Origin of the sequence: Streptomyces sp. NPDC050548 (assembly GCF_044457385.1) — a bacterium.
GTDB lineage: Bacteria > Actinomycetota > Actinomycetes > Streptomycetales > Streptomycetaceae > Streptomyces.
Genome location: NZ_JBITGV010000012.1, coordinates 1 through 228,360, shown reverse-complemented (window position 1 = coordinate 228,360; position 228,360 = coordinate 1). Strand labels below are relative to the sequence as shown.

Below are 228,360 nucleotides of genomic sequence, written 5' to 3'. Positions count from 1 at the left end.
GCCATGCTCACGCGGTGCCGGCCGCCGCGCGAGACGTCCACGTCGTCCGGTGGGTTCTCCCACTCCCACACGGGCATGACGGCCGGGGTCCCGGTGACCGCGGGCGCCCCGAGGATGTGCGGGCGCTGCTGTTCGTCGGAGCGCCACAGGGCGGTGGCCCGCTCGACGAAGCCGGAGAGGGAGGTGCCGTGCGGGGTGGCCGGTTCGCCGGGGACGCCGAGGCCGATGTCGTCGAGCGTGACGGGCCGGTGCAGGCGGGCCGCGAGCACCTCGCAGATCAGGTCGGGGACCTGGCCCCGGGGCCGCTGGCCCTTCAACCACCTTGCCACGGCGGTATGTTCGTACCGGAGTGCGAGGCCTCGGGCGCGGCCCGCCTGGTTCACATGTGCGGCAAGTCCCGCGTGCGAGATGCCTGCCTCGTCCAGGATCGCGTCGAGGAGTGTGTTGGGCTGCATGGATGGCCCCCCGGTGACTCGGTGCGGACAGAGTAGTGCGGGTGGGTTCACACGGGGTGTGAACGGAGTGCGTGGATCCAGGGTGTGTGCGCGCTGTTGCGGAGAGTTTCCGACCGGTTGACTGGATTGCCTCGCAAGAGGCCGGCCGGGCCGCCGGCTCCCCCTCGTAAGTGCGGCGGCCTGGCTTTGCGGGGGCCATTAAACGCCGTTGTGTTGTGGGTAGTTCGTCGGGTGCGGGTGCGTTGTGGCGGGTCGCGCAGTTCCCCGCGCCCCTGAAAGGGTCGATGCGGGCCTGCGTTCGTTACGCAGGACGAGCAGGGCGACGTCATCCGTGGGTGTGCCGCCCGTGTGACGCAGTAAGGCCGTGAAGACCGCGCCAAGGATCGACTGCGGGAGCGGGTGTTGGGCCGTCACCTCCGCCAGTACATCGACCAGCGGGAAGAATCCGCCCCGCCCGTCACGCGCGTCCTCCGCCCCGTCCGTGTAGAGGAACAGGGCCTCGCCCGCGAGGAGTTGGCCGCCGCAGACGAACGGCAGTTCCGTCGGCAGGGGGAACGGGCCGAGAGGCGGCAGCGGGTCCATGCGCGCCATGGGCCGTACACCTCCCCCACTCAGCAGATACGGCCACGGATGCCCGCAGTTGAGAGCCCGGAGTTCGCCGTCCGCGCCGATCTCCAGGAGCAGTACCGTGACGAACTCCTCGGCCACCGGGCTGTCGGGGTCAAGGGCCCCTGTCGACGGGTGTTCCGCGCGGGCGCGTTCGCGCAGGTGGCGGGCGAGGGCGCGGTCGAGGCGGCGTAGGACGCCCGCCAGGTCGGGTTCGTCGTGGGCGGCCTCGCGGAAGCTGCCGAGGACCGCGGCGACCGTGCCGATCGCGGCGATGCCGTGGCCGCGTACGTCGCCCATCACGACCCGGACGCCGTGCTCGGTGGCGATCACCTCGTAGAGGTCGCCGCCCACCACCGCGCCGCGTTCGGCGGAGAGTTGGGCGGCGGCGATGTTCAGGCCGTCGAGTCGGGGTGGCAGTGGGCGCAGCAGCGCGCTCTGGGCGGCGCCCGCGATCTGGCGGATCTGGCGGAGTTCGCGCAGCAGGGAGCGGCGGACCTGGACGATGAGACCGGTGCCGACCGCGAAGAACACCGCGCTGGTGACGATGCGGGCGCCCATGTCGTTCTGCTGGGCGAGCGGGCAGGTGAGTTTGTAGGTGATCGCTATGGCGCCCCACATCGTGGGCAGCCCCAGAGCGAGCGCCCGGCGCAGTGGACGGCGGGCGCGCGGCCTCGGACGCGGCCTGCGGGGCCCAGCCTTGATGCGGATCATGCCTGTGGCCCCCCAAATAGGCCCCGACAGCGCAATCGGACCGACCCCGAAAGGCCGGTCCGATTCTGTCGACCGCATGCCCCGATCGGGCCAGATCGCCCGAACTTCTCACCCGAACGAGTGAGGTGACATGAGACAGCTGCATTTATGCAGATGGCGGAGGTGGAGCGCCCCTTTTAGGGGCGCGGGGAACTGCGCGACCAGCCACAACGAACCCGCAGTCGGCAACCAACCGCAGCTCCCCACCCCTCAGCCGCGAAGTACCGCCCCAACTCGCTCAGCGGCAAGCGAAACCGCCGCGTCCCGGGCCGCCGACGCCTCATCGACGGTCAGCGTCCGGTCGGCCGCGCGGAATCGCAGCGCGTAGGCGAGGGACTTCTTGCCCTCGCCGAGCTGCGCGGCGTTGTCGTAGACGTCGAACAGCCGGATGGACTCCAGCAGTTCACCGGCGCCCTGGCGCAGCGCCGCCTCGACGTCCGTGTGCGGGACCGAGGCGTCGACGACCAGGGCGACATCCTGCGTGGCGACCGGGAACGTGGAGATCTTCGGGCCCTTGGGGACACCCGACGACGCCGACTCCAGGACGTCCAGGTCCAGTTCCATCGCGCTGGTGCGCGCGGGCAGACCGAGGGTCTTCAGGACACCGGGGTGCAACTCACCGGCGTAGCCGATGACTTGCTCAACACCCTCGACAACGACGGCGAGTTCGGCGCAGCGGCCGGGGTGCCAGGGACCGTACTGCCCGCCACGGACGATGAGTTCGGTGCCGGCCTCACGCGCGAGCACCCGCGCCGACTCGACCGCGTCGGCCCAGTCGGACGGTCGGCCCTTGCCCCACCAGCCGGCCTGCTCGCGGGCGCCCGTGAGGACGACGGCCGCGTGCCGGGGCTGGAGCGGGAGCGCCTCGGTGAGGGAGGCGATCTCCTCGTCGGTCGGACGCCGGTCGACGGGGAGTCGTACCGCGATCTTCAGTTCCTCGCGCGGGTGGAAGACCAGGCCCGTCTCGAAGAGCGCGAGGTCGTGCGAGCCGCGGCCGTCGTTGCGCCGCAGGGCACCGAGCAGGCCCGGCAGCAGTGTCGTGCGGAGTGCGGGCTCCTCGTCCGAGAGCGGGTTGACCAGCTTGACGACCTTGCGGTTCGGGTCGTCGGCGGCCAGGCCGAACTGGTCGAAGACGTGCTCGCCGACGAAGGGGTAGTTCGGCGCCTCGACGTACCCGGCGCCCGCGAGTGCGCGGCCGACGCGGCGGTGCAGGCGCTGGCGGTCGGTGAGGCCCCGGCCCGCGGGGGGCTTGGGGAGCGTGGAGGGCAGGTTCTCGTAGCCCTCCAGGCGGATGACCTCTTCGGCCAGGTCGTTCGGGTCCGTCAGGTCGGGGCGCCAGGACGGGACGGTGACGATCAGCTCGTCCTGCCCGTACACGTCACAGCCGACCTGCTGGAGACGGCGTACGACGGTCTCGCGGCCGTAGTCGACACCCGCCACCTTGTCCGGGTGGTCGGCCGGGATGGTGATGGTGTGCGGGGCCGAGGGCGCGATGACCTCGGTGACGCCCGCGTCCGCCGTGCCGCCCGCGAGGAGGACCAGGAGGTCGACCGTTCGCTGGGCGGCGGCCGACGCGGCCCGCGGGTCGACGCCGCGCTCGAAGCGCTTGGACGCCTCGGAGGCCAGCTTGTGGCGGCGGGCCGTGCGCGAGATGGAGAGCGCGTCGAAGTGGGCGGCCTCGACGACGACCTCGGTGGTGGTGTTCTCGGTGTCGTCGATCTCGGTGTTGGCGCCGCCCATGACGCCCGCGAGGCCGATGGGGCCGCGGTCGTCGGTGATCACCAGGTCCTCGGCGTCCAGCGTGCGCGTGACGCCGTCGAGGGTGACGAGCTTCTCGCCCTGCTCGGCCCGGCGCACACCGATCGGACCCTGGACGCGGGAACGGTCGTAGGCGTGCAGGGGCTGGCCCAGCTCCAGCATCACGTAGTTGGTGATGTCGACGGCGAGCGAGATCGGGCGCATGCCCGCCTTCTGGAGGCGGCGGGTCAGCCAGAGCGGGGAGCGGGCCTCCGGGTCGAGGCCGGTCACCGTGCGGGCGGTGAAGCGGTCGCAGCCCATCGGGTCGGCGACCCGCACCGGGTAGCCGAAGGCGTTCGGGCCGGGTACGTCGAGGAGGGCCGGGTCGCTCAGCGGAAGGCCGTAGGCGATGGCGGTCTCGCGGGCGACGCCGCGGATCGACAGGGCGTAGCCGCGGTCGGGGGTGACGGCGATGTCGAGGACCTCGTCGACGAGCTGGAGCAGCTCGATGGCGTCGGTGCCGACCTCGTGCTCCGGCGGCAGGACGATGATGCCGTGGGAGCCGTCGTCGCCCATGCCCAGCTCGTCGCCGGAGCAGATCATGCCGTGCGAGGTCTTGCCGTAGGTCTTGCGCGCGGCGATCGCGAAGTCGCCGGGCAGGACCGCGCCGGGGAGGACCACGACGACCTTGTCGCCGACGGCGAAGTTCCGGGCGCCGCAGACGATCTCCTGGGGCTCACCGGTGCCGTTGGCCTGGCCGACGTCCACCGTGCAGAAGCGGATGGGCTTCTTGAAACCCTCCAGCTCCTCGATGGTGAGGACCTTGCCGACGACGAGCGGGCCCTTGAGGCCGTCGCCCAACTGCTCGACTGTCTCTACCTCAAGGCCGACGGAAATGAGCTTGGCCTGGACGTCGCGGCCGGTCTCCGTCGCCGGCAGGTCGACGTACTCCCGCAGCCAAGAAAGCGGGACGCGCATCAGATCTCCATCCCGAACGGCCGGGTGAACCGGACGTCGCCCTCGACGATGTCTCGCATGTCCTCGACGTTGTGGCGGAACATCAGCATCCGCTCGATGCCGAACCCGAAGGCGAAACCGCTGTACTTCTCCGGGTCCACCCCGCAGGCGACGAGGACGCGGGGGTTGACCATCCCGCAGCCGCCCAGCTCGATCCAGCCCTCGGAGGAGCAGGTGCGGCAGGGGCGGTCGGGGTTGCCGACGGACTCGCCCTTGCAGACGTAGCAGAGCATGTCCATCTCGGCGGACGGCTCGGTGAAGGGGAAGTAGTTCGGCCGCAGCCGGGTCTTCATCTCCGCGCCGAAGAGCGACTGGACCATGTGGTCGAGAGTGCCCTTGAGGTCGGCCATGGTGAGGCCCTCGTCGATGGCGAGAAGCTCGATCTGGTGGAAGACCGGGGTGTGCGTGGCGTCCAGCTCGTCCGTGCGGTACACGCGGCCGGGGCACACGATGTAGACCGGCGGCTCGCGGTCCAGCATGGCGCGGGCCTGCACGGGCGAGGTGTGGGTGCGCAGCACGACACCGGACTCGTCGCCTTCGGTCCCCTTGGGGCCCTGGACGAAGAAGGTGTCCTGCATCTGCCGGGCCGGGTGGTCCGGGGTGAAGTTCAGGGCGTCGAAGTTGAACCACTCCGCCTCGACCTCGGGGCCCTCCGCGATCTCGTATCCCATGGACACGAAGACGTCCGCGACCCGCTCCATGAACGTGGTCAGCGGGTGCCGGGCACCGGCCGGTACGCGGTCGTACGGCAGTGTGACGTCCACCGCCTCCTCGACCAGGACACGGGCATCACGGTCGGCCTCCAGCTCGGTCTGGCGGGCGGCGAGGGCCTTGTTGACAGCGCCCCGGGCCTGCCCGACGAGCTTGCCGGCCGCGGCCTTGGCCTGCGGGGGCAGCGCGCCGATCTCGCGGTTGGCGAGGGCGAGCGGGGAGGTGCCGCCGGTGTGGGCGACCTTGGCCTCCTGGAGCGCGTCGAGATCACCGGCGGCGGCGAAGGCGACGAGCGCCTCGTCCCGCATGCGCTCGATCTCTTCCGGTTTCAAGGCCTCGACCTCTACAGGGTCGTACGACTTATTCGGTGCCGACATCTCTTCCCGTGCTTCCGGTTGGCTGGCGGATGGTCCCCGTCCCGACTCGACTCGGGGGACGCGTCGTCGTCCCTGGAACGGGGACGCAAAGGTGCCAAAGGCCGAGTCTAACGGGGGTGAAGTGTGCGGACGCGCCCGTGGGTCCTCGGTCGGCGCTACTGGAGATACGCCGGGGTGCCCACGGGCAGCATAAATCGGAACTCGGCGCCGCCGCCGGGGGCCCGGCCGACCGTGATGGTGCCGCCGTGGGCTTCGACGATGCCCTTGACGATGTACAGCCCGAGCCCGGTGCCGCCGCGCTTGCTGCCCCGCCAGAAGCGGGTGAAGACGCGGTTCATGGACTCCTCCGGGATGCCTGGGCCCTCGTCGCTCACCGTCACCGAGGTGCCGGTCTCCTCCCCTTCGCGCGGAGAGGCCGAGGCCGTGACGTCGATGGTGACGGTTCCCTCGCCGTGGCGCACCGCATTTTCCAGGAGGTTGCTCAGCACCTGGTCGACCTTGTCGGGGTCGGCCCACAGGTCGGGCAGCGGCTGTTCGACGCGGAGCATGAACCGGTCGGCGGGCTGGCCGGCGGCGACGTACGCCTGGATGTGACGGCCGACGGCCGCGCCGATGTCGACGGGCTGGCGGCGCAGTTCGAGCCGCCCGGAGTCGATGCGGGAGATGTCGAGCAGTTCGGCGATGAGCCGGGTGACGCGGTTGGCGTCGGCGTCGACGGTCTCCAGCATCAGCCGCTTCTGGTCGTCGGTGAAGCGTTCCCACTTGGCGAGCAGGGTCGCGGTGAAGCCCTTGACGGAGGTGAGTGGGGAACGCAGTTCGTGGGCGACGGTGGCGATCAGCTCGGCGTGACTGCGCTCGGTGCGACGGCGCGCCTCGGTGTCCCGCAGCGAGACGACGACCCGACGGACCGGACCGAGGGGCTCCGAACGAACATAGCGAGCCGTGACAAGAACCTCGTGCCCGCCCGGCAGCAGCAGATTCCGCTCCGGCTGCCGCACCCGGATGGCCAACCCCCCATAGGGATCGGTCAGTTGCCACCAGCGGCGGCCCTCCAGGTCCTCTAAGGGGAGGGCCTTCTCCAGCCGCTGTCCGAGGGCGTCGGCGGCACGGACGGAGGTGATGCGCTCGGCGGCGGCGTTGAAGCAGACGACAAGGCCGTGCTCGTCGGCGACGACCAGGCCGTCGGCCAGTTCGTCGGGGTCGATGCCGAGGCCGGTGAGGTCGTCGTGCCGGGCCGCGGACGGCCGGGGCACGCCCCGTGCTCCCGGCGCGCTGCTCGTGCCGACAGTCATCCCCGTACCCCACCTCTTCTCATACGGCGCAGGTGGCCCCCGAGCTGGTCACCCTACTAGCTGTCGGTGACGGAGCGGCACCCTCCGGAGCCGCGCTGTGCACGCGCAGACGCATACAGACATACGGCGGCGGCGGTGGCCAGGTTCAGGCTCTCGGCCTTCCCGTGGATCGGAACCCGCACGACGGCGTCCGCGAGCGCGCGGGTCTCCTCCGGAAGCCCCCAGGCCTCGTTCCCGAACACCCAGGCGGTGGGCCCGCCCATGGTCCCCTGGTCCAGCTCGTCGTCGAGGTCGTCGGTCCCGGCCCCGTCGGCGGCGAGGATCCGCACCCCGATCTCCTTGAGCCCGGCCACGGCCTGCTCTACGGGCACCCCGACAGCGACGGGCAGATGGAACAGGGAACCCACGGAGGCCCGTACGGCCTTGGGGTTGTAGAGATCGACAGAGGCGTCGGTCAGTACGACGGCCTCGGCACCGGCGGCATCGGCACAGCGCAGGACGGTGCCGGCGTTCCCGGGATCGCGCACATTGGCAAGGACGGCGACAAGCTTGGGCCGGTCCTTCAGGATCTCCTCGAACGGAGTATCGACAAACCGACAGACCCCGACGAGCCCCTGCGGGGTGACGGTGGTCGAGATGTCGGCGATCACCTGCTCATCGGCAAGATGCACCCGGGCACCGGCGTCACGGGCCTCCCCGACGATGTCGGCGTACCGCTCCGCGGCTTCCACGGTCGCGAACAACTCGACGAGCGTGTCCTTGTACCCGGCGGCCTCCCGCACGGCCTGCGGCCCCTCGGCCAGGAACAGCCGCTCCTTGCTCCGGAAGTTCCGCCGAGCGAGGCGCCGGGCAGCAGCGACGCGAGGGGAGCGGGAGGAGATGAGGTCCGGGGACATGTTCTACTTCACCTTCAAATCTCAGGACGCGGGGATTCCCTCAGGGGCGCGGGGAACTGCGCGACCAGCCACAACGAACCCGCACTCGACAAAGGACCCGCAGGCAAGAAACCTGCGGGCCCTTCAACTCACGGCGAGAGCCGGCGTCACGCAGCCTTAGGCGCGTTCACATCGCTGGGCAGCGCCTTCTGAGCAACCTCGACCAGCGCAGCAAACGCACCGGCGTCGTTGACAGCCAGCTCCGCGAGGATCTTGCGGTCGACCTCGATGTTGGCCGCGTTCAGACCCTGGATGAAGCGGTTGTAGGTGATGCCGTTGGCGCGGGCAGCCGCGTTGATGCGCTGGATCCACAGCCGACGGAAGTCGCCCTTGCGCTTCTTGCGGTCGTTGTAGTTGTAGACCAGCGAGTGGGTGACCTGCTCCTTGGCCTTGCGGTACAGACGCGAACGCTGACCGCGGTAGCCGGAGGCGGCTTCGAGAATCGCCCGGCGCTTCTTGTGGGCGTTGACTGCCCGCTTGACGCGTGCCACTTGTTTAACTCCTTGTAGCGGGGCCGTGGTGGGACTCACACGGCCCGGAATCGATGGGGTCCCGGTCCAGACGTACGGCGCGAAAAGATCTATTGATCACGCGCCGCGTACGTCACTTGCCGAGAAGCTTCTTGATCTTCTTGGCGTCGCCCGGGGCCATCTCGGCGTTGCCGGTGAGGCGACGCGTCACACGGGACGACTTGTGCTCAAGCAGGTGGCGCTTGCCGGCGCGCTCGCGGAGCACCTTGCCGGAGCCGGTGATCTTGAAGCGCTTACTGGCACCGCTGTGCGACTTGTTCTTCGGCATAGCGCCGTTATCTCCTCGTCGGTGGCGCTCCGGTGCCCGGTCGTGAAACCGGGCACAGGTGGAGCGTCGCTCTTGTTTCGGTTACGTCCCTGGACTGGCGTCCGGGGATCAGGCGTCGGCGCGAGCCTCGGCCGGGGCCTCGACGGTCTCGACCTCGGCGGCGACGTCCTCGTCAGCGATGACTTCGCCTTCGATGTCCTCGCCTTCGAAGTCCGACTCCGCGGCGTTCTGCGACTTGCCCGGGTTGGCCTTCGCCTCCGCCTTGCGGGCCGCCTGGGCCTCACGGGCCTCGGCCATCGCCTCGGTCTTCTTCTTGTGCGGGCCGAGCACCATGATCATGTTTCGGCCGTCCTGCTTCGGGTTCGACTCGATGAACCCGAGGTCCTCGACGTCCGTGGCGAGCCGCTGCAGCAGTCGGTAGCCCAGCTCGGGCCGGGACTGCTCGCGACCACGGAACATGATCGTGATCTTGACCTTGTCGCCCTGCTTGAGGAACCGGACGACGTGACCCTTTTTGGTGTCGTAGTCGTGCGGGTCGATCTTCGGCCGGAGCTTCATCTCCTTGATGACCGTGTGCGCCTGGTTCTTGCGCGCCTCACGGGCCTTCATGGCCGACTCGTACTTGAACTTCCCGTAGTCCATGAGCTTGCAGACCGGCGGGCGTGCGTTCGCCGCCACCTCGACCAGGTCGAGGTCGTACTCCTGCGCGAGCTCCAGGGCCTTGGCAAGCGGAACAATCCCGACCTGTTCGCCGCTCGGGCCGACAAGTCGAACCTCGGGAACGCGAATCCGGTCGTTGATACGGGGCTCGGTGCTGATGGATCCTCCTCGGTTAGCACCACACGGCCATCTGGCGGACGGCCGCGTTGTCTCTGTTAGACAGACCCAACCGCGCCGGAACATGAAAAATGCCCCGGACGATCACAAGACGGGGCTCCAAAGCACTGCCGGAGCACCGCCGCGATGATCGCGGGGCGCGCTTTCGGGCGACTCCATCGTCCGTACGGAACGATGGCGACCGCCTGACCGGGGGTGACCCGCCGTCCGTGAGGACAGTCAGGTGGGAGATCGGAGCCTCCACTTGTTGGCCGGGCACGCGAGTGCCTGGCCGGTCATCACACAAGGTTAGCAGCTACCCGGGGGTGGTGCGAACCGCCGTACACCGGGCCCTATCGTGTGGGGCATGAGTGACACGCCCCCCGAGTCCGTGAATCCCGACTCCCCCGACTTCGACGCCCTGACCCGCGACATCGCGGAGGTCCCGGCGGTCGAGGTGATCGTGACGGTCGCCGTCAATCTGATGAGCGCCGCCGCCGTGAAGCTCGGTCTGACCGACGAGGGCGACAAGTACAAGGACCTGGACGAGGCCCGCAAGCTGGTCACCGCCCTGGCCGGGCTCCTCGACGCGAGCACGACCGAGATCAGCTCCTTCCACGCGGCGCCGCTGCGCGACGGTCTGAAGTCGCTCCAGCTGGCGTTCCGCGAGGCCTCCCTCGTCCGCGACGAGCCGGGCCAGGGTCCGGGCGAGAAGTACACGGGCCCGGTCTACGGCTAGCGGCTCACCCCACACGTACGTAAAAGGGCTCGCCCGGAGGCGTCGCCCCGGCCGGCAGCACTGCCAGGTCGAGGCCGTGCACCAGGCGGGCCCTCAGCGTCTCCTCGGCCGCGAGCCAACGTGCCACCCCGTGGATGCCGGCGGCGTGCGGTACGGCGGGCTCGAAGACCAGGGCGAGGGTGCCGTCCCCCGGGCCGGGGCCGAGATAGGCACGGAGTACCCCGCGCATGTTGCCGAGCGCGGAGCGGACCGCCTCCGCGACCGCCGGATCGGTGAGCGGGTCCACGCTGGTCCGCCCCTCGGCGAGGGCCAGCAGCGCGGGCCCCGACAGCTCGAAGGACACCGGCCCGGCCAGGTCCAGCACGATCGTGTCCGCCTTCTCGTGCACGGCGGCCTGCAGCGCCTGGTGCAGCGGTACGGCCACAGGTCGCGCCGCCGGGTCCCAGCGGGCCAGCGAGTCGCTGGACGTGAAGGCGGGCAGCGCGGTGCGACCGCCGGCCTTCAGGGTGGGGACGGCCATGTCGCTGGTCTTCTCGCGGCGCAGCCCGTTCTCGTCCACCTCGACCTCGCCGAGCACGGCCACCACGGGCACGAGCAGCCGGGCGCCCTTGAGGGCCGCCAGGACCGGGTCCACGGCGGTGCGGTCCTCGGCCCAGGCGGCGAGCGCCGCGCTCAGTGCGGGATCGGCCGAGCCGTCGTCGTCGGAGTAGCCGGAGTCGGGAATGTTCTTGTTCGCCACGGTGACCGACCCTATCGGGGGGATCCTGCTGGGCTTGTGCGGGTCCTGAAACGCGGGAGACACAGGTTTCACACGTTTCTCAGAAACCGTTGACAGACATCTAACTTTCGTCTCACGGTTCGCACAGTCGCCGCCCCCACCATCGCGGGCATGGAGTCTTCCAGAGCCGCCCGCCGAAACCACCGCGCGCGTCCCTCCCGGCGCCGTCCGCTCCTCTACACCGCCCTCGCCACCGTCGCCGTGGTGGGCGGTACGGCGGCCGGAACCGTGTACGTGAAGGCCCAGGCGCACTCCGGCCCCGTATCGTCGGCCGCGGCGCCGTCCGCCTCGGCATCGGCGTCGGCATCGGGCAGCGGGGAGGCGACGGTGGAACCGGTGACACAGCCGGCGGTGGACTACGACGCGCTGCTGGCCAAGGCCATGAAGGCGGTGACCCCGGCCGGCGACCAGAAGGTCTCGGTCGCCGTGCTCGACGTGGACTCCGGTGAGAGCGCGACGTACGGCGGCGCGGCCTACGACACGGCGAGCATCGTCAAGGTCGACATCCTGGCCACACTGCTGCTGCAGGCGCAGAAGGCGGGGCGGCAGCTGACCTCGACGGAGAAGTCGTACGCCACGACGATGATCGAGAACAGCGACAACAACTCCGCGACGGCGCTGTGGAACATCATCGGCACGGCGGACGGGCTCGACGCGGCCAACAAGACCTTCGGGCTGACCGGCACCAAGGGCGGCGACGGCCCGCTCTGGGGGCTGACCCAGACCACGGCCGCGGATCAACTCACCCTGCTCCAGCAGGTGTTCGGGGACGACTCCAAGCTCAGCTCGGCCTCGAAGTCGTACATCCAGGGGCTGATGGGGAAGATAGAGGCCGATCAGCAGTGGGGGGTGTCGGCGGCGGCCGACGGTTCCCAGTGGCGGCTGAAGAACGGCTGGCTGGCGCGGAGCACGACCGGGCTGTGGGACGTCAACAGCATCGGGCGGGTGACGGCGCCGGACGGGCACGAGTACCTGATCGCGGTGCTGTCGAAGGGCAGCACGACGCAGAACAAGGGGATCACGCTGATCGAGGCGGCGGCGAAGGCGGGGGTCGCGGCGTTCGCGGGGTCCGACTCTTCCACGTCGGCCTCCGCGTCGGCCACCGACTGACGCTCGCAGGCTCCCGTGGACCCTAGAAGCCCTCGGGCCGTCTGCGTCGGCCGCGCCACAGGACGACCGCCGCGACGAGCAGGACTCCGCCGACGCTGCCCGCGAGGGAGCCCGCCCAGTCGGACGTACGGCTGTCGGTCTTGACGGGGTCCGGGCCCGCGCCGAAGTACTTCTTGCCGTAGGCGGCGTGCAGGCTCGTCGGCTTGAGGGCGGCGGCGGCCTTGATCGCGGCGGCGGGGTCGATGAAGCCGAAGCCCCGGGAGTCGTCACGGCCACCGGCCGGGGGGTTGCGGGCGGTGTCTTCGAGGAGCTTCTTGATCTGGGCCGGGGTCAGCCCCGGGTGGGCCGCCTTGAGGAGCGCCACCGCGCCCGACACGAAGGCGGACGCGGCGCTGGTCCCCCAGCCCTCGTAGTACTTGTGGTCGGGGTCGGCGATGACGACGTTCACGCCGGGCGCGCTGACCGTGGCGTACCAGCGGCGGGTGGAGAAGGAGGCGCGGGTGCCGTAGCGGTCCACGGCGGTCGCGGCGATCACCCCCGGGTAGGCGGCCGGATAGGAGACGTGGTCGCCCTTCTCACCGCCGTTGCCCGCGGAGGCGACGACGGCGACACCCTTCTTCAGGGCGTACTGCACGGCCTCGTCCTCGGCGGGCTCGGGGTGGGCGGAGGCGGAGTCGTCGCCGAGGGAGAGGTTGATGACGTCGGCGCCGTGGTCGGCGGCCCAACGGATGCCGTCCGCAAGGGCGTTGCCCCGGGTGGTGCGGGCCTTGCTGCGGGCGGAGTCACCGTCTTCGAGGATCACGCGGACGGGCAGGATCTTCGCCTCCGGGGCGACACCCATGACGCCGTCCTCGTCGCCGGGGCCGTGTCCGTGCCCGGCGATGATGCCGGCCATGGCGGTACCGTGCCGGGCCCAGGCCCGGTCGCCCGGCTTCGCCCCGAAGCCGACCATGTCCTTGCCCGTGAGGACGTTGCCGACGAGGTCGGGGTGGTCGGCCTCGACGCCGGTGTCGAGGACGGCGACGGTGATGCCCTTGCCCTTGGTGGTCCCCCAGATCTCCTGGGTGTTCATGGCGTCCAGGGCCCACTCCTGGGCACGTATGCCGTCGGCGTGCGCGACGGTGGACGGGACCAGGGCGAGGGTGGCGGCCAGGAGGGCGCTCACCAGCCCGGCCCGGCGGGACGTGACGCTCATGAGTTCCCCTCCGAGGCCTGCGAGGTCGGCGCGGTCCTCGACGTTTTCGACGTCTCGGAAGCCGAGGTCTCGGAGGGTGAGTCGACGGTCTTGCGCAGGCTCCGCTCGACACGGTCGGCGAGCCCCTCCGCCTCGTTGCCGAGACCCGACTGCGCGGGAGCCGTGGTGGAGCCGGAGGTGACGGCTTCGTCGGCGGGTTCGGGTGCGTCGACGGTACGGCCGTCGGCCCAGCCGGAGACGGCGTAGACGACGACGGGCGCGTCGGTGAGGACGGAGACGGTCCAGGAGGCCCGCTGTTTGTCGCCGAAGGCGGCGGCGACCGTGCCCTTGGCCGCGTACGGGCGGGGCAGAAGGTCGGTCCGGTCGCCGAGCTTCTCGCTCTTGAAGCGGTTGGACAGCGAGGTCATCGCGGTGATGTCGGCCCTGGTGAAGAGGAGGCCGACCGTCGTGACATAGCTCTGGGTGGCGTCGGTGTAGGTGGCGCGCAGGAGCCGTTGGCAGCCGACCGGGGCGAGCACTTTGCTCAGCAGCGGGTCGAAGGCGCCCGTGCAGCCGGTGTCCGGGGCGACGGCGATCCGGGTCCAGGTGCGGTCGGCGCCGCCGGGGCCCGCGCCTTGTCCCTGGACGGTGGGCGGAAACAACTGATCGACGGGCACGCTGTGCCACAACTGCCCTGCGGCGGCGAAGGTGCTCGCACCGCCGTCGTCCCCGCCGTCGCCGGTGAGCCAACTCCCGGTCACCGCACCGCCGATGAGCCCGAGACCGAGCACGACACAGGCGGCGACAGCGGCGGTACGGGACCGTATCCGCGACCCCAACGGCCGTGGCCGTACCCGCGCGTCGTACCCCTCGGGCTCCCCGAACGTCACAACCGGCCGCCCTCCGGCGGGAGTTACCGGCGAACTCCAGGAAAAAGCCGGATCAGGACCGGAGTTGGCCCCGGGACGCGGCATTTCGGACGCGGGGCGGAGGGGGGTGCCGGGGGCGGCGGGCGACCAGGCGCTGGTACCGATGGCGTCAGGGACGGGGGTGGGTGCGGGAACGGGCTGAACCGGGGTGCTGGGAGCGGCAGATGCCCAAGGGGCGGTGCCGGTGCCGGTGCCAGTGCCTTCGGCGGTGGGGCCGGCGGGCGGGGCATCGGCGGGCCGGGATCCGGCAGTTCCGGTACCAGCACCGGTACTTGAGGAGGGATACGGCGCACCGGCACCGGAAGGCGACCACACACCGCGCGTGGGCGCACCGCCCGTGGGATCCGTGAACGACTCACCCCGCCAAGGGGCGGCGGGAGACGGCCTCAGCCGAGAGGTGGCCTCCGGCGGGTCGTCGGGAGCAACAGCCGGACGCGACGGGGGTGTTACCGGCCGGGCGGGGGCGTCACGCTGCCGGTCAACCGTCGGCGGTACGGCCTCGGCCGCGGGCCGTGACGGTTCTGCGGGACCGGGGGGCGTCGCGGGCCGGGGCGGAACAGCAGAACTGGGAGGCGTCACGGGACGGGACGGAACAGCCGAACCAGGCGGCGTCGCCGCGCGGGACGACTCCTGCCGCGACCGATCGGACGACTGACTCGGAGCCTCACCCGCAGGACGGGACGGAACAGCGGAGCCAGGCAGCGTCGCCGCCGGGCGGGTGGGGTCCTGGCGCGGTCGCTCGGGTGTCTCGCGCGGAGCCTCGGGCGCAGGGCGTGGTGGGCCGGGCGGGGTGTCGGAGGCTTCGGAGGCTGTCGGCGGGGTCGGGCGGAGGGGTGTGCTCGTCTCCGGCCCGGTCTCCCGGGGTGGTTCGTTGGCCCCCGTCGCCGCCGTGGGTCGATGAGGCGGCCGGGGCGGAACGGTGCCGGGTCGTCCGGGGTTCGCGCGGCGCGGGTCGGTCGCGGATGCCGGCGGGGCGTCAGGGAAACGGGCGGAGGCGGGGGGAGGCGGCGGGGCGTCAGGGAAGCGGGCCGAGGCGGGTGGAGGCGGCGGGCTCACGGCGTCGGCGGCAGCGGGCGAGAAGGGACGAAGGCCGGGGAAACGCGGCCGGGTGTCGGAGGAGCCTGCTGCCGACGAGCCGTCGGAACCCGAACCGGCTCCAGCACCGGCCCCGGCCCCGGCTCCGAAACCCGCCCCAGAACCGACTCCGGCGCCGGAACCCGAACCAGACCCGGAACCTGCGCCAGCCCCAGAACCGGACCCGGACCCGGAACCCGCTCCAGCTCCGGAACCGGACCCTGAACCCGCTCCAGCACCGGCCCCGACTCCGGCCCCATTGCGGGCTCCCGAGCCGTTGTTCTCCGAGCTGTCGCTCTCGGAGCCGTCGCTCTCGAAGTTCTCGAAGCCGCCGCTCGCGAAGCGGTTGCCCGGAGAAACCGAACCCGCGCCGAACCCGTTGCCCGGACCCGCAGCACGGTCCGCGTCGAACGCGTTACCCCGAGCCGTAGCCCGGTCCGCGTCGAACCCGTTGCCCGGAGCCGTAGTACAGCCCCCGTCAAACCCATTGCCCGAACCCGCAGCGCGGTCCGTCGCCGAATCGTTGCTCCGGAACCCCGTGTCCTCGTCGGCCTGGGCGCTCCGTCTGGCCGCGCGTCTGGCGTTGCCGCCCTCCCACCATCCCGTACCGGGCCGGTCGCCACCCCAGGTGGCTCTGCCGTTCCCGTCGCCCTGGTTGCCGCTGCCGGCCGGCGCCGCGTCCGACTCCGACGTCACCGGTCCGCCCCGCGCAGCGTCCGTGCCGGAATGCGGTCCGTCCAAGTCCTCGCCTGCTGTGTCGTTCACGGGCTGCGTCGAACTCCCCGAAGGGGCCTGCGGCGAGGTGGGGTGTGGCGGTACGGGGGCGCGCCGCGCTTCCGTACTCATGCACCCCCCGTTTCCTCGTACCCGGGCCACCGTTTGTTCGTCTGCGGGCCGGTGTGCTCCTGCCCTTGTTCGTATACGCGCCGACGTCCACCCCGCCTCACCCGGCACGTACACAAAAAAACAAAAGTCGTCCCGAGCACGCATACCCGCCGCGGCGGACCGCCATCCCGGGCGCGGTCGAACGACCGGCGGCGTTTCCTCCGTGCGTGCGCGTCACTCTACGGGTTGCCCCCGCTCGAACGGGAACCAGTCCACGCCCCCGGGGCTTCTGCCCGGAACGTCCCCCTACCCTGCGGTAATCCTGTCTGGCAGGCTGCGTTCATGACTGCGCGCGCCGCCGACCGGGCCCGTTACGACCGGGCCACCGCCCACCTCGACGCCCCTCTCGCGATCGTCGACCTGGACGCCTTCGATGCCAACGCGGACGACCTCGTCCGCCGGGCCGGCGGCAAGCCGGTCCGCGTCGCCAGCAAGTCCGTCCGCTGTCGAACCCTCCTCGAACGCGTCCTGGCCAGGGACGGCTTCGCGGGCCTGATGTCCTTCACCCTGGCCGAGTCGCTGTGGCTCGCCCGCTCCGGCTTCGACGACGTCCTCCTCGCCTACCCCTCCGCCGACCACGCCGCCTTCGCCGAACTGACCAGCGACCCCAAGCTCGCCGCCGCCGTCACCGTGATGATCGACGACCCGGCCCAGCTCAAGCTCATCGACGACTCCCGCGCCGGCGGCACCGAAGTGGTGCGTGTCTGCCTGGAGTTGGACACCTCGCTGCGGATGCTCGGCGGCCGGGTGCGCATCGGCGCGCTCCGCTCCCCCCTCCGCTCCCCCGCCCAACTCGCGGACATCGCAAGGACGGTGGACCGCCGTCCCGGCTTCAAGGTCGTCGGGATCATGGGCTACGAGGGGCACGTCGCCGGGGTGGGCGACTCCGTCGCGGGGCGGCCCTTCCGTTCCCGCGCCATCCGGCTGATGCAAGCCACCGCCAAGCGCGAACTCGCCGAGCGGCGCGCGGAGGTGGTGCGGGCCGTGCGGGCCGTCGTACCGGATCTGGAGTTCGTCAACGGCGGTGGCACCGGCAGTGTCCAATACACCGCCGCCGAGGATTCCGTGACCGAGATCGCGGCCGGTTCCGGGCTGTACGTGCCGCGTCTCTTCGACAACTACACGTCGTTCACGGCCCGTCCGGCCGCGCTCTTCGCCCAGCCCGTCGTACGACGCCCGGGCGTCGGCGTGGTGACCGTCCTCGGCGGCGGCTACCCCGCCTCCGGCGCCGCGGGCCCCGACCGGCTCCCGGTGCCGTATCTCCCGGAGGGTCTGCGCTACGACCCCCAGGAGGGGCCCGGCGAGGTGCAGACGCCGCTGCTCGGCTCGCCCGCCGACGATCTGCTCATCGGCGACAAGGTGTGGTTCCGGCACGCGAAGGCCGGTGAACTGTGCGAGCGGTTCGACGCGTTGCACCTGATCGAGGGTGACCAGGTGACCGCCACCGTCCCGACCTACCGGGGCGAGGGCATGACCTTCCTGTGACAACTCGCGGTCCACAGGGTCAACTGCCCCCGCTCCGGCGGGGTTCGGCACTTACATCGGAGTGACGTACGCCCCCGCGATGCCGCCGTCCACCAGGAAGTCCGCCGCGTTGACGAACGACGAGTCGTCGCTCGCCAGGAACGCCACGGCGGCGGCGATCTCGGTCGGCTCGGCGAAGCGGCCGACCGGGATGTGGACCAGGCGGCGCGCGGCCCGCTCGGGGTCCTTGGCGAACAGCTCTTGCAGGAGCGGGGTGTTGACCGGGCCCGGGCACAGCGCGTTGACGCGGATGCCCTCGCGGGCGAACTGCACGCCCAGTTCACGGGACATGGCCAGCACACCGCCCTTGGAGGCGGTGTAGGAGATCTGGGAGGTCGCCGCGCCCATCCGGGCCACGAAGGACGCGGTGTTGATGATGGAGCCCTTGCCCTGGCGGCGCATGTAGGGGATCGCGGCCTTGCAACACAGGTATACGGAGGTCAAGTTGACGTCCTGGACGCGCTTCCAGGCCTCCAGTCCTGTGTCGAGGATGGAGTCGTCGTCGGGCGGCGAGATGCCCGCGTTGTTGAAGGCGATGTCGACGCTGCCGTAGGTGTCGAAGGCGGCCTTGAAGAGCGCGTCGACCTGCTCGGGGTCGGTGACGTCGACCTTCACGAAGAGTCCGCCGACCTCGTCGGCCGCCGCCTTGCCGTGGGTCTCGTCGATGTCGCCGCAGACGACGTTGGCCCCCTCGGAGGCGAGCCGCCGCGCGGTGGCGAGGCCGATGCCGCTGCCGGCTCCGGTGATGACGGCGGTACGGCCGACGAGTCGCCGGCAAACAATCTCTGAGGTCACTGTGCGGGGCCCTCCGTGCTGGTGGAGACGTTGGTGGGGGAGACGTCGCTGATGAAGACGTTCTTGGTTTCGGTGAAGGCGGTGAGCGCGTCCGGGCCGAGTTCGCGGCCGATCCCCGACTGCTTGAAGCCGCCGAAGGGGGTCCAATAGCGGACGCTGGAATGGGAGTTGACGGAGAGGTTGCCCGCCCGGACGGCCTTCGAGACGCGCAGCGCGCGGCCCACGTCACGGGTCCAGATGGAGCCGGAGAGGCCGTAGTCGGTGGCGTTGGCGAGGGCGATCGCCTCCGCCTCGTCCTCGAAGGGGAGGACTACGGCGACCGGGCCGAAGACCTCTTCCACGGCCACGCGTGCGTGCGCGTCGACGCCCGTGATGACAGTGGGCGGGAACCAGAAGCCGGGACCTTCGGGGGCCTTGCCGCGGATGCCGGCCAGGTCGTCGGTGACGTACGAACTGACGCGCTCCAGCTGGACCTTGGAGATCAGCGGGCCCATGTCCGTGTTCTCGTCGGCCGGGTCGCCGACCGTCACACCCTCGATCGCGGGGGTGAGGAGGTCCAGGAAGCGTTCGTAGACGCCGCGTTGGACGAGGATGCGGGTGCGGGCGCAGCAGTCCTGGCCGGAGTTGTCGAGGAAGGACATGGGGGCGGCTGCCGCCGCGGCCTCGATGTCGGCGTCGGCGAAGACGATGTTGGGGCTCTTGCCGCCGAGTTCGAGGGTGACGCGCTTGAGGAGTTCGGAGCCCTTCGCCAACACCTGTTTGCCCACGGCCGTTGACCCCGTGAACACGATCTTCGCGACACCCGGGTGCTCGACCAGCGCGGTGCCCGCGACCGGGCCGTGGCCGGGCAGCACCTGGAACAGCCCCTCGGGAAGGCCTGCCTCCAGGGCGAGTTCGGCCAGTCGGAGCGCGGTGAGCGGGGTCGTCTCGGCCGGCTTGAGGATGACCGCGTTGCCCGCCGCGAGCGCGGGGGCGGTGCCCCAGGCGGCGATCGGCATGGGGAAGTTCCAGGGCGCGATCACGCCCACCACGCCCAGCGGTTCGAGGATCGTGATGTCGAGACCGCCCGCGACCGGGATTTGACGACCCGTCAGCCGCTCCACTCCCCCGGCCGCGTAGTCGAGCAGATCACGGGCGTTGCCGGCCTCCCAGCGGGCGTTGCCGACCGTGTGCCCGGCCTCCCGCACCTCCAACTGGGCGAGTTCTTCGAGGTGTTCGTCCACCGCGGTCGCGAAGCGGCGCAGCAGCCGGGCCCGGTCGGCGGGCGGGAGCGCGGCCCACTTCGCCTGGGCCCGGGCGGCGCGTACGACGGCGGCGTCCACGTCGGCCGCGGTGGCGGCGGGGACGGTGGCGATGACCTCCTCGGTGGCGGGGTTCAGTACGTGCAGCGGGTGCTCGGCAGGCAAGGGGGTCCTCACAGGCGTTCGTCGGCAGGCAAAGGGGTCGGGGTCCTCACAGGCGTTCGAAGGAGCGGCGCAGCTCCCAGTCGGTGACGGCGGCGTCGAAGGCCTCCAGTTCGACGCGCGCCATGTTGCGGTAGTGCGCGACGACCTCGTCCCCGAAGGCGGCCTTGGCGATCGGGCTGTTCTCCCACAGCTCGGCGGCCTCGCGGAGGTTGGTGGGGACGTGCGCGTAGTCCCCGCTGTAGGCGTTGCCCGCGCAGGCCTCCGGCAGCTCCAGCTTCTGCTCGATGCCGTAGAGCCCGGCCGCGACGAGCCCCGCCACCGCCAGAAAGGGATTCACGTCCCCGCCGGGCAGCCGGTTCTCGAAGCGCATGGAGCGGCCGTGGCCGACGACCCGGAGCGCGCAGGTGCGGTTGTCGTAGCCCCAGGCCACGGCGGTCGGCGCGAACGAGCCCGGCTGGAACCGCTTGTAGGAGTTGATGTTCGGGGCGTAGAGCAGCGAGAAGTCGCGGAGCGCGGCGAGTTGGCCCGCGAGGAAGTACCGCATGACCTCCGACATGCCGCCGGGGTCGGAAGCGGAACCCGCCATGGCGTTGCCGCCCTCCCCGTCCCCGAGCGAGAGGTGGATGTGGCAGGAGTTGCCCTCGCGCTCGTTGTACTTCGCCATGAAGGTGAGCGAGACGCCTTCCTGGGAGGCGATCTCCTTGGCGCCGGTCTTGTAGACGGCGTGCTGGTCGCAGGTGACGAGGGCGTCGTCGTAGCGGAAGGCGATCTCGTGCTGGCCGGGGTTGCACTCGCCCTTGGCGGACTCGACGGTCAGCCCGGCGGCGGCCATTTCGTTGCGGATCCGGCGGAGCAGCGGCTCGATCCGTCCGGTCCCGAGGACCGAGTAGTCGATGTTGTACTGGTTGGCCGGGGTGAGGCCTCGGTAGTTGGCGTCCCAGGCCTGTTCGTACGTGTCCTTGAACACGATGAACTCCAGCTCCGTACCGACCTGCGCGGTGAAACCGTGCTCGGCGAGGCGCTCCAGCTGGCGGCGCAGGATCTGGCGGGGTGCGGCGACCACCGGCGATCCGTCGTTCCAGGCGAGGTCGGCGATGAGCAGGGCGGTGCCCGCGTTCCAGGGCACACGGCGGAGGGTGGAAAGGTCCGGGTGCATGGCGAAGTCGCCGTAACCGCGCTCCCAGGAGGACATCGCGTAGCCGTCGACCGTGTTCATCTCGGTGTCGACGGCGAGGAGGTAGTTGCAGCCCTCGGTGCCGTGTCGGAGCACGTCGTCGAGGAAGAAGCGGGCGGCGAACCGCTTGCCCTGGAGCCGGCCTTGCATATCGGGGAAGGCCAGGACGACAGTGTCGATCTCGCCGCCGGCGACGAGGGCGTGCAGCTCCTCGACGCTCAGCGGGGGTGTGCGGTCTGCCACGGGAAAGCTCCTTCGGCTTCTGCGCGCTTTTTCCGGCCGGGCCGGAAGCCATAAGGTATTGCGGAGAACCATTGCTTGGGAAGGGGGTGCCGCCATATGTCGCTGGATGCGGAGGACGGCGTCGAGGACCGGTTGACCCCGGTGCTGCGGCCGGTGCGGGCGGGCAACGGCTTCGAAGAGGCGCTGGAACAGATTCTGCAGGTCGTACGGCTGGGGCTGGTGCCGGGGGGCGAGCGGTTGCCGGCCGAGCGGGAGCTGGCCGAGCGGCTGGGGATCAGCCGGGTGACACTGCGCGAGGTTCTGAAGGTACTGCAGGACCAGGGGCTCGTGGAGTCGCGGCGCGGACGCTACGGCGGGACGTTCGTGCTGCCGAAGTCGGACGCCGGCGGCGAGGACGAGCTGCGGCGGCGGATCAGCGCGGTCGACATCGAGGACGTACTGCGGTTCCGGGAGGTGCTGGAGGTCGGCGCGACGGGCCTGTGCGCGACGCACGGCCTGACCGCCGAACAGGCGGGCCGCCTGCGCGACGCCCTCGCCCGCACGCACGACGCCCCGCTCGCCGACTACCGCCGCCTGGACACCCTGCTCCACCTCACCCTGGCCGAGCTGTGCGGTTCGCCGACCCTGACCGCGCAGTACGCGGCGGTACGGGCCACGGTCAACGACCTCCTCGACTGCATCCCGCTCCTGGTCCGCAACCTGGAGCACTCGCAGCGGCAGCACATCGCGCTGGTGGAGGCGGTGCTGGACGGTGACGCGGACGGGGCGCGGGAGATGATGCGGGAGCACTGCGCCGGGACGGCGGCTCTCCTGCGGGGCTTCCTCGCGTGACAGGTGGGGTTGTCTAATGGTCCCCGTCGAGTCCATTCACGTCGCTTGGCGGTCGGAGGAAAGCATGGCGGGCAGGCCGCTGATCGGCATCAGTACGTATCTGGAGGCGGGGGCGCGCTGGGGCGCCTGGGAGCTGGAGGCCGCGCTGCTGCCGGCCGGCTACCCGCGCCTCGTGCAACAGGCGGGCGGCCTGGCCGCGATGCTGCCGCCGGACACCCCCGAGCACGCGGCGGCGGCCGTGGCCCGGCTCGACGGCCTGGTGATCGCGGGCGGCCCGGACGTCGAACCGGTCCGCTACGGCGCGGAGCGCGACCCCCGCACCGGCCCGCCCGCCCTCGCCCGGGACGCCTGGGAACTCGCCCTGATCGAGGCCGCGTTGGCGGCGGGCCTGCCCCTGCTGGGTATCTGCCGGGGCATGCAGCTGCTGAACGTCGCCGTGGGCGGCACCCTCGTCCAGCACATCGACGGCCACGCGAAGACACCCGGGGTCTTCGGCCGCCACCCGGTCAAGCCGGTACCGGGAACGCTGTACGCGACAGCAGTACCGGAGGAGACCTCGGTCCCGACGTTCCACCACCAGGCCGTGGACCGCCTGGGCGCGGGCCTCGTGGTCTCGGCCTGGGCGGAGGACGGCACCGTGGAGGCGGTCGAACTCCCGTCCGTCGACTGGGTGTTGGGGGTGCAGTGGCACCCGGAGATGGGCGAGGACCTGCGCGTGATGCAGGCATTGGTGGCAGCGTCCACGGCCGCTACTACGACGGCCCCGTCTCCCACCGCGTCCTGAGCCAGCCGAGGGCCGCGTGGCCCTGCGCCCGCTGGAAGGCGCGCAGGGTGGGCAGACCGGGCGGCGGTGGCCGCAGCGAGTGCTCGACGAAGAAACCGGCGAGCCCCGCCAGGGTGGCGGTGACACCGGACGGATCCGCGCCCTCGGCGAGCGGATGCCGGCTGAACAACTCCTCGGGATCCGGACCGCCTTGGGCCCGCACACACGGCAGCATGACCAGCAGGTCGAACCAGGGGGCGGCAAGGACGGCGTGCGGCCAGTCGACGAACACGACCCCGCCGCCGTCCGTGAGCAGCATGTTGTCGGCCCGCAGATCGGAATGCGCGAGGGTGTCGCCGGACGCGGACTCGGCCCAGGGGGCGGCGAGTCGGGCGAGTTCGGGGAGGTGCGCGACCGTCCACGGGTCGAGCCGCCCGTCGACGTCACCCACGTCCCCGTCGAGCAGGCGCCGCCAGCCGTCAAAGGCACCGGCAAGACTCTCGGCCACGGTCGGTGCGGCCACGGGAGACGGTGTGAGCCCGCGCCCCAACTCCTCCACAGCGCGCAGCACCCGCGCCAACTCGGCTTCCCGCCAAGGGACATGAGGCTGCCGCCCCACGACTTCCTCGAAGACCAGGACAACCCATGTGCCGTCGTCATACGTACCGAGGAGCCGAGGAGCGGGAACCGCGGCCGGGAGAGCCGCGGCATTGCGGGCCTCCATGCGATGCAGCCCCGGACTGTCCGGATTGGCCTCGCCACTGACCGCCTTGACGAAGGCACGAGCACCGTCGACGGTCCGCACCCGAACGGCGGTCCCCGGAGAGAATCCGCCGACCTGAGTGACAGCACGACTCACACCCGATCCGAGCAACCGCGCGACGGCGTCGTGGACATGGGCGGGGAGGTCTTCCCAGGGGGTACGGACGCCGGTGGCGGGCGGGGCGGCGGGAGGAGACATGTAGGTCATGGTGAGGGAGGGGTGCGGAGGCGTGCCAAGGGTTTTCGTCCCGAACGCCGACGCTCCGGGCTGGGGTGGTGCACAGCTCGCCCAAGCGAGCCGAGGCCGGCGCACCCCTCGCCTCACCGAGCCGGGCCAGCACATCCCTCACCCCACCGAGCCGAGGCCACACCCCCTCCGCCCCACCCTGCCGAGGCCACACACCCCCCACCCCACCCAGCCGGGCCGGCACACCCCTCGCCCACCGAACCGAAGCCCCACACCCCCTCCACCCCACCGAGCCGGGCCAGCGCACTTCTCACCCCACCAAGCCGAGACCGCACACCCCTCGCCCACCGAGCCGAAGCCCCCCGCCCGACCAAGCCGAGGCCACACCCCCCACCCCACCCAGCTGGGCCGGCGCACTTCTCGACCCACCGAGTCGGGTGGTGGGTGGGCATAGGTCGGGGGTCTGGGGGCGGAGCCCCCAGGGCGGGGCGTCAGCCTCGGGTCAGGGACAGCAGCTCTCGGGCCGGGCCCGTCGGCCTGTGGCCCGTCGGCCAGACCGCTCTCAGGTCTCGGGCCAGGGTGAGTCCCTCGACCGGGATGCGGACCAGGCGTCGCGTCGACAGTTCCTCGCCGACCGCCAGTTCGCTCAGAACAGCCGGCCCCGCTCCACTCACCGCCGATGCCTTGACCGCCGTAGTGGAGGACAACTCGATCAACGGGCGGGCCAGGCCGCCCAGCGCCGCGTCCAGGACCTGGCGGGTGCCCGAGCCCTTTTCCCGGAGGATCAATGGCGTCGACGCCAACTCCGTTGCCGGGACGGGGCGTCGGCGGCGGGCCCAGGGGTGGGTGGGGGCCGTCACGACGATCAGGTGGTCGTGGGCTATCACCGTGGAATCCAAGCCCGGTGGGACCGACAGGCCCTCCACGAAGCCCAGGTCCGCCTCGTCGGCCAGCAGCTGTTCCGCGACCGTCGTGGAGTTGCCTGCCAGCAACGACACCGCCGTGTCCGGGCGTTGAGAGCGCAGGGCGAGGAGCCAGCCGGGGAGCAGATACTCCGCGATGGTCATGCTCGCCGCGACCCGGAGCCGGGAGTCGCGCCGGTGCCGTAGCGCCTGCGCACCCGCGTCGAACGCGGCGGCCGCCTCGACGACCCGCCGCGCCCAGTCGGTCACCAGGGCCCCCGCGTCAGTGAGGCGCGAGCCGCGCGGAGAGCGGTCCACCAACGCCACGCCCAGCTGTCGTTCCATCGAGCGGATCCGGCTGCTGGCCGCCGGCTGGGTGATGCCCAGCTCGCGGGCCGCGCCGCCCAGGCTGCCGAGCCGGGCCACCGCCAGCAGCAGTTCCAGCGCGCCCAGATCCGGCACCCGGTGCGCTATCGAACCTTCCCGCCCGCCATCCGTCTCGCCACTGCTCATAAATCCAGTTTATGTCCCCATAGACACATACTCCCTGGTCGCCCGTCTCAGCCGGCGAGACGCTGGACACATGGTCACCGCAGTTCGTCACCTCGGACCCAACTGGTACGCGTCCGTCATGGGCACCGCCATCGTCGCCACGGCCGGCGCCGGGCTCCCCGGCCACCTCCCCGGACTGCGCACGGCCTGCACCGCCGTCTGGGCCCTCTCCCTCGCCCTTCTCCTGACCCTGCTGGCCGCCCGCGCCCTGCACTGGACCCACCACCGCGACCAGGCCCGCGCCCACCTCCGCGACCCGGCGACGGCCCCCTTCTACGGCTGCCTCGCGATGGCCCTGCTGGCGGTGGGCGGCGGTGCCCTGGTCGTCGGGCAGGACTGGATCGGCCTGCGGGCGGCGGTCGTCCTCGACGCCGTGCTGTTCGGCGCCGGTACGGTCGTAGGGCTGGTGGCCGCCGTGGCCGTCCCGTACCTGATGGCCGTACGGCATCACGTGCCCCCCTCGGAGGCGACCCCGGTGTGGCTGCTGCCCGTCGTCGCGCCCATGGTGTCCGCGGCCCTCGGGCCGCTCCTGGTGCCCCATCTGCCGCCCGGGCAGCCCCGGGAGACGCTCCTCCTCGCGTGCTTCGCGATGTTCGGGCTGAGTCTGCTGGCCACGCTCCTGATGCTGCCGCTGGTCTTCGCCCGGCTGGTCACGGGCGGGCCGCTGCCCCTCGTGCTCACTCCGACGCTGTTCCTGGTGCTGGGCCCGCTCGGTCAATCGACCACCGCCGTCGGCAAGTTCGCGGACTTCGCCCCCGGTGTCGTACCGGCCGCCTCCGCCCAGGCCTTCGGTCTCCTCGCCGTTCTCTACGGCGTCCCCGTGATGGGCTTCGCGCTGCTGTGGTTCGCCCTGGCCACCGCGCACGTGGTGCGCGCCCGGCGCCGGGGCATGGGTTTCGCGATGACCTGGTGGGCGTTCACCTTCCCGGTCGGCACCTGCGTCACCGGCGCGGAGTCCCTGGCCCGGCACACCGGCCTCGCCGGCTACGACGGCCTCGCGTTCGTCCTGTACGGCGTGCTCGTCGCCGCCTGGGCCAGTGCCGCCGCGCACACGGCCCGGGGTCTGGTCAGCGGCGAGCTGCTCGCAGGGCCCCGGCCAGCACCCGTGGCGCTTCGGCCAGTGACGGCCCGTACCACGTCAGGTGCCGACCGCTGACGAGCGCGCAGGGCAGGCCGGGGAAGGCCTCAGGGCCGTCGTCGGCCGTGAAGCGGTACGGCTCGTCGGGGAGGACCACCAAGTCCCTTGCCGCCGCCCGCAGTTCGGTGATCGTGGCGCGCGGGTAGCGCTCGGCGTGCGTCGCGTACGCGTGGTCGACGCCCAGGCGGGACAGCACATCGCCCGCGAAGGTGTCCCGGCCCAGCACCATCCAGGGGCGGCGCCAGACGGGGACGACGGCGGTCAACCGGCCTTCGGGGGACGGGAGTTCGGCCCATGCCCGCTCGGCCTCGTCCAGCCAGCGCGGTCGTACGGACGCCCCGCACGCGTCGAGGACCCGGTCCAGTTCGCGGAACGCCTGCGGGACGTCCCGCACTTCGGTGACCAGGACCTCAACACCCGCCTCGCGCAGGGCCGTCAGGTCGGGCTCGCGGTTCTCCTCCTCGTTGGCGACCACCAGGTCGGGCGCGAGGGCGAGGATCGGGTCGAGCTTCGGGTTCTTGGTGCCGCCGACGCGGGTGACGTCCAGGTCGGGCGGATGGCTGCACCAGTCCGTCGCACCGACGAGAACTCCCGGCAGCGACACGGCGATCGCCTCCGTCAGGGACGGCACGAGCGAGACGACGCGCATCAGCGCGGGCGGTCCTGGACCGCCTCGATGTGCTCGGCCACCGCGACCACGACGACCCGGGTGTCCGGCACGGTCGCGCGCCAGCGGTGGCGCACCCCGCCGGTCAGGTACATCGTGTCGCCGCGCACGAGCCGGTACGCGCGGCCCTCCGCCTCGATCTCGACGGCGCCGTCCGCGACGTACATCAACTCGTCGTTGCGGTGCTGGAATTCGCGTCCGGCGTCATGGTCGCCGGTGAACTCCGAGGCGTGCAGCTGGTGGTGGCCCCGTACCAGCGAACGCATCCGGGGCGCTGCCGACTCGGGTTCCTCGGCGCGTACGACATCGACGCTGCACGCGGGGTCGGCGGCGGCGAGGAGTTCGACGGCCGTGGTGCGCAGGGCGTCGGCCACCTTCTCCAGGGAACTGCGGCTGGGGCGCGCCCGGTCGTTCTCGACCTGGCTCAGGAAGGGCACCGACAGACCGCTGCGCTCGGCCACGACGGCGAGCGTCAGGTCCAGAGAGCGGCGCCGCCGCCGTACGGCCGCACCCACCCGAAGGGGCTGTTCTTTGTGGTCGCCCATCGCTCCGGCTCCCTCCTTCGCTCGTCGGCCTGCGGCTGGTTCTGAAACTTCCTCTGATGAGTTGTCTGCACCCTACGCATGTTCGGCAAACCGTTTCATGCGCCTGTCACATCCACGTCACACAGCGTGCGATCGGACCTCACGGTTCTGGCCAGTACGCGAGGGCCCGCCGGCCCTCCATCACCCCTCGAACAGGGCGAGAGTTCCTCCCTATCTCTTCAATGCGTACGCAGCCGCCTGTGTTCCCGCTCACGACGCGGACCGGATTGCGGGATTTCGTAGCGCTATGTGGTTGGCCGGATCCTTTCTGTGCCGGCGAGGCCCCCTTCCGGGCGGCGACCGCGGGACCGTCAGGTCACCGGGGCCCACTGGTCGACGAGGCCCGGGTGCTGCTTCAGCCAGGTGCGGACGGCGGCCTGCTCCTGGCCCTTGCCGGACTTCTGGATCTGCGCCTCCAGACCGGTGAGCTGCGCCTCGGTCATACGGAAGTCCTTCAGCCACTTCCCGACGTCGGGGTTGTCGGCGGCGAAACCCTTGCGGGCCACGGTGTGCACGCCGTCGCCCTTGCCCCAGGCGCCCTTCGGGTCGGTGAGCTTCTTCAGCTTGTAGTCGCTGTACGCCCAGTGCGGCGACCAGAGCGTGACGACGATCGGCTGCTTCTTGGCGTACGCGCGCCTCAGCTCGGCCAGCATCGCCGGGGTGGAGCCGTCGACGACGTCGTAGGAGCCCTGGAGGCCGTACTCCTTGAGGACCTTGGACTTGAGGAGGCCCATCATTCCGGCGCTGGGTTCGATGCCGGTGATCTTGCCGCCGAACTCGGCGGCGTGGGTCTTGAGGTCGGCGAGCGTGTTGACGTCCTTCACGTACGACGGGACGGTCAGCTCCAGGGATGTGGAGCCGTACCAGCTGCCGAGGTCGTCGAGCTGCTTGCCGTACTTCTTCCAGTACTCGGCGTGGGTGGTGGGCAGCCAGGCGTCGGTCTGGAAGTCGACCTGGCCGGTGGCGACGCCGGTGTAGAGGGGGCCGGCCGCGTACTGGGTGGTCGTCACCTTGTAGCCGCGCTCCTCCAGGAGTTCCTTCCAGAGGAAGGTGGAGGCGATGCCCTCGTCCCAGGGGATGTAGCCGATGGTGATCTCCTTGCCCTTGCCCACGTCCGTGGCGGAGGTCGCCTTCGTGTCGGAGGCGGAGCCGAAGACCCCCAGGCCGCCGGCCACCAGGGCGAGGACGACGACACCGATCACGGCGAACGCCGGGCGGGGGCGGTAGTTCCACGGCTTGGCGCTCTCCGCCGTACGGGCCTTGGCGGCGGCCCTGCGGCCGAGCGGGGAGATCTGCGTGCCGAGCGCGCCGGTCATCCGGTCGAGGTAGATGGCGAGGACGACGATGCCTACGCCCGCCTCGAAACCGAAGCCGATGTCGAGCTGGCCGATGGCCTCGTTGACGGCACCGCCGAGGCCCCCTGTACCGACCATGCCGGCGATGACGACCATCGACAGGCCGAGCATGATGACCTGGTTGACGCCCGCCATGATCGTCGGGAGGGCGAGCGGCAGCTGCACGCGCAGCAGGGTGTTGCGCGGTGAGGTGCCGAACGCCTCGGCCGCTTCGACGAGTTCGGCGTCGACCTGCCGGATGCCCAGCTCGGTCATGCGGACGCCGGGGGCGAGCGCGAAGATCAGGGTGGCGATGATGCCGGCGGAGGTGCCGAGCCCGAAGAAGAGAATCGCCGGAATCAGCAGCACCATCGACGGCATCGTCTGGAGCAGGTCGAGGGCCGGCCGTACGACCGCGCTGACCGTCTTGGAACGGGCCGCCCAGATGCCCAGCGGGATCGAGATCACCAGGGCGATGACGGTCGCCACGAGCACCAGGGCCAGCGTCGACATGGACCGGTCCCACAGGTCGAGCGAGTCGATCAGCAGGAACCCGGCGAAGGCCAGCACCCCCGCGACCAGTCCGCGCAGCCACCAGGCGAGCACCGCCAGAATGCCGGCGAGAAGCAGGGGTTCGGGCGCGGTGAGGACCGCGTTGACGCCGTCGTACATCCCCTCGACGACCGTCTTGATCGCGTCGAAGAGCCAGGACATGTGGGCGACCAGCCAGTCGACACCGGAGTCGACCCAGTCACCGAGCGGAAGCCTAGGCACGGGCGGTCACCTCTTCCGGCTCGGTGGCGGCTTCCCCGCCGAGGAACGCGACCAGCCGTTCCTGCGGTACGACTCCTACGACGTCGTCGGCCGCGTCGAGCACCGCGACCGGGTGGGTCAGGCGGGCGCTGAGGGCGCACAGGTCGGTGAAGGGGGTGTCCGGCGTGGCGGTCTCGCAGTCGCAGTCGGCCTCGTGGCCGTCGACGCCCGTGTCCATGACGGCGGACGCGGTCAGCACCCGGGAGCGGTCGACGTCCTGGATGAAGGAGGCGACGTAGTCGTTCGCGGGGCGCAGCAGGATGTCCTCGGCGGTGCCGGTCTGGACGATGCGGCCGTCGCGCATGACGGCGATGCGGTCGCCGAGGCGCATGGCCTCGTTGAGGTCGTGGGTGATGAAGACGATGGTCTTCTTCAACGACTTCTGGAGTTCCAGGAGCTGGTCCTGCATGTCGCGGCGGATCAGCGGGTCGAGCGCGCTGAAGGACTCGTCCATGAGGAGCAGCTCGGCGTCGGTGGCCAACGCCCGGGCCAGGCCCACGCGTTGCTGCATACCGCCGGACAGCTCGTCGGGCCAGGAGTCCTCCCAGCCGGCCAGGCCGCACAGCGCGAGGGCCTCGCCGGCGCGGGCCTCACGCTCGGCGCGGGGCACGCCCTGCACTTCCAGGCCGTAGGCGGCGTTCTCGCGGACGCTGCGGTGCGGGAAGAGCGCGAAGTGCTGGAAGACCATGCTGATCTTGTGGGCGCGGACCTCGCGCAGTTCGCGGTCGGTGAGCGCGGTGAGGTCCTGGCCGTCGAAGAGGACGCGGCCCGCGGTGGGCTCCAGGAGTCCGTTCAGCATCCGCAGGAGGGTGGACTTGCCGGAGCCGGACAGGCCCATGACGACGAAGATCTGGCCCGGTGCGACGGAGAAGGAGGCGTCGATCACGGCGGCTGTGGTGCCGTCGGCGCGCAGTCCCTCCCGGTCGGCCCCCTTCCGGAGCCGTTCGACTGCTTGGACCGGTCGTCTGCCGAACACCTTGTGCAGGTGTTCGGCTTCTAGCCTGGCTGACACGCTTACCTCTCGATCGGGGGCAGGACATGGCGGGCTCCTACAGTTGAATGTGCAACCGAGCCCGCTCCGAGGCCGCGCCTGCCCTCGCTTTCCACGCGCAAACACAGAGTGGTCCAGCTCACCGGCCGGTCGTCCGTCCCACCGGTCGGCCGCGTTCGTCTCTCCGGGTGACGGGGAGAGGTGGCCGTCGGGCCGTCGTGCGGCATGATGCGTGACGTGACCGGACGACTGATGCTCCTCGACACCGCCTCGCTCTACTTCCGCGCCTACTTCGGCGTCCCGGAGTCCGTGAAGGCACCGGACGGGACGCCGGTGAACGCCGTGCGCGGGCTGCTCGAATTCATCGACCGGCTGGTCAAGGACCACCGCCCCGACCAGCTGGTCGCGTGCATGGACGCGGACTGGCGGCCCCAGTGGCGGGTCGACCTGATCCCCACCTACAAGGCGCACCGTGTCGCCGAGGTGCGCGAGAGCGGCCCGGACGCGGAGGAGGTGCCGGACACCCTCTCCCCGCAGGTCCCGATCATCGAGGCCGTCCTCGACGCGGTCGGCATCGCGCGCGTGGGCGTCGAGCCGTACGAGGCGGACGACGTGATCGGCACGTTCACCGCGCACGCCAAGGGCCCGGTCGACATCGTCACCGGCGACCGCGATCTGTACCAGCTCGTCGACGATGCCCGCGGTGTCCGCGTCCTGTATCCGATCAAGGGCGTCGGCTCGCTCCAGCTCACCGACGAGGCGTTCCTGCGCGAGAAGTACGGCGTCGACGGCCGCGGTTACGTGGATCTGGCGCTGCTGCGCGGCGACCCCAGCGACGGTCTGCCGGGCGTGCCCGGGATCGGCGAGAAGACGGCGGCCAAGCTCCTCGCGGAGTTCGGTGACGTCGCCGGGATCATGGCGGCGATCGACGACCCGAAGTCCAAGCTGACCCCTTCGCAGCGCAAGCGCCTCGACGAGGCGCGGCCCTACGTCGCGGTCGCACCCAAGGTCGTACGGGTCGCGGACGACGTACCGCTACCGGATGTCGACCTCGCCCTGCCGCGCGCCCCGCGTGATCCGGAGCTGGTGGGCGCACTGGCGGAACGCTGGGGGTTGGGCGGATCATTGCAGCGACTGCTGACCACACTCGGCGCGTAAGCAATGTTCTTGCCCTCGCTTTCTTGCCTTTCACAGAGAATGTAGTGCTAACTTAGGTAAGCCTAAGCATGGGAATTCGGGAGGCCGTCATGGCAGAACGTCCGGCACGGAAGCCGCGTAAGCCCCACTCCGCGCAGGTCGTCCGCACCGAACGGCTGACCCCCCACATGCAGCGCGTGGTGCTCGGTGGCGAGGGTCTGGCCGAGTTCTCGGCGGACACGTGCACCGATCATTACGTGAAACTGCTCTTCCCCTCCGGGGGCGCCACCTACCCCGAGCCCTTCGACATGGAGCGCATCCGCGCCGAGTTCCCGCGCGAGCAGTGGCCGGTGACCCGGACCTACACCGTGCGCGCCTGGGACGCCGAACACCTCGAACTCACCCTGGACTTCGTGATCCACGGCGACGAGGGCCTCGCCGGCCCGTGGGCCACCCGCGTCCAGCCGGGCGAGACCGTCCGCTTCATGGGCCCCGGCGGCGCCTACGCCCCCGACACCGACGCCGACTGGCATCTGCTCGCCGGGGACGAGAGCGCGCTGCCCGCGATCGCCCGCGCGTTGGAGTCGCTGCCCGAGGGCGCCACGGCCCACGCCTTCGTGGAGATCTCCGGGCCCGAGGAGGAGCAGAAGATCGACTCCGACATCGAGGTCGTCTGGCTGCACCGCGGTGACCGTCCCGTCGGCGAGACACTCGTCGAGGCCGTACGGGCCCTGGAGTTCCCCGAGGGCCGTGTGCACGCGTTCGTGCACGGCGAGGCGGCCTTCGTGAAGGACCTGCGGGCCCTGCTGCGGGTCGAGTCGGCGATTCCGCGCGAGGATCTGTCGATCTCCGGCTACTGGCGGCTCGGTCACAACGAGGACGGGTGGCAGGCATCCAAGCGGGAGTGGAACGCGAAGATCGAGGCGGAGCAGGAGGGCGTTGCCGCGTAGTCGCGCTGCTGGGGGTGCCACGACGGACCGTTGGCGTGTGCGGCGCCGTCGTGGCTGGTCGCGCAGTTCCCCGCGCCCCTTTGGGGCGCTTACACCGACCGCTGATAGGACCTGAACGTACGTATCGACAGCCATACCGCCGCCACCGCCAGGCCCAGTAGCGCGCCGCCCCGGCTGAGTACGTCACCCCAGTCGGGGTGCTCGGACATCGCCGAACGGCCCGCCACCATCGCCCAGTTGAGTGGGTTGAAATCGGCTGTGTGCCGCATCCATGTGGGCATCTGCGAGGGTGCCATGAAGGCGCTGGAGAGGAACGTCAGCGGCAGCAGCAGGAACGTGTTGATGCCGATGATCGACTCCCGCTCCTGCACCAGCATGCCGAGCGCGTTGGACAGTGCCCCGAAGATGGTGCCCAGCAGTACCGAGGCGACTGTCAGGATCGCGATGCCGCCGACGCCGCCCGGGTAGTCGGCGCCGCCGAGCAGTCCGAGCAGCACGATGACCACCGACTGGAACGCGGTCACCAGGCCGTTGTTGACGACATTGCCGTTCATCAGCGCGGCCCGGCTGACCGGAGTGGTCAGGAAGCGGTTGAGGGTGCCGCGCTGGATCTCCTCCAACGTGCCCATGCCCGCCCACATGTTGGAGCTGAGCGCGCTCATCACGACCACCCCGGGGACGAGGTAGTCCAGGTACGAGGTGGTGCCGAAGCCGCCGAGTTCGACGACCTTCTTGAAGAGGTTGCCGAAGAGGAACAGCCAGATCACCGGCTGGATGAGGGTGATGACCGCGAAGGCGGGCTGCCGTGCGAACACCATGAGTTGACGCTGCGTCATGTACCAGGTCTGGGAGACGGCGGTGCTCATCGCACACCTCCGGCGACCGCGAGCTGCCCGGTGCTGTCGGTGTCGGCCTCCGAGTAACGGCGGCCTGCGTAGCGGAGATAGACGTCGTCGAGCGAGGGGCGGGCGACGGTCGCGGCGGCGACCCCGACGCCGACGCGCTCGAACGCCGCCAGCAGGACGGGCATCGCGGCCGCTCCGTCGTCGGCGCGGGCACTGACCCGGCGTCCGTCGACCAGCACCTCGTGCACGCCCGGCAGTCCGACGAGGGCGCTCCTGAGCAGCGTACGACCGGCGTCGCCGACCGCTTCGCGCAGCTCCAAGTGGACGGCGTCGCCCCGGAGTTCACCCTTGAGGGAGTCGGGGGTGCCCTCCACGACGACCCGGCCGCGGTCGACGATCGCGATGCGCTCGGCGAGCCGGTCGGCCTCTTCGAGGTAGTGCGTGGTGAGCAGGATGGTCAGCCCCTCCTCCCCCGCGAGCCGGCCGATCTCGTCCCACATCGCGGTGCGGGCCTCCGGGTCGAGGCCGGTGGTGGGCTCGTCGAGGAACAGCACCTCGGGCCGGTGCACCAGGCCGAGCGCCACGTCCAGGCGGCGGCGCATTCCGCCGGAGTAGCCCTTCACCGGGCGCCTGGCGGCGTCGGCGAGGGTGAAGCGGTCGAGGAGTTCGTCCACCCGCTTCGTGAGGGCGGCGCCCTTCAAGCCGTAGAGCCTGCCCTGGAGTTGGAGGTTCTCGCGGCCGGTCGCCGTCGGGTCGGCGCCCGAGTTCTGGGCGACCACGCCGATCGCGCGGCGGACCCGGTCCGGGTGGCGCAGTACGTCGTGTCCCGCGACGGTGGCCGTGCCGGAGTCGGGCCGGGCCAGGGTGGTGAGGATCTTGACGGTGGTGGACTTGCCGGCGCCGTTCGGCCCGAGGAGGCCGAAGACGGTGCCGGGTTCCACGGTGATGTCCATGCCGTTGAGGGCGGTGACGTCGCCGGGATAGGTCTTGACCAGTCGGCGTGCCTCGACCGCGGGCGCACCGGTGCTCGTACGAGTACTGCTCATGTCGACTGCTCTCCATGAATGAGCGGATGTGAGTGTGAAAGGTCACGACTGATCCGCGTGCAGAGCGCCGGGCTATCCTGGGTGTGCCGCACCTCGATCGCCTGGCTTGCCGCACGGCGGGTCGGTCTCGGGGTTCGTGACCCCGGCAGGGCTGCTGCAACAGTCCGGTCGGGGTCAGTTCTCGCTAGCTGAACTCCGTTGGCTGCTCCCCCGTTTCGTGGAAGTGGCGCCAGCCTTCGACGCCGAGCATCGAGCCCTTTCGGAGCTCTTCCAACAGGCCGCGGACCCACTCGGTCTGCGCCTCGGTCATGTGCAGCTGGTACTCGACCTCGACGAGGAAGAGCCGGGGCACCGATTCATAGAGCTTCTCCAGCGCTCCGCGCTCACCGGCCGCCTGCACCTCCAGGTTCTTCACCCGCTCCTCCAGCAGCGTCGCCGCCTCGTCGGGGTGCAGGGCGCCCAGCAGTGAGAGGGCCGTCTCGAAGATGGGGAACTCCTTGACCGGGCGGGCCAGCAGCTCCGACAGCCACTCGGTCATCTCCTCGCGTCCGGCGCCGGTCAGGCCGTAGACCGTGCGCTCGGGGCGGTTGCCCTTGCGCTCTATGTCGGCGACCTCGACGAAGCCGTGCTTCTCCAGGTTCTGCACGACCGTGTAGAGCGAGCCGTAGTTGATCTTCGTGCTGGTGTCCTTGCCCTGGCGGCGCAGGGTCTGGGCGATCTCGTACGGATGCATGGGGCCCTGGCAGAGGGTCACCAGCACGGCGAGTGCCAGCGGGTTGCTGAGCTTGCGACGCTTCGCGGCCACCGGGACCACCACCTCCCATGCCTCTCTCGGGCACACCTCGCATCCGGATATTCGTGAGCGAACATATCGCGAGTCGGCATGGAACGTCAATACACGATGTATCGCGATTTTGCGGCGAGGGCAAGAGCGTGAGGACTTGGGCCCGCCATGGACACGGTCGCGTGACGCGTCCGAAACAGGCCGTCCCTAATTTCTGTCACCCGACAGGAATTCGCGCCGAAGGCAGGTGCCGCCGTGGCCACAACCACCCCCTCCGACGTACGCCCCGATCCGCCCCACTCCCCCGACGACGGCTCCCTCGCCGAGTTCGGCTACCGCCAGGAGCTGCATCGCAGCCTCGGCCGGTACGCGTCGTTCGCGGCCGGGTTCTCCTTCATCTCCGTACTGACGACCGTCTTCCAGTTCTTCGCCTTCGGGTACGCGTTCGGCGGCCCGGTCTTCTTCTGGGCCTGGCCGATCGTGCTGGCCGGCCAGTTGCTGGTGGCCGCCTGCTTCGCGGAACTGGCCGCGCGCTATCCGATCTCGGGCGCGATCTACCAGTGGTCCTCGCGCCTCTCCACCGCGGCCTTCGGCTGGTTCGCCGGCTGGATCATGGTGATCGGCCAGATCGTCGTCGTAGCGGCGGCGGCGCTCGCGCTCCAGATGGTGCTGCCGGCGATCTGGTCGGGCTTCCAGCTGGTGGGCGGCGATCCCGCGCCCACCTCACCGGACGGCGCGGCCAACGCGGCCGTCCTCGGCGTGATCCTGCTGGTCCTCACGACCCTGGTGAACATCCTCGACAACCGCGTGATGTCGGTGATCAACCGGGTCGGAGTGACCGCCGAGATCATCGGCGCGATCCTGATCGTCGTCCTTCTCCTGACCCACTCGAAGCGCACCCCGAGCATCACCTTCCACACGACCGGCAGCCTGGAGGGCGGCCTGCTCGGCGCCCTGCTGGTCGGCTCCTTCACGGCGGCCTACGTGATGATCGGCTTCGACAGCGCCGGCGAGATGAGCGAGGAGACCCACAACCCCCGCCGCACCGCGCCCCGCACGATCCTCACCGCGCTCGGCGCGGCCGGCCTGCTCGGCGGCCTGATCATCCTCGGCGGCCTGCTCGCCGCGCCCAGCATGACCGACGGCCACCTGGGCGTCGACGGCCTCAGCTACGTCCTGACGAGCCGCCTCGGCGACGGCGTCGGCAAGGCCCTGCTGGCCGACGTGGTGGTGGCGATCGCGGTGGCGACCCTGGCCATCCAGACGGCGGCCTGCCGCATGCTGTTCTCCATGGCCCGCGACGGCCAACTCCCGTTCTCCGCCCGCCTGTCCAGGGTCAACCCCCGCACGGGAATGCCCAGCGCCCCCGCCTTGGTCGTGGGCGTCCTGGCAGCGGCCCTGCTCCTCCTCAACTTCGCCTCCCCGGACGCGTTCCTGGCCATCGGCACCACCTGCATCGTGATGCTGTACCTGGCGTACGCGATGGTCACGGGGCCGCTGCTGATCCGCCGCCTGCGCGGCGAGTTCACGACAGAGGGCACGGACGAGACGGGCGCCCGCCTGTTCTCCCTGGGCCGGTGGGGGGTGCCGGTCAACGCCCTGGCGCTGCTCTACGGCCTCGTCATGACCGTCAACCTGGCGTGGCCGCGGGCCGCGGTGTACGACCCGGCGGGCGGGCACTGGTACTTCCAGTGGTTCACGGTGTTGTTCTTGGGGGTGACGGTGGGGGCCGGGGTGCTGTACCGGCTGACGGGCCGCCGAGTCACCGACCGGTCATGACCGCACCGCACAGGACCGCTCAGGCCCACCGGCAGAGCTGCCGGTGGGCCTGACGGGTCGAGAACCGCCTCACACGGTGGCTGTGCTGCCGGTCCGGATTCCCTGAAGACATTCCACTCGGGCCCGGACCCCGTGCGGGGTCAGAGTCATCCGGGGTTCGACATGCGGCAGTTGATGGTCGGCACTCAAGAACCGCCATTGGGCCACGATCGTGGACAGGGCGAGGGTCGCCAAGGTCATCGCATAGTTGTCGCCGATGCACTTGCGCGCGCCTCCGCCGAACGGGATGAAAGTGCCGCGCATGTGTTGCTGATCCGGAAGCCACCGGTCGGGATCGAAGCAGTCGGGGCGCGGATTGAATCGCGCATCATGATGGATGAGGTACGGGCTGTAGATGAGGGTGGTCCCGGCGGGGATCACGGCGTCCGCCAGCCGGGCTTCCGTGGTGGTCGTCCGGGTCAGGATCCATCCGGGAGGGTAGAGGCGCAGCGTCTCGGTGATGACCCGGCGTGCCAGGTCGAGCCGGGGAAGATCGTCCCAAGTGGCGGTTCGGGTGCCGAGAACCTTGACCGTCTCGGTGCGCAGTCGCTCCTGGACATCGGGGTTCTGGCACAGGAGATGCAGCGCCCAGGTGAGTGCCACCGCAGTGGATTCGATGCCGGCGACGAGCAGGGTCATGATCTGGGCGTGGATCTCGGCGTCACCGAGGAGTTCTCCCGCGTCGTCCTGCGTTTTGAGGAGCATCGACAGGACATCGCCGTGGGACTCGTCGTCCTGTCGGTACATGCTGATGGTCTTGCTGACCTCGGCCCACGCGCGATTACGAGCCCGTTCGTAGCGCAAGTTCGGGGGTATCGGCAGACGGCTGAGCCAAGGTGGGAAGACAGCTTGCTGGTAGATACCTCGAAAGATATCCGGCAGACATTCCTTGACGGTGTCCACGGCCGGCCCTGCGGATTCAGCCGTGAACAGTGTTTGAGCAATGGTGTCACTCGCGAAAGTGTACATCTGCTCGGCTACGTCGAAATCCTGTCCGTCACTCCAGCCGATCGCGAGCGTGTCGATTTGCTGGGTCATGATGGCGGCGTATTCACGCAGGCAAGTGCGGGAAAAGGCAGGTTGCAAGCTGCGTCGCTGTCGTCGATGGACGCTGTGGGGACACGAAGCAAGGCCGTTCCCCAGCGCATTCCCGATCCGTTCGATGATGGGTCCGCCCTTGTCGTACATGCGGTCATGCAGGAGAACCTCTTGGACCAGCTCGGGCCGGCAGGCCACAACGGCCTTCTGCGGACCTAACCGTATCTGCACCAAATCACCGTGGGCGGGAAGGGTTTTCAGGAAACGCAGCGGGTCACGGAGCAGCGGAAACAAATGCCCGACGATCGGCAGTGCTCCTGGAGCCTGTGAAATGCCTTCAAGGTCCTTTGCCATGGCGTGTTCGCCCTCCTTCAGATGGGAGCCACGTTGAGGCTGACGTTGCGGCAGACAGAGGGTGCTCCTCGCTGGTCATCCGCAACTGTTCGCGGACGCGTGATCCCGGCTCGGGAGCATCTCCTGCAGGTGAGCATGCTGTTGATCCGACTCGCCCGAGGTGACGGGTATCTTGTAGCGCGTGGTGTTCCCATACCAGTGCAGGCATCCGTTCGTCCACTGTCGCATTCCGGCAGTGACCTTCAGGATCTCTTCACGGGTACCGGGCGGCACTCCACGGCCTTTCAGGAAGGGCCGGAGCTGCTTCTCGGCGGCCAGGAAGTCGGCGATTCGCTCCTGAACCTTGGCAACGGCCGAGTCGATGGCTTCCTGCAGTGAGATTCCGCCGGCATGCTGCATGACGATGACAACGTTGTGGAAATCTCCACGCATGTCGTCCAGGCGAATCGAATGCAGGTCGTTCTGCCAGGCGACCACATCGCTCGCGGCTTCGACGATCTCCCTGAACAGGCCTGTCTCGTAGATGTTTTCGGGCACCTCCGCGCGCTGGCTGAGTTCGACCAGATCGAAGCCGAACTCCATACCCACCGAAAGTCGCCTGGTCCGGGTGAAACTGTCGATCCCGGGGGGAGTGCCGCGGAACCGGTTCTCGGATTCCTCGGTGAATCCCTGGAAGAACAGGTCGAGGTGTCGGTTCAACCGGCGGTGAAGCGTCGGTGAGAGCCTTTCACCGGTACGGATGGACAGCTCCGTCAGCGCCTTCGTGAAAGGAGTCCGCTCCTGCGCGGAAGCAGGGTCCTTTCCGGTGTTGATGATGTCCATCAGGCGCCGGTGGACCGGAGCCCAGGTTTCCGGATCGTCGTAGGCCTTTAACGTGTGCAGGTCGTCCAGGATGAAGGTGAAGAAAAGCCATTCCGCGCAAAGGCAGAGATCACGGAACGAGGCTTCCGGATAGGTCCAGGCAACAAATTTCCCGTAGCCCGCTTCCAGCCGCTCCCGGCCACCCTGTGTCTCTTTCAGCCCGAGGCTCTCTCCGAGTTCGCGGACATATTGTTCGATCCGCTGGCTGTACGGACTTACGGTCGGGGGGGTGGGCTCCGCATACGTCGGGATCATGGCGAGCACTGGGCCTCCATATCTGTGGCGCCGGGGTCGGTTGAGGCGGTAGGGCATGGCGCGGGTTGCCCGCTCCCACGGCGAGAGGCCGCGGAGTTGGTGGACGATCGGTGCTTCACGGCGACGTACGAGGACATCTCCGTCTGCGCTGTTGGCATGCCCACTCACGGGCGTGCCCCAAGAGGGCCGAAGCAGAGACGACCGCGGTGGGCGAGGGCAGAACGAGTGGTGCCACAGGATCCCCCTTCCGCGATGGCGCGAGTAGGACGCGCCGACTTCAGCGGTGCAGCTTCTATCAGATCGCAGTTCGACCCAGACCGGAAGTGGACGTCGTTGATTCAGACATGAACGTGTTGCGCGCACATTTGGACGGTTGCGCGATCAGTATGCGCACGCCCCTTCGGGACTTCGCGAGTGCCCCTGGCGATTGCCGAGGCGGTCATATGCCGCGGACGAATTCACACGGCCCGCGGTGTATTGGAACAGCCGTCGGTCCGAATCTCCCCGCGCGCAGGCGTGCAGGTGCATATCGTGCCCAGCGTCCGGATGCAGAGGTCCGAGGCAATGAAAGCCGATCTTGTCGAGAGCCCAGCGAGTCACGGTCGCCGTCGCACTCGGGGCGACGCCTCGCCCCAGGGCCAACCGCGCGTTCCAGCAGGCGAGTTCGGCGCGCACGATGCGCCGCGCGTCCCGCTCTCCGACAGCTCGTGCCCCCGCTGTCAGCGCCCCCTCGTACCCTTGATCCCGATGAGACGCAGAAGCCCGATCCCTCCCTCCCCCCTGCCGCAGCGCGACGGAGTCGACGCGGTGCGGGTGAAACTGCCGCAGGGGGCGGCGTGGGCGACCGTACGTGATCATCTGGTGGAGCGGCTCGCGGCCGGGGCGGGGGTGATCGACGGGATGCTGGACGCAGGACTGATCGTGGACGCCGACGGGCGTGCCGTGCCGCGTGACATGGCGTACGTTCCGGGCATGTTCGTGTGGTTCCACCGAGAGCTGCCGTCCGAGGTACCGGTGCCCTTCGCACTGGACGTCGTGTACCGCGACGAGCACATCGTCGTCGCCGACAAGCCGCACTTCCTGGCCACCACACCGCGCGGGAGCCATGTCACGGAGACCGCGCTCGCGCGGCTGCGCCGGGAGCTGGAGCTGCCCGCGCTGGGCGCCGCCCACCGATTGGACCGGCTCACCGCCGGGCTGGTCCTGTTCACCGTGCGCCCCGCGGAGCGCGGCAGCTACCAGGCACTGTTCCGCGACCGGCGCATCGCCAAGGAGTACGAGGCCGTCGCCCGGTACGACCCGGCGCTCGCCCTGCCGCGCACCATACGCAGTCGGATCGTGAAGGAGCGCGGGGTCATGGCGGCGCGCGAGGTCGAGGGCGAGCCCAATGCCGTCACCGACGTGGAGCTGCTGGAACGGCGGGACGACGGGCTGGCCCGCTATCGGCTGCGTCCCCGCACCGGGCAGACGCACCAACTGCGGGTGCACATGACGGCATTGGGGGTGCCGATCCTCGGCGACCCCCTCTATCCCGTGGTGACCGGCCCCGTGGCGGCCGGTGACTTCCGGCGCCCGCTCCAACTGCTGGCGCGGGTCCTGGAGTTCACCGATCCGCTCACGGGGCACGAGCACCGGTTCGCCAGCCCGCGGGTACTGCGGGCCTGGTCGTCGTACGAGGAGTGGGCCGGGTAGCCCGGCTGCCCCAGTCGGTTACTCGCCGCGCCACCAACGCAGCAGGCGCTGGAACACGCCCGGCCGGCGGCTCGGTTCGGGCATCGCCGTCGGCGTCGGAGCGGCGGGCTCCGGTGCAGTGGAGGACTGCGGCTGCGGCTGCGGCCGTGATGTGCCGACCTGCCAGTTGTCCGCGCGCTGCGACGGCACCGGTTTGACGGAGGGCCGCTGCGTGACGTCCTGCTGGGGCTTCGGCGCGAACTTCACCGGCAGTTCCACCAGGTGTCGGTTCGAGATCGACTCCCTCCAGCGCAACTCGTCCTCCTCGCAGGCGAGTTGGACGTCCTGGAGGCGGGTCAGCAGCGCGTCGACGCCCACGTCGGCGATGGCGCGGCCGATGTCCTGGCCCGGGCACTCGTGGGGGCCGCCGCTGAAGGCGAGGTGGGAACGGTTGCCCTGCATGTTGGCGGTGAGGTCGGGGCGCACACGTGGGTCGACGTTGCCCGGCGCGATGCCCAGGATGAGGCCGTCACCCTTGCGGATGCGCTGACCGCCCAGCTCGGTCTCCTGCTTGGCGACGTAGGGGAGGATGGCGCTGAACGGTGGCTCGTCCCACAGGGACTGCTCGACGGCCTGGGGCACCGTCATCTGGCCACCGTTGAGCCGGGCGCGGAACCCCGGGTTGGTGAGTACCACGCGCAGTACGTTGGCGAGCAGGTTGGCGGTGGCCTCGTACGAGACGATCATGACGACGCGCAGGTGCTGGCCGACCTCCTCGTCGGTCAGCCCCGCATGGTGGTTGATCAGGTGGCTGGTGAAGTCGTCCTTGGGCTCGGCCCGGCGGCGGACGGTGAGCCGCATCAGGACGTCCATGATGTACGCGTTGCTGGCGATGGCGGTCTCGCTGCCCTTGAGCATGTCGCGGGCGGCCTGCACGATCCGGTCGTTGTACTCGTCCGGCATGCCGAGGATCTCGCACAGCACCGCCATCGGCAGATGTTCGGCGAACTGGCTGACCAGGTCGGCCCTGCCCTCCTCGCAGAACTTGTTGACGAGGTGCTGGGTCGCACGGTTGATGTAGCGGCGGATGCCCCGGTGGTCGATGGTCGACATGGCACCGGTGACCGCGTCGCGCAGCCGCAGGTGCTCGTCGCCCTCGGCATGGCAGCAGATGGGCTGCCAGGCGACGATCGGCATGAGCGGGTTGTCCGGTCTGACCGTACCGTCCTGCAAGGGGGCCCACACCCGGGTGTCACGGGTGTACTGCGAGGGGGTGCGCAGCATGTGCATGTTCTCGCCGTGACCGAGCACCACCCAGATCGGCACGTCGTCGTGGAGCAGAGCGGGTGCCACCACACCGTGCTCGGCGCGGAGTTTCTCGTACAGGGCTCCCAGGTCCTGCGCCTCGGGGCCGTACAGCCGGTGCAGTCCCCCGGGGCCGGTGCCGTGCGCGGGGCAGCCGGGGGGCGGGCCGAGCGTGGGGTCGTCCGTACCGGTCGGGGAGTGTCGTTCAGGCGTCACGGTGGTCGCTCCGAAAACTGAAGTGGATCCGATGTCTGGGGAGTTCGGGACAGGAGGGCAGGACTGCGGCCTCGGGGTCAGGTGAGCGAGCCCGTCATGGCGAGCGAGTGCAGGAAGGTCATGAGGGTCATCAGGACGTCCCGGCTGGAGGCCCGGCGACGTGCGTCGCACTCCACGATGGGGATCTCCGGCGCCAGGTCGAGCGCCTCGCGCAAGTCCTCGACGGGGTAACGGGGGCCGTCCGGGAAGGAGTTGACCGCGATCACGAACGGCACGCCGCTCTCCTCCAGCCGTCCTATGACATCAAAACTGACCTCAAGCCGCCGCGTGTCGATCAGCACCACCGCCCCGAGCGCCCCCTCGAACAGCCCGTTCCACAGGAACCAGAAGCGTTCCTGGCCGGGGGTGCCGAAGAGGTACAGCACCAGCTGGTCGGTGATGCTGATGCGGCCGAAGTCCATCGCCACGGTGGTCGCGGTCTTGGTGTCGGAGCCGTAGTTGTCGTCGACCCCGACGCCGGCCTGCGTCATGGTCTCCTCCGTGGTCAGCGGCCTGATCTCGCTGACCGAACCGACCATGGTCGTCTTGCCGACCCCGAAACCGCCCACGATGACGATCTTCACCGCGGCCTGTGCCGACTGTGGCAGATGGTCCTCGGTGCGTGGTCCGGGGAGGGTGTCAGAGCTTTTGAAGTCCATGCATCACCGCTTCGAGGAGGGAACGGTCGGCGATCGCCTGCCGCACGATCGGGGCGCGCGCCTGGACCAGTTCGGCCGTCAGCAGCTCGGTGAGCAGGACGGTCACCACGCTGAACGGCAGATTCAGATAGGCCGACAGCTCGGCCACGGACAGGGGGGCGGCACAGAGCCGGATCAGCGCCGCCCGCTCCGGTGTGGAGGAGGGCGGCGGGTCGGCACGCGCCACGATTAACGTGACCAGGTCGAGGGCGGCACGCTCGCGCCCCTCTTCGGATCCGGTGAGCACGTACAGCCGCTCGGGCTCCTTGCGCGGGCCCTGTTTGAGGGGCTCGGGCGAAAGCTGTTCCTTGGGGTGGCGCCGCCGGCGTTGTGGAGGAGTCATACGGTCTGCCCGTTGCGTCGGGGCGGGCTGGTGAGATGGGCGCCGATCCGGACGACCAGGTCACGCATGCGGTTGCTCATCAGACCGGGTTCGGCGACCACGTCGGAGAGCACCGCGAGATAGGCGTTGGAGCCCGCCGCCATCAGATAGAAGTAGCCGCCGTTGATCTCGATGATGACCATGCGCATCGTGCCGTCGCTGTCCGGGATCTCGTGCGCGACGGCGCTCGCGAGGCTCTGCAGCCCCGCGCAGGCCGCGGCGACCCGGTCGGCGGCGTCCGGGTCGCCGCCGTAGCGGGCGATCCGCAGTCCGTCGGCGGAGAGCACCACGATCATCTCGATGCCGGGTACGCCGTCGGCGAGCTCCTTGAGCATCCAGTCGAAGTTGGCTCGCTGCTGGATCACTTGAGGTCCCCCTCGTCGTCGGCCTCGACATGGGCCGGCTCGGTCGTCTGGGTGAATGCGGTGGGGTCCGGGTCGCCCTTGAGTCCGTTCATGAACGCCTCGACCCACAGCCCCGGTTCGGGCTCGTCCTTCTCGGGCACCGGTTCGGCCCAGGCGGACAGGGCCTCCCGCTCGGCCTGTTCGGCCCGTTCGGCCGCCGCCTGCTCGGCGAGCCGCTGGCTGAGCGGCATCTTGACCCGGCTGCGGCGCTGCGGCAGGCCGCCCACCGTCCACTCCGTGACCTCGGGGACCTCGTCCACCATGGAGACCGTCGCGGGGATTCGGGGGCTGGTCGGCCGACGCTTCTTGGGTGCGCGCTTGGGGCCTTCGAGCGCGCCGAGTTCGATCTTGGGCGCGGCGGTCGCGCCGATGCCGTGGGCGAGGCCGGGTGCGGGCTCGCTGGTGAGCATGTCCCGCGGCACGACCAGGACGGCGCGGACACCGCCGTACGCGGAGGCCCTGAGCGAGACCTGCATGTTGTACGTCTGGCAGAGCCGGCCTACGACGGTCAGGCCCAGGCGCGGGCTCTCGCCGAGGTCCTGGAGGTCGATGCCGGCCTTGGCCTGCTCCAGCATGTTCTCGACCCGGGCGCGGGCCTCCTCGCTGAGGCTGACGCCGGCGTCCTCGATCTCGATGGCGACACCGGTCTGCACCTCGACGGCGGTGACGTGCACCTTGGTCTGCGGCGGCGAGTAGCGGGTGGCGTTGTCGAGGAGTTCGGCGGCGGCGTGGATCAGCGGTTCGACGGAGGTGCCGCTGACGTTGACCTTGGCGATGGAGTCCAGCGAGATGCGCCGGTACTCCAGGATCCGGGACATGGCGCCGCGCAACGTGCTGTAGAGCGTGACGGGTTGGGGCCACTGACGGCCGGGACGGCCGCCGCCCAGCACCGAGATGGAGTCGGCGAGGCGGCCGATCAGCGCGGTGCCGTGGTCGATGCGCAGCAGGTCGTCGAAGACCTCGGGGTTGCGGCCGTGGTCCTCCTCCATCTCGCGGAGTTCGTTGGCCTGTTGGTGGACGATCGCCTGGACGCGCCGGGCGATGCTGACGAAGTTGCGCTGCGCGGAGTCGCGCATGGCCGCCTCGCGGTCCACGATGTCGAGCACCGTGCGCAGCAATCCGCGCTGCGGTTCGGGGAGTTCGCGCCACTGGGGGTGGGCGTCGACGACTTGGCGAATCACCTCTCTGGGGGATTCTCCGGTGCGCATTCCGTAGAGCGCGGCGGGCATGATCTCCGTCGCGAGCCGCTCGATGTCCTGGTCGTGGCCGGCGATCCGCCGTTCCATGTACGCACGGTCACGAGCGTGGTCGGCGCGCAGGTCACGCACGGTTCGGCCGCGGCGGACCGCTTCGGCCGCCGTCACGATCACCAGGAGCGTGGCGATGCCGCCGCACCAGCCGACGGCGGCCCGGGCCGGCTCCGTCACCACGGCGACGGCGGCCCCGGTCGCCGCGGCCATCACTATGGCGGGCAGCAACAGCACACGGGCGTACGGAAGTTCACGGCGGCCGGGGGGCGATTGAACACTCACCATGTAAGCCCTCTGGAAGAAGTCGGCTGGGGTAGGGGGAGAGACCCGGGGGATCTTCGTTATGTTTAGGAACAAACGCACGAATACAGCCCAACTCGGTGCGCTGCGGGCGAGCTTAGTCCGACCGGATCATCGCTGTGTCATATTCAGCAAGCCCCTGAAAAGGGACACGGAAGAGGAGTACGCTCAACCCATTTACACGCTGCGCCACCATTCGAACACGACACGTGACGGTGAACGGGCATACGAAAATCACTCACCGTAAGGAGTGAAGCCCCGCTTCCGGCTCAGATTCCGGCGATGCGCAGCGCCGCGTCGGCCGTCGCCTCCGCGAAGGCGGACACCGGCCGCTCGGGGTCGGAGCGGTGCACCAGGATGACGCCCTCGATGAGCCCGAACAGCAGATCCGTGCGCAGCTCCAGCTCGCTCTTGGCGAGCGCCCCGCCCGCGGCGGTCGCGGCGAGCAACTGCCGGTAGGCGTCCTTGAGTTCGGCGCGTACGGCATGGAAGCCGGCGAAGCGTTCGGCGCGCACCTCGGGCAGCAGATAGAGCCCGCCGAGGTTGTGCGTGCCGCCGCACAGCAGCTCGACGTCGGTGCGGCACAGCTCCCACAGCCGGTCCTCGGCCGGGGTGACGTCGTCCGCGAGGAGTTCCCGGGCGCAGGTCAGCGAGGGCGTGACCGTGGACTCCAGGAGGTCCGCGAGGAGTTCCTCCTTGCCGGAGACGTAGTGGTACATGGACGCCTGCCGCATGCCCGCGAGTTCGGCGACGGCCCGGGTGGTGGTGGCCGCGTAACCGCGGGTGGTGAACAACTCGGCCGCGGCGGCGAGCAGTTCGGCGCGCGGGGTCAGTCCGCTGTCCGGCCGCTGATCGGCCCGCGGCCTGCCGACCCGGCGGCCTCCCTGTGCACCCGTTGTCCCCATGCGTTCGATCCTCGCACACGGCACCGCACCGCAAACGCCCGGTGATCTTGGTGAGGGCTCGGTAACCGACCGGCAACACCCGGGCAACCCCGGCGACCCGGCCGCCTCCTAATTTCTGTCGAGCGACAGAAATAGCGAAGGAAACAGCGCCAGAAATGTCGTACGACCCAGACGTCCCCGCAGCCGGAGGTCCCCCGCGATGGCGACAGCGACCACTTACGGAGCCCGCGCCCACGCCCGCGCCCAGGAGGGCGGACGCGCCGAGGCGATGCCCGTCGTCCCGGCCGCCGACTGGCCGGCCCCGCCCTGCGCGGCGGGCCACCTGGTGTGGGCCGAGACCGTCGCGGGCGGCAACTACACCCACCGCGTCCTGGCCCGCGGCACCGAACTCCGCCTCACCGACCTGCGCGGCGACGCCTGCGCCCATCTGCTCCTGCACGCGGCCGACCGCCCCTGGGAGCGGCTGAACGTCGCCGACACCGTCAAGGTCCAGTGGAACGCCTACCTCGGCGAGGGCCAGCTCCTCCTCTCCGACCAGGGCCGCGTCCTCGCCACCCTGATCGCCGACACCTCCGGCCGCCACGACGCCTTGTGCGGCACCTCCACCCTCGTCCGCAACACCGAGCGCTACGGCGACGGCACCCCGCAGTCCGACTCCCCGGCCGGCCGCGAACTGTTCAAGCTCGCGGCGGCCAAGAACGGCCTGGAACCCCGCGATCTCCCGCCCTCCCTCTCCTTCTTCCAGGGCGTCGAGATCCGCGACGACGGCTCCCTCGACTTCACCGGCTCGGCCGGCCCCGGCGGCAGCGTGACCCTGCGCGCCGAGCAGGACGTGACCGTACTGATCGCGAACGTGCCCCACCCGGCCGACCCGCGCGCCGACTACGTCAGCACCCCGCTGGAGGTGCTCGCCTGGCGCGCCGAGGCCACCGGACCGGGCGACCGGCTGTGGGACGCCACGCCCGAAGGCCGCCGCGCCTTCCTCAACACCACCGAATTCCTTGCCGCGAGGGGGCTCATATGACGACCGAGGACGCAACACCCGTACGGACCGCGGAAGTTCCGGCCCGCGCCGCCTGGTCCGCCGTCGTCCGCACCGGCGAGACCCTCACGATCACCGACCTGCACGGCAACCAGGCCGTCGACTTCCTCGTCTACGACGCCCACGACACGTCGGTCCGCTACAGCGCCCCCGACACCATCCACGCCCAGGGCGGCATCTTCCTGACCACCGGCAGCGTGCTGATGTCGAACGAGCACACCCCGCTGATGACCGTCACCGAGGACGAGGTCGGCCGGCACGACACGGTCGGCGGCGCCTGCTCCAAGGAATCCAACACCCTGCGCTACGGCCATCACACGTGGTCGCAGCACGCGTGCGTGGACAACTTCCTCGCCGAGGGCGCCAAGTACGGCCTGGGCAAAAGGGACTTGGTGTCCAACATCAACTGGTACATGAACGTGCCGGTCGAGAAGGACGGCACCCTCGGCATCGTCGACGGCCTCTCCGCACCGGGCCTGAAACTGACCCTGCGCGCCGAACGCGACGTCCTGGTCCTGGTCTCCAACTGCCCCCAGATCAACAACCCTTGCAACGGCTTCGAGCCGACGGCCGTGCAGATGACCATCGGAGTCTCCGGATGAGCTTCGACACGCTGCTGATCGCCAACCGGGGCGAGATCGCCGTCCGCATCATCCGCACCGCCCGCGAACTCGGCCTGCGCACAGTCGCGGTGTACTCCGACGCCGACCGCTCGGCACCCCACGTGCGGCTCGCCGACGAGGCGGTACGGCTCGGCCCGGCGCCCGCCAAGGAGTCGTACCTCGACGCCGACCTCGTACTGAAGGCGGCCAAGGACACCGGCGCGGGCGCGATCCACCCCGGCTACGGCTTCCTCTCCGAGGACGCGGCCTTCGCCCGCCGCTGCGAGGACGCCGGAATCGTGTTCGTGGGACCGACGCCCGCGCAGTTGGAACTGTTCGGCGCCAAGCACACCGCACGGGCGGCGGCCGAGGCGGCGGGGGTTCAACTGGCCCCGGGCACAGGGCTCCTGGACTCTGTCACACAGGCTCTCGCCGAAGCCGCTGCCATCGGCTACCCCGTCATGCTCAAGGCGACCGGCGGAGGCGGCGGCATCGGCATGTCGGCCTGCCACTCCGCCGACGAACTCACCGATGCCTGGGAGCGGGTGCAGCGCGTCGCCGCCGCCTCCTTCTCCTCCGCCGGCGTCTTCCTGGAACGCCTCGTGGAACACGCCCGCCATGTCGAGGTGCAGGTCTTCGGCGACGGCGAGGGCGGGGTCGTCACCTTCGGCGACCGCGACTGCTCCCTCCAGCGCCGCAACCAGAAGGTGGTCGAGGAGGCCCCCGCACCGGGACTCCCCGACCACGTACGCGACCAACTGGCGGCGAACGCCCGCGACTTGTGCGCCTCCGTCGGCTACCGCTCCGCCGGGACGGTCGAGTTCGTCTACGACGCGGGGCGCGAGGAGGCCTACTTCCTGGAGGTCAACACCCGTCTCCAGGTGGAACATCCGGTCACCGAGGAGATCTACGGCGTCGACCTGGTCGCCTGGATGCTGCGCCTGGCGCGCGGCGAGCGGGACGTCGTGCGCGACCCGGGCAGCCCGCGCGGCCACGCCGTCGAGGCCCGCGTCTACGCCGAGGACCCGTCCCGCGAACACCGGCCCAGCGCGGGCCTGTTGACCCGCGTCGAGTTCCCGCACGGCGTCCGCGTCGACGGCTGGGTGGAGACCGGCACCGAGGTGACGACGTCGTACGACCCGATGCTCGCGAAGGTCATCGCCTACGGCTCCGACCGCGCCCACGCGCTGCTACGGCTCGACGAGGCGCTGGCCCGCACCCGGGTGGACGGCATCGAGACGAACCTGGGCCTGGTCCGGGCGGCGCTCGCCGAGCCGGACTTCCGTACGGCCGCCCACTCCACGGCGACCCTCGCCGGCGTCACCGACCCCACGCCCCGCATCGAGATCGTCGCGGGCGGCACCCTCACCACGGTCCAGGACTGGCCGGGCCGCACCGGCTACTGGCAGGTCGGCGTCCCTCCGTGCGGCCCGATGGACGACCTCTCCTTCCGCCTCGGCAACCGCGCGCTCGGCAACGACCAGGGCACCCCCGGCCTCGAATGCACCCTCCAGGGACCGACGTTGAGGTTCACCCACGCCACCACGGTGTGCGTGACGGGCGCCCCGGCACCGGTGACGGTCGACGGCGCTCCGGTCCCGCAGTGGGAGCCGGTGACGGTGTCTCCAGGTGCCGTACTGGAGATCGGCGCCCCGGCCCAACACGGCCTGCGGACCTACGTGTTGTTCGCGGGCGGCCTGGACGTGCCCGCGTTCCTCGGCAGCGCGAGCACCTTCACCCTGGGCCGTTTCGGCGGCCACGGCGGCCGGGCGCTGCGCACCGGTGACGTCCTGCACGGCGGCACGGTCGCCGAGGGCACACCGGTACCGTCCGCCGACCGGCCGGCCTTCGGCACCGTATGGGACGTGGCGGCGGTCGAAGGCCCGCACGCGGCACCGGAGTTCTTCACCGAGGACGACATCCACGACTTCTACGCGGCCGACTGGAAGGTCCACTTCAACTCGGCGCGCACGGGCGTCCGTCTGGTCGGCCCGAAGCCCCGCTGGGCCCGCGCCGACGGCGGCGAGGCGGGCCTGCACCCGTCCAACATCCACGACACCCCGTACTCGGTCGGCGCGGTCGACTACACCGGCGACATGCCGGTCCTGCTCGGCCCCGACGGCCCGTCCCTCGGCGGCTTCGTCTGCCCGGCGACGGTCATCAGCCAAGAGCGCTGGAAACTGGGCCAGTTCAGGCCCGGCGACACGGTCCGCTTCCGCCCGGTGAACGTGGACGGCTCACCCCGTCCGTCCATCGTGGACGGCGGAATCCTCGCCCAGGACGGAGACGTCACCTTCCGCCGCAGCGGCGACGACAACCTCCTGGTCGAATTCGGCCCCATGCAACTGGACTTGGCGCAGCGCATGCGCGTCCACGCCCTGATGGAGGCGGTGTCGGGGGCGGACTTCGCCGGGGTCACCGACCTCACCCCCGGCATCCGCTCCCTCCAGATCCAGACGGACCCGAGCCGCCTGCCGCAGTCCGAACTCCTCACCGCCGTAAGGGAGATCGCGGCGGCGCTCCCGCCCACCGACCAGCTGATCGTCCCCTCCCGCACGGTCCACCTCCCCCTCTCCTGGGACGACCCGGCGACCCGCGAGGCCATCGCCCGCTACATGGCGGGCGTCCGCGACGACGCCCCCTGGTGCCCCTGGAACATCGAGTTCATCCGCCGCGTCAACGGCCTGGACTCGGTCGAGGACGTCTACGGCACGGTCTTCGACTCCGAATACCTCGTACTCGGCCTGGGAGACGTCTACTTGGGCGCCCCGGTAGCCACGCCGCTGGACCCGCGCCACCGCCTCGTGACCACCAAGTACAACCCGGCCCGCACCTGGACGGCGGAGAACTCGGTCGGCATCGGCGGCGCGTATCTCTGCATCTACGGCATGGAGGGCCCCGGCGGCTACCAGTTCGTGGGCCGGACGACCCAGGTGTGGTCGGGCTGGCAGCAGCGCGGCGCCTTCGAACCGGGCTCGCCCTGGCTGCTGCGCTTCTTCGACCGGATCAAGTGGTACCCGGTGGAGGCGGACGAACTCCTCGAACTCCGGGCCGACATCGTCTCCGGCCGTTTCGTCCCGCGCATCGAGGAGGGCACCTTCTCGCTCGCCGAGTACGAGGCGTTCCTCGCCGAACACGCCGATTCCATCGCGGAGTTCAGGACCAGGCAGCAGACCGCGTTCGGCGCGGAACGCGATGCCTGGGAGGCGGCGGGCGAGTTCGCCCGGGCGGAGGCGGCGGCCGCCCCGGCACCACCGCAGGCCGAGGTGACGGTCCCGGCCGGCGGACGCCTGATCGAGGCCGAATTCGCCGCCTCCGTCTGGCAGTTGAACGTCGAGCCCGGCGACGAGGTGACCGTGGGCCAACCCCTCCTGGCCCTTGAGGCGATGAAGATGGAATCCAGGGTCCACGCCCCGATGACCGGTGTGGTGGCCGAGATCCTGGCCAGGCCCGGCGACCAGGTCGAAGCGGGCACGGCGCTCCTCGTCCTCGCCCCCGCAAGCTGAACAGCAAGGAGCACCAAGAGATGCCGACCACCTCGACCACCGTGTCCCGAGTCCGCGCCGCCTACGCCCGCATCGAGGCCGTGGACCGCCCCGAGATCTGGATCGACCTGCGCGCACAGGCGGAGGTCGAGCAAGAGGCGCGGGCGCTCGACGAGCGAGTGGCAGCGGGCGAGCAACTCCCCCTCGCGGGCCGCCTGTTCGCGGCCAAGGGCAACATCGACGTGCACGGCCTCCCGACGACGGCGGGCTGCCCGGCGTACGCCTACGAGCCGGAGTCGGACGCCCCGGTCGTGGCCCGCCTCCGGGCGGCCGGCGCGATCGTGCTCGGCACCACGAACCTCGACCAGTTCGCCACGGGCCTGGTCGGCACGCGCTCCCCGTACGGCGCGGTCCGCAACGCCCACGACCCGGCTCGGATCAGCGGCGGCTCCAGCGCCGGTTCGGCGGTCGCCGTGGCCCTGGGCATCGTCGACTTCGCCCTCGGCACCGACACGGCGGGCTCGGGCCGGGTCCCCGCCGCCTTCAACGGCATCGTCGGCCTCAAGCCCACCCGGGGCCTGGTCCCGACGGCGGGAGTCGTCCCGGCCTGCGCCTCGATCGACTGCGTGACGGTCTTCGCCCGCACCCTCCCCGAGGCCGAACAGACCCTGTCCTTCATGGCCTCCCCACCGGACCGCGACCTCCCGCCCCTCCCCCAGCGCACGCCGGGCCCGTGGCGCATCGCGGTAGCGGCAAGGGACCAACTGGGCGAGCTGGACGAGGGCTGGGCGGAGGCCTACGAGGCAGCCGTGGAGCAACTCAGGGGCGCGGGCGCCGAGATCCGCACCCTCGACCTCACCCCCTTCACTGAGGCGGCGGCGATGCTCTACCAGGGAGCGTTCGTGGCCGAGCGCTACACGGCGGTGGGGAGCTTTGTCGACAAGGCAACAGCGGACGGCATCGAGGGCCTGGACCCCACCGTCACCGGCATCATCACCCGCGCCCGGGACATCCCGGCCCACCAGCTGTACGCGGACCAGGACCGTCTGGCCGCCCTCCGCACCCGAGCCCTGTCGGAACTGGCCGACGCGGACGCCCTGTTGCTCCCGACCACACCGGCCCACCCCACCCTGGCCGAGGTGGCGGCCGACCCCCTGGGAGCCAACGCCCGCCTGGGCCGCTTCACCAACTCCACGAACCTCTTCGACCTGGCGGCGGCGGCAGTCCCTGCGGGCAAGGTGAACGAACTGCCCTTCGGCGTGATGCTGATCGGCCCGGCATTCACGGACGACCGCCTGGCGCAGATCGCGCGCGCCCTGGAGCCGACGGTCCAACTGGCAGTCGTAGGAGCCCACTTGACGGGCCAGCCGCTGAACCCCCAACTCCTGTCCCTGGGCGCCCGCTTGGACCGCACGACGACAACGGCTCCGGTGTACCGCCTGCACGCCCTGGCGACAACTCCGCCCAAGCCGGGCCTGGTTCATGTGGGCGAGGGCGGCGCGGAGATAGAGACGGAGGTGTGGCGCCTACCGGCAGAGGGCTTGGGCAAACTGCTGGCGGCACTCCCGCGCCCGATGACACTGGGAAGCGTGGAACTGGCGGACGGCACACGGGTGCCGGGCTTCCTGTGCGAGCCGGGCGCGCTGGAGACCGCCGAGGACATCACAAGTTACGGCGGCTGGAAAACGTACCTGGGCCGGTAGGTGTTTTTAGGGGCGCGGGGAACTGCGCGACCAGCCCCCACGCACCCGCACCCGCCAACAAACCCGTCACCCCACAGACGAGTACGCCACAACCCCCCGCAGCAACAGATCAACAGCCTTACGCGCATTCTTCGCCACAGTGGAAGACGCCTCCCCACCAGAAACCGGCGCCGCCGCCGAAATCTGCCCGAGCACATCGATCACCTGCTTGCACCACCGGACAAAGTCCCCGGCCGGCATCTCCACCTCCCGAAGCACCTCGTCAAGCCCCTTCCCACTGGCCCACATGAACGCGGCCCAGGCGAAGCCGAGATCGGGCTCGCGCTGCCCGACCCCCTCGGTCTGAGTGATCCGGAAATCCTCCTCAAGGGCGTCGAGACGCCCCCAGATCCGCACCATCTCCCCCAGCGCGGCCTTGGCCGCCCCGGACGGCACCTTCGGCGTCGTGGCGTCGTCACTGACCCGCGCCTCGAACACCAACGCCGAGACGCACGCGGCGAGTTCGGCAGGTGCGAGCCCCTCCCACACACCCTCCCGCAGACACTCACTGGCGAGCAGGTCGAGTTCGCCGTAGAGCCGGGCGAGCCGCTTGCCGTGCTCGGTGACCTCGTCGCCGCGCAGATAGTCCAGCTCGGTGAGGAGCGCGACGATCCGGTCGAAGGTCCGGGCGATGGTGTTCGTCCGCCCCTCGATGCGCCGCTCCAACTGCGTGGTGTCCCGCTGCAGTCGGTGGTACCGCTCGGCCCAACGGGCGTGGTCCTCACGGTCGGTGCAGCCGTGACAGGGGTGCGCGCGGATCGCCGTACGCAACTGGGCGATCTCCCGGTCGTCCGCGGCCTGCGAGCGCTGCTTGCGGGCCCGCTCCGGCGGGATGTGGCCGGCCTTGGTGCGCAGTGCGGAGGCCAGGTCCCGACGGGACTGCGGGGAACGGGGGTTGAAGGACTTCGGGATCCGCATCCGGTCCAACGCCTCGACCGGCACCGGGAAGTCCATCGACGCGAGCCGCTTGACCTGCCGTTCGACCGTCAGGACGAGCGGACGCGGGCCGTCGTGCTGCTCGAAGCCACGGTGGCCGTTGGACCGTCCGGCGGGCAGGCCCGGGTCCAACACCAGTGCCAGACCCGCGTACTTGCCGGTCGGGACGTGGATGACGTCTCCCGGCTTGAGCTTCTCCAGCGCGACGGCGGCCTCGGCGCGGCGCTGCGCCACGCCCTGCCGGGCGAGTTCGGTCTCGCGGTCCTTGAGTTCACGACGCAGCCGCATGTAGTCGTCGAAGTCGCCCAAGTGGCAGATCATGGAGTCCTTGTAACCCTCCAGGCCCTCTTCGTTGCGCTGCACCTGCCGTGAGATCCCGACGACCGACTTGTCCGCCTGGAACTGCGCGAAGGAGGTCTCAAGGAGTTCGCGCGAGCGGTGCCGCCCGAACTGCTCGACAAGGTTGACCGCCATGTTGTACGACGGCTTGAAGCTGGAGCGCAGCGGATAGGTGCGGGTTCCGGCCAGTCCCGCGAGGTGCTCGGGACTGATCCCGCGCTGCCAGAGCACGACCGCGTGACCCTCGACATCGATGCCGCGCCGACCGGCACGACCGGTCAACTGGGTGTACTCGCCGGGGGTGATGTCGGCGTGCTGCTCGCCGTTCCACTTGACGAGCTTCTCCAACACCACCGAGCGCGCGGGCATGTTGATGCCGAGCGCCAGCGTCTCGGTGGCGAACACGGCCTTCACGAGGCCGCGCAGGAACAGCTCCTCGACGACCTCCTTGAACGTCGGCAGCATGCCCGCGTGGTGGGCCGCGATGCCGCGCTCCAGACCTTCCAACCACTCGTAGTACCCGAGGACATGCAGGTCCTCGGACGGAATGGACGCCGTGCGCTCCTCGACGAGGGCGCGCACCTTCTCCCGCGCCTCGTCGTCGTTGAGCCGCAGCCCGGCGTGCAGACACTGCTGTACGGCCGCCTCGCAGGCGGCGCGGCTGAAGATGAACGTGATGGCGGGCAGCAGGCCTTCGTTGTCCAGCCGCTCGATGACCTCGGGGCGTCCCGGTGTCCACACCCGCGAACGCGATCTGCGCTCGCGCTCCCGGTCGGCCTCGCGCATGGCACGGCCGCGTCTGCGGTCCTGGTAGGACGGGCGCTGGGCCTCCATGCGGGCCAGGCGGGTGAGGTCAGGGTTGACGGCCTTCTTGTTGCCCTCGCCCTCCTCGAAGAGGTCGTACATCCGCCGCCCGGCGAGCACGTGCTGGAACAGCGGGACCGGCCGGTGTTCGGAGACGATCACCTCGGTGTCGCCGCGGACGGTGTCGAGCCAGTCGCCGAACTCCTCCGCGTTCGACACCGTCGCCGAGAGCGAGACCAGGGTCACCGACTCGGGGAGGTGGATGATCACCTCTTCCCAGACGGCGCCGCGGAAACGGTCGGAGAGGTAGTGCACCTCGTCCATGACCACATAGCCGAGGCCGAGGAGGGTCTGTGAACCCGCGTACAGCATGTTCCGCAGGACCTCGGTGGTCATGACGACCACCGGTGCCTCGGAGTTGACGCTGTTGTCACCGGTGAGCAGGCCGACCTTGTCGGCGCCGTAACGGCGGCACAGGTCGGCGTACTTCTGGTTCGACAGTGCCTTGATGGGGGTCGTGTAGAAGCACTTCTTGCCCTGCTGGAGGGCGAGGTGGACGGCGAACTCGCCGACGATCGTCTTGCCGGAGCCGGTGGGCGCCGCGACCAGGACGCCCTTCCCCGCTTCGAGCGCCTTACAGGCCTCGATCTGGAAGGGGTCGAGACCGAAGTCGTACATCTCGCGGAAGTCCGCGAGCGCGGTGGCCTGCTCGGCTGCCCGCAGGCGGGCTGCCGCGTACCGCTCGGCCGGGGAGAGGTCCTCTGTCATCGTGCTTTCGAGCGTACCGGGCGCCACTGACAACAGGACGATCATTATCCGTTCCCATAGGTCCTCCACACCCGGAGACCGGCCGCCCGCGCTGCGGGAACGGCCGGTCTCGGCGGAGGTCGGGAAGGTGATCAGGTCACGTCGTCATACCCGTTGACCCGGTCCGAACCGGTGCCGCTCGCCTGCTCGGGCAGGGCCGCCCGGCCGGCCGAGACGGCTTCGACGTCGCCGATGTCCTCGGGGGTGAGGTCCAGGTCGGAGGCCTCGTCGTCGGCCGGTCCCGCCTCGTCGCGACGGCGCTTGCGCCGGTCGTTGAGCAGGGAGAACACGACCGCGCCGAAGTACAGGACCCAGATCGGCCCGGCCAGCGCCAGCATGGTCAGCGGGTCGGTACTGGGGGTGGCGACGGCGGCGAAGACCGTGATGCCCAGGATCATGGCACGCCACCAGCTGAGCATCCGCTTGCCGGTCAGCGCACCCGTGAGGTTCAGCATGACCAACAGCAGTGGCAGCTCGAAGGAGAGGCCGAAGACCAGCACCATGCGCGTGACCAGGTCGAGCAGGTCGTCCAGCGGGAGGAAGTTGTCGACGTCCTTGGGCGTGAAGCCGATCAGGACCTTCGCCGTGGTCGGCAGCACCCGGTAGGCGAAGTAGGCGCCGCCCAGGAACAGCGGAACGCCGGTGCCGACGAAGGCGAGCGCGTACTTCTTCTCGTTCTTGTGCAGGCCGGGGGCGACGAAGCCCCACAGCTGGTACAGCCAGACCGGAGAGGCCAGTACGACACCGGCCATCAGGGACACCTTCAACGCCAGCGTGAACGGTGTCAGCAGACCGTTGATCGTGATCCGCGCGCACGTCGGGTCCTTGTCGGTGGAGTTGGCAAGCTCCTCGAAGGACTTGGCGCAACCGACCGAGTGCAGCACCGGCTTGGTGATGATGTTGACGATGTCGTTGTAGAAGAAGGCGGCCACGCAGGTCACCACGATGATGGCGAGCATCGCCTTCGCGAGCCGGTTGCGCAGCTCACGCAGATGGTCCGCGAGGGGCATCCGCCCCTCGGGGTCCTTCTCCTTCTTGCGGGCAGGCTTAGGCAACCCACGTCCTCATCTCGTGCGGCAGGCCGGGGACGTCCCGGCCCTGCGTCAGCGCTTGGTCGTGTCCGACGGCTCGGTGACGGGGCGCGAGCTGGTCACGTCGCCGGGGGCCGCCTGGATGGTGCGCTGCACGGGCTCGTCGGTGTTCGGCGGGCCTGCGGGGGCGGGGGTGCTGTTGCCCTCTTCCTTCATCGCCTTGGCCTCGCTCTTGAGGATGCGGGCGGACTTGCCGAGGGAGCGGGCCATGTCCGGAAGCTTCTTCGCGCCGAAGAGCAGCACGATGACTACGAGGATGAGAATGATCTCGGGAGCTCCGAGCCTTCCGAACATAAGTCTTTACCTTCTCACCGAGGCGGCTGGGGTGGGGGTGCTGTCCGTTGGGTCGGACATCTGTCCGACCTTCGTGCTGCCAGCGATCGTAACGCTCAGGGGTAAACGTCAGGCAATCCCCGTGCGTACTCCCGGTCCGCGCTCCGGGCCTCGTTATCCGGACCGCGATCAGCAGCGTACCCGCCTTGAGCGACAACGTGACAGGGCAAAGTGACGCGAAGCGCATCAGCCGCGCAACTCACACCCCACGCATACGTGACTCACAGTGCGTCGACGGAACGCGCCGTGGAGACGGCCGCTCTCTCCAGGTCCTCGGCCGCCCTGTTGATGCGCTGCGCGGCGGCCGTGACCTGCAGTCCGAGCCGCCGCGCCTCCAGAAAGACCCGGACGGCGAGCACGCCGAGCACGGCGAGACCCAGAAAACCCACAGCTACCGCGACCATCGCCCAGAACATGGGGCGAGCCTAGACCCTGCTACCCGACCGAGGTCAGGCGCAGGGTCCGCACCCCGCCGCCGGTGAGCAGCTCGACGATCCGCTCGCCCGCGGGTTTGCGGACCGCGGCGCCGCAGTCGGGGCAGGTGAAGGAGTAGAACGTGGTGCGGCTGGTGGCGCCGATGGCGAGGCGCAGGGCACTCGCCGCCAGTTCGAAGTTGCCCCGGCAGTCCGGGCAGCCCGCTCTGAACACGACCGGCATCACGTTCTTCATCCCGGCGAAAGCGGCGGCCACCGTCATCTCCTGGACACCCGGGACACCCGACACAGTCGACTCGCTCACAGCCCCTGCTCCTGCCTCTCGTCAACACCGTGCACACCGTCAACCACGCTCTGCGGTCCGTCGTACGCCGCCAGCGCCTCGCGGGCCGCGCGGCGGGCGCTGTCGGCGAGATCGCTCGGGGAGACGATCCGGCCGTCGCGCCCGAGCCGCAGGGCCAGGCGTCGCAGGGACGTCGGGTCGGGGGTGCGCAACGTAATACGCAGCCCGCCGTCGGGAAGCTCATCGGCACTGTCGTGCGGGTAGTACTCGGCGACCCAGCGCCCGCCCGGGCCGACCTCGACGACGACCTCCGGGTCCTCGGCGGCGGGCTGCACCAACGCCTCCGACAGGTCCCGCAGTTCGATCTCGGGCGGTGCGGACGGCTCGTCGAGGATCTTGATCTCGGCGACCCGGTCGAGGCGGAAGGTGCGGCGCGCCTCGGAGCGGCGGCACCAGGCCTCCACGTACGTGTGCCCGACGCTGACCAGCCGGATGGGGTCGATCTCGCGCTCGGACAGCTCGTCGCGGGCGGGTGAGTAGTAGCGGATCCACAGCCGGCGGCGCTCCGAGATCGCGCGGTCGACGTCCGCGAAGACACCGCCCTCGGACTCGAAGGTCACCGAGAGGCGGGCGCTGGCCCCGGCCGCCTCACCGGCCGCCGCCTCCAGCTTGGCGTTGGCCCGCAGCAGTGCCTGGCGGTCGCTCTCGCGCAGGCCGGGCAGCGTGGACACCGCGCGGGCGGCGACCAGGAGCGCGGTCGCCTCGTCGGCGGCGAGGCGGAGCGGTTCGGCGACGTCGTCGGGGTTGTGCCACCAGATGCGCTCGCCGTCGGTGTCGATGTCGAGCAGGTCACCGCCCCGGAAGCTGGTCCCGCACATGGGCAGGACGTCGAGGTCGGAGACCAGCTCGTCCTCGGTGATCCCGAAGGCACGCGCGACGTCCTCGACGCGTGCTCCGGGGCGCTCCTTCAGATAGGTCACCAGGGAGAGCATCCGCCGGGTCTGGTCGATGGCGTTGACGGGCCTGACCGGTTTGCCTGCCACAGTTCTCTTCCGCTCCCCTCAGCCCTTGGCCACGGCACGCAGCCGGTCCACCACGTCGGCCCGCAGCTCGGCGGGCTCCAGGACGACCACGTCCGGCCCGAACTCGACCAGCCAGGCGTCCAGTCCGTGGCCGTACGGAATCTCCAACTCGTCCCAGCCGTCCCCGAGTTCCCGAACCGCCGCGGCTTTCGCCCGCAGGGGGTACCCGGAGCCCGTGCGCAGCCGGATCAGGGCGGAGCGGTCGGCGGTCTCCCCCGCCCAGCTCGCGACGGTCTCGCGCACGGTCACCACATCGGGTACGTCCGCGGTGAACCGTCCGTTGCGGGAGCGCACCTTGCCGGTGATCCGGGAGAGGCGGAAGACGCGTTCGGCACCCCGGTCCCGGTCCCAGCCGGCGAGGTACCAGTGACCGCGCCAGCACTCAAGGGCCCACGGCTCGACGCTGCGCGTCTCGGGGCGGGCGGCGGTGGCCTTGCGGTACTCGAACACGACCGGCCGACGGTCCCGGCACGCCAGCATCAGCGGCTCGAACGACGCCTCGTGCACCGGAATGCGAGGCTCCAGGGCGCCATGCGGTTCGTACGGGTCGAGGTCCTCGGGCATTCCGGCGGCGCGCAGTTTCTGCAGGGCGCCGCTGGCCGCGCCGGCGAGCCTGGCCTGCTGCCACACCTTCGCGGCGAGACCGAGCGCGGCGGCCTCCTCGGCGTCGAGGGTGATGGGCGGGAGGCGGTTGCTGTCGCGGCGGGCGAGATAGCCGACCTCGCCGTCCAGGTTCTCCACCGTCTCGATGACCAGCCCGAGTTCGCGCAGATCGTCCTTGTCCCGCTCGAACATCCGGTTGAAGGAGTCGTCGGACCCGGCCTCCAGATAGGCCTCGATGGATTCCCGCAGCTCACGCTTGCTGAGCGGCCGCCGCGTCCCGAGCAGACACAGCGCGAGGTTCATCAGCCGCTCGGCCTTGGCAATGGCCATCGACGCCCTTCGCCTTCCTCTGTACTTACGAACGATGACCGTACCGCTCCGCGGTGGCCTGACAAAAGCCGAGGGCCCATGCCCGAGCAGGCATGGGCCCCGGTTGATCAGGCTCGGTCGGAACCGGTGATCAGACGGCGACGAGGTCGACCACGAAGATCAGGGTCTCGCCCGGCTTGATCGCCGGGGTCGGGCTCTGGTTGCCGTAGGCGAGGTGCGCCGGGATGGTCAGCTGGCGACGGCCGCCGACCTTCATGCCCTGCACGCCCTGGTCCCAGCCCTTGATGACACGGCCGCCACCGAGCGGGAACTTGAACGGGGTGCCGCGGTTCCAGCTGGCGTCGAACTCCTCGCCGGTGCTGAAGGCCACGCCCACGTAGTGGACGGTGACGTTCTGGCCCGACTTCGCGACCTCGCCCTCACCCTCCCAAAGGTCCTTGATCTCCAGGTCGGCCGGGGGTGCGCCCTCCGGGAAGTCGATCTCGGGCTTCTCGATGCTCACGTCTCTAGCTCCTGCTTGTGTACGACAAGGCAACTCGGACAGTCTCGCATCCCGGCCGCGCTCATGCGTCGGCCAGGCATTCACCCGCGGGGCTACATCGCCGCCAGGATGTCGACCGAGAACACCAGGGTGTCGCCCTTCTTGATGGCGCCACCACTGGGCGGGTTGTCGCCGTAGGCCAGGTCGGCGGGCGCGACGATCAGGACGCGGCTGCCGACCTTCTTGCCGGTGACACCCTGCGCCAGGCCCTTGACGACCGACTCCATCTGCGAGATCGCGAACTGGCTCAACCGGCCCTGGGAGTACGTCGATTCGAACTGCTTGCCGGTGCTCCAGACCACGCCCTCGAACTGGCACAGGATCGTCTGGGACGCCTTGACGACGGCTCCGTCGCCCTCCAGGACGTAGTTCGACACCAGCTTCTTCGGCGGGTCCACCTTCGGGACGGTCACCGAGGGGGCCTTGCCGTCGGTGTTCGTACCGACCTTGGGCAGTGCGCTGTCGGACTGCGCGACGGCCTTGCCCTTGGCGGAGCTCTTGATGTTGAAGGCGTCCTGCACGTCGATCACGAAGACGAGCGTGTCGGTGCCCTTGATGCCCGCCTGGCTGTTGCCCGTCGTGCCGTACCCCCAGGTCGGCGGGATGGCCATCTCGACGCGGCTGCCGACCTTCCGGCCCGCCAGGCCGTAGCGCCAGCCGTCGATGATGCTGCCCTGGGCGAGCTGGATGACCAACGGGGTCTTGCGGTCGTAGGAGTTGTCGAAGACCTTGGCCGTCGACCAGATCTGGCCCAGGTAGTTGACCTGGACGAAGTCGCCCTCCGCGACGGCCTTTCCGCTGCCCGCGATGACCGTCTTGACCGCGAGGTTCTTCGACGGTTCGCCGGTGCCCTTGGCGACGGTCGGCTTCTCGTCGAACTTCGTACCCGCGGTGATCGCCGGCACCGGACCGTCCACGACCTTCGGCGGCGGAGCGGTCGAGGCCGAGGCGGACGGCGACGGCGACGCGCTGGCCTTGCTTGAGGAGGAGTCGCTGTCACCGCACCCCGCGAGCGTCACAAGTCCTGCGGGAACAGCGATGAGAAGGGAGCGTCGGCGCACGGTGAAGGCCTCGTATCGGTCGATCTTGTTGATGGCGTGCGCGCAACTCTACGGCGTGGCAAGGGCCCCGTACGCGAAACGTACGGGGCCCGTGTGGCGTACCGAATATGTATCCGGACATCGGTATCCGGACGCTTTTGCCTACATTCCGGCGATCAGTTTCTCCACCCGGTCGTCCACGGAACGGAACGGGTCCTTGCACAACACGGTGCGCTGCGCCTGGTCGTTGAGCTTGAGATGGACCCAGTCGACGGTGAAGTCCCGCCGCTGTTCCTGGGCCCTGCGGATGAAGTCGCCGCGCAGCCGTGCCCGAGTGGTCTGCGGCGGAACGGACTTGCCCTCGAAGATCTTCAAGTCGTTGCAGATCCGGGCGGCTTGGCCCTTCCTCTCCAGGAGGTAGTAGAGCCCTCGGCGACGGTGGATGTCGTGGTACGCGAGGTCGATCTGGGCGACCCGCGGGTGGGACATGGTCATGTTGTGCTTGGCCCGGTAGCGCTCGATCAGCTGGTACTTCATGACCCAGTCGATCTCGGTGCCGATCCGGTCGAGGTCCTCGGCCTCGATCGCGTCGAGGGTGCGGCCCCACAGTTCCAGGACTTGCTCGACGGTGCCGGTGCGGATGCCGCGGCGGTCGACGAAGTCCACGGCCTTCTCGTAGTACTCGCGCTGCACCTCGATCGCGGAGGCCTCGCGGCCGCTGGCCAGACGCACCTTGCGCCGGCCCGTGATGTCGTGGCTCACCTCGCGGATCGCCCGGATCGGGTTCTCCAGGGTCAGGTCACGCATCACCGTGCCCGCCTCGATCATGCGCAGCACCAGGTCGGTGGCCCCGACCTTGAGCAGCATGGTCGTCTCGGACATGTTCGAGTCGCCCACGATGACGTGGAGACGGCGGTAGCGCTCGGCGTCCGCGTGCGGTTCGTCGCGGGTGTTGATGATGGGCCGGGAACGCGTCGTGGCCGAGGAGACGCCCTCCCAGATGTGTTCGGCGCGCTGGCTGACGCAGTACACGGCGCCGCGCGGGGTCTGCAGTACCTTGCCCGCGCCGCACAGCAGCTGACGCGTGACCAGGAAGGGGATGAGGATGTCCGCGAGCCGGGAGAACTCGCCGTGCCGTGCCACCAGATAGTTCTCGTGGCAGCCGTACGAGTTGCCCGCCGAGTCGGTGTTGTTCTTGAAGAGGTAGACGTCGCCCGCGATTCCTTCCTCGTGCAGGCGTCGTTCGGCGTCCACCAGGAGTCCTTCGAGAATGCGCTCGCCGGCTTTGTCGTGGGTGACCAGTTCGGTCACGTTGTCACATTCGGGGGTCGCGTATTCCGGATGTGAGCCCACGTCGAGATAGAGCCGGGCGCCGTTTCGCAGAAAGACATTGCTGCTGCGGCCCCATGACACGACACGGCGGAAGAGGTACCGAGCCACCTCGTCGGGGGACAGACGCCGCTGTCCCCTGAACGTACACGTGACGCCGTACTCGTTCTCCAGCCCGAAAATGCGGCGGTCCATGAGTGAACATTACGCCCGATCCCCTGTGCTGAAACGGGGTTCGACCGCACGGTTTGGATCATTTTCCGATGAAGCCGCAACGACCGCTCCCCCGGCGGGAGCTGCGAGGACCCGCCCGGTGGCCAGCAGGACCAGCAACGACACCGCCCCGGCGGCCCCCGGCACGGCGAACCCCCACAGGGCTCCACCGGCCTCTACGACCGGCCCCGCGACGCCCGTTCCGACCGAGGCGCCCACGGTGAACGTCGTCACAAGCCAGGAGAAAGCCTCGGTGACCGTCCCTTTAGGGGCATGCCGGTCCACGATGATGAACGCACAGGCGAGGGCCGGCGCGAGGAACACCCCGGCGAGCACGGTCAGCAGCACCATGGCGACCGCGCCCGGCATGAGCATCAGCGGCAGGTAACACACCGCCAGCAGCCCCACCAGGACCCGCAGTCGGCGCTCGGGCGCCCCGCTCCACTGCCGTGCCCCGTAGACGGTGCCGCCCAGCAGCGCGCCCAGCCCGATGGCCGCCATGAGCCATCCGTACACCACGTCACCGCCGTGCCCGTCCGCGTACGGCACGGAGGCGACCGTGATGGACCCGAGCGCCATCCCGACGAACAGGAGGGCGCCCAACAGCGCGACCAGCCCCGGCGAGCGCAGGGCGCCGAGCCAGTGAGCGGCACGCGGAGCCGACCGCCACGCGCGCGAGGGGGGTGACACGACCACGGAGAGGGCGCCCAGCACCCCGATGACGTTCAGCACGAGCAGCGCCACCGGGGCGGACCACAGCGACACGAACACCGTCACGAGCAACGGCCCCACGGTGAACATGACTTCCTGCGCCACGGCGTCCATGGCGTACGCCGTGTGCACCTGCTCCTCCCGGCGCAGCACGACCGGCCACAGGGCGCGCAGACCACCCTCCAGGGGCGGCGCGAAGAGGCCCGCGGCGGCCACGGCGACGTAGGCGAACGGAAGCGGATCGGTGCCCCAATAGGCGAAGACGGTCATCCCGAGGGCGGAGAGGACCGCGGCGGGCAGTTGCACGCGCGGCTGTCCGTGGACGTCCACCAGCCGGCCGAGGAGGGGCTGCCCGACCGCGTTGGCGATGCCGTAGACGGCCGCCAGCGCCCCGGCGAGGCTGTAGGTGCCGCCCTCGGCGCGGATGAACAGCACGATCGCGATCGCGGCGGTGGCGTTCGGCAGCCGGCCGACCAGCGTCCCTATGAGCAGGCGAGTGGCGTGTCTCGCCCTGAGGATCTCCAGATATCCCACGGCCATGCCCCACCCTCACGTTTTACGTATAACTTCCATCGTCATACGTACCATGTGCCCTGTCACGAGTCCAGACGCAGTACGGCCGAAGGAGCAGCCCCACGGTGGCACGAGGCAGCACCCGCCCCACGAGCCGCGACGTCGCCCGGGCCGCGGGGGTGTCGCAGGCCGCCGTCTCGCTGGTGCTCGGCGACAAATGGCGAGGCCGCGTCTCGGAGACCACCGCCGAACGCGTCCGGGAGGCCGCCCGCGACCTGGGCTACCGCCCCAACCTCGCCGCCCGCAATCTCAGGCTGGGACGCACCCGTACCGTCCTCCTGGTCGTCCCCGCGCTGACCACGGAGTTCTTCGCCGGCGTCTACACCGGCGCCGCCCGCGTCGCCGCCGAACACGGCTTCGGCGTGGTCCTCTACCCCTCCCCCGAGGGCATCGGCCCCGCCCGCGACCCCTTCGCCTCCGCCCAGGCCGCCCTGGACGGCGTCATCGCCTCCTCCATGGCCGCCGACGCCCTCACCGCGATCCGCGGCGACCAACTGCCCCTGGTGATGCTCGACAGCGACCCGGAGGGCAGCCTCGGCGCCGCGACCGTCAACCTGGACATCGCCGACGGCGTCCGCCAGGTCGCCGACCACCTGCTGGCCCTGGGACACCGCCGCTTCCTCCACCTCGCCGCGGACATCCCGTCCTGGACCTTCGAGGTACGCGCGCGTGAACTGGCCGCGCGAGTGGGCTCCGTAGCGGGCACCTCGGTACGTACGACCCGCGCCCCCATCTCGATCGAGGGCGCCCTGACCGCCGCCGAGACCGCACTCTCTGCACCGGGACCCCGGCCCACCGCCCTGGTCTGCGACGACGACAAACTCGCCGCCGGCGCCTACAAGGCCGCCCGCCGCCTCGGCCTGCGCATCCCGCAGGACCTGTCGATCACCGGCCTCGACGACCTCGCCCTGGCCACCGCCATCGACCCCGAACTCACCACGGTCCGCCTCGACGCCGAACTCTTCGGAGAACACGGCATGCGCGCCCTCCTGGCGGTCCTGGACGGCCGCGTACCGAAGGAGGGGGACATCCCGGTGGAACTGGTCGTACGAGGCTCCACGGCACCGCCGAGCGGCCCCTGAGGCCCCTCGCAACGCCGTGTGCCCCGGCCGATGACCGGCCGGGGCACACAAAGGGCTAGGAACTCAGCGAACTCATCGGCTCACTTCTCGGCGTCGTCCTCGCCGTCACCGTCACCGTCGTCGGACTCCGACGAGGCGTCCGCGCTCTCGCCGAGCAGCCGGGACAGCTCGCCGCCGACGATCCGCTTGAACTTGCGGGCCTGCGGGCGGGTGCGGTCCAGCACCGCGACCTCCAGGCGCTCGGCGGGGATCTCCCGCTCGCTGCCGTTCGTGTCGCGGGACAGGGACTGCACGGCCAGCTTGAGCGCCTCCGCGAGGGTCATGCCGTCACGGTGGCGCTGATCCAGATAGCTGCTGATCGTCTCCGCGTTGCCGCCGACCGCGACCGAGCCGTGCTCGTCCACGATCGAACCGTCGTGCGGCAACCGGTAGATCTGATCGCCGTCGGAGGTGTCCCCGACCTCCGCGACGACCAACTCCACCTCGTACGGCTTCTCGGCCGCGCTGGAGAAGATCGTGCCGAGCGTCTGGGCGTAGACATTGGCGAGACCGCGGGCGGTCACATCCGCGCGGTCGTAGGTGTAACCGCGCATGTCGGCATAGCGCACGCCGCCGATCCGCAGGTTCTCGTACTCGTTGTACTTTCCGGCTGCCGCGAACCCGATCCGGTCATAGATCTCGCTGAACTTGTGCAGCGCGCGGGACGGGTTCTCGCCGACGAAGACAATGCCGTCGGCGAACTGCAGCACGACCAGGCTGCGGCCACGGGCGATGCCCTTGCGGGCGTACTCCGCCCGGTCGGCCATGGCCTGCTGGGGTGAGACATAGAACGGCGTCGACACCGGTATCCGTCCCTCTCTTTAAAGTTCCGTCGAAGTCACTGGATCACCTTGATGAGAACGGGCCCGCGGTCAGAGCAGCGCGGCGCGCGGGCCGTCGGGCTGCTGCAGTCGCCGCTCCAGGATCGAGGCGGCGATCTCGGAGGACTCGTCGTCGGTGAGCCGGCGGAAGCCGTCCTCGGTGATCACGGTGACGATCGGGTAGATCCGGCGGGCCACATCGGGACCACCGGTCGCCGAGTCGTCGTCAGCGGCGTCGTAGAGGGCCTGCACCACGAGGGTCGTGGCCTCGGACTCGGTCAGTCCGTCGTGGAAGAGCTTCTTCATGGCGCTGCGGGCGAAGACCGAGCCGGAGCCGGTGGCCGCGTAGCCGAGCTCCTGGGAACGGCCGCCCGTCACGTCGTAGGAGAAGATGCGGCCGATGCCGCGGTCCACGTCGAAGCCGGCGAAGAGCGGGACCACGGCGAGGCCCTGCATGGCCATGCCGAGGTTGGAACGGATCATGGTGGACAGTCGGTTCGCCTTGCCCTCCAGGGAGAGTTGGGCGCCTTCGACCTTCTCGAAGTGCTCCAGCTCCAGCTGGAAGAGCCTGACCATCTCGACGGCGAGGCCGGCGGTGCCGGCGATACCGACGGCCGAGTACTCGTCCGCCGGGAAGACCTTCTCGATGTCCCGCTGTGCGATGACATTGCCCATGGTGGCCCGTCGGTCACCGGCGAGCACCACGCCACCGGGGAACGTGACGGCGACGATGGTCGTGCCGTGCGGGGCCTCGACGACGCCCTGGGTGGGCGGCAGTTGCCGGTTGCCCGGCAGCATCCCCGGCTGGTGGTCGGAGAGGAAGTCCATGAAGGACGACGACCCAGGCGTCAGGAAGGCAGCTGGTAGACGCCCGGTGCTACGAGTGTTGGCTTCCACGCGTTTCCTTCCAGATATGTCGCAGCCCGCCTCATGACATCGGGCCGATCCTTGAACTGCCCCAGTGCTGCATTGCAGCTGAAGCACAGTACGCCTCGGACCCTACCCGTCTCATGGCAGTGATCCACATGCTCAGCAGGAGCAACAAGGCAGATGCAACAGATTCCCTGCTGCTCCGCCACCATCGCGTCCAACTCGGCTGGTGTCAGGCCGTACTTCCGACGAAGGTGGCCGGCCGGACCAGCAGCCGCTTTGCACGCCTTACCGCAACTCGCCAACCCGTCCGGCGCACTGTTCTTCCGGTGCCACTCACTGTGGGGCTTCACCTCGCCACAGCCCCGGCAATGCTTTTGACCGAGCGGCACCGGCACCTTCTCGCGCACCGTCCGCCCTTTAGCCTCCTGGCGCTGCCGGTAGTACTCGGCAGAGCACTCCCGGCAGTACGCCTGAAGACCATCGCGCATGGACTTGTTGCTAGCGAATGCCTCTCGCGGCTTGTCCTCTTGGCACCGAGAGCATTTCCTGGAGCCGTCGTTCACGTACGTGGATTACTGTCCACCCTTTTGAACGAAGCTTCGAACGAAATCCTCGGCATTCTCTTCGAGCACGTCATCGATCTCGTCCAGAACCGAGTCGACATCGTCGCTCAGCTTCTCGTGGCGCTCCTTGAGGTCGTCGGTAGCCTGCGCTTCCTCGGCCTGCTCCTCGACCTCCTCCGTGGAGCGCGTCGCCTTCTGCTGTCCGCCGCCGGTGTCCTTGGTCGCCATAACCCTCACCCCGCTCGGTTCGACGTTCTTGATCAGACCCTACTTGCAGGGACTGACATCGGCCCCGCAGTTCCTACAACGTACGGCGGCCACCTCGATGATTCCCGGCCACCGGACATTCCACCCTGTCCGGAGCCCCGGATCCGAGGGTCCTGTCAGCCGCCCGACAGGACCCTGACCAGGTCTTCCGCCGTACGACAGCGGTCCAGGAGCTCCTTGACGTGATTACGCGTTCCGCGAAGCGGTTCCAGGGTTGGGACGCGCTGGAGCGAGTCCCGGCCCGGGAGGTCGAAGATCACGGAGTCCCAGGAGGCCGCCGCGACGTCGTCGGCGTACTGCTCCAGGCAGCGTCCGCGGAAGTATGCGCGTGTGTCCTCCGGAGGCGTCGTACGCGCCCGCTCGACCGTGCCCTCGTCCAGCAGCCGCTTGATGCGGCCGCGGGCCACCAGGCGGTTGTAGAGGCCCTTGTCGGCCCGTACGTCCGCGTACTGGAGGTCGACCAGCTGGAGGCGGGCCGCGTCCCAGTCGAGGCCGTCGCGGCGCCGGTAGCCCTCCATGAGCTCCCGCTTGGCGACCCAGTCCAGCTCGCCGGCCAGGCTCATCGGGTCGTTCTCCAGGCGGTTGAGCGTGTCCTCCCAGCGGGCGAGGACGTCCTTGGTCTGGTCGTCCGCGTCGGAGCCGTAGCGTTCCTCGACGTACTTGCGGGACAGCTCGAAGTACTCCATCTGCAGCTGGACCGCGGTGAGTGTCCGGCCGCTGCGGAGGGTGACCAGGCGCTTGAGGGTGGGGTCGTGGGAGACCTGGTGGAGGGTACGGACCGGCTGGTCCACGGCCAGGTCGACCGCGATGAAGCCGTCCTCGATCATGGAGAGGACCAGGGCGGTGGTGCCGAGCTTCAGGTACGTCGAGATCTCGGAGAGGTTCGCGTCGCCGATGATCACGTGCAGGCGGCGGTACTTCTCGGCGTCCGCGTGCGGTTCGTCGCGGGTGTTGATGATCGGGCGCTTGAGGGTGGTCTCCAGACCGACCTCGACCTCGAAGTAGTCGGCGCGCTGGCTGAGCTGGAAGCCGTGCTCGTGCCCGTCCTGGCCGATGCCCACGCGGCCGGCTCCGGTGACGACCTGTCGGGAGACGAAGAAGGGCGTCAGGTGGCGCACGATGTCCGAGAAGGGGGTCTCCCGCTTCATCAGATAGTTCTCGTGCGTGCCGTAGGAGGCGCCCTTGTTGTCGGTGTTGTTCTTGTAGAGGTGGATCGGCTGGGCGCCCGGGAGTTGGGCCGCGCGCTCGGCGGCCTCGGCCATGATGCGCTCGCCGGCCTTGTCCCACAGAACGGCGTCCATGGGGTTGGTGACTTCGGGGGAGCTGTACTCCGGGTGTGCGTGGTCGACGTAGAGGCGCGCGCCGTTGGTGAGGATGACATTGGCGAGGCCGATGTCCTCGTCGGTGAGCTGGGTGGAGTCGGCGGCCTCCCGGGCGAGGTCGAAGCCTCGCGCGTCCCGCAGCGGATTCTCCTCCTCGAAGTCCCAGCGGGCCCGCCGGGCCCGGTGCATCGCCGCCGCGTAGGCGTTGACGATCTGGGACGAGGTGAGCATGGCATTGGCGTTGGGGTGGCCGGGGACGGAGATCCCGTACTCCGTCTCGATGCCCATTACTCGCCGTACGGTCATGCGGCCCTCCTTGCCCGGCGGCGCCCTCGGTCGGGGGCGCCGCTCAAGTACCGCTGGCGCTCCGGTGCGTGTGCGGTGCCCGTCCCCGCACTGCGCGACTCGGCGGTACCGAAGAGCCTAGAACGGCTTTGCGCTGGTGGGGAGATCATTTGCGTCATTGCCTTGCGCGCCCCTTGTCGCGGTCATGGCCTGAAAAACAGTTGGCTGCGGGTACCCGCCTAGGGCACCCGCAGCCACCCTGCTTTTTACAGGTACTGACCGGTGTTCGCCACCGTGTCGATGGAGCGTCCGGTGTCGGCGCCCTGCTTGCCGGTGATGAGCGTACGGATGTAGACGATCCGTTCGCCCTTCTTTCCGGAGATCCGGGCCCAGTCGTCCGGGTTGGTGGTGTTGGGCAGGTCCTCGTTCTCCTTGAACTCGTCCACGCATGCCTGGAGGAGGTGGGAGACGCGGATGCCCTTCTGCTTGTGGTCGAGGAAGTCCTTGATGGCCATCTTCTTGGCCCGGCCCACGATGTTCTCGATCATGGCGCCGGAGTTGAAGTCCTTGAAGTAGAGGACTTCCTTGTCACCGTTGGCGTAGGTGACCTCCAGGAAGCGGTTCTCCTCGGATTCCGTGTACATGTGTTCCACGGCCGTCTGGATCATGCTGGTGACGGTGGTGGTCTTGTCGCCTCCGTGCTCGCCGACGTCGTCGGGGTGCAGCGGGAGGCGCTCGGTGAGGTACTTGCCGAAGATGTCCTTGGCGGCCTCGGCGTCGGGACGTTCGATCTTGATCTTCACGTCCAGGCGGCCGGGGCGCAGGATGGCGGGGTCGATCATGTCCTCGCGGTTCGAGGCGCCGATGACGACCACGTTCTGCAGGCCTTCCACACCGTCGATCTCGGCGAGCAGCTGGGGGACGATGGTGTTCTCCACGTCCGAGCTGACACCGGATCCGCGGGTGCGGAAGAGGGATTCCATCTCGTCGAAGAAGACGATGACGGGTGTGCCCTCGCTGGCCTTCTCACGGGCACGCTGGAAGACGAGGCGGATCTGCCGCTCGGTCTCGCCGACGTACTTGTTGAGGAGCTCGGGGCCCTTGATGTTGAGGAAGAAGCTCTTGCCGGTGGCCTGTCCGGTGACCTCGGCGACCTTTTTGGCCAGCGAGTTGGCGACGGCCTTGGCGATGAGCGTCTTTCCGCATCCGGGAGGTCCGTACAGCAGGACGCCCTTGGGCGGCCGCAGTTCGTGCTCCTTGAAGAGGTCGGGGTAGAGGTACGGCAGTTCGACCGCGTCGCGGATCATCTCGATCTGGCCGCCCAGACCGCCGATCTGCTCGTAGCCGATGTCGGGGACCTCTTCGAGGACGAGTTCCTCGACCTCGCTCTTCGGGACGATCTCGTAGACGTAGCCGGAACGGGGTTCGAGCAGCAGGGCGTCGCCGGGGCGGATGGTGATGTCCAGCAGTGGCTCGGCGAGCCGTACCACCCGCTCCTCGTCGGTGTGCCCCACCACGAGGGCGCGTTCGCCGTCCTCAAGGATCTCCTTGAGGGTGACGATGTCGCCGACGCGCTCGTACTCCATGGCCTCGACCACGTTGAGCGCTTCGTTGAGCATTACTTCCTGGCCGCGGCGGAGCTCTTCGAGATCCACGCTTGGGCTGACGTTCACCCGGAGTTTGCGGCCGCCGGTGAAGATGTCCGCGGTGCCGTCCTCGTTGGCCACGAGGAAGACACCGAAGCCGGCCGGTGGCTGTGCGAGCCGGTCGACCTCTTCCTTGAGGGCCACGATCTGGTCGCGGGCCTCACGGAGCGTGTTGGCGAGTCGCTCGTTCTGGGCGGACACTCCGGCCAGATTGGTCTGCAGCTCGACGATCCGCTCTTCGAGAATCCTCGTGTGTCGCGGAGAGTCGGCGAGCTTACGTCGCAGGACGGCGATCTCCTGCTCAAGGTAGGCAATCTGCCCGGACGGGTCGTCGGACCCTCGTCCCGGGCGGATGCCGCGGTTCATGTCGTCGTCGTGGGCTGCCACGGTCCTCACCTCCTCCAAGGGGAGCTGGACGCTTCCAGACCCTACCTGGGTGGGTGTCGATTGAAACCCCTAGATCACAAAGACTGTCAAGGTGTGTCGTCGGTCACCCTGCGCTCTCCCTCGTGCCGTCTGGATACCCACTCAACGTGATTCGGAAGCCGACTGTTCCAAGGGTGGGTCGGTCAAAATCCTTCATGGGGGACGTGAGTTGCCGTGACGGCGGGTTCGTGGCCCGGCGAAATCCCGCCGGGGCGCCCCCTGACGGAGAGTGTCCGCGCGGACGGTGCCCGTCATGTCGTGGCGTGAAACCAGGGATCTCCTGGAAGTGTCGGCCGGGGGCGCGGAGGTAGGGTCGAAGTGTTCAACACCCGGCGGAAGCAGGAGACATCACCGTGCAGGACGAGGCCGCGGCCGACGGCGAGGCGCTGGAGGTCTGGATCGACCAGGACCTCTGTACCGGCGACGGCATCTGCGCCCAGTACGCCCCCGAGGTCTTCGAGCTGGACATCGACGGGCTGGCCTATGTGAAGAGCCCGGACGACGAGCTGTTGCAGGACAAGGGCGCCACCACGCCCGTGCCGCTGCCGCTGCTGGTCGACGTGGTGGACTCCGCGAAGGAGTGTCCCGGCGACTGCATCCATGTCCGCCGGGTCGCGGACCGGGTCGAGGTGTACGGCCCCGACGCGGCCTGAGAGCCTCCGGTCCGGTGGCTCCGGGGCGTCAGACGCTCTGGGTGTTGCCGGGTGTGGAGCGGACGAACGCGCCGTTCTTCCACTGCCACTTCGCGCTCTCCTTGACGTCCGGGCAGCAACTGGGCACGTCCTGGGTCGAGTAGCCGAGCATCGTCGCGAGTACGGCTCCGTCGTGTACGGCGAACTCGGTGACCGTCTCCCGGGATTTCGGCGCGATCAGGGTGGCCACCACGCGCGGCTTGGCGGCGTGCGCGGCCTGGGTCAGGACGTAGACGCCGTCGGGCGGAGTGCCCATGCCGGCGTCGCAGTGGACCACGGCGACCGTCTCCGGTCTGCCGTCGCCGTCGAGGTCGCCGGAGGCCTGCTTCTGGACGACGGCCTTCTGGGGACCGCACTGGATGGGGAAGTCGACCCCTGTGGTCGCGGGGGCCGGGGCGGTGGCGAGCGCGGGCTTCGCCTGCGGGCCGGAGGCCTGGGCGGCGCGCGCCGAATCGGGCTGCAGGACCGAGGAGAGGGCCACGACGGCGGCGAGTGCCGTGGCGGTGGCGACCCAGTGGATGGGCCGGGTGTTCGTGTGTGCCAGTTCCAGTTCCGGGACGGCGGAGTGCTGCACTAGGAGTGTCTCCTGTGAGGGCTGTGCCGGTGGGGGTGGCCTGCATGGTGCCACACGTCACAATCCGGGGGAACGGCGGGGTCGACAGTTCGTTCGCGTGATCGCACGAGAGGGTTCTTCCGCTGTGGCGGTACGTCAGAAGAGAGACGCCGTGGCCGGGTTCCGGAGGTCTTCCGGGAACTCGGCCACGGCGTTCGTGCGTTGAGTGCGGCACAGGGCCGCCATGGAGCGGGCTCAGCGGCCGGCGGCTCCGCCGTCGGCGTTCGGGCCGGTGTAGTCGTCGCCGTAGGCGCCCTTGGAGGGGCGGCGGCGGCGCATGGGGGGCTCGACGCCGTCCGCGAGGCGGCGGGCGGTGAGGAGGAAGCCGGTGTGGCCGATCATCCGGTGGTCGGGGCGGACGGCCAGGCCCTCGACGTGCCAGTTGCGGAGCATCGTCTCCCAGGCGGTCGGCTCGTTGAAGGAGCCGATCTCGCGGATGGACTCGACGGTCCGCGCGAGCTGGGTGGTGGTCGCGACGTAGCAGCACAGGATGCCGCCGGGCACGAGCGCCTTGGAGACGGCCTCCAGGCACTCCCAGGGGGCGAGCATGTCGAGGATGACGCGGTCGACGTCCGTGTCGGACAGGTTGTCCTGGAGGTCGCCGACGGTGAGCTGCCAGGCGGGGTGCGGGCCGCCGAAGTAGCGCTCCACGTTCTGCTGGGCGATCTCGGCGAAGTCCTCGCGGCGCTCGTAGGAGTGCAGCATGCCCTGGTCGCCGACGGCGCGCAGCAGGAAGCTGCTGAGCGAGCCGGAGCCGACGCCCGCTTCCACGACGCGGGCGCCGGGGAAGATGTCCGCGAAGGACAGGATCTGCCCCGCGTCCTTGGGGTAGACCACGGCGGCGCCGCGGGGCATGGACAGGACGTAGTCGGGGAGCAGGGGGCGCAGCGCGAGGTAGGCGACGTTTCCGGTGGTGCGGACAACGCTGCCCTCGGGTGCGCCGATCAGCTCGTCGTGCGGGAAGGAACCCTTGTGGGTGTGGAAGTTCTTCCCCGCTTCGAGCGTGAACGTGTAGTGGCGGCCCTTGGGGTCGGTCAGCTGAACCTGGTCCCCGACCTTGAAGGGCCCGCGCCTGCGGGCGGCACCGGTCGGTTCGGACATGTGACCAGCCTACCGGCGATTGCGGGGGCCGCCGACCACGCGCGCGTGCCTCAGTTGGGGCGGGCCATGGCCTTCACGAAGGCGCGTTCCACGTCGGCCGCGGACAGGACGCCGTAGATCTCGCCGGTCTCCTCGACCACGAGGTATTCGGTGGCGGGGGTCGCGCGCAGGGTGTCGAGGAGGTCCTCTCCGGCCAGTTCCGCGGAGACGCGCATGCCCTCGGTGAGGTCCTGCGCGAGGCCGCTGACGGAGACCCAGGGGCGGCGGTGTTCGGGGACGCCGACGATGGCCGCCTCGCGGACCAGGGAGAGCGGCTGGCCGTCGGCGTCGACGACGACCAGGGCGCGGGCGCCGGCCGCGTTGGCGCGGCGCAGGGCCTCGGAGAGGGGCGTGTTGGTCTCGACGGGTACCGCGCGGCGGGTGAGGTTGCGGGCGCGGAGATCCGGGAGGTGTTCGCGAAGGCGGGCCATACGGAGGCTGTTGCCGGCGCCGGTCCAGATGATCGCGGCGAGGATCGCGGCCAGGAGGGCGTCCGTGACGGTGTCCATGCCGCTGATGTCCTCGGTGTTGGTGCCGAGGGCGCCGGTCTGGGTGAGCAGCGGGAGGCCGATCAGGACGGAGACGGCGAGGGCGCGGCCGACCCAGGCGGCGGCGATCGTACCGCTCATGGGCCTGCCGGTGATCTTCCAGACGACGGCGCGGAGCATCCGGCCGCCGTCGAGGGGCAGGCCGGGCAGGAGGTTGAAGGCCGCCACGATGAGGTTGGAGACCATCAGGCCGGCCAGCAGGACACCCGGGACCGTGCCGGGCTCCACGGGCTGCATCGCCAAGTAGAAGACGCCGGACAGGATCAGCGAGAGCAGCGGGCCGACGAAGGCCAGCACGAACTCCCTGCCGGGGGTCTCGGCCTCCTTCTCGATCTCGGAGACACCGCCGAAGAACTGCAACTGGATGCGGCGGACCGGGAGTTTGAAGCGGAGGGCGGCGACGGTGTGGGCGAGTTCGTGCACCAGGACGGAGCCGTAGAAGGCGACCGCGAAGAAGAGAGCCACGAGGTAGCGGGCGGCGCCGAGTTCGGGCAGCACACGGTCCAACTGGCCGCCGAACACCCAGGTGATGAGCGCGGCGACGAGGAACCAGCTGGGCGCCACGTACACGGGCACCCCGAAGGGCCGCCCCATCAACAGGCCGCCACCGGGCTCCTTGGGGCGCTGCGGGGGGCGTCCCTTGGGCATGGCAGGGCCCGCATCGGGGGCTGTGGGCGCGCCTGTGCGAGCGTGCGGCTCCGTGTGGGCGTGGGGGCGGTCGGGGGCCCGGTCGGCGTGCGGGGTGTCGTGGGGGGCGGCGGCCTTGTCGGGGGTTCCGGTCGCGGGGTCCGTGTCGGCGTGTGGGGTGGCGCTGGTGGACGGCGTACCGGATACCGGCGTCGACGAGGCGTTGTCGGCGGCGGAGTCGGCGGACTGCGTGCCCGTTTCGGACGCCGGTGCGGCCTCGTGCGGGGCGGAGCCTGCGGACGACGTGGCCGATGCGGGGGCCGACGGGCCGTGGTGCGGGGCGGAACCTACAGAAGGCGTGGCCGATCCCGGGGCCGACAGGCCGTCCCGCGGCGCGGAGCCGGTCAGCGGCGTACCGGAGACTCCAGCCGACGTGCCGACGGACGGAGCGGAGTCGCCGGACGGCGCACCCGATCCCTGCGCCGACAGGCCGTCGCGCGTGGCGGAGTCGGTGGACAGCGGGGCAGAGCCGATGGTCGGCGTGGCCGGTCCCGGTGCCGGGAGGTCGTCCTGCGGGGCGGGGCTGGTCGGCGGTGTGGCCGGTCCCGGCGGTGGGACGTCGCTCGGGGCGGGCTCGGGGGACGGTGCCGGCTCGTTGCGGTCCGTCTGTGTCGTTCCGGACGGAGTCGGCGTCTCCGAGTCGTCGGGGGCGGTCGGCTTCGTGTGGTTCTTGGGTGACGTGTCGGGGTCCTCGACGTGCCGGATCGGCCTCTCAGTGCCGTTGTGGGGGGTGTCGTCGTGTTTCGGTTCGGGGGTGCCGGGATCGGCGGCCGGGGTCGTGGCACCCGTGGCGTGTTCGGTCGGCTCGTCGTTGCCGGACCGCGGCTGTGCGCTGCCGCCGCTCTCGTCCACGGTGTCCCCTCGTTCGAAGCGTCCTCCGCGCCAGCCGGGCGGAGGGGTCTCGGGTCGATGGTATGCGGCGGTCGGGGCGCGTTCCGCCCCGGCACCCCCCGTGTTTCCCCGGCTGTCGCGGGCGCGTCGGCCGGGGGCGGGTCACTGTCAGTGGCGGGCCGTAAGGTCTGTGGGCATGGAGACGAGTGCGGAGGGCGTCGCGGGGACAGCCGGCGACGAGGGCGCGGCGGCGGGGCCGGGCGCGGAAGCGGCAGTGGAGGCGGGGACGGTGGACGTGGTCGAGCGGGTCGCCATAGCGCCCGCTTCCCTGTCCCCCTCGCGTGCCAGCGACTTCATGCAGTGCCCGTTGCTGTACCGGTTCCGGGTGATCGACCGGCTGCCGGAGAAGCCCAGCGAGGCGGCGACCCGGGGGACTCTGGTGCACTCGGTCCTTGAGCGGCTCTTCGACGCGCCGGCCGCCGAGCGTACGGCGCCGCGTGCGAAGTCGCTGATTCCGGGGCAGTGGGACCGGTTGCGGGAGACCCGGCCGGAGGTCGTGGAGCTGTTCGCCGACGATCCGGAGGGCGAGCGGTTGGCGCGCTGGCTCGGGGAGGCGGAGCGGCTGGTGGAGCGCTGGTTCTCCCTTGAGGATCCGACGCGGTTGGAGCCGGCCGAGCGCGAGATGTTCGTCGAGGCCGAGTTGGACTCGGGGCTGAAGCTGCGCGGGATCATCGACCGGGTCGATGTGGCGCCCACGGGTGATGTGCGGATCGTCGACTACAAGACGGGCAAGGCGCCGCGGCCGGAGTACGCCGAGGGCGCGCTGTTCCAGATGAAGTTCTACGCGCTGGTGGTCTGGCGGCTGAAGCAGGTCGTGCCGCGGCGGCTCCAGCTGGTGTACCTGGGCAGTGGGGACGTGCTGACGTACGACCCCGTCCTCGCGGATCTGGAGCGGGTGGAGCGCAAGCTGCTGGCGCTGTGGGAGGCGATCCGGCTGGCCACGGAGACGGGCGAGTGGCGGCCCAGGCCGACCAAGCTGTGCGGCTGGTGCGACCACCAGGCGGTGTGCCCGGAGTTCGGCGGCACTCCCCCGCCGTATCCACTGCCGGTGCGGATGCCCGACGGCGTCTCAGCCGAAGCCGAAGGCACAGCGGCCCACGGCGTTTCGGCCGAACGCACGGCAGCGGACGGTCACTCCAGCTCGGGCTAGGGACAGCCGACGGTCTTTCAGCCCCCGGGGGGACCGCGGCCGACGCCGTTTCAGCCCATGACCCGGCAGCGACGCCGACGCCACGGGCGGGCAACGGTCCGGCCTCTGCCGGTCGGAAGGGCTGGGCCGGGCCGGGCCGTCGGGCAGGGCCGGGCCGGGCCGTCGGGCAGGGCCGGGCCGGGCCGTCGGGCAGGGCCGGGCCGGGCCGTCGGGCAGGTCAAACCCGTAGGGCAGATCAGGCCGTCAGACCGATCGGGTCCGGCAGGCAGATCAGGCCGTCGGACCGGCCGAGTCGGTCAAGCCGGTCGAGTCGGTCGGGCAGCCGGGGCGGGTCGGCCAGGTCGCCAGCTCGGTCCGCCCCGTCGGCCCGGTCGGGTAGTCACCTGTCGCGCAGGGCAGAATGGGCCCGGGCTAGCGAAGGAGACTCACGTGGCCATCCGCGTCCTACTTGTCGACGACCAACCGCTGCTGCGCACCGGGTTCCGGATGATTCTGGAGGCCGAGCAGGATCTGGCGGTCGTCGGTGAGGCCGGTGACGGTCTGCAGGCGCTCGACCAGGTGCGGGCTCTGCAGCCCGATGTCGTGCTGATGGACATCCGTATGCCGCGGATGGACGGGGTGGAGGCGACCCGGCAGATCACCGGCCCCGGGCGGGACGGCCCGGCGAAGGTGCTGGTGCTGACCACCTTCGACCTCGACGAGTACGTGGTGGAGGCGTTGCGGGCCGGTGCCAGCGGCTTCCTGTTGAAGGACGCGCCGGCGAACGAGCTGGTGCAGGCGATCCGGGTGGTGGCCGCCGGCGAGGCCATGCTCGCGCCGAGCATCACGCGGCGGCTGCTCGACAAATACGCCGGTCATCTGCCGTCCGGTGACGAGCCGGTGCCGGACGCCCTGCACACGCTGACCGAGCGTGAGGTCGAGGTGCTGAAGCTGGTCGCGCGCGGCCTGTCGAACGCGGAGATCGCCGCCGATCTGTTCGTCAGCGAGACCACCGTCAAGACGCATGTGGGGCACGTCCTCACCAAGTTGGGCCTGCGGGACCGAGTGCAGGCGGCGGTGTACGCGTACGAGAGCGGACTGGTGCGCCCCGGCGCGCAGTAGACGCCGTAGCACGTAGTAGACCGGGTACGAGCGGAGAGGGCGCCCCTTCCTGACAGGGGCGCCCTCTCCGTGTCTGCGGGGCGGATTCAGTTCTACGACAGGCCAGTGGCCGGCCCCGCCGCGATGGGCGGGACCGGCCACTGGTGGAACTGCTCACTGCGTTGTCAGGCGGTCAGACTCCGCGGCCCAGCTCCCACAGCTGCAGGGTCGAGGAGGAGTTGAGCGCGTACGCGGTACCCGTGATGTCGTCGCGGGCGGCGACGTACTGCTTGCCCTGCCACAGCGGGATCAGCGGGACGTCCGAGGCGACGATGTCCTGGATGCTGGTCAGGCTCTTGGCGGCGGCGAGCCGGTCGGCCTCGCGACGGGACTCCGGGATCAGGGTCTTGATGATCTCGGGGTTGCTGTACGGCAGCTTGAGGAAGTTGTCCGTGTCGAGGAACGGCGCGAGGTAGTTGTCGGCGTCGGGGAAGTCGGGGAACCAGCCCATGCCCCAGACGTCGTACGAGCCCTTGCGCTCGGCCGGGACGAACGTGGACCAGGGCTCGCCCTTGATCGTGACGTCGAACAGGCCGCTGCTGTTGAGCTGCGACCGCAGCTGCTCGAACTCTTCCTTGGTGGCCGGGCCGTAGTGGTCGGTCGTGTAGTGCAGCGTGAGCTTCACCGGGGTGGTGATGTTGGCCTTGGTCAGCAGGGACTTGGCCTTGGTGACGCTCGGGTCGCCGTACTTGTTGAAGAACGAGTTCGAGTGGCCGGTGATGGTCGCGGGGACCATGGAGTAGAGCGGCTCGGCCTCGGTGCCGTAGACCTTGGAGACGAGTTCGCCGCGGTCGATGAGCTGGGCCATCGCCTCGCGCACGGCCTTCGTCTTCACGGTGGCGGCGTCGGTGTTGAAGGCGAGGTAGCGGATTTCGAGGCCGGGCATCTCGACGAGGTCGATGTCGCCGTTCGAGTCGTCGCCGAGCTTCTGGATCTGCTCCGGCGACATGGTGCGCGTCATCACGTCGATGTCGCCCTTGCTCAGCGCGGTGCCCATGGTGGTGGCGTCCGCGAAGGAGCGCATCTCGACCTTGCTGTTGTTCACCGCCAGAGTCCCCTTGTAATTGGGGTTCTTGGTGAACGTGGCCGTGGTGATCGCGTCGTCCTTCTGGGCGACCGAGAGCGTGTACGGGCCGGAGCCGTCCACGCTGAAGCCGTCGCGCAGCTTGTCCTTCTGGTAGTCGTCGGGGTTCACGATGCCGGCGACCGGGGTGGACAGCTTGTACGGGAAGGTGGCGTCGGCCGTCTTCAGGTGGAAGATGACCTCGCGGTCGCCCTGGGTCTCGACGGTGTCGATGGTCGACAGCAGGGCGAACACACCACTGTCGGCCTTGATGCGCATCGCGCGGTCGATGGAGTACTTCACATCGGCCGCGGTGATCTTGTCGCCGTTGGCGAACTTCAGACCCTCGCGCAGGGTGCAGGCGTAGCGCTCGCTGCCGGTGTCGGTGAAGCCGCACTTCTCGGCGGCCTCGGGGACCGGGTCACCCTCGCCCTTGGGCTGGATCATCAGGGTCTGCACGGTCTGGCGCAGGATGTTCCAGGTGCCGACGTCGTAGGCGTAGGCGGGGTCGAGCGGCGCCGGAGCGTCCTTCGTCGCCTCGAACCGGTCCGTGGTGCCGACGACTATCGCTCCGCCGCCGGAACTCCCGCTGCCGGAGCCGCCACAGGCGGCGAGCACCGGCGCGAGCAGGCCGACGACGGCCGGCAGCACCAAAGTCTTGCGGTTCATGCTCGAAGTTCTCCAGAGCTGTTCGATTCCGTGTACCCGGCATGCATAGGGTGGTGACGCCGATCACGGGGGCATAGGGCGATGTTCTCGCGTTGAGATTAGTCCGGACCCGCACAGGGGTTCGCGGCCACCGTAGTTGAGTTCCCATCACGCTGCGGAACCGGCTGTGGACAGACCGAAAACCCGCCGACGGAAGGATTAGTGCAGCGTTTCACCAATCGGGACACAACGGTGCGTGATCGGCCTCAGAAATGGGGTGAACAGCACAGGACGGCCGCGATGTCGACTCCCGCGCACGTGGGGAACCTCACACCGTCAACTCGGTTGGAGAGCGCCGGAATTCGACCGGTCGACCGGGTGCGAATTCCCTATCGCATTGGGGTTTGCACGCTCGGTGAACGGCTGACGCATTTCCGTCATCGGCCGGTCATCAGTCCCCGCAGAAATGCCAGGTCGACGACTTCCAGCGAGGTCACGACGGTGCGCCGGGCGGCCGGTGCGATGGGCTGCACGGACGGCACGGCGACCACCAGGCAGCCGGCCGCCTCCGCCGCCGCGACACCGGTCGCGGTGTCCTCCACGACCGCGCAGCGGGCCGGGTCGACGCCGAGGCGGGCCGCGGCGAACAGATACGGGTCGGGGTACGGCTTGGTGCGTGCCACCTCGTCGCCGGCGACCGTCAGCGCGAAGTGCTGGGGGCCGAGCGCGGTCAGCACGCGGTCGATGATGCGCCGGTGCGAGGCGGAGACCAGGGCGGTGGGGATCTCGTACTCGGAGAGCTCGGCCAGGAGTCTGGCGGCGCCCGGCATCAGCGGCAGGGCCCGCCCGATGCGGTCCTCGAAACCGGCGTTGAGCAGGACGGACAGCTCGGCGAGGGTGATGTCGGCGCCGGTGGCCTCGATCAGGAAGCCGGCGCTGCGGGTCATGGGGCCGCCGACCACGACATGGCGCCAGGAGTCGTCGAGGGTGTGCCCGAGGGCGCCGAAGACCTCGACCTCGACGTCCCACCAGAAGCCCTCGGTGTCCACCAGGGTGCCGTCCATGTCGAGGAGAACGGCCTGAAGCGCGGAGCCTTCGGCCGTACGGGTTCCGAGCGCGGGAACCGTGCTGGTCATCCTGGCGCACCTCCTTGAGGGACGATCAGGCCGGCCACCCCTGATACCAACAAGGGCGACCGGCCTGCGGTGGACCGACCAGTGTACGACTTATCCGATCAACGTGCGTTGAAGTATTTCGCCTCGGGGTGGTGGATGACGATCGCGTCCGTGGACTGCTCCGGGTGCAGCTGGAACTCCTCCGACAGGTGGACGCCGATGCGCTCGGGCTCCAGCAGGTCGGCGATCTTCGCGCGGTCCTCCAGATCGGGGCAGGCGCCGTAGCCGAGGGAGAAGCGGGCGCCCCGGTACTTGAGGGCGAACATGTCCTCGACGTTCGCGGGGTCCTCGCCGGCGAAGCCCAGCTCGGAGCGCACGCGCGCGTGCCAGTACTCGGCGAGCGCCTCGGCCAACTGGACGGACAGGCCGTGCAGTTCGAGGTAGTCGCGGTAGGAGTTGGCCTCGAAGAGCTTGGCGGTCTCCTCGCCGATGCGGTTGCCGACGGTGACGATCTGGAAGCCGACGACGTCCTTCTCGCCGGACTCCTCGGGCCGGAAGAAGTCGGCCAGGCAGAGCCGACGGCCGCGGCGCTGGCGCGGGAAGGTGAAGCGGGTCCGCTCGTTGCCCTCGTCGTCCAGGATGATCAGGTCGTCGTCCTTGGACACACAGGGGAAGTAGCCGTAGACGACGGCCGCTTCGAGGAGGTTGTCGGTCTGGAGCCGGTCCAGGAGGCCGCGCAGCCGGGGGCGGCCCTCGGTCTCCACCAGCTCCTCGTACGACGGTCCCTCGCCCGTACGGGCCTGCTTGAGGCCCCACTGGCCCTTGAAGAGGGCGCCCTCGTCCAGCCAGGAGGCGTACTCCTTGAGCTGGATGCCCTTGATGACCCGGGTGCCGCGGAACGGCGGGGTGGGGATCGGGTTGTCGACGGCGACGTCGGAGCGGACGTGGCCTTCCTCCGGGCGCTCCTCGACCTCTGTGACGGCCGCTGTCGCCCGCACCCGGCGCTGCTTGAGCTCGGGCAGCTTCGCGCCGGGCACGCCCCGCTTGACGCCGATGAGGGCGTCCATCAGGCGCAGGCCCTCGAACGCGTCGCGGGCGTAGCGGACTTCGCCCTCGTAGATCTCGTGCAGGTCCTGCTCGACATAGGCACGGGTCAGGGCGGCGCCGCCCAGGATGACCGGGTAGTCGGCCGCCATCTTGCGCTGGTTGAGCTCCTGAAGGTTCTCCTTCATGATCACCGTCGACTTGACCAGGAGACCCGACATACCGATGACGTCGGCGCGGTGCTCCTCGGCGGCTTCGAGGATCGCGGAGACCGGCTGCTTGATGCCGAGGTTGACGACGTTGTAGCCGTTGTTGGACAGGATGATGTCGACGAGGTTCTTGCCGATGTCGTGGACGTCGCCGCGCACGGTGGCGAGCACGATGGTGCCCTTGCCCTCGGCGTCCGACTTCTCCATGTGCGGTTCGAGATAGGCGACCGCGGTCTTCATGACCTCGGCGGACTGGAGCACGAACGGCAGCTGCATCTGGCCGGAGCCGAACAGCTCGCCGACGACCTTCATGCCGTCCAGGAGCGTCGCGTTGACGATGTCCAGGGCGGGGCGGGTCTGCAACGCCTCGGCGAGGTCGGCCTCCAGGCCGTTCTTCTCGCCGTCGATGATCCGGCGCTTGAGCCGCTCGTCCAGCGGGAGGGCGGCCAGTTCCTCGGCGCGGCCCGCCGTACGGGACTTGGTGGTGGCGCCCTCGAAGAGAGCCATCAGCTTCTGGAGCGGGTCGTAGCCCTCGGCGCGGCGGTCGTAGATGAGGTCGAGCGCGGTCTGCACCTCCTCCTCGGTGAAGCGGGCGATCGGGAGGATCTTCGAGGCGTGCACGATCGCCGAGTCGAGGCCGGCCTTGACGCACTCGTCGAGGAAGACGGAGTTGAGCAGGACGCGGGCGGCCGGGTTGAGGCCGAAGGAGATGTTGGACAGGCCCAGGGTCGTCTGGACGTCCGGGTGCCTGCTCTTGAGCTGTCGGATCGCCTCGATGGTGGCAATGCCGTCGCCGCGGGACTCCTCCTGGCCGGTGCAGATGGTGAAGGTCAGGGTGTCGATGAGGATGTCCGACTCGTGGATGCCCCAGTTCGTCGTGAGGTCCTCGATGAGCCGCTCGGCGATGGCGACCTTGTGCTCCGGGGTGCGGGCCTGGCCCTCCTCGTCGATGGTCAGCGCGATGAGCGCGGCGCCGTGCTCCTGCGCCAGCTTGGTGACCTTCGCGAAGCGGGACTCGGGGCCGTCACCGTCCTCGTAGTTGACGGAGTTGATGACCGCGCGGCCGCCGAGCTTCTCCAAGCCGGCCCGGATGACCGCGACTTCGGTGGAGTCGAGCACGATCGGCAGGGTGGAGGCGGTGGCGAAGCGGCCGGCCAGCTCCTCCATGTCGGCGACGCCGTCGCGGCCCACGTAGTCCACGCAGAGGTCCAGCATGTGGGCGCCCTCGCGGATCTGGTCGCGGGCCATCTCCACACAGTCGTCCCAGCGGGCCTCCAGCATGGCCTCGCGGAACTTCTTCGAGCCGTTGGCGTTGGTGCGCTCGCCGATCGCCATGTAGGCGGTGTCCTGGCGGAACGGGACCGTCTGGTAGAGCGAGGCGGCGCCGGGCTCGGGCTGGGGGTGGCGCTCGACGGGGGGGGCCTCGCGGACCCGCTCGACCAGCTGGCGCAGGTGCTCCGGGGTCGTACCGCAGCAGCCGCCGACCAGGTTCAGGCCGTAGTCGCGGACGAAGTGCTCCTGCGCGTCCGCCAGGCCCTCGGGGTCGAGCGGGAAGTGGGCGCCGTCCTTGGTGAGGATGGGCAGGCCCGCGTTCGGCATGCACAGCAGCGGGGTGCGGGAGTGGCGGGCCAGATAGCGCAGGTGCTCGCTCATCTCGGCCGGGCCCGTCGAGCAGTTCAGGCCGATCATGTCGATGCCGAGGGGTTCCAGCGCGGTGAGCGCGGCGCCGATCTCGGAGCCGAGCAGCATGGTGCCGGTGGTCTCGAAGGCCATCGAGACCAGGAGGGGCACGTCGACGCCGGTCGCCTCCATGGCGCGGCGGGCGCCCAGGATCGACGACTTGGTCTGCAGGAGGTCCTGCGTGGTCTCCACGATCAGCGCGTCGGCGCCACCGGCGAGGAGGCCCTCGGCGTTCGCCTGGAAACCGTCGCGGAGGGTGGCGTAGCCGATGTGGCCGAGGGTGGGCAGCTTGGTGCCGGGGCCGATGGAGCCGAGGACCCAGCGGCGGCGGCCGTCGCGGGCGGCGAAGTCGTCGGCGGTCTCGCGGGCGATGCGGGCACCGGCCACGGAGAGTTCGTGGACGCGGTCGGCGATGTCGTACTCGGCCATGGCGGAGTGGTTGGCGCCGAAGGTGTTGGTCTCGACGCAGTCGACGCCCGCGCCGTAGTACTCCTCGTGGACCGAGCGCACGATGTCCGGACGGGTGATGTTGAGGATCTCGTTGCAGCCTTCGAGGTTCTCGAAGTCGTCGAGAGTGGGCTCCTGCGCCTGGAGCATGGTGCCCATGGCTCCGTCGGCGACCACCACGCGGGTGGCGAGTGCCTCTCGGAGCTCGGACACACGGGTCCGGCTGTCGGCAGAAGGGGTCAGTGGCGACGAGGCCATGAAGGGGCTCCCTGGAGTGCGACGGCTGTCGGCTTTGCGGCTTCCCTGGGAACCTCTCACGGAACTCCCCGGGGAGCTTGCACGCGGCAAGGGTAACGGGGTCGGGCGGGAGAATGCTCGGCACGTCCATGGGGCGGACCGGGGTGACGGGCGGATCAAGCCCGTCTAGGTTCTCGCGACCAGTGACGTAACAGGTGTCGACCGACCATTGGCGGGAGGTCGACATGGACCGGTAGTGTTCGACATTGCCGAACGGCGGCGGCAGCGCCGCGCATCGGCGGTCGAACGGGACGGAGGCAGTACGGCGATGGCACGGAACATCCAGTCGCTCGAACGGGCGGCCGCGATGCTGCGCCTGCTCGCGGGCGGCGAGCGACGGCTCGGCCTCTCGGACATCGCCTCGTCGCTCGGCCTGGCCAAGGGCACGGCCCACGGCATCCTGCGCACCCTCCAGCAGGAGGGCTTCGTCGAGCAGGACGACGCCTCCGGGCGCTACCAGCTGGGCGCGGAACTGCTGCGCCTCGGCACCACGTACCTCGACGTGCACGAGCTACGCGCGCGTGCCCTGGTATGGACGGACGACCTGGCCCGCTCCAGCGGCGAGAGCGTGCACCTGGGCGTCCTGCACCAGCAGGGCGTCCTGATCGTGCACCACGTCTTCCGGCCCGACGACAGCCGGCAGGTCCTGGAGATCGGCGCCATGCAGCCGCTGCACTCCACGGCCCTGGGCAAGGTCCTGTCGGCCTTCGACCCGGTGGCGCACAGCGAGGTGCTTGAGGCCGACCGCAAGCCCTTCACCGAGCGCACGGTGTTCGAGCTGGCCGACTTCGAGCAGGTCCTGGACGTCACCCGCGCGCGCGGGTACGCGGCCGACGTCGAGGAGACCTGGGAGGGCGTCGCGTCCATCGCCGCGCCCATCCACGACCGGCGGCGCATGCCCGTCGGCGCGGTCGGCATCACGGGCGCCGTGGAGCGGCTGTGCCGGCCCGACGAGGACGGCGCGCTGCGGCCCGAGCTGATCGCCGCGGTACGGGACTGCGCCCGCGCGGTGTCGCGGGACCTGGGCGCCGGGCGGTTCTGACCTCAGCGGATTCACAGCGGGATCTCACCGGAGCGTCATGCCGACGTTCCGGTATCAGTCGTACTGTGGACGACAAAGTCGGCCAAAACGCCAAATCACCACACGCGGTGTCTATCCGATAGCCGTCCGCATCGACCGTCCGATCGATAGCCCACAGCAATCAATAACGATCGTGTTTTCGATAACAGCACTCTTGACGCGCCTGTAACCCCGGAGCAAGACTCCCGTCCATCGGTCGGCATTGTCGAACACCTACCGGCAATACGCGCTAGAGTGTGGCAACGCCAAAGGCCGGCATCGCTCTCACCCCCGAGGGCGCACGAACCCCCGGCGGGACCCGGGGTTCGGCTTCCCTGGACGAAGGACAAAGGAGTCGCGGGTGTCCAGCTCCGACATCTTCATCGGCGAGACCATAGGTACCGCCGTACTCATCCTGCTCGGCGGTGGCGTCTGCGCCGCCGTCACGCTGAAGGCCTCCAAGGCCCGTAACGCCGGCTGGCTCGCCATCGCCTTCGGGTGGGGTTTCGCCGTCATGACGGCCGTGTACATCTCGGCACCGCTCTCCGGTGCCCACCTCAACCCGGCCGTGACGCTCGCACTCGCGATCAAGGACGGTGGCTGGGACAACGTCCCGATCTACTGGGGCGGGCAGCTGCTCGGCGCCATGATCGGCGCGACGCTCGTCTGGGTGGCCTACTACGGCCAGTTCCAGGCGCACCTGACCGACAAGGAGATCGTCGGCGAGCCGACGGCCAAGGCCGTCGAGGCCGAGGAGAAGGGCGCGGGCCCGGTCCTGGGCATCTTCTCCACCGGCCCCGAGATCCGCAACGTGGTGCAGAACCTCGCCACGGAGATCATCGGCACCGTCGTCCTGATCCTCGCCATCCTGACGCAGGGTCTGAACGACAAGGGCAACGGCCTCGGCGTCCTGGGCGCCCTGATCACCTCCTTCGTGGTCGTCGCCATCGGTCTGTCGCTCGGCGGCCCGACCGGTTACGCGATCAACCCGGCCCGTGACCTGGGCCCGCGCATCGTGCACGCGCTCCTGCCCCTGCCCAACAAGGGCGGCTCCGACTGGAGCTACGCGTGGATCCCGGTGGTCGGTCCGCTGATCGGCGGCGCGATCGCTGCGGGTATCTACAACCTCGCTTTTGCTTAGAAGCAGAATTCCAAGCACTTCCGAGCACTGAAGCAGCCGTAGAACCAGTCCTCATGACCACGGAACCCCTCAGGAGCACACAGTGACCGACGCGCACACCGCCGGACCGTTCATCGCGGCCATCGACCAGGGCACGACCTCCAGCCGCTGCATCGTCTTCGACCGGGACGGCCGTATCGTCTCCGTCGACCAGAAGGAGCACGAGCAGATCTTCCCGAAGCCGGGCTGGGTCGAGCACAACGCCACCGAGATCTGGACCAACGTCCAGGAGGTCGTCGCCTCCGCCATCGAGAAGGCCGGCATCACCCGCGACGACATCAAGGCCATCGGCATCACCAACCAGCGCGAGACGACTCTCCTCTGGGACAAGAACACCGGTGAGCCCGTCCACAACGCCATCGTCTGGCAGGACACCCGCACCGACGCGCTCTGCAAGGAGCTGGGCCGCAACGTCGGCCAGGACCGCTTCCGCCGCGAGACCGGCCTGCCGCTCGCGTCGTACTTCGCCGGGCCCAAGGCCCGCTGGCTGCTCGACAACGTCGAGGGCCTGCGCGAGCGTGCCGAGGCGGGCGACATCCTCTTCGGCACCATGGACAGCTGGGTCATCTGGAACCTGACGGGCGGTGTCAACGGCGGCAAGCACTACACCGACGTCACCAACGCCTCCCGCACCATGCTGATGAACCTGCACACCCTGGCGTGGGACGAGAAGATCGCCGAGTCCATCGGCGTCCCGCTGAACATGCTCCCCGAGATCCGCTCCTCCGCCGAGGTCTACGGCGAGGTCACCGGCGGGCGCCTCGGCGAGCTGCTCGGCGGCATCCCGGTCGCCTCCGCACTCGGCGACCAGCAGGCAGCCCTGTTCGGCCAGACCTGTTTCGCCGAGGGCGAGGCCAAGTCCACGTACGGCACCGGCACCTTCATGCTGATGAACACCGGCGAGAAGATCATCAACTCCTACTCGGGCCTGCTGACCACGGTCGGCTACCGGATCGGCGACGAAGCGCCGGTCTACGCCCTGGAGGGTTCGATCGCCGTCACCGGTTCGCTGGTGCAGTGGATGCGCGACCAGATGGGCCTGATCTCCACCGCCGCCGAGATCGAGACCCTCGCGCTCTCGGTCGAGGACAACGGCGGCGCCTACTTCGTGCCGGCCTTCTCCGGTCTGTTCGCCCCGTACTGGCGCTCCGACGCCCGCGGTGTGATCGCCGGCCTCACCCGGTACGTCACCAAGGCGCACCTCGCGCGTGCCGTCCTGGAGGCCACCGCCTGGCAGACCCGTGAGATCACGGACGCCATGACGAAGGACTCCGGCGTCGAGCTCGCCGCGCTCAAGGTCGACGGCGGCATGACCTCCAACAACCTGCTGATGCAGACGCTCTCGGACTTCGTCGACGCCCCCGTGGTGCGCCCGATGGTCGCCGAGACCACCTGCCTCGGCGCCGCCTACGCCGCCGGTCTCGCCGTCGGCTTCTGGACCAGCACCGACGACCTGCGTGCCAACTGGCGCCGGGCCGCCGAGTGGACCCCCAACATGGCCGCGGAGAAGCGCGACCGTGAGTACAAGAGCTGGCTCAAGGCCGTGGAGCGGACCATGGGCTGGCTCGACGACGAGGAGTAAGAACCCCACATGACCAGTCAGTCCACCCTGCAGTCCGTGCCTGCCCTCGGTACGCACCCGGCCTCCGGCTCGAACCCGAGCCGGGCCGAGACCCGGGAGCAGCTCTCCAAGGCGACGTACGACCTCCTCGTCATCGGCGGCGGCATCCTGGGCATCTCCACCGCCTGGCACGCCGCGCAGTCCGGGCTGCGGGTGGCCCTGGTCGACGCCGGCGACTTCGCCGGTGCCACCTCCTCCGCCTCCTCCAAGCTCCTCCACGGCGGTCTGCGCTATCTGCAGACCGGCGCGGTGAAGCTGGTGGCGGAGAACCACTTCGAACGCCGTGCGGTCTCCCGCCAGGTGGCCCCCCACCTGGCGAACCCGCTCACCTTCTACCTGCCCGTGTACAAGGGCGGTCCGCACGGCGCGGCGAAGCTCGGGGCGGGCGTCTTCGCCTACTCCGCGCTCTCCGCGTTCGGCGACGGCGTCGGCCACCTCCTGTCCCCCGCCAAGGCGGCGCAGGACGTGCCCGAGCTGCGCACCCAGAACCTCAAGGCCGTGGCCGTGTACGGCGACGACCAGATGAACGACGCCCGCATGGCGCTGATGACGGTCCGCGCGGCCGTCGAGGCGGGTGCGGTCGTCCTCAACCACGCCCAGGTCACCGGCCTGCGCTTCACCCAGGGCCGGGTGACGGGCGCGGAGCTGCGCGACGCGACCTCCGGCGACGAGTTCGGCGTGAGCGCCCGCCTGGTGCTCAACGCGACCGGCCCGTGGGTCGACCACCTGCGCAGGATGGAGGACCCGAACGCGGCGCCGTCCATCCGCCTCTCGAAGGGCGCGCACCTGGTCCTGAAGCGGACGGCTCCGTGGAAGGCCGCGCTCGCGACCCCCATCGACAAGTACCGCATCACCTTCGCCCTCCCCTGGGAGGACATGCTGCTGCTCGGCACGACCGACGAGGAGTACGAGGGCGACCCGGCGGACGTCTCGGTCACCGAGAAGGACATATCCCAGATCCTGGACGAGGCCGCGTTCTCGGTCCGCGACCAGCAGCTCTCCCGTGACCTGATCACCTACTCCTTCGCCGGTCTGCGCGTGCTGCCCGGCGGCCCCGGCAGTACCGCGAAGGCCAAGCGCGAGACCGTGGTGACCGAGGGCAAGGGCGGCATGCTGTCCGTCGCGGGCGGCAAGTGGACCACCTTCCGGCACATCGGCCGTACGGTCATGCAGAAGCTGGAGGCCCTCCCCGGCCGCCCGCTGGGCGAGGACTTCGAGCCGATCTCCTCCCTCCCGAAGAAGCTGCCGCTGCCGGGTGTCGCCAACCCGCGCGCGGTCGCCCACCGTCTCCTGGTCGACAACCCGGCGCCGGGCCCGCGCATGGCGGCCGACACGGCGAAGCACCTGGCCACCCACTACGGCTCCCTGGCCTTCGACATCGCCCGACTCGCCAACGAGAACCCGGAGTTGGGACAGCGCGTCCACCCCGACGCCCCCGAGATCTGGGCGCAGGTCGTCTACGCCCGCGACCACGAGTGGGCGGAGACCCAGGACGACGTCCTGCGCCGCCGCACCACCCTGACGATCCGCGGCCTGGCCACGGACGAGGTCCGCGCGAAGGTCCAGGACCTGCTCGACAAGAAGTAGCCGCTACGACACTGAAGGGGCGGTTCCCGGCCGGGAGCCGCCCCTCCGTCGTGCCCCGCGCATGCTGCTCACACGTGCCGACGGCCCATGCCTCACCGGCGGTTCACGCTTCCGCACGCCCCTCGGATGATTCCGCACGCTCCCTCACACGGGTAGCCGACCGGCGGTTCCAGGCCGGTCCCGGCCGTTAGAACGGTTGGTTCCGACAGAGCGGTCGGGACATGGGGGTCCGGCCCGGGGAGCAGCGGTCGTATGCAGGGTGGATGGCACAGTGCGCGGGTGCGGCGGCGGCTCGGGTTCGCCGTGTGCGGGGGCGCGCTCGCGGCGCTGGCCGGGGTGCTGCGGCTGTGGTGGAGCGACGCGGCCACGGCCGGGGTGATGGTGTCGGCGATCGGCGCGTTCGTGTCGATCGCGGCGCTCGTCGCCGATGTGCTGCGCGGCGACGCCGATCCGCCCCCGCGCTCGGCCGACGAGGACCGCCGCCGGGCCGCCGACGCGCTGGCCGAGGCCGTACGGGAGCAGTGGTCCGCCGAGGCGAGGCTACGGCGGCTGCAGGACCCCGCTCCGCTGGACGTGGCCTGGGCTCCGGCGGACCGTTGGCTGGCCGATCACCCGGAGAACATCAGGCGGGGCCGGCCGCTGCCCGCGCCCCGGGGACAGCGGATCGAGGACGTCACCGGGTCGTTCGCCGCGCTGCCCGGGCGGCGGCTGGTGGTGCTGGGCGGTCCGGGGTCGGGCAAGAGTGTGCTGGCGATGCGGTTCGTGCTCGGCAGGCTGGCCGCGCGGCGGCCCAGCGGCCCGGTCCCGGTGATCTTCCCACTGGCGGGCTGGGACCCGCGACGGACCGGGCTGCGCGACTGGCTCGCCGAGCATCGCCCGCTGGCCGCCGTGGCCGACGGACGGCACACCCTCGCCCGGGGCCTCCTCGACGCGGGGCTCGTACTGCCGGTCCTCGACGGCTTCGACGAACTGCCCCGCCCTGTCTACGGGGAGGCCGTACGCCGCATCAACGCCGAACTCGACGACAATCTCCCGCTGTTGCTCACCAGCCGGGCCGAGGCGTGGGCGAAGGCGGTGACCGAGGGCGATGTGCTGACCGGCGCCGAGGTGGTCGAGCTGCGCCCGCTCGGCCTCGCGCAGGCCGGGGCCCATCTGGAGCGCACGGCACGGCCGTTACGCCCTGGGGAGGGTGCGCCGGGCACCGTGTGGACACCCGTGCTCCGGGAACTCACGGCGCGGCCGGACCGCCCGGCGGCGCGGGCGCTCACCACTCCCCTGATGGTGGCGCTGGCCCGCGCGGTCTACGGCGACACGTCCCGGGACCCGTCCGAACTCCTGGACCCGGACCGCTTCCCGACCGTGGAGGCCGTCGAGGAGCATCTGCTCGGGGCGTTCGTGCCCGCCGCGTTCGCGGACTCCGGACCGGCGGCCACCTCCGACGCGGTGCGCCGACTCACCTTGCCGGCAAGGGCGTTGGAGCGGCGCGGCACCGGCCGGCTGGCGTGGTGGGAGCTGGAGTCGATGCTGCCGAGGGCCGTCTCCGTGCTGGCACCGGGACTGCTGTCGCTGGCCCTGCTGTCGTTGGTGGTGCTGCCGGTGACGGTGGCGCGCACGGCGAACGAACTGGCGGGAGTGGAGGATCTCGCGTCGGGGTCGAAGGCCCGTACCACGGGGGCGCCTTCGCGCTCGCCGACCATCACGCTGCCGGTGTGCAGGTCGCCATGGAGCAGGGCCTGCGCGCTGGTCATGAACGCGTACCGGAGGTCCGCGACCTCCGTGCGCAGGCGGGCGTCCGCACGGAACTCCGCGGCCAGGTCCGTCAACTCCGGGAGCCAGTGGTTGTGTTCGTGCTCGATGTACGGCTCGGACAGCACCACGTCCTCGGTGATCTTGCAGAGTTCCGGGCTCACCGAGGCCGCGATCAGCGCCTTGCGGTCGGCGGAGGACATGCCGAAGTCGCTGGTCGCGAAGGCGAGTTGGGCGACGAACTCGCCGATCCGCGCCGAGGTGTCCGGGCCGTAGGACGCGCCCTCGTTGAGGACCGTCCTCAGGACCTCCAGGTCGGACATGTCCTCCATGACCAGGGCGTAGTTGTCGGCGTCGTAGCCGTGGATCGCCGGGATCTTGTCGGGGGCGACCCGCGCCACCTGCTCGTATGCCCGCGCCTCGGCGTCCGCGCGCTCGGGGCTCATCGGCCAGGAGGGCCCGGCCACCCGCACCCAGGGCAGTGCCTGCTTGACGGCGAGGCTGTGGCTGCCGTCGGCGTTCGACGCGAGGAACACCCGGTTCATGTTGCCGTCCGACACCTCGCGGACCTGGATGTCGGTCACGTCCGCCCAGTGGCCGCGCTCGTGCAGGTACGCCGGGATGTCGTCGGTCTCCAGGATGCGGTAGCCCATCGTGCGAACTCCTCGAACTTCCTTATGCTGTGCGGCGCTTGGACAGGGTGAAGCTGAAGACCAGGGCGAGGATGAGGACCGCGCCCTCGACGACGTCCTGGGTGTAGTAGGGCAGGCCCTTGATCGTCAGACCGGTGGTGATGATGCCGATCAGCACCGCGCCCAACGCCGTGCCCCAGACGTTCGGGCGGCCACGGCCGAGGACCGAGGTGCCGACGAGCGCGACGGCGACCGCCTCCAGCAGCTGCGACGTGCCCGCGCTCACATCTCCCTGGCCGATGCGGGACGCCAGGATCAGGCCGCCGATGGAGGCAAGGACGCCGGAGAGGACGTAGGCGAGGGCCCGGGCGTCGCCGGCAACGGCCAGAGCGAGCTGATCGAGGCGCTCGCCGGGCTACGGCCGGTCGCTTCCGGACAGGTACGTCTCAAGGGGCGGGACATCACGCACGCCTCGGCCACCGAGCGCCGGGCCCAGGGCCTCGCCTACGTCCCCGAGGACCGGCACGCGGTCGGTACGGCACCGGCGGCCACCGTCGCGGACAACCTCGCGATGGGCCACCACCGAACGTCCCTCTCCACAAAGGGACTTCTGCCGCCCGCGTCCGTACGCGCCCACGCCGGACGGCTCATCGAGCGCTTCGGCATCAAGGCGGCCACCCCCGAGGTGCCCGCCTCCGCACTGTCCGGCGGCAATCTCCAGAAGCTGCTGATCGGCCGCGAACTCGCCCACGAGGCACCGCTGTTGCTCGTCGAGCAGCCCACGCGCGGGGTCGACATCGGCGCCATCCAGAACATCCACGACCAGATCGTCGCCCACCGCGACGCCGGTCACGCCGTCCTCCTCGTCTCCGCCGAACTGAGCGAGATCCGGGGCCTCGCGGACCGGGTCCTGGTCATGTACGAGGGCCGGATCACGGCGACGTACACGAAGGACGAGGCCGACGAACGGGCGCTGGGGCTCGCCATGGCGGGCGGGGCCGCGGCGCCGACGGAGGCCGTCGACTGACATGACACTCACCCGAATATCCGCAGCTCTTCGCTCCCCCATCAGCTTCTCCGTGCTCGCGGGCCTGGTCATCGGCGCGCTGTTCCTCGTCGGCACCGGCGCCGACCCGCTCACCGCCTACAGCGCGGTCCTCACCGGCTCGCTCGGCGCCGACGGCATCGGCTCCACGCTGAGCACCGGCACCAGCGTGCTCGGCATGGCGCTCGCGCTGGCGATCCCGCTGCGGGCCGGGCTGATCAACCTCGGCGGCGACGGACAGATGGTCCTCGGCGGGATCACGGCGGCCGTGACCGGCCTCTACTCCCCGCTGCCGGCGCCCCTGACCGTCGTACTCGCGCTGTTCGCGGGTATGGCCGTGGGCGCCGCGTACGCCGCCCTCGCCGCCCTGTGCGAGACCCGCCTCGGTGTCCCGCTCCTGGTCAGCAGCCTGCTGCTGAGCTACCCGGCGGTCTCGCTCGCCTCCTACCTCGCGCGCTACCCGCTCAAGGAACCCGGCTCCAGCCTCCCCCAGACCCGCGCGATGCCGGACGGCGTGGCGCTGCCCGCGTTCGGCGACTCGACGGTCACCGTCGGGCTCGTCCTGGTGGTGCTCGCGGCAGCCGCGTACTGGTTCACCGACACGCGCACGGCCTTCGGCTACGAGATCCGCATGACGGGCCTCAACTCCCGTTTCGCCGCCTACGCGGGCGCCGAACGCCGGGGCCTGACCCTCAAGTTGATGTCCGTCTCCGGCGCGCTGGCCGGACTCGTGGGCGCCATAGGGGTGTTGAGCTTCCCGTACCGCTTCGTGGACGGCTCCCTCACCGCACCCGGCTACACCTGGACAGGACTCACGGCGGCCCTGCTCGCAGCCGCGGCCCCGCTCGGCACGGTCGTCGCTTCCTTCTTCTTCGCCGTCCTCGCGGTCGGCGGCCTGGCGATGGAGCGCACGACCGAGGTACCGCGCGAACTGACCCAGGTGCTCCAGGCCATCGTGATCGTGTTCCTCGCGGCCCGGCTCCGCTTCCCCACCAAGTGGTTCAGCAGGCGTACTCAGGAAAGCGGGGCGGCGTGATGTTCTTCGACTCCGATCTGCTGATGTCGGCGCTGCGCGCGCTGACCCCGATCCTGCTGGCCGCGCTGGGCGGTGCCCTGTGCGAGCGGGCGGGGGTCTTCAACATCGGCCTCGAAGGCATGATGTTGATGGGCTGCTTCACGTCGGTGGCCACGAGCTGGTCCACGGGCAGTGCCTGGCTCGGCGTCCTCGCGGCGGCGCTCGCGGCGGCCGCCTACTCCCTCATCCTCGCCGTCGGCGCGGTGACTCTGCGCGGGGACGCGGTCGTTCTCGGAATCGCCATGAATCTCCTGGCAGTTGGCCTGACCAGCTTCCTGTTGCGTACGGTCTTCGGTGTGCAGGGCACTTTCGACGATCCGTCACTCGCCGGGCTGCCGTTGATCGGTGGCTTCACCCCGCTCGCGTATCTGGCGTTCGTCGCGGTCGCGGTGGCCGCGCTGATGCTGTCCCGGCATGGGTGGGGACTGCGGCTGCGCGGAGTCGGTGAGGCACCGGACGCGGCGGCGACGCTGGGGGTGAGTCCGGCGAAGTACAAGTACGAGGCGGTGCTGATCTCCGGGGTCCTGTGCGGGCTCGCGGGGGCCCAACTCGCGCTCGGCAACGTCACGTTGTTCTCCGAGAACATGACGGCCGGCCGGGGCTGGATCGCCGTCGTCGCGGTCATGCTCGGCCGCGCGGCACCCGTCGGTGTACTGCTCGCGGCGCTGCTCTTCGGTCTCGCCGAGGCCGCAGGCTTCCGCCTCCAGGGCGTCGGCCTGCCGCAACAGGCCACCGATGCCGCGCCGTACGTCGTGACGCTCGTCGCCCTCTTCCTCTCGACGGCCCGCCGCCGTCGCCGTACCGCCAACTCCCCTTCCGGAGCCACCACATGACGCAGGATCCACTGCCCATCACCCGCATACCGCGCACCGGACTCCCGGCGCACGCGATCGTCGTCGGCGACCCGGCGCGCGCCGCCGCCGTGGCCGCGCTGCTGGACGGTGCCGAGGAGGTGTCGTACCACCGCGAATACCGTGTGTTCAGCGGGAGTTGGAAGGGCCTGCCGGTCACCGTCGCCTCGCACGGGGTGGGCGGTCCTGGCGCGGTCCTGCTGTTCCAGGAGCTGGCGGACGCGGGGGTCCGCACCTTCCTGCGCTTCGGCACGGCGGGCGCGATGAAGCCCGGCATCGGCGACGGCGACCTCGTCATCGCGGAGGCGGCCGTACGCGACGACGGTGTCACGCAGCAGTTGCTCCCGCCGGAGTACCCGGCGGTCGCCGCCCCCGAGGCGGTCCTCGCCCTCCAGCGCGCGGCCCGCGAGACGGGCGCCCCGCACCACCGGGGCATCGTGTGGACCCGGGCGGCCTTCCAGCCCGGTCTCATTCCTCTCTTCTCCTACGACGGCGCCGGGCTGGCGGCGATCGAGATGGAGCTGTCGGCGCTGCTGGTCACCGCCTCGCTGCGGGGGCTGGTCGCGGGTGGGGTGCTGGTCATCGACGGCGCCAACGCCGATGAACTCGTCGACGAAGAAGCCACCGGCGGGTACGACCCGCACCGGGACGTCGTCGCGGCCGGTGTCGAGCGGGGCGCGGTCGTCTCGCTCGAAGCGCTGCGGCTGCTGGCGGAAGGGAACGAGGCGTGAACATCGACCTGTTGGTGCACGGCGGGGATGTCCTGACCGTCGACGAGGCCGGAACTGTCGTACAGGACGGGGCAGTTGCCGTCCACGAGGGCGAGATCGTCGCCGTGGGACCCGCCGAGGAGCTGAAAGCACGCTTCACGGCTGCGGAGTCGATCGACGCCGAGGGCTGTCTCGTCCTGCCCGGGCTGATCAACACGCACACCCATCTCGCGATGACGTTGCTGCGCGGTCGTGCCGACGACGTCACTCTCCAGGGCTTCCTGGAGCGGGTGTTGAAGTGGGAGGCCGAGCTGCTGGCGCCGAAGAACGTGGCGGCGGCGGTGCGGCTCGCGGTGGCGGAGAGTGTGCGGTCCGGGGTGACCTCGGCGCTCGACATGTACTGGTTCCACGAAGCGGCCGAGCAGGCGGCCCGTGAGGCGGGCTGGCGGCTGCACTCGGGGCCGACCTTCATGGACGTACCGGAGCCGCCGGACGGGATGCCGTACGAGGACCGACTCGACTGGGCGCGAAGGGACTTGGCGGCGCGGGGTGCGGCACGCCCTGGTAGGCGGCCGATCCTGTTCGCGCACTCGACCTACACCCTCTCCCCCGACCAGCTGGTCGAAATCGCGTCCCTTGCGCGGGAGTTCGGGGCGCTGCTGCACATCCACGCGGCGGAGAACGCGACCGAGGTCGCCACCGTCGAGGTCAAGTACGGCAAGCGGCCGGTGGAGTTGCTCGACTCGCTGGGGCTGCTCGGTCCTGATCTGCTGCTCGCGCACGCCGTGGATCTGACCGGTCCGGAGATCGCGGCGCTGGCCCGTACGGGCACGTCGGTGGCCCACTGTCCGGTGTCGAACCTGAAGTTGGGGTGTGGGATCGCGCCCGTGCCCCGGTTGTTGAGCGCGGGTGTCACCGTCGGGCTGGGCACGGACGGGGCCGTCAGCTCGAACACGCTGGACCTGCTGGGCGCCGTACGGCAGGCGGCGCTGGTGCACAAGGCGAGTGGTGACCCGACGGCGGTCGGGGCCGAGCAGGCCGTACGGATGGCGACGATCGAGGGTGCGCGGGCGCTGGGGCTCGGGGAGCACCTGGGGTCCCTGGAGGTCGGCAAGCGGGCCGATCTGATCGTGCTCGACCTGGGCGCTCCGCATCTGCGGCCGCTGCACGACCCGTGGTCGACGCTCGCGTACGCGGCGCACTCGGCGGACGTGCGGGACACGGTGGTGGACGGCCGGGTGCTGATGCGGAACCGGACACTGGGCACGCTGGACGCGGAAGCCGTGATCGCGGAGCTCGAATCACTTGCCTGAGCTGTGGATTTCCCTCCCGTTCAGCCCACTGAACCCCCATAATGTGCCTGATACATCGGATGTCTGAGCAACAGGGAGGTCGGTCATGGCAGTGACCGATGAGGCGATCGAGAAAATCAAGGGAATGATCGTCTCCGGCGCGCTGCGTCCCGGGGATCGGCTGCCCAAGGAGAGCGAACTCGCCGCCGAACTCGGCCTGTCCCGCAACTCCCTGCGGGAGGCGGTGCGTGCGCTGTCGCTGATCCGCATCCTGGATGTGCGGCAGGGCGACGGCACGTACGTCACGAGTCTGGATCCTCAACTCCTGTTGGAGGCGCTGAGTTTCGTCGTGGACTTCCACCGCGACGACACGGTCCTCGAATTCCTCGCCGTACGGCGGATTCTGGAGCCCGCCGCCACCGGGATGGCGGCGCTGCGGATCAGCGAGCAGCAACTCGACGCGCTCACCCTGCAGTTGGACGCGCTGGGCGGTGCTCCCTCGGTGGAGGAACTGGTCGCCTGCGACCTGGAGTTCCACCGGGGCATCGTGCAGAGTTCCGGCAACTCGGTGCTCTGCTCGCTGCTCGACGGTCTGTCGGGTCCCACCACGCGGGCCAGGATCTGGCGCGGGCTGACCCAGGAGGACGCGGTCAGCCGCACTCTGCACGAGCACCGGGCGATCCTGGGCGCGCTGCGCGACCGGGACGCGGAGGCGGCGCGGTCGTGGGCGACGGTGCACATCGCGAGCGTGGAGCAGTGGCTGCGTTCGACCCTGTGAACGAATGAGTGGGTCCGCTGATCCATCGGAGGAGTGACCGGACGCTCCAGGTCCGTACCGGGTGGCGATCTTGTGTGTTCGACCGGCCCGGACGGGGCAGGCATGGGGTCACTCCCCCGTGCAAGGGGGCTGCGGGCGCCCCCGTCGAACGCCGTAAGGTTGGGGCGTACGCGAGGGCAGATCGGAAGGAGGCGCTGGGTGATCGAGCTGGAGGGGGTTCCCGAGCTGATCGACCCAGTGATGGTGGCCGCGTTCGAGGGCTGGAACGACGCCGGCGACGCCGCCTCCACCGCGGTCGCGCATCTGGACAGGGAGTGGAAGGGCGAGGTGTTCGCGGCCCTGGACGCCGAGGACTACTACGACTTCCAGGTGAACCGGCCCACGGTGTGGATGGATTCCGGTGTGCGAAAGATCACTTGGCCCACGACCCGCCTCTCGGTGGTCCGGGTCGGCGGTGAGAAGCCGCGTGATCTCGTACTCGTCCGAGGTATCGAACCGTCGATGCGCTGGCGCTCGTTCTGCAACGAGCTGCTGGGCTTCGCGCACGAGCTGGGCGTGGAGCTGGTGGTGATCCTGGGCGCGCTGCTCGGTGACACCCCGCACACCCGTCCGGTGCCGATCAGCGGGACCACGTCCGACGCGGACCTGGCGCGGCGGATGGACCTGGAGGAGACCAAGTACGAGGGTCCCACCGGGATCGTCGGCATCCTCCAGGAGGCGTGCACGCACGCGGGCGTACCGGCCGTGTCGCTGTGGGCGGCGGTGCCGCACTACGTGTCGCAGCCGCCCAACCCGAAGGCCACCCTGGCGCTGCTGAACCGCCTGGAGGACCTGATCGACGTGCGCATCCCGCTGGGCGAGCTGCCCGAGGACGCGCGTGCCTGGCAGGTCGGGGTGGATCAACTGGCCGCCGAGGACAGCGAGGTGGCCGAGTACGTGCAGACGCTGGAGGAGGCCCGCGACACCGCGGAGCTGCCGGAGGCGTCGGGCGAGGCGATCGCCCGCGAATTCGAGCGCTACCTGCGGCGCAGGGACGGCGGGGGCAGTCCGCCGCCGGGTGGGCATGCCACGGCGGACGGCAGCGACAGCGCGTCGTATCTCCGGGACAACCCCGGCGGCGGCCGTCCGAAGCCGACGAGGCCCGCGAAGCCGGAGACGGAGCCCGGGAACGGGCCCGACACCGAGGCCGACGACGAGGACTCCTCCGAGGAGTGATCCTGGCGGTCGACAGGGCGTGAAACAGGGGCGGTTCCTCCCACCCGGGAGGAACCGCCCCTGTTCTGTCCGCCGTTGCTAGAGGGCCACGCCCAACAGGGCGTCCACCGCGCGGGATACGACGCCCGGGGCGCCCTCGTCGCTGCCGCCCCGGTCGCGCTGGACGGCCGCCCAGCGGTCGACCGCGGCGAGCGCGGCGGGGGCGTCCAGGTCGTTCGCGAGGGCTTCGCGCATCTCCTCGACGAGCTTGAGGGCGGAGGGGCCGTCGGGCCGGGAGACGGCGGCACGCCAGCGGCCGAGGCGGGCGACCGCGTCCGCGAGCACCCCGTCGGTCCACTCCCAGTCGGAGCGGTAGTGGTGGGCGAGCAGCGCCAGCCGGATCGCGGCCGGGTCGACGCCCTCGCGGCGCAGCGTCGAGACGAAGACCAGGTTGCCCTTGGACTTCGACATCTTCTCGCCGTCCAGGGCGACCATGCCGGCGTGGACGTACGCCTTCGCCATGGGGAACTCACCCGTCAGCACCTGGGCGTGCGAGGCGCCCATCTCGTGGTGCGGGAAGGCGAGGTCGGAGCCGCCGCCCTGGACGTCGAAGCCCATGCCGAGGTGGTCCAGGGCGATGGCCACGCACTCGATGTGCCAGCCGGGGCGGCCGGGGCCGAGCGAACCGCCGTCCCAGCTGGGTTCGCCCTCGCGGGCGGCGAGCCACAGGATCGGGTCGAGCGGGTTCTTCTTGCCCGGGCGGTCCGGGTCGCCGCCGCGCTCGGCGGACAGCAGGCGCATGGCGGCGGCGTCGAGGTTCGAGACCTTGCCGAAGTTGGGGTCGGAACCGACCGAGAAGTAGGTGTCGCCTTCGAGTTCGTAGGCGGCGCCCGCGTCCCTGAGGCGTTCGACGAGCGGCACGATGCCGGGTATCGCCTCGACCGCGCCGATGTAGTGCCGCGGGGGCAGCATGCGCAGGGCGGTCATGTCCTCGCGGAAGAGCGCCGTCTCCTTCTCGGCGAGGGCGACCCAGTCGAGGCCGTCGCGCTCGGCGCGCTCCAGGAGCGGGTCGTCGACGTCGGTCACGTTCTGGACGTAGTGGACCTGGCGCTTGGTGTCGAGCCACACGCGCTGCACGAGGTCGAACGCGTTGTAGGTCGCCGCGTGCCCCATGTGGGTGGCGTCGTACGGCGTGATGCCGCATACGTAGAGACGGGCGACGGGACCGGTGTCCGGGGTGACCAGACCGCCGGTCGCGGTGTCGTGGATCCGGAGGTCGCGGCCCTTGCCGGGCAGGGCGGGGACCTCAGAAGCGGGCCAGGCATACATGTCATGAGCGTAACCGGACAGGTGTTTCGCATACGAACCGGACCAGGGCGGACGGCCGGTTGGGCCCTCTTGCGCCCTGGTGATCGCCGTGCTCCTAGACGGGCGGCCACGGAATGGCCGGCCACTCCCCGCTCGGTTCGGGATGCTTTCCGGCCACGAGCAGCGCGTCGACCCGCGCGCGCGTGGCGTCGAGTTCGACTGTGGTGATCAGCTCGGCGAGCTTCCCGGCGAGCCCGGCACCGTCCCTGAGTGCCTCTCTGAGCCCCTGGAGGACCTCGATCGACTCCGGGGTCAGGGACTCGCCCGCCCAGCCCCACAGGAGGGTGCGCAGCTTGTTCTCGGCGTTGAAGGTGACTCCGTGGTCGATGCCGTAGAGACGGCCCTCGTCGGCGGGCAGCAGATGGCCGCCCTTGCGGTCGGCGTTGTTGATCACCGCGTCGAGGACGGCGAGCCGGCGCAGCCGCTCGTCGTCGGCGTGCACCAGGAGGGCTGTTTTGCCGTCGCCGACCTCGGCGAACCCGATGGCCTTCCAGCCCGCCTCGGGTTCCTCCGCGTCGACCAGGGCGAGCAGCTCGGACTCGGCCGCCGTCTCGATCCACAGCTGGCACATGCCCTCGCCGTACGGCCCGTCGCGCAGCACGGTGGTCGGCACGAGCCCCCAGCCGGTCGCCTCGGAGACCTCGTACGCGGCGACCTCGCGCTGGGCCAGGTTGCCGTCCGGAAAGTCCCACAGGGGGCGCTCCCCGGCGACCGGTTTGTAGACGCAGGACGCCTCACGGCCCTCGTACGTCACGGAGCAGAACAGCACCGCGTTCGACGCCTCGCGGATGCGTCCGCGTACCTTCAGCTCACCCTTGGCAAGCAGCTCGGCCGTGGTCACGCTCCGCGGCGGTATCCGTTCTGGCGCGGACATACGTGTCCTTCCGGGTCGAGCGGGAGGCTGCACAGCGGGCACGGCGGCCGTCCGGCGTTGACGACGTCGAGGGCCCGCTTGGCGAAGGCGCGGGCCTGGGCGCCGGTGAGCCGGACCCGCAGCATCGGGGGTCCGTTCTCCTCGTCCTGGAGCAGCCGCTCCTCGGCCTCGGCGAGGTCCTCCTCGGACTCCGCGTCGAGCTCCACGAGGGCCTGCGCCTCGACGATCATGCGCTGTTCCTCGCCGTCCCAGGCGAGCGCCATGGTCCCGACGCGGAACTCCTCCTCGACGGGTGTCTCCAGCGGGCGGGTGTCGGAGATCTCGGTGGGGGTGACGGCGGGGACGGCCGCGCTGCCGCCACTGCGCCGTACGACCTCGTCCAGAAGCTCGTCCATGCGCTCGGCGAGCGCGGCGACCTGCGTCTTCTCCAGGGCCACGCTGGTCACCCGAGGACCGGAGGCGGCCTGGAGGAAGAACGTACGGCGCCCGGGCAGACCGACCGTACCGGCTACGAAGCGGTCCGGCGGGTCGTAGAGGAACACCTGACGGGACACGTCCTGTCTCCATTGGAATCGACTGCTGACAAGTGCGGCGCTACTGCGACCGCTTCACCCTACTGCGGCCGACGATCACGGTGCGCCCGCGCCGCCCCCGACCGTGGCCTCGTCGCCCGGGGGCTCCTCGCGCGGCGCCAGGGAGGCAAGATCGCCCGTGTCCCCGAGCCGTACGAGAAAAGGCCTGAGACGGGTGTAACGGATCGCGGTGATGGAACACGGTTCTACGGAGATCCGCTGGAAGAGGTCCAGATGAAGTCCGAGTGCGTCCGCGACGAGGGACTTGATGATGTCGCCGTGCGAGCACATCAGATAGACGGCGTCGGAGCCGTGATCGCGCTCCACGCGCGCGTTCCACTCGCGTACGGCCTCGGCCGCGCGGGTCTGCATCGACCGCATCGACTCTCCGCCGGGGAACGCGGCGGCCGAGGGGTGTGCCTGGACGACCTCCATGAGGGGCTCGTCCTTGAGTTCGGCGAGCTTGCGGCCGGACCAGTCGCCGTAGTGGCACTCCCCGATCCGCTCGTCGGTGTGCAGCCGCAGGTCGGGACGGGCGTCCAGGAGGGGCTGGAGGGTCTCCTGACAGCGTTGCAGCGGGCTGGCGACCACCTCGGCGATCGGCAGCGCGGCGAGCCGTCCCGGGAGCGCGGCGGCCTGGGCGTTGCCCCGCTCGTCGAGGGCGACACCGGGCGTCCAGCCGGCGAGCACTCCCCCGGTGTTGGCGGTCGAACGTCCGTGCCGGACAAGGATCAACGTGGGCATGCGGTCAAGGGTAGGTGTACTCCAGGGTGCGTTTTCGGCCGGACGGCGGGAGAATACGCACCGTGATCGTCGACTACGCCATCTACCGCGACGGACGCCGGACCGAGGGGCCCGGCGACTTCTCGGACGGCCTGGACCACTGTCGTCGGGTGGGTGACGCGTTCGTCTGGATCGGTCTCTACGAGCCGACGGAGGACGAGTTCGAGAAGGTCACCCAGGAGTTCGGACTGCACCCGCTGGCCGTCGAGGACGCCCTGAACGCGCACCAGCGGCCCAAGCTGGAGGTCTACGACGACTCGCTGTTCGTGGTCCTCAAGCCGGTGGGCTACGAGGCGGACGACGACGTGGTCACCTCCGGCGAGGTCATGGTCTTCGTGGGCGACTCCTTCGTGGTGACCGTCCGGCACGGCGAGGAGGCCCCCCTGGCGGCCGTACGGCACCGCCTTGAGGAGGAGCCGGAGATGCTGCGGCACGGTCCTACGGCGGTGCTGTACTCGATCGCCGACGCCGTGGTCGACCACTACGTGGACGTGGCGGGCGAGTTGGGGACCGACCTGGAGGAGCTGGAGGCGGCGGTGTTCTCGCCGACCGGCGGCGGCTCGCGGACCACGGCGTCGCGGATCTACGCCTTCAAGCGGCAGATCCTGGAGTTCCGCCGGGCCACGGGACCGCTCGCGCAGCCGCTGGCCCGGCTCGCGGGTGTCGGCCTCGCCGGTGACCGGGTGCCGTTCGTGAACGACAAGTCGCGGCCCTTCTTCCGGGACGTGAACGACCACCTGATGAAGGTCAACGAGTCCGTGGAAGGGCTGGACCGACTGGTGTCCGACGTCCTGGCGGCGCACCTCGCGCAGACCGGCGTCCGGCAGAACGACGACATGCGGAAGATCTCCGGGTGGGCGGCCATGGCCGCGGTGCCCACGATGATCGCGGGCGTCTACGGCATGAACTTCGACCACATGCCGGAACTGCACTGGCTGTGGGGGTATCCGGCGGTGATCCTGCTGATGGTCGCCCTGGAGGTGCTGTTGTACCGGACGTTCAAGCGGCGCGGCTGGCTGTAGCGCGCTGGTCGGGCTCAGGCGAACTCGGGGGCGGTCGTGGCCGGTCCGCCGAGCGCGTCACGCCGTTCCGGCATCCTCAGGGACACCATCCGCCGCCAGCCACCGAGGCGTTCGTACGCGTACACGGCGTGGATGCCCGCCGCCAGGACCGCCGACTTGGCGCGCGGCCAGCCGAGGACGCGTCCCATGTGGGCCATCACGGCGAGACTCACGTCCCGGTAGACGCGGATCTCGGCGAGCGCGCACTCGCGCAGCGTCCGCTGGATCGCACGGCCGTGTCCGGCGGCCGCGAAGCGCAGCAACTCCTCGTGGCAGTACGCGAGATGGTTGTCCTCGTCGTGCGAGATCATCCGCACCGCGCGGCCGAGGTCGGGGTGGTCGGCGAAGTGCCTGCGCAGCAGTTCCATCTGCTCGGAGGCGCGCTGTTCGGTGACCCGGCTGTGGGAGAGGTAGACGACGATGTCCTGGACGGTGAGCGGCTGGTCGCCCTTGAGCTTCTCGTGCGGGAGCCCGATGCCGTGCCGTTCCAGGAGCATCGTGTAGTCGGTGTCCGGAGGCACCGGGACGGGTTCGAGGCCGCGCTTCTTCATGAGGGCGTTGAAAATGCGCCCGTGCTTGTCCTCGTCGGCGCCGTGCCGGCTGATCTTGGGGGCGAGGTCGCGTTCGTCCGGCGGGACGAGGGCGGCGATGCGCCCGTTCTCCCAGCCGCCCTGGGACTCTCCGCCGGCCGCGATGGAGCAGAACAGCCGGAAGGACTCGTCGTCGTCGAGGATCTCCTGGAACAGGCTCTTGGCCGAAAGCATCTGAAGGCACCTCCATGCAGGATTCCGCCGCATTCCGCAAAGAACGAGTCAAATGCGACGTCAGAGGTGCTGCAACAGCTGTGTCGGACGACTCCGCCAAAAGGAGGACGACGGATGTCCCTCCGGGGGCGTAACCGCGCGGCCCGCCGCGCGTTGTTCCCCGTGACGGCCGTGGCGGGGAAGACCCCCCGAGCCCCCACCACGGCCGTAGAAAACTTCCGTACGGCAGGGCCGCGTTACGCGAGACCCGCGCGCTCCAGTGCGTCGGTTCCGGCGCGGAGGGCGGCGAGCCGCTCCTCCAGGGTCCAGCCCGCCGGGGCGAGCGTCAGGGTGGTGACACCGGCCGCCGCGTACTCCTTCATCCGGTCCGCGATGCGGTCCACGGAGCCCAGCAGCGTCGTCTTGTCGATCAGGTCGTGCGGGATGGCGGCCGCGGCGCCGTCCTTGTCGCCGGCCAGGTACTTGTCCTGGATCTCGGCGGCGGCCGCCTCGAAGCCCATGCGCTGCGCCAGCTTGTTGTAGAAGTTCTGCTGCCGGCTGCCCATGCCGCCGACGTAGAGCGCGGTGTACGGGCGGAAGGTGTCGGCGAGCTTCTCGACGTCCTTGTCCTCGCCGAAGGCGAGCGGGACCGTCGGGACGATGTCGAAGCCTTCGAGGGTCTTCCCGGCCTTCTCGCGCCCGGCCCGCAGGTGCCTGATGGCGGTGTCCTCAAGGTGCTCGGCGGACGGGAAGATGAGCAGCGCTCCGTCGGCGATCTCGCCGGTCTGCTCCAGGTTCTTCGGGCCGATCGCCGCGATGTACAGCGGGATGTGCTCGCGCTGCGGGTGCACGGTCAGCTTGAGCGGCTTGCCGGGACCGCCGGGCAGCGGCAGCGTCCAGTGCTCGCCGTCGTACGACAGCCGCTCGCGCGTCATCGCCTTCCGGACGATCTCGACGTACTCACGCGTGCGTGCCAGTGGCTTGTCGAACTTGACGCCGTACCAGCCCTCGGAGACCTGCGGGCCCGAGACGCCGATGCCGAGGCGGAAGCGGCCTCCGGAGAGGGAGTCGAGGGTCGCGGCGGTCATCGCGGTCATCGCGGGCTGGCGGGCCGGGATCTGGAAGATGGCCGAGCCGACGTCGATGCGCTCGGTCTGCGCGGCGACCCAGGTGAGGACGGTGGCCGCGTCGGAGCCGTAGGCCTCGGCGGCCCAGGCCACGGCGTAGCCGAGGCGGTCGGCCTCCTGGGCCACGGCCAGATTGTCGCCGTCCATTCCGGCACCCCAGTAGCCGAGGTTGATCCCGAGCTGCATGGCAGACCCCTTACCCATCAGTAACGTCGCTGTTGAGCCGACCCTAGCGCGAGGTGGTCCCGGCGGACAGGACGGGTGCCGGTGAGTGGTCACGGAGCGTGCCGTGCGAGGGACTGTGGATCATCGGGGAAATCGGTTATCCACAGGCAACCACAGGCCAGGTTCAGGCCAGTAATCTCGGCGTTCATGGAGCAGAGGCATCTCGGCCGTACCGGCCTTCGTGTGTCCCGGATCGGACTCGGCACCCTCACCTGGGGGCGCGACACCGACGAGCATGACGCTGCGGACCTCTTGAAGGCGTTCTGGGAGGCCGGCGGCACCCTCGTCGACACGGCGGACGTGTACGGCGACGGGGAGGCCGAGTATCTGCTCGGACAGCTCATAGAAGGGCTCGTGCCGCGCCGGGACCTGGTCATCTCGACGAAGGCCGGGAGCGTGCCCGACCCCGACCGCCGCTTCGACGGCTCGCGCGGCCATCTGCTCGCCGCGCTGGACGCCTCGCTGGCCCGGCTCGGCACGGACTACGTCGACCTGTGGCACATCCACGCCTTCGACCCGTTCACGCCGCTTGAGGAGACCCTCCAGGCCCTCGACCTGGCGGTCAGCAGCGGCCGGGCGCGCTATGCGGGCGTCTCCAACTACTGCGGCTGGCAGCTCGCCAAGGCGGCGACCTGGCAGCTGGCGGCGCCGGGCACGCGGACGCGGCTGGCGAGCACGCAGCTGGAGTACTCGCTGCTGCAGCGGGGCGTGGAGCGCGAGGTGCTGCCGGCCGCGCTCGACCTGGGCATCGGGCTGCTGCCCTCCTCGCCGCTCGGGCGCGGAGTCCTCACCGGGAAGTACCGGCACGGCACACCGGCCGACTCGCGCGGCGCCTCGGAGCACATGGGGCTCTTCGTCGCGCCCTACCTCGACGACACGGCGAGCCGCATCGTCGACGCCGTGACCACGGCCGCGGACGGGCTCGCCGTGACACCCCTTCAGATCGCCCTCGCCTGGGTCCGCGACCGGCCCGGGGTGGCCGCCCCGATCGTCGGCGCGCGCAACGCGCAGCAGCTCACGGCCGCATTGTCAGTGGAGGCGCTTAGTCTTCCTGACGAGATCTGCCGAGCGCTCGACGATGTGTCGGCGCCTCTGCACCGCTATCCCGATCACGACTGGAGCACGCTGTGAGCACGGACCCGGAGACCACGGAGACCTCGCCGGCCGAGGGCGCGGAGGCGGAGTCGGGCACGGATGCGGTGGAGGGCGCCGAGGACACGGGGGAAACCGCGGCCCCGGAGGGCACGGAAGCCGCCGGTGAGGCCACGGCCGAGCCTGCCGCCGCGCCCGAACTGTCCGAAGCCGCCGCCGAGTTGCTCGCGCAGCGGCTGGAGCGGGAGCGGATCGAGCGGCGGAAGGCGGAGAAGGCCGGGCCCATCGCGGCCGGGACCAAGCTGAGCGGTACGGCCGCCGATCTGCTCGCGGCCGTACGGGCCGTGGAGAGCGGCGAGAAGCCCGTGGCCACCGCGTTCACCGGGCCGGAGCCCGCCCCGCGCCGCTCCGCCGCCCCCGAAGCCGTACGGCGGCCACAGCCCGTCACGGCCGAGCCCGGCGCCCCGGCCGGCGAGACCGTCGCCTCCGTACGGCAGGTGCTGGTCGAGGGCGGCGCGCCCGAGTCGCTCGCGGCACAGGTCGCGGCGGCACTCGGCGAGGGCGCGGACGACCAACTCCGCGAGGATCCCTGGCAGTTGCTGCGCGTCCCGGGGGTACGGCCCGAGCAGGCCGACGGTTTCGCGCGGGCGCTGCTCGGCGCCGAGTGCGCGCCGGACGACGAGCGGCGGGGCCGGTCGGTCATCGGCTGGCTCCTGGAGCAGGCGGCCCTGGCCGGGCATACGGCCCTGGAGGCCCCGGCGTTGACGGCCGCACTGGTCAAGCAGGGCGTGCCCGACCCCGACGCGGCGACGCAGAGCGCCATCGCGGAAGGCGAAGTGCTGGTGTTCCAGGACGCGTTGGACGAGCCCGCGGTCCCGGTGCAGCGCACGGACGACGAGGGGGAAGCAGAAGAGGGCGCAGAGCGTCCGGTGCGGGTGCTGATCGGACTGGAGCGGTACGCGCTCGCCGAGGAGAGTCTCGCCGACGGACTGGCCAGACTGATCAACTCCGTGCCGAAGGAGGACGGTTCGGCGGCGGACTGGGAGCGGGCCGGCGGTGCCAAGGGGTCCACCGGCGAGCTGATCCGCGCGGTCGCGGGGCACGGCCTGGTGCTGCACACCGGCGGGGAGGCGTCCCTCGAAGAACCGGCCGCGCTGCTGCACACGGCGGCGGGCTTCGGACTGCGCGTCTGGGCCGCGACGTACAGCCCGGTGGGCCGGGACCGGTTCGCCGCGCTGCTGACGCGGTCCGGCGGGGCGGGGGGTGCCGCGTCTGGCGAGCCGCACCGGCCGGGGTCGGACGGCTCCGTGCCGGAGGGCCTCGCGGGCGGAACCTCTGCGGCCGAGTCGGAGACCGGCGCGCCGCGAGTGCCGGCGGTCGGAGCCGGCGACGGCCCCCACGTGGCAACCGTCGCCGGGCTGTTGGCCGGTGCCGAAGGGCCCGGGCGGGACGCGGACGGCGCCCTGGACCTGGATCTCCTCGTCGTGCTCGACGCGCCTCAACTGGACGTCGAGACGGCGGCGTTGCTCACCGAGTCGCTGCCGGACGGCGCCCGGCTGGTGCTGGCCGGTGACCCCGCGGTGCTGTGGTCGGCGGGCCCCGGGCGGGTCTTCGCCGATCTGCTCGCCGCGCGGGCCTGCCCCCACGTCGTCTCCCGCCGCCCCGACCTCGGTCCCGTGGGCGAGCTGGTCTCCGGCATCGGCATCGGCGAGCTGAACCAGGTGGAGGCCCCCGGCAAGGAGGTCGTGATCGTGCCGGTGCGGGACGCGGGCGAGGCCGTGCACCGGACCGTGCAGCTCGTCGCCGACTCGGTGCCGCGCGTGATCGGCGTCCCCGCGGAACAGACCGTGGTGATCACCCCGGGCCACGGCGGCGCGGCCGGCACCCGCGCCCTCAACGTGGCGCTGAAGGAGCGGCTCAACCCCGGCCCCGGCCGGTTCGGCGGCTTCGACCCCGGTGACCGGGTCGCCCACTCCCCCGCCCCGGGCCGTACCGTCGTCGGTCAGGTGGTGAAGGCCGACGCCGAGGGGCTGCATCTGTCGTGCGCGGGCGAACCCGTCGTCGTACCGAAGGAGCGGGTGGAGCAGTCCGTGCGGCACGGGTGGGCGCTGACCGCGCATCAGGCGGTGGGGGCGCGGTGGCCCGCGGTGGTCGTGGTGCTGCCCGGGGACGCGGCGCAGGCGCTCAGCCGGCCCTGGGTCTACACGGCGTTCAGCCGGGCGGACCGTCATCTCTCCGTGGTGCACGGCGTCGATCAGGCGCTGCCCCGCGCCGTCGCCGAGATCCCTGCGAAGCCGCGCACGACGCGGTTGCCGGTCCTGCTGCGACCGCAGGTCCCGGCAGGGGGCTGAGCCGGACGACGCGACGACGGATACGACGGCGGCGGTCGCGGAGGGGCTTCCTCCGTGACCGCCGCCGTCGTTCGGCGCAGCCGATGCGGTGCGGCTCAGCGATCCACTTCGAGCGCCTCCAGGTCCTCGTCCTCGTCGAGATCCGCGTCGAGGTCGGGATCGAGTTCGTCCTCGATCTCCTCCTCGGCCTCGTCCACCTCGTCGATGTCGTCCAGCTCGTCGTTGATCTCGTCGTCGAAGACCGCGCTGACGTCGAAGCGGCACACCACCCGCTGGGGGTCGACACCCTCGAAGGGTGCCTCAAGCCAGGCTCCGGGTTCGGCCGCTTCGTCGGCCGCGGTCACCCACAGCGTGGAGTCGCCCTCCTCAAGGCCGAACTCCTTGGGCCGGGAGGCGATCTCGTCGGCCTCGAACTCGTCGAAGAGAATGCCGAGCGCGCCGTGGATCGTGCCGGAGGCCTCCGTGCCCGTGCCGTCGCCGACCGCCGCCTCGACCCGCTGCGCCTGCGCGAGCAGCCGCTGCGGTTCCGCCACGGCGTAGTCGCGACGGATCAGCACGCTCACCGCGTTCGGCTCCTCGGGGCCGGTGTACGGCGGCAGGGAGTCGTCGGTACCGGGGATCTCGAAAGGCGTGACCTCGTCATAACGGTCGTAGAGCAGCTCGTCATAGACCTCGGCGGCAGCGGCGAGCTGGTTGAACGCCTCGTAGACGGCCGGGTCGTCCTCCCCCGACCGGCCTTCGACCGCGGCCAGGTGGCGGTCGAGCGCGGTCTTGACCGCCTCGGCGGCGGCGCGTACCTCGGCAGCGGTGGGCTGCGCAGCATCAGACATAGTGCAGACGCTATCCGTACCGGGGCTCTGCCCGCACAATAGATGCGATGCCGGAATACGAATTTGTCGACGTGTACGTACCGCGCGGGGTCTCCCGCAAGGACGCCACACGTCTGCTGACGGACCACGCCGAGTACGGACACTGGGAATTGGACCGACTGAGCCTGCTGCGCGACGGCAGCCGCAGGGTGCGGCTGCGCCGGCGGATCATCCGCCAGGTGCGTGCCACGTGGTGAGCTGAGTCGGGCGAAACGGAGCGGGCCCCGGCTGTGCGGGGCCCCTCCGTCGCGCAGATCACATGTTCCCGGGCGCTACGCCATGGCCTTCGCCTTGCGGTAGAGCACCGCGCCCGCGAGCAGCGCGCCCGCTCCGACCGGCAGCGCGAGGCCCAGCGGCAGATCGGCGCCGGTGTGCGCGAGCTGCGGGCCGCCCTGAGCCTGGACGGCGGAGTGCGCGCCGGGCTGGTTGACGTGGGCTGCGCCGGTCGGCGTGTGACCGCCCTTGACCGGCGAGATACCGCCCGGTGAGGCGGGGTGAGCGGGTGTGCCCGGGTGAGTGGGAGTTCCGGGGTGACCGGGGGTCCCCGGGTGGCCCGGCGTTCCCGGCGGGGTCGTGCCGTGACCGCCGCCCGGAGGCGTGCCGTGATGACCGCCGCCGTGGTGGCCGCCGCCACCGTCGTGACCACCACCGTGGTGACCGCCACCTCCATGGGGGCCGCCGCCGTGGTGACCGCCGCCGTCGTGGCCTCCCCCGTGGTGACCGCCACCCCCATGGGGGCCGCCGCCGTGCTGCCCGCCGCCGCCCGGAGGCGTCCCGTGGTGGCCGCCGTTGTCCCAACCGCCGCCGTTGGCGCAGTCGTTGCCGGTGACGGCGTTGCCGATGCCGATGACGTCGACGCTGTTGCCGCACACGTTCACCGGAACGTCGATCGGTACCTGGACGTGGTTGCCCGAGCCGACACCGGGCGAGCCGGAGGTGTGTCCACCGGCGTGCGAGCCCCCTGAGCCGCCGTGCGCGCCGTGGCCGCCGGAGCCCCCGTGCCCGCCTGCGCCGCCGTGGCCGCCCGAGTCGCCGTAACCCCCCGAGTCGCCGTAGCCGCCGGACGACCCATGGCCGCCGCCGTGGTGACCGCCGCTGCCCCCGCCCGGGTTGGCGCACTTGTTGCCGACCGCCGGGTTGAGGATCCCGACCACGTTCACGGTGTTGCCGCAGACGTTGACCGGCACATGCACCGGTGCCTGCACGGTGTTGCCGGACAGTACGCCGGGCGAGTCCGAGGCGGAGCCGCCGGCGCCCGAGTCGGCGTGGGCGACACCGCCCGCGGCGGCGATGACGCCGGTCGCCGCCGCCATGGTCATCAAACTCTTGCGGGTGACCTGTCGCATTGTTGAATTCCCCCCTGCCTTCATTCCCTGCTGTCATTCCTGACTGACTGACTCACTGAATTCCTCGTGCGACTCCCCACCCGATTCCCGGCGGAAAGACGCGCAAAGACCCGTCGGCCCCGGAGCGCATGGCGCGCGCTCCGGGGCCGAGGACGTGGTCACCCCTCAGTGGGGCGACGTCACTTGTTGATGCAGGTGTTGCCGAAGGCGGGGTTCAGCAGACCGATCACCGAGATCGTGTTGCCGCACACGTTCACCGGGACGTGCACGGGAACCTGGATGACGTTGCCGGAAACGACACCCGGGGAGTGCACGGCGGCACCCTGGGCTCCCGAGTCGGCGACGGCCAGGCCCGCACCCGCGAGAACCAGGCCACCGGTGGCAGCCGCAGCGGCGACGACCTTCTTGATCATTATTCCTCCTTGTTGGCAAAAGCGATCTCGTGTTGCCGATCGCATCACCTGTAACGAGGAGGGAGTAATGGAGCTACGAGCTTATGAGCACATTCACTCGTCCCAGTCGCCCCCCGCACGCGCGGCCGAATTCACGCGTCAACCGGTGTCACCCGACCCCTCACGAGGCGTCGATGAACCGGTCCAGGACCCGCACCCCGAACTTCAGCCCCTCCACCGGCACCCGCTCGTCCACGCCGTGGAACATGCCCGCGAAGTCCAGTTCCGGCGGCAGCTTGAGCGGGGCGAAACCGAAGCCGCGGATACCCAGGTCGTCGAAGGACTTGGCGTCCGTACCGCCGGAGAGCATGTACGGGACGGCCTTCGCGGTCGGGTCCTCGGCGAGCAGCGAGGACTGCATGGCCTCCACCAGCGCGCCGTCGAAGGAGGTCTCCAGCGCCTTGTCGGAGTGCACGTCCTCGCGCTTGACCTTGGGGCCGAGGATCCGGTCGAGGTCGGCGAGGAACTCCTCCTCGTGGCCCGGCAGGAAGCGCCCGTCGATGTTCGCGGTGGCCTCGCCGGGGATGACGTTGACCTTGTAACCGGCGTTCAGCTGCGTCGGGTTGGCGGTGTTGCTGAGCGTCGCGCCGATCAGCTTGGCGATGCCGCCGAGCCGCTTGAGGGTCGACTCCATGTCCTCGGGGTCGAGCGGGGTGCCGAGCGCGTCACCGAGTTCGTCGAGGAAGGCCCGGGTCGTCTTGGTGACCCGCACCGGGAACTTGTGCCGGCCCACCCGGGCGACGGCCTCGGACAGTTCGGTGATCGCGTTGTCCCGGTGGATCATCGACCCGTGCCCGGCCGTACCGGCGACGGTCAGCTTCAGCCAGTGCATGCCCTTCTCGGCCGTCTGGATCAGATAGAGCCGCCGCTCCTCGCTCACCGTGAACGAGAACCCGCCGACCTCACTGATGCCCTCGGTGACGCCGTCGAACAGCTCGGGGTGGTTGTCGACGAGGTGCCGCGCACCGTACGTACCGCCCGCCTCCTCGTCCGCGAGGAAGGCGACCACGATGTCGCGCGGGGGCCGGCGCCCGCTGCGCAGCCGGTCACGGACGACCGCCAGGGTCATCGCGTCCATGTCCTTCATGTCGACCGCGCCGCGCCCCCACACGCACCCGTCGGCGACCTCGCCGGAGAAGGGGTGGTGGGTCCAGTCCGCCGCGTTCGCCGGTACGACGTCCAGGTGGCCGTGGATGAGGAGCGCGGGCCGGGACGGGTCCGTGCCCTCGATCCGGGCGACCGTGGAGGCGCGTCCCGGGTGCGACTCGAAGATCTGGGGTTCGAGGCCCACCTCGGCGAGCTGCTCGGCGACGTACTCGGCCGCCTTGCGCTCACCCGGGCCCGAGTGGTCGCCGTAGTTGCTGGTGTCGATCCGGATCAGCTCGCGGCAGAGGTCCACGACCTCGTCCTCACCGGTGACGCCCTTGGCCGTGTCCGTGTCGCTCACGCTGCTTCCTCCCACTGCTGTCACTACCGGCGGTTCCCCCTCATCCTCTCTCTCCCAGGCCCGCGTCCCAAGGGCGGTCCGCCCCCGTCACACGCCGTTCACGCGGGACGGGGGTGGGAACAGGGGGTGATCGGCCACCCCTGGAAGCCTGGTAATGTTTCCTTCGTCGCCGCGGGGGAAACCACGCGCGACAGACACCTTGTCCGGGTGGCGGAATGGCAGACGCGCTAGCTTGAGGTGCTAGTGCCCTTTATCGGGCGTGGGGGTTCAAGTCCCCCCTCGGACACATCGCAGGCGAGGGCCGCGACCACCAAGGTCGCGGTCCTCGTCTCATTTGTGGGGGATGTCTCCTTCGACCCGAAGATCACCAGGTCAGAGCGTTGCCGGATGCTCACGGAGCGCCCCCGTTCGCCTCCCCCGAGTGGCCGTCGGAAGACCTGGCGCCTAGCGTCGTACTAAAATTTCCGGCTTGTTACGGAACGGAGCTGGAGCTGGACAACCCCAGGCATACCTGCGGGCCCGCCAGCACCCCGGATGTTTCCGGGTTCGAGACGCGAGGACCGATGGCAGCCATACACGAGAGCAGTGCTCTCGGGCTTGACGAAGAGATCCGCACACAGTTCGGCGATACGGCACGATTCTCCGCGGCACCCGCCGCCTCGGCCCGCACCCTCGTCGACATCCTCGACGCGTCGGTGCGGTCGTATCCCGACGAGCTCGCCCTGGACGACGGCACCGTCCGCCTCACCTACCGCGCACTCGCCGTCGAGGTCGAGACCCTGCGCCGCACCCTGGCCGCGGCCGGTGTCGGCCTGGGCGACCGGGTCGGCGTGCGCGTCCCGTCCGGGACCAACGACCTCTACATCGCGATCCTCGCCGTCCTCGCCGCCGGCGCCGCCTATGTCCCCGTCGACGCCGAGGACCCGGACGAGCGGGCCGAGCTGGTGTTCGGCGAGGCCGACGTCCGTGCCGTGATCGGCGCCGAGCACGCCCTGACCGTGCTCGGGCACAGCGACGTCCCGGCCGCCCGGCCCGGTGTCGAGCAGGACGCGTGGATCATCTTCACCTCCGGCTCCACCGGCAAGCCCAAGGGCGTCGCCGTCTCCCACCGCAGCGCGGCGGCCTTCGTGGACGCCGAGGCGGCACTGTTCCTCACCGACGACCCGATCGGTCCGGGTGACAGGGTCATGGCGGGCCTGTCCGTGGCCTTCGACGCGTCCTGCGAGGAGATGTGGCTCGCCTGGCGCTACGGCGCCTGCCTGGTGCCCGTGCCGCGCTCCCAGGTCCGCAGCGGCGCCGACCTCGGCCCGTGGCTGGTGGACCAGGACATCAGCGTCGTCTCGACCGTGCCGACCCTGGCCTCCCTGTGGGAGCCGGAGGCGCTGAACGACGTACGCCTGCTGATCTTCGGCGGCGAGGCCTGCCCGCCCGAGCTGGTGCAGCGCCTCGTCACCGAGGGCCGCGAGGTCTGGAACACCTACGGCCCGACCGAGGCGACCGTCGTGGCCTGCGCCTCCCTGATGACCGGCGACGAGCCGATCCGTATCGGACTCCCCCTGAACGGCTGGGAGTTGGCCGTCGTCGACGAGGCCGGGGTGCCCGTACCGATGGGCGGCAGCGGCCAGTTGGTGATCGGCGGGGTCGGACTCGCCCGCTACCTCGACCCCGAGAAGGACGCCGAGAAGTACGCGCCCCTCGAATCGCTCGGCTGGGAACGGGCGTACCGCAGCGGCGACTTGGTCAAGGCCGAGCCGGAAGGCCTGATTTTCCTCGGCCGGGCCGACGAGCAGATCAAACTCGGCGGCCGCCGGATCGAGTTGGGCGAGGTCGACGCGGCCCTCCAGGCGCTGCCCGGAGTCGCCGGCGCCGCAGCCGCAGTACGAACTGCCCGCAGCGGCAACCAACTTCTCGTCGGCTATGTCGTCACCCAGGAGGGCTGGGACCAGCCCTCCGCCGTCGAGAAGCTGCGGGCCGAACTGCCCGCCGCCCTCGTCCCGTTGATCGCCCCGGTGGAGGATCTCCCGACCCGCACCTCCGGCAAGGTCGACCGCAACGCGCTGCCCTGGCCGCTGGAAGGTCTGGAGACCGGTGGCGCGAAGGAGCAGCTCTACGGCACGGAGGCCTGGCTCGCCGAGCAGTGGGCCGAGGTGCTGGGCATCCCCGTGAGCAGCGCGGCCGACGACTTCTTCGCGATCGGCGGCGGCAGCCTGGCCGCCGCCCAGCTCACCACCCGGCTGCGCACCCGCTACCCGAGCGCGGCCGTCCTCGACATCTATCAGCAGCCCACGCTCCGCAAGCTGGCCCGGCATCTGGAGGACTCGGCGCAGGGCGACGGCACGGCCCGCATGATCGCGCCGGTCCCGACCCGCGCCAAGGTGATCCAACTCCTCGCGCTGGTCCCCCTGTTCACCCTGGCCGGCCTGCGCTGGACCGTGGCGCTCGCCGCGCTCGGCAACGTGCTGGGCGGCTACGCCTGGCTGCCCACCGCCTCGTGGTGGCTGGTCGCCGCCGGCGCCCTGCTGCTCTTCAGCCCGCCCGGCCGCCTCGCGATCGCCGCGGGCGGCGCGCGGCTGCTGCTGCGCGGCGTGAAGCCGGGACGCTACGACCGTGGCGGCAGCGTCCATCTGCGGCTGTGGGCGGCCGAGCGGCTGGCCGAGTTCAGCGGGGCGACCGCGCTGACGGGCTCGTGGCTGGAGCGGTACGCACGCGCGCTGGGCGCCAAGGTCGGCCCGGACGTCGATCTGCACTCCCTCCCCCCGGTCACCGGCATGCTCAAGCTGGGCCGCGGTGCCGCCGTCGAGTCCGAGGTGGACCTGTCCGGCTACTGGCTGGACGGCGACCGTCTTGAGATCGGCCCGGTCAAGGTCGGCGCGCACGCCGTCGTCGGCACGCGCAGCATGCTCTTCCCCGGCGCCCGGGTGGGCAAGCGGGCCGAGGTGGCGCCGGGTTCGGCCGTCACCGGCACGGTCCCGACCGGCCAGCGCTGGGCGGGCGCGCCCGCCGTCAAACTCGGCAAGGCCAAGCGCAACTGGCCCAAGGAGCGCCCGCAGCGGGGCACGTACTGGCGCGTGATGTACGGCATGACGGGCTTCGCGCTCACCATGCTCCCGGTCGTCGCGGGCGTGGTCGCGCTCCTGGTGACCAGCCTGTTCGTGGCCCCGGGCGACGGTCTCGGCGAGGCCCTGCGGGGCGCGTCCCTGGCCCTGGTCCCGGCGACGCTCGCCTTCGGACTGACGTACGCGCTGCTGATCCTGATCGGTGTCCGGCTGCTCAGCCTCGGGCTGCGCGAGGGCACGCACCCCACGCACAGCCGCATCGGCTGGCAGGCGTGGACGGTCACGCAGCTGATGGACCTCTCCCGCGAGACCCTGTTCCCGCTGTACGCCGGGCTGGTCACGCCGGTGTGGCTGCGGCTGCTCGGGATGCGGATCGGGCGGGGCGCCGAGGTGTCGACCGTGCTCGCGCTGCCGAGCCTGACGACCGTCGGTGAGGGCGCGTTCCTGGCGGACGACACGTTGACCGCGCCGTACGAGCTGGGTGGCGGCTGGGTGCACATCGGGCGGGCCGAGATCGGACGGCGGGCGTTCCTCGGGAACTCCGGGATGACCGCGCCCGGACGGAGCGTGCCGGACGGCGGGCTCGTCGGGGTGCTGTCGGCGACGCCGAAGAAGGCGAAGAAGGGCACGTCGTACCTGGGCCTGCCGCCGGTGAAGCTGCCGCGCAGCACGAGCGGCGGCGACCAGAGCCGGACGTACGACCCGCCGGCCCGGCTGCTGTGGGCGCGCGGGCTAGTGGAGCTGTGCCGGATCGTGCCGGTGTTCTGCTCGGCGGCGCTGGCCGTGCTGACGGTGGCCGCGCTGTGCGCGCTGGGGGTGTGGGCGCCGCTGCTGGCGGGCCTGGTGCTGCTGGCGGTGGGCGCTCTCGCCGGACTGATCTCGATCGTGGCCAAATGGGCCCTCGTGGGGCGGCACCACGGTGCCGAGCACCCGCTGTGGAGCGGTTACGTGTGGCGCAACGAGCTGGCGGACACCTTCGTCGAGGTCGTCGCGGTGCCGTGGCTGGCCGGTTCCGTGCCGGGCACTCCGGTGCTGACGGCCTGGCTGCGCGGGCTCGGCGCGCACATCGGCAAGGGCGTCTGGGTGGAGAGCTACTGGCTGCCCGAGACCGACCTGGTGACCCTGGAGGACGCCTCCACGGTGAACCGTGGCTGTGTGCTCCAGACCCACCTCTTCCACGACCGGATCTTGCGGACGGATACTGTGGTCCTCCGTGAGGGCGCGACGCTGGGTCCTGGCGGAATCGTCCTGCCCGGCAGCGTGGTCGGGGCCCGAACCACTCTGGGGCCCGCATCGCTCGTGATGGCGGCGGAGTCCGTCCCGGACGACACCCGCTGGCTGGGCAATCCGATCGAGTCATGGCGCCCCTGAACACAGGTCGCGCCGAGTCGGCTTCGGAGGGCGGTGCACGGGTACGAGATACGAGCACAGCGCAGGGAGCAGACGCAGCAGTGACCGTTCAGCAGGCGGCAGGTCCGGACCCCTACTTCCCGGCAAACGGCGATGCCCGCTACCGGGTGCACCGCTATGAACTCGCGCTGGACTACCGCCCCGGGCCGAACCGTCTCTCCGGCACGGCGCGTATCAACGCGATAGCGGGCCGTGCTCCGCTGCCCGAATTCCAGCTGAACCTGGGCGACTTCAAGATCGGCCGGGTCCGGGTGGACGGCCGCCAGCCGCACTACACGCACCGCGGCGGCCGACTCCGCATCCGGCCCGCGAAGCCGTTGCGGGCCGGGGCCGCGTTCACCGTCGAGGTGCACTGGTCGGGCAACCCCAAGCCGGTCGCCAGCCCCTGGGGCGGACTCGGCTGGGAGGAACTGACGGACGGCGCGCTGGTGGCGAGCCAGCCGATCGGGGCGCCGTCCTGGTACCCGTGCAACGACCGCCCCGCGGACAAGGCGTCGTACCAGATCTCGATCACGACACCGTCCGCATACGCGGTGGTGGCGGGCGGCAGACTCCTCACGCGCACGACGAAGGCCTCGACCACGACGTGGGTGTACGAGCAATCGGCGCCGACGTCGAGTTATCTGGTCGGCCTGTCGATCGGCAAGTACCAGACGGTGCTGCTGGGCGACCCGGGCCTGGGCGGAGTCCCGCAGCACGGACACATCCCGTCGGACCTGCTCCCGGAATTCTCAAGGGACTTCGCACGCCAGCCCGCGATGATGGAACTCTTCCAGGAGCTGTTCGGCCCGTACCCCTTCGACGAGTACGCGGTCGTGGTGACCGAGGAAGAACTCGATGTCCCCGTCGAGGCACAGGGGTTGTCGCTCTTCGGCGCCAACCACGTTGACGGGGCCCGGGGTTCGGAACGACTGATCGCGCACGAACTGGCCCACCAGTGGTTCGGCAACAGCGTCTCGATCGCCGACTGGCGGCACATCTGGCTCAACGAGGGCCTCGCCAAGTACGCGGAATGGCTGTGGTCCGAGCGCTCGGGCGGCCGTACGGCCCACCAACACGCCGCCGCCGCACACCGGTTGCTCTCGACTCTCTCCCAGGACCTGCGCCTCGCCGACCCCGGCCGCAAGTCCATGTTCGACGACCGCCTCTACGAACGCGGCGGCGTCACCGTCCACGCGGTGCGCTGCGCCCTGGGCGACATCGCGTTCTTCCGCATGCTGCGGAGCTGGGCGAGCGTCCACCGCAACGGCACGGTGACGACAGCTACGTTCACGTCGCACGCGTCCCGGTTCACCTCGGAGCCGTTGGACCAGCTCTTCGAGGCGTGGGTGTACGGGACCAGGTTGCCGCCGATGCCTTCGGCTGAGACGGGGATCGCGGTCTGAGTCGTCGGCTCCGTTGCGGGGGTCGAGCTGACGGAGTATCAAGTGGCTTCATGGCAGCCGCGTGGAGCCGAGGAATCGCGGAGACGGGTGAGTGGCTGGAGGTCTACGGGGAGACCGAGCCGCGGTCCGTTCCGCTGGAGCAGATGTTCGCCACGGGATCGGACACCACACGCCCTTTCACCGGGTATCTCTATGTCTGGTCGCTCGGGTACACGGGGGACGAGGCACCGTCCGTGAAGGTCACGCTGCTGTTCCCGGCCGCGAGCGGTTGGCGGGTGAAGGACGTCCAGGCCGTCGTGTACCACCTGCCGCCGGTGGCGGACGAACGGGCGTGGCGGACCACACTGGCCAGGGACCTACGGACGGCCGGCCCCGTCCTGGAGGCCGCCGGCAAGCTCACGGCCGAGCTGGCCGGCTTCCCCGAGATCAACGCGATGACGTCCGCCGCGGCCCATCTGCGGGCGCGCAGCGCGCCGCAGATGCGGGACGAGGAGTGGTTCGTCAAAAGAGTGCACGGCAGCCCCGGCGGGACCCTGCACCAAGGAGTCGAGTGGACGCTCCCGGCGAACTTCGTGCAGCAGATCGGGACCCGGGTCACCGGCGCGCTCCTCGTGGAGTTCATCGGCGCGGCACCCGCGTACGAGGACACTGACCCTCCTGGCGGCAAGCCGCTGCCACTGCTGGCCTGCGCGTCTCTCACCCGCGACAAGGAGACGCGGCTGCCCCAGGACGACTACGTCCGGCTGCCTCTCAGCGTCACCCCCGAGCGCCCGCGAACATAGCCCCGGCACAATGGTCCCCATGCCCCGACCCACCCCCTGCCCCTGCGGCCTCCCCACCCCCTACGACAACTGCTGCGGCCGCTACCACTCAGGCACCGCCGCCCCCACCGCCGAGGCGTTGATGCGCTCCCGCTACAGCGCCTTCGTGCGGCTCGACGCGCCGTATCTGCTGCGCACCTGGCACCCCCGGACACGCCCCGCCGAGCCGCTCGACCTCGACCCGGGGATGCGGTGGACCGGGCTGGAGATCCTGGAGACGGGTGGCGGATCGGCGTTCCACCAGGCGGGGACCGTGACGTTCCGGGCGTCCTACAAGGGCGGCGCGATCCATGAGCGGAGCCGGTTCGAGCGGGTCGACGGGGCGTGGGTGTATCTCGACGGGGAGTTCCTGGACTAGGTCAACTACGGGGCCAGGATGTCCAGTTCCTGGAGTGCGCCGATCGTGATCTCGCGGGTCAGGGTCTCCGCGCGGACCGCGTCGCCCTCGCGGACCGCCTCCGCGACCTGGACGTGGAGGGTGACGGCGGCCGGGTCGGGGTCCTCGAACATGACCTCGTGGTGGGTGCGGCCGGCGAGGACCTCGGTGACGACGTCGCCGAGGCGGGCGAACATCTCGTTGCCGGAGGCGGCCAGGATCACCCGGTGGAAGGCCACGTCGTGGACGAGGTAGGCCTCCAGTTTGTGGCCGCGTGAGTTGGCGACCATGCCGATCGCGCACTCGGTGAGTTCCGCGCACTGCTCCGCCGTCGCGAACTTCGCCGCCAGGCCCGCCGCGATCGGCTCGACCGCGGAGCGCAGCACCGTGAGTGAGCGCAGTTGCTGCGGTCGGTCCGCGCCGGCCAGGCGCCAGCGGATGACCTGTGGGTCGTAGACGTTCCACTCGGCCTTGGGGCGGACGGTGACGCCCACTCGGCGGCGGGACTCGACCAGGTGCATGGATTCGAGGACGCGGACCGCCTCGCGCATCACGGACCGCGACACCTCGAAGTCCTTGGCCAGCTCGTCCGTGCGCAGGACGCTGCCCGGTGGGTACTCGCCTGCGGTGATCGCGGGGCCGAGGGAGTCGAGTACGCGGCCGTGCAGGCCGCGGCCCGGAGTGGTCATGCACTCAGCGTACGGGGCACATCACGGAACCAAAAAGTCAGACTTATATGTCACAGACTCTTGAATTCGTCGTACCTAATCGGTTTCAGTGGGTTCGACATCAGGTGTCGACGGAGACAGTGAGGCAGCGATGCGTACCCCCCATGTCGTCGTGGTGATGGGCGTAGCGGGCACTGGGAAGACCACCATCGGTCCCCTGCTCGCGGCCCGGCTCGGCGTTCCGTACGCCGAGGGCGACGACTTCCACCCGCAGGCCAACATCGCCAAGATGTCGGCCGGGCACGCGCTGACGGACGAGGACCGGTGGCCGTGGCTGGACGCCATCGGCTCCTGGGCGCACGGGCGCGCGGGGCTCGGCGGGGTGGTCAGCAGCTCGGCGCTGAAGCGGTCGTACCGCGATCGCTTGCGGGCCGCCGCTCCTAGGGTCGTCTTCGTGCATCTCACCGGCGACCGCGCGCTCATCGAAGACCGGATGGCCCACCGGCACGGGCACTTCATGCCGACCGCGCTGCTCGACTCGCAGTTCGCCACGCTTCAGCCGCTTGAGCCGGACGAGGCCGGTGTCGCCGTGGACGTCAGCGGCAGCCCGGAGCAGATCGCCGAGCGGGCGATGACCGCGCTCGAACAGGTCCCCGAGCCGACCTCCTAGCACTACCTGTTACCCCTCCCCCGTATCCGCAAGGAATCCACCGTGACCAGACTCAGCGTCGAGATGCTGGCAGCGGACCCCGTCGAGCCCATCACCTCGGCCGGCCACGCGCAGCTGGGCATCGCCGTACTGGCGGGCATCGCCGTCATCGTCCTGCTCATCACCAAGTTCAAGATGCACGCCTTCCTGGCGCTGACCATCGGCTCGCTCGCGCTCGGCGCGTTCGCCGGGGCACCGCTGGACAAGGCCATCACCAGCTTCACCACCGGACTCGGCTCGACGGTCGCCGGTGTGGGTGTGCTGATCGCCCTCGGTGCGATCCTCGGCAAGCTGCTCGCCGACTCCGGTGGCGCGGACCAGATCGTCGACACGATCCTCGCGAAGGCGAGCCCCCGGTCGATGCCGTGGGCGATGGTCCTGATCGCCTCCGTGATCGGGCTGCCGCTGTTCTTCGAGGTCGGCATCGTGCTGCTGATCCCGGTCGTGCTGATGGTCGCCAAGCGCGGCAACTACTCGCTGATGCGGATCGGCATCCCGGCCCTGGCCGGTCTGTCCGTGATGCACGGGCTCATACCGCCGCACCCCGGGCCGCTGGTCGCCGTCGACGCCGTCAAGGCCAACCTCGGTCTGACCCTCGCGCTCGGCGTGCTGGTCGCGATCCCGACCGTGATCATCGCCGGGCCGCTGTTCTCCAAGGTCGCCGCCCGCTGGGTGGACGTCCAGGCACCCGACCGCATGCTCCCGCAGCGCCCCTCCGAGGACCTGGAGAACCGTCCCGGCTTCGGCGCGACCCTCGCCACGATCCTGCTGCCGGTCGTGCTGATGCTCTCCAAGGCGCTGGTCGACATCATCGTGGACGACTCCACGCACACCGTGCAGCGCGTCTTCGACGTCATCGGCTCGCCGCTGATCGCGCTCCTCGCGGCCGTGATCGTCGGGATGTTCACGCTGGGCCGCCCGGCCGGCTTCACCAAGGAACGGCTGTCCTCGACCGTCGAGAAGGGGCTGATGCCGATCGCGGGCATCCTGCTCATCGTCGGCGCGGGCGGCGGCTTCAAGCAGACGCTGATCGACTCCGGCGTCGGCCAGATGATCCTGGACATCTCCAAGGACTGGTCGATCCCGGCACTGCTGCTCGCCTGGCTGATCGCGGTGGCGATCCGGCTGGCGACCGGTTCGGCGACGGTCGCCACCATCTCGGCGGCCGGTCTGGTCGCCCCGCTGGCCGCCGACATGTCGTCGACCCACACCGCCCTCCTCGTGCTGGCGATCGGCGCGGGCTCGGTCTTCTTCAGCCATGTCAACGACGCCGGATTCTGGCTGGTGAAGGAGTACTTCGGCCTGAGCGTCGGCCAGACCCTCAAGACCTGGTCCGTCATGGAGACGATCATCTCGGTGGTCGCCGGCGGACTGGTCCTCCTCCTCTCACTCGTGATCTAGGGGTACGGGAATGAGTCACCCTCTCTTCGACATCAGTGGCCGTACGGCCCTGGTCACCGGCTCCAGCCGGGGCATCGGACTCGCCCTCGCGCAGGGCCTGTCGGAGGCCGGCTGCACGGTCGTCCTGAACGGACGGGACGGCGAACGGCTCGCCAAGGCCGCCGCCGAACTGCCCGGCGATGTCCACACGGCCGTCTTCGACGTGACCGACGGTCCGTCAGTGGCCGCCGGGATCAAGGACATCGAAGACCGGGTCGGGCCGCTGGACATCCTGGTCAACAACGCGGGCATGCAACTGCGCGCCCCGCTCCTGGAGTTCACCGACTCCGACTGGCACCGCATCATCGACACCAACCTCACCAGCGCGTTCCTGGTCGGCCGTGAGACGGCCCGGCGGATGACGGAACGCGGCCACGGGAAGATCATCAACATCTGCTCGCTGCAGAGCGAGGTGGTACGCCCAGGCATCGCGCCCTACGCGGCCACCAAGGGCGCGCTGAAGATGCTCACCAAGGGCATGTGCGCGGACTGGGGCCCGTCCGGCGTCCAGGTCAACGGCCTGGGCCCCGGCTACATCGAGACGGAACTGACCCAACCCCTCGTCCAGGACGAGGAGTTCAGCGCCTGGGTGCGCAAGCGGACCCCGGCCGGCCGCTGGGGCACCACGGACGACCTGGTCGGCGGAGTGCTGTTCCTGGCGTCGCCCGCCGCGGACTTCGTGAGCGGACAGGTGCTGTACGTCGACGGCGGCATGACGAGCGTGCTGTAGAGAACGGGAGTCCAGAACATGCTGGGTTGTGTGATTCACGGTCAGGAAGATCTGCGCGTCGAGGAGTTGACGGTCCCCGAGCCCGGCCCCGGCCAGGCCCTGGTCGCCGTCCGCTACGGCGGAGTATGCGGCTCCGACCTCCACTACTGGCGCCACGGCGGCGTCGGCGACTTCCGCCTCAAGGAACCGATGCTGCTCGGGCACGAGGTGGTCGGCACGGTCCTGTCCTACGGCCCCGGAGGCTCAGGTCCCGCTGTCGGTACGGCAGTTGCGGTGCACCCGGCCACTCCGTGCGGGGTCTGCCCCGAGTGCGCGGACGGTCGACGCAACGTCTGCCGCGACACCGCGTATCTGGGCAGCGCGGCCCGCTTCCCGCACGTACAGGGCGGCTTCGCGGCCCAAGTCACCGTCCCCGCGGAGCAGTTGAGGCCGGTACCGGCAGGCCTGGAGCTGCGCCGGGCCGCCCTCGCCGAACCGCTCTCCGTCGCCCTGCACGCCGTACGCCGGGCCGGGGACGTGACCGGACGCCGTGTGCTGGTCACCGGCGCGGGCCCGATCGGCTGTCTGGTCGTCGCGGCGGCGAAGGCGGCCGGAGCGGCACACGTCACGGTCACCGATCTCCTTCCGGCGGCGCTGAGTTACGCCACCGCGGCCGGTGCCGACGCCGTCGTACGGGCCGATGATCCGGACGACTCCGGGTGGCCGTCGGAGGTCGACGCGGCCATCGAGGCGTCCGGGGTGGCAGCCGGACTCGACACCTGTCTGCGGCTGGTGCGGCGGGGCGGGGTGGTCGTGCAGCTCGGGATGCTGCCGCCGGGGCAGAGTCCCTTCGCGGGGAATCTGGTCGTCAGCCGGGAGATCGAACTGCGGGGCGCGTTCCGCTTCGACACGGAGTTCGACGACGCGCTCCAACTCCTCGCCGTGGAGCCCGCGTTCGACGCGCTCGTCAGCGCGGTGGTGCCGGTCCGGGACGCCGAGTCGGCGTTCGCGCTGGCGGCGGACCGCAGCCGGTCCTGCAAGGTGCTGCTGGACTTCGAGAGTTGAGCCGGGCTCGCGCCGACCGACTCGTCTCCTGATCTGTCTCCCGAGCATCGATTCACCCCTGCTCTCGCATCTTGGGCGAATCGCCTTCCCGGGCGGACCGGGCCGTCCCATCATGAGGAGACCCACTGGGGCCCGCGCGCGGCCACCGGCCCGGCGAGGCAAGCCCGGGGGCGACCGCAACGGGGGGCGTCATGGGGGTTTCGCTCGGCGTGCGCATATCGGCGCTGTGTTTCGCGGGGGCGTTGGCCATCGGGACCGCGGCCGCGTGCGGCGGTGGCGACGGGAACACCGCGAGCAAGTCGTCCGAAGGTGGGAGCGGCGGTGGCACGAGCGCCGCCGGCGGGACCGCGAACGGAGGTCAGGACGGGAACGGGACCGGGGACACGGGCGGCTCGGGCGGCACCGGCAGTACAGGTAGCACCGGTGGTACGGGTGGCACCGGCAGTACAGGTAGCACCGGCGGTACGGGTGGCACCGGCAGTACAGGTGGCGGCATGCCCACCTGGAAGCCGCCCGACGGGAACGGTGGCAGTGGATCGAGCGGCTCGGGAAGTACCGGTGGGTCCAGTGGCTCGGGCGGGTCCAACGGGACCGGCGGTTCGGGCAGTTCGAGCGGATCCGGCAATACAGGCGGCGGTGGCGGAGGCGGAGGCGGCATAGAGGGCCCCGCCTGGTTACCGCCCGGGCCGCACTCGCCCAACACCGACACGACGATCGACCCCGAGGTCGTCTACGACCTGCTCGGCGAGAAGCCCGCGAGTTGCGCGGACACCGCCCAGCAGATCCCGGCCGGTCTCGACGGCAACAACGACAACTGGCGGGTGCTCCGCGGACTCGCCGAGGCGTGCAAGGCCGTGCAGGGGCAGGGCGGCGACTGGAATCTCGCGGCCTCGGACTATGCCGCGCTCCAGGGCGGGTTGAAGGGCTGCAAGAGCGGCGCCGCCTACCGCGCGCTCGGTGGAATCCTGCGGTTCCACGGGCAACACCCGTCCACCACCGTGAAGTTGAAGGCTTCCGCGGCAGGCGGCGGTGGAGCGGTCTGCCGCTTCCGGATCGATTCCGTAAAGGCGGGTGCCCACGGCGCGGCCAAGCCGGGCGACACGATCACCGTCACGGTCGGCGGCATCTACTTCGACAAGGCGGAACTTCTCGGTGGCGCGAGCACGATGACCATCGCCGGCGTCCCGGCCGAACTCCCCGGGGACGACCCCAACCCCAAGGCCGAACCACCCGACCAGGAGACCTTCGAGGTCGTCGTCCCCGATCCGGGACCGGGAGGCTACGGACAGAAGGTCACCGTGAGCCTCACCCACAACGGGGGAACGCCGGTGACCCTGAAGAACGCCTTCACCCTCGTCGCCCCCGGCTCCCCCGACAACTCGCCGGTCACCTCCCCGGGGACGTCCCCCTCGACCGGCGCCGCCCACTCCCGGTGAACGCCCCCACACCAGAACCACCGGACCCGCCCGACCCGCCGAGCCCACCCAGCCCCCCGGACCTACCAGAGCCACCCGACCCACCGAGCCCACCGGACCCACCACAGCCACCCGATCCACCAAGCCCATCGCCCCCACCCCCCGAACCACCCCCCACCCCCGGCCCCCCGAAATGGGTCGAGTTCCTCGGCACCGTCGGCTCGCTGCTCTCCCTCCTCACCGCGGTGCTGTTCTACTTCGGCTGGGCCAGCACGGACGCCGAGACGCGGGCCCTCGGACTGCGGGACACGCTCTTCCGGTTCTCCACCGCCGACTACCTGCTGCGCAGCGTGGACGCGCTCTACTTCCCCGTGCTCGTGGCGGCGGCCGTGTGGATGGCGGCAGCGGCCCTGCACCACCGGGAGGAGCGCGACCCGGAGCGCACCGCGCGGGTGCTGCGCGTCCTGCGGTACGCCTGGCTGCCGTCGCTTCCGCTGCTCGCCCTCTACTACGTCGCCCCGGGTGCGCTGAATCTCGTCATCCCGTTGGCGCTCCTCGCTGGCGTCCTGCTGAGCGCGTACGCGTACACGCGGCCCGCCGACCGGCGCAGGGCGGCGCGTATCTGGGTGCCGACCCTGCTGGTCGCCGTCGTCTCACTGTTCTGGGCGGTGTCCGCGTACGCGGAGATCGTCGGCCGGGGCCGCGCCGCCGAGACGACCGCCACGGTCGCGGACGGGTTCCCGGCCGTCGTCGTGTTCAGCAAGCAGGACCTGCTGATCCGGGGCGGCGGCAGCTGTGTCTCGGCGGTCGCGGAGAAGGGCAGCCCCTACCACTTCCGGTATGCCGGGCTGCGGCTGTTCCACGTCTCGGGCGACCGCCTGTTCCTCGTACCGCGGTACTGGGCCCCCTGGGACGGCACCCTCTATGTGCTGCGGGACGGGGACCCAGGGCTGCGCGTCGAATACGTCAGCGGGCGCGCCTACCGGGCCAAGGAATGCTGACCGCGCTCACGGCTTCCACAGCGGGTGCTCCCGCTTCGCCCAGTCCCTGCTCACCTTCCCCGTACGCAACCCCGCCCGCGCCTCCGGGTCGCCGAGCGCCATGCCGATGTGGCCGCCGAGCACGATGCCGATCGTGAGGGCGAGCCAGTCGTGGACGAAGGTCGCGCTGGTGCGCCACATGATCGGGGTGAGGTGGGTGAACCACATCATCAGGCCCGTGCCGAGCATCACCAGGCTCGCGCCGGCGATCCAGTTGGCGTAGATCTTCTGGCCGGCGTTGAACTTGTCGGCCGGGCGGGCCGAGCGGCGTTTGTCGCGCATCAGGGCGCCGCGCAGCCAGACCCGGTCGTGCGGGCCGAAGCGGTTGAGGAAGCCGAGGTTGACGCGGAAGCCCCGGGAGAACAGGCCGAAGAGGACGGGCACGGGGAGCGCGACCCCGGCCAACTCGTGGATGCGGACGACGAGTTGGCGGCGGCCGACGAGTTCGGCGAACTCCGGGATGTAGAGGCAGGCCGCGGTGGCCACGCAGATGCCCATGAGCGCGGCCGTGGTCCGGTGCACCCAGCGCTCGGTGCGGCCGAAGCGGCGGACGTGTGACGACGGCTCCGTGGCGGGGGCGTGGGCTTCAGCTCGTAGGGTCATCGTCGCGTCCGTTCGACTTGCCGACCCAGGCGTCGACGTCGTAGCCCAGGTCCTCCCAGTAGCCGGGCTTGACGTGCTCGGTGACCGTGATGCCGGAGAGCCACTTCGCGGACTTGTAGAAGTACATGGGGGCGACGTAGAGGCGGACGGGGCCGCCGTGGTCGTGGCCCAGGGGTTTGTCCTGCATGCGCAGCGCGACGAGGATGTCGGAGCGGCGGGCCTGGTCGAGGGTGAGGCTCTCCGTGTAGGCGCCGTCGAAGCAGGTGAAGCGGACCGCCCCGGCCTTGGCGCGCACTCCCGCGGCGTCCAGGAGCCGGGACAGTCGCACCCCCTCGAAGGGGGTGCCGGGGACCCGCCAGCCGGTGACGCACTGGACGTCCTTGACCAGCCGGGTCTGCGGCATCGCGCGCAGGTCGGCCAGGGTGTAGGTGGCCGGCTTGTCGACCAGGCCGTCGACGGTCAGCCGGTAGTTCTGGGCGTTCCTGTTCGGCACGGACGCGGTGACGGAGTAGTAGCGGAAGCCGCCGCCGTTCGGGAGCAGTCCGGTCAGCCCGGTGGGGTCCTTGCCGGAGACGGCGCCGAGGAACCCGTCCATGCCCTTCTGCAGAACGGGCGCGGACACGACACCGAGGGCGCCCAGGCCGAGGGTGCCGAGAAGGACACGGCGGCCGATGGGCCGACCCTGCGCTTCCTTCTCCTCCTCGGACGGCTCGGGCGACTCGGCTGGTTCAGGGTTCACGCACTCATTCGAACACCCGCGACCCCGGCGCGGCCAGGGATCGCGGATGCTCGTCAGACTTCCGTAACCACTTCTTACGTGCTTCTCAGCAACGACAGCCCGCCCACAGGTTCCTACGGCGCCTCCGTGGCCGCCTTGTCCAGCTGGAACGCCTCGTTGCCGAGCCCGATGCGGGCGTGCGCCTCGGGGTTGCGGGAGCGCAGGAACAGCCCCTGGGCCAGGCCGACGAGCAGGGCGAGGCCGACGATGCCGGGCAGGATCCACCTCAGGGACGAGCCGGGGCCCGAGCCGACCAGGACGTCGAAGTCCTTGACGGTGTAGACGGCGATGACGACGAGCGCGATGCCGGACAGCGCGGAGGTGACCAGCCGCCAGGCCTGGGCACCGGCGGAGCCGCGGCGGGCGAAGAAGACGATCACCGAGAGGGAGGCGGCGGCCATCAGCACGATCACGCCGAGAGCGCCGATGTTGCCGAACCAGGTGAACAGGTGCAGGACCGGTTCGGTCGGGTCGCCGGTCGGCTTGTCGTCCGCCACCGCGAAGATGATCACGATCACGGCGGACACCGCGGTCTGCAGCAGCGAGCCGGTGCCGGGGGCGCCGCTGGAGCCGGTCGTACGGCCGAAGGCGGACGGCAGCAGGCCCTCGCGGCCCATGGCGAAGGCGTACCGGGCGACGACGTTGTGGAAGCTGAGCATGGCGGCGAACATGCCGGTGACGAACAGGACATGGAGCACGTCGGTGAAGGTGCCCCCGAGCCGGGACTCGGTCAGATAGAAGAGCAGACCCGCGCTCTGCTTCTGGGAGACCCCGACGACCTGGGAGGGCCCCGTCGCCACAGTGATCGCCCAGCAGCTGAGCGCGAAGAAGACGGCGACGCCGCTGACGGCCAGGAACATCACGCGCGGCACCAGGATGTGCGGGCGGCTGGTCTCCTCTGCGTACACCGGCGCCTGTTCGAAGCCGAGGAAGGCGGCGATGCAGAAGCACAGGGCGGTGCCGACGCCGGCGCCGCTGAGGGTGTCGGGGTTGAAGGCGTGCAGGGACAGGCCTTCCTTGGCCGGATCGGCGACGGCCGCGATGTCGAAGACGACAACGAGCGCGACCTCGACGATCAGCAGCACGCCGAGCACACGCGCGTTGACGTCGATCTTCAGCCAGCCGAGCCCGCCGACGACGGCCACGGCCACCAACGCCGGTATCCACCAGGCCACTTGAAGGTCGGCGTAGGTGGAGAAGAGCCCGGAGACCTCGAAGCCGAAGATGCCGTAGATGCCGACCTGGAGGGCGTTGTACGCGACGAGCGCCACCAGGGCCGCGCCGGCGCCCGCGGTACCGCCGAGGCCGCGGGAGATATAGGCGTAGAAGGCGCCCGCATTGTGGACGTGCCGGCTCATCTCGGCGTATCCGACGCTGAAGAGGACCAGCACAACGCCGAGGAGGACAAAGAGAAGCGGCTGCCCCTCGATGCCCATCACCGCGAATGTGGTGGGCATGACACCCGCGACCACCATGAGGGGCGCGGTCGCCGCGAGTACGGAGAGCAGCAGGCCTCCGGTGCCGAGGCGGTCGGCGCGCAGGGCGCGTTCCTGCCCTCTGAACGTACTGATGCCGCCGCCGTCCGCGGTGGCGCTGCTCGTGCTGGAACTGCCCGTCGTCATGGCGGGAACGTCCTTTCGGGGTCGCTACGGGGGCGTTACGTCGTACCGAGCGCATGGTCGCGCGCGGCACGGAAAGCGGTGAGCGGGTCGCGGTCCGGGTAGGACCAGGGGGCCGGGGTCGGGTGTTCCCCGATGCGGTGGAACAGGGCGGCGGCCTCGGCGCCGCGGCCCTCGTAGTACTTGGCGTGGGCGAGGAAGTTGAGGTCGACCAGACGGCGTGGATGACCCTCGTGCTCCCACTCCAGCCACCAGTCGAAGGCGGCCTTCATCACCTGCCGGGCCCGGCGTCCCGACCAGTGCTCGGAGGCGGCCGGGTCGGCGGGTTCCAGGCCGGCGGCGGCCAGCACGCGGTAACGCTCGGTGTGCGCGACGACCGGCAGGATGGCGAGCGGGGAGTCGGCGGGGGCCTGCTCGGCGGCCCAGTAGGCGAAGTCGTAGACCTCGTGCAGCGGGTCGAGGCCCGCGGCGGCCCGGCGCTCGGCCAGCCTGGCGACCATCAGATGGTGGGCGTGGTGGTGGTCGGCGTGCCGGTGGCGGACCTCGTCGAAGAGCTGGACGACGCCCTCGTCGGTGCCGAGGCTGTGCTCCAGGAGGAGCAGTCCGAGCCAGGGCGTCGGATCGGCGGGCACCCGGGCCGCCGCCGTACGACAGGCGTCGCGAGCGCGGACGGGCTTCTCCTTGCCGGCCAGTACGCGCTGGACGAGGGCGACGGCGAGCAGGACGGAGGCGTCGGCGGACTCGGGCTCGGCGAGCAGCCAGTCACGGGCCCAGGCGGTGGTGTAGGACTCCTGGGCGAGGACGGTGACCCGGTGGGCGCGCAGATCCCACTCGTCGCCCGTCTGGGCGAGCAGACCGCGCACCGCCTGCCAGCGCCCTTGGGCCAACGCGGCTCGCGCGGTGACGAGTTCTCCGTCGTCGAGGGCGGCGTCGAATGCCTGGGCCGCACGTTTGTTACGGCGTCCGAGGGGTGGCGGGGGTGGGGACACCCGGGTATTCCTCACGATCCTCACGCGACGCTGCGGGACATCGGCGTGCCATCGGCCGATCACGCACAGCAAACCCCCAGCCAACACTTCGCGTCAAGTGCCGTACGGCTGTTACTCCTGTCAACTACCTTTTCACAAAAGGCACTTGTGACCACAACCCCTACCCGGGACGGTACGCTCCCAAGCGTTCACGGGTAACCGATGTGTCGTACGCCATGGCGCTCGGGCGCGCGGGGGCGGACCATTGCAGCACGGTCCCGCTTCCGGGAACTTCCAGGGGCACGCCGGACCCCTGGGCGCTACAGTCGCCCCAACGCATCCCGTAGCCCGGCCCAACGATCGAGGTACGCAGCGTGTCGGTTCTGGTTCTGATGCTCTCCGTGAGTGCGGCCTGTTGCCTCGGCTTCGGGTTCGTACTCCAGCAGAACGCGGCCCAGCAGGCACCCCTCAGCGACTTCCTCTCCCCGAGACTGCTCCTCGACCTCATGAAGGTGCCACGCTGGCTCGGTGGCATCGCCCTGATGATCGCGGGCATGGTGCTGGGCGCGATAGCCCTGTCCCAGGGCGAGGTCTCCCTGGTCGAACCGCTCCTCGCCACGAACCTCCTCTTCGCCCTCGCCCTCTCCCGCAAGCAGACGAGACAACCCCTGGGCCGCCAGGGCTGGACGGGCCTGGCACTCCTGGCCGGCGGAGTGACGACGTTCATCGTCGCGGGCGAACCGCGCAGCGGCACAGCGGTGACGGACCCCTTCCGCCACTGGCTGATCATCGGCGCGATGGTGGGCCTGGCCCTCCTCCTCACGGCCTACGCCAAACGCTCCCGCCTCAGCGCGGCCCCGGTCCTCCTGGCCCTGGCCGCAGGCCTCCTCTACGGCGTCCAGGACGCGCTGACCCGGGTCAGCGGCCAGCGCTTCACCGAGGGCGGCCTCGCCGAACTGGTCACCGGCTGGCAGCCGTACGGCGTACTGGCGCTCGGAGTGACGGGCCTGGTCCTCGTACAGAGCGCGTTCGAAACGGCCCCCCTGCGCATGTCCCTCCCCGCCCTCACCGCGGCCCAGCCGCTGGCCGGGATCATCTGCGGTGTGGGCTTCCTGGGCGACCAGCTGCGCACCGACACCGGCGCACTGGCCTGGGAGGCGGTGGGCCTCGCCGGAATCGTCGTAGGCATCCTGCTCCTGGGCATGCACCCCGCGATGCCGAGCGGCACGACAAAACAGCAGCCGACCCTCACCCTCCAGCCCCGCTGACCCCCTCTCCCCTCTGTTTGGATGGGGCCATGAGCGCAGCAGACGAAATCCTGGACATCGTCGACGAACACGACCGCGTGACCGGCCAGTCCCCGCGAGGCGAGGCCTACGCCCAGGGCCTGCGCCACCGCGCGGTCTTCATCCAGACCCGAGACGCCCAGGGCCGCGTCTTCGTCCACCGCCGCACCCCCACCAAACTCGTCTTCCCCTCCCTCTACGACATGTTCGTCGGCGGAGTGGTCGGCGCGGGCGAGTCCTACGACGACGCGGCCCTGCGCGAGGCGGAGGAGGAACTCGGCGTCACCGGCCTCCCCCAACCCGGCTTCCTCTTCAAGTTCCTGTACGACGACGGCGCCGGCCGGACCTGGTGGTCGGCGGTGTACGAGGTGCGCTGCGAACTACCGATCAGCCCCCAGGTCGAAGAGGTCGACTGGCACGCCTTCCTGGAGGAGGGAGAGATCGAACGGCGCCTGAACGACTGGGAATGGGTACCGGACGGCCTGGCGGCCTACGAACGACTCAAGGAGTACCACTCCCAGACGTCCGGATAGGGTCGCTCCCGTGATCGATTTCGCACGGAACGTCCGGCTGTGGTTCGCACCCCAGGAGATCAGCGAAGAGGGCAGCACCCCCGACTACCGCTTCTCACTGGCCAACGAGCGCACCTTCCTGGCCTGGCTGCGCACCGCCCTCGCGCTGATCGGCGGCGGCTTCGCGGTGGACCAGTTCCTCCCGGACCTGCGCTGGGCCTGGCGAGTGGGCCTTGCCCTCGCACTCCTCGCGGCAGGCGTCCTGTGCTCACTGCGCGCGGTCAACCACTGGGTGCGCTGCGAACGGGCGATGCGCCAGGGCAAGGACCTGCCCGTATCCCGTTTCCCCGCACTCCTGAGCATCGCCGTGGCGATCGTGGCCGTAGCAATGGTCATCGTCGTACTGGCCGGATGGGAAGGATGACCAGCCCCCCGGACCGCGACCCGGGCCTGCAACCCGAACGCACCCGCCTGGCCTGGCGCCGCACGACCCTGTCAAGCACAGTCGCCGCAGTCCTGGCCGCAAAGGCGGCACTGCACGGCGGAGTCACCGCGGAGGGCATCATCATCTGCGCCCTGTGCTGCGCACTCTGGCTCGCCTTCCTGACCCTGGCCCACCACCGCATCACCACCCTCACAACCGACAGCGGACCACCCCCACCCCTGCCTCCCCGCCACGCGACCGCGGCGGTGCTGTGCACGGTGGCCGTGGCGCTCTGCGCAGCGGTGCTCATCTACTGACCGAGAAATAGCGATGAACCACGAGCCCGCACCCGCCGACGCACGGGAGCGGGGCGTGGCGGTACGGCGAGCCCGCCGCTCAGCTGGTCCCCACGCCGCCCACTGTGACAACACCAGAGGGGCACAACCCGCGGCGGGCTCGCCGTACCGCCACGCACCCGACACCCACCCCGACCGGGATGCCCCGATATGCGAGGTTCACATGGCAGCCTGTCCGTCGTCATAGCCCGCACTTCCGAAGGTGAGCCCCATGACCACCCTGCACCTGGAGCACTCCGCACACACCCACACGCACGGCCCGGACTGCGGCCACGCCCCCGTCCCGCACGGCGACCACGTCGACTACGCGCACGACGGCCACCTGCACCGCGAGCACGGCGGCCACTGGGACGAGTGCGAGCCGGGCGGCCACGTCCCCCACCAGGAGCACACACACCAGCACGGCCAGGACTGCGGCCACGAGAGCGTCCTGCACGGCGATCACATCGACTACGTCCACGACGGCCACCGCCACGCCGAGCACAACGGCCACTGGGACGACCACTGAGCCGACAGACAAGGCACCCGACAGCTCCCCGCGCGGGGAGCTGTCGGCCTATCGTGGCCCCGGTCACGTTTCACTCCCCCACTGGACTACATACCGACCGGTCGGCATGATGGTGCAAGACCTGTTCGTCCCTTCACAGGAGTGATGTATGAGCCCCGACCACCCGCCCGGACTCGATCTCGACCGGCTGCGCGGTCTGCTCGACCGCGAGCGGCCCGGTCTGGTCACCGCCCCCCTGTCCGGCCGGCTGATCGAGGGCGGACGGTCGAACCTCACCTACGCGGTCACCGACTCCACCACCAAGTGGGTCGTACGACGCCCCCCGCTGGGCCACGTCCTGGCGACCGCACACGACATGAAGCGCGAACACCGGGTGATCAGCGCCCTGCACCCGACGAACGTACCGGTACCGAACCCGGTGTTGCTGTGCGAGGACGACGACGTACTGGGCGCGCCCTTCTACGTCATGGAGTTCGTCGAGGGCACCCCGTACCGCACCGCCGACGAACTGCTCCCGCTCGGCCCGGACCGCACCCGGGGCGCGGTGCTCGAACTGGTCGACACCCTGGTCGAGTTGCACGCGGTGGACCCCACACAAGTAGGCCTCGCGGACTTCGGCCGCCCCGAAGGCTTCCTGGACCGCCAACTCCGCCGCTGGGGCAAGCAGTTGGCGGCATCCCGCAACCGCGAGCTGCCCGGCGTCGAGGAGTTGCACGCAGCGCTGGGCCGCCGCCTCCCCACCTCCCCCACCCCCACGGTCGTACACGGCGACTACCGCCTGGACAACGTCCTCATCGGCGAGGACGACAAGATCAAGGCGATCCTCGACTGGGAGATGTCGACACTCGGCGACCCGCTCACGGACCTGGGCCTGCTGGTGATGTACAGCATCCCGCTGGAACTGCCCAACTCCCCCATCTCCACCACCGCTTCGGCCCAGGGACACCCCACACCGGCCGAGCTGATCGAGCGATACGCCGCACGCTCGGGGCGCGACGTGTCGTCGGTCGCCTGGTACACGGCGTTCGCGTGGTTCAAGCTCGCCGTGATCCTGGAGGGCATCCACTACCGCTACACCCTGGGCCAGACCGTCGGCCGCGGCTTCGACCGCATCGGCGAACTGGTACCGGTCTTCATCGAGCACGGCCTGACCACCCTTCAGGAAGGCTGATCCACCATGGACTTCGCGTTCGACGCACGCACCGAGGAACTGCGCGCCAAGCTCCTGGCCTTCATGGACGAGCACGTCTACCCGGCCGAACCGATCGCCGAGGAACAGCGCGCCCAGCTCTCCTCCCCCTGGGACACCCCGGCCGTAGTAGGGGAGTTGAAGGAAGAGGCCCGCAGCCAAGGCCTCTGGAACCTCTTCCTCCCGGACGCCGAGTACGGAGCCGGACTCACCAACCTCCAGTACGCCCCCCTCGCCGAAATCACCGGCCGCTCCCCGCACTTGGCCCCCACCGCGCTGAACTGCGCGGCACCGGACACCGGCAACATGGAGGTACTCGCACAGTTCGGCGACGAACAACAGAAAAAGCAATGGCTGGAGCCGCTACTGGCAGGCGAGATCCGCTCGGCATTCGCGATGACAGAACCAGAGGTGGCCTCCTCGGACGCCACCAACATCACGACCCTCATCGAGCGGGACGGCGACGACTACGTCATCACCGGCCGCAAGTGGTACATCTCCGGGGCGATGAACCCGGACTGCAAGATCTTCATCGTGATGGGCAAAACGGACCCGACGGGCGCGGACATCCGCCGCCAGCAGTCCATGATTCTCGTCCCCCGCGACACCCCCGGCGTCACGGTCAAGCGCGCGATGCAGGTCTTCGGCTACGAGGACCACTCCCACGGCGGCCACGCCGAGGTGATCTTCGACCACGCGCGTGTGCCGGTGACGAACCTGATCGGCGAGGAGGGCGGCGGCTTCGCCATCGCCCAGGCGCGGCTGGGCCCGGGCCGTATCCACCACTGCATGCGGCTGATCGGGATGGCCGAGCGGGCGATCGAGCTGATGTGCCAACGGGCCGTCTCCCGCGTCGCGTTCGGCAAGGCGCTCGCTCAACAGGGCGTCGTCCACAACTGGATCGCGGACGCCCGGGTGGCCGTGGAGCAACTGCGGCTGCTGGTCCTGAAGACGGCATGGATGATGGACACCGTGGGCAACAAGGGCGCCCACGCGGAGATCCAGGCCATCAAGATCGCCACGCCCCGCACGGTGGTCGGCATCCTCGACAAGGCGATCCAGCTGCACGGCGCGGGCGGTGTCAGCCAGGACTTCCCGCTGGCGGAGCTGTACGCGAGCGCCCGCACCCTGATGCTGGCCGACGGCCCGGACGAGGTGCACCAACGCTCCCTCGCCCGCCGGGAGTTGAAGAAATACCTGTAGTACCTGTAGCAAAACGAATGGGCTGGAAGGGATAGGAGAACCCCCTCCAGCCCATTCCCCCCGAGGTGATGGTCAGTTGGGCGTACTGGCCCTCAGCGTCCAGCCTTGCCGGCAGGTGTGCCCGAAGGTCCCGATGTCGCAGCCCTCGACAACGAAGACATACGCACCGGTGTTCCGCTCCCGCACCCGGATCCGCCCGGAGGTCCCCCCGCCGAACTCCCGCTGGGTACCCCCGGGGTCGGAGGCGCTGGTCCAGCGGACCAGGAACGAGTCGTAGCGGTACGGCGCCGTCGTACCCCAGTTGAAGTAGGCGTAGCCGCGGTCCTCCCACGCGGCGACGACCATGTTCGAGCCCTGGCGCGGCGACCAGGTGGCGGTGCCGTAGGTGAAGTACTGGCGCTTCCCGGCGTAGGCACCGTTCAGGTACACGTCCTTGGTGTAGCTGGTCGGACAACCCAGCCACCCACCGGCCCCGCCGAGCGCGCTCCACCGCTGGTAGATGTGCGGCTCGTTCACCGCGATACCGCACCCGGCCCGCGCCGGTGTCTGCGCGGCGGCCGGCACCGCCGCCGTACCACCGAGAGCGAGCACGGATCCCAGCACAACACCCGTCAGGCGCCGCTTCGTTGACAGCATGATGTTTCCCCCGTTGTTCCGGTCGGTCGACCCGGCGGTGCGCCCGCCGTTCCGCTGCTACGAGCATCACGGCGACGGGGGCCGGGAGTTGAGGGGAAGCCCCGGGCAACGCCGGGGACCTCTCCCGGGTGGTCCGGGAAGCGTTCCCATGACACCCGGGTGCCGGGCCCCCACGATGGGACGCATGGAAGACCGCGACGGGCGCACCCGGCCCCACTCGGCCGCCGCGTACACGCTGTTGGGGCTGTCGGCACTCCAAGTGGCCGTCGGGTCGGTCGCGTTGGCGGCGGCCCACGTCCCCGTCGCGGACCTGGTCCGCTACGACATGGTCGTCGACCTGGCGGTGGGCCTCGCCTACCCGGTCTGCGGCACGGTGATCGCGCTGCATCGCCCCCGCAACCCCATCGGCTGGCTGCTGATCGCCTACGGCCTGGGCCACGCGTTCACCGGCATGTCGATCGGACTGGCCGTCCAGGGACTGCGGTTGGGCTGGTCGCCGGAGCTGCTGCACGCGGTCACGACCGTCGGCCGCCACACCTGGATCCTCGGCAGCTCCACGGCGTTCGTGCTCGTGTTCTTCCTGTTCCCCGACGGCCGGCTGCCCGACCGCCGCTGGCGCTGGGCGCTGGCCGCCCAACTCCTCTCCTCCCCACTGGACTTCGCGATCTGGGCGCGGGACGACTGGGGCCTGTTCCGCGGCACGCCCGCCCAGCCCTCCTACCTCCCGGTGCCGGCCGGCTGGATGCCCGTCCTGCGGGACGTCGAGACCGCCAAGGCCTGCCTGGTACTGGCCGCCGTGTTCGCCGTCATGGCCGTCCGCTACCGACGCGGCGGCGAACAGGACCGCCGCCGACTCCTGTGGCTCATCGCGGGAATACTGCCGCTGGCCCTGAGCGTGGCCCTGCAGATCCTCGGCTGCCCGGCCGTCTACACCTCGTGCTGCACCCTGTTCCTGCCGACCGCCATCATGATCGCCGTGGTCCGCGAGGAACTCCTCGACGTCCGCCTCGTCGTCTCCCGCAGCCTCCTCTACGGCACCCTCACGGTCGGCGTGATCGTCACCTACGTCGGCCTCGTCACCTCCGTGCAGGCCCTCCTCAACCCCGACCCCGCCCTCCTCGGCCCGGCGTTGATCACCGTCACCCTGGCCCTCGCCTTCGCCCCCGCCCGCCGCCTCCTGCAACGCATGGTCGACCACGCCCTGTACGGCGACCGGCACGACCCGGTGCGCGCGGTCTCCCGCATCGGCGAACGGCTGGCCGGCACCGGGGTCGACGGGGTCCCGGAGGCGGTCGGCGAGGCGCTGCGGCTGCCGTATGTGTGCGTGGAGTCGAAGTCCGGGGTGACGGACGGCAGTTGGGGCGAACCGGGCGAACACATCCACGCCATACCGCTCGACTACGACGGCCGGACCGTAGGCGCCCTGGTGATCGGACTGCGCCCCGGCGAACAACAACCGACACCCGCCGACCTGGCCGTACTCGAACTGCTGGCCGTACCGCTGGCCGCCGCGCTCCACGCCACCGACCTCACCCGGCAGTTGCAGCACTCCCGGGAGCGGATCGTGGCCGCGCGCGAGGAGGAACGGCGCCGGATCCGCCGCGATCTGCACGACGGGCTCGGCCCGACCCTCGCCGGGGCGGCCTTCCAGGCGGACGCCGTACGCAACCTGTTGGCGTTCGACCCGGAACGGGCGGCGGAGCTGCTCACCGAACTGCGGTCCGAGGTCGGGGGCGCGGTCGCGGAGGTGCGCCGCCTGGTGGACGGGCTACGACCCCCGGATCTGGACCAGTTGGGGCTGCTGGGCGCACTGCGGGAACGTGCGGTACGGCTGTCCTGGCGCGCGGACGGCATCCCGCTCCAGGTACGGGTCCAGGCACCCGAGCGGCTGCCGGCACTGCCCGCCGCGGTCGAGGTGGCCGCGTACCGCATCGCGATCGAGGCACTCACCAACGCGGCCCGGCACGCCCGCGCCTCCCGCGTCGACCTGCGCATCGAGATCGGCGACGGGCTGCGCCTGGAGGTGTGCGACGACGGTTCACCGGCGGGCGAGGAGACCGCGTGGACCCCGGGCGTGGGCATCACGTCGATGCAGGAGCGCGCGGCGGAACTGGGCGGCCGGTGCGTGGCGGGCCAGGGACGGGTGGTGGCGACGCTGCCGCTGGGAGGGGCGTTGTGACGGGGCGAGAGGACGACGAGGACGCGCTGCGGGTCGTACTCGCCGACGATCATCCCGTGGTCAGGACCGGGCTGGCCGCGCTGCTGGAGTCCGTACGGGACGGGACTCCGCGGGTGCGGGTCGTCGGGGTCGCGGCGAGCGGGCGGGAGGCGGTGCGGGCGGCGGTGACCCTGCGTCCGCACGTCGTGGTGATGGACATCCGGATGCCCGACCTGAATGGCATCGAGGCGACCCGCGAGATCGGCCGGGTCGCGCCCCGGGTGGCCGTGCTGATGCTCACCATGGTCGAGGAGGACGACTCGGTGTTCGCCGCGATGCGCGCGGGTGCCCTGGGCTATGTCCTCAAGGGCGCGGGCCAGGACGAGATCGTCCGGGCGATCCGGGCGGTGGCCGCCGGCGAGGCCATCTTCGGCCCCGGTGTCGCCCGGCGTGTGCTCGGCCAGCTCAGCAGGCCGCCCGACCGGCCCGACCCGTGCCCGACGCTCACCCCGCGCGAACGGGACGTACTCGCCCTGATCGCCGACGGTGAACCCAACTCGACGGTGGCCACCCGGCTGGGCCTGTCCCCCAAGACGGTCAGCAACCACATGTCGGCGGTCCTGGCCAAACTGGGCGTCGCGGACCGCGCGGGAGCGGCGGCCTGGGCCCGGGCGGCGGGACTGGGCCGCTCACCGGACACGTGAACGCGGATCAGGGGCGCAGTGCCCGCAGCAGCAGATCCGCGAGGTGGTCGGCGACCTCCTGCGGGCTGAGCGGGCCGCCCGGCCGGTACCACGTCGACAGGTGGTGGACCGAACCGAAGTGGTAGTCGACGACGAGGTCCGCCGGGGTCGCCGTGGAGAAGACGCCCTCGCGCTGGCCCTCCTCGACGAGCGCGCGGAAGCGCTCGTGGTAGCGGCGGCGCTCGGCGCGTACCTGCTTGTTCTTCTCCGGGCTCAGATGGTGCATGGACCGGAAGAAGATCGCCGCGTCGTCGAGATTGTCGATCGTCGTCACCACGACATCCGCCGCGGCGTCCCGCAGCCGCTTCTCCACCGGCTCGTCGGCGCCCGCGAACACCTCAAGGCGCTCCTGCTGGAGACGCAGCACGCGCGCGTACACCTCGTGCAGGAGGTCGTCCTTGGAGCCGAAGTAGTGGTAGAGCGCCCCCTTGGTGACGCCTGCGGCCTCGACGATCTCCTGCACCGAGGTGCGGTCGTAGCCCTGCTCGGCGAAGAGCCTGGTGGCGGCGGCCAGCAGCCGCTGCGGGACGGGAGCCCCGTCTCCGTCGGTCGTCCTGGGCACTGCCGCCACCTGCCTTTCCTAGGTGTTCACTCGCTGTCGTGCGACCGGGAACGCAGTTCCCGCCGGAGGATCTTCCCACTTGCCGTCTTCGGCAGCTCGGGCAGGATCTCCACCTGGCGCGGGTATTTGTAGGCGGCCAGTCTCTCCTTGCAGTACACGGCGAATTCATCGGGGTCGGTTTCGGCGCCCGGACGGAGACTGATGTACGCCTTCACGGTCTCGCCCCGGTACCCGTCGGGCACCCCGACGACGGCCGCCTCGCGCACCGCCGGGTGGGTGTACAGCACGTCCTCGACCTCGCGCGGCCACACCTTGAAGCCGGACGCGTTGATCATGTCCTTCTTGCGGTCGACGACGTACAGCCAGCCCTGCGGGTCCATGAACCCGATGTCCCCGGTGCGCAGTTCGCCGTCCGGGAAGGTCTCGGCGGTGGCCTCGGGGCGCCGCCAGTACCCGGGCACGACCTGCGGCCCACGCACCACAATCTCGCCCTGCTCCCCGAAGGGGACCTCGTCACCCTGGTCGTCGAGGATCCGTACGACGGTGTCGGGTCCCGGTACACCCACGGCCAGCGTCCCCGACGCGGGGTCGACGGGCGCCTCCAGCTGGGGCGGCACGGAGGCGCAGGGCGCGGTGCACTCGGTGAGGCCGTAGCCGTTGCGGATGTACGGCCCGAAGCCGGCCCGGAACTTCTCCACCAGGGCGGGCGGCACCGGCGCGCCGCCGGAGGAGATGTTCAGGAAGGACGCGAAGTGCTCGCGGGTGACGGCCGGGTGCGCGGCGAGCGCCATGAAGGCGGTGGACGGGCCGACCGTGTAGTGCGGCTTGTGCTCGGCGAACGCGTCGAGCACGACCCCGCCCTCGAAGCGGTACGCCAGCACCAGCGAGCCCCCGCTGACGAGCGAGGCACCGAGCTGGCACACCATCCCGGTGATGTGGAACAGCGGCGCCATCGCGAAGTACACGGGCGGGTCCGGCAGTCCGAGCCCGGTGCGCTGCCGTTCGGCGTTGTAGAGGATGTTGCCGTGGGTGTTGGTGGCGCCCTTCGGGGCACCGCTCGTCCCCGAGGTGTAGCTGATCAGCGCGATGTCGGCGGGAACCGGTACCGGAACCTCGGGCGCCTTGTGGCCCTCCTTGGCGACGGCCACCAGATCGGCGGCGTCCTCGGCCTGCGGAAGCCGCTCGAAGGTGAGCACGCGCGCGTCGTCGCGGGTCTGGAAGTCCAGCTCGCACGCCGTGAGCACGATCCGCACCGGCGACTCGGCCACGGTCTCTCGCAGATACGACTCCCACGCGCGGTCAGAGCAGATCAGCGCGACCACCTCGCCGTCCCGCAGGACGTGGGTCACCTCGCCCGACTTGTACATCGGGTTGACGGGCACGACGATCGCGCCCGCCTTCCAGGCACCGAGCAGCGCGATGACGAAGTGCGGCGAGTTCTGGAGCAGGACGGCGACCCGGTCACCGTGCTCCAGTCCCCGCGCGGCCAGATACCCGGCGACGGAGTCGCTCAGCTCGTCGACCTCGCGATAGCTGAGCCGGCCGTCGAAGTAGGTGAGGAAGGTGCGGTCGGGCGTCTCGGCGACGACCCGCCGCAGGGCGTGCACCAGCGAGTCGTCGGGGCTGACGGGCCCGCGCTGGGCGTCGTTGAGCAGCCCGATCCAGGGTCGGGCGGCATAGCGGGAGTCGGTCACTCTCCGGCCTCCCACTTCTGCTGGATGTGGTTCATGGTGGTCAGCCAGCGGTCCGGTTCGGTGGCCCTGTGCTGGTAGTACCCGGCGACCTCGGGGTGCGGCAGGATCAGGAAGCGCTCCTCCTCGATCCCCGCCATCAGGGCGTCCGCCACGGTGTCGGGCTCGATCGCGGTCGGCTGCAGCACCAGGTCGCCCGCGCTGCCGGTGGCGGCCAGCATGTCGGTGCGGACGCCCTGGGGACAGATGGCGTGGACCTTGATCCCACGGTGCCGGTACGTCAGCGACAGCCACTCGGCGAAGGCGTACGCGCCGTGCTTGGTGACGCTGTAGGGCGCGGCCCCGATCATGGTGAGCAGTCCCGCGGCCGACACGGTGGACACGAACCGCCCGCTCCCCCGCTCCAGCCACCCCGGAATCAGCGCCTCCGCGGCCCGCACATGGGCCATGACATTCACGTCCCAGGCCTGAGCCCACACCTGCTCACCGGCGGCTTCGGACCCACCGGAGCCGAGCCCGGCGTTGGCGCAGTAGATGTCGACGGTCCCACCGAGCGCGTCCCGGGCCTCACCGACAACGGCGGAGGCGTCCCCCGGCACGGCGATCCCACCGATCTCGTCGGCGACGGCTTTCGCACGATCACCGTCCAGGTCGTTGACGACGACCCGGGCCCCCTCGGCGGCGAACCGCCGCGCGAGCGCAGCGCCGATGCCACCCCCGGCCCCCGTGACGACTACCCCGGCACCCTGAACGGCTTCCACCATCGGTCTCCTTCGACTGCGGCTCCACTGCCCAGCCAGACTAACCGGTCGGTATGTAACACCGGAAGGGCAGGCGCCCCATAGGGGCGCGGGGCTGTATCTATTTGCGGCTCCGCCGCGTGGGCGCGACCAGCCACAACGGACCCGCATCCCGCCCACAACCCGCGGCAGCTCATACGGTGCCGACATGCCCCTCACCAGAAGAGCTCTCCTGGCAGCAACTCCGGCGGCAGCCCTCACCCCAGCACACTCCAAACCCGGCAGCTTGCGTACAGGATTCGAACGCCTGGCTGAAGCCGACTACAACCAGCTGAACGGCCAACGCATCGGAATCGTCACCAACCCCACCGGCATCACCAGAGACACCCACCACATCGTCGACGTCATGCACGCCGACCCCCACGTGAACCTCACCGCGGTCTTCGGCCCCGAACACGGCTTCCGAGGCACCGCACAGGCAGGCGACTCCGAGGGCCGCTCCACCGACCCGGCCACGAAACTCCCGGTCTACGACACGTACTTGAAGAGCGGTCAGCAACTCGCCGACATCTTCAGGGCCTCCACCGTGGACACCGTCGTCTTCGACATCCAGGACGTGGGCGCCCGCTTCTACACCTACATCTGGACCCTCTACGACTGCATGGAGGCGGCCCGGCTCGCCGGCAAACGCTTCGTCGTGCTCGACCGCCCGAACCCGGTGACCGGCCGCACCGCCCAAGGCCCGGTCCTGCACCGGGAGTTCGCGACCTTCATCGGCCGGCAGCCGATCGCGCAGGCGCACGGGATGACGGTGGCGGAGCTGGCGCGGTTGTTCAACGGGGAGTTCCTGAAGACACCCGTCCAGCTGGAGACCGTACTGATGACGGGCTGGAAGCGGTCGGAGTTCTACGACGCCTGGTCGCTGCCGTGGGTGCCGCCGAGCCCCAACATGCCGACGCCGGACACCGCCCTCGTGTACTCGGGGACGTGTCTCTTCGAGGGGACGAACCTGTCCGAGGGGCGTGGCACCACCCGCCCCTTCGAACTGCTGGGCGCGGAGGGCATCGACGGCCGCTGGACGGCGGCGGTGAATCAACTCGGCCTGCCGGGTGTGCACTTCAGGGAGGCGTACTTCGCGCCGACGTTCTCCAAGTTCCAGGGGAAGACGGTCGGCGGGGTGCAGATCCATGTGCACGACCGGGCCGCGTTCGACCCCGTGCGCACCGGGATCGCGCTGCTGGTGACCGCCAAGAAGGTCTGGAGCGGCTTCCGTTGGCGCTCGGACCACTGGATCGACAACCTCACCGGGTCCGCGCGGGTGCGGACGGCGATCGACGCGGGCGCGGGCACCGACGAGGTGGTGGCGCAGTGGCAGGAGGAGTTGAGGGTGTTCCGGGGGATTCGAACTGAATACCTCCTCTACAAGTGACTCGTGACGTATGGCCAATCTTCACCGGTAGCGGGACGATGCGCCCACATTGAGCCACTCCGGGGGACGAGGAGGCCGGTCATGGCGGATCCGGCGATGAGTGTGAGCCCGTACTGGGAGTTGACCTTCGACGCCGACGGGGACGTCGACCAGGGGGAATGCGATCGGCTGCTGCGTGAGGTGCGGCAGCGCGGGGTCGGTGACCTGATCGTGTTCTCGCACGGGTGGAACAGTCAACGCGCCGGTGCCACGCGGCTCTACAGCCGCTTCTTCGCACCGATTCCGAAGCTCGCGCCGAAGGCCCGCATCGGGTACGTGGGCGTGATCTGGCCATCGATGGAGTTCCCGGACCAGCCGGTCCCGGACTTCCCGCGATCGAGCGTGGCCGCGACCGAACCGATCGCCTCTCCGGTGCTCGACGACGACACCCGGCACACGCTCCTCGACACCTTTCCGGGCAACGCGACACTGATCGACCAGATCGCCCGCATGCTGGATCAACAGCCCGCCCAGGACGCCGAGTTGGAGGAGTTCGGGCGGCTGGTGCGGACCCTCGTGGAGGTGGTGCCGCCCGGGCCGCAGGCGCAGTTCGGCGCGGACACGATGGCGGAGGGGCTGCCGCAGTGCGAGCCGCGGATGCTCGCCGTCGGCTGCACGGCCGAGGTCTGCGACCAGTTCGCGCAGGCCCTGGAGCATCTCTCGTCGCCCCGACCACTGGGCGCCACCGCGGAGTTCACGCTGCCGAACCCGTGGAAGGGGGCGCGGGAGCTGCTGCGGCAGGCGGCGTACTACGCGATGAAACGGCGGGCGGGCACGGTCGGTGAGCGGGGGCTCGGTCCAGTGATCGGGCGGCTCGCGGGAGTGGCGCCGGAGGTGCGGGTGCATCTCGTGGGGCACAGTTTCGGCGGGCGCCTGGTGTCGTTCGCGCTACGGGGTCTGCCCCAGGGGGTGCACTCGGTCAAGTCGGTGACGCTGCTCCAAGGGGCCTTCTCGCACTACGCGTTCGCGTCCCGGCTGCCGGACGACCCGCGTACCGGGGGCGTGCTGCAAGGTCAACAGAACCGTGTGGACGGGCCGTTGGTGTGCTGCTACTCGCACTTCGACTCGGCGCTCGGCACCATCTACCCGCTGGCCTCGCGGATGGCGGACGACGACCGCTCGCTCGCCGCGTTCGAGATCGACCGGGTGCTGGGCGACAAGTGGGGCGCGATGGGCCACGACGGGGTACGGGCGGTGCCCGGCACCCAGGCGCTGACACTGGCCGAGGCACTCAACTCGCCGCTGCCGACGTCGGGTTGTGTGAACGTCGACGCCTGCGCGGTGGTGTGTCACGGCGGCGCTCCTATGGGAGCACACAGCGACATCGTGCACCCTGAACTGGCCCGGGTGGTGCTGGCGGCGGGCCGGATCGGCCGGCCCACCGCCGCTACGGCGTCACCGGTGTGACGTGTACTCCACCACTTGCTGGAAGGTGGGCCGGTTCTGCCAACTGATGTTGTAGTGCTTGATGCCACCCAGGGTGCGCTGGACGATCGAGTCGGCGCACCACTGGTCGCCCGCCGAGCACAGGGAGTCCCCGGGGTAGACGGTGGACGCGCTGGTGCCGGCCGCCGTCTTCAGGGTGCTGATGAGGATGTCCCGGCAGGCGCTGAGGCTGCCGCCGCCGCAGTACTGCTGGGCGAGCGGTCCCGACACGGTCTGTCCGAGCACCGACCGGATGTCCTTGTCGACGTAGCTCCACCAGCCGTACTGGAAGGAGCTGCCGGCGTGGGACCCGGTCGGGCCGTGCGCGGCGGACGGGGTCTCGTCGATGTACAGGTTCTTGGTGAAGGCCGTGTACAGGTCGTCACCGAGGCCGGGTTGGAACTCGGCCTTCACCAGCAGCGGCCACCAGGCGTCCAGGATCCGGATGGCGTCGGCGTTGGCGTAGGTCTTGGACCCGGCCGAGGTCTCGGTGCGCTTGCCGCCCGCGGTCAGCCAGGTCTGCAGCTTGGTGACGGCCGCCGCCGCGGTGGTGTCGGTGACCGTACTGCTGTTGATGACCTGGAGCAGGTCGGGCAGCACGTCCTCGGCCCGCAGGTCGGAGAGCGAGGCGTCCGACATGGCCTTCACCAGCGAGGATCTGGTCACCCCGCCGGCCGCGACGAGTTTCTTCACCCGGTCGTCGAGGAGGTTGCCGCGGTGGACGGACCCGTCGCCCCAGCTCGCGGTCGTGTAGTTGAGGGCCTGTTTGTTGTTCCAGGAGATGTAGTAGTCCTGGTCGATGGAGTTGGGGTGCGCGGAGGCCGGGGTGTAGTCGGAGGTGTTGGTGGTGGGGTCCCAGTTCTGCCACTCGTAGGCGGCCTGGCCCCAGACCGGGAACTCGGGGTCGACACCGGTGGCCCGCACCGGGTTGTTGCCGCTGTTGTAGTACGCGGTGTGCTGGGAGTCGGCGTAGAACCAGTTGAACGTGAAGTTGATGTGCTGCGCGGCGGTCTGGAAGGTCTGCGGACTCTTCACGTAGTCCGGGTCGTTGAGCATCTGGAAGCCGATGATCGAGTCGGCCTCGTGCATGTAGGAGGAGCGCAGGGTGGTGTAGGCGACCTTCTTGCCGCCGACGGTCGCCCGGTACTCGACGGGTCCGTACTCGGTCTTCCACACCCGCATGGTGTACGACCCGGCGGCGGTGCCGTCGGCCGTGGTGGGCGTCCAGGAGTTCTTCTGCTCGACCTCCTCCATGGCGGTGCAGGTGCCGTGGAAGAGGTAGTGGTAGTCGTCCTGGCAGAGTTCGACGGCGTAGGTGTCGATGATGTCCTGGCCGGAGGTGGTCGCGGACCACGAGTAGTCCTGGCCGCGGCCGAGTTCGACGTACATGCTCAGGCCGGCGAAGGAGGCGCCGCGGGCGCTGATGCCCGGGCCCTGGATCTCCTGGAGCATGAGCAACTGGGGTGCGAAGTAGCCGGTCTGGGGTCCGAAGACGGCGATCGGGTGGCCGCTCGCGGTGTATTTGCCGCTCACCACAAGGGCGTTGGACATCCCGCGCTTGGCGGAGCTGAGGGCGGTGGCGGTCGCCGCGGCGGAGGCGGCGGTGGCGCTCTGGTCGGCTCCGGTGCCCGTGGCGTCGTAGACGAGCGGCTCGGTCGTCACCGAACCGGCGTCCGGCAGGGCCTCGCCCTGGGCGGTGGTGGGCTTGGTGCCGTAGGGGAAGCTCTCGCCGTTGTGGACCGTGAGCACGGCCTCGGGGTCGTTGCGTTCGCGGAAGGACTCCCAGACCTTGGTGCCCTGTTCCACGCCGTACTTCTCCTGGGCGGCGAGCAGCGACATGGCGTTGTTGACCTCGCCGCCACCGCCGGAGCCGAACAGGGTGCCGATGACGGAGGCCAGCGCGACCAGGTCGGTGATCTTGAAGTGGTCGATCGTGCCGGCGTTGGTGATCGAGTCCTTGTGGCCGGTGAGGACGTACTCGCCGGGGAAGTAACGGCCGCTGTCCGAGGCGTCGATGTAGGCGTTGATGCCGGCCAGGTAGGCGTTGGCGTCGGCGAGGGCCTGCTGGCCGCGGGCGCCGTTGTTGGCGACGGCGTTGTCGATCTGGGACTGCAGTTCGGCCTCGGTGTAGGGGGCGTTGCGGTAGAACTCCTGCTCAAGACCCTGGTTGGAGGCGACGCCGCCCGCGAAGGTGGTGAGCTGGCCGCGTCCCACGTGCCGGAAGACGTCCATCAGCCACAGCCGGTCCTCGGCCGCCGCGTACCCGGCGCCGTACTCGGTGCCGTAGCGCGTGGTGCCTGTGATGTGCGGCACACCGGTCGCCTTGTCGCGGACGATGGTCACATCGGTGCGGCCGCTGGGGCTCTCGGTCGAGGCGACGTTGGCGGCGGGGACCCCGAACGACGCGTCGTTGAAGAAGGTGTTGATCTTCGCGTCGGTCAGCGTGGCAGCGCCCGTGGCCAGGTTGGCGTAGGGACCGAGCTGATCCTCGGCGTGCGAGGGCTGCACTCCGAAGGCCTGGTTGAGGAGGATCTGCGCGAGGGTCGCGTTGCCGTTCTCGCCGGCCGGGAGGATGTCCGAGCACTGGCCGCCGCAGTAGTCGTTCGAGGCGGTCGCGGCGGTCGCCGTTCCCTGGGCAAGAGGAGACAAAAGGGCGGCAATGAGGGCGCATACGGATGCGGCCTTCAGGAACCCGGGGAATCTGCCGGGAGTTCTCAGTCTGTCGAGCAAGTTGCGTGGGGTGCGCCGAGGCATAACGGCTCCTACCGACGGGGGTGTGGCCGGACGTTACCGCCGGTATCCCCGGGATTGAAGATGAACATGCGTCAAGTTTTGGATGAGCAGGAGCGGCTTATGGGGGCCATCGGAAATCGGATGGAGCCAAATCGCTTGTCGATACGTCTATTCGGCGACGTCCGTACGACGACGCCGAGGTGACCGAAGTACAGGTGCAGGTGTGACGGAGGTGCAGGGCGATGGCCGGTTTCCGGAGTCTGGCGAGACAGGTGCGAGACCCTCGGTGCGATCTGGCGCTGCGGCGCTACTCGCTGCGCAAGTGCCTTGAGCGGTTCGCCCCTTATGGGCACAGGGCGACCTGGGACCACTTGAGCTCCCGGGCCGGGTTCGGACCCGAGGACCGCTCCCCCGACCCGGCGCGGCTCGTGGCCGCACTGGACGAGCTGGAGGAAGCGCGCAAGGTCTGGCTCGCCTATGAGGTCGGGTTCGCCGAACGCCGCAAGAAGGAGAAGCACGACGGGCTCCGCCGCCCGGGCACGGTGGACGACTGGCACCGGCTGACCTGGGGCGGCTTCGGTGTCGCCTGGTGCGACGACCCCCGTCTCCACCCCCATGAACCACTGGCCGAGGTGCTGCGACGGCTGATCGCCGCCCTGGAGCGCGAACCGGGTTCCGTGTGCCCGGTGTGCGCCGGGGAGCGCCTCCTGTGGAAGTACGACCTGGCCCACGAACCCTCCTCGGGCCCGGTCTGCACGGACTGCGGCATCGTCGTGCCGCGTCCGGTGCTCACGCCCGAGGCCCTGGCCTACGCCAGGCGCGGACGGCTGCTCATGTCGGCCTGAACCGGGGCGAACGAAGAAGGGCGCCAGGGGTGCGCCGGGGATGCCGCACCCCCTTTTGACCCAGCAGGTTTGCCCTTGCTCCCGCAACGGCCGAGGCTGCCGACGGCGATCCGTCGACAGCCCCCAAGTGGTGCGCCGCAGGTGTCGGCAGGCGTCAGCTGGCCTTCCAGACGTCGGCGAAACTTCCGCCGGAGATCGAGCCCGGCTGCGCCCGCACGGCGGAGCTGCTGCTCTTCGTCATGACGATCTCGTTCGGCGAGTAGGTGTCCAGGTTGCTGCCGTCGGCCTTGGCGCCGGTGAAGGTCACGGTGCCGAAGTCGGCGAGGCTCGCGACCGAGCCGCCGACCTCGGGGGCCTCGGCGATGACCTCGGCGGAGGCGTTCTTGAAGCCCGACGAGCCCGCGTGCGTGGTGGTCTTGGTCCAGCCCTCGGTGGAGTCGGCGAGGGTCATGGTGAAGGTGGAGCCGGTGTAGGTCACGGTCGCGGTGAACTTGTCGCCGCCCTTGACGGTGACACCGGAGTACGCGCTCTCGGAGGCGGGCAGCACCTCCCACCAGGCGCCGTAGGTGGCCTTGCCGCCGATGCAGTCGGCTTCCGTACCGGTCTGCTCCAGCGCGGAGTTGCTGTAGCCGTCGAGGCCGACCCAGAACGACGAGTACGTGGTGGCCGAGCCGCAGGTGACGCTCGGCTGGGTCCAGGACGAGGTCACCGACGTGTAGGCGCCGGTCGAGCCGACGGCCGCGTAGCCGGACCAGTTGGTCGACGAGACGGTGGCGTTGACCTTGCCGGGCTGTGCGAGCCCGCGCAGGGTGTGGCTCTCGTGGCTCGCTATGGACTGGGTGAGCTGGGCGGGGGTGTTCGAGGCGGCCAGCGAAGGCGTGGCCAGGGCGGCGGTGAGGGCTGCGGCGGTGACGAGAACGAACCCGGCGGAAGATCTCGGGGACATGACTCTCCGTCATTCGAGGGGTGGGGGGCTGCCGTGACGGCAGTGAACAGCAGCTTCCGCGAGGCTTCATGGGCATGGCAAGACGGTCAAGCCCCTTCAGTCTTGAGGGAATTGACGGCGCAACAACTGAGAAATCTGACAGGTTCATTCAAAATTGATCAATCGAGGGGAAAGACTGACCAAACTTCAGGGCAACGGTCTTCCGCCCCACGACAGCCCTGACTTGAGCTGGAGTACGTGACTTCCAGACCGGAGTACGCGACGCCTGTCACCGGGGCGACGCCGTTCCACGAGGCCCTGCGCGCGGCCATCGCGGCCAGCGGGCTGAGCCTGGACCGCATCCAGGACCGGCTGCTGCGCCGCGGTACGCCGGTGGCGTCGGCGACGCTCAGCTCCTGGCAGTCCGGGCGCTACCAGCCCGAACGCCAGCGGTCGTTGGCGGCGCTGACCGTACTGGAGGACGTCCTGCGGCTGCCGCCCGGCGCGCTCACCGGACTGCTCGGCCCGCCCCGGCCCCGGGGCCGCTGGCTGCCACCGGTCGGCGACCACCCGGATCTGGCCCGGGTCTGGTCGGACCACCGCGACCTCACCGCCACCCTTGCCGCGCTCGACACCCGCTGGGACGACAGCCTGACCCGGCTCAGCTGCCACAACCGGGTCGACGTGGCCGCCGACCGCAGCGTCCGCTCCATGACCAGCCGTCGGCTGCTGCGCGCCGAGGCGGACGGCGCGGATCGCTGGATCGCCCTGTACCGCCTGGACGCGCCCGGACCGTTGCCGCTGTTCCGCCTGGCGGCCCCGGCCCGGCTGGGCACCGTCGTCGAACTGCCGGCCGAGGGGCTGGTGGCCGCGGAGCTGCTCTTCGACCGCCCGCTGGCCCGCGGCGAGACCGTGATCGTCGACTACACGGTGGAGCACCGGGACCCGCCCCCGTACTCCCTGCGCGCCGAGACGACGATTCACGTGCCGATGCGCGAACACCTCCTGGAGGTCCGATTCGCGAAGGGGGCACTCCCGCGCGCGTGTTACTCGTTCCGCACGAACGGACTGGACTCCCACGCCGGCGCCGCGCGACCCAGGGAGCAACGGCTACGAGTCGACGCGTCCGGGTCGGTGCACGCGGTGGCGTTGGGGGTCGGACCCTGCCGGGTGGGGATCCGGTGGGTGTGGGGGTGAGGGGGTGAGGCGGGACGGGCTCCTTGGCTGACGAGCGGGCGTTGTCAGTGGTGGGTGGCACCATCGAGGCATGGTGCAGGTCTGTCTCAACGGGGCCCGAGGGGCCGCCGACGGCTGGATGGTGCCGGTCTCGCCCGGGGCGTTGGCCGACGCCGCGGTGGAGGCCGTCGCGGCGGGGGCCACGGACATCCACCTCCACCCCAAGTCCCCTTGCGGGGACGACACGTTGTCGCCGCGTGTCCTCGCGGTGACGCTGGACGCGATACGGGCGCGGGTGACCGTGCCGGTCGGGGTGACCACCGGCGCCTGGGCCGAACCGGACCCCGCCGCCCGGCTGGAGCGGGTGCGCGGCTGGACCGTGCTGCCCGACCACGCCTCGGTCAACTGGCACGAGCCGGGCGCCGAGGAGGTCGCGGCGGCACTGCTGGACCGGGGCGTCGGCGTGGAGGCGGGCATCTGGTCCGGCACGGACGGCGCCGCCCGCTTCGCCGCCTCACCGCTCCGCTCGAAGGTGCTGCGGGTCCTAGCGGAGGTGACCGACCCGGACGCGGACACGGCGGAAGCGTCCGCGCACGCCCTCCTCGCCGAGCTGGACACCGACCACGGCCGCCCGGTTCTGCTGCACGGCGAGGAGGGCGGCGCCTGGCCCGTGCTCCGGCTCGCGGGACGACTGGGACTCGCGACCCGGATCGGCCTGGAGGACACCCTGTTCCTGCCGGACGGCGAACGGGCCCTGTCCAACGCCCAGTTGGTCACCGAGGCGTTGGTTCGGCGCCGGCCGTAGCAGCCGATATTCCCCTCGCTCAACCCGTTTCGCATTGAGGACAGTTGGGAGTGATGAAACACAGCTGAGGAACCCCGAGGAGTCCCGATGTCGACGCTGCGCGTCACCGCCGAAGTGCTGACCGTCCACGAACACCCGAACGCCGACGCCCTCGAACTGGCCCAGGTCGGTTTGTACCGGGCCGTCGTCGCCAAGGGCGCATACCGCACCGGCGACACCGCCGTCTACATCCCCGAGCAGTCCGTGCTCCCGGCCGCGCTGATCGAGGAGTTGGGGCTGACCGGACGCCTCGCGGGAAGCAACGCCGACCGGGTCAAGGCGGTACGCCTGCGCGGTGAGCTGTCGCAGGGCATCGTGTGCCGGCCCACGGTGCTCGCGGACGTGGATCTGGCCCGGGCCGCCCTGGACGGCACCGACTTCGCGGAACTGCTCGGCATCACCAAGTGGGTACCGCCGATCCCGCCCACCATGTCCGGGGAGGTCGAGTCCGCCCCCGATCTGCTGCCCTGGGTGGACATCGAGAACATCCAGCGGTTTCCCGGGATATTCGAACCGGGCGAGACTGTGGTCCTGACCGAGAAACTGCACGGCTCGGCCTGCCTGCTCACCTACTTCGCCGAGGACGGCCGCGTCCAGGTCTCCTCGAAGGGCTTCGGCGCCAAGTCCCTTGCCCTGAAGGAGGATCCACGCAATCTGTACTGGCGGGCGGTCCTCGGCCACAGCGTCCCCGAGGCCGCCGCCCGCCTCGCCGAACGACTCGGCGCCCGCCGGATCGGAATCTTCGGCGAGGTCTACGGCGCGGGCGTACAGGACCTCACCTACGGCGCCGACGGCCGACGCGCCACGCTCGGGTACGCCGTGTTCGACGTCTCCGCCGAGATCGACGGGACGGTGCGCTGGCTGAACACGGCCGAACTACTCGACGGGGAACTGCCGTTGGTGCCACGACTGCACGAGGGACCGTACGACATCGGCCAGGTGCTGAAGATCGCGAGCGGCCGGGAGACCGTGTCCGGCCGGGAACTGCACCTACGGGAGGGCGTCGTGATCCGCCCCACCATGGAGCGCTACAGCCCGGTGACCGGCGGCCGGGCAATCGCCAAGGCGGTAAGTCCGGCGTACCTGACACGAAAGGGCGGCACAGAGTACGAGTGACGCCCGGGCGCAGCCCCCGGCGGGGTACGCGTGTCGGCCGACGCGCGAAACCCTCGGCGCGGTGCCTGTGACAGCTAGTGCACGGACCCCTCGGCGCGGTCCGCGTGACGCCCGGCGCGCGCACCGTTCGTTGCCGTGCGCGGGTCGGCACGCGCGTCGCGTCGGTCAGTCGCGCTTCTCGGGGCCGGGTCCCGTCGTCCGGCCCCGAGGCCTGCGTGTGCCCGGTTCCGGCATCAGGCGGGAACCCGCGCCCCGTTCGCCGATCACGTCGTCCGGGTTGGACAGGACGCAGGTCGCCAGGGAGAGGCAGCCGCAGGCGATGCAGTCGGTGAGGTGGTCGCGGAGGCGGTTGAGCTGCTTGATGCGTTCGTCGAGTTCGGAGCGCCAGGCCTCGGAGAGGTGGGCCCAGTCCTCGCGGGTCGGGGTGCGCTCCTCGGGGAGTTCGGCGAGCGCCTCGCGGATGGTGGCCAGCGGGATGCCGACGCGCTGGGCGGCCCGCACGAAGGCGACCCGGCGCAGGGTGTCACGGGTGTACCGGCGCTGGTTGCCCGTGGTGCGGCGGCTGCTGATCAGACCCTTGGCCTCGTAGAAGTGCAGGGCGGAGACGGCGGCACCGCTGCGCGCGGCGAGTTGACCGACGGTCAGCTCGTGGATCTTCTCGGGAATCTGGGGCACCCCTCGAACCCTACCCATCCACCGGCACAGGTGTTCCGTTGACAGCGGCCCGGCATGCGACCATGCTAAGCAGTTGCTTAGGCATGGCAACACACACGAGCTGGATGACGTGAGAGGCCGGGACATGGCAGAGCCGAGGATCTTCACCTCCGTCGACGACCTGCGGGCGGCGATCGGCGAGCAGTTGGGGTACACCGACTGGGTGGAGGTGGACCAGAAGCGGATCGACCTGTTCGCGGACGCGACGGGCGACCACCAGTGGATCCACGTGGACCCGGAGAAAGCGGCGGCCGGCCCCTTCAGGACGACCATCGCGCACGGCTACCTCACCCTGTCGCTGCTCCCCCTCTTCGGACCGCAGCTGATCAAGGTCGAGGACGTGAAGATGGGCGTCAACTACGGGACGAACAAGGTCCGTTTCCCCGCCCCGGTCCCGGTCGGCTCCCGGCTGCGCGCCACCGCGACGATCACCGGCGTCGACGACGTCCCGGGCGGCGTCCAGGTGACCGTGGCCTTCACCGTGGAGCGCGAGGGCGGCGACAAGCCGGTGTGCGTCGCCGAGTCGGTGTCGCGCTACTACCTCTGAGCCGCCAACCCCCGGGCAGCCGCGGCTACTTGGCCCCCACCATCCGCAGCACGAGGTCGGCGTACAGCGCGCCGACCTCGTCGGGCGTGCGGGGTCCGTCGAGGCTGAACCAGCGCGCCACGTCGATGCACAGCGACAGGATCGCGAGGGTCGTGCCCTTCACGTCCGGCACGTCGAAGGAGCCGTCCGCGACCCCGTCCTCGACGATCCCGCGCACCTCGGCGTCGACCTGGCGGCGCAGCGCGAGGATCTCGTTGCGGGCGTCCGGCCCGAGCGAGTCGAGTTCGTACTGCACGACCCGCGCCGTCGTACGACCGCCCGCGTGCCAGCGCACGAAGGAACTCACCGCGTCCGCGAGCCGCTCGGCGGCGCTGCCCTCGCGCCCCGCCGCCGTCCGCAGGATGTCGAGGGCCTTCTCGTGGCCGATCCTGCTGATCCGGTGGAGCAACTCTTCCTTGGTCTTGTAGTGGATGTAGAGCGCCGCCGGGCTCATCCCGGCGCGGCCGGCGATGTCCCGGGTGGTCGTCGCGTGGTAGCCGCGCTCGGCGAAGGCCTCCACGGCGGCGACCAGCAGCCGCCGGGCCGCGTCGGGCGTGACCTCTGCCCAGGCCTGCGGGTCGCCCGCGGTCGTCTCCTCCGCCGTACTCATCGCTCGTGAACCCCTCTCGATACCTCTCGATGACAAGGGTTCCACCATACCGCCGAACCTGAGCGAGCGCTTAGTCTCCCCGCTCAGAGCTTTTCGAACGGGTTGTAGGTGCCGCGCGCCCCCTCCTGCCGGTCCCGGATCACCTTGGCGAGGGTGAAGGAGGAGGTGACCAGATACAGGACGGCGATCGCGAGGAAGGCCCGCACCCAGGCGTCGGCCTGCAGCTTGAAGATGCCGATGGCGGTCGCCGCGATGGCGACGGAGAAGGACGCGACGGCCTGGCCGTAGAAGGCGGCCGTGTTCTGCGGTTTGCCCGATGCTTCGCTCATGGGGACAAGCGTCCGCTCCTACGGCCGCCCCGGCATCCGTACGGATACTCAACTCCCGTACTCAGAAAGCCGAAACACCCGTCAGCGCACGCCCGATGAGCAGTTTCTGGATCTGGCTGGTGCCCTCGTAGAGGGTCATCACGCGGGCGTCGCGCAGCAGCTTCCCGGCCGGGTACTCGTCGATGTAGCCGTAACCGCCGAAGACCTGGAGCGCGTTGTTCGCGGCGCGGACGGCCGCCTCCGAGGCGAAGAGCTTGGCCTTGGAGGACTCGGTGGCGAAGGGCAGGCCGCGGTCTATGAGGTCGGCGACCCGCCAGGTCAGCAGCCGGGCCGCGTCCACGTCGACGGCGATGTCGCTGATGAGTTCCTGGACGAGCTGGTGGTGGGCGATGGGCTTGCCGAACTGCTCGCGCTCACCGGCGTAGCGCACGGCCACGTCCAGCGCGGCCTGGGCGATGCCGACGCAGCCCGCCGCGACCGACATCCGCCCCTTGGCCAGCGCCGACATGGCGACGGAGAAGCCCTTGCCCTCGGGGGCGAGCATGGCGGAGGCGGGCACGCGGACGTCTTCGAGGACCAGTTCGGCCGTCGCCTGGCCGCGCAGGCCGAGCTTGCCGTGGATGGTGCGGCGGGTCAGGCCGGGAGTGTCGGTGGGCACGAGGAAGGCGGAGACTCCCTTGTGTCCCGGGGCGTCGGTCGAGCGCGCGAAGAGCAGCACGACATCGGCCCAACTGCCGTTCGTGATGAACATCTTGGTGCCGTTGACGACATAGTCGTCACCGTCGCGGACCGCCCGGGTGGTCAGGTTCCCGGCGTCCGATCCCGTACCGGGCTCGGTGAGACCGAAGCAGCCGACGTACTCGCCGGAGGTGAGCCCCGGCAGCCAGCGCCGCTTCTGCTCCTCGCTCCCCCAGGCCGCGATCGACTTGGCGACGAGCCCCAGCGACACGGAGACGATGCCGCGCACGGAGGAGTCGCCGCGGCCGAGTTCCTCGGTGACCAGGCAGTACGCGAGGTGGTCGCCGCCCGAGCCGCCGTACTCCTCGTCGATGGTCAGCCCCAGGAAACCGACCCCGCCGAGCTTCTTCACGATCGACCGGTCGACCTCCTCGGCGCGGTCCCAGGCGATGACGTGCGGGGCGATCTCGCGGTCCACGAAGTCCTTGGCGAGCTGCCGTACGGCTCCCTGCTCCTCGCTCAGTCCCAGGTCCATCGCGCGTCACCCCAAGTGGAAGGCCGTACACCGACTGCTGCACATTGACTGCTGCACATTTAAATTAGCACTGCTAGTTTGACTCCCGCAGCCCTACTATGTGCGCCATGGCCCGACCGCGCAAGCCCCTCCTCAGTACCGACCGGATCGTCGAGACGGCTCGCATGCTGGTGGACTCGGAAGGGCTGGCGGCCGTCTCCACGCGTCGGCTCGCCGCCGAGCTGGGGGTGAGCGGGCCGTCTCTGTACAACCACTTCCGCACGAAGGACCAGATCCTTGAGGCGGTCGCGGACTCGGTGAGCGCGCAGGTCGATCTGTCGATGTTCGAGGACGGCCGCGACTGGCGTACCGCGCTGCGCGACTGGGCCGTGTCCTATCGGTCCGCGCTGCGGGACCACCCGAACATCGTGCCGGTGCTGGCGACCGGGCCGGGGCGGCGGCCGGCGGGGCTGCGGCTCGCCGACGCGGTGTACGGGGGGATGGTGGGGGCGGGGTGGCCGCCGGCGCAGGCCACGTCGATCGGGGCGTTGATGCGGTACTTCATCATGGGGTCGGCGTTGGGGTCGTTCGCCGGGGGGTTCGTGGGCGACGCGAGTGCGTACGATCCGGCCGACTATCCGCATCTTGGGCAGGCGCATCTTCTTGCCGAGCAGCAGGAGAAGGTCGACGAGCGGGCTTTCGAGGTGGGGTTGGCTGCGTTGCTGGATGGGTTGGCGGGGCAGTTTGAGCAAGTGGCTGTTCGTTAGGTCAGGGCTCGCCCACGCGGCGGAGCCGCAGATCGATACAGCCCCGCGCCCCTAGGGGGCGTGCAGCCGCCGTGACTCAAGAGGTGCGCAAGTAAGCCTTCGGCAGGTACGCCGAGACCACCCAGTTCGGGGCGTCCACTACCTCTGTGATCCTCAGGTCCACGGCCACGCTGCACAGGACGTACGCGTCGATCGGGGCGAGGCCGTAGCGGGTGCCGAGGTGGTCGATCATTGCGCGGGTCGCGTCCTGGGCCGCCTTCATGAGATCCGGCGCCACACCCATCGTGGCGTAGTGGCCGGCACGGTCGGAGCCAGTGCGGAGCGGGCCCGCCGTTTCGAACTGGGGAGCCGCGATGCGGCGGCCCTTGTGCAGACGGATGCGGGCCGCGCCCGACAGGGACGCCTCGATCGCACTGACGCACAACTCGCCGTCACCCTGGGCAGCGTGGGGATCGCCGAGGCTGAGGCGGGCGCCGGGCACCTGGACCAGGAGGTAGAGCCTGGTGCCGACGACCAGGTCCTTGCAGTCCACGTTGCCGCCGAAGTGGCCCGGCGGGAGCACACTTTGGGGCTCGGCCGTGTCCGGGCAGACCCCAACCACTCCGCAGAAGGGGCGGATTGGGATGTCCGCCACGTCGAGAAAGTTGGCCGTGTCGCCGCCGCCCAGGTCCCACAGGTGCAGATGCGCGTCGGGGAAGTCCTCGCTGAGCAGGCCGAGTCCGGGGAGTACGGCCGTCCAGCCCCAGTCCACCGAGCGCAGTTCGAGGAACTCCACCTCCAGTACGTCGCCCGGTTCGGCGTCCTTGACCACGATGGGTCCGGCCAGCGGATAGACCCGGTCCCAGTCGAAGCCCGCGACCGCGTCGACGGTCGACGTCGGGTCGAACTGGCCGTCCGTCGCCTCGGTGAGGTCGAACGACACGGTGTCGCCGTCCTCGACCTCCAGCACGGGTTCGTGCTCGGTCGACCACAGGCGATGCACACGCTTCGGTACGGGGTGGTGGCTCATCTGACCGTCCTCACCTGTCGGCACTTGTGCCGGACTCTGCCCCTCCGACCGAGTCGACGTCAAGCCTCACAGGCAATAAATCCGACCTCACAGGCATCGAACCCGCCCCCCGAGCCTCACGTCCGATTTCCGCTAGCATCGCCGCCCTGCCCCGCCTAGCCTCGGGCCATGAAGAAACCCCTCCGCCCCGCCGAAGCGACCGCAGCCGCAGCCGCTGTCGTCACCGTCGTGCTGTGGGCCTCCGCGTTCGTGTCCATCCGAAGCGCCGGAGCCGCCTACTCACCGGGCGCGCTGGCGCTCGGCCGGCTCGCGAGCGGAGCGCTGACTCTGGGGGTGTTCTGTCTCCTACGGCGGGAAGGGCTGCCGCCGCGGTCCGCGTGGCGGGGGATCGCGATCTCGGGCGCGCTGTGGTTCGGCTTCTACATGGTCGTCCTGAACTGGGGCGAGCAGCAGGTCGACGCCGGTACCGCCGCGCTGGTCGTGAACATCGGGCCGATCCTCATCGCCCTGCTCGGCTCGCGGCTGCTCGGTGACGCGATGCCGCCGCGACTGCTCGCGGGGATGGCGGTGTCGTTCGCGGGTGCCGTGACGGTGGGGCTGTCGATGTCGGGTGAGGGCGGATCGTCCGTGCTCGGCGTGGTGCTGTGTCTGCTCGCGGCGGTCGCCTACGCCGGCGGGGTCGTCGCCCAGAAGCCGGCCCTCGGCCGCGCCAGCGCGCTCCAGGTGACGACGTTCGGATGCCTCATCGGGGCGGTGCTGTGCCTGCCGTTCGCGGGACAGCTCGTCGAGCAGGCTGCCGACGCGCCCGTCTCCGCCACGCTCAACATGGTCTACCTGGGCGTCTTCCCGACTGCCCTCGCCTTCACCACCTGGGCCTACGCCCTCGCCCGTACGACCGCCAGCCGCATGGGCGCGACGACGTACGCCGTACCCGCACTGGTCGTCCTGATGTCGTGGCTGGCGCTCGGCGAGGTGCCGGGGCTGCTCACGCTGGCGGGCGGGGTGCTGTGTCTCGCGGGTGTGGCGGTGTCGCGGTCCCGGCCACGCGCGAAGGCGGAGGCAGAGGCGGAGCGGGCTACGGCCACCGCCCCTGACCCGGAGCCCGAACAGGTCCCGTAGGCAAGGCGGTTCAGAACACCACCAGCGCCCGGCCGCCCTTCCCCGCCAGCATGTTCTCGAACGCCGCCGGAATCCCGGCCAGTTCGATCCGTTCCGTCACCAGTGCGCCCAGGTCGAGGCGTCCGGCCCGCACGTGTTCGGCGAGTACCGGCAGGTCCTTCGCCGGGTCGGAGTTGCCGTAGACGCAGCCGCTCAACGTCCGTCCCCAGTGGAAGAGTTCGAGGGCGTTGAAGGTGACCTGCTGGTCCTTGCCGCCGATGCCGACGACCGTGGTGCGGCCACCCCGGCGGGTGGACTCCCAGGCGGTGCGGATGGTGACCGCGCGGCCGACGCACTCCACGGCGACGTCGACGCCCTGCTTTCCGGTGAGGGCGCGGATCTCGCGGGCCGTGTTGTCGGAGGCGACCACGTAGTCCGTCGCGCCGGCCGCGCGTGCCAACTCCTCCTTCTCCGGGGAGACATCGACGGCGACGATCTTCGTGGCGCCCGCGATCCGGGCCGCCTGGAGGGTCGACAGACCCACTCCGCCGACTCCGAAGACCGCGACCGTCTCGCCCTCCCGTACCTGCGCCGAGTGGTGGACGGCGCCGTAGCCGGTGAGGACGGCGCAGCCCAGAAGTGCCGCGTCCGTCAACGGGATTCCGTCCGGGAGGGGCAGGACACACGCTGCGGGCACGACCGTCTCCTCGGCGAACGCGGCTACGTTCAGGCCGGGGTGGAGGTCACTGCCGTCCGAAGCGCGGTGGGCGTAGACGTCGGCGGCGCCGTTGAGGGCGTTGGCGCAGAGCCAGACCTCGCCGAGCGTGCAGGCGTGGCAAGTGCCGCAGGACGGGGCCCAGTTGAGGACGACGGGGTCGCCGGGCGCGATGTGGGTGACGTCCTCGCCCACGGCCACCACCGTGCCCGCGCCCTCGTGGCCGAGGACCGCCGGGACCGGCACGCGCATGGTGCCGTTGGTCAGGGACAGGTCGGAGTGGCAGACCCCGGCGGCCGCGAGGCGGACACGGACCTGGCCGGGGCCGGGGTTCGGGAGGTCGATCTCGGCGATCTCCAGCGGAGCGCCCACGGCGGGCAGTACGGCGGCGCGAACCATGCGAGGCCTCCTAGAGGGTCAACGGGATCAGAACTGAAGGGACTTGGTCTGGAGGTACTCGGACAGCCCGTGCGCGCCGAGTTCCCGGCCCACCCCCGACTGCTTGTAACCCCCGAACGGGGCACGGGGGTTGAACCGTCCGCCGTTGATGTCCACCTGCCCGGTCTCCAACCTCCGCGCGAACGCGACCGCTTCCGCCTCCTCACCGGCCCACACCGCACCCGCCAGCCCGTACACCGTGCCGTTGGCGATGCGCACGGCGTCGTCCTCGTCGTCGTAGCGGAGGATGGAGAGGACCGGGCCGAAGATCTCCTCCTGGGCGATCGTCATGTCGGGGGTCACGTCGGCGAAGACGGTCGGGGCGATGAAGTAGCCCTGCGGGGACGGGTGTTCCAGCCCGCCCGCCACCAGCCGCGCGCCCTCTGCCACCCCCTTCTCGATGTAACTCCGCACTCTGGCCTGCTGCTTGGCGTTCACGACCGGGCCGATGCGGTCGCCGTACTTGGCGGCGGCCGTCGCGGCCAGTTGTACCGCCTCGTCGTACTGGTCGCGGTGGACCAGCATGCGGGTCCAAGCGCTGCAGGTCTGGCCGGAGTTGGACATCACGTTGGCGACGCCGACGTTGACGGCCTTGGCGAGGTCGGCGCTCGGGAGGATGACGTTGGCGGACTTGCCGCCGAGTTCGAGGGCGACCTTCTTGATCGCGGCGCCCGCCGTGGCGGCGATCCGACGGCCCACCGCCGTGGAGCCGGTGAAGGAGACCAGGTCCACGCCCGGGTGCTCGGCGAGGGCCTGTCCCGCGATCGGGCCGAGGCCGGTGACGAGGTTGAAGACACCGGCCGGGACGCCCGCCTCGCCGACCGCTTCGGCGAACAACTGGGCGGTGAGCGGGGTGTCTTCGGCGGGCTTCAACACCACCGTGCAGCCGGCCGCGAGGGCCGGGGCGACCTTGGCGACGATCTGGTGGAGGGGGTAGTTCCAGGGGGTGATCGCGCCGACCACGCCGATCGGCTCCTGGTGGACGGTCGAGTTGCCGACCTTCTCCTCGAAGGCGTGGGTCGCGGCGAGTTCGGCGTAGGAGCCCGCGACCGCGATCGGCACGCTCGCGTGGACGGCCTGGGAGAAGGCGAGCGGTGAGCCGAGTTCGGCGGTGACCGTCTCGGCGATCTCGTCCTTGCGGGAGACGAGCACGTCCCTCAACGCCCCCAGGAGCGCGGCCCGTTCGGCGGGCGGGGTGGCGGCCCAGCCCGGGAGGGCGGCACGCGCGGCCCGTACGGCGGTGTCGACGTCCTCGGCGCCGCCGGCCGGGACGCGGTCGATCACCTGCTCGTCGACCGGGTTCACCACGTCGATGCTCTCCCCGCTCGCGGCGGAGCGCCAGGCGCCGTCGATGTACATGCCGTCGTGTGCCTTCATCGTGCTGCCTCCCGGGCGTGACTGCGTCGTCCGCCTCACAAACTAGCGGTGTTAGTTTTCCGGCGCCAGAGACCCCCGGTCATGGGTGCGTTGCCGGGTCAGAAATCCGCCCGCGTCCGGTCGCCCACCCGGCCCACCGACTCCTGCGCGAAAGGCCTTCTCGTACGCCCGCCGGATCTCCTCGATCTTCCGGTCGCCCGCGCCCGCTCTGGACGGTGAGCCCGGCCGGGAAGTCCGGCGTGACCTCCTTGTCGACGAAGGCCATGAACGGCCGGTCGGGGCTGCCGCGGCCCGGAGGAGGCCGGCGAGTGCGAGGGCTGCCCGGTTTCGGGTGAGGTACACGTTCATGCGCCTGTCCGTACCGGTCGTCACTCCTCCAGGTCGGGCAGCCGCGCCGGGGCGGGCGAGATCCGTTCGCCGTGCTGATCGAAGACGAACAGGTGGGCGATGTCGACGAGCAGCGGGACCTGCATGCCGTGGCGGAGCTGGATGTCGGGGGTGGTGCGGACGACGAGGTCGCCGGGGAGGCGGCCCTCGGGCGGCATGAGGTCGGGTTCCGGGTCCGCCGGGTGGTCGAGTACGACGACCGGTCCTGCGCGCAGCACGCCCGCGCGTTCCCGCAGCCGGCCCAGGACACCACCCTCGCGTCGGCGGCGCCGGGCCGGGCGGGTGGGGCGGGGGGCCTCCAACTCCGGTACCACGGCGGGCCGGGAGCCGGTGTTGAAGTGGACGAGGACCTCGTGGCCCTGGAACTCCACATGCTCGACCAGGCCGCTGATCGCCACCTCGCCGGGGCGGGCGGAGGCGGGCTTGGCGATACGGATCGCCTCGGAGCGCAGGCCGACGATGACCTCGCGGCCCTGCTGGACGCGGAGCAACTGGTGGTCCAGGCACAGGGGTTCGGGCAGGCGCAGATACTGCTTGCCGAGACTGATGGTCATCGCGCCGTCCAACGGGGCGCGGACCAGGCCGCGCAGGAGGTTGATGCGCGGGGTGCCGATGAAGGCGGCGACGAAGACGTTGCGGGGCAGCGCGTACACCGAGCGGGGGCTGCCGACCTGCTGGAGGACTCCGCCGCGCAGGACGGCGACCCGGTCGCCGAGCGACATGGCCTCGGCCTGGTCGTGGGTGACGTAGACCGTGGTGACGCCCAACTCGCGGGTGAGGGAGGAGATTTCGGCGCGCAGGTGGTTGCGGAGTTTGGCGTCGAGGTTGGACAGCGGTTCGTCCATCAGGAACGCGGAGGGGTGGCGGGCGATGGCCCGGCCCATGGCGACGCGCTGGCGTTCGCCGCCGGAGAGCTGGCTCGGGAAGCGGTCGAGGAGTTCCTCGATGCCGAGCATGCGGGCGGTGGCGTCCACACGCGGACGCGGGTCGGCGCCGGGGGCCTCGATGCGCAGCGGGAAGCCGATGTTGTCGCGGCTGGTCATGCTCGGGTAGAGGGCGAAGTTCTGGAAGACCATCGCCATGTCCCGTTCGGAGGGGGCGAGTTCGTTGGCGTACTCGCCGTCGAGTCTTAACTCGCCCTCGGTTATCTCCTCCAGGCCCGCGATCATGCGCAGCACGGTCGACTTGCCGCACCCTGACGGCCCGAGCAGGACGAGGAACTCCCCCGGCGCGATGTCCAGCGACAGCCGGTCCACCACGCGGGCGCCACGCGGGTAGGCCTTGCTCACGTCGTGCAGGGAGATGGCGCGTGTCATGACGAGTGCCCCCGGGGGCTCCGCGATCGGATCACCGCGTACGGGTCGTACGAGGCTTGTGAGTCACGGAAGCTAACGGATTGTGCGCGCCGGGGGGAAGAGACCGGACGGGATCGGGCGGGTCGGTCCGGGTGGTGAGAAAACGGACGATCGCGTTCAGCGCGTGCGGCCGTGTTCGCGGGTCGCGGTGAGGTGGGCGAACACGACGGTGTTGCCGGAGTAGCCGGTCCGGTGGTCGAAGCTGCCACCGCAGGTGATCAGGCGGAGTTCGGGCCGGCCGCGGGCACCGTAGACCTCCCGGTCGGGGAAGTGCGCCTTCTCGTACGTCTTCACCGCGTCGACCGTGTACACGGCGGTCCGGCCGTCGGCGCGGCGGACCTCGATCAGGCGACCGGGCTTGAGTTCGCCGAGGCCCGCGAAGACGGCGGGGCCGGTCATGGTGTCGAGGTGGCCGACGGCGACGGCGGTGCCCTGTTCGCCGGGGGCGGGCCCGTCCGCGTACCAGCCGACCCGCTTGGAGTCGTCGTCCGGCGGCGCGGACATGTGCCGTCCACGGCCGAGCCGGAGCGGGACGACCGGGGCGTCGACGCTGAGGTAGGGGATGACGAGACCGGTCGCGGGAGAGCGCGGGAGGGGGCGCGGCGCGGGCGCCGGGCGGCCGGAGCGGGCCACGGGGTGCGCCGGTGGCGGATGTTGGCCGCCGCGCGCGTCCGTGCGGGCGTGTGCTGCCGAGGGAGCCACGCCGGGTGGACCGGAGGTGCCTGGGGGTGACGCGGCCTCCCGGGCGGGGCCGGAAGCGTCCGTGGCTGACGCGGCCTCCCTGTTCGGACCGGAGGCGCCCGTGACCGACGGCGCTGCCTGGGCCGGGCCGGCGGAGCCCGCGCCCCCGGCGCACCGGGCGCCGCCGACCACCACCACGACGGCCAGCACGACGGTCCGCGCGAGCCGGTAGGCACGCGTCCGATACCAGGGTCGACGGCGACGCACCGCGCGGGTGGTGGAACGGCCCGGTGTCTGGCGCGGGGCGGGGCGGCCCGATGAGCCGTAGTAGGCGGTACCGCTCGATGTCCCACGCGGGGCGGCGCGACCCGACGACCCGAGCGAGGCGATACCGCCCGACGACCCGCGGGGAGCAGCGGCGCCCGACGACTCACGAAAGGGGGTACCACCCACCGCACCACCGGTCATAGCGCGCCCCGACAACCCTCGGTAGGCGGTACCGCTCGATGTCCCACGCGGGACGGCGCGGCCCGACGACCCGAGCGGGACGGTACCGCCCGACGACCCGCGGGGAGCGGCGCCGCCCGACGACTCACGAAAGGCGGTACCACCCACCGCACCACCAGTCATAGCGCGCCCCGACAACCCTCGGTAGGCGGTACCGCTCGATGTCCCACGCGGGACGGCGCGGCCCGACGACCCGAGCGGGACGGTACCGCCCGACGACCCGCGGGGAGCGGCGCCGCCCGACGACTCACGAAAGGGGGTACCACCCACCGCACCACCGGTCATAGCGCGCCTCGACGACCCGCGCGGAGCGGCGCCACCCGACGCCCCGCGCGAAGCGGTTCCGCCCGATGACCCGCCTGTAACAGCGCGGCCGGGTGTCTCGTGCGGAGCGGTGCGGTCCGGTGTCGTGCGGTCGGCCGGGGGCGAGGCCTGGCGCAGGCGGGCGGGGTCAGCGCCCCGCACCCCGGTGGGGCGCGGGGCGGCGCTGGAGTTCATCGCCTCCGCTCAGGACGCACCGTGGGGACGGCGGCGCAGCCGGAACCAGACCACCCCGCCGACCGCGGTCAGGCCCACCGCGGCGGCACCCGCGAGCGGGGTCAGGGCCGCTTCCCGGGCCAGGCCGCCGCCACCGGCCGGCGGACCGCCGTTGGGACCACCCGGTCCGCCGCCGGGACCGCCGGTGCCACCGCCGGGACCGCCGCCGGGCGGTGGCGTCGGGCAGTTGACCTTGAAGACCTTCTGCTTGGCCTTGCCGTTCTCGCCGACGAAGTTCCAGGTCAGCTTGTACTGACCGTTCGGGAGCGTCGCGACGGGCATGGTGTGGCCGGTGCCGCCGGTGAGCGTGATGGAGCCGGTACGGGTCGCGCCGCCCAGGACCGACGGCTGCGTCTCGATGGACCAGGTGACCTCTTGAACCGTGTCGAAGTTGAACGCGTCGATGTAGAAGTCGCAGACCTTCGGGTCGTTGCTCTGATCGTCGAAGAGCGTGCCCACCTCGTGGATCTTGACGTCTCCGTTGTCACCGGCGGCGACGGCGGCCGGCGCGCCGGAGACGACGATCGCCGCGGCGGCGAGAACCGTCCAGGCGGCGGCTCGACGGGGCAGGAATGAGGTCGGCATGAACAGCCCTCCGAATCAGGCGATTATCGTACGAATTGCTCTTTAGCCTGATTCCCTTTCACATCCGGCCCGCCGAATGTGTGCGCAGCGCCGTACGCGCCGTCAGATATCGCTAGATATCGCCCTTCCGGCTCAAGGACGGCCGCCCGCGCCGGGCACCGCCGGGTGCCGTCCGCTCCCGGGCGGCACCGCCCGGCGACCGCAGCGCGGCCCCCGCCGAGAGCACCAGCAGCGCGCCGAGCATCACGAACGGCGCCGCCACGCCCGCGACCCCGGCGACGAGGCCCGCGCCGGCCGGCGCGGCGACCTGGCCGAGCCGGTTGCCGGTGAGGCGCAGCGCGAGCGCGGTGGAACGGGCGCCGTCGGGGGCGGCCTGGACGACCGTCGTCATGGAGAGCGGCTGGCCGACGCCGAGACAGAAGCCGAGCACGGCGAGCATCAGGCCGATCGCCCACACCGGAACCGGTAGCGCGATGCCCGCGCACAGGACGCCCGCGAGGAGGCAGGTCGCGGTCAACAGGGCGGCCCGGCCGAGGAGTTGGAGGAGCGGGGTGAGGACGAGGCGGCAGGCGATGGTGGCCGCCGCGCGGATGCTGAGCAGTACGCCGATCACCGAGGGCGCGATGCCCCGGTGTTCGCCGACCACCGGAAGGTAGGCGGTGAGGATGTCGGTCGCGGACAGCACGGAGAGGCTGACGAAGATGCCCGCGGGCACACCCCGGGCGCCCAGGATGCTCCGCATGGGCACCCGATCGCCCTGCTGGGTACCGGACTTGACGGCCGTACGGTCCTCGATGCGCCACAGGGACGTGAACGACACGGCGGCGCCCGCGCCCGCGACGAGCAGAGCGAGGGCGCTGGTGCCGGCCATGTCGGAGCCGCCGATCAGGGCGCCCGCGGCGATGGGGCCGACGAGTTGGCCGAGGGAGGCGCCGATGGTGAAGTGGCCGAAGTTGCGGTCCTGTTCGTGCGGTGCGGACTGGCGGGCGACCAGCGACTGGGCGCCGATCACGAAGCAGAGGTGGCCCAGGCCCATCACGCCGCTCCACATCGCCATCGCCCAGAGGGAGTTGGCGAGTCCGCTCAGCGCACAGCCCCCGGAGATCAGGACGACGCCGACAGGCAGCAGGGGTGCGCAGCGGCCGTGGTCGGTGCGGCGGCCGAGCGGTACGGCGGCGAACAGCGGAAGCAGCGCGTACACCCCCGCGATGACACCGATCGCCCGCTCGTCCGCGCCGAGGGCGAGGGCCCGGTAGGAGACCGCCGGGCGGGCCATCGACACGGCCGCCTGAGCGAAGCTGAAGGCGATGACGAGGCGGAGCAGCCAGCCGCGGTTCCTGCCGGGCGCCATGGTGAAGTCCCTTGTCGTGTGGGTCAGATGATGCCGAACAGGATTCCTGCCCCGAGGACGACGAGCGATGTCAGCGCCGCCCACTTGACCACGAAGCGGGTGTGGTCGCCGAACTCCACCTTGGCCATGCCGACGAGGACGTACACGGCGGGCACGAGCGGGCTCGACATGTGCAGGGGCTGGCCGACCAGGGAGGCGCGGGCGATCTCCAGCGAGGAGACGCCGTGTGCCTGGCCCGCCTCGGCGAGCACCGGAAGGATGCCGAAGTAGAAGCCGTCGTTCGACATGAAGTACGTGAGCGGGATGCTGAGCACGCCGGTGACGAAGGCCATGTGCGGGCCCATGCCGTCGGGGATGTTGTCGACGAGCCAGGTCGCCATGTGGTCGACCATGCCGGTGCCCTGGAGGACGCCGGTGAAGACGGCGGCGGCGAAGACCATGCCGGAGACGTTGAGGACGTTCTCGGCGTGGGCGCCGAGGCGGGCCTTCTGGTCCGGCATGTGCGGGAAGTTGACGGTCAGGGCGAGCGCGGCACCGAGCAGGAACAGCACCGGGATCGGCAGCCACTCCATGATCATGGCGGTGAGCAGGGTGACCGTGAGCAGTGCGTTGAACCAGTAGAGCTTGGGGCGCAGGGTCGGGCGGTCGGGGTCGAGGCCCTGGAAGCCGTCGTCCTCGGGCTCCTCCGGAAGGTCCGCGCCGGTGCCGGAACCCCCGGACCCCTTGGCGCCCTTGCCCGTGCCGGCGCCCACGAGGACCGTCTCCGACTCGGCGGGTTCCTCGACCAGCACCTCGTCCAGCGTCAGCACGCCGAGCCGCTTGCGTTCGCGGCGGCCGAGGACGTACGCGAGGACGAGGACGCCCAGCAGGCCCACGGCGAGCGCCGGGATCATCGGGACGAAGATGTCACTGGCGTTGAGCTTGAGGGCGGTCGCGGCGCGGGCGGTGGGGCCGCCCCAAGGGAGCGTGTTCATCACGCCGTTGGCCATCGCGGCGACACCGGTCATCACGACCAGGCTCATCTTCAGGCGTTTGTACAGCGGGTACATCGCCGAGACGGTGATCATGAAGGTGGTCGAGCCGTCGCCGTCCAGGGAGACGATCGCGGCGAGGACGGCGGTGCCGACCACGATCCGCAGGGGATCGGCCTTGCAGAACTTCAGGATCCCCCGCACGATCGGGTCGAAGAGACCGACGTCGATCATCACACCGAAGTAGACGATCGCGAACATGAGCATCGCCGCGGTGGGCGCGAGGCTGGTGACGCCGTCGATGACGTAGTCGCCGAGCTTGCCGCCCTTTCCGACGAAGACACAGAACAGCGCGGGTATCAGGACGAGCGCCGCGATCGGCGACATCTTCTTCAGCATGATCAGGACCAGGAAGGTCGCGATCATGGTGAAGCCGAGGATGGTCAGCATGAGTGGAACACCTAACGTTCGCCTTTGAACTCCCACCAGGGGCGGCGGTCCGACGACGTTAGGTCGCGCAAAGCGGCGTTAACAAGATGTTGACGCGCGAGCAATAAGCGCAAAACTCCAGGTCACAGCGGTGCGGTGAGGGCGGCGACCTCCACGGGCACTCCATTGAGCACCGCGTTGCCCGACAGCGGGTCGAGGAGACTGCCGTCGAGCAGCTGGTTCACGTTGACGCCCGGATCGGCGGACGCGTGGTTGAGCCGGGTCCCGGGACGGTCGTGGCCCCAGCCGTGCGGGAGGCTCACCACACCGCGCCGCAGACCGTCCGTGATCTCGGCGGGGGCGGTCACCTCTCCCCCGGCGCCCTTCACCCGGACCGGCGCTCCGTCGACCACGCCGAGCCGCTCGGCGTCCTCGGGGTGGATGTGCAGGGTGCAGCGGTTGGTGCCGCCGGTGAGGGCGGGGACGTTGTGCATCCAGCTGTTGTTGGAGCGGAGATGCCGACGGCCGACGAGGACCAGCCCGTCCGCGCGTTCGCTCATGGCCTGCCGGAGCCGGGGCAGGTCGTCGGCGATCGGCTGCGGCAGCAGTTCGACCTTGCCGCTCCGGGTCTTCAGCGGCTGCGGCAGGCGCGACTTCAAAGGGCCCAGATCGATGCCGTGCGGGTGCGCGAGCAGCTGCTGGAGGGTCAGCCCGTCCGGCCGTACGCCGAAGCCGTCGCCGTAGGGGCCCAGGCGCAGCATCATGTCGAGCCGACGCTCGGGGCCGGTGTCGCCGGTGAGTTGAGTGGTGACCTCGCCCGGATCGCGGCCGTGGACGGGCGAGTTGGGGTCGGTGACGGCCTTGGCGAGGGTCTGGTCGATGACCATCGTGTCGACGGCGGCCGGGTCGGCGCCGTGCATGCCGGTCGCGGCGAGGATCAGCCGGGCCAGGATCTCGGTCTCGGCCATCCGGCCCGGCTCCAGCGGGATCGCGGGGCGGGAGTAGCGGACCTGGTTGCGGACGGCGAGGGTGTTGAACGCGAAGTCGTGGTGCGGGCTTTGGGAGGGCGGGGGCGGCGGAAGAACGACGTCGGCGTGACGCGCGGTCTCGTTGAGATAGGGGTCGACGCTCACCATGAAGTCGAGCGAGTCGAGGGCCTTGTCGAGGCGGGTGCCGTCCGGTGCGGAGAGCACCGGATTGGAGGCTACGGCGATCAGCGCGCGGATCGGTTCGCCCTCGGCGGTCGCGGTGTCGATCTCCTCGGCGAGCGCGGAGAGCGGCAACTCGCCCTTCGCTTCCGGGTATTGACTCACCCGTGAGTGCCAGCGGCCGAGCGCGAAGCCGCGGCCGGGTCCGGCGGGCCGGGGTGTCTTGTCGGTGGCGGCCTGCGGGAAGAGGGCGCCGCCGGGCCGGTCGAGGTTGCCGGTGAGGATGTTGAGGACGTCGACGAGCCAGCTGGCGAGGGTGCCGTGCGGGACGGTGCAGCTGCCGATACGGCCGTAGACGGCGGCAGTTGGGGCGGCGGCGAGTTCGCGGGCGAGGGCGCGGATCTCGTCGGCGGTCACATCGCAGGCGCCGTTGACCGCTTCGGGGGTGAAGTCCCTCACGGCCGAGCGGAGTTCCTCGACACCCTGCACATGCGGGGCCAACTCCCCCAGGTCCACGAGGTGTTCGTCGAAGAGCACGCACGTCATGGCCGCGAGCAGCAGGGCGTCGGTGCCGGGGCGGACCGCGATGTGCCGGTCGGCGAGCTTGGCGGTGCGGGTGCGGCGCGGGTCGATGACGGTGAGGGTGCCGCCGCGGGCCTTGAGCGCCTTGAGCTTGCCGGGGAAGTCGGCGGCGGTGCAGAGACTCCCGTTGGATTCAAGGGGGTTGGCGCCGATGAGGAGCAGATGGTCGGTGTGGTCGAGGTCGGGTACCGGGATCGCGTTGGCGTCGCCGTAGAGCAGGCCGCAGGAGACGTGTTTGGGCATCTGGTCGACCGTGGATGCGGTGAAGACGCTGCGGGTGCCGAGGGCGCCGAGCAGGACCTGGGGGTAGAGGGCGCCGGCCATGGTGTGCACGTTGGGGTTGCCGAGGACGACACCGACGGCGTGCGGGCCGTGTCGCTCGACGACCGGGCGCAGTCCGGCGGCGACCGCGTCGAAGGCCTCCGCCCAGGTGGCCTCGCGCAGCTCGCCGTCGCGGCGGACGAGGGGGGTGCGCAGTCGGTCGGGGTCGCCGTCGACGGCGCCGAAGGAGGCGCCCTTGGGGCAGATGAACCCCCGGCTGAACACGTCCTCGCGGTCGCCTCGGGCGCCGGTCACCCGGGTGCCCTCGATGGTGAGGGTCAGCCCGCAGGTGGCTTCGCACAGGGGGCAGATACGCAGGGCGGTGCGGGACACGGGGCCTCCCAAGGGCGACGTTGCCTCTTGGCCGTGAGCATACCGACCGGTATGGACGGTGGCGAGGGGGTACAGGGGTGAGGTCGGAAACCCGCGGCACGTGAGCGTCCGGTGGGCCGGTCAGTCCAGCACCCGCGCCAGATACGCCCGCAACAGCGCCCGCGTCTCCTCGATGACCTTCTCGTCGCCCTCCGGAGCGACCCGGAAGGCGAGATGGACGAGGGAGTCGGCGGTCTCCACCGCGATCAGGAACGTGCGGCGGAGGTCCTCGTCGGGTTCGCGCGAGAGATAGCCGGAGAGGAGGTCGGTGAGGCGGTCGGCGACGCGGTGGTTGGGTTCCGCGTCGCCCGAGCCGACCGGGATCTGGTTGCCGAAGTCGACGAGGGAGAAGCCGGGCGCGGTGCGTTTCATGGCGATGTACTCGTCCAGGACCGCGTCCACCGCCGCCCGCCACCCTCCCCCGCCGCCGGAGTCCTTGAGGCGCTCGGTGACGCGCTCCGTGTAGCGCTCCAGGTTCCGCTGGGCGAGGGCGTCGGCCATCGCGCGCTTGTTCCCGAAGAAGCGGTAGACCGAGCCGATGGGGACACCGGCGCGCACGGCCACGGCCCGGGTGCTCAGCGCGTCGTAGCCGACCTCGTCGAGGAGGTCGGCGCAGGCGTCGAGGATCCTGGTCAGCCGTTCGGCGCTGCGCCGCTGCACGGGCGCGCGGCGGAGCGATGTCGTGTGGGGCACGGGCTTCATGATGCCTTTCCGCAGCGGTCAGGAGAAGCTCGCACCTCAGTACGGAACTGGGTGCCCATAACACTCATTCCGGCCCCCGCGTCGAGGTGGAGCCGGGTGTCTTGCTGCCGTCGGGCGTGGCCTGCGCCGCCGACTCCGTGATGTCCGCCGTACTCTCCACCGGCTTGCCGTGTACGGCCCACACGGTGCCGTCGTCGGCGTAGAGGCGCGCGGTGACGTGGTGGGTGCCGTGCGGGACGAGGTCGGACGCGAGCCGGTACTCGGGGACGCGGAGCCGTGCGACGGTGCGGCCGTCCACCAGGAGGCGGACGGTGCCGCGGCCCGCGACCGCGACGGGCTTCACGCCGGCGGGCGAGAAGCGGAAGTCGTGGAGGGTCAGCCGGACGTCCCAGCTGTCGTCGGCCGCGTCGGGCTCCACCTCGATACCGACCTCGGGCGCGCCCTTCTTGCCGACCTCGCGGTAGTGCCGACCCTGCTCGTCCGTGTTGTCGAGCACCTTGCCCACCGGTGACGGCGACACCCCGTCGCCCTTCCGCCCCTGGGCATCGCCGGAACCACAGCCCGCCGATCCGGCCAGCAGCAGGGCACAGACCGCGAGCGCGGTGAGAAGTGCGCGCGACCACGACATGCCCGGGAGACTAGAACACCGGTCCGACAGCCGGATCCCCCTTGAGGCTGGTTCTTCGCCTCCGGAAGTCGGATTTTCCCCGCACCCTTCGTCGTCCTCTTGCGCCCGCGAAACCGCAATCCTACGGTGATGCATAGGAATCAGATGGCTCGAACGGCGAGGAGCAGAGATGAGCGGGGACATTCGCAAGACCGCCGAGGGGCTGACCCACCTCACCGGTTTCGGGAATGAACACAGCTCGGAGGCGGTGCCGGGCGCTCTGCCCGAGGGCCGCAACGCCCCGCAGCGAGCCCCGCTCGGCCTCTACGCCGAGCAGCTCAGCGGTTCGGCGTTCACCGAGCCGAGGGCGCACAACCGCCGCTCGTGGCTGTACCGCATCCGTCCCTCGGCCGCGCACCCGCCCTTCACCCGCGCCGACAACGGCGCGATCCGTACGGCACCCTTCACGGAGTCGGTGCCCGACCCCAACCGGCTGCGCTGGAACCCGCTCCCCGCGCCCGCACCCGGCACCGACTTCCTGGCCGGCCTGTGGACCCTGGGCGGCAACGGCGACGCGACCCAGCGCACCGGCATGGCCGTGCACCTGTACCACGCGGACTCCTCCATGGACCGGGTCTTCAGCGACGCGGACGGCGAGCTGCTGATCGTCCCGGAGCGCGGCGGACTGCTGCTGCGCACGGAGTTCGGGCTCCTCCATGTGGAGCCGGGACATGTGGCGTTGCTCCCCCGTGGGGTGCGCTTCCGCGTGGAGCTGCTGGACGCTTCAGCCCGCGGATATGTGTGCGAGAACTACGGGGCCCCCTTCCAACTCCCCGACCTCGGCCCGATCGGCGCCAACGGACTCGCCAACGCCCGGGACTTCCACGCACCCGTCGCCGCGTACGAGGACATCGAGGGCCCGGTCGAGGTGGTGAACAAGTTCTGCGGCAACCTCTGGACCGCGACCTACGACCACTCGCCCCTCGACGTGGTCGCCTGGCACGGCAACCATGTGCCGTACGCCTACGACCTGCGCCGTTTCAATGTCCTCGGCTCCATCTCCTACGACCACCCCGACCCGTCGATCTTCACGGTGCTGACGTCCCCGTCGGACACCCCGGGCCTGGCCGGCGTGGACTTCGTCGTCTTCGCCCCGCGCTGGCTGGTGGGCGAGGACACCTTCCGGCCGCCGTACTTCCACCGGAACGTGATGAGCGAGTACATGGGGCTCATCGAGGGCGCCTATGACGCGAAGGCCGAGGGCTTCGTGCCCGGGGGCGGCTCGCTGCACAACATGATGTCGGCGCACGGACCGGACCGGGAGACCTTCGACCGCGCCAGCGCGGCGGAGCTGCGCCCGCAGAAGATCGACGACGGCCTGGCGTTCATGTTCGAGACCCGCTGGCCGGTGACGGCGACGGCCCAGGCGGCCCGAGCCGACCACCTCCAGCAGGGCTACGACGACGTCTGGCGGGGCCTGCAACGCCACTTCCGCCCCTCTCACTGACAATTCCCCACCGCCCTACGGCCCTTGCACCGATCCCTCCCTACCGGTACGGATGACCCCGTGACCTCCTTCGCCCCGGATTCGATCGTCCTGAACCGCAAGCTGCCGCTCTGGTACCAGGTGTCGCAGTCCCTGCGTGCCTCGATACTCGGCCGCTCGCCCCAGGACCCGCTGCGGCTGCCCACGGAGGAACAGCTCGCGGGGCACTACGGCGTCAGCGTGCTCACCATGCGCCAGGCGCTGAAGGAGCTGGAGGACGAGGGCCTGATCACCCGCCACCGCCGCCGGGGCACATTCATCGAGCCGGACGTCCGACGGGCCACGCCGGTACGGCTGTTGGGCTCGGTCGACGCGATCGTGGCCCAGCAGTCCGGCATGACGACCGAACTCCTGGACCATGGTGCGGTGCCGGTGCCGCCCGAACTGGCCGAGCACTTCCCGGACTTGACCGAGGTGGCGGCGTACCACCGCCTCCGCGGCGACGAGAAGACCGGCGAACCCACGAACCACGCCCGCAACCACATCCGCCCCGAACTGGCCGCCCTCCTCGACCCGGACGACCTGATCCGCCGGCCGATGACCAAGGTGCTGCGGGACATCGTCGGCGCGGACATCAGCCGCATCACGGACACGGTGGAGGCGCGGCTCGCCGACCCGGAGACCGCCCGCCTCCTCCAAGTCCCGCTCCTCAGTCCGATCCTGCACTACACGGGGATCACCTATGACACACGGGGGAGGGTGCTGGACGTGGCGGTCATCCACTATCGGGGGGACCGTTTCTCCTTCTCGGTGACGCTCGACGCGTGAACGCTCCGCTGGGTGGGTGGTGTGTCGTCTGCGGGCCGGTGGGGGCTGGTCGCGCAGTTCCCCGCGCCCCTAAAGGGCGCGACAGCTGGTCCGGCGGGCATAGCCAGGTCGTACGATGCCGAGCGTGACGCACGACGACGCTCCGCTGCTCGCGGACCTGATGCCGTGGTCCGTCGCACCGATCCGGCTCGGCCGGGGGTGGCCGACGGCTCCTGACGCGGCAACACTGAGGGCCCGCTGGGACGCCCTGCTGAAGGCCGAAGTCCCGGACCGGGAAGCCCTGTTCGAGCCGACCCGCTCCCGCACCCTCCACTCGGCGGTGACCCAACTCCCCGGCCAGTCCAGCGGCACGGAGAAACTGGTCCGCGCCACCGGCCCCTGCCCCGAACCGGTCCGCGTCCTCCACGCCCCCTTCGACGAGCAGTGGCTGATCCCCGACCACCGCCTGATCGACGTGGCACGCCCGGAGTTGTGGCGGGTGGCGGACGAACACCAGGTCTTCGTGGTGGAGACGTCCCCGAACACCGCAGGCCCGCCCCTTCTCACCTCATCACTCCTGCCGGTCCTCCGCCCCGGCCGCGTCCGCCCCTTGTACCGCCGCCCCGGCGGTACGGAACCGAACCTGGCACCCGGCCTGCTGGAACACCTCGCCGACCGTCTCGGCCACTCCCCCGCCCCGGTGGACGTTCTCGCCTGGACAGTGGCCACGGCCCGCCCCGGACCAACCGTCCCCCTGACCGGGGACCCCGAACTCTGGTCCCACGGTGTCGAGTTGGGCCGCCGGATCCTCTGGCTGACGCGCCGCAACGGCGACCGCCCCAAACTCCCCGGCGGCCGACGCCCCTACGTCCGCGCCCCGCTGCCACCCCTCCCCCTCACCCTCCACTACGACCGCGACGAGGAGACCCTCCACCTCGACGAGGGCCGCATCTCCCCGGTCCCGCCCGAGTCCTGGGACTTCGAGGCGAGCGGCGTACGCGTCCTGGAGGAGTGGTTCACGTCCCGCACATCGGAGTCCGCCGAACCGGGCACCCTGGCCGCGATCCGCCCGCCGACCTGGCAACAGACATGGACGTCGGAACTGCTGGAGCTGATCACGGTGTTGGCGCTGCTGGCGGAACTGAGGCCGCGACAGGAGGAGTTGAAGGTGACGGATCCAATCACGGCAGCAGAGCTGCGCAAAGCGGGCGTCCTTCCGGCACCGGAATCAGCACGCCACCCCGCATCGGTCTTGGACCACCACGAAGAGGGCCCAGAGGGTCAATTCACGCTCATCTGATCCCCCTAGGGGCGCGGGGAACTGCGCGCCCAGCCCCAACGCACCCGCACCCGCCTACGGCGCAAACGCATCCAAAACCTTCCCCACCGCCACATCAAAGATCGCGTCCAGATCAATGGGCCCCGGATCCTCCGCAAACGCCGCAGCCATCCGCGGATAAGCCCCACCCATGATCTGACTCCCCAAGTACGCGATCCGCACCGCGTTCTCCTCCTCCTCGGACCACGGCAACGACCGAGACCGCTCAGCAGTGGCCAGCTCATTGCTCACGTACATCGTCACCACCCCGTTGAGAAGCCCCACGAGTTGCATCTTCGTGCCGTATGTCGCCTCGACCGGATCAAGACAGGCAAGGCAGTGCTCCAGATACTTCAGCGCGTTCGGGCTGAAGCCGTACACCGGTGACATCAACCGCGGCAGCCAGGGATGCCGATGCATCAACGTCCGCGTCTGATGCGCGACCCGGACCATGTCCGCCCGCCAGTCGCCCGACGGCTCCCACTCCTCGTGCTCGCCGCTGACCGCGTCGACCATCAGCTCATACAGGTCCTCCTTGCGGGGGACGTAGTTGTAGAGCGACATCGTGCCGCACCCCAACTCGGCCGCGACATGCCGCATGGACACCGTGTCCAGCCCCCCGCCGTCGGCGATCCGCACCGCCGCCGCCGCGATGTCCGCGCGGCTGTACGCGGGCTTGGGCCCACGCCCCGCCCGCTCGGGTCGCGCCCAGATCACTTCGGGTACGGCCGCTCGGTCCGCCATTGATCATCACCTCGACCACCATGCTAGTTACGTACACCGTACGTAGTGCGCTATGGTCGACCCATGACTACTACGTACGCTGTACTTAGTGAAGGTCTGGAGAAGCGCTTCGGCGCCGTGCACGCCGTGCGCGGGCTGGACCTGGCGGTGGCGCGGGGCACGGTCTGCGGGGTGCTCGGGCCCAACGGCGCGGGCAAGACCACGGCCGTCCGGCTGCTCACCACCCTGCTGCGCCCCGACGCGGGCTCCGCGCGGATCGCCGGCCACGATCTGGTCCGGGAGGCACCGGCCGTACGGCGCAGCATCGGCGTCACCGGGCAGTACGCGTCGGTCGACGGTGACCTCACGGGCCGGCAGAACCTGCGCCTGTTCGCGCGGCTGCACCGGGTGCGGGGTCCGGCGGACCGGGCCGCGGAACTGCTGGACCGCTTCGGCCTCACCGAGGCCGCCGACCGCGCCACGACCACCTACTCCGGCGGGATGCGCCGCCGCCTCGACCTGGCGGCGAGTCTCATACGACGCCCCGACGTGCTGTTCCTGGACGAACCGACGACCGGCCTCGACCCGGCCAGCCGGAATCAGATCTGGGACGCCGTACGGGACCTGAAGAGGGAGGGTACGACCGTGCTGCTGACCACGCAGTACCTGGAGGAGGCCGACCAACTGGCCGACGACATCGCCCTGGTGGACCGGGGGCGGGTCGCGCACAGCGGGTCACCGTCCCAGCTCAAGGCGCTCATCGGCACGTACGCCGAGGTCGTCGTCGCGCATGCGGACGCGCTGGCGAAGGCGGCCGGTGTCCTCGACCAACTCACGGGCGCCGAGCCGTCGTTCGACCACGAGCGGAACGCCGTGGGCGCGGTGACCGGCGATCCGACGCTCACCCTGCCCCGGCTCGTCCGCGAACTCGACGCGGCGGGCGTGCCGTTGCTCGACGCGAGCATGCGGCCGCCGACGCTCGACGACGTGTTCCTCCGCCTGACGGACCGTAAGGAGGTTGTGGCATGAGCGCGTTGGCGTACGACGGCACCGCGATGCTCGGCCGGCAGCTGCGGCGGGTGCGGAACAATCCGGCGCTGGCGATCCTCACCCAGACCATGCCGATCACGATGCTGCTGTTCTTCGGGTACGTCTTCGGCAGCGCGCTGGCGATGCCGGGTGACGCCTACCGCTCCTACCTGGTACCGGGGTTGCTGGTCGCGACCGCCGCGAACGGCATCATGACCGGCATGTTCCAGGCCGCCCAGGACTCGCACCGGGGTGTGACGGACCGCTTCCGCACCCTGCCGATGAGCAGGGCCGCCGTACCGCTCGGGCAGGCGACCGCCGATCTGGTCGTCACGGCGGTCGGGACCGTACCGTTCCTGCTGGTCGGTCTCGCGGTGGGGTGGCGGGTCGAGGGGTCGGTGGCCCAAGCCGCCGCCGCTGTGGGCCTGTTGCTGCTGTTCCGGTTCGCCTGCGCCTGGGTCGGCATCCTGCTCGGGCTGGCCTCGCGCAGCGAGGAGGCGGCCGGTCAGCTCGGCAGCGCGACCTTCATGCTGCCGCTGCTGTCCAACGCGTACATCCCGACCGACCGGCTGCCCGACTGGCTGCGCACGCCGGCCGAGTGGAACCCGATCAGCGCGGTCACCACGGCCCTGCGGTACCTGTTCGGCAACTCGCCCGTGCCCGAGGGCGCCGCCTGGCCGGTGGCCCATCCGATCGCCGGGTCGCTGGCGTGGTGCGCGGCGCTGACCGCCGTGTTCGCGCCGCTCGCCGTACGCCGGTACGCGCGCGGCGAGCGCTGAGGTCCCCGCATGACAAAGGCGCCGGGCGCGGGACATGATCCCTCACATGGAGCCCATGCCGCTGCCCCTTGAGGGCGTCACCGTCGTCGCCGTCGAACAGGCCGTCGCCGCCCCCTTCGCCACCCGGCAGCTCGCCGATCTGGGCGCCCGGGTGATCAAGGTCGAGCGGATCGACGGCGGTGACTTCGCGCGCGGCTACGACATCGCGGCCGGCGGTCTGGCGTCGCACTTCGTGTGGTGCAACCGGGGCAAGGAGTCGATCGCGCTCGACCTGAAGGACCCGCGCGGGCTGGACGTCGTACGGCGGCTGGTCGCGGACGCGGACGTGTTCGTGCAGAACCTCGCGCACGGGGCGGCGGCCCGGCTCGGGCTGGACGCGGCGACGCTGTGTGCGGCGCATCCCCGGCTGGTCGCCGTGGACATCTCGGGGTACGGGGCGTCGGGGCCGTACGCGGACAAGCGGGCCTACGACATGCTCGTGCAGTGCGAGGCGGGGCTGGTGTCGGTGACGGGGACGCCGGAGCGGTCGGTGAAGGCGGGGATCCCGGTGGCCGACATCGCGGCGGGGATGTACGCGTTCTCGGGTGTGCTCGCGGCGCTCGTGCGGCGCGGCACCACCGGGCGGGGCGGGCCCGTCGAGGTGTCGATGCTGGACGCGGTCGTGGAGTGGATGGGGCATCCGCTGCATCACACGATGCACGGCGGAACTCCCCCGGCGCGCACGGGTCTTGCGCACGCCGTCATCGCTCCGTACGACGTCTATCCCGCGGCGGACGGCGGGCAGGTGCTGCTCGCGGTGCAGAACGACCGGGAGTGGCGGCGGCTGGCCGAACAGGTGCTGGGGCGGCCGGAGTTGGGGACCGACCCGGACTTCGCGACCAACGCGGAGCGGGTGGTGAACCGGGAGCGCACGGACGCCCTCGTCGGTGCGGTGCTGGGTGGGCTGGCCACCGACGAGGCCGTGTCGCGGCTGGAGCGCGCGGGCGTGGCCTGCGCGCGCCTCAGGAACGTACAAGAGGTGGCGGAGCACCCGCAGTTGGCGGCCCGGGAGCGGTGGCGGGAAGTGGGTTCGCCGGTCGGGCCGTTGCGGGCGCTGCTGCCGCCCATCACCTTGCCGGGCGGAGGCGAGGCGCGGATGGGTGACGTGCCCGCGCTCGGGGAGCACACCGAGGCGCTGCTGCGTGCCGTGGGGATGGCGGACGCGGAGATCGCAGCACTGCGCCGGGACGGTGTGGCGTCCTGAGCGCGGGCCCCCGGGAACTCCCCGGGGACGCCGAGGACTTGCTCAGCGCCCGCCGAACAGCGAACGGCGCAGCCTGCGCAGCGGTGCGAAGAGCGAGACCCTGCTCACTCGCGCGCCCCTGGCACTGCGTTCCTGCGTGGTGTCGCGCGAGGTCAGCTCGCGCATCAGCGAGGTCGCCTCTGCCGTCTCGCGCTGCGGGACGACGGGGCCGCCCAGCACCGAGAGATGGCGGTCGAGGCGCGAACTCGTCGCGCTGCTCCCGCACGTGATCGCAGGGACCCTTGCCCTGCTGCGCACTATCTGTTCCATGTCACTCCCCACCCGTACGAGTCCACCCGGCCCGGGCAGGGTAACCCTATCGCCCCAACCGGGCACTCGTGTATCGAGGTCTCAGGATTCACCTTCCCCGTAAGGGTGTTGACGACCCCTCCGTGATTACTCTCCGAATCCAACCGATTTCAGGGCGAGTTGGACAACTGGCTGCGTTGTGGGCTGTGGTGAGCCTCCGTCGGGCTCGACGGTCACTGCGAGTGATGTTGCTGATTTGTCGAGTCCGGTGGTGACCAAGGGCGTGTCGTCCTTGAAGAGCCCGAGGGAGCGCGGTTGCACATTGGGGCGCATCAGCCACAGTTGACGCACGCGCCCGCTCGGCGGTGCGCCGTATCCGCTCAGGGTGACGACCGCGCGCCCCTCCGACGCGGAGGCGATCACGCCGATGCTCCGGCCCGCGGTGTCCGCGCCGGTGGTCGCACGGGCGTCCGGAGCCGCGAGAACGTGTGCGATCTCACGCGACTGCGCCTGGGCGGCGTCCAGCTTGTCCTGTGTCCGGTTGGCCTGCACGGCGAACAGCGAGGCCACGACGAGGGCGGCTGCGGCCGTCGCGGTGGCGAACGGCACGAAGAACGGCCGCCGTTGGGGCACGCGGGCGCGTGACGCCTGCGGCTCCGCGCCCCACACATGAGCCGGCAGCCGGGGCGTGTACTCCCGTGTCTCCCGCCCGCGCTCCCGCAGCGGCCCGGGCTCCTGCGGGGTGTTGCGGATCGCGGACAGCACCCGGTCGCGCATCGCGGGCGGCGGCTGGGCGGCCATGGACCTGGCGAGCCGGGCCGCGCCCTCGGTCAGGGTGCGGACCTCGAAGGCACAGCGCTCGCACTTCTTGAGGTGCTTCTCGAACTGGGCGCGCTCGCCGGGTTCGAGGGCGTCGAGGGCGTAGGGCGCGGCGAGCGAGTGGAGATCGCCCCGGCGGAACAGTCGGGCGAGGACGCTCATGCGGCACCTCCCAGGCAGTCGCGCAGCCGGGTGAGTCCGTCACGCATACGGGTCTTGACGGTGCCCAGCGGCAGCGAGAGCCGCTCGGCCACTTCACGGTACGTATAGCCGTCGTAATAGGCGAGGGTCACGGACTGCCGTTGCAGGGCGGTGAGCCGGTCCAGGCAGCGGCGCACCAACTGGCGCTCCAGGCCTGCCTCGACCTCCTCGGTCACCTGGTCGAAGGCCGGGTTGTGGGAGCGGCGGGCCTCGCGCTGCTCGCGGTCGACGGCGGCGCGGGCGCTGCGCACCCGGTCGACGGCCCGGCGGTGGGCGAGGGTGAGGACCCAGGACAGGGCGCTGCCGCGGCCGGGATCGAAGCGGGCGGCGGACCGCCAGAGTTCGAGCAGCACCTCCTGGGACACCTCCTCGGACTGCGCGGGGTCGCGCACCACCCGGCGCACCAGTCCGAACACGGGCCCGGACACCAGTCCGTAGAGCTCCTCGAAGGCCCGCTGATCCCCTCCGGCGACCTGCACCAGGAGTTCGTCCGCCCCCACCCGTCCCCCTCTCGTCGACCGCACGCGGCCCCTCCTCTTCGACCGCACGCGGTCTGTCACTTCGCATCCCGTCACACGAGGCATTCGCAGCGGATGCCCCTAAGGATGGGTTACGGATCAGCGGACTTGAAACGCGGGTCACGAGCCGGATTGGAGCCCACCAAAAAAAACTTTTCAGATTCGACCAATCCGGCCCGGCACCAGCTCCGAATCCCCGAGCGTCAGGCAAGTTGGCACTGAGGACGGACGGCATGACACCTATCTCCAGGAGCGGTGCGGGACGCAGGAAGCTCGCGGCCCTCATATGTGGCGCACTCGCCGCCGGAGGGCTCGCAGCCGCCGGCACGGCCGCGCTGGAACCGGGAGTGGCCTCGGCCTCCTCCCACCGGGAGGCGCCCCTCATCTCGGGGACCCCCCAGTACGACAACACGGACCTCTACGCGTTCGTGAGCCCGGACAAGCCGGACACCACCACCATCGTGGCGAACTGGATCCCGTTCGAGGAGCCCGCCGGCGGCCCGAACTTCTACCAGTTCGCGGACGACGCCCAGTACGACATCCACGTCGACAACAACGGTGACGCGCTGGACGACTTCATCTTCCGCTACACCTTCAGCACCCAGATCAAGAACAAGAAGACGTTCCTGTACAACACGGGCCCGGTCACCAGCCTGACCGACCCGGACCTCAACATCACGCAGTCGTACGACATCGAGCTCATCAAGCTCAAGAAGGGCAAGAAGGTCTCCGAGACGAAGGTCGCCGACGACATCCCGGCGGCGCCGTCCGACGTCGGCGACGCGTCGATGCCGGACTACGCCAAGCTGCGTTCGCAGGCGATCTACAAGACGGCCAACGGCGGCGCGACCTTCGCCGGTCAGGCCGACGACCCGTTCTTCGCCGACCTGCGCGTCTTCGACCTGCTGTACGGCGGCAACCTCAGCGAGGTCGGCAACGACACGCTCAAGGGCTACAACGTCAACACGATCGCCCTCCAGGTGCCGAACGACCTGATCCGGCAGTCGAAGTCGCGTCCGACCGTGGGTATTTACTCCACGACCCAGCGCAAGAACGCCAAGGGCTACTACACGCAGGTCTCGCGCCTGGGCAACCCGCTGGTCAACGAGGTCGTCAACCCGCAGAAGGACAAGGACAAGTTCAACGCGTCCGAGCCCAAGGACGACGCGCAGTTCCTCAAGAACGTCACCGAGCCCGAGCTGCCGAAGCTGATCGAGTCGATCTACAAGATCAAGGCGCCGAAGGAGCCGCGCAACGACCTCGTCAGCGTGTTCCTCACGGGCGTCAAGGATCTCAACACCGAGCAGCCGTACGCGAAGCCGTCGGAGATGCTGCGCCTCAACACGTCGATCCCGCCGACCGCGCACCCCAAGCGGCTCGGTGTGCTGGACGGCGACAACGCGGGCTTCCCGAACGGGCGTCGGCTCACCGACGACGTGATCGACGAGGCGCTCCAGGTCATGGAGGGTGAACTCGTCGGTTCCAAGAACGACTTGGGCGACGCGGTCGACAAGAACGACAAGGGCTTCGAGAAGTACTTCCCCTACGTCGCCGAGCCGACCTCGGGTTCGCGCGGTCCGCTCGCCAAGGGCACCAGCAGCGGCAGTGACGTCAAGAACCAGCTGGGCGACGCGCTGCAGCCGGCGGGCTCGTCCTCCAGCAACAACATGATGCTGATCACCGCGTCGGCGGCCTCGGGTGTGGCCGGAGTACTGCTGATCGGCGCGGGCGTCGCATGGTGGCGCCGTCGGATGACCCACCGCCCGTACTAAATCCCCACCGACTGGCGCGGCCCGCACAGCTTCTTCCCCCACGGTGCGGGCCGCGCCACCCCTGCGTGACAACACCTCTCAGCAGTACGGCACTTGAACCACCCCAGGCGATGGAGGAACGGCATGGCCCCGCGCGAGCACGACAACAAGCCGACGGAGGGCGAGCCCGGCGAGACGCCGGTGGCGGCGGAGCGGGAACGCGAGTGGGAACGCGTGTGGGCGGAGGACGAGACCGACGCCGAGGCCGGGACCGGCCCTGAGCGCGAGGCCGATTCCCAGGCAGCCGAGGTCAGTTCCGAGGTCGGGGTCAACTCCGGGGAAGCCGAGGTCAGTTCCGACGCCGGGGCCGGCTCCGAAGCCAACGCCGACTCCGAGACCACGACCGCCCCCGACGCCGAGGCCGACCCCGAGAACGAGGCCGAGGCCGAGATCGCGCCCGACGCAGGACCGACCGAAGCCGCAGCCCCATCGCCTGGGCACGACCACCCCCACGATCACGACCACCCCCACACGCACGATCACCCCCACCCCCACCCCCACTCGCACGACCACGACCACGACCACGACCACGGTGATCACGCCCCGCACACCGGCACACCCGAAGACGCGGTCGCCGACGAACGCGTCGCCGCCGTACGCCGGTTGGGCGCCGCGGGCCGTCGCTGGCGGGTCGTCCAACTCGCCGGTTGCGCCGCCCTGTTGGCCGTGGCGATGACCGCCGGGGCCATCGCGATCGGCGCGGCGAAGGACAGCGGTGCCACCGGTGTCACGAACGTCTCCAGCGCCGTGTCGCCGGACCTGCTGGCCAGCGGGAGCCTGGACGCGAGCATCGCCGCGCTGCAGGCCCATCTCCGGGGCCAGCCGAAGGACTTCGACGGGTGGGCGACGCTCGGACTGGCCTATGTCGAGCAGGCCAGGACCAAGGGCGACCCCTCCCGGTACCCGCAGGCGCAGGCCGCCTTCACGCGGTCGCTGAAGATATCGCCGAACAACGAGAACGCCCTTGAGGGACGGGCCGCGCTCGCCGCCGCCCGGCACGAGTTCGCGGAGGCCCTCGGCTACGCGGACAAGGTCCTCAAGGAGAACCCGTACAGCGAGCGCGCCCTGTGCTCCCGTATCGACGCGCTCGTCGAACTCGGCCGCTACGACGAGGCGTCGAAGGCCGCCGACCTGGCCGACGCCCGCAAGCCCGGCGTCCCGGTGTTCACCCGCTACGCCTACGTCCACGAGCTGCGCGGCGACGTCAAGACGGCCCGCACCGTGCTGGAGCAGGCGCTCGCCGCCGCCACCTCCCCCGGCGACATCTCGTACGTGGCCGGCACACTCGGTCAACTCGCCTGGAACCAGGGCGACTACAAGACCGCCCTGGACTACTACGGCCGCGCCCTCGCCGCCGACGAGAACTACCTCCCCGCCCTTGAGGGCCGCGCCCGCGCCCAGGCCGCCCTGGGCGACCGCGCCGACGCCATCAAGGGGCTGGAGCTGGTCGTCTCCCGCTACCCGCTGCCCCAACCCCTCGTGGAACTGGGTGAGTTGTACGAGAGCCGGGACGCCGCGGGCGACAAGGCGAAGGCCGACGACCAGTACGCGCTCGTCGACGCCTGGATCGCGCTCGCCCGTGCCAACGGCGTCAACGCCGACCTCGACACCGCGCTCGCCGCCGCCGACCACGGCGACATCAAGTCGGCCCTGAAGGCCGCCCGCGCCGAGTGGGCCCGCCGGCACACCGTGCACACGGCGGACGCCCTGGCCTGGGCCCTGCACGTCAACGGCCGCGACGCGGAGGCCCTTCCGTACGCCCGTCAGGCCACGGCCACCAACTACCACAACGCCTCGTTCATCTACCACCTCGGCATGATCGAGCTGGCCACCGGCCACAAGGCGGACGGTCGCGCCCACCTGGCCAAGGCCCTGAAGCTGAACCCGGGCTTCTCGCCGCTGGGTGCGGCCAAGGCCCGTAAGGCGCTGGAGGCGACCAAGTGAGGCCCGTCCGCCGTCTGTTCGCGTCCGCCGCGGCCGTCCTCACGGCCGCCGGCGCGCTCCTGCTCGTCCCCACGGCGGCAGCGAGCGCGCACCCGCTGGGCAACTTCACGGTCAACCGTTACGACGGTCTCGTCGTCGCTCCGGGCGTCCTGCGCGTCACGCACATCGAGGACCTCGCGGAGATCCCGGCGACCCAGGCCAAGCCGGACATCAAGCGGTTGGGCATGACCGAGTGGGCCCGGCAGCGGTGCGACAAGGCCACCGAGGGCAGCAAGGTCACCGTCGACGGACGTACGGTCGCGCTCACGCCCGGCACCAGTACCGCGCGGCTGCGGCCCGGGCAGGCCGGGCTCAACACCCTGCGGCTGGAGTGCGGTTCGACGGCAGCGCTGCCCAAGGGCAGCACGGTCGCCCTGGGCTTCCACAGCGCGGGCCTGACCACCGGGCCCGGCTGGCGGGAGATCACCGCGCGCGCCGACCGGATGACGCTCACCGGGACGGACGTACCGAAGAAGTCGGTGTCGCACGAACTGACCAGCTATCCCAAGGACTTGCTCTCCTCGCCCGCCGACATCACGAAGGCGTCGCTGCGCGCGCGTCCCGGCGGTCCGGCCCTCACCGACGACGACCAGTCGCAGGCGGACTCGACCGCGTCCAACATCCTGCCGCGCGGCGTGGACCGTTGGACGGAGGCCTTGACCAACATGGTCGCCCGCCACCACCTCAGTGTCGGCTTCGCGGCCCTGTCCCTGCTCATCGCGATCGCCCTGGGCGCGATGCACGCGCTCGCCCCCGGTCACGGCAAGACGCTGATGGCGGCCACGGCGGCGGCCCGGGGCGGTCGTGCCCGCCTCAAGGACGTGCTCCCCCTGGCCGCCTCGGTCACGGTCACCCACACCCTCGGCGTGATCGCCCTGGGCCTCCTGGTCACGGCCGGCTCCGCCGCGACGCCCTCGGTGATCGCCTGGCTGGGCATCGCGAGCGGTGTCCTGGTCCTCTTCGCGGGCGGCAACCTCGTACGCCGCGCCTGGCGCAACCGGCCACGCCCACAAGCCACTTCACACCCCCACCCCCATCCCCACCCGCACCCCCACGGTGGCGATCACAGCCACGAGAGCGCCAAGTCCCCCAAGCGCTCACTGGTCCTCGCGTCCGCGCACGCCCGGGCCGGGTCCACACACACGCTCACCGAGGCCCACCCGCACCCCCACAGCCACGACGACGACCATGACCACAGTCACGATCACCCCCACCCCCATGAGCACGACCACGATCACGAGCACGGCCACTCGCACGACCACGCCGTAGAACACACGCACGGCGGCTTCACGCACACCCACTCCACCGCCCCCACCCTGCGCGGTACGCTCCTGCTCGGCTTCGCCGGCGGGCTCGTGCCGAGCCCGTCCGCCGTGGTCGTCCTCGTGGGGGCCGCCGCGCTCGGCCAGGCCTGGTTCGGGCTGCTGCTGGTCGTCGCCTACGGCGTCGGGCTCGCCCTCACCCTCACCGCCGCCGGATTCGCCGTCGTCAAGCTGGGTACAGGGATGAACCGAGTGCTGGACCGGCGACCCCGCTGGACCACCAGCCCCATGGCGGTCCTGGTCCGCAGGACACTGCCGTTGGCATCGGCGTTCGTCGTCGTGGCCCTCGGTATCGGTTTGGTGCTCAAGGGGGCGGCATCCGCACTCGGCTGAGTTACGTTTGTGGAGAATTGGCCCGGATGCGAATGGGGAGCGACCATGCCCGAAGAACCGGGCACTGAACGTGTGATCGCGGACCGCTACCGGCTCCTGTCCCCCCTCGGCGAGGGCGGCATGGGGACGGTCTGGCGGGCCCGCGACGAGGTGCTGCAACGCGAGGTCGCCGTCAAGGAGGTCCGTGCGCCGGCCGGACTGGCCTCCGGTGACGTGGAGCGGATGTACGCCCGGCTGGAGCGCGAGGCGTGGGCGGCGGCGCGGGTCGCCAACCGCAATGTGGTGACGGTGTACGACGTGGCGATGGAGGAGGGCCGTCCCTGGATCGTCATGGAGCTGGTGCGGGGTGTGTCCCTGGCCGATCTCCTGGACGCCGAGGGCCCGTTGTCGCCACAGCGGGCCGCGCACATCGGTGCCGAGGTGCTCGCCGCGCTGCGGGCCGCGCACGACGCCGGGGTGCTGCACCGCGATGTGAAACCGGCCAACGTGCTGATGTCGAACGACGGTCGGGTCGTGCTGACCGACTTCGGTATCGCGATGGTCGAGGGCAGTTCGGCGCTCACCATGACCGGCGAGGTCATCGGTTCGCCCGAATTCCTCGCTCCGGAGCGGGCGTTGGGCCGTACGCCGGGGCCCGAGTCCGATCTGTGGGCGCTGGGTGTGCTGTTGTACGCGGCGGTCGAGGGCAGTTCGCCGTTCCGCCAGAACACCCCGTTGAGCACGCTGCGCGCGATCGTCGACGAGGAGCTGCCCACACCGCACCGGGCGGGACCGCTCACCCCGGTGATCGAGGGGCTGCTGCGCAAGGACCCGGCCGAGCGGCTGACGGCCGAACAGGCGGAACAGGACCTGCGGTTGGTCGCGGCGGGCGGTACTCCGCGCGCGGCCACCGCGCCCACGACGCCGTACACGCCGACGATGGCGGGGTACCCGCAGGACTCCTTCTCCCACCAGGAGTCGCGGACACCGCCGCAGCCGGTGCAGGGTTTCGGGCCGCCGCCCACCTCCTATTCGACGCCGACGGCCGCGGACGAACCGCACCGCAATCGGCGGGCGGCCGTCGTGATCATCGCGGGTGTGATCGCGCTGGCCCTGGCGATCGGTGGGCTGACGTACGCGCTGTTGAACCAGGGCAACGGGGACAACACCGACGCGGGCAAGGGCACCAGCACCCCCAAGAGCCAGCCCTCGGACGGGACTTCGCCCAGCGCGAGCAGTGAGACCACGGCCGCCAGTGAGACGCCGAGCCCGAGCGCGAGCAAGTCCTCGTCGGCGCCGCAGTCGGTGCAGGTGTCCGTGGCGGGCACCAACACCGACTACTCCGGGAGCTGTCCGCCGTCGAACACGAAGGCGCCGACCTTCACGGCGAGTTTCACGGTGGGGAAGCTGCCCGCGGAGGTGTCCTACCGGTGGGTGCTGAAGAACGGTTCGGTCTCCGACCCCGGCTGGAAGACACTGTCGTTCCCTTCGGGCGGCGGGAAGACCAAGCAGGACCGGGTGTTCCTGACGACGTACTCGAACAGCGGGACGTTCACGAACGAGATCAGTGTCGAGGTCCGTACCCCGGTGAAGACGACGTCCAACTCGGTGCCGTTCTCGGTGACTTGCCTGACGGAGACCCCGTCGGACGGGGCCTCCGCGTCGGACTCGGCGTCACCTTCTGGCGGGTGAGCCTCAGACCGCGCCGGTCAGGGCCGGCAGGTAGCCGCCGGACTGGCCGGCCGCGGTCGGGTGGTACGACTCGGTGATGCTCAGCAGGTTGAGGCTGTGCAGCCAGGAGCTGCCGGAGCAGATCTCGTGGCCGGTGAACGGGGTGCGGACGTCGCCGAAGGTGAAGCCGTGGTCGGCGGCGCGCTTGGCGAGGGCGCTGTCGAGGTAGTCGGCCGCGCCGTTGATGGCGCTGCGCTTGGCCGCGGAGAGGCCGAGGCAGGTGGTGCCGAGCTTGTAGAAGCGCGGGTAGCCGAGCACGACCACGTGCGCGGCGGGGGCTTTGGCGCTGATCGCCGAGTAGACCTTGTCGAGTTGGGCGGGGAGCGTCGAGTCGACGTACGCCTTCGCGGTGGCGATCCGGGTCAGGCAGGAGCTGTCGGACTGCAGGACGCAGGTCGTCATGACGTCGGCGAAGCCCGCGTCGTTGCCGCCGACGGAGATCGAGACGAGGGACGTGGCCGAGGTGAGCGGGCCGAGTTGACTCGCCAGAACATCACCCGTTCGGGCGCCGGAGCAAGCGGTGAAGTCGAACGTCGAGGGTGAGTGGGCGGCTGCCCAGAGGTAGGGGTAGGCCTTGGTGCTGCGGTCGCAGGAGCCGCTGGAACTGATGTAGCTGCCCGCGCCGACGCCCGAGGAGTAGGAGTCGCCGAGGGCCACATAGCCGCCGGTTGCGGCGAGTTGGGACGCCTGCGCCGTCATCGCCCCGGTGAGGGCGAGTCCGGCGGCGAGGAGGAGCGAGGTCACGTATGCCGTAAATCGGGAACGTCTCATGGAACCTCCCTTAGCAGGATCTCTGCCACAACTGTCGTACCAACCAGGCGCATCGCCGGGAAGTGTCCATGCCAAAGGAGAGGCCGACAGGGTCATTGATTGCGTGTTCATGACAGCTGTGTGACAGGCCGTCAACTCCCTTGAACCACACCGGTACATGACCCACGCTTTACTCAGCCTTGGTGCGGAACGCAACGCTCCAGGGTTGTGCGCGCGACAGCGCGCGCACCCCCACAGTCGCGCGCCGGACCCGGGCGCGCGCCGCCTGGAGGAGGACTCCCTCGTAATGGCACTCCTGCGTAGCAACAAGCTCCGGCTCGCCGCGATGACCGGCGCCGCCACCGCCGCTCTCGTCGGCGGGCTCACCGCACTTCCCGCCCAGGCCGCCCCGGCCACGGGCACGGTCCTGGCCGCCGGCTCCCCCACAGCCGTCGACGGCAGCTACATCGTCACCCTCAAGAAGAGCGCCGGCCTCAAGGCCTCCTCGACCGCGGGCAAGGGACTCATCAAGGAGTACGGCGGCACGGTCACGAAGACGTTCGGCACCGTGCTGAACGGCTACACGGCCAGCCTCTCCGCGACCGAGGCCGCGAGACTCGCCGCCGACCCGGCCGTCGCCGCGGTGGAGCAGAACCAGCGCGTCCACCTGACCGACACCACCCAGTCCAGCGCGCCCTGGGGCCTGGACCGCATCGACCAGGCCGCGCTGCCGCTCTCGGGGACGTACACCTACCCGGACAGCGCGGGCAGCGGGGTGAACGTGTACGTCATCGACACCGGCGTCCGGATCACCCACACCCAGATCAGCGGCCGTGCCTCCTACGGCCACGACGCGGTCGACGGCGACACCACCGCCTCCGACGGCAACGGCCACGGCACCCATGTGGCCACGACCATCGCGGGCTCGACGTACGGCGTCGCCAAGAAGGCGAACATCGTGGCGGTCCGGGTGCTCGACAACAGCGGCTCGGGTACGACGGCCGGTGTGATCGCGGGCATCGACTGGGTGACCGCGAACCACACCACCCCGGCGGTCGCCAACATGTCGCTCGGCGGCGGCGCTTCGGCCACGCTCGACACCGCGGTCGCCAACTCCATCTCCAGCGGCGTGACTTACGCCATCGCGGCGGGCAACAGCGCGGCCAACGCGTCGTCGTACTCCCCCGCCCGGGTCGCCACCGCGATCACGGTCGGCGCCACCACCAGCACGGACGCCAAGGCCAGTTACTCCAACTACGGTTCGGTGCTGGACATCTTCGCGCCCGGCTCCTCGATCCTGGCGGGCTACAACACGAGTGACACCGCCACCGCGACCCTGTCGGGCACCTCGATGGCCACCCCGCACGTGGCGGGCGCCGCCGCCGTCTATCTCGCGGGCCATACCTCGTCCACTCCGGCCCAGGTCGCCACGGCCCTGGTGAACGGCGCCACGTCGAACGTCGTGACCAGCGCGGGCACCGGTTCGCCGAACAAGCTGCTGAAGATCGTGCCGTAAGGCCCGTCCGCCCCAGCCGCATCAATGTTCCCCGGAGGCAGCAGGCGCCTCCGGGGAACATTGATGCGGAGATGCGCGAGAACCGGCGCAAGCACCTTCCGCACCTTGACGTGCCCCGTCGGGCTGCGCCACATTGAAACCCGGCATCCGGCGCGCTGGGGGGCAAAGTCGCCAATGCAGACCTTAGGTATCAAGAGAACATCCACCGCCGACACCGAGCGGGCGCGACCAGGACCGGGGAGGGACCTGTCGGCGCTTTTCGCCGGTGCGGCCGTGACCATCGGTGCGGTCGGCGCGGTGCTCGCGCTCACCGACTCCGGATCACCGTTGCGCGGACCGTTCGCGCTGTTCTTCCTTTTCTCCGCGCCGGCCTCGGCAATTGCGGCGGCGTTGCGCGGACTTGATCCCTACGGCCGCGTTCTCGCGTCGGTCGCGGGCGCGGCGGTCGTCGACATGCTGGTCGCCCAGGGAATGCTGGCGGTGCACCGGTGGTCGATCGACGGGGGAATCGTCGCGGTCGCGGTGATCAGTGGCCTGACAGCACTATCGGTATTCGTGCGGCATATGCGCCGCCGTACAACGACTGACAAAGGAGTGTAACGGTCAAACCAACAAAAACGTGAGGCCCCGTTTCAGGCCTTGCCATACGGGTTCAATCATCAATACCGTCGTAATCTCACCCGCACTGGTCCATCATCGAGCGGCTCCAGGGGAGGGCTCAAGGACCGCGATGAACCGGCGCGGGGCGCGGTAGGGGGGTGCCGTGCTCGGTGACCGTACTGGTGACCGAGTCGTCCGCGCGGCCGGCTTTCATGTTTGTTTTTCGGGGGTCGACCAGCTTTGCCAGCTCACCACGCGTGCACGGAGATCCATTGATCCGTGTCGCCCGTGAGAACCCCCCTTTCGAACCGGAGCACAGAGCCGGGCCGCCCAGGGGCGGGCGGTCCGCCGGACGAGAGGGACCAGACTCATGAGTTCCGTTCTGCGCCCAGCGACATCGGGCCAAGATCCGTTAATGTCGGCCAAATACCGGCCGATCTCCTCTCACCTGGCGATTACACCGCCGGTGAGTGTGGTGATTCCCGCCATGAATGAGGCGGAGAATCTCCCTTACGTCTTCAAGACACTGCCCGCGTGGATACACGAAGTGGTTCTTGTGGACGGCAATTCCACCGACAGCACCGTGGAAGTGGCCCGCGAACTGTGGCCCGGGGTGAAGGTCGTCGAACAGCAGGGAAAGGGCAAGGGGGATGCCCTGATCACCGGGTTCGAGGCCTGCAGCGGCGACATCATCGTGATGGTCGACGCGGACGGTTCGGCCGACGGACACGAGATCGTCAGCTATGTCTCCGCCCTTGTCTCGGGCGCCGACTTCGCCAAGGGTTCCCGCTTCGCCAACGGCGGCGGCACGGACGACATGACGTTCATCCGCAAGCTCGGCAACTGGGCGCTGTGCACGATCGTCAACCGCAAGTTCGGCGCCCGCTACACCGATCTCTGCTACGGATACAACGCGTTCTGGCGGCACTGCCTCGACAAGATCGACCTCGACTGCACCGGCTTCGAGATCGAGACCCTGATCAACATCCGAGTGGTCAAGGCCGGCCTCAAGGTGCAGGAGATCCCCAGCCACGAGTACCTCCGCATCCACGGCACGAGCAATCTGCGCGCCGTGCGGGACGGGATCAGGGTGCTCAAGGTGATCCTCAAGGAGCGCTCCAACCGGCGTGCGCTGCGCAGCCGTTCGCACGCGAGGGTGATCGACTCGGTCCGGGGAGAGGTGTCTTGAGCGGTCCCGACATCTCTGTCGTGATCTGCGTCTACACCGAGGACCGCTGGGAGGACATCCTCGCGGCGGTCTCCTCGGTGCGGGCGCAGTCGCGGCCCGCGCTGGAAACGTTGCTGGTCGTCGACCACAACCCGGCTCTCCTGGACCGACTCACCAGGGAGTACAAGGACTTGAAGGAGAGCGGCGAGGTCCGTGTGCTGGCGAACGCGGGCCCGCGCGGTCTGTCCGCCGGCCGCAACACCGGCATCTCCGTGTCGCTCGGCGAGGTCGTCGCCTTCCTCGACGACGACGCCGTGGCCGAGCGGGAGTGGCTGCGGCACTTCGCCGAGGCGTACACCGACCCGAAGGTGATGGCCGTGGGCGGCCGTACGATGCCGATCTGGGCGTCGGGGCGGCGGCCGGCCTGGTTCCCCGAGGAGTTCGACTGGGTGGTGGGCTGCACGTACAAGGGCCTGCCGCCGGGCCGGGTCCGGGTGCGCAACGTCCTCGGTGGCAACGCCTCGTTCCGTCGTACGGCCTTCGACGCGGCGGGGGGTTTCGCGACCGGCATCGGGCGGGACGGCGACAAGCGTCCGCTGGGCTGCGAGGAGACGGAGTTGTGCATCCGGCTCACGCGGGCCAGACCGGACGCGGTGCTGCTGATCGACGACCGGGCGGTGATCCACCACCGGGTGCCCGAGGCGCGCGAGCACTTCGGGTACTTCCGTACGCGGACGTACGCCGAGGGTCTGTCCAAGGCGCTGGTGGCCCGAAGTGTCGGCGCCGACAAGGGACTTGAGTCGGAGCGCCGCTACACGACCCGGGTGCTGCCGGCCGGGGTGGCGCGCGGCCTGCGGGACTTCGTGTTCGCCCGGCCGGGCGGCGCGGGCCGGGCGGGCGCGATCGTCGCCGGGGTGTTCACGGCGGCGGGCGGGTATGTCGTCGGGAGCGTGCGGGCACGGCGGGGCGGGGCCACGTTCGAGGTGGCCGGGATCGAGCGGGGGGACACGCATGAGTGACACACCGGTGCCGATTCTCATGTACCACTCCGTCGCCGCCGCCCCGAACGACGCCACCCGCGCCCTGTCCGTCGCGCCGGAGGCGTTCGCCGAACAGATGGCCCTGCTCGGCGATCTGCACTTCACGCCGATCAACACCGCCGATCTGGCGGCCAGTTGGCGTTCGGGCAAGCCGCTGCCGGAGCGCCCGGTACTGATCACCTTCGACGACGGCTACGAGGGCGTGCACCGGCACGCGCTGCCCGTACTCGCGCAACACGGCTTCGCTTCCACCCTGTTCGTCTCCACCGGCTGGATCCGGGGCGCGTACGACACCGGGGGCGGCCTCGACACCATGCTCGACTGGGACCAGATCCGCCAACTCGCGGACGCCGACGTCGAGATCGGCGGCCACAGCCACACCCACCCGCAGCTCGACCAGCTTCGGGACGAGACCCTGCGCGCGGAGCTGGTCCGCTGCTTGGAGATCGTCGCCGACGAACTCGGCACGGTGCCCGTCTCGTTCGCCTATCCATACGGCTACTCCAGCCGCCGGGTGCGGGTCGCGGTGCGGGAGACCGGGTTCACGCAGGCGCTCGCCGTCGGCAACGACCTCGCCCGCCGCCGGCAGGGACCGTACGCACTGCGACGGGTGACTGTGCGCCGCAGTACGGGAGTCGAGGAGTTCGAGCGGCTCGTCGAGGGCCGTGCGATCGCCCGCAACTTCGCCAGGGACCGGGCCCTCACCCAGGGGTACGCCATGGTCCGCAGAGCCCGACAGGTCCGCCGGAAGGCCAGCCGTTCCCGTGTCTGACACGACGACCACCACCCAGGACACCGTGCCCGAGACCGAGGCGCCCCAGCAGTCGGGGCGCCGTCTGCGCCTGCCGGGGAGGCGCAAGTCCCCCGGCGGCAGCCCGCTGTTCCGCAACGCCTACGCCCTGATGCTCAACACCGGGATCTCCGCGGTGCTCGGCCTCGGCTACTGGCTGATCGCGGCCCACTACTACTCGGCCTCCGCCGTCGGACAGGGTTCGGCGGCGATCGCCGCGATGAAGCTGCTCGCCGGACTCACCGCGGTGACGCTGACGGGCGCCCTGGCCCGCTTCATCCCGGTCGCCGGCCGCGCCACCGGACGCCTCATCTTCCGTACGTACGCGGGCAGTTCGATGGTCGTCGCGCTGGGCGCCGGGGTCTTCCTGCTGACCCTGAACGACTGGGGACCCTCGTACCGCTTCCTGCACGGGCCGGTCAACGCGCTCGGCTTCGTCGTCGCCGTCGTCGCCTGGAACCTGCTCACGCTCCAGGACGGGGTGCTGACCGGACTGCGCAGCGCGCCCTGGGTGCCGGTGGGCAACACCGTGTTCTCGGCGGTCAAGTTGGCGCTGCTCGTCGGGCTGGCGTCGGTGTTCGCCACGAGCGGTGTCTTCGTGTCGTGGGTCGCCGCGATCGCGTTCTCCGCGGTGCCGCTCGGCTGGCTGGTGTTCCGGCGGCTGGTGCCCCGGCACATCAAGGCGACCGAGGACCACGCGAAACAGCCGACACTGCGGGAGATCGGGCGGTTCCTCGCCGGGGACTACACCGGCTCGCTGTTCTCCCTCGCCGTGGTCTATCTCGTGCCGGTGATCATCGCCTCGCAGGTCAGCTCCGAGGACAACGCGTACTTCTACATCACCACGACGATAGGCGGCACGGTCAACCTGCTCGCCATCAACATGGGCGCCTCGCTGACCGTCGAGGGTTCGCACGATCCGGCGCGCATCGCCGCCAACACCCGGGCCGCGCTCAAGCGGATGGCCCGGATCATGCTGCCGATCTGCGGGCTGCTGTTCATCGGCGCCCCCTGGATCCTGGGCGTGTTCGGCGCGGGCTACGCGGACGCGGCGACCCCGCTGCTGCGCTGGTTCGCGGTGGGCGCGCTGCTGCGGGTCGTCATGGAGACGTACTTCGCGGTGCTGCGCGCCCAGAGCCGGACCAGTGGACTCGCCTGGCTGCAGGGCCTGTTGTGCGTCCTGGTACTAGGTCTGACGCTGCTGCTGCTCCCCCGCATGGGCCTGACCGGCGCGGGTGTCGCCGAGATCTCCAGCCTCGCGGTGATCGTGACGATCGCCGCGCCCAAACTCTTCCGGACGCTCAGGGCCGCGCCCGTGGAACTCCCCGAGGACGCGGCACCGGACGGCGACCTCGCCGACCTGGGAGCCCGCGAGGTCCCGGCCACCACCCGCCGCCGCGGCCCGGCCTGGGCGCTCGACTCCGACACCCTCGCGCTCGGCATCCACGTCGACTTCGACCACCTGGAACGGCGGCCCGACGTACGCCCGGGTCCCGGCACCCCGCCCGCCGGCACGCCCATCGTGTCCGGCGAGCAGCGGCCGACCTGGGCGCTCGGCATCAAGCGGTCCGAGGTCGTGGGACTGCCCGTGGAAGAGCGGGAGCCCGGCTCGGAGTCCTCGGTGAGCCCGGTCGCGGAGCCCGAGGTGGACGCGCCGTTCGAACCCGCCAACGGCTCCGACCGGGTGGTCGTACCGGAGGCGGCGCTGGTAGCGGCGGAGGCCCGGGAGACGGAGTCCCGGGAGGCCGAAGTGCCGCCGCCCGCACGGCCGTTGTCGCTGCGCGAGCGCCTGGTGCCCACCCGTCCCGGCCTCGTCCTCGGCTGTCTGCTGGTCGCCGCGCTGCTCCTGTACTGGGTGCCCGCGCTGCGGCTCGGCGAGTCCGACCTCGACCGCATGGGCGGGCTCGGCCTGATCTCGGTGCTGCCGCTGCCCACCCTGGTCGGGGCCGCGCTGCTGGTCACGGTGTTCGCTTCGCTGCTGTGGCTGGGCCGCGAGCACAAGGTGCTGCTGCTGATCACACTGCTGGCGACCGTGGTCTCACTGCACGCGCTGCCCGCGGTGATCGAGCCCGAGCCGCGCTTCCCGACGGCCTGGCAGCACCTCGGGTTCATCGACTACATCGACCGCACCGGGTCCGCCGTACCCGACCTGGACGCCCGCTGGAGCTGGCCGGGCTTCTTCGCGGCGGCGGCGTTCATCGGCAAGGCGTGCGGGATCACCGACTGGTCCGAGGTCATCCGCTGGTGGCCCACGGCCATCCAACTCGCCTATCTGGCACCGATGTTCCTCCTCGTCCGTTCCCTGCGCGCCAGCTGGCGGGCGAAGTGGACCGGCGTCTGGATCTTCGTGCTCAGCGGCTGGGTCGGGCAGGACTACTTCTCCCCGCAGGGCTTCACCTTCCTGCTCTATCTGGCCTTCGTGGCGATCCTCCTGGTCTGGTTCCGGGCGCCCGGGGTCCTGTGGACGAGGATCCGCCCCGGCGAGGCGGAGGTCGAACCGACCGACCGGCGCCAACAGGCCGTCCTGCTCCTGGTGTTGATCGGTCTGTTCGCGGCGAGCGTCCCGGCCCACCAGCTCACCCCGTTCGTGATGCTGGGCGTGCTCACGGTCCTCGTCCTGATCGGCCGCTCCGAACTGCGCGGTCTGCCCATCCTGTTCGCGGTGCTGGTCGCGGTGTGGATCGGCTTCCTGGCCGAGCCGTACTGGTCCGGACACTTCAACGACCTCTTCGGCGGGGTCGGCGGCGTCGGCAGCAATGTCTCGACCTCCGTCTCCGGCCGTATCCAGGGCGGCAGTTCGACCCACAAGCTGGTCCTCTACACCCGCGTCCTGCTGGCCGGCGGCGTCATGGCCTTCGCCTGCTGGGGCTGGTGGCGCCGCCGCGACCACAAGTACCGCGAACGCTCCCTCCTCGTCCTCACCTTCGTCCCGTTCCTGGGCTTCGGCATGCAGTCCTACGGCGGCGAAATGGCGCTGCGGGTCTTCATGTTCGCCGTTCCGGGCGCGGCCCTGCTCGCGGGTCTCGCCCTCTTCCCGCGCACCGGCGCCACCGCCGAGGAGCGCGAGAAGGACCGGATGAGCCTCGCCCCGCTGGCCGCGCTGCTGGCGGGCCTGGTGCTCATGGGCGGCTTCCTGGTGGCCCGCTGGGGCAACGAGGGCTTCGAGCGGGTACGGCCCGGCGAGGTCGCCGCCATGAACTACGTGTACGCCCACGACAAGCCGACCGTACGGCTGCTGTGGCTGAGCAACGACACGGTCAACGACGTGACTCCGGCGATGCCGTGGGGCGCGAAGGACATGGAACGGGTCAACTACGTTCCCACGCTGGCCCCTTCGGACCCGGTGCTGGTGTCCGGTCTGGTCAAGGCGCTCAAGGACGCGGGCCCGAACTCGTATCTGATGCTCAACAAGAGCCAGGTCGTCTCGCTCCAGCTGGACGCGGGCTACTCGGCGACCTGGGAGTCCCGGCTCATCCAGAACCTGGACAACCGGCAGGAGTTGAAGAAGGTCCTCGTCAACGAGGACGTGACGATGTACGCGCTGCGCAAGCAGCCGGCCGGCGCGGTCCCCAAGCCCGATCCCGGGCCGATCGGACCGCAGATCACCTGGACGCCGTGGTCGGTGGTGGGCGCGCTCGCCGCCCTCGCGCTGATCCTGATGCTGACGGCCCGCGAGATCGTCCGGGTCGCGGTGCGGCCGAGTGTGCGTCAACTGCGGTGGCTGCAGAGCAGTTTCTGGTTCTCGCTGCCCCTGCTGGCGGTGCTGCTGGCCTCGTTGGTGCAGCGGTTCCTGACGATGAAGTAGCGGGTTCCTACGGGGTCAAGTGGCCTATCGCGTCAGCCACTTGACCCCATAGGCCGCCAGGTCGAAGTCCTGACCGTCGACCTTCGCGCTGATCTGCCGGTCCAGGGTGTTCACGACCAGCACCGCCTTGTCGGTGGCGAGGACCTTCACATTGGGCACGTCGTCCGCGGCGACCGACACGGTCGTGAACCTCGTACCGGGCCCGAAGGCCGCGTCGAAGCGGGAGACCAGGTCGTACATCGGCAGTTGCTTCCCGCCGTCGGAGCTGTCGGTCGGCGTCCACAGGCAGCCCGCGCAGTTCGCGCCCTTCTCGGTCTCCGGGTTCCAGTAGAAGCCGGAGGTGGCGCCGCCCTTGGCCATGGCGATCATGCCGGCGGCCTGGACGGCGACGCGACGGGTCTCGGACCAGCCCTTGCGGTCGTCGTTGCCGTCGGCGGGCTCGACGTAGTACTCGGCCCACCACAGGGGCAGGTCGTGCGTCTGCTGTCGTACCCACTCGCTGACGGCGGTGAGTTTGTCGGTGGCCCCGAACTCGTCGGGCAGCAGCTCGTCGTCGTTGGTGTAGCTGGAGCCGTCCACGACCACGAAGTCGGCGCCGGCCTTGTTCTTGTTCCAGTAGTCGAAGGCGTCGATGATCCGCTGGTCCATCGCGCCCCAACTGCCCTCGAAGGTACTGGAGGCGTTCGGGTCGCGCGGGTCGACACTGTCCATCACCAGATAGGGACCGCCGACCATGATCTTCGGGTTGACCTTCTTCAGCGCCTTGTAGACCAGGTTGTAGAGCTGGGTGTAACCCTCGTAGTCCCAGCGCTGCTTGGCGTTGTTCCAGAAGCCCTTGAACTCGTTCCACACGATGAAGTGGGTGACGTCCGGGTACCGCTTGGCGACGGTCGCGGCGAGCGCGGCGAAGTCCGCGTAGTGGTTCGGCTGCGGAGCCGTCTCCAACGAGGCCTGGCTCCAATCGGTGTTGTCGACACCGGACTTGCCGCCCTTCATCCAGTCGGGCGAGCAGCACAGCGTGATCACCGGGGTGCCGCCCGACTTGCGGACGAAGTCGATCCGGCGGTCGAGGGCCCCGAAGTCGTAACGCCCCTTAACCGGCTCGGGGTTGTCGGCGCCCCAGCCCATGATGGCCTGGTCCTGCGGGAGTTGGGACTTCGCGAGCAGCCCCTCGACGCGTTCGGTCGCGGTGTCGCTGCCCTCGTCGGCGCTGTACTGGGTGTGGGTGAAGCCCCAGCCGACCTCCGGGCGGTCCTCGTCGGGCGGGCTCGCCGGGGTACCGTGCACCTTGTCGCCGTCGCGCGAGGTGCCCGCGGTGCTTCCGCCGCCGGGAAGCGTGTTGATCAGGGTCACGATCAGAGCCAGTGCGGCCACACCCACGCCGAGCAGCGCGGTGAGGCGCCACCGTCGTGCCCCCGAATTCCACCCATGACGTCCCATCAAGGGCAACAGTAACGTCGGTGCCCCATGGCGGGGCAGGCCTCCACATGCACAGGCTTGTAACAGGACCGAAGGGATACGCGGCGGACACGGAGCGGACACATCGGATGGACCGGGCGCAGGCGACACTCGGGGGCGCACTGTGGAAAGCGGGTGCACACGGCGTCCGCGTGCCGGATCATGGCCCCATGTCCGCTAACCCACACGACGCTCTGCCGATCCGGCTCAACGTCGACGACTCCGACTCCCCGTCCGATGTCGTCGACGCGCTGTTCCTCGGCCGCTTCGCGACGGGCGAGCAGCCGTACTCGCACGCGGCGAACATCGACCGCGTACGGTCCGGGGCGACCCTGCTCCCGCCGGGCGCCCGCGTGCTGCGCGCCGCCCGCGACGACGACCGCAGCGCGACGCTCGCGGAGGGCGACGGCTGGACCCTGCTGATCTCCCGCTGGAACCGGGGCGCCGACGTCACGGTCACCGCGACCAGCGAGGAACTCGCCGAGAAGGTCCTCGGCCAGGCGACCGACGGCGCGGCGGACGAGCCCGAACCGCAGCCGGAGAACGTGACGATGGGGTTCTGGTACGTCTCCCCCAGGCGCGGCCCGCACCGCACGACCCGGCAGATCTCGGCGGGTACGTGGGACGAGGTGCGCCCCAACTACACGGGTCCCGTGGCCAACGCGATGGACACCCTGATGAAGACGACCCCGGAGGACATCGCGGGCCGACTGCTGTTGCTGCACGGCCCGCCGGGCACCGGCAAGACCTCGGCGCTGCGCACGCTGGCGCGTTCCTGGCGGGACTGGTGCCAGGTGGACTGCGTCCTGGACCCGGAGCGCCTCTTCTCCGACGTCGGCTATCTGATGGACATCGCGATCGGCGAGGACGACACGACGGGCAAGGGGCGTTGGCGGCTCCTCCTCCTGGAGGACTGCGACGAGCTGATCCGCGGCGAGGCCAAGCACACGGCGGGCCAGGCACTCTCCCGCCTCCTGAACCTCACGGACGGCCTGCTCGGCCAGGGCCGCAACGTCCTGGTGGGCGTGACGACGAACGAGGACCTGGAGCGTCTGCACCCCGCCGTCGTCCGCCCCGGCCGCTGCCTCGCCCGCATCGAGGTCGGCGCACTCACCCGCCGCGAGGCGATCGGCTGGCTCGGCACGGAGGAGGGCATCGGCCGCGAGGGCGCGACCCTGGCGGAGCTGTACGCCCTGCGCCGGGGCACCCAGCCGACCTCGGTACCGGACCAACGAGAGGGGGCGGACGCGGGGTTGTATCTGTAGACAGCTCAACGCCTCCGTCCGGCCGTCATTTGTCTCCGCCGCAGCGGCGCTCAGCCACGACGGCGCACCACGGCGGTGCCGAACTCCCCTCAACCCGCCCCGTAAGCCGCCCGCAGGGCATCCCCTACGGCGGCCAGCGCGTCGGACTCCGTGAGGCCGAGCCGTCGTACCCGCTCCGCATAAGCCTGCGCAGCGAGCGCCGCCTCCCGCTCCGCCGCCGAGCCCGCGGCAGCGATCAGCGTTCCGTTGCGGCCCCGCGTCTCGATCACGCCGTCCGTCTCCAGCGCCCGGTACGCCTTGGCGACGGTGTTCGCGGCGAGGCCGAGCGACTCCGCCAGTCCCCGTACCGTGGGCAGCCGGTGGCCGACCGGCAGCGCTCCGGACCGGGCCTGCTCCGAGATCTGGGCGCGGATCTGCTCGTAGGGCGCGGCACTGTCATCGATGTGGATCTTCAAGGTCACGGCCCGATTGTCCCGCACCCACCGGAAAATGAGAGGCACTACGGCGCGGCTCCGCCGTAGCGTGCGAGTCCATGACCGTGATCGCGCGCGACCTCGACCCCCGCGTCCGAGCCGACCTGGACGGCTTCGTCCGGGTCCGCCGCCTCGCGCTCCCCTACATGCTGTTCACCCCGGAGTCCGTCGCCTTCGACATCGCCCACGCGCACTCGGAGGCCCGGCTGCGCAGGCTGGTCGCGGAGGAGGACGGCGAGATCATCGGCACGGCGCAGGTGGGCATCGCCTACGACAGCCCGGAACCGGGCCAGGGCTTCGTCAACGTGTATGTGCACCCGGGGCGGACGCGCCGGGGCGCGGGCACGCTCCTGGTCCGCGCCGCCGAGGAGCACCTGGCCGCCGAGGGCGCGGTCCGGCTCTACGCCTGGGTCCTGGACGCGCCGGACAACCGCGCCTTCGCCGAGCGGTTCGGCTACACGGCGAGCCGCTCCGCGCACTTCCTGCGGCTTGACCTGGCACATGGCACCCTGCCTCCGCTCCAGGACCTCCCACCGGGCGTCGAGATCCGCCCGGGCTCGGACTTCGCCGACGACCCGCACCCGCTGTTCGAGCTGGACGCGGAGGCGATGCTGGACGAACCCAGCGACATCGACACCGAGTTCACCGACTACGAGGTCTGGCTGGACGAGAACTGGCGAAACCCCCTCTTCAGCCCGGAGTTGACGTCCGTCGCCCTCGTCGACGGACGCCCGGCGGCCTTCAGCGCGGCCCGCACGGACGGCGGCTTCCGCTACGGCACCGTCATGACCGGCACCGCCCGCGCGCACCGCGGCCGGGGTCTGGCCAAGCTCGCCAAGAACGACTCCCTGCACCGCGCCCGCGCCGCCGGATTCACGGAGGCGTTCACCGGCAACGACGCCGGGAACGGGCCGATGCTCGCGATCAACAAGTGGTTCGGCTATGAGACCTGCGCTACGGAGGTGCGGTATGTCCGTGAACTCGCCTGATTCCGCTCGCCAGTTGGACGTCGTCCTCGTCAAGGCGGGCCGTACGAAGATCCGTTATGCGGCGGAGCTGCTCTTCGATGACGGCACCCGCCTCGCCGTCCGGGCCCCGTGGGCGGGTGACGGCGTCCGCGACTTCGGCTTCGTGCGCTTCGAGCGCGGTGACGTGTTCACCGAGTACTACTGGCGGGACCGCTGGTACGCGGTGAAGGAAGTCCGGGACGGTGGCGGGAGGTTGAAGGGCTGGTACTGCGACATCACCCGCCCCGCGACCCGCTCCGGCGCCGAACTCGTCGTGGAGGACCTCGACTTGGACCTGTGGCTGTCCGCCGACGGCAGGGACGTACGGCGGCTGGACGAGGACGAGTTCGCGGCGAGCGGGCTGGCCGGCTCGGATCCCGTGGCCGCGGCGGCGGCCGTGGCGGCGCTCGACGAGCTGGAGGGGCTGGCCCGTGCGGGCGGGTTCGCCGCGCTGCTGCGGTGAGGTCCGGTCACTCCATGGCGACCACCGCGTACCGCTCGTCGGTCACGGTCTTCCCCCACAGCAGGGGGTCGTCCGACAGCCGCTCCACGCGCACGTGCCCGGCGACGGGCGCCAGGAGCTCGGCGAGCCGGTCGGCGGGTATGCCGACCGGGCTCACCGTCCCCCAGCGGCCCTCGATCAGCACCAGCCGTCCTCCGGGCCGCAGCAGGCCGCGCCAGTGGCGCAGGACCCGGGCGGTGTCGGGCAGCGCCCACAGCACGTGGCGTACCAGGACGACGTCGTAGCGCTGCTCGCCCACCGGAGGGGCCGCCGCGTCACCGAGCAGGAACGCCGCGTCGCGGCCGGCCAGCTTCGCGCGGGCGAGGTCCACCATCGCCGGGGAGAGGTCGACGCCGGTGACACGGTGTCCCTGCTCGGCCGCGAGGAGCGACAGGGTGCCGGTGCCGCAGCCGAGGTCGAGGACATCGGCCGCGGCGGCGGGCAGCCAGCCGCGCAGCCGGTCCGCCCAGGCCCGCCGGACCGCCGGGTCGCGCAGGCCGTGATCAGGCTCTTCGTCGAAGGTCGGGGCCTCCGCGTCCCAGTCCACGTTCGCTTCAAGTTCACTCATGCGCCCAGCGTGACACCCGCCACTGACAGTCCCATCGTGACAGCCGCCACAGACAGACCCGCTTCGATGAGTCACCCTCCCGGGAACGGTCCACCTCGTGAGAACACGAACCCGGGTGGACACAAGGAGGCAGCCATGCGCCGCGTAACCGTGCAGAAGCCCCTGAAGAAGTCGGACACCCGTCGGGTACGGGACGAGACCGACGAGCGCCCTGTGGAGCGCCCCGAGGTCCGAAAGGACATCGCCCGCACGTGGTGGCCGGACGGCTGAGCCCGCGGTCAGTCCAGCGGCTTGCGGTAGTGGATGCGGTCGTACGGCCCGTCCGTGCGCCGCTCGACGACCTCGTAGCCGAACCTCGGGTAGATCTGCTGGTTCTCCCACATCAGCGCGTTCGTGTAGAGCCTGACCTCGGGCAGGCCGAGCGCACGCGCGCGTGCCTCGACGAATTCCAGCAGCCGCCGTCCCACCCCCGTGCCGTGCGCGTCGGGGTGGACGGCGATGCTGTCGAGGAACAGATGATCGGCGCGCTCCTCGATCACCACGAGGCCGATCACGGGGTCCCCCGTCACGAAGACGCGCCCGGCGGCCACATTCGCCGTGTGGTCCGCCTCCATGGGCTGCGGCACCACACCGATGCGCGCGATGTAGTGGCCGTACGCCATGTCGGTCACGGCCTTCACGGCCGGTACGTCGATGGGGACGGCCGCGCGAACGCCGGTGGTCACGGGCGGTGCCCGGCGTTGTGCGTGCTCATCACCAGCATCCGGACACCCTCCGTGCTCGTCCACGGTCCGTGTTCCATGTCCGGGTGGCGGTAGGCGTACATGCCCGCGGTGAAGGTCTCGCCGAGGCGCAGGTCGGTGAGGTCGCCTTCGAGGATGTACACCTCCTCGAAGTAGTCGTGCCGGACGGAGCCCTGGGCGCTGGTGTCCGTTCCGGGCTCGTAGTGCTGGAGCACGGTGGAGTCCCCGGAGACCGGGTCCACGGCCAGCTCCTGCTCCCACACTCCGGCGGGCGCCCCGGCCGGCCGCCGCCAGGCCGCCTCGGGGCGATGGAACTCCGACTGCGGTCTGCTCATCTGCGACACCTCTCCGCCCTCACGCCACCCACCCCTCCCTGAGCCCTCGGTTAGCCCTGCCTTAACACGACCATAAGGATCTCCTTCCCCCGTCTCCAGTAAGCGATTTCGCGGTTTCCACGGGCTAGCTTCTGATCACCCCACGGGATCCGTCCCCCGCGCCGCGAACCGTTCGAGGAGTTGGAGTTCCGCCATGCTCGCACGCCGCAAGGCCGCCGCTGTCGCCGTCCTCGGCATGGCTCCCCTCGTCCTGACCGCGCTCGCCGCGGCGCCCGCGGTGGCCCACGGTTCGATGGGGGACCCGGTCAGCCGGGTCGCGCAGTGCTACGCGGAGGGACCGGAGAACCCGAAGTCGGCCGCGTGCAAGGCGGCGGTCGCGGCCGGTGGCACCCAGGCGCTCTACGACTGGAACGGCATCCGCATCGGCGACGCCAACGGGCAGCACCAGGCGCTGATCCCGGACGGCAAACTGTGCAGCGCGAACAACGCGGAGTTCAAGGGCCTCGACCTGGCCCGCGCGGACTGGCCGACGACCAGCGTGAGCAGCGGCTCGTACACCTTCAAGTACCGCGTGACCGCACCGCACAGGGGCACTTTCAAGGTGTACCTCACCAAGTCCGGCTACGACCCCGCGCAGCCGCTCGCCTGGGCCGACCTGGACCTGGAGCACCCGGTCGCGACGGCCGCCGACCCGGTCGCCTCGGGCGGCTTCTACACCTTCTCCGGCACCCTCCCCCAGCGCTCGGGCAAGCAGCTCCTGTACACGATCTGGCAGCGCTCGGACAGCCCGGAGGCGTTCTACTCCTGCTCGGACGTCAGCTTCGGCGCGAGCGGTGCGGGCTCCAACGGCGGTGGGTCATCGAGCAGTTCGGCACCTGCCCCGGCCACCCCGACCACTCCCGCGCCCTCCGCCTCCGCCCCGTCCGACGAGCAGATCGTGGCCGGTGCCGACAAGTCGACCGTGGAACACGACGGCCACGGGGACGCGGACGCGAGCACCTCGGCGGAGCCGGTCGCCGCCACGGAACAGGCCAACGGGCCCCAACCCGCGGGCAGTTCGCAGAGGCTGGCGGCGACCGGCAGCAACGACAGCTCGCCGCTTCTCGTCATCGGCGGCGCGGCCTCCCTGGCGCTCGGCGCCGCGGCCCTGTTCGCCTCGGTCCGCCGCCGCGCGACCAACGGCGGTGGACGGCACGGCCGTTAGTACGGCCGTCCAGGGGGCGGGGTCTGTCCGGCGGCTCAGGTCGGACAGACCCCGCGGTGTGCGAATCGGCTGTCAGCTCAGTGCCGACAGGCAGTTGGTGGTGGTGGCGTGCGCCGGATCGAGGGCGTTGGCGACCTCGTGGAAGGCGATCCGGTCCGACAGCCCGAGCAGCGCGTGCTCGGAGAGGTCGAGTGAACACAGGTTCTGGATCAGCACGTTGTGCACGTCGGATCCGCTGAGGAACTGGCTCTTGTACGGCGTGACGACCTCGTCGTACTTGGTGGCGATGACCGTGTAGTGGACGCCGGGGACGGTGTCGCCGCCCGCGTTCAGCTTGGTGAGGAAGGCCGAGCCGGCGATCTGGTCGGCGAGGGCGGGGGTGGTCGAGGAGATCACGTCCTCGGCGCCGGGGAAGTACGGCAGGAGTTTGGTGAGGCCGTCCAGGGTGGTGCCGTGGTTGTCGGGCGCGATACCGACGAAGGTGTCCACCTTGGCGGCACCGCCGAGGAACTTGAGGTAGTAGCGGGGCATCATGCCGCCCTGCGAGTGGCCGACGAGGTCGACCTTGGCGGCGCCGGTCGCGGCGAGCACCGTGTCGACGTACGTCTGGAGTTGTGCTGCCGACTTGTCGATGGGGCCGAGGCCGTGGACGAGGGGGACGCCTGGGAGTTGGCCGTAGTCGAGGGAGAAGACGCAGTAGCCGCGGGCCTCCAGGTACGGCGCGAGAACCAGCCAGTTGTCGGTGCTGTTGGCGAACGTTCCGTGTACGAGGACGACCGGGTCGGGGTGGGCGGCGGAGGGCTTGCACGTGTAATCGTTCCAGCCGGTGCTCGGGGCGCTCGCTGCATGCGCGGCGGTGGGGAGAGCGGCGACCGCGGCGGTCAGGAGCAGTGCGGTCAGGGGTCTGAGCACTCGTTTCCAGGGCAGCATCGTGTGATCTCCTTGCGGCTCAAGGGAGTTGCGACGGCCTTACGCCCTGTGATCCGGATCACAAGAATGCTGTTCTCTCATCAAGTTACGGGCGAGTAGGTGAAGCGTGAAGTTACGCGTCAGTAAAAACTTCCAGTGATAACCAGTCACCAGGTCGGCCTGATGGGACCGTAGGGCGCAATACGCACCAAACGGTCACACAACACGCGCACTTCACTCTCGCCCAGCAGTTCGACCCACGGCCGCACGGCGTCGGCGGCGGCCTCCTCCGCCGCGCGCGTGCAGGCCCAGCCGCGCTCGGTCAGCACGATCAGCCGGGCGCGCGCGTCGACGGGATGCGGGCGCCGCTCGACGTAGCCCTTGCGCACGAGTTCGTCGACGAGCTGACTCGCCGCCTGCTTGGTCACCCCGAGATGGGCGGCGAGATCGGTGACCGTCGCACCGTCCGGGGCCAGACGCACGAAGGCGAACCCGTGCGCGGGCCGCACCCCCTCGAAGCCACGGGCGACGACGCCCTCATGGATGCGCTGCGTGAGCCCACCGGCGACAGCGAGCACGGCGGCGGACAGGGCGATGGCCTCGGAGTTCTGCACGGAGGCATTGAAACACCCTTGACGAACCGGTCAAGCAGCTTGACCATGGAGCCACATAGTCAAGCAACTTGACCATCTTGAGGGAGGCCCACTCATGCCCATCGTCCGCTCGACCGAAGCCGTCACTCACGAGATCCACGGCGCCCGCTTCGTCTCGTACGCCCGTCCCGACAGCGGCAGCAAGGAGTTGTGCGCCTGGCGCGGCGAGATCCCGGCCGGCACCAAGGCGCCCCTGCACACCGTCAACCGCGAGGAGATCCTGCACATCCTCGAAGGCGAACTGGTCATCACGCTCGACGGCCGCACCGACCGGGTCGGCGCGGGCGACACGCTGATCATCAACCCCGGGTCGACCTTCGGCGCCGAGAACCCCACCGACCGCGCCGTGATCACCTGGGTCACCACGTCCATCGGGCTGGAGGCGGAACTGGCCGACGGCACGCACATCGTTCCGCCGTGGGCCAACTGACGCATGGACGGGGAGAGTTCAGTCACATGTGAACGATCGGACCGCTCGGTTCGCCGCTCCCGGGACGGCCCTCGTGGAACATGAGGGCAGCGATCACAGCGCCTGCGGCGAACGGGCGGCCGACCACCAGTAGGCGGTCGAGTAGCTGTACAGGTGGGCCAGGGCCAGGGTGGCCCAGGTGGGCGCCTTACCGACGGGGAGCAGGGCGATGCCGATGGCACCGCCAACCTGCTGCATCGCGTTGACCGCCGGGGAGCCGACATCCGCGTCCTCGACGCCGATCCCGTGGATGGACAGACTCATCGCGGGCGGCAGCGGCAGGCCGATCCGGGCCAGACCGGCGGCCGACGTCAGCAGGCCCAGGGGGACGAGGATCCTGGGCCCGCCCCTTCGGCAGCAGCCCGCTGATCGACCATCAATATCTGGCTCGCGCGACGTAAAAGCCGTGAAGAGGGATTCGGCCGGCTACGGGCCGCCTTCGTCGAGGCACTCGCGGCTCGCAGCGTACAAGGAGATGCCGTACGCCATCCGTCGTCGACGCTCTGATGCCCGGCCGAAGAAAAGGTGCGGCTATCGGAAGCGCTGCGGGACATCCAGGCCGACCTCTCTTATCACCTCGCGTGGTCACGCGACATGGAATGCCGCCGCTCCTGCCGGCTGTACCGCCTGCGCGCCAAACCGGTCCCGGGCGCGATCGGCGGCGGCCTCGATACGGCGAGCTTTCTCGTCGGTCGGTTCGAAGAGCAGTTGACGGGAAGCCCGTTCGGCGGAAATCAAGTTCTCCGCCCGCAGAGAGACGGTACGGACACGGGCGCGCTGAAGAGCGAGTCGGTCATGGAGGTCGTGAGCGAGTGCTGTCAGGGAGCGTGTGTGGGCGGTGGGTTCGCGCAGCTTGCGGGTGCGAGTTGTTGTCGAGCGGTCTGCGTAGCGGATGGTGAGAGTGAGGGCACAGGCCACCTGGGACTCGCCACGCAGTCGTAGGCCGAGGCGGTCGGTGAGCGCGAGCAGGGCGGCATGCTGCCGGTCCCGGTCCAACTCGTCCTGGGCAAAGCGGTGTTCGACGCTCATCGAGCGGGATGGAGCCAAAGGGATCACTGGCGTCGGATCGAGGCCACGGGCCGCGTCGTGAAGGTGGTGCCCGACAGTGACGCCCAGGATGCGCTGCAGCGTGCCGAGGGGTGCGGCGGCGATCCTGCCGACGCTGTCCAGGCCGTACGAGGACAGGGTGCGGGTGGTCGCCGGTCCCACGCCTTGCAGGGCGGCGGTGGGTTTCTTCGCGAGGAAGGCGGTGACCGTGTCGATGTCGTCGGGCAGGGTGCGGACTGCCGAGGGCGGGCCGTCGGCCGCAACCATGCGGGCAAGCATCGGGTTTGCAGCGATGCCGACCGTGGAGCGGAGCCCATAGAGCCCACCAGTGCGCGCTCGGATGCGCTCGGCCAGTGCCGTGGCGTCCGTGCCGAAGTAACACAGGCTGCCGGAGACGTCGGCCAGTGCAGCATCCGGGGGCAGCGCCTGCACCAGGGGGGTGTACTCGGTCAGCAGGGCGAGAAGACGGCTGTAGAGCTGCTCGTCCCGCAGATCGTGGAAGTGGATGTAAAGGATGTTCACCCTGCGCTCCCGGGACTCTGGTGCCATAGCTTGCGGCTCTGTTTGATGGCCTCGCCGGGCGGTTGCAGATCCGCCCAGGGATGCAGTGCGTAACCAGTTTCCAGTTGGAGGCTGCGGCTGCCTGCGGCTCTGCCCTGCGGTGAATCGGCCTGGGTGAGTCGTTCCGTCACCGCCGACAGGCCGCCTTCGCGGCGCAGTTCGGCCAGTTCGGTGAGGTCCCAGGCGGCGGAGCCGGTCACCGACAGCGCCTTTCCGCTGCCTCCGCCACGGCGCTGCACCACTCCGCGCACGAGCAGCAACCAGGAATGGAAGACGGTGTGCGCGCAGGCCTCGTGGCTGTCCTCGAAGAACGCGCAGTCCACCAGCCCTGTCGTGTCGTCGAGCGTGGTGAAGATGACGCGTTTGCCGGAGCGGACCGGCGGGGTCTGAACGGCTCCTTTCGCCCCGGCGACCAGCACTACCTGGCCGTGCGGCAGGTCTTTCAGCCGCTTCGCGGAGACGACACCGAGTTCTTCCAGCAACTCCCGGTGATCACCCATGAGATGGCGGGAGGTATCCATACCGAGCACCCCGAGTTCGGCTCCGAGCCGCTCGGCATCGTCCAGGTCGGGCAGGCCGAGGGGGGCGACCGTACTGGCCTCCCCCAGCGTCAACTGCCCCTGCGCGGAGCGCTGTAGGCCGTGATGCAGCTCGGCGAGGTGCAGCAGCAGGTCACGGCGGTTGCGGCCGAAAGTGTCCAACGCGCCGACCTGGGCGAGGCGTTCGGCGACGGGCCGGGACGGCCGGGCCCGAGAAGCGAAGTCCTGGAGCGAGCTGTAGGGGCGTCCCGCGACGATCCGCGACGCCTCGATCTCACTCATCCCGCGCACGTCACAAAGAGCGAGCCGGATCCCGTGAACGGGCCGACCACTCTCCATATCAGACACCAGTTCGATTCGATAGGCGGCGTCTGACGCATTTACATCCAGCGGCAGGATCGGTACGCCCCACCTCCGGGCATCCGCGAGCAGCAGTCGCTTCGGATACATCCCCGGATCATGCGTAAGGAGCCCGGCATAGAAGGCGGCCGGATGATGAGCCTTCAGCCACGCTGACTGATACGAGGGCACCGCGAAGGCCACCGCGTGCGCCTTGCAGAAGCCGTATGCCCCGAACGCCTCGACGATCTTCCAGGTCCGCTCGACGACCTCCTCCTCGTACCCCCGTCCGCGAGCCTCCCGCGCGAACCACGCCCGCACTCGTCCGATCTGGTCCGCATTGGACAGCGCCCGCCGCGTGTAGTCGCCGAAGGCCAGGGTGCAGCCGGTCATGACCGACAGGATCTTGATGATCTGCTCATGGAAGACCACCACGCCGCATGTCTCCCGCAACGCGGGCTCCAGGTCCGGGTGCGGGCAGCGGGGTGCCTGGCGCCCGTGCCTGGCCTTGATGAACGGATCGACCATGTTGGCCGCGACTGGTCCTGGCCTGAACAACGAGATGTCGACGACGAGATCATGGAAGGTTTCGGGCTGCAGCCGGGCGATCAGGTCGCGCTGGCCCGGTGACTCGGTCTGGAAGCAGCCCAGGGTCTGCGAGGACTTGATCAGCTGAAATGTCTTCGGGTCGGCCGGCGGTACCTGGGCGGCGTCGTCCAGGTCGATGCGATGCCCGTCGGCCCGCTCGATCTCGGCGACGGCGTGCGCCATGGCGGACTGCATGCGTACGCCGAGTACGTCGAGCTTGAGCAGCCCGAGGTCCTCCACGTCCTCCTTGTCGAACTGGGACATCGGGAAGCCCTCACCACTGGTTGGCATGACGGGGGTGCGGCGCAGCAGCGTGACGTCGGAGAGCAGGACACCGCATGGGTGCATGGCGATGCCGCGCGGGAGTGCGTCCAAGGCCTCGACCAGGTCCCACATGTGCGGGCCGTACGACTCCGGATCGATGCCGCGCAGCTCCGGCAGCTCCTGCAGGGCGGTACGCGCGTCCCTGGCCCGGATATGCGGAAACGATTTTGCAAGCCGGTCCACCTCGGCCGGATCCAGACCGAGAGCAAGGCCGACATCGCGCACGGCGTGCCGCACCCGATAGGTCTCCGGCATGGACACGGTAGCCACCCGCTCCGGTCCGAAACGGTCGATGATCGCCCGGTAGACCTCCAGGCGACGGGCGGACTCCACGTCGATGTCGATGTCGGGCAGTTCCGTGCGCCGGTCGGACAGGAAACGCTCCATGAGCAGACCGTGCTCGACGGGATCGGCGGTGGCGACTCCGAGGAGATGGTTGACCAGGGAACCCGCGCCGGAGCCGCGGGCGGCGACCCGGATACCGAGTCCGCGGGTGTCGGCGACGACCTGGGCGACGGTGAGGAAGTACGAGGCATATCCCAGCCGTTCGATCAGGCGCAGCTCGTCATCGAGACGCTCCCAGCGGCGGCGGTCGTGGTCGTAGCGGTGCAGCAGCATGGCGGCGGCGCACTTCGAACGCAGCACCCGCTCGGGAGTGCGCCGGTGAGCGCCGACGAGTTCCGGCTCGGGAAAATGCACACGCCCGAGCCCCAGGTCGTTCTCGGGGTCGACACGGCATGCGGCGGCGGTCTCCTCGGTGACCTCAAGCAGCCTGCGTACGGTGTTCGCGCCGTACCCTGCGGCTTCGGCGACCCGCTCGGCGATGCGCGCCATGTCCGTTGCCGGCTTGAGCCACCGCTCGCCACAGTCGCGCTCGCCGCGCGGATCGATCGGCACCAGGCGGCGCGCGGAGTCCAGGACGTCCGCGACCGGGCCCTGGCCGGGGTCGGCATAACGTACGGCATTGCTCAGGACGGGCGTGATCCGCTGATCGACGGCGAAGCCGAGGGTACGAGCCGCGAGCCGCAGCGAACCGAAGCCGGTGCCGCCGCGGCCGTGGCAGACGACCTCGACGCGAAGCGCCGCGTCCTCGTAGCACTCCCGCCAGGGCGCGAGCAGCTGGGCGGCGCGGTCCGGCCGCCCTGCGGCCAGGGCGCGACCGACGTCCGATGCGGGACCGAGCAGCACGGTGAGGTGCTCCCCGCCGAGGGCACTCCAGGGCAGTAGGGGACGCCCGCCTCCCGCGGTGTCCGTGTGCGCGGCACTCACCAGCCGGCACAGCTCGGCCCAGCCGCGGGCCCCGTCCCGGGCAAGGAAGACCACGCGCTGGGCCGATTCGTCGACGAAGGCGCCGCCGCGAGCCGGTGCGCGTCGCCGCTCCGTGCGTCCGGCCGCTTCGGAGGGCGCCTCCACCGCGAGATCCACTCCGAACAGGGGGCGGACACCGGCCAGGCCCGCGGCCTTGGCGAAGCGGACGGCACCGCCGAGAGTGTCCCGGTCGGTCAGGGCGACCGCGTCCATTCCCCGCTCGGCGGTCCGTTCCGCAAGCCGCTCGGGGTGCGAGGCACCGTACCGCAGGGAGAACCCGGAGACGGCGTGTAGATGCGTAAAACCGCGCATCTGGACAACCTCGCCACTGACTGCTCCCTAGGTCCCCTTTTCCACTCCGGTCCCTCCGGGGCGATGTCACCACCCTAAACCAGTATCGAACGTTTATGCGATCGGATGCCCCCTCACCTGCGGGAGCAGGGCTCACGTGACCAGTGGCAAGACCAACTGGCGAGCCGCTTCCAGTTCGTCGATGATCATCACTGCCGGCATCGTCGGCGCGTATCTGCGCGAGAAGGTCACCACCACGGCGCCCGCCGTGAACGCGGCCCAGGTCCCCGGCCTCCTGCTGCGGCACGATTTCTCCGCGAGCGAACCGAACACCAGGCACGTCGGCGACATCACCTGCCTGCCCGTCGGCCACGGCCAATTCCTTTACCTGGCCACGGTGTTGGGCCTCTGCTCGAAACGGGTCAGCAGGCTGGGCGGTCGCCGATCACATGCGCACAGAGCTGGTCACCGACGTACTCGAAGCCGCCGCCCGCACCCGCGGCGTCGACCCGGCGTGGGCGGTCTTCCACAGCGACGACGGAGCCCGGTACGCCTCGATGGGCTTCGCGAAGGCATGCCGCGAACTCCCCGCGGTCCGCTCTCGCAGAGCAGTCGGGACAAGCGCGGACAACGCCGCTGCGGCAAGCTCCAACGCGGCCCTGGAACGGGAGACTCCGCAGGACCGGAAACGCCGGCCAGGAGTACGTGAGGCCCATTTCGCGGTCTTCCGCGGATCACCCGCCACGACACCAGGAGGAGGCATTCAGCAAACAGTGTCCACGGCTCAGAGGGAAGGCTCCACCCTCGCGATGCTCGCCGCCAGCACCGGACGACGCGGATGATCAGAAATCTCTAGGCCGCCGAGTCGCATACTGGTAGCCTTCCGAAAAAATCTTGTTCCTACGAGATCACAATCGGGCGGCCGGCCTGATGGCCGCCTGGCGGAGGTACCTGCGTGGCAGCAGATCATCTGTTAAAGGAGGAGCTGCACGCCAGCATCTCCGATCCGGTGCTCGACACGATGAACTTCCTGAACGGGATCACGCACCGCTATCCGGAGGCGATTTCATTCGCTCCGGGCCGCCCATACGACGGATTCTTCGACGTAGAAGAGATATTCGGGCACATACGCCGCTATCTGGACCACCTTGCCGAGAACGGTCGCTCCCCCGGCGAGATACGCGACGCGGTCTTCCAGTACGGTCCCACGCACGGCCAGATCCGGGAGCTGATCGCCGACTCGCTCCTCAAGGACGAGAACATCGACGTGCCGCCCGAGGCCATCGTCGTCACGGTCGGCTGCCAGGAGGCCATGCTCCTGACGCTGCGGGCCCTCTTCGCGAGCCGCGACGACGTACTGCTGGTGGCGAGCCCCTGTTACGTGGGGATCACCGGAGCCGCACGCCTCCTTGACATCGAGCTCACCCCCGTCGAAGAGCGGGCCGACGGCCTGCGGTGCGCCGATGTAGAGGCCTCAATCCGGGCCGAGCGGGCCCGCGGACGCCGCCCCCGGGCGCTCTACGTGGTCCCCGACCATTCGAATCCGTCCGGCGTCACGCTCTCGCTGGAAGCACGCGGAGAGCTCCTTGAGCTCGCCGCCCGCGAGGACATTCTCCTGCTGGAGGACAGCCCGTACCGGATGGTCAGCCCCGGCCGCCAGGTGCCCACGCTCAAGTCCCTCGACCGCGACCGCCGCGTCGTCCACCTCGGCTCGTACTCCAAAACACTGTTTCCGGGCGCACGGGTGGGGTTCGCCATCGCGGACCAGGTCGTCGTCGACCGGGACGGCTCCACGGGGCTGCTGGTGGACGAGATCACCAAGATCAAGAGCATGGTGACGGTGAACACGTCCGCGCTCGGCCAGGCCGCCGTGGGTGGAATGCTGCTGGCAGCCGGCGGCCGCACCGCGGACATCAACGTCGAGACGTCCCGCTATTACGGCGATGCGATGCAGGCCATTCTGCGAGAACTCGACGAGGCCTTCCCCCAGGACGAGCAAACCGCGCTCGGCGTCCGCTGGAACCGGCCCACCGGTGGATTCTTCCTCACCATGGACGTGCCGTTCCGAGTGGACAACTCCGCCCTGGAACGTTCGGCGGAGGAATACGGCGTCATCTGGACGCCCATGTCCTACTTCTATCCCCAGGGCGGCGGAGCCAACAGCATCCGACTGTCCATCAGCTACCTGACCCCGTCCGAGATCACGGACGGCGTCAAGCGCCTGGCGCGGTTCATCAGGGATGAAACCGCTGCCCAGGTTCCGTTACAACCCACAGGGAAACCGACAAATTGCTGACCATGCACACACCGATTCGCAGTAAGCCGCGAATGTGGGGGTGGACCTTCCGATGACCATATCGGTGAACCCTCCGTATACCGGATTCCCCCAACCTTCCAAGGCACCACCCGTCCGTACACTTACCGCACCCCGTATCGCGGGCGTCGCCACAGCGGTGACCGATACCTCGTACACCCAGCACGAATTACTCGACATATTCGAGATATCGGATCCCAAGGTCCGGTCCGTCTTCCTCAACAGCGCCATCGAAAGACGCTTCCTCTCCCTGCCTCCGCGGGACCCGAACGGCACCTGCCTCCCCGAGGCGCAGGGCGCGCTGCTCGACAAACACAAGAGACTCGCCCTCGACATGGGGGTTCGAGCCATCCAGAAGTGCCTGGCCGACACCGGCATCGACCCGCACGAGGTCGACTACCTGTGCGTGACGACCACCACGGGCTTCCTCACTCCCGGCCTGAGCGCCCTATTGATCCGCTCCTTGGGACTCCGCCCACAGACGAGCCGCGTGGACGTCGTGGGCATGGGCTGCAACGCCGGACTCAACGCCCTCCAGGCAACCGCCAGTTGGGCCACCGCGCATCCCGGCCGGGTGGCCGTCATGCTGTGCGTGGAAGCCTGCTCCGCCGCCTACGTGATCGACGCGAGCATGCGGACCGCCGTCGTCAACAGCCTCTTCGGGGACGGAGCGGCCGCTGTGGCCCTGGTCGCCGACCGGGCCGAGTCCGATCCCCCGGCACCTCCCGGTGTCCCACGCGGGTTCGACGGTCCGCGGATCCTGGGCTTCTCCAGCCACCTCATCACGGACGCGATCGAGGCCATGCGCTACGACTGGGACGACGCACAGGGCAAGTTCAGCTTCTACCTGGACCCGCAGGTGCCCTATGTCGTGGGCGCCCACGCGGAGCGGGTCGTCGACCGCCTGCTGTCCGAGGCGGGCCTCCGCCGTTCCGACATCGGCCACTGGCTCGTGCACTCCGGCGGGAAGAAGGTCATCGACGCCGTACGGGTCAACCTCGGCCTCACCCGTCACGACGTGCGACACACCACCAGTGTCCTGCGCGACTACGGCAATCTCTCCAGCGGTTCGTTCCTGTTCTCCTACAAGCGGCTGCTCCGGGAAGACGTGGTCACGGCGGGCGAGTACGGCGCCCTGATGACCATGGGCCCTGGCTCAACCATAGAAACCGCGCTCGTCCAATGGTGAAAGAGCAGCAGGTGAAGGAAACCATGACCGAAGCAAGCACCACCTACGCGACCTTCGACCACGCGACAGCGACCCTCACCGTCGACGGCCGCCTGCCCCTGTCCTCCGCCACTGTCGACGCCGTCACCAGAGCCTGTGACAGCGCCGAGGACGAGCGCACCGCCCACCGACTGACCATCCGCGTCTCGGGCGTCCCCGTCATGCGTCAGGCCGACGGGGTGACGGTTTCCCTGGTGAGCAAGTGGGAGCGCGCGCTGCGGCGCCTGGAACGCCTGCCCACACCGACCATCGCGGTCGCGGAGGGGCCGTGCGGCGGCCTCGCGCTCGACCTCTTGTTCTGCGCCGACCACCGCATCGCCAACGGCGCCGCAAGCCTCGTGATGGCGGTCGAGAACGGAGCGACCTGGCCAGGCATGACGCTGTACCGGCTCGGCAGGTCCCACGCCGGCGCCGCTGCGGTCCGCCGTGCCGTGCTCTTCGGCACCCCTATCGGCGCCCGGGAGGCACTGGCCCTGCAACTGGTCGACGTACTGGCCGACGACGTCGAGGGCGCGCTCGCGGCAGCCGTCGGATCCACCGCGTCGGTCCGGGGAGCGGAGCTGGCCATCCGCCGCCAACTCCTCTTCGACGCCGCGACCACGAGCTTCGAGGAGGCCCTCGGTGCCCATCTCGCGGCGTGCGACCGGGCGCTCCTGAAGACCTCCGCCGAGGCGGCCGTATGACCGTCGGCCAGGTCCTGCCCCGATCGCACGGTGACCTGCCGGCAGGGCCGGCCGATCTGGGCACGGCCCGGCTCTCGCTGACGCGTACAGCGGCGGCCGCCGAAACCCTGTTGGCCGGCCTGGGCGACCCGGTGCACCGGTCACCGCAGCAGCGCGCCGAGGCCGCAGCGGCGGTCGACGCCACCAGGGCGCTGCGCATCGCGTTCATGGACGCACACGCGGAAGCGGTCTACGACGAACTCACCGAACGCCGGTCCAGTCACCTGCGGCTCGCGGAACTCGCCCGGACGGCTGCCGTGCGGTTCCCCGGTCTCGTACCGACCGAGGAACAGTTGGCGGCCGAACGCGGCAGGGCCCAGTCGCACAAGGAGGGCCACGAGATCGACCAAGGCATCTTCTTCAGTCGCGTGCTGCGCTCCCCGTCGGCCGGAGCACATCTGCTGGACGCGATGCTGCGCCCCACCCCCGGCGCCCTGGCGCTGCTGCCCGAGTTCACCAAGACCGGCAAGACGGAGCTGCGGTCCGTGACGGTGGAGCGCACTGGTGCCGTCACCCACCTGACCATGTGCCGCGACGACTCGCTGAACGCGGAGGACGACCAGCAGGTCGACGACATGGAGACGGCGGTCGACCTCGTCCTCCTTGACCCGGCCACGGAGGTCGGTGTGCTGCGGGGAGGCGTCATGTCGCATCCCCGCTACCGCGGGCGACGGGTCTTCAGCGCCGGCATCAACCTCAAGGCGCTGCACGGTGGTGGCATCTCGCTCGTCGACTTCCTGCTGCGGCGTGAGCTCGGGTACCTCCACAAGCTGATCCGGGGCGTGGCGGTGGAGGGCGCGGCAGACTGGCGACGGCCCACCGTGGACAAGCCCTGGGTGGCCGTCGTGGACGGGTTCGCCATCGGCGGCGGCGCCCAGCTGCTCCTGCTCTTCGACCACGTCATCGCCGCCTCGGACGCCTACGTGAGCCTGCCTGCGGCACAGGAGGGCATCATCCCGGGTGTGGCCAACTTCAGGCTGACGCGTTCGGTCGGCCCCCGGCTGGCACGACAGGTCATCCTGGAAGGACGCCGCATCCACGCGAGTGAGCCGGCGGCCCGCCTACTCATCGACGAGGTGCACGAGCCGGCCGGGCTGGACGCGGCCGTTACCGCCGGCGCCGAACGCCTGCGCGGCTCCGCCGTCCTGGCGAACCGGCGCATGCTCAACCTGGCCGAGGAGCCGGTCGACCAGTTGCGTTCCTACCTGGCCGAGTTCGCGCTGCAACAGGCCCTGCGGCTGTACGACGCGGACGTGCTCGACAAGGTCGGCCGCTTCTCGGCGGCCTCGGCCGGGAAGGCGGGACCGGGCCGATGACCGGCGGCGAGGAGAGCGGGGTCCGGTACGAGAAGAAGGGGCACGTCGCGCACGTGACCCTGGACCGGCCCGCCGTGCTCAACGCGATGAACCGGCGCATGCACGAGGCGCTGGCGGAGGTCTGGGACGACGTCGAGGCCGACGACGACGTCCGGGTCGCGGTGCTGACCGGGACCGGGGACCGCGCCTTCTCCGTCGGCCAGGACCTGCGCGAGCGGGCCATCCTCGACCAGGAGGGGGTGCCTCCCTCGACGTTCGGCAGCCGGGGCCAGCCGGGCTGGCCCCGGCTGACCGAGCGCTTCGCGCTCTCCACACCGGTCATCGCTCGGGTCAACGGTTACGCCCTGGGCGGCGGCTTCGAGCTGGCCCTGGCCTGTGACTTGATCATCGCCTCCGACCGGGCGGTCTTCGCCCTGCCCGAGGCGACTCTCGGGCTGGTGCCCGGCGCGGGTGGGGCATTCCGGCTGGCCCGCCAGCTTCCGTTGAAGGCTGCCATGGGTTACCTGCTGACCGGCCGCCGTATGCCGGCGGCGGAGGCACTGCGGTTTGGACTGGTCAACGAGGTCGTTCCGGACGAGGAGCTCGACGAAGCAGTCAGTGCGTGGACGGAGGCCCTGCTGTGCAGCGCCCCGTTGGCGGTGCGCGCCATCAAGGAGGCCGTGATGCGTTCCGTGGACATGCCGCTGGAGCAGGCGTTCACCGAGGCCTTCCCGTGGGAGCAACGCCGCAGGCACAGTGCGGATGCCGTCGAGGGCCCGCGGGCCTTCACGGAGAAACGCCCGCCCGTATGGCAAGGGCGCTGAAACGTCCGCGCCGTCCGTTGTTCGGCCGAACACCGCACCCCTAGAAGGGATTTCATCGGAACATGGTTACCGCGAGCTCAAGAGGCCGCAGGATCGTGCTGTGGCGTCATGGTCAGACGGCCTGGAACCGGGAACAGCGCTTCCAGGGAACCATCGACATCGAACTGAACCCCGAGGGCGTGCGGGAGGCGCGGCGCGCGGCAAGGGTGTTGGCGGCCCTGGCCCCGGATGCCGTCATCACCTCCCGTCTGAAGCGTGCTGCCGCCACCGCACGGGAACTGTCCGCGCTGACACTCCGCCCGGCCGCCCCCGAGGAGGGATTGCGCGAGGCGTACACCGGCCGGTGGCAGGGACTCACCCACGACGAGATCGTGGCCGAGTACGGCGAGGAGTACGAGGCCTGGAAACAGGGTGAGCCCGTGCGGCGCGGAGGCGGCGAGCTGGACACCGAGGTGGCCGAGCGGGCGGTCGCCGTCGTGGAGCGCCATGCCGATCGGCTTCCGGACGGGGGGACGCTGGTCGTGGTGAGCCACGGCGGGACCATCCGCGCGACCGCCGGCCACGTCCTGCGGATGGATCCGGGACACTGGATGTCGCTGGCCGGCTTGTCCAACTGCCGTTGGCACGTACTGAGCGAAGAGTCGTCGGGGTGGCGACTCTCGGTACGCAACGCGGGGGCACCGCAGGAGGAGGAGTTCGGCGAGGGGTGACGGTGCCGCCGCGCCGTCTCCCCTCTGCTCGACTTGTGTGCCTGCGTGTGGTGCGTGCCTGCTTGCGGTACGTGCGGTCTAGTGGATCCGGTCCGGGAACAGTCCGGCGATCCGCGGCACAGTGCCTTCCACCGTCTCATCCTGGAGGTCGACGATCAGGGTCGGCTCCGCGTCGTACAGGGGATGGTCCTGCGCCAGCCGAGCCCGGCCGCCGCCCGTGACGTTCAGGAGTACGACCGCCTCCTCGGGGATCCGCCCGGCGGTGACCGCCTGGCGGAGCCCGGCGAGCGCCACGGCGGAGGCCGGCTCGATGTCGACGGACTCGGCCTTGCTGAAGACCTTCCTCTCGTACTCCGCCGCCTCCCGCTCGACGGTCAACATGTCGCCCGCGCTTTCGGTGAGCACGTCGTAGATGCCGGACCTGACGGCGTAGGGAGGGAAGCGGTTGGTCAGCTCGTCGGCGAAGACGGTTCTCGTCGCGGCCCGCGCGTCATCGGCGCTGCAGGTGCTGAGGTGGCGCGTCCCCGACTTCCAGGATTCGGCGAGCGGCGCGAACGACGCGTTCTGGCAGAGCAGGAGCCGCGGCAGGTCACTGCCGTAGCGACCCGTGGCCAGAAGCCGGGCCGCCGCCTCGTGGACCGCGATGGCGCCGGCTCCGCTGCCGACGGCTTGGACGTAGTGGTCGGGCATCCTGCCCATGGCTTCCACGCCCGCGTACAGGACCGTGGCCAGTCCGTCGCGCCGGCCGATGTTGCGAACGCCGCCCTCAGCCTGGAAGCCGGGGAGTGCGGCCACCGACTCGGCGAGGGCGATGGCGTCGGAGTAGTCGGCGCCGTCCAGCACGACCAGCTTCACCGCCGGGTCCAGTGGCGTACGGAGCCTCATCCTGGCCAGTCCGCGCCTGGGCACGACGAGGAGGCACGGGCGGCGGTACCGCGAGCAGACCGTGGCGAACGCTGCGGCGGTGTTGCCCGCGGAGGCCACCACCAGCACCGGCGGGTCGCTCGGCAGGCGCCCCAGGACCGCGTACGCCTCCAGTTCCTTGAAGGTCGCGGTTTCGAGGTGGGCCCCGCGCTCGGGCCAGTAGCCGTTGAAGGCGATCCAGAGGTTCGGCAGGCCGAGCTGGGTGCAGAGTTCCTCGCTCTGGAACACGACCGTGCGGGCCCGTGTCGGGAACGTCCGGGTGACCGGAAGCCAGTCCCGGTAGCGGAAGAGACCCTCGCAATCGGTCTTCGGCGCGAACTCCTTCACTAAGTAGTCGGACTGGAGCAGCGCCGGCCCATGATCACGACTGCACGACAGTGTCAGTCCGTCATCCATACCGCGCTGTCCGCATATCGGACAGAACACCGCGTAGTGGCGGCTCACTATTTGCTCCATTTCCGCATTCCTTTCTGAGGGCCCGCACTGACATGTCTTCCGGAGACTTATGGATCCGCCTGGGGTCCGCGCCCGGCAGCAGCCGGGCGCGGTGACGCGGAGGACACCTGACGGCCGGGGCTCAGCCGACCCCCCTGACGGTGCGGATCTCTCTGGCCGCCGCCACCCCATCGCAGCCCGCGAGGCCGAAGGCGTCGCGGAGTTCCTCCGCCAGGAGGTGCAGGACGCGCCCGACTCCCCGCTCTCCCGCCGCGGCGAGCCCCCACAGCACCGGCCGCCCCACGAGTACGGCGTCGGCTCCCAGCGCGAGGGCGCACAGCACGTCGATCCCGCTCCGGATCCCGCTGTCAAGCAGGACCCGGCAGTCGCTCCCCACCTCCTCGGCGACCGCATCGAGGGAGTCGATGGCGGCGATGGCACCGTCCAGCTGACGGCCGCCATGGTTGGACACCACGACGCCGTCCACCCCGGTGTCGGCGGCGCGCCGCGCGTCCTGTGGGTCGAGTACGCCCTTCAGAATGAGCGGCAGCCGGGTGCGCCGCCGCAGTTCCTCCACCTCGGCCCAGGTCAGCGAGGACGTGAACGCGGCCTGGGTGTGGGCTGCGACCGCGGATCCGGACGCCCGCGCCCGGTGGGCCTCGGAGGCCGATCCCCATGCCAGGTTGGCGGCCTCGACCCCGGGGGGCAGGACAAACCGGTTCCGGACGTCCCGCAGCCGGCGACCCATCCACGGCACGTCGACGGTGAGCATCAGCGCCGCGCATCCGGCGGCCTCCGCCCTCTCGACCAGCTCGAAAGTCGCCTTCCGGTCGCGCAGCCAGTACAGCTGGAACCAAACGGTGCCGCCGATCCCGGCGATGTCCTCGATCGGGCAGCTGCTCAGAGTGCTCGCGGTGAAGGGAATTCCCGCCGCCTTGGCCGCTCGCGCGCCGGCCAGCTCGCCCTCGGGGTGAACCAGGCCCTGGTAGGCGATGGGGGCGGTGGCCACCGGCATGGCCTGCTCCGCTCCGAACAGCGTGGTCTCCAGGGCGCAGTGCGCCACGTCCCGCAGGATGCGCGGGACGAGGGCGATCCGCCTCAGTGCCGCACGGTTGGCGGCCAGCGTCACCTCGGCGCCGCTGCCGCCGGCGAGAAAGTCCCACACGTCGGTGGGCAGGGCCTGCCGTGCCGCCCGCTCCAGGTCCTCCGTGCAGTGCACGTCCCGCTCGACGTCCCACGACGTATCGGACGATGCCGGCAAGCCGGCCGCGTCCTGCCCGGTGCGGTTCACAGCGGCTGATCCTGTTTCGCGATGCGCTCCATCTCCACTGCCTCGTAGAGGGCCTTGATGTTGGAGCTTCCGAAGGTCTCCGCCCCGCACCGCTCGATCACCTCGAAGAAGAGGGTGCGCCGCGGATGGGTGGAGCGCGCGAATATCTGGAAAAGCTGTCCGGCATGGTCCTCGTCGACGAGGATGTTCAGCGCGCGCAGGCTCACCAGGGAGTGCTTGCTCAGGGTGATGCGCTGCTCCAGGAGGGTGTAGTACGCGTTCGGGGTGACCAGGAACTCCACTCCCCGGCCGGTCAGCGCACCGACGGACCGGACCACGTCGTCTGCGGCGAAGGCCACGTGCTGCACACCGGATCCGACGTGGTTCTTGAGGAATTCGTCGATCTGACCGGGGTCCGCCTCAGGGTCGGGCTGAAGGATTGTGAAGGTCACTTCACCCGACCGGCTCTGGACCACCTTGGACAGCATCGCCTGAGTTCCCACTACGATCCGCTCCGCGAAGGTCTCGCTGAACCCGAACGACTTCCGGTACAGCTCCACCATCGGGTCCAGCTCGCCGACGTTCACGCACACGGCGAAGTGGTCGATCTTCAGGAGGCGGAGCCCATCCGCGGCAACCGCTTCCGCGACCGTGGGCCGGTCAGCGCCGGGAATCGGCCGGAAGTCGGCGGGCAGGCCGGCGCTCTTCCCTTTACGCCGCTGCACCAGGGTGTGCACCACATCGCCGAAGCCGGACACCGTCGCGCTGACCGCGACGTCGCCCTCCGCGTGCTCCACGGGTTCCGCGAGCGCCCGTGCGCCATTCTCCACAGCCTGGCCGAACGCCGTACGTACGTCCCGCGTGCGCAGGGCGATGTTCGCGATGCCATCACCGTGGGCGAGCACATAGTCGGAGGCGGGATGCTGTTCGCCCGTCGCCTCCGTCAATACGAGCCTTATCACGCCCTGACACATCACCGCGGCCCGGAATCCCTGCTCCGGGGATCCGCCCGCCGCGACCTCCACGAACCCGTAGGAGTCACGCCACAGAGCGATCTGCGCGTCCAGGTCGCGGACGTACATCTCCACATAGTCCAGCTCGAAGTCGTCGACAACTGTGTTCACCAAGGAAGACGTCACGGAAACTCCAGTTCTCTTGCGTGGCGAGAAAGCATTGGAAAGAAAGAGAAAGGACAAAACACTCTCGATTTCAGATCGCCCCCTGCACAGGCGCAGGCAAAGGCGCAGGCACGGTCTGCAGGGGGGGTCGCCGGGGCACCTGACACGGCCCGCGGGGATCGTGCGAGAGACAGGGCGGCGTCACGTGACGGAAACGCGCCCGCCCTGTCCCTTCCAGCTGATCAGAAGGCGCCGGGGTCTTTTCCTGGCTGCAGCCGGTTCCGGAGTACACGGCCGATGTGCGCAAGCGGCTCGGGCTGCATCATGGCGACGTGATCACATTCAATCACGTGTTCGTCAACTCCGCCTGAAACATGGGGAGTCCACGCCTCGCTACCGGACATCGGCATCGGATTGTTGACGCCTGCGCGGAAGAAGACGAGGCCCCCGTCCACCGCGCCCGGGGTCAGCGAACGGGCTAGCTCGCGGTTGTTCTCGACCACGGCGATCAGGCCCGCGACCTTGTCCTCATCGACGTCGAGGCTCTGGGCCACTTCACCGATCTGGTCCGCGGCATAGGCCTCCAGCAGGCTGGAGAACCCTTCGGCGTCATCGCCTCCGGCGGCTTCGTCGGGAAGGGTCAGACCGGCGGCCTCGGCGAGGGCCCGGATGAGGCCCTGCCGGTCGCCGTCCGTGTCGGGTACCTGCGACGTCGGGTAGGCATCGACGACCGCGAGGAGGCCGACCTCCTGCTGTTGCCTCTGGAGCTCTTCGGCCACCGCGTGCGCGACGAGTCCACCGAAGGACCATCCCAGGAGGCGGTAAGGCCCCACGGGCTGGACGGAGCGGATGAGCTGCGCGTACTCGACGACCATCTCCTTGACGGTGGCAGCGGGCTTTCCTCCGCCCACTCCCCTGGACTGGAGACCGTAGATCGGCACATCAGCCGGCAACTCCCTGATCAGGCCCGAATAGCACCAGCTCAGACCTACCACGGGGTGCACGCAGAAGAGCGGGTCACCCGCGCCCTGGCGACGCAGGGGGAACAGGGCGTCGAAGGGATCCGTGACGTCAACTTCATCAAGCCGGTCGATCAGGCCGGCCACCGTCGGCGCCTCGAACAGCGACCGGATGCTCACCTCGACCCCGAGGACGGAACGGATCCGGCTCACCAGACGGGTCGCCAGCAGCGAATGACCACCGAGATCGAAGAAGCCGTCGTCGATGGAAACAGCGCTGACGCCGAGGACCTCGGCGAACAGACCGCAGAGCAGTTCCTCCCGCGGTGTCCGGGGAGCCCGCCCTGCCGCATCCGACACATACTCCGGGGCGGGCAGCGCCTTCCGGTCCAGCTTCCCGTTCAACGTCAACGGCAAGGAGTCGAGCGTGACGAAAGCCGACGGCACCATGTACTCCGGCAACCGCTCCCCTACGAACCCACGCAGCACCGCCGCGTCGACAGCACCACCGTCAGCAGGCACCACATACGCGACCAGGCGCTTGTCGCCCGGCGTGTCCTCCCGCACCACGACCGCCGTCTGAGCCACCTGCCCGTGCCCCGCCAGGACGGCTTCCACCTCACCCGGCTCGATACGGAAACCCCGCACCTTCACCTGCGCATCCGCACGCCCCAGGAACTCCAGGACCCCGTCCGCGTTCCAGCGCACCACATCCCCGGTCCGGTACATCCGCGAACCAGACACCACCGCGAACGGATCCGCGACAAA

The 228,360-nt window shown here is 70.3% G+C and carries 199 protein-coding genes, 1 tRNA gene and 5 pseudogenes (1 of these 205 only partly in view); 92 read left to right on the top strand and 113 right to left on the bottom strand.

Annotated features, from left to right (window positions below):
• The 9 genes and pseudogenes from ACIBJH_RS30550 to infC all read right to left on the bottom strand — a co-directional run.
• Positions 1–455: the beginning of a transcriptional regulator gene (locus tag ACIBJH_RS30550; RefSeq protein ID WP_399120086.1), read on the bottom strand. The gene continues 886 nt to the left of window position 1, outside the view; only the first 455 of its 1,341 coding nucleotides appear in the window; its start codon is at positions 453–455; the stop codon falls past the left edge of the window.
• Between the two features lie 198 nt (positions 456–653).
• Positions 654–1,775, bottom strand: coding sequence for a PP2C family protein-serine/threonine phosphatase (locus ACIBJH_RS30545; protein WP_399120085.1), 1,122 nt, complete (start codon positions 1,773–1,775; stop codon positions 654–656).
• Between the two features lie 249 nt (positions 1,776–2,024).
• Positions 2,025–4,529, bottom strand: a complete 2,505-nt coding sequence (gene pheT, locus ACIBJH_RS30540) for a phenylalanine--tRNA ligase subunit beta (protein WP_399120084.1) — start codon at positions 4,527–4,529, stop codon at positions 2,025–2,027.
• Complete coding sequence (gene pheS, locus ACIBJH_RS30535; RefSeq protein WP_399120083.1) at positions 4,529–5,656, bottom strand: phenylalanine--tRNA ligase subunit alpha; 1,128 nt, start codon at positions 5,654–5,656, stop codon at positions 4,529–4,531. Before pheS ends, pheT begins: the two co-directional genes overlap by 1 nt.
• Before the next feature lie 155 nt (positions 5,657–5,811).
• On the bottom strand, positions 5,812–6,948 hold the full coding sequence (locus ACIBJH_RS30530; RefSeq protein WP_399120082.1) for an ATP-binding protein: 1,137 nt from the start codon (positions 6,946–6,948) through the stop codon (positions 5,812–5,814).
• 56 nt (positions 6,949–7,004) lie between these two features.
• On the bottom strand, positions 7,005–7,844 hold the full coding sequence (locus tag ACIBJH_RS30525) for a TrmH family RNA methyltransferase (RefSeq protein ID WP_399120081.1): 840 nt from the start codon (positions 7,842–7,844) through the stop codon (positions 7,005–7,007).
• A gap of 146 nt (positions 7,845–7,990) precedes the next feature.
• On the bottom strand, positions 7,991–8,374 hold the full coding sequence (gene rplT / locus ACIBJH_RS30520) for a 50S ribosomal protein L20 (RefSeq protein WP_019066261.1): 384 nt from the start codon (positions 8,372–8,374) through the stop codon (positions 7,991–7,993).
• Between the two features lie 112 nt (positions 8,375–8,486).
• Complete coding sequence (gene rpmI / locus ACIBJH_RS30515; RefSeq protein ID WP_019065473.1) at positions 8,487–8,681, bottom strand: 50S ribosomal protein L35; 195 nt, start codon at positions 8,679–8,681, stop codon at positions 8,487–8,489.
• Positions 8,682–8,789: 108 nt separating this feature from the next.
• A pseudogene (infC, locus tag ACIBJH_RS30510) lies at positions 8,790–9,525 on the bottom strand (translation initiation factor IF-3).
• Between the two features lie 339 nt (positions 9,526–9,864).
• Between infC and ACIBJH_RS30505 the strand changes: the two are divergent.
• Positions 9,865–10,236, top strand: coding sequence for a DUF1844 domain-containing protein (locus tag ACIBJH_RS30505; RefSeq protein ID WP_093624675.1), 372 nt, complete (start codon positions 9,865–9,867; stop codon positions 10,234–10,236).
• 4 nt (positions 10,237–10,240) lie between these two features.
• On the opposite strand, the gene ACIBJH_RS30500 is transcribed toward ACIBJH_RS30505, so the two are convergent.
• On the bottom strand, positions 10,241–10,975 hold the full coding sequence (locus ACIBJH_RS30500) for an SseB family protein (protein ID WP_399120079.1): 735 nt from the start codon (positions 10,973–10,975) through the stop codon (positions 10,241–10,243).
• A 150-nt stretch (positions 10,976–11,125) separates the two neighbouring features.
• On the opposite strand from ACIBJH_RS30500, the gene ACIBJH_RS30495 reads away from it, so the two are divergent.
• Positions 11,126–12,124 (top strand): serine hydrolase, encoded by a 999-nt coding sequence (locus tag ACIBJH_RS30495; protein WP_399120078.1) that lies wholly within the window; start codon positions 11,126–11,128, stop codon positions 12,122–12,124.
• Between the two features lie 22 nt (positions 12,125–12,146).
• Here the strand turns inward: ACIBJH_RS30495 and mycP are convergent, their stop codons facing one another.
• Entirely contained in the window at positions 12,147–13,319 is a 1,173-nt protein-coding gene (mycP, locus tag ACIBJH_RS30490; protein ID WP_399120077.1) for a type VII secretion-associated serine protease mycosin, read from the bottom strand.
• Entirely contained in the window at positions 13,316–14,188 is an 873-nt protein-coding gene (locus ACIBJH_RS30485; protein WP_399120076.1) for a hypothetical protein, read from the bottom strand. The genes mycP and ACIBJH_RS30485 overlap by 4 nt, the downstream gene beginning before the upstream one ends.
• A gap of 2,280 nt (positions 14,189–16,468) precedes the next feature.
• On the opposite strand from ACIBJH_RS30485, the gene ACIBJH_RS30480 reads away from it, so the two are divergent.
• Positions 16,469–17,671 (top strand): amino acid deaminase/aldolase, encoded by a 1,203-nt coding sequence (locus ACIBJH_RS30480; protein ID WP_399120075.1) that lies wholly within the window; start codon positions 16,469–16,471, stop codon positions 17,669–17,671.
• A 51-nt stretch (positions 17,672–17,722) separates the two neighbouring features.
• Here the strand turns inward: ACIBJH_RS30480 and ACIBJH_RS30475 are convergent, their stop codons facing one another.
• Genes ACIBJH_RS30475 through ACIBJH_RS30465 form a run of 3 tightly spaced genes read right to left on the bottom strand, consistent with a single transcriptional unit; the run spans position 17,723 to position 21,328 of the window.
• Positions 17,723–18,505: a 3-oxoacyl-ACP reductase gene (locus ACIBJH_RS30475; RefSeq protein ID WP_399120074.1), complete on the bottom strand. Its 783-nt coding sequence runs from the start codon at positions 18,503–18,505 to the stop codon at positions 17,723–17,725.
• The gene (locus ACIBJH_RS30470; protein WP_399120073.1) at positions 18,502–19,911 is read right to left on the bottom strand and encodes an aldehyde dehydrogenase family protein; all 1,410 of its coding nucleotides are present in this window, start codon (positions 19,909–19,911) and stop codon (positions 18,502–18,504) included. The genes ACIBJH_RS30475 and ACIBJH_RS30470 overlap by 4 nt, the downstream gene beginning before the upstream one ends.
• Before the next feature lie 46 nt (positions 19,912–19,957).
• Positions 19,958–21,328: a glutamine synthetase family protein gene (locus tag ACIBJH_RS30465; protein ID WP_399120072.1), complete on the bottom strand. Its 1,371-nt coding sequence runs from the start codon at positions 21,326–21,328 to the stop codon at positions 19,958–19,960.
• A 96-nt stretch (positions 21,329–21,424) separates the two neighbouring features.
• Between ACIBJH_RS30465 and ACIBJH_RS30460 the strand changes: the two genes are divergently transcribed.
• Complete coding sequence (locus tag ACIBJH_RS30460; protein ID WP_362972172.1) at positions 21,425–22,159, top strand: FCD domain-containing protein; 735 nt, start codon at positions 21,425–21,427, stop codon at positions 22,157–22,159.
• A gap of 64 nt (positions 22,160–22,223) precedes the next feature.
• Positions 22,224–22,943, top strand: coding sequence for a gamma-glutamyl-gamma-aminobutyrate hydrolase family protein (locus tag ACIBJH_RS30455; RefSeq protein ID WP_399120071.1), 720 nt, complete (start codon positions 22,224–22,226; stop codon positions 22,941–22,943).
• Here the strand turns inward: ACIBJH_RS30455 and ACIBJH_RS30450 are convergent.
• Complete coding sequence (locus ACIBJH_RS30450) at positions 22,912–23,883, bottom strand: phosphotransferase (RefSeq protein ID WP_399120070.1); 972 nt, start codon at positions 23,881–23,883, stop codon at positions 22,912–22,914. The two genes, ACIBJH_RS30455 and ACIBJH_RS30450, sit on opposite strands and share 32 nt — an antisense overlap.
• Positions 23,884–24,362: 479 nt before the next feature.
• Positions 24,363–25,286 (bottom strand): LysR family transcriptional regulator, encoded by a 924-nt coding sequence (locus tag ACIBJH_RS30445; protein ID WP_399120069.1) that lies wholly within the window; start codon positions 25,284–25,286, stop codon positions 24,363–24,365.
• A 70-nt stretch (positions 25,287–25,356) separates the two neighbouring features.
• Between ACIBJH_RS30445 and ACIBJH_RS30440 the strand changes: the two genes are divergently transcribed.
• A complete protein-coding gene (locus tag ACIBJH_RS30440; RefSeq protein WP_399120068.1) occupies positions 25,357–26,481 on the top strand; it encodes a TDT family transporter in 1,125 nt (374 codons plus the stop codon).
• Here the strand turns inward: ACIBJH_RS30440 and ACIBJH_RS30435 are convergent.
• The 4 genes from ACIBJH_RS30435 to ACIBJH_RS30420 form a co-directional block, all read right to left on the bottom strand.
• Positions 26,393–27,112 carry a helical backbone metal receptor gene (locus tag ACIBJH_RS30435; protein WP_399120067.1) on the bottom strand — a complete coding sequence of 240 codons (720 nt, stop codon included), beginning with the start codon at positions 27,110–27,112 and terminating at the stop codon, positions 26,393–26,395. The genes ACIBJH_RS30440 and ACIBJH_RS30435 overlap by 89 nt on opposite strands.
• Positions 27,112–27,675, bottom strand: coding sequence for a helix-turn-helix domain-containing protein (locus tag ACIBJH_RS30430; protein ID WP_201049763.1), 564 nt, complete (start codon positions 27,673–27,675; stop codon positions 27,112–27,114). The genes ACIBJH_RS30435 and ACIBJH_RS30430 overlap by 1 nt, the downstream gene beginning before the upstream one ends.
• Before the next feature lie 350 nt (positions 27,676–28,025).
• On the bottom strand, positions 28,026–29,822 hold the full coding sequence (locus ACIBJH_RS30425; RefSeq protein ID WP_399120066.1) for an ABC transporter permease/substrate binding protein: 1,797 nt from the start codon (positions 29,820–29,822) through the stop codon (positions 28,026–28,028).
• Positions 29,815–30,873 (bottom strand): glycine betaine/L-proline ABC transporter ATP-binding protein, encoded by a 1,059-nt coding sequence (locus ACIBJH_RS30420; protein WP_399120065.1) that lies wholly within the window; start codon positions 30,871–30,873, stop codon positions 29,815–29,817. Before ACIBJH_RS30420 ends, ACIBJH_RS30425 begins: the two co-directional genes overlap by 8 nt.
• Before the next feature lie 207 nt (positions 30,874–31,080).
• Between ACIBJH_RS30420 and ACIBJH_RS30415 the strand changes: the two genes are divergently transcribed.
• Positions 31,081–32,010, top strand: a complete 930-nt coding sequence (locus ACIBJH_RS30415; protein WP_399120195.1) for a 5'-3' exonuclease H3TH domain-containing protein — start codon at positions 31,081–31,083, stop codon at positions 32,008–32,010.
• Between the two features lie 89 nt (positions 32,011–32,099).
• Complete coding sequence (locus ACIBJH_RS30410; protein WP_399120063.1) at positions 32,100–32,939, top strand: siderophore-interacting protein; 840 nt, start codon at positions 32,100–32,102, stop codon at positions 32,937–32,939.
• Between the two features lie 89 nt (positions 32,940–33,028).
• Here the strand turns inward: ACIBJH_RS30410 and ACIBJH_RS30405 are convergent, their stop codons facing one another.
• The 3 genes from ACIBJH_RS30405 to ACIBJH_RS30395 all read right to left on the bottom strand — a co-directional run bounded on the left by ACIBJH_RS30405 (position 33,029) and on the right by ACIBJH_RS30395 (position 35,635).
• Positions 33,029–33,805: an ABC transporter permease gene (locus ACIBJH_RS30405; RefSeq protein WP_399120062.1), complete on the bottom strand. Its 777-nt coding sequence runs from the start codon at positions 33,803–33,805 to the stop codon at positions 33,029–33,031.
• On the bottom strand, positions 33,802–34,830 hold the full coding sequence (locus tag ACIBJH_RS30400) for an ATP-binding cassette domain-containing protein (RefSeq protein WP_399120061.1): 1,029 nt from the start codon (positions 34,828–34,830) through the stop codon (positions 33,802–33,804). The genes ACIBJH_RS30405 and ACIBJH_RS30400 overlap by 4 nt, the downstream gene beginning before the upstream one ends.
• Positions 34,831–35,014: 184 nt before the next feature.
• Positions 35,015–35,635 carry a PadR family transcriptional regulator gene (locus ACIBJH_RS30395; RefSeq protein WP_262058474.1) on the bottom strand — a complete coding sequence of 207 codons (621 nt, stop codon included), beginning with the start codon at positions 35,633–35,635 and terminating at the stop codon, positions 35,015–35,017.
• A gap of 234 nt (positions 35,636–35,869) precedes the next feature.
• Here ACIBJH_RS30395 and ACIBJH_RS30390 point away from each other — a divergent pair, with 234 nt between their 5' ends.
• Positions 35,870–37,393 (top strand): amino acid permease, encoded by a 1,524-nt coding sequence (locus ACIBJH_RS30390; protein WP_399120059.1) that lies wholly within the window; start codon positions 35,870–35,872, stop codon positions 37,391–37,393.
• 69 nt (positions 37,394–37,462) lie between these two features.
• On the opposite strand, the gene ACIBJH_RS30385 is transcribed toward ACIBJH_RS30390, so the two are convergent.
• Positions 37,463–38,824 (bottom strand): cytochrome P450, encoded by a 1,362-nt coding sequence (locus ACIBJH_RS30385; RefSeq protein ID WP_399120058.1) that lies wholly within the window; start codon positions 38,822–38,824, stop codon positions 37,463–37,465.
• 75 nt (positions 38,825–38,899) lie between these two features.
• Positions 38,900–39,940: a hypothetical protein gene (locus ACIBJH_RS30380; protein WP_399120194.1), complete on the bottom strand. Its 1,041-nt coding sequence runs from the start codon at positions 39,938–39,940 to the stop codon at positions 38,900–38,902.
• Positions 39,941–40,687: 747 nt separating this feature from the next.
• Here ACIBJH_RS30380 and ACIBJH_RS30375 point away from each other — a divergent pair.
• Positions 40,688–41,632 (top strand): RluA family pseudouridine synthase, encoded by a 945-nt coding sequence (locus ACIBJH_RS30375; RefSeq protein ID WP_399120057.1) that lies wholly within the window; start codon positions 40,688–40,690, stop codon positions 41,630–41,632.
• Between the two features lie 18 nt (positions 41,633–41,650).
• Here ACIBJH_RS30375 and ACIBJH_RS30370 read toward each other — a convergent pair whose 3' ends face one another.
• The 6 genes from ACIBJH_RS30370 to ACIBJH_RS30345 form a co-directional block, all read right to left on the bottom strand.
• The gene (locus ACIBJH_RS30370) at positions 41,651–43,132 is read right to left on the bottom strand and encodes a cytochrome P450 (protein ID WP_399120056.1); all 1,482 of its coding nucleotides are present in this window, start codon (positions 43,130–43,132) and stop codon (positions 41,651–41,653) included.
• 77 nt (positions 43,133–43,209) lie between these two features.
• Positions 43,210–43,830 (bottom strand): GTP-binding protein, encoded by a 621-nt coding sequence (locus ACIBJH_RS30365; RefSeq protein WP_399120055.1) that lies wholly within the window; start codon positions 43,828–43,830, stop codon positions 43,210–43,212.
• Positions 43,811–44,212, bottom strand: a complete 402-nt coding sequence (locus ACIBJH_RS30360; protein ID WP_399120054.1) for a DUF742 domain-containing protein — start codon at positions 44,210–44,212, stop codon at positions 43,811–43,813. The genes ACIBJH_RS30365 and ACIBJH_RS30360 overlap by 20 nt, the downstream gene beginning before the upstream one ends.
• Complete coding sequence (locus tag ACIBJH_RS30355; protein WP_200715016.1) at positions 44,209–44,616, bottom strand: roadblock/LC7 domain-containing protein; 408 nt, start codon at positions 44,614–44,616, stop codon at positions 44,209–44,211. Before ACIBJH_RS30355 ends, ACIBJH_RS30360 begins: the two co-directional genes overlap by 4 nt.
• A complete protein-coding gene (locus ACIBJH_RS30350) occupies positions 44,613–46,190 on the bottom strand; it encodes a sensor histidine kinase (RefSeq protein ID WP_399120053.1) in 1,578 nt (525 codons plus the stop codon). Before ACIBJH_RS30350 ends, ACIBJH_RS30355 begins: the two co-directional genes overlap by 4 nt.
• Positions 46,191–46,474: 284 nt before the next feature.
• Positions 46,475–47,110: a TetR/AcrR family transcriptional regulator gene (locus ACIBJH_RS30345; protein WP_399120052.1), complete on the bottom strand. Its 636-nt coding sequence runs from the start codon at positions 47,108–47,110 to the stop codon at positions 46,475–46,477.
• A 199-nt stretch (positions 47,111–47,309) separates the two neighbouring features.
• Here ACIBJH_RS30345 and ACIBJH_RS30340 point away from each other — a divergent pair, with 199 nt between their 5' ends.
• The 4 genes from ACIBJH_RS30340 to atzF are packed head-to-tail and all read left to right on the top strand — an operon-like array spanning position 47,310 to position 53,942.
• Positions 47,310–48,134: an urea amidolyase associated protein UAAP1 gene (locus tag ACIBJH_RS30340; RefSeq protein WP_399120051.1), complete on the top strand. Its 825-nt coding sequence runs from the start codon at positions 47,310–47,312 to the stop codon at positions 48,132–48,134.
• A complete protein-coding gene (locus tag ACIBJH_RS30335) occupies positions 48,131–48,754 on the top strand; it encodes an urea amidolyase associated protein UAAP2 (RefSeq protein ID WP_399120050.1) in 624 nt (207 codons plus the stop codon). The genes ACIBJH_RS30340 and ACIBJH_RS30335 overlap by 4 nt, the downstream gene beginning before the upstream one ends.
• Positions 48,751–52,260: a 5-oxoprolinase/urea amidolyase family protein gene (locus tag ACIBJH_RS30330; RefSeq protein ID WP_399120049.1), complete on the top strand. Its 3,510-nt coding sequence runs from the start codon at positions 48,751–48,753 to the stop codon at positions 52,258–52,260. The genes ACIBJH_RS30335 and ACIBJH_RS30330 overlap by 4 nt, the downstream gene beginning before the upstream one ends.
• Before the next feature lie 20 nt (positions 52,261–52,280).
• Complete coding sequence (gene atzF / locus ACIBJH_RS30325) at positions 52,281–53,942, top strand: allophanate hydrolase (RefSeq protein ID WP_399120048.1); 1,662 nt, start codon at positions 52,281–52,283, stop codon at positions 53,940–53,942.
• Positions 53,943–54,008: 66 nt separating this feature from the next.
• On the opposite strand, the gene ACIBJH_RS30320 is transcribed toward atzF, so the two are convergent.
• From ACIBJH_RS30320 to ACIBJH_RS30270, 11 genes are all read right to left on the bottom strand, one after another.
• Positions 54,009–56,873, bottom strand: coding sequence for a DEAD/DEAH box helicase (locus tag ACIBJH_RS30320; RefSeq protein WP_399120047.1), 2,865 nt, complete (start codon positions 56,871–56,873; stop codon positions 54,009–54,011).
• Positions 56,874–56,959: 86 nt separating this feature from the next.
• Positions 56,960–57,922: a twin-arginine translocase subunit TatC gene (tatC, locus tag ACIBJH_RS30315; protein WP_399120046.1), complete on the bottom strand. Its 963-nt coding sequence runs from the start codon at positions 57,920–57,922 to the stop codon at positions 56,960–56,962.
• Positions 57,923–57,970: 48 nt separating this feature from the next.
• Complete coding sequence (tatA, locus tag ACIBJH_RS30310; protein ID WP_200715025.1) at positions 57,971–58,252, bottom strand: Sec-independent protein translocase subunit TatA; 282 nt, start codon at positions 58,250–58,252, stop codon at positions 57,971–57,973.
• A gap of 260 nt (positions 58,253–58,512) precedes the next feature.
• Positions 58,513–58,707, bottom strand: a complete 195-nt coding sequence (locus ACIBJH_RS30305) for a hypothetical protein (RefSeq protein WP_399120045.1) — start codon at positions 58,705–58,707, stop codon at positions 58,513–58,515.
• Between the two features lie 19 nt (positions 58,708–58,726).
• Positions 58,727–59,029 carry a hypothetical protein gene (locus ACIBJH_RS30300; RefSeq protein ID WP_399120044.1) on the bottom strand — a complete coding sequence of 101 codons (303 nt, stop codon included), beginning with the start codon at positions 59,027–59,029 and terminating at the stop codon, positions 58,727–58,729.
• Positions 59,026–60,051, bottom strand: a complete 1,026-nt coding sequence (locus ACIBJH_RS30295) for a YafY family protein (RefSeq protein ID WP_200715028.1) — start codon at positions 60,049–60,051, stop codon at positions 59,026–59,028. The genes ACIBJH_RS30300 and ACIBJH_RS30295 overlap by 4 nt, the downstream gene beginning before the upstream one ends.
• An 18-nt stretch (positions 60,052–60,069) precedes the next feature.
• Positions 60,070–61,023, bottom strand: coding sequence for a YafY family protein (locus ACIBJH_RS30290; RefSeq protein ID WP_019066121.1), 954 nt, complete (start codon positions 61,021–61,023; stop codon positions 60,070–60,072).
• A 130-nt stretch (positions 61,024–61,153) separates the two neighbouring features.
• Positions 61,154–61,525 (bottom strand): FKBP-type peptidyl-prolyl cis-trans isomerase, encoded by a 372-nt coding sequence (locus tag ACIBJH_RS30285; protein WP_200715030.1) that lies wholly within the window; start codon positions 61,523–61,525, stop codon positions 61,154–61,156.
• Positions 61,526–61,617: 92 nt separating this feature from the next.
• Positions 61,618–62,625, bottom strand: a complete 1,008-nt coding sequence (locus tag ACIBJH_RS30280; RefSeq protein WP_399120042.1) for an FKBP-type peptidyl-prolyl cis-trans isomerase — start codon at positions 62,623–62,625, stop codon at positions 61,618–61,620.
• Between the two features lie 141 nt (positions 62,626–62,766).
• A complete protein-coding gene (gene pafA, locus ACIBJH_RS30275) occupies positions 62,767–64,128 on the bottom strand; it encodes a Pup--protein ligase (protein WP_043681683.1) in 1,362 nt (453 codons plus the stop codon).
• A gap of 9 nt (positions 64,129–64,137) precedes the next feature.
• Entirely contained in the window at positions 64,138–65,397 is a 1,260-nt protein-coding gene (locus tag ACIBJH_RS30270; protein ID WP_399120041.1) for an MFS transporter, read from the bottom strand.
• A 98-nt stretch (positions 65,398–65,495) separates the two neighbouring features.
• On the opposite strand from ACIBJH_RS30270, the gene ACIBJH_RS30265 reads away from it, so the two are divergent.
• Positions 65,496–66,512, top strand: a complete 1,017-nt coding sequence (locus ACIBJH_RS30265) for a LacI family DNA-binding transcriptional regulator (protein WP_399120040.1) — start codon at positions 65,496–65,498, stop codon at positions 66,510–66,512.
• Positions 66,513–66,592: 80 nt separating this feature from the next.
• Here the strand turns inward: ACIBJH_RS30265 and prcA are convergent, their stop codons facing one another.
• The 6 genes from prcA to arc all read right to left on the bottom strand — a co-directional run bounded on the left by prcA (position 66,593) and on the right by arc (position 72,715).
• The gene (prcA, locus tag ACIBJH_RS30260; protein WP_399120039.1) at positions 66,593–67,354 is read right to left on the bottom strand and encodes a proteasome subunit alpha; all 762 of its coding nucleotides are present in this window, start codon (positions 67,352–67,354) and stop codon (positions 66,593–66,595) included.
• Between the two features lie 69 nt (positions 67,355–67,423).
• Positions 67,424–68,269 (bottom strand): proteasome subunit beta, encoded by an 846-nt coding sequence (prcB, locus tag ACIBJH_RS30255; RefSeq protein ID WP_399120038.1) that lies wholly within the window; start codon positions 68,267–68,269, stop codon positions 67,424–67,426.
• Entirely contained in the window at positions 68,221–68,733 is a 513-nt protein-coding gene (locus ACIBJH_RS30250) for an endonuclease VII domain-containing protein (protein WP_399120037.1), read from the bottom strand. The genes prcB and ACIBJH_RS30250 overlap by 49 nt, the downstream gene beginning before the upstream one ends.
• An 84-nt stretch (positions 68,734–68,817) precedes the next feature.
• Positions 68,818–69,036 (bottom strand): ubiquitin-like protein Pup, encoded by a 219-nt coding sequence (locus ACIBJH_RS30245; protein WP_019066113.1) that lies wholly within the window; start codon positions 69,034–69,036, stop codon positions 68,818–68,820.
• A gap of 155 nt (positions 69,037–69,191) precedes the next feature.
• Positions 69,192–70,703 (bottom strand): depupylase/deamidase Dop, encoded by a 1,512-nt coding sequence (gene dop, locus ACIBJH_RS30240; RefSeq protein ID WP_399120036.1) that lies wholly within the window; start codon positions 70,701–70,703, stop codon positions 69,192–69,194.
• Positions 70,704–70,948: 245 nt separating this feature from the next.
• A complete protein-coding gene (arc, locus tag ACIBJH_RS30235) occupies positions 70,949–72,715 on the bottom strand; it encodes a proteasome ATPase (protein WP_200716538.1) in 1,767 nt (588 codons plus the stop codon).
• Positions 72,716–73,101: 386 nt separating this feature from the next.
• Between arc and ACIBJH_RS30230 the strand changes: the two genes are divergently transcribed.
• A complete protein-coding gene (locus ACIBJH_RS30230) occupies positions 73,102–73,407 on the top strand; it encodes a ferredoxin (protein WP_043682010.1) in 306 nt (101 codons plus the stop codon).
• A gap of 28 nt (positions 73,408–73,435) precedes the next feature.
• On the opposite strand, the gene ACIBJH_RS30225 is transcribed toward ACIBJH_RS30230, so the two are convergent.
• From ACIBJH_RS30225 to ACIBJH_RS30215, 3 genes are all read right to left on the bottom strand, one after another.
• Positions 73,436–74,020, bottom strand: a complete 585-nt coding sequence (locus ACIBJH_RS30225) for a hypothetical protein (protein WP_399120035.1) — start codon at positions 74,018–74,020, stop codon at positions 73,436–73,438.
• A 234-nt stretch (positions 74,021–74,254) separates the two neighbouring features.
• Positions 74,255–75,160, bottom strand: a complete 906-nt coding sequence (locus ACIBJH_RS30220) for a tRNA (adenine-N1)-methyltransferase (RefSeq protein ID WP_399120034.1) — start codon at positions 75,158–75,160, stop codon at positions 74,255–74,257.
• Positions 75,161–75,210: 50 nt separating this feature from the next.
• Positions 75,211–77,286, bottom strand: a complete 2,076-nt coding sequence (locus tag ACIBJH_RS30215) for a site-2 protease family protein (RefSeq protein WP_399120033.1) — start codon at positions 77,284–77,286, stop codon at positions 75,211–75,213.
• Positions 77,287–77,461: 175 nt separating this feature from the next.
• Here ACIBJH_RS30215 and ACIBJH_RS30210 point away from each other — a divergent pair, with 175 nt between their 5' ends.
• Positions 77,462–78,475: a RecB family exonuclease gene (locus ACIBJH_RS30210; RefSeq protein ID WP_399120032.1), complete on the top strand. Its 1,014-nt coding sequence runs from the start codon at positions 77,462–77,464 to the stop codon at positions 78,473–78,475.
• A 429-nt stretch (positions 78,476–78,904) separates the two neighbouring features.
• Positions 78,905–79,576 (top strand): response regulator transcription factor, encoded by a 672-nt coding sequence (locus tag ACIBJH_RS30205; protein ID WP_019066105.1) that lies wholly within the window; start codon positions 78,905–78,907, stop codon positions 79,574–79,576.
• 172 nt (positions 79,577–79,748) lie between these two features.
• Here the strand turns inward: ACIBJH_RS30205 and ACIBJH_RS30200 are convergent, their stop codons facing one another.
• The 3 genes from ACIBJH_RS30200 to metH form a co-directional block, all read right to left on the bottom strand.
• The gene (locus tag ACIBJH_RS30200) at positions 79,749–81,347 is read right to left on the bottom strand and encodes an ABC transporter substrate-binding protein (RefSeq protein ID WP_399120031.1); all 1,599 of its coding nucleotides are present in this window, start codon (positions 81,345–81,347) and stop codon (positions 79,749–79,751) included.
• 416 nt (positions 81,348–81,763) lie between these two features.
• The gene (locus ACIBJH_RS30195) at positions 81,764–82,462 is read right to left on the bottom strand and encodes an HAD family hydrolase (RefSeq protein ID WP_399120030.1); all 699 of its coding nucleotides are present in this window, start codon (positions 82,460–82,462) and stop codon (positions 81,764–81,766) included.
• A 98-nt stretch (positions 82,463–82,560) separates the two neighbouring features.
• Positions 82,561–86,079 carry a methionine synthase gene (gene metH / locus ACIBJH_RS30190; protein WP_399120029.1) on the bottom strand — a complete coding sequence of 1,173 codons (3,519 nt, stop codon included), beginning with the start codon at positions 86,077–86,079 and terminating at the stop codon, positions 82,561–82,563.
• Between the two features lie 307 nt (positions 86,080–86,386).
• Here metH and ACIBJH_RS30185 point away from each other — a divergent pair, with 307 nt between their 5' ends.
• The 5 genes and pseudogenes from ACIBJH_RS30185 to ACIBJH_RS30165 form a co-directional block, all read left to right on the top strand.
• The gene (locus ACIBJH_RS30185; protein ID WP_399120028.1) at positions 86,387–87,160 is read left to right on the top strand and encodes an IclR family transcriptional regulator; all 774 of its coding nucleotides are present in this window, start codon (positions 86,387–86,389) and stop codon (positions 87,158–87,160) included.
• A gap of 379 nt (positions 87,161–87,539) precedes the next feature.
• Positions 87,540–88,319 carry an MIP/aquaporin family protein gene (locus ACIBJH_RS30180; protein WP_399120027.1) on the top strand — a complete coding sequence of 260 codons (780 nt, stop codon included), beginning with the start codon at positions 87,540–87,542 and terminating at the stop codon, positions 88,317–88,319.
• Positions 88,320–88,401: 82 nt separating this feature from the next.
• Positions 88,402–89,940, top strand: coding sequence for a glycerol kinase GlpK (gene glpK, locus ACIBJH_RS30175; RefSeq protein WP_399120026.1), 1,539 nt, complete (start codon positions 88,402–88,404; stop codon positions 89,938–89,940).
• A 9-nt stretch (positions 89,941–89,949) separates the two neighbouring features.
• Entirely contained in the window at positions 89,950–91,566 is a 1,617-nt protein-coding gene (locus ACIBJH_RS30170; RefSeq protein WP_399120025.1) for an FAD-dependent oxidoreductase, read from the top strand.
• 252 nt (positions 91,567–91,818) lie between these two features.
• Positions 91,819–92,694 (top strand): annotated as a pseudogene (locus ACIBJH_RS30165) (NACHT domain-containing protein); the annotation flags it as partial.
• Between the two features lie 518 nt (positions 92,695–93,212).
• On the opposite strand, the pseudogene mtnK reads toward ACIBJH_RS30165, so the two are convergent.
• A pseudogene (mtnK, locus tag ACIBJH_RS30160) lies at positions 93,213–93,965 on the bottom strand (S-methyl-5-thioribose kinase); the annotation flags it as partial.
• A 22-nt stretch (positions 93,966–93,987) separates the two neighbouring features.
• A complete protein-coding gene (locus ACIBJH_RS30155; protein ID WP_399120192.1) occupies positions 93,988–94,257 on the bottom strand; it encodes a hypothetical protein in 270 nt (89 codons plus the stop codon).
• A 27-nt stretch (positions 94,258–94,284) separates the two neighbouring features.
• Between ACIBJH_RS30155 and ACIBJH_RS30150 the strand changes: the two are divergent.
• From ACIBJH_RS30150 to ACIBJH_RS30120, 7 genes and pseudogenes are all read left to right on the top strand, one after another.
• Positions 94,285–94,971, top strand: a pseudogene (locus ACIBJH_RS30150) (ATP-binding cassette domain-containing protein); the annotation flags it as partial.
• 1 nt (position 94,972) lies between these two features.
• On the top strand, positions 94,973–96,025 hold the full coding sequence (locus tag ACIBJH_RS30145) for an ABC transporter permease (protein WP_399120024.1): 1,053 nt from the start codon (positions 94,973–94,975) through the stop codon (positions 96,023–96,025).
• Positions 96,025–96,897 (top strand): ABC transporter permease, encoded by an 873-nt coding sequence (locus ACIBJH_RS30140; protein WP_399120191.1) that lies wholly within the window; start codon positions 96,025–96,027, stop codon positions 96,895–96,897. Before ACIBJH_RS30145 ends, ACIBJH_RS30140 begins: the two co-directional genes overlap by 1 nt.
• Positions 96,894–97,646 (top strand): nucleoside phosphorylase, encoded by a 753-nt coding sequence (locus ACIBJH_RS30135; protein WP_399120023.1) that lies wholly within the window; start codon positions 96,894–96,896, stop codon positions 97,644–97,646. The genes ACIBJH_RS30140 and ACIBJH_RS30135 overlap by 4 nt, the downstream gene beginning before the upstream one ends.
• Positions 97,643–98,938, top strand: coding sequence for an amidohydrolase (locus tag ACIBJH_RS30130; RefSeq protein ID WP_399120022.1), 1,296 nt, complete (start codon positions 97,643–97,645; stop codon positions 98,936–98,938). Before ACIBJH_RS30135 ends, ACIBJH_RS30130 begins: the two co-directional genes overlap by 4 nt.
• 85 nt (positions 98,939–99,023) lie before the next feature.
• Entirely contained in the window at positions 99,024–99,695 is a 672-nt protein-coding gene (locus tag ACIBJH_RS30125) for a FadR/GntR family transcriptional regulator (RefSeq protein ID WP_019066078.1), read from the top strand.
• Between the two features lie 198 nt (positions 99,696–99,893).
• Positions 99,894–100,910, top strand: a complete 1,017-nt coding sequence (locus ACIBJH_RS30120; protein ID WP_399120021.1) for a PAC2 family protein — start codon at positions 99,894–99,896, stop codon at positions 100,908–100,910.
• A gap of 78 nt (positions 100,911–100,988) precedes the next feature.
• On the opposite strand, the gene mshC is transcribed toward ACIBJH_RS30120, so the two are convergent.
• The 4 genes from mshC to ACIBJH_RS30100 form a co-directional block, all read right to left on the bottom strand.
• A complete protein-coding gene (gene mshC / locus ACIBJH_RS30115; protein ID WP_399120020.1) occupies positions 100,989–102,218 on the bottom strand; it encodes a cysteine--1-D-myo-inosityl 2-amino-2-deoxy-alpha-D-glucopyranoside ligase in 1,230 nt (409 codons plus the stop codon).
• A gap of 94 nt (positions 102,219–102,312) precedes the next feature.
• A complete protein-coding gene (locus ACIBJH_RS30110; protein ID WP_399120019.1) occupies positions 102,313–103,131 on the bottom strand; it encodes an SCO1664 family protein in 819 nt (272 codons plus the stop codon).
• Complete coding sequence (locus tag ACIBJH_RS30105) at positions 103,095–103,685, bottom strand: DUF3090 domain-containing protein (RefSeq protein ID WP_262058422.1); 591 nt, start codon at positions 103,683–103,685, stop codon at positions 103,095–103,097. The genes ACIBJH_RS30110 and ACIBJH_RS30105 overlap by 37 nt, the downstream gene beginning before the upstream one ends.
• 75 nt (positions 103,686–103,760) lie before the next feature.
• Positions 103,761–104,447: a histidine phosphatase family protein gene (locus ACIBJH_RS30100; RefSeq protein WP_399120018.1), complete on the bottom strand. Its 687-nt coding sequence runs from the start codon at positions 104,445–104,447 to the stop codon at positions 103,761–103,763.
• A 62-nt stretch (positions 104,448–104,509) separates the two neighbouring features.
• Here ACIBJH_RS30100 and corA point away from each other — a divergent pair, with 62 nt between their 5' ends.
• A complete protein-coding gene (gene corA, locus ACIBJH_RS30095) occupies positions 104,510–105,508 on the top strand; it encodes a magnesium/cobalt transporter CorA (protein ID WP_399120017.1) in 999 nt (332 codons plus the stop codon).
• A 14-nt stretch (positions 105,509–105,522) separates the two neighbouring features.
• Here corA and ACIBJH_RS30090 read toward each other — a convergent pair whose 3' ends face one another.
• Together ACIBJH_RS30090 and ACIBJH_RS30085 are read right to left on the bottom strand one after the other, a co-directional pair.
• Positions 105,523–106,311 (bottom strand): ferritin-like domain-containing protein, encoded by a 789-nt coding sequence (locus tag ACIBJH_RS30090; protein WP_399120016.1) that lies wholly within the window; start codon positions 106,309–106,311, stop codon positions 105,523–105,525.
• 236 nt (positions 106,312–106,547) lie between these two features.
• Positions 106,548–107,603, bottom strand: coding sequence for an LLM class F420-dependent oxidoreductase (locus ACIBJH_RS30085; RefSeq protein ID WP_399120015.1), 1,056 nt, complete (start codon positions 107,601–107,603; stop codon positions 106,548–106,550).
• Between the two features lie 186 nt (positions 107,604–107,789).
• On the opposite strand from ACIBJH_RS30085, the gene ACIBJH_RS30080 reads away from it, so the two are divergent.
• Entirely contained in the window at positions 107,790–108,773 is a 984-nt protein-coding gene (locus ACIBJH_RS30080; protein ID WP_399120014.1) for an aldo/keto reductase, read from the top strand.
• Positions 108,770–111,085, top strand: a complete 2,316-nt coding sequence (locus ACIBJH_RS30075) for a helix-hairpin-helix domain-containing protein (protein WP_399120013.1) — start codon at positions 108,770–108,772, stop codon at positions 111,083–111,085. Before ACIBJH_RS30080 ends, ACIBJH_RS30075 begins: the two co-directional genes overlap by 4 nt.
• 95 nt (positions 111,086–111,180) lie before the next feature.
• Here ACIBJH_RS30075 and ACIBJH_RS30070 read toward each other — a convergent pair whose 3' ends face one another.
• Complete coding sequence (locus ACIBJH_RS30070) at positions 111,181–111,915, bottom strand: hypothetical protein (RefSeq protein ID WP_399120012.1); 735 nt, start codon at positions 111,913–111,915, stop codon at positions 111,181–111,183.
• Positions 111,916–111,962: 47 nt separating this feature from the next.
• On the opposite strand from ACIBJH_RS30070, the gene ACIBJH_RS30065 reads away from it, so the two are divergent.
• The gene (locus ACIBJH_RS30065) at positions 111,963–112,151 is read left to right on the top strand and encodes a DUF5703 family protein (protein ID WP_005485166.1); all 189 of its coding nucleotides are present in this window, start codon (positions 111,963–111,965) and stop codon (positions 112,149–112,151) included.
• A gap of 75 nt (positions 112,152–112,226) precedes the next feature.
• Here ACIBJH_RS30065 and ACIBJH_RS30060 read toward each other — a convergent pair whose 3' ends face one another.
• The 3 genes from ACIBJH_RS30060 to ACIBJH_RS30050 all read right to left on the bottom strand — a co-directional run bounded on the left by ACIBJH_RS30060 (position 112,227) and on the right by ACIBJH_RS30050 (position 115,199).
• The gene (locus ACIBJH_RS30060; protein ID WP_399120011.1) at positions 112,227–113,300 is read right to left on the bottom strand and encodes a chaplin; all 1,074 of its coding nucleotides are present in this window, start codon (positions 113,298–113,300) and stop codon (positions 112,227–112,229) included.
• A gap of 179 nt (positions 113,301–113,479) precedes the next feature.
• Entirely contained in the window at positions 113,480–113,713 is a 234-nt protein-coding gene (gene chpH / locus ACIBJH_RS30055) for a chaplin ChpH (protein ID WP_019066065.1), read from the bottom strand.
• A 160-nt stretch (positions 113,714–113,873) separates the two neighbouring features.
• A complete protein-coding gene (locus ACIBJH_RS30050; RefSeq protein ID WP_399120010.1) occupies positions 113,874–115,199 on the bottom strand; it encodes a M20/M25/M40 family metallo-hydrolase in 1,326 nt (441 codons plus the stop codon).
• Between the two features lie 201 nt (positions 115,200–115,400).
• Here ACIBJH_RS30050 and ACIBJH_RS30045 point away from each other — a divergent pair.
• The 5 genes from ACIBJH_RS30045 to ACIBJH_RS30025 all read left to right on the top strand — a co-directional run bounded on the left by ACIBJH_RS30045 (position 115,401) and on the right by ACIBJH_RS30025 (position 122,229).
• Positions 115,401–115,485 (top strand) — tRNA-Leu (locus ACIBJH_RS30045).
• Between the two features lie 277 nt (positions 115,486–115,762).
• A complete protein-coding gene (locus tag ACIBJH_RS30040; RefSeq protein ID WP_399120009.1) occupies positions 115,763–119,626 on the top strand; it encodes a Pls/PosA family non-ribosomal peptide synthetase in 3,864 nt (1,287 codons plus the stop codon).
• An 80-nt stretch (positions 119,627–119,706) separates the two neighbouring features.
• Positions 119,707–121,050: a M1 family metallopeptidase gene (locus ACIBJH_RS30035; protein WP_399120008.1), complete on the top strand. Its 1,344-nt coding sequence runs from the start codon at positions 119,707–119,709 to the stop codon at positions 121,048–121,050.
• A gap of 50 nt (positions 121,051–121,100) precedes the next feature.
• On the top strand, positions 121,101–121,832 hold the full coding sequence (locus tag ACIBJH_RS30030; protein WP_399120006.1) for a hypothetical protein: 732 nt from the start codon (positions 121,101–121,103) through the stop codon (positions 121,830–121,832).
• Positions 121,833–121,851: 19 nt separating this feature from the next.
• Positions 121,852–122,229, top strand: coding sequence for a YchJ family protein (locus ACIBJH_RS30025; RefSeq protein ID WP_399120005.1), 378 nt, complete (start codon positions 121,852–121,854; stop codon positions 122,227–122,229).
• 5 nt (positions 122,230–122,234) lie between these two features.
• On the opposite strand, the gene ACIBJH_RS30020 is transcribed toward ACIBJH_RS30025, so the two are convergent.
• The gene (locus tag ACIBJH_RS30020; protein WP_093624811.1) at positions 122,235–122,936 is read right to left on the bottom strand and encodes a FadR/GntR family transcriptional regulator; all 702 of its coding nucleotides are present in this window, start codon (positions 122,934–122,936) and stop codon (positions 122,235–122,237) included.
• A 130-nt stretch (positions 122,937–123,066) separates the two neighbouring features.
• On the opposite strand from ACIBJH_RS30020, the gene ACIBJH_RS30015 reads away from it, so the two are divergent.
• From ACIBJH_RS30015 to ACIBJH_RS29990, 6 genes are all read left to right on the top strand, one after another.
• A complete protein-coding gene (locus ACIBJH_RS30015) occupies positions 123,067–123,585 on the top strand; it encodes a gluconokinase (protein WP_399120004.1) in 519 nt (172 codons plus the stop codon).
• A 42-nt stretch (positions 123,586–123,627) separates the two neighbouring features.
• Positions 123,628–125,025: a gluconate:H+ symporter gene (locus tag ACIBJH_RS30010; RefSeq protein ID WP_399120003.1), complete on the top strand. Its 1,398-nt coding sequence runs from the start codon at positions 123,628–123,630 to the stop codon at positions 125,023–125,025.
• A 10-nt stretch (positions 125,026–125,035) separates the two neighbouring features.
• On the top strand, positions 125,036–125,794 hold the full coding sequence (locus tag ACIBJH_RS30005) for an SDR family oxidoreductase (RefSeq protein ID WP_399120002.1): 759 nt from the start codon (positions 125,036–125,038) through the stop codon (positions 125,792–125,794).
• An 18-nt stretch (positions 125,795–125,812) separates the two neighbouring features.
• A complete protein-coding gene (locus ACIBJH_RS30000) occupies positions 125,813–126,838 on the top strand; it encodes an L-idonate 5-dehydrogenase (protein ID WP_399120001.1) in 1,026 nt (341 codons plus the stop codon).
• Positions 126,839–127,332: 494 nt separating this feature from the next.
• Complete coding sequence (locus tag ACIBJH_RS29995; protein ID WP_399120000.1) at positions 127,333–128,274, top strand: hypothetical protein; 942 nt, start codon at positions 127,333–127,335, stop codon at positions 128,272–128,274.
• A gap of 224 nt (positions 128,275–128,498) precedes the next feature.
• Positions 128,499–129,254 carry a hypothetical protein gene (locus tag ACIBJH_RS29990; RefSeq protein WP_399119999.1) on the top strand — a complete coding sequence of 252 codons (756 nt, stop codon included), beginning with the start codon at positions 128,499–128,501 and terminating at the stop codon, positions 129,252–129,254.
• 6 nt (positions 129,255–129,260) lie between these two features.
• Here the strand turns inward: ACIBJH_RS29990 and ACIBJH_RS29985 are convergent, their stop codons facing one another.
• From ACIBJH_RS29985 to ACIBJH_RS29970, 4 genes are all read right to left on the bottom strand, one after another.
• Positions 129,261–129,896, bottom strand: a complete 636-nt coding sequence (locus tag ACIBJH_RS29985) for a cytochrome b/b6 domain-containing protein (protein WP_399119998.1) — start codon at positions 129,894–129,896, stop codon at positions 129,261–129,263.
• Positions 129,880–130,635 carry a molybdopterin-dependent oxidoreductase gene (locus ACIBJH_RS29980; RefSeq protein ID WP_399119997.1) on the bottom strand — a complete coding sequence of 252 codons (756 nt, stop codon included), beginning with the start codon at positions 130,633–130,635 and terminating at the stop codon, positions 129,880–129,882. The genes ACIBJH_RS29985 and ACIBJH_RS29980 overlap by 17 nt, the downstream gene beginning before the upstream one ends.
• 113 nt (positions 130,636–130,748) lie before the next feature.
• Positions 130,749–132,296: an APC family permease gene (locus ACIBJH_RS29975; RefSeq protein ID WP_399119996.1), complete on the bottom strand. Its 1,548-nt coding sequence runs from the start codon at positions 132,294–132,296 to the stop codon at positions 130,749–130,751.
• Positions 132,297–132,331: 35 nt separating this feature from the next.
• Positions 132,332–133,282, bottom strand: a complete 951-nt coding sequence (locus tag ACIBJH_RS29970; protein ID WP_399119995.1) for a hypothetical protein — start codon at positions 133,280–133,282, stop codon at positions 132,332–132,334.
• Positions 133,283–133,635: 353 nt separating this feature from the next.
• Between ACIBJH_RS29970 and ACIBJH_RS29965 the strand changes: the two genes are divergently transcribed.
• From ACIBJH_RS29965 to ACIBJH_RS29935, 7 genes are all read left to right on the top strand, one after another.
• Entirely contained in the window at positions 133,636–134,529 is an 894-nt protein-coding gene (locus ACIBJH_RS29965) for a DMT family transporter (RefSeq protein ID WP_399119994.1), read from the top strand.
• Between the two features lie 29 nt (positions 134,530–134,558).
• On the top strand, positions 134,559–135,080 hold the full coding sequence (locus tag ACIBJH_RS29960) for an NUDIX hydrolase (protein WP_399119993.1): 522 nt from the start codon (positions 134,559–134,561) through the stop codon (positions 135,078–135,080).
• A gap of 10 nt (positions 135,081–135,090) precedes the next feature.
• The gene (locus ACIBJH_RS29955; protein WP_399119992.1) at positions 135,091–135,483 is read left to right on the top strand and encodes a YidH family protein; all 393 of its coding nucleotides are present in this window, start codon (positions 135,091–135,093) and stop codon (positions 135,481–135,483) included.
• Positions 135,480–135,800: a DUF202 domain-containing protein gene (locus ACIBJH_RS29950; protein ID WP_399119991.1), complete on the top strand. Its 321-nt coding sequence runs from the start codon at positions 135,480–135,482 to the stop codon at positions 135,798–135,800. Before ACIBJH_RS29955 ends, ACIBJH_RS29950 begins: the two co-directional genes overlap by 4 nt.
• 250 nt (positions 135,801–136,050) lie before the next feature.
• Positions 136,051–136,347, top strand: a complete 297-nt coding sequence (locus ACIBJH_RS29945; protein ID WP_399119990.1) for a hypothetical protein — start codon at positions 136,051–136,053, stop codon at positions 136,345–136,347.
• Positions 136,348–136,495: 148 nt separating this feature from the next.
• Positions 136,496–137,518 (top strand): phosphotransferase family protein, encoded by a 1,023-nt coding sequence (locus ACIBJH_RS29940; RefSeq protein WP_399119989.1) that lies wholly within the window; start codon positions 136,496–136,498, stop codon positions 137,516–137,518.
• A 6-nt stretch (positions 137,519–137,524) separates the two neighbouring features.
• Positions 137,525–138,739, top strand: coding sequence for an acyl-CoA dehydrogenase family protein (locus ACIBJH_RS29935; protein WP_399119988.1), 1,215 nt, complete (start codon positions 137,525–137,527; stop codon positions 138,737–138,739).
• Between the two features lie 72 nt (positions 138,740–138,811).
• Here ACIBJH_RS29935 and ACIBJH_RS29930 read toward each other — a convergent pair whose 3' ends face one another.
• The gene (locus ACIBJH_RS29930) at positions 138,812–139,375 is read right to left on the bottom strand and encodes a hypothetical protein (RefSeq protein ID WP_399119987.1); all 564 of its coding nucleotides are present in this window, start codon (positions 139,373–139,375) and stop codon (positions 138,812–138,814) included.
• Positions 139,376–139,559: 184 nt separating this feature from the next.
• On the opposite strand from ACIBJH_RS29930, the gene ACIBJH_RS29925 reads away from it, so the two are divergent.
• Together ACIBJH_RS29925 and ACIBJH_RS29920 are read left to right on the top strand one after the other, a co-directional pair.
• Positions 139,560–141,554, top strand: a complete 1,995-nt coding sequence (locus tag ACIBJH_RS29925; RefSeq protein WP_399119985.1) for a sensor histidine kinase — start codon at positions 139,560–139,562, stop codon at positions 141,552–141,554.
• Positions 141,551–142,237 carry a response regulator gene (locus tag ACIBJH_RS29920; RefSeq protein ID WP_399119984.1) on the top strand — a complete coding sequence of 229 codons (687 nt, stop codon included), beginning with the start codon at positions 141,551–141,553 and terminating at the stop codon, positions 142,235–142,237. Before ACIBJH_RS29925 ends, ACIBJH_RS29920 begins: the two co-directional genes overlap by 4 nt.
• A gap of 7 nt (positions 142,238–142,244) precedes the next feature.
• Here the strand turns inward: ACIBJH_RS29920 and ACIBJH_RS29915 are convergent, their stop codons facing one another.
• From ACIBJH_RS29915 to ACIBJH_RS29905, 3 genes are read right to left on the bottom strand one after another with little or no spacing between them, the layout of a single operon-like run.
• Positions 142,245–142,838, bottom strand: a complete 594-nt coding sequence (locus tag ACIBJH_RS29915; RefSeq protein WP_026178133.1) for a TetR/AcrR family transcriptional regulator — start codon at positions 142,836–142,838, stop codon at positions 142,245–142,247.
• 26 nt (positions 142,839–142,864) lie between these two features.
• Positions 142,865–144,532 carry a class I adenylate-forming enzyme family protein gene (locus tag ACIBJH_RS29910; RefSeq protein WP_399119983.1) on the bottom strand — a complete coding sequence of 556 codons (1,668 nt, stop codon included), beginning with the start codon at positions 144,530–144,532 and terminating at the stop codon, positions 142,865–142,867.
• Complete coding sequence (locus ACIBJH_RS29905) at positions 144,529–145,293, bottom strand: SDR family oxidoreductase (protein WP_399119982.1); 765 nt, start codon at positions 145,291–145,293, stop codon at positions 144,529–144,531. The genes ACIBJH_RS29910 and ACIBJH_RS29905 overlap by 4 nt, the downstream gene beginning before the upstream one ends.
• Before the next feature lie 184 nt (positions 145,294–145,477).
• Between ACIBJH_RS29905 and ACIBJH_RS29900 the strand changes: the two genes are divergently transcribed.
• Positions 145,478–146,698: an exo-beta-N-acetylmuramidase NamZ domain-containing protein gene (locus tag ACIBJH_RS29900; RefSeq protein ID WP_399119981.1), complete on the top strand. Its 1,221-nt coding sequence runs from the start codon at positions 145,478–145,480 to the stop codon at positions 146,696–146,698.
• Between the two features lie 81 nt (positions 146,699–146,779).
• A complete protein-coding gene (locus ACIBJH_RS29895) occupies positions 146,780–148,144 on the top strand; it encodes a serine-threonine protein kinase (RefSeq protein ID WP_399119980.1) in 1,365 nt (454 codons plus the stop codon).
• Here ACIBJH_RS29895 and ACIBJH_RS29890 read toward each other — a convergent pair.
• Positions 148,133–150,916, bottom strand: a complete 2,784-nt coding sequence (locus tag ACIBJH_RS29890; RefSeq protein WP_399119979.1) for a penicillin acylase family protein — start codon at positions 150,914–150,916, stop codon at positions 148,133–148,135. The genes ACIBJH_RS29895 and ACIBJH_RS29890 overlap by 12 nt on opposite strands.
• Positions 150,917–151,137: 221 nt before the next feature.
• Here ACIBJH_RS29890 and ACIBJH_RS29885 point away from each other — a divergent pair, with 221 nt between their 5' ends.
• Positions 151,138–151,740, top strand: a complete 603-nt coding sequence (locus ACIBJH_RS29885) for a hypothetical protein (RefSeq protein ID WP_020684195.1) — start codon at positions 151,138–151,140, stop codon at positions 151,738–151,740.
• A 154-nt stretch (positions 151,741–151,894) separates the two neighbouring features.
• On the opposite strand, the gene ACIBJH_RS29880 is transcribed toward ACIBJH_RS29885, so the two are convergent.
• Positions 151,895–152,686, bottom strand: a complete 792-nt coding sequence (locus ACIBJH_RS29880; RefSeq protein ID WP_399119978.1) for a G1 family glutamic endopeptidase — start codon at positions 152,684–152,686, stop codon at positions 151,895–151,897.
• A 237-nt stretch (positions 152,687–152,923) separates the two neighbouring features.
• Between ACIBJH_RS29880 and ACIBJH_RS29875 the strand changes: the two genes are divergently transcribed.
• The 3 genes from ACIBJH_RS29875 to ACIBJH_RS29865 all read left to right on the top strand — a co-directional run bounded on the left by ACIBJH_RS29875 (position 152,924) and on the right by ACIBJH_RS29865 (position 155,801).
• Positions 152,924–153,862: a hypothetical protein gene (locus tag ACIBJH_RS29875; RefSeq protein WP_399119977.1), complete on the top strand. Its 939-nt coding sequence runs from the start codon at positions 152,924–152,926 to the stop codon at positions 153,860–153,862.
• Positions 153,863–153,932: 70 nt separating this feature from the next.
• Complete coding sequence (locus ACIBJH_RS29870; RefSeq protein ID WP_399119976.1) at positions 153,933–154,646, top strand: 3-keto-5-aminohexanoate cleavage protein; 714 nt, start codon at positions 153,933–153,935, stop codon at positions 154,644–154,646.
• Positions 154,647–154,733: 87 nt separating this feature from the next.
• On the top strand, positions 154,734–155,801 hold the full coding sequence (locus ACIBJH_RS29865; RefSeq protein ID WP_399119975.1) for an RNA ligase (ATP): 1,068 nt from the start codon (positions 154,734–154,736) through the stop codon (positions 155,799–155,801).
• A gap of 165 nt (positions 155,802–155,966) precedes the next feature.
• On the opposite strand, the gene soxR is transcribed toward ACIBJH_RS29865, so the two are convergent.
• Positions 155,967–156,476, bottom strand: a complete 510-nt coding sequence (soxR, locus tag ACIBJH_RS29860) for a redox-sensitive transcriptional activator SoxR (RefSeq protein WP_399119974.1) — start codon at positions 156,474–156,476, stop codon at positions 155,967–155,969.
• A 124-nt stretch (positions 156,477–156,600) separates the two neighbouring features.
• Here soxR and ACIBJH_RS29855 point away from each other — a divergent pair, with 124 nt between their 5' ends.
• A complete protein-coding gene (locus ACIBJH_RS29855) occupies positions 156,601–157,062 on the top strand; it encodes a MaoC family dehydratase (RefSeq protein WP_399119973.1) in 462 nt (153 codons plus the stop codon).
• A 25-nt stretch (positions 157,063–157,087) separates the two neighbouring features.
• On the opposite strand, the gene ACIBJH_RS29850 is transcribed toward ACIBJH_RS29855, so the two are convergent.
• From ACIBJH_RS29850 to ACIBJH_RS29840, 3 genes are all read right to left on the bottom strand, one after another.
• Complete coding sequence (locus tag ACIBJH_RS29850) at positions 157,088–157,711, bottom strand: TetR/AcrR family transcriptional regulator (RefSeq protein ID WP_399119972.1); 624 nt, start codon at positions 157,709–157,711, stop codon at positions 157,088–157,090.
• 83 nt (positions 157,712–157,794) lie between these two features.
• Positions 157,795–158,040, bottom strand: a complete 246-nt coding sequence (locus tag ACIBJH_RS29845) for a YiaA/YiaB family inner membrane protein (protein WP_019066249.1) — start codon at positions 158,038–158,040, stop codon at positions 157,795–157,797.
• A 61-nt stretch (positions 158,041–158,101) separates the two neighbouring features.
• A complete protein-coding gene (locus tag ACIBJH_RS29840; RefSeq protein ID WP_399119971.1) occupies positions 158,102–159,253 on the bottom strand; it encodes an acyl-CoA dehydrogenase family protein in 1,152 nt (383 codons plus the stop codon).
• Positions 159,254–159,360: 107 nt separating this feature from the next.
• Here ACIBJH_RS29840 and ACIBJH_RS29835 point away from each other — a divergent pair, with 107 nt between their 5' ends.
• Positions 159,361–159,999 (top strand): TetR/AcrR family transcriptional regulator, encoded by a 639-nt coding sequence (locus ACIBJH_RS29835; RefSeq protein ID WP_399119970.1) that lies wholly within the window; start codon positions 159,361–159,363, stop codon positions 159,997–159,999.
• A gap of 76 nt (positions 160,000–160,075) precedes the next feature.
• Here the strand turns inward: ACIBJH_RS29835 and ACIBJH_RS29830 are convergent, their stop codons facing one another.
• Positions 160,076–161,008, bottom strand: a complete 933-nt coding sequence (locus ACIBJH_RS29830) for an acetamidase/formamidase family protein (protein WP_399119969.1) — start codon at positions 161,006–161,008, stop codon at positions 160,076–160,078.
• 168 nt (positions 161,009–161,176) lie between these two features.
• On the opposite strand from ACIBJH_RS29830, the gene ACIBJH_RS29825 reads away from it, so the two are divergent.
• Entirely contained in the window at positions 161,177–162,127 is a 951-nt protein-coding gene (locus ACIBJH_RS29825) for a DMT family transporter (protein WP_399119968.1), read from the top strand.
• A 10-nt stretch (positions 162,128–162,137) separates the two neighbouring features.
• Here the strand turns inward: ACIBJH_RS29825 and ACIBJH_RS29820 are convergent, their stop codons facing one another.
• The 11 genes from ACIBJH_RS29820 to ACIBJH_RS29770 all read right to left on the bottom strand — a co-directional run bounded on the left by ACIBJH_RS29820 (position 162,138) and on the right by ACIBJH_RS29770 (position 175,192).
• Complete coding sequence (locus ACIBJH_RS29820) at positions 162,138–163,220, bottom strand: Zn-dependent alcohol dehydrogenase (RefSeq protein ID WP_399119967.1); 1,083 nt, start codon at positions 163,218–163,220, stop codon at positions 162,138–162,140.
• A gap of 27 nt (positions 163,221–163,247) precedes the next feature.
• The gene (locus ACIBJH_RS29815; protein WP_399119966.1) at positions 163,248–164,636 is read right to left on the bottom strand and encodes an aldehyde dehydrogenase family protein; all 1,389 of its coding nucleotides are present in this window, start codon (positions 164,634–164,636) and stop codon (positions 163,248–163,250) included.
• Between the two features lie 79 nt (positions 164,637–164,715).
• The gene (locus ACIBJH_RS29810; protein WP_399119965.1) at positions 164,716–164,901 is read right to left on the bottom strand and encodes a DUF3574 domain-containing protein; all 186 of its coding nucleotides are present in this window, start codon (positions 164,899–164,901) and stop codon (positions 164,716–164,718) included.
• Positions 164,902–165,004: 103 nt separating this feature from the next.
• Positions 165,005–166,339 carry an ABC transporter ATP-binding protein gene (locus tag ACIBJH_RS29805; protein WP_399119964.1) on the bottom strand — a complete coding sequence of 445 codons (1,335 nt, stop codon included), beginning with the start codon at positions 166,337–166,339 and terminating at the stop codon, positions 165,005–165,007.
• A gap of 156 nt (positions 166,340–166,495) precedes the next feature.
• A complete protein-coding gene (locus tag ACIBJH_RS29800; RefSeq protein WP_399119963.1) occupies positions 166,496–167,326 on the bottom strand; it encodes a class F sortase in 831 nt (276 codons plus the stop codon).
• Between the two features lie 747 nt (positions 167,327–168,073).
• Entirely contained in the window at positions 168,074–168,688 is a 615-nt protein-coding gene (locus tag ACIBJH_RS29795; protein WP_399119962.1) for a hypothetical protein, read from the bottom strand.
• A gap of 112 nt (positions 168,689–168,800) precedes the next feature.
• Positions 168,801–170,039 carry an MFS transporter gene (locus ACIBJH_RS29790; RefSeq protein WP_399119961.1) on the bottom strand — a complete coding sequence of 413 codons (1,239 nt, stop codon included), beginning with the start codon at positions 170,037–170,039 and terminating at the stop codon, positions 168,801–168,803.
• Between the two features lie 23 nt (positions 170,040–170,062).
• Positions 170,063–171,460 (bottom strand): CitMHS family transporter, encoded by a 1,398-nt coding sequence (locus tag ACIBJH_RS29785; RefSeq protein ID WP_399119960.1) that lies wholly within the window; start codon positions 171,458–171,460, stop codon positions 170,063–170,065.
• A 122-nt stretch (positions 171,461–171,582) separates the two neighbouring features.
• Positions 171,583–173,823, bottom strand: coding sequence for a molybdopterin oxidoreductase family protein (locus ACIBJH_RS29780; RefSeq protein WP_399119959.1), 2,241 nt, complete (start codon positions 173,821–173,823; stop codon positions 171,583–171,585).
• A 120-nt stretch (positions 173,824–173,943) separates the two neighbouring features.
• Positions 173,944–174,564, bottom strand: a complete 621-nt coding sequence (locus ACIBJH_RS29775; protein WP_399119958.1) for a TetR family transcriptional regulator — start codon at positions 174,562–174,564, stop codon at positions 173,944–173,946.
• A gap of 64 nt (positions 174,565–174,628) precedes the next feature.
• Positions 174,629–175,192 carry a hypothetical protein gene (locus ACIBJH_RS29770; RefSeq protein ID WP_399119957.1) on the bottom strand — a complete coding sequence of 188 codons (564 nt, stop codon included), beginning with the start codon at positions 175,190–175,192 and terminating at the stop codon, positions 174,629–174,631.
• Between the two features lie 169 nt (positions 175,193–175,361).
• Between ACIBJH_RS29770 and hmgA the strand changes: the two genes are divergently transcribed.
• From hmgA to ACIBJH_RS29755, 3 genes are all read left to right on the top strand, one after another.
• The gene (hmgA, locus tag ACIBJH_RS29765) at positions 175,362–176,678 is read left to right on the top strand and encodes a homogentisate 1,2-dioxygenase (RefSeq protein ID WP_399119956.1); all 1,317 of its coding nucleotides are present in this window, start codon (positions 175,362–175,364) and stop codon (positions 176,676–176,678) included.
• 60 nt (positions 176,679–176,738) lie between these two features.
• Positions 176,739–177,485, top strand: a complete 747-nt coding sequence (locus tag ACIBJH_RS29760) for a GntR family transcriptional regulator (protein ID WP_399119955.1) — start codon at positions 176,739–176,741, stop codon at positions 177,483–177,485.
• 115 nt (positions 177,486–177,600) lie between these two features.
• Complete coding sequence (locus tag ACIBJH_RS29755; protein WP_399119954.1) at positions 177,601–178,764, top strand: type ISP restriction/modification enzyme; 1,164 nt, start codon at positions 177,601–177,603, stop codon at positions 178,762–178,764.
• A 54-nt stretch (positions 178,765–178,818) separates the two neighbouring features.
• On the opposite strand, the gene ACIBJH_RS29750 is transcribed toward ACIBJH_RS29755, so the two are convergent.
• On the bottom strand, positions 178,819–179,526 hold the full coding sequence (locus ACIBJH_RS29750; protein ID WP_399119953.1) for a TetR/AcrR family transcriptional regulator: 708 nt from the start codon (positions 179,524–179,526) through the stop codon (positions 178,819–178,821).
• 63 nt (positions 179,527–179,589) lie between these two features.
• Here ACIBJH_RS29750 and ACIBJH_RS29745 point away from each other — a divergent pair, with 63 nt between their 5' ends.
• Genes ACIBJH_RS29745 through ACIBJH_RS29735 form a run of 3 tightly spaced genes read left to right on the top strand, consistent with a single transcriptional unit; the run spans position 179,590 to position 182,556 of the window.
• Positions 179,590–180,534, top strand: coding sequence for an ATP-binding cassette domain-containing protein (locus ACIBJH_RS29745; RefSeq protein WP_399119951.1), 945 nt, complete (start codon positions 179,590–179,592; stop codon positions 180,532–180,534).
• Entirely contained in the window at positions 180,531–181,313 is a 783-nt protein-coding gene (locus ACIBJH_RS29740) for an ABC transporter permease (RefSeq protein ID WP_399119950.1), read from the top strand. The genes ACIBJH_RS29745 and ACIBJH_RS29740 overlap by 4 nt, the downstream gene beginning before the upstream one ends.
• A 46-nt stretch (positions 181,314–181,359) precedes the next feature.
• On the top strand, positions 181,360–182,556 hold the full coding sequence (locus tag ACIBJH_RS29735) for a CaiB/BaiF CoA transferase family protein (RefSeq protein WP_399119949.1): 1,197 nt from the start codon (positions 181,360–181,362) through the stop codon (positions 182,554–182,556).
• Positions 182,557–182,598: 42 nt separating this feature from the next.
• Here the strand turns inward: ACIBJH_RS29735 and ACIBJH_RS29730 are convergent, their stop codons facing one another.
• From ACIBJH_RS29730 to ACIBJH_RS29720, 3 genes are all read right to left on the bottom strand, one after another.
• Positions 182,599–182,865 (bottom strand): hypothetical protein, encoded by a 267-nt coding sequence (locus ACIBJH_RS29730; RefSeq protein WP_019066227.1) that lies wholly within the window; start codon positions 182,863–182,865, stop codon positions 182,599–182,601.
• Between the two features lie 126 nt (positions 182,866–182,991).
• The gene (locus ACIBJH_RS29725) at positions 182,992–183,825 is read right to left on the bottom strand and encodes an anti-sigma factor domain-containing protein (protein ID WP_399119948.1); all 834 of its coding nucleotides are present in this window, start codon (positions 183,823–183,825) and stop codon (positions 182,992–182,994) included.
• Positions 183,822–184,364, bottom strand: a complete 543-nt coding sequence (locus ACIBJH_RS29720; protein ID WP_019066225.1) for a sigma-70 family RNA polymerase sigma factor — start codon at positions 184,362–184,364, stop codon at positions 183,822–183,824. Before ACIBJH_RS29720 ends, ACIBJH_RS29725 begins: the two co-directional genes overlap by 4 nt.
• A 251-nt stretch (positions 184,365–184,615) precedes the next feature.
• Between ACIBJH_RS29720 and ACIBJH_RS29715 the strand changes: the two genes are divergently transcribed.
• From ACIBJH_RS29715 to ACIBJH_RS29700, 4 genes are all read left to right on the top strand, one after another.
• The gene (locus tag ACIBJH_RS29715; RefSeq protein ID WP_399119947.1) at positions 184,616–186,154 is read left to right on the top strand and encodes a DUF4331 domain-containing protein; all 1,539 of its coding nucleotides are present in this window, start codon (positions 184,616–184,618) and stop codon (positions 186,152–186,154) included.
• Between the two features lie 123 nt (positions 186,155–186,277).
• Positions 186,278–188,137, top strand: coding sequence for a tetratricopeptide repeat protein (locus tag ACIBJH_RS29710; RefSeq protein WP_399119946.1), 1,860 nt, complete (start codon positions 186,278–186,280; stop codon positions 188,135–188,137).
• The gene (locus ACIBJH_RS29705; protein ID WP_399119945.1) at positions 188,134–189,831 is read left to right on the top strand and encodes a sulfite exporter TauE/SafE family protein; all 1,698 of its coding nucleotides are present in this window, start codon (positions 188,134–188,136) and stop codon (positions 189,829–189,831) included. Before ACIBJH_RS29710 ends, ACIBJH_RS29705 begins: the two co-directional genes overlap by 4 nt.
• Before the next feature lie 45 nt (positions 189,832–189,876).
• A complete protein-coding gene (locus ACIBJH_RS29700) occupies positions 189,877–191,502 on the top strand; it encodes a serine/threonine-protein kinase (protein WP_399119944.1) in 1,626 nt (541 codons plus the stop codon).
• Between the two features lie 3 nt (positions 191,503–191,505).
• Here ACIBJH_RS29700 and ACIBJH_RS29695 read toward each other — a convergent pair whose 3' ends face one another.
• Entirely contained in the window at positions 191,506–192,312 is an 807-nt protein-coding gene (locus tag ACIBJH_RS29695) for an SGNH/GDSL hydrolase family protein (protein WP_399119943.1), read from the bottom strand.
• Positions 192,313–192,598: 286 nt separating this feature from the next.
• On the opposite strand from ACIBJH_RS29695, the gene ACIBJH_RS29690 reads away from it, so the two are divergent.
• From ACIBJH_RS29690 to ACIBJH_RS29665, 6 genes are all read left to right on the top strand, one after another.
• On the top strand, positions 192,599–193,807 hold the full coding sequence (locus ACIBJH_RS29690) for a S8 family peptidase (protein WP_399119942.1): 1,209 nt from the start codon (positions 192,599–192,601) through the stop codon (positions 193,805–193,807).
• 273 nt (positions 193,808–194,080) lie between these two features.
• Positions 194,081–194,407 (top strand): hypothetical protein, encoded by a 327-nt coding sequence (locus ACIBJH_RS29685; RefSeq protein WP_399119941.1) that lies wholly within the window; start codon positions 194,081–194,083, stop codon positions 194,405–194,407.
• A gap of 370 nt (positions 194,408–194,777) precedes the next feature.
• On the top strand, positions 194,778–195,596 hold the full coding sequence (locus tag ACIBJH_RS29680; protein ID WP_399119940.1) for a glycosyltransferase family 2 protein: 819 nt from the start codon (positions 194,778–194,780) through the stop codon (positions 195,594–195,596).
• On the top strand, positions 195,593–196,594 hold the full coding sequence (locus tag ACIBJH_RS29675; protein ID WP_399119939.1) for a glycosyltransferase family 2 protein: 1,002 nt from the start codon (positions 195,593–195,595) through the stop codon (positions 196,592–196,594). Before ACIBJH_RS29680 ends, ACIBJH_RS29675 begins: the two co-directional genes overlap by 4 nt.
• Positions 196,587–197,387: a polysaccharide deacetylase family protein gene (locus ACIBJH_RS29670; protein ID WP_399119938.1), complete on the top strand. Its 801-nt coding sequence runs from the start codon at positions 196,587–196,589 to the stop codon at positions 197,385–197,387. The genes ACIBJH_RS29675 and ACIBJH_RS29670 overlap by 8 nt, the downstream gene beginning before the upstream one ends.
• Positions 197,380–201,210 carry a lipopolysaccharide biosynthesis protein gene (locus ACIBJH_RS29665; protein ID WP_399119937.1) on the top strand — a complete coding sequence of 1,277 codons (3,831 nt, stop codon included), beginning with the start codon at positions 197,380–197,382 and terminating at the stop codon, positions 201,208–201,210. Before ACIBJH_RS29670 ends, ACIBJH_RS29665 begins: the two co-directional genes overlap by 8 nt.
• A 24-nt stretch (positions 201,211–201,234) precedes the next feature.
• Here ACIBJH_RS29665 and ACIBJH_RS29660 read toward each other — a convergent pair whose 3' ends face one another.
• On the bottom strand, positions 201,235–202,650 hold the full coding sequence (locus ACIBJH_RS29660) for a xylan 1,4-beta-xylosidase (RefSeq protein ID WP_399119936.1): 1,416 nt from the start codon (positions 202,648–202,650) through the stop codon (positions 201,235–201,237).
• A 188-nt stretch (positions 202,651–202,838) separates the two neighbouring features.
• Between ACIBJH_RS29660 and ACIBJH_RS29655 the strand changes: the two genes are divergently transcribed.
• Positions 202,839–203,933 carry a DUF5925 domain-containing protein gene (locus ACIBJH_RS29655; RefSeq protein WP_399119935.1) on the top strand — a complete coding sequence of 365 codons (1,095 nt, stop codon included), beginning with the start codon at positions 202,839–202,841 and terminating at the stop codon, positions 203,931–203,933.
• An 89-nt stretch (positions 203,934–204,022) separates the two neighbouring features.
• Here ACIBJH_RS29655 and ACIBJH_RS29650 read toward each other — a convergent pair whose 3' ends face one another.
• Entirely contained in the window at positions 204,023–204,394 is a 372-nt protein-coding gene (locus ACIBJH_RS29650; RefSeq protein WP_399119934.1) for a GntR family transcriptional regulator, read from the bottom strand.
• Between the two features lie 71 nt (positions 204,395–204,465).
• Between ACIBJH_RS29650 and ACIBJH_RS29645 the strand changes: the two genes are divergently transcribed.
• Positions 204,466–205,395, top strand: coding sequence for a GNAT family N-acetyltransferase (locus ACIBJH_RS29645; protein ID WP_399119933.1), 930 nt, complete (start codon positions 204,466–204,468; stop codon positions 205,393–205,395).
• Positions 205,376–205,876, top strand: a complete 501-nt coding sequence (locus ACIBJH_RS29640) for a DUF402 domain-containing protein (protein ID WP_399119932.1) — start codon at positions 205,376–205,378, stop codon at positions 205,874–205,876. Before ACIBJH_RS29645 ends, ACIBJH_RS29640 begins: the two co-directional genes overlap by 20 nt.
• 7 nt (positions 205,877–205,883) lie before the next feature.
• Here the strand turns inward: ACIBJH_RS29640 and ACIBJH_RS29635 are convergent, their stop codons facing one another.
• The gene (locus ACIBJH_RS29635; protein WP_399119931.1) at positions 205,884–206,483 is read right to left on the bottom strand and encodes a class I SAM-dependent methyltransferase; all 600 of its coding nucleotides are present in this window, start codon (positions 206,481–206,483) and stop codon (positions 205,884–205,886) included.
• A 135-nt stretch (positions 206,484–206,618) separates the two neighbouring features.
• Here ACIBJH_RS29635 and ACIBJH_RS29630 point away from each other — a divergent pair, with 135 nt between their 5' ends.
• On the top strand, positions 206,619–206,753 hold the full coding sequence (locus ACIBJH_RS29630) for a hypothetical protein (RefSeq protein WP_267930306.1): 135 nt from the start codon (positions 206,619–206,621) through the stop codon (positions 206,751–206,753).
• 8 nt (positions 206,754–206,761) lie between these two features.
• Here the strand turns inward: ACIBJH_RS29630 and ACIBJH_RS29625 are convergent, their stop codons facing one another.
• Together ACIBJH_RS29625 and ACIBJH_RS29620 are read right to left on the bottom strand one after the other, a co-directional pair.
• The gene (locus tag ACIBJH_RS29625; protein ID WP_399119930.1) at positions 206,762–207,208 is read right to left on the bottom strand and encodes a GNAT family N-acetyltransferase; all 447 of its coding nucleotides are present in this window, start codon (positions 207,206–207,208) and stop codon (positions 206,762–206,764) included.
• The gene (locus ACIBJH_RS29620) at positions 207,205–207,561 is read right to left on the bottom strand and encodes a cupin domain-containing protein (protein ID WP_399119928.1); all 357 of its coding nucleotides are present in this window, start codon (positions 207,559–207,561) and stop codon (positions 207,205–207,207) included. Before ACIBJH_RS29620 ends, ACIBJH_RS29625 begins: the two co-directional genes overlap by 4 nt.
• A 193-nt stretch (positions 207,562–207,754) precedes the next feature.
• Between ACIBJH_RS29620 and ACIBJH_RS29615 the strand changes: the two genes are divergently transcribed.
• Complete coding sequence (locus ACIBJH_RS29615; RefSeq protein ID WP_399119927.1) at positions 207,755–208,765, top strand: lytic polysaccharide monooxygenase; 1,011 nt, start codon at positions 207,755–207,757, stop codon at positions 208,763–208,765.
• A 72-nt stretch (positions 208,766–208,837) separates the two neighbouring features.
• On the opposite strand, the gene ACIBJH_RS29610 is transcribed toward ACIBJH_RS29615, so the two are convergent.
• Entirely contained in the window at positions 208,838–209,695 is an 858-nt protein-coding gene (locus ACIBJH_RS29610) for an esterase/lipase family protein (RefSeq protein WP_399119926.1), read from the bottom strand.
• 146 nt (positions 209,696–209,841) lie between these two features.
• The gene (locus tag ACIBJH_RS29605; RefSeq protein ID WP_399119925.1) at positions 209,842–210,288 is read right to left on the bottom strand and encodes a MarR family winged helix-turn-helix transcriptional regulator; all 447 of its coding nucleotides are present in this window, start codon (positions 210,286–210,288) and stop codon (positions 209,842–209,844) included.
• Positions 210,289–210,382: 94 nt separating this feature from the next.
• On the opposite strand from ACIBJH_RS29605, the gene ACIBJH_RS29600 reads away from it, so the two are divergent.
• Positions 210,383–210,757 carry a cupin domain-containing protein gene (locus ACIBJH_RS29600; protein WP_399119924.1) on the top strand — a complete coding sequence of 125 codons (375 nt, stop codon included), beginning with the start codon at positions 210,383–210,385 and terminating at the stop codon, positions 210,755–210,757.
• A gap of 93 nt (positions 210,758–210,850) precedes the next feature.
• Here ACIBJH_RS29600 and ACIBJH_RS29595 read toward each other — a convergent pair whose 3' ends face one another.
• The 3 genes from ACIBJH_RS29595 to ACIBJH_RS29585 form a co-directional block, all read right to left on the bottom strand.
• A complete protein-coding gene (locus ACIBJH_RS29595) occupies positions 210,851–211,060 on the bottom strand; it encodes a hypothetical protein (protein WP_399119923.1) in 210 nt (69 codons plus the stop codon).
• Between the two features lie 321 nt (positions 211,061–211,381).
• Positions 211,382–212,365 carry a DNA polymerase thumb domain-containing protein gene (locus ACIBJH_RS29590; RefSeq protein WP_399119922.1) on the bottom strand — a complete coding sequence of 328 codons (984 nt, stop codon included), beginning with the start codon at positions 212,363–212,365 and terminating at the stop codon, positions 211,382–211,384.
• Positions 212,362–215,814 (bottom strand): DNA polymerase III subunit alpha, encoded by a 3,453-nt coding sequence (locus ACIBJH_RS29585; RefSeq protein ID WP_399119921.1) that lies wholly within the window; start codon positions 215,812–215,814, stop codon positions 212,362–212,364. Before ACIBJH_RS29585 ends, ACIBJH_RS29590 begins: the two co-directional genes overlap by 4 nt.
• Positions 215,815–216,010: 196 nt before the next feature.
• Between ACIBJH_RS29585 and ACIBJH_RS29580 the strand changes: the two are divergent.
• From ACIBJH_RS29580 to ACIBJH_RS29550, 7 genes and pseudogenes are all read left to right on the top strand, one after another.
• Positions 216,011–216,559 (top strand): annotated as a pseudogene (locus ACIBJH_RS29580) (DDE-type integrase/transposase/recombinase); the annotation flags it as partial.
• A 189-nt stretch (positions 216,560–216,748) separates the two neighbouring features.
• Complete coding sequence (locus ACIBJH_RS29575; RefSeq protein ID WP_399119920.1) at positions 216,749–218,089, top strand: PLP-dependent aminotransferase family protein; 1,341 nt, start codon at positions 216,749–216,751, stop codon at positions 218,087–218,089.
• Between the two features lie 52 nt (positions 218,090–218,141).
• Positions 218,142–219,296: a 3,5-dihydroxyphenylacetyl-CoA synthase DpgA gene (gene dpgA / locus ACIBJH_RS29570; protein WP_399119919.1), complete on the top strand. Its 1,155-nt coding sequence runs from the start codon at positions 218,142–218,144 to the stop codon at positions 219,294–219,296.
• 23 nt (positions 219,297–219,319) lie between these two features.
• Entirely contained in the window at positions 219,320–220,018 is a 699-nt protein-coding gene (gene dpgB / locus ACIBJH_RS29565) for an enoyl-CoA-hydratase DpgB (protein ID WP_399119918.1), read from the top strand.
• Positions 220,015–221,373: a (3,5-dihydroxyphenyl)acetyl-CoA 1,2-dioxygenase DpgC gene (gene dpgC / locus ACIBJH_RS29560; protein WP_399119917.1), complete on the top strand. Its 1,359-nt coding sequence runs from the start codon at positions 220,015–220,017 to the stop codon at positions 221,371–221,373. The genes dpgB and dpgC overlap by 4 nt, the downstream gene beginning before the upstream one ends.
• Positions 221,370–222,176, top strand: coding sequence for an enoyl-CoA-hydratase DpgD (gene dpgD / locus ACIBJH_RS29555; RefSeq protein WP_399119916.1), 807 nt, complete (start codon positions 221,370–221,372; stop codon positions 222,174–222,176). The genes dpgC and dpgD overlap by 4 nt, the downstream gene beginning before the upstream one ends.
• 62 nt (positions 222,177–222,238) lie before the next feature.
• Positions 222,239–222,886: a histidine phosphatase family protein gene (locus tag ACIBJH_RS29550; RefSeq protein ID WP_399119915.1), complete on the top strand. Its 648-nt coding sequence runs from the start codon at positions 222,239–222,241 to the stop codon at positions 222,884–222,886.
• Between the two features lie 78 nt (positions 222,887–222,964).
• On the opposite strand, the gene ACIBJH_RS29545 is transcribed toward ACIBJH_RS29550, so the two are convergent.
• The 4 genes from ACIBJH_RS29545 to ACIBJH_RS29530 form a co-directional block, all read right to left on the bottom strand.
• Positions 222,965–224,266, bottom strand: a complete 1,302-nt coding sequence (locus ACIBJH_RS29545; RefSeq protein ID WP_399119914.1) for a cysteate synthase — start codon at positions 224,264–224,266, stop codon at positions 222,965–222,967.
• Positions 224,267–224,387: 121 nt separating this feature from the next.
• Entirely contained in the window at positions 224,388–225,536 is a 1,149-nt protein-coding gene (locus tag ACIBJH_RS29540) for an alpha-hydroxy acid oxidase (RefSeq protein WP_399119913.1), read from the bottom strand.
• Positions 225,533–226,654: a 4-hydroxyphenylpyruvate dioxygenase gene (gene hppD, locus ACIBJH_RS29535; protein WP_399119912.1), complete on the bottom strand. Its 1,122-nt coding sequence runs from the start codon at positions 226,652–226,654 to the stop codon at positions 225,533–225,535. The genes ACIBJH_RS29540 and hppD overlap by 4 nt, the downstream gene beginning before the upstream one ends.
• 221 nt (positions 226,655–226,875) lie before the next feature.
• A partial coding sequence (locus tag ACIBJH_RS29530) for an alpha/beta fold hydrolase (RefSeq protein ID WP_399119911.1) occupies positions 226,876–228,360 on the bottom strand: 1,485 nt, incomplete at its 5' end.

Coding starts and splice junctions, on each gene's coding strand:
- ACIBJH_RS30545 (WP_399120085.1), bottom strand. CDS start 1,775: ATGATCCGCATCAAGGCTGGGCCCCGCAGGCCGCGTCCGAGGCCGCGC.
- pheT (WP_399120084.1), bottom strand. CDS start 4,529: ATGCGCGTCCCGCTTTCTTGGCTGCGGGAGTACGTCGACCTGCCGGCG.
- pheS (WP_399120083.1), bottom strand. CDS start 5,656: ATGTCGGCACCGAATAAGTCGTACGACCCTGTAGAGGTCGAGGCCTTG.
- ACIBJH_RS30530 (WP_399120082.1), bottom strand. CDS start 6,948: ATGACTGTCGGCACGAGCAGCGCGCCGGGAGCACGGGGCGTGCCCCGG.
- ACIBJH_RS30525 (WP_399120081.1), bottom strand. CDS start 7,844: ATGTCCCCGGACCTCATCTCCTCCCGCTCCCCTCGCGTCGCTGCTGCC.
- rpmI (WP_019065473.1), bottom strand. CDS start 8,681: ATGCCGAAGAACAAGTCGCACAGCGGTGCCAGTAAGCGCTTCAAGATC.
- ACIBJH_RS30505 (WP_093624675.1), top strand. CDS start 9,865: ATGAGTGACACGCCCCCCGAGTCCGTGAATCCCGACTCCCCCGACTTC.
- ACIBJH_RS30495 (WP_399120078.1), top strand. CDS start 11,126: ATGGAGTCTTCCAGAGCCGCCCGCCGAAACCACCGCGCGCGTCCCTCC.
- mycP (WP_399120077.1), bottom strand. CDS start 13,319: ATGAGCGTCACGTCCCGCCGGGCCGGGCTGGTGAGCGCCCTCCTGGCC.
- ACIBJH_RS30480 (WP_399120075.1), top strand. CDS start 16,469: ATGACTGCGCGCGCCGCCGACCGGGCCCGTTACGACCGGGCCACCGCC.
- ACIBJH_RS30460 (WP_362972172.1), top strand. CDS start 21,425: ATGTCGCTGGATGCGGAGGACGGCGTCGAGGACCGGTTGACCCCGGTG.
- ACIBJH_RS30455 (WP_399120071.1), top strand. CDS start 22,224: ATGGCGGGCAGGCCGCTGATCGGCATCAGTACGTATCTGGAGGCGGGG.
- ACIBJH_RS30450 (WP_399120070.1), bottom strand. CDS start 23,883: ATGTCTCCTCCCGCCGCCCCGCCCGCCACCGGCGTCCGTACCCCCTGG.
- ACIBJH_RS30445 (WP_399120069.1), bottom strand. CDS start 25,286: ATGAGCAGTGGCGAGACGGATGGCGGGCGGGAAGGTTCGATAGCGCAC.
- ACIBJH_RS30440 (WP_399120068.1), top strand. CDS start 25,357: ATGGTCACCGCAGTTCGTCACCTCGGACCCAACTGGTACGCGTCCGTC.
- ACIBJH_RS30435 (WP_399120067.1), bottom strand. CDS start 27,112: ATGCGCGTCGTCTCGCTCGTGCCGTCCCTGACGGAGGCGATCGCCGTG.
- ACIBJH_RS30430 (WP_201049763.1), bottom strand. CDS start 27,675: ATGGGCGACCACAAAGAACAGCCCCTTCGGGTGGGTGCGGCCGTACGG.
- ACIBJH_RS30415 (WP_399120195.1), top strand. CDS start 31,081: ATGCGTGACGTGACCGGACGACTGATGCTCCTCGACACCGCCTCGCTC.
- ACIBJH_RS30410 (WP_399120063.1), top strand. CDS start 32,100: ATGGCAGAACGTCCGGCACGGAAGCCGCGTAAGCCCCACTCCGCGCAG.
- ACIBJH_RS30405 (WP_399120062.1), bottom strand. CDS start 33,805: ATGAGCACCGCCGTCTCCCAGACCTGGTACATGACGCAGCGTCAACTC.
- ACIBJH_RS30400 (WP_399120061.1), bottom strand. CDS start 34,830: ATGAGCAGTACTCGTACGAGCACCGGTGCGCCCGCGGTCGAGGCACGC.
- ACIBJH_RS30385 (WP_399120058.1), bottom strand. CDS start 38,824: ATGGCAAAGGACCTTGAAGGCATTTCACAGGCTCCAGGAGCACTGCCG.
- ACIBJH_RS30380 (WP_399120194.1), bottom strand. CDS start 39,940: ATGATCCCGACGTATGCGGAGCCCACCCCCCCGACCGTAAGTCCGTAC.
- ACIBJH_RS30375 (WP_399120057.1), top strand. CDS start 40,688: ATGAGACGCAGAAGCCCGATCCCTCCCTCCCCCCTGCCGCAGCGCGAC.
- ACIBJH_RS30365 (WP_399120055.1), bottom strand. CDS start 43,830: ATGGACTTCAAAAGCTCTGACACCCTCCCCGGACCACGCACCGAGGAC.
- ACIBJH_RS30360 (WP_399120054.1), bottom strand. CDS start 44,212: ATGACTCCTCCACAACGCCGGCGGCGCCACCCCAAGGAACAGCTTTCG.
- ACIBJH_RS30350 (WP_399120053.1), bottom strand. CDS start 46,190: ATGGTGAGTGTTCAATCGCCCCCCGGCCGCCGTGAACTTCCGTACGCC.
- ACIBJH_RS30345 (WP_399120052.1), bottom strand. CDS start 47,110: ATGGGGACAACGGGTGCACAGGGAGGCCGCCGGGTCGGCAGGCCGCGG.
- ACIBJH_RS30340 (WP_399120051.1), top strand. CDS start 47,310: ATGGCGACAGCGACCACTTACGGAGCCCGCGCCCACGCCCGCGCCCAG.
- ACIBJH_RS30335 (WP_399120050.1), top strand. CDS start 48,131: ATGACGACCGAGGACGCAACACCCGTACGGACCGCGGAAGTTCCGGCC.
- ACIBJH_RS30330 (WP_399120049.1), top strand. CDS start 48,751: ATGAGCTTCGACACGCTGCTGATCGCCAACCGGGGCGAGATCGCCGTC.
- atzF (WP_399120048.1), top strand. CDS start 52,281: ATGCCGACCACCTCGACCACCGTGTCCCGAGTCCGCGCCGCCTACGCC.
- ACIBJH_RS30320 (WP_399120047.1), bottom strand. CDS start 56,873: ATGATCGTCCTGTTGTCAGTGGCGCCCGGTACGCTCGAAAGCACGATG.
- tatA (WP_200715025.1), bottom strand. CDS start 58,252: ATGTTCGGAAGGCTCGGAGCTCCCGAGATCATTCTCATCCTCGTAGTC.
- ACIBJH_RS30305 (WP_399120045.1), bottom strand. CDS start 58,707: ATGTTCTGGGCGATGGTCGCGGTAGCTGTGGGTTTTCTGGGTCTCGCC.
- ACIBJH_RS30290 (WP_019066121.1), bottom strand. CDS start 61,023: ATGGCCATTGCCAAGGCCGAGCGGCTGATGAACCTCGCGCTGTGTCTG.
- pafA (WP_043681683.1), bottom strand. CDS start 64,128: ATGGACCGCCGCATTTTCGGGCTGGAGAACGAGTACGGCGTCACGTGT.
- ACIBJH_RS30270 (WP_399120041.1), bottom strand. CDS start 65,397: ATGGCCGTGGGATATCTGGAGATCCTCAGGGCGAGACACGCCACTCGC.
- ACIBJH_RS30250 (WP_399120037.1), bottom strand. CDS start 68,733: ATGCGCGATGGTCTTCAGGCGTACTGCCGGGAGTGCTCTGCCGAGTAC.
- ACIBJH_RS30245 (WP_019066113.1), bottom strand. CDS start 69,036: ATGGCGACCAAGGACACCGGCGGCGGACAGCAGAAGGCGACGCGCTCC.
- dop (WP_399120036.1), bottom strand. CDS start 70,703: ATGACCGTACGGCGAGTAATGGGCATCGAGACGGAGTACGGGATCTCC.
- ACIBJH_RS30220 (WP_399120034.1), bottom strand. CDS start 75,160: ATGTCCGAACCGACCGGTGCCGCCCGCAGGCGCGGGCCCTTCAAGGTC.
- ACIBJH_RS30210 (WP_399120032.1), top strand. CDS start 77,462: ATGGAGACGAGTGCGGAGGGCGTCGCGGGGACAGCCGGCGACGAGGGC.
- ACIBJH_RS30200 (WP_399120031.1), bottom strand. CDS start 81,347: ATGAACCGCAAGACTTTGGTGCTGCCGGCCGTCGTCGGCCTGCTCGCG.
- ACIBJH_RS30195 (WP_399120030.1), bottom strand. CDS start 82,462: ATGACCAGCACGGTTCCCGCGCTCGGAACCCGTACGGCCGAAGGCTCC.
- metH (WP_399120029.1), bottom strand. CDS start 86,079: ATGGCCTCGTCGCCACTGACCCCTTCTGCCGACAGCCGGACCCGTGTG.
- ACIBJH_RS30185 (WP_399120028.1), top strand. CDS start 86,387: ATGGCACGGAACATCCAGTCGCTCGAACGGGCGGCCGCGATGCTGCGC.
- ACIBJH_RS30170 (WP_399120025.1), top strand. CDS start 89,950: ATGACCAGTCAGTCCACCCTGCAGTCCGTGCCTGCCCTCGGTACGCAC.
- ACIBJH_RS30145 (WP_399120024.1), top strand. CDS start 94,973: ATGACACTCACCCGAATATCCGCAGCTCTTCGCTCCCCCATCAGCTTC.
- ACIBJH_RS30140 (WP_399120191.1), top strand. CDS start 96,025: ATGTTCTTCGACTCCGATCTGCTGATGTCGGCGCTGCGCGCGCTGACC.
- ACIBJH_RS30135 (WP_399120023.1), top strand. CDS start 96,894: ATGACGCAGGATCCACTGCCCATCACCCGCATACCGCGCACCGGACTC.
- ACIBJH_RS30125 (WP_019066078.1), top strand. CDS start 99,024: ATGGCAGTGACCGATGAGGCGATCGAGAAAATCAAGGGAATGATCGTC.
- mshC (WP_399120020.1), bottom strand. CDS start 102,218: ATGTATGCCTGGCCCGCTTCTGAGGTCCCCGCCCTGCCCGGCAAGGGC.
- ACIBJH_RS30110 (WP_399120019.1), bottom strand. CDS start 103,131: ATGTCCGCGCCAGAACGGATACCGCCGCGGAGCGTGACCACGGCCGAG.
- ACIBJH_RS30100 (WP_399120018.1), bottom strand. CDS start 104,447: ATGCCCACGTTGATCCTTGTCCGGCACGGACGTTCGACCGCCAACACC.
- ACIBJH_RS30090 (WP_399120016.1), bottom strand. CDS start 106,311: ATGCTTTCGGCCAAGAGCCTGTTCCAGGAGATCCTCGACGACGACGAG.
- ACIBJH_RS30085 (WP_399120015.1), bottom strand. CDS start 107,603: ATGCAGCTCGGGATCAACCTCGGCTACTGGGGTGCCGGAATGGACGGC.
- ACIBJH_RS30080 (WP_399120014.1), top strand. CDS start 107,790: ATGGAGCAGAGGCATCTCGGCCGTACCGGCCTTCGTGTGTCCCGGATC.
- ACIBJH_RS30070 (WP_399120012.1), bottom strand. CDS start 111,915: ATGTCTGATGCTGCGCAGCCCACCGCTGCCGAGGTACGCGCCGCCGCC.
- ACIBJH_RS30065 (WP_005485166.1), top strand. CDS start 111,963: ATGCCGGAATACGAATTTGTCGACGTGTACGTACCGCGCGGGGTCTCC.
- ACIBJH_RS30060 (WP_399120011.1), bottom strand. CDS start 113,300: ATGCGACAGGTCACCCGCAAGAGTTTGATGACCATGGCGGCGGCGACC.
- chpH (WP_019066065.1), bottom strand. CDS start 113,713: ATGATCAAGAAGGTCGTCGCCGCTGCGGCTGCCACCGGTGGCCTGGTT.
- ACIBJH_RS30040 (WP_399120009.1), top strand. CDS start 115,763: ATGGCAGCCATACACGAGAGCAGTGCTCTCGGGCTTGACGAAGAGATC.
- ACIBJH_RS30030 (WP_399120006.1), top strand. CDS start 121,101: ATGGCAGCCGCGTGGAGCCGAGGAATCGCGGAGACGGGTGAGTGGCTG.
- ACIBJH_RS30025 (WP_399120005.1), top strand. CDS start 121,852: ATGCCCCGACCCACCCCCTGCCCCTGCGGCCTCCCCACCCCCTACGAC.
- ACIBJH_RS30020 (WP_093624811.1), bottom strand. CDS start 122,936: ATGACCACTCCGGGCCGCGGCCTGCACGGCCGCGTACTCGACTCCCTC.
- ACIBJH_RS30015 (WP_399120004.1), top strand. CDS start 123,067: ATGCGTACCCCCCATGTCGTCGTGGTGATGGGCGTAGCGGGCACTGGG.
- ACIBJH_RS30005 (WP_399120002.1), top strand. CDS start 125,036: ATGAGTCACCCTCTCTTCGACATCAGTGGCCGTACGGCCCTGGTCACC.
- ACIBJH_RS30000 (WP_399120001.1), top strand. CDS start 125,813: ATGCTGGGTTGTGTGATTCACGGTCAGGAAGATCTGCGCGTCGAGGAG.
- ACIBJH_RS29995 (WP_399120000.1), top strand. CDS start 127,333: ATGCCCACCTGGAAGCCGCCCGACGGGAACGGTGGCAGTGGATCGAGC.
- ACIBJH_RS29985 (WP_399119998.1), bottom strand. CDS start 129,896: ATGACCCTACGAGCTGAAGCCCACGCCCCCGCCACGGAGCCGTCGTCA.
- ACIBJH_RS29975 (WP_399119996.1), bottom strand. CDS start 132,296: ATGACGACGGGCAGTTCCAGCACGAGCAGCGCCACCGCGGACGGCGGC.
- ACIBJH_RS29960 (WP_399119993.1), top strand. CDS start 134,559: ATGAGCGCAGCAGACGAAATCCTGGACATCGTCGACGAACACGACCGC.
- ACIBJH_RS29950 (WP_399119991.1), top strand. CDS start 135,480: ATGACCAGCCCCCCGGACCGCGACCCGGGCCTGCAACCCGAACGCACC.
- ACIBJH_RS29945 (WP_399119990.1), top strand. CDS start 136,051: ATGACCACCCTGCACCTGGAGCACTCCGCACACACCCACACGCACGGC.
- ACIBJH_RS29940 (WP_399119989.1), top strand. CDS start 136,496: ATGAGCCCCGACCACCCGCCCGGACTCGATCTCGACCGGCTGCGCGGT.
- ACIBJH_RS29935 (WP_399119988.1), top strand. CDS start 137,525: ATGGACTTCGCGTTCGACGCACGCACCGAGGAACTGCGCGCCAAGCTC.
- ACIBJH_RS29930 (WP_399119987.1), bottom strand. CDS start 139,375: ATGCTGTCAACGAAGCGGCGCCTGACGGGTGTTGTGCTGGGATCCGTG.
- ACIBJH_RS29925 (WP_399119985.1), top strand. CDS start 139,560: ATGGAAGACCGCGACGGGCGCACCCGGCCCCACTCGGCCGCCGCGTAC.
- ACIBJH_RS29905 (WP_399119982.1), bottom strand. CDS start 145,293: ATGGTGGAAGCCGTTCAGGGTGCCGGGGTAGTCGTCACGGGGGCCGGG.
- ACIBJH_RS29900 (WP_399119981.1), top strand. CDS start 145,478: ATGCCCCTCACCAGAAGAGCTCTCCTGGCAGCAACTCCGGCGGCAGCC.
- ACIBJH_RS29895 (WP_399119980.1), top strand. CDS start 146,780: ATGGCGGATCCGGCGATGAGTGTGAGCCCGTACTGGGAGTTGACCTTC.
- ACIBJH_RS29890 (WP_399119979.1), bottom strand. CDS start 150,916: ATGCCTCGGCGCACCCCACGCAACTTGCTCGACAGACTGAGAACTCCC.
- ACIBJH_RS29885 (WP_020684195.1), top strand. CDS start 151,138: ATGGCCGGTTTCCGGAGTCTGGCGAGACAGGTGCGAGACCCTCGGTGC.
- ACIBJH_RS29880 (WP_399119978.1), bottom strand. CDS start 152,686: ATGTCCCCGAGATCTTCCGCCGGGTTCGTTCTCGTCACCGCCGCAGCC.
- ACIBJH_RS29870 (WP_399119976.1), top strand. CDS start 153,933: ATGGTGCAGGTCTGTCTCAACGGGGCCCGAGGGGCCGCCGACGGCTGG.
- ACIBJH_RS29865 (WP_399119975.1), top strand. CDS start 154,734: ATGTCGACGCTGCGCGTCACCGCCGAAGTGCTGACCGTCCACGAACAC.
- ACIBJH_RS29855 (WP_399119973.1), top strand. CDS start 156,601: ATGGCAGAGCCGAGGATCTTCACCTCCGTCGACGACCTGCGGGCGGCG.
- ACIBJH_RS29850 (WP_399119972.1), bottom strand. CDS start 157,711: ATGAGTACGGCGGAGGAGACGACCGCGGGCGACCCGCAGGCCTGGGCA.
- ACIBJH_RS29845 (WP_019066249.1), bottom strand. CDS start 158,040: ATGAGCGAAGCATCGGGCAAACCGCAGAACACGGCCGCCTTCTACGGC.
- ACIBJH_RS29840 (WP_399119971.1), bottom strand. CDS start 159,253: ATGGACCTGGGACTGAGCGAGGAGCAGGGAGCCGTACGGCAGCTCGCC.
- ACIBJH_RS29835 (WP_399119970.1), top strand. CDS start 159,361: ATGGCCCGACCGCGCAAGCCCCTCCTCAGTACCGACCGGATCGTCGAG.
- ACIBJH_RS29830 (WP_399119969.1), bottom strand. CDS start 161,008: ATGAGCCACCACCCCGTACCGAAGCGTGTGCATCGCCTGTGGTCGACC.
- ACIBJH_RS29825 (WP_399119968.1), top strand. CDS start 161,177: ATGAAGAAACCCCTCCGCCCCGCCGAAGCGACCGCAGCCGCAGCCGCT.
- ACIBJH_RS29820 (WP_399119967.1), bottom strand. CDS start 163,220: ATGGTTCGCGCCGCCGTACTGCCCGCCGTGGGCGCTCCGCTGGAGATC.
- ACIBJH_RS29815 (WP_399119966.1), bottom strand. CDS start 164,636: ATGAAGGCACACGACGGCATGTACATCGACGGCGCCTGGCGCTCCGCC.
- ACIBJH_RS29810 (WP_399119965.1), bottom strand. CDS start 164,901: ATGGCCTTCGTCGACAAGGAGGTCACGCCGGACTTCCCGGCCGGGCTC.
- ACIBJH_RS29805 (WP_399119964.1), bottom strand. CDS start 166,339: ATGACACGCGCCATCTCCCTGCACGACGTGAGCAAGGCCTACCCGCGT.
- ACIBJH_RS29795 (WP_399119962.1), bottom strand. CDS start 168,688: ATGCCGACCTCATTCCTGCCCCGTCGAGCCGCCGCCTGGACGGTTCTC.
- ACIBJH_RS29790 (WP_399119961.1), bottom strand. CDS start 170,039: ATGGCGCCCGGCAGGAACCGCGGCTGGCTGCTCCGCCTCGTCATCGCC.
- ACIBJH_RS29785 (WP_399119960.1), bottom strand. CDS start 171,460: ATGCTGACCATCCTCGGCTTCACCATGATCGCGACCTTCCTGGTCCTG.
- ACIBJH_RS29775 (WP_399119958.1), bottom strand. CDS start 174,564: ATGAAGCCCGTGCCCCACACGACATCGCTCCGCCGCGCGCCCGTGCAG.
- ACIBJH_RS29770 (WP_399119957.1), bottom strand. CDS start 175,192: ATGTCGTGGTCGCGCGCACTTCTCACCGCGCTCGCGGTCTGTGCCCTG.
- hmgA (WP_399119956.1), top strand. CDS start 175,362: ATGAGCGGGGACATTCGCAAGACCGCCGAGGGGCTGACCCACCTCACC.
- ACIBJH_RS29755 (WP_399119954.1), top strand. CDS start 177,601: ATGCCGAGCGTGACGCACGACGACGCTCCGCTGCTCGCGGACCTGATG.
- ACIBJH_RS29750 (WP_399119953.1), bottom strand. CDS start 179,526: ATGGCGGACCGAGCGGCCGTACCCGAAGTGATCTGGGCGCGACCCGAG.
- ACIBJH_RS29745 (WP_399119951.1), top strand. CDS start 179,590: ATGACTACTACGTACGCTGTACTTAGTGAAGGTCTGGAGAAGCGCTTC.
- ACIBJH_RS29740 (WP_399119950.1), top strand. CDS start 180,531: ATGAGCGCGTTGGCGTACGACGGCACCGCGATGCTCGGCCGGCAGCTG.
- ACIBJH_RS29735 (WP_399119949.1), top strand. CDS start 181,360: ATGGAGCCCATGCCGCTGCCCCTTGAGGGCGTCACCGTCGTCGCCGTC.
- ACIBJH_RS29730 (WP_019066227.1), bottom strand. CDS start 182,865: ATGGAACAGATAGTGCGCAGCAGGGCAAGGGTCCCTGCGATCACGTGC.
- ACIBJH_RS29725 (WP_399119948.1), bottom strand. CDS start 183,825: ATGAGCGTCCTCGCCCGACTGTTCCGCCGGGGCGATCTCCACTCGCTC.
- ACIBJH_RS29715 (WP_399119947.1), top strand. CDS start 184,616: ATGACACCTATCTCCAGGAGCGGTGCGGGACGCAGGAAGCTCGCGGCC.
- ACIBJH_RS29710 (WP_399119946.1), top strand. CDS start 186,278: ATGGCCCCGCGCGAGCACGACAACAAGCCGACGGAGGGCGAGCCCGGC.
- ACIBJH_RS29700 (WP_399119944.1), top strand. CDS start 189,877: ATGCCCGAAGAACCGGGCACTGAACGTGTGATCGCGGACCGCTACCGG.
- ACIBJH_RS29695 (WP_399119943.1), bottom strand. CDS start 192,312: ATGAGACGTTCCCGATTTACGGCATACGTGACCTCGCTCCTCCTCGCC.
- ACIBJH_RS29690 (WP_399119942.1), top strand. CDS start 192,599: ATGGCACTCCTGCGTAGCAACAAGCTCCGGCTCGCCGCGATGACCGGC.
- ACIBJH_RS29680 (WP_399119940.1), top strand. CDS start 194,778: ATGAGTTCCGTTCTGCGCCCAGCGACATCGGGCCAAGATCCGTTAATG.
- ACIBJH_RS29670 (WP_399119938.1), top strand. CDS start 196,587: ATGAGTGACACACCGGTGCCGATTCTCATGTACCACTCCGTCGCCGCC.
- ACIBJH_RS29660 (WP_399119936.1), bottom strand. CDS start 202,650: ATGGGACGTCATGGGTGGAATTCGGGGGCACGACGGTGGCGCCTCACC.
- ACIBJH_RS29655 (WP_399119935.1), top strand. CDS start 202,839: ATGTCCGCTAACCCACACGACGCTCTGCCGATCCGGCTCAACGTCGAC.
- ACIBJH_RS29645 (WP_399119933.1), top strand. CDS start 204,466: ATGACCGTGATCGCGCGCGACCTCGACCCCCGCGTCCGAGCCGACCTG.
- ACIBJH_RS29640 (WP_399119932.1), top strand. CDS start 205,376: ATGTCCGTGAACTCGCCTGATTCCGCTCGCCAGTTGGACGTCGTCCTC.
- ACIBJH_RS29635 (WP_399119931.1), bottom strand. CDS start 206,483: ATGAGTGAACTTGAAGCGAACGTGGACTGGGACGCGGAGGCCCCGACC.
- ACIBJH_RS29630 (WP_267930306.1), top strand. CDS start 206,619: ATGCGCCGCGTAACCGTGCAGAAGCCCCTGAAGAAGTCGGACACCCGT.
- ACIBJH_RS29620 (WP_399119928.1), bottom strand. CDS start 207,561: ATGAGCAGACCGCAGTCGGAGTTCCATCGCCCCGAGGCGGCCTGGCGG.
- ACIBJH_RS29615 (WP_399119927.1), top strand. CDS start 207,755: ATGCTCGCACGCCGCAAGGCCGCCGCTGTCGCCGTCCTCGGCATGGCT.
- ACIBJH_RS29610 (WP_399119926.1), bottom strand. CDS start 209,695: ATGCTGCCCTGGAAACGAGTGCTCAGACCCCTGACCGCACTGCTCCTG.
- ACIBJH_RS29600 (WP_399119924.1), top strand. CDS start 210,383: ATGCCCATCGTCCGCTCGACCGAAGCCGTCACTCACGAGATCCACGGC.
- ACIBJH_RS29595 (WP_399119923.1), bottom strand. CDS start 211,060: ATGAGTCTGTCCATCCACGGGATCGGCGTCGAGGACGCGGATGTCGGC.
- ACIBJH_RS29585 (WP_399119921.1), bottom strand. CDS start 215,814: ATGCGCGGTTTTACGCATCTACACGCCGTCTCCGGGTTCTCCCTGCGG.
- dpgA (WP_399119919.1), top strand. CDS start 218,142: ATGACCATATCGGTGAACCCTCCGTATACCGGATTCCCCCAACCTTCC.
- dpgB (WP_399119918.1), top strand. CDS start 219,320: ATGACCGAAGCAAGCACCACCTACGCGACCTTCGACCACGCGACAGCG.
- dpgC (WP_399119917.1), top strand. CDS start 220,015: ATGACCGTCGGCCAGGTCCTGCCCCGATCGCACGGTGACCTGCCGGCA.
- dpgD (WP_399119916.1), top strand. CDS start 221,370: ATGACCGGCGGCGAGGAGAGCGGGGTCCGGTACGAGAAGAAGGGGCAC.
- ACIBJH_RS29550 (WP_399119915.1), top strand. CDS start 222,239: ATGGTTACCGCGAGCTCAAGAGGCCGCAGGATCGTGCTGTGGCGTCAT.
- ACIBJH_RS29545 (WP_399119914.1), bottom strand. CDS start 224,266: ATGGAGCAAATAGTGAGCCGCCACTACGCGGTGTTCTGTCCGATATGC.